Source organism: Bacillus sp. G402 (assembly GCF_051172515.1).
In the GTDB taxonomy this organism is placed as follows: Bacteria; Bacillota; Bacilli; order Bacillales; family Bacillaceae; genus Bacillus; species Bacillus altitudinis.
The window spans coordinates 1-230,686 of sequence record NZ_JBPIZC010000003.1; the positions used below are offsets into that span (position 1 = coordinate 1).

The 230,686-nt window shown below is 42.2% G+C and carries 190 protein-coding genes, 9 tRNA genes, 1 rRNA gene, 1 pseudogene and 3 riboswitches (1 of these 204 cut by a window edge); of the genes and pseudogenes, 59 read left to right on the top strand and 142 right to left on the bottom strand.

The window, feature by feature from the left end; translation table 11 throughout:
* From ACSBQP_RS13730 to ACSBQP_RS13740, 3 genes are all read right to left on the bottom strand, one after another.
* Positions 1 to 216: ribosomal RNA gene (locus ACSBQP_RS13730) — 16S ribosomal RNA — on the bottom strand; the annotation flags it as partial.
* A gap of 132 nt (positions 217 to 348) precedes the next feature.
* A tRNA-Gly gene (locus tag ACSBQP_RS13735) sits at positions 349 to 422 on the bottom strand.
* 15 nt (positions 423 to 437) lie between these two features.
* Positions 438 to 514: transfer RNA gene (locus ACSBQP_RS13740), tRNA-Arg, on the bottom strand.
* Positions 515 to 883: 369 nt separating this feature from the next.
* Between ACSBQP_RS13740 and gltP the strand changes: the two genes are divergently transcribed.
* A complete protein-coding gene (gene gltP, locus ACSBQP_RS13745; RefSeq protein ID WP_024719154.1) occupies positions 884 to 2,134 on the top strand; it encodes a glutamate-aspartate/proton symporter GltP in 1,251 nt (416 codons plus the stop codon).
* Positions 2,135 to 2,172: 38 nt separating this feature from the next.
* Here the strand turns inward: gltP and ACSBQP_RS13750 are convergent, their stop codons facing one another.
* Positions 2,173 to 3,192, bottom strand: coding sequence for a S66 family peptidase (locus tag ACSBQP_RS13750; RefSeq protein ID WP_125590250.1), 1,020 nt, complete (start codon positions 3,190 to 3,192; stop codon positions 2,173 to 2,175).
* Between the two features lie 79 nt (positions 3,193 to 3,271).
* On the bottom strand, positions 3,272 to 4,147 hold the full coding sequence (locus tag ACSBQP_RS13755; protein WP_435028503.1) for a DMT family transporter: 876 nt from the start codon (positions 4,145 to 4,147) through the stop codon (positions 3,272 to 3,274).
* A gap of 296 nt (positions 4,148 to 4,443) precedes the next feature.
* Between ACSBQP_RS13755 and ACSBQP_RS13760 the strand changes: the two genes are divergently transcribed.
* Together ACSBQP_RS13760 and ACSBQP_RS13765 are read left to right on the top strand one after the other, a co-directional pair.
* Positions 4,444 to 5,169 carry an AzlC family ABC transporter permease gene (locus ACSBQP_RS13760; RefSeq protein WP_007496390.1) on the top strand — a complete coding sequence of 242 codons (726 nt, stop codon included), beginning with the start codon at positions 4,444 to 4,446 and terminating at the stop codon, positions 5,167 to 5,169.
* A complete protein-coding gene (locus tag ACSBQP_RS13765) occupies positions 5,166 to 5,486 on the top strand; it encodes an AzlD domain-containing protein (RefSeq protein ID WP_008346681.1) in 321 nt (106 codons plus the stop codon). The genes ACSBQP_RS13760 and ACSBQP_RS13765 overlap by 4 nt, the downstream gene beginning before the upstream one ends.
* A 35-nt stretch (positions 5,487 to 5,521) precedes the next feature.
* Here the strand turns inward: ACSBQP_RS13765 and ACSBQP_RS13770 are convergent, their stop codons facing one another.
* On the bottom strand, positions 5,522 to 6,184 hold the full coding sequence (locus tag ACSBQP_RS13770; protein WP_098680561.1) for an O-methyltransferase: 663 nt from the start codon (positions 6,182 to 6,184) through the stop codon (positions 5,522 to 5,524).
* A gap of 149 nt (positions 6,185 to 6,333) precedes the next feature.
* Positions 6,334 to 6,519 (bottom strand): CsbD family protein, encoded by a 186-nt coding sequence (locus ACSBQP_RS13775; protein ID WP_041092893.1) that lies wholly within the window; start codon positions 6,517 to 6,519, stop codon positions 6,334 to 6,336.
* Between the two features lie 127 nt (positions 6,520 to 6,646).
* On the opposite strand from ACSBQP_RS13775, the gene ACSBQP_RS13780 reads away from it, so the two are divergent.
* A complete protein-coding gene (locus tag ACSBQP_RS13780; RefSeq protein ID WP_008346688.1) occupies positions 6,647 to 7,198 on the top strand; it encodes a GNAT family N-acetyltransferase in 552 nt (183 codons plus the stop codon).
* Positions 7,199 to 7,202: 4 nt separating this feature from the next.
* On the opposite strand, the gene ACSBQP_RS13785 is transcribed toward ACSBQP_RS13780, so the two are convergent.
* On the bottom strand, positions 7,203 to 7,790 hold the full coding sequence (locus ACSBQP_RS13785) for a LysE family transporter (protein WP_007496397.1): 588 nt from the start codon (positions 7,788 to 7,790) through the stop codon (positions 7,203 to 7,205).
* A 113-nt stretch (positions 7,791 to 7,903) separates the two neighbouring features.
* Between ACSBQP_RS13785 and ACSBQP_RS13790 the strand changes: the two genes are divergently transcribed.
* Positions 7,904 to 8,458, top strand: a complete 555-nt coding sequence (locus ACSBQP_RS13790; RefSeq protein WP_025206820.1) for a helix-turn-helix domain-containing protein — start codon at positions 7,904 to 7,906, stop codon at positions 8,456 to 8,458.
* 43 nt (positions 8,459 to 8,501) lie between these two features.
* On the opposite strand, the gene ACSBQP_RS13795 is transcribed toward ACSBQP_RS13790, so the two are convergent.
* The 6 genes from ACSBQP_RS13795 to ACSBQP_RS13820 all read right to left on the bottom strand — a co-directional run bounded on the left by ACSBQP_RS13795 (position 8,502) and on the right by ACSBQP_RS13820 (position 12,574).
* A complete protein-coding gene (locus ACSBQP_RS13795) occupies positions 8,502 to 8,795 on the bottom strand; it encodes a hypothetical protein (protein WP_008346693.1) in 294 nt (97 codons plus the stop codon).
* A gap of 350 nt (positions 8,796 to 9,145) precedes the next feature.
* A complete protein-coding gene (locus ACSBQP_RS13800) occupies positions 9,146 to 10,198 on the bottom strand; it encodes an LLM class flavin-dependent oxidoreductase (RefSeq protein ID WP_024719164.1) in 1,053 nt (350 codons plus the stop codon).
* 17 nt (positions 10,199 to 10,215) lie between these two features.
* On the bottom strand, positions 10,216 to 10,839 hold the full coding sequence (locus ACSBQP_RS13805; protein WP_039170198.1) for a nitroreductase family protein: 624 nt from the start codon (positions 10,837 to 10,839) through the stop codon (positions 10,216 to 10,218).
* The gene (locus tag ACSBQP_RS13810; RefSeq protein ID WP_007496406.1) at positions 10,823 to 11,296 is read right to left on the bottom strand and encodes a MarR family winged helix-turn-helix transcriptional regulator; all 474 of its coding nucleotides are present in this window, start codon (positions 11,294 to 11,296) and stop codon (positions 10,823 to 10,825) included. The genes ACSBQP_RS13805 and ACSBQP_RS13810 overlap by 17 nt, the downstream gene beginning before the upstream one ends.
* 108 nt (positions 11,297 to 11,404) lie before the next feature.
* A complete protein-coding gene (locus ACSBQP_RS13815; protein ID WP_051404170.1) occupies positions 11,405 to 11,908 on the bottom strand; it encodes a dihydrofolate reductase family protein in 504 nt (167 codons plus the stop codon).
* A gap of 114 nt (positions 11,909 to 12,022) precedes the next feature.
* Positions 12,023 to 12,574, bottom strand: coding sequence for a TetR/AcrR family transcriptional regulator (locus tag ACSBQP_RS13820; protein ID WP_065459925.1), 552 nt, complete (start codon positions 12,572 to 12,574; stop codon positions 12,023 to 12,025).
* Positions 12,575 to 12,723: 149 nt separating this feature from the next.
* Here ACSBQP_RS13820 and ACSBQP_RS13825 point away from each other — a divergent pair, with 149 nt between their 5' ends.
* From ACSBQP_RS13825 to ACSBQP_RS13835, 3 genes are all read left to right on the top strand, one after another.
* The gene (locus tag ACSBQP_RS13825; RefSeq protein ID WP_060832111.1) at positions 12,724 to 13,347 is read left to right on the top strand and encodes a GNAT family N-acetyltransferase; all 624 of its coding nucleotides are present in this window, start codon (positions 12,724 to 12,726) and stop codon (positions 13,345 to 13,347) included.
* A 68-nt stretch (positions 13,348 to 13,415) separates the two neighbouring features.
* A complete protein-coding gene (locus tag ACSBQP_RS13830; protein WP_008346708.1) occupies positions 13,416 to 13,811 on the top strand; it encodes a VOC family protein in 396 nt (131 codons plus the stop codon).
* On the top strand, positions 13,808 to 14,332 hold the full coding sequence (locus tag ACSBQP_RS13835; protein ID WP_335357853.1) for a GNAT family N-acetyltransferase: 525 nt from the start codon (positions 13,808 to 13,810) through the stop codon (positions 14,330 to 14,332). The genes ACSBQP_RS13830 and ACSBQP_RS13835 overlap by 4 nt, the downstream gene beginning before the upstream one ends.
* Here the strand turns inward: ACSBQP_RS13835 and ACSBQP_RS13840 are convergent.
* Entirely contained in the window at positions 14,272 to 14,613 is a 342-nt protein-coding gene (locus ACSBQP_RS13840) for a YesK-like family protein (protein ID WP_254506016.1), read from the bottom strand. The genes ACSBQP_RS13835 and ACSBQP_RS13840 overlap by 61 nt on opposite strands.
* Positions 14,614 to 14,664: 51 nt before the next feature.
* Here ACSBQP_RS13840 and ACSBQP_RS13845 point away from each other — a divergent pair, with 51 nt between their 5' ends.
* On the top strand, positions 14,665 to 15,138 hold the full coding sequence (locus tag ACSBQP_RS13845; protein ID WP_008346715.1) for a GNAT family N-acetyltransferase: 474 nt from the start codon (positions 14,665 to 14,667) through the stop codon (positions 15,136 to 15,138).
* Here ACSBQP_RS13845 and ACSBQP_RS13850 read toward each other — a convergent pair.
* Positions 15,130 to 15,918, bottom strand: coding sequence for a GNAT family N-acetyltransferase (locus tag ACSBQP_RS13850; protein WP_435028594.1), 789 nt, complete (start codon positions 15,916 to 15,918; stop codon positions 15,130 to 15,132). The genes ACSBQP_RS13845 and ACSBQP_RS13850 overlap by 9 nt on opposite strands.
* A gap of 161 nt (positions 15,919 to 16,079) precedes the next feature.
* On the opposite strand from ACSBQP_RS13850, the gene ACSBQP_RS13855 reads away from it, so the two are divergent.
* On the top strand, positions 16,080 to 16,520 hold the full coding sequence (locus tag ACSBQP_RS13855; protein WP_024719172.1) for a LytTR family DNA-binding domain-containing protein: 441 nt from the start codon (positions 16,080 to 16,082) through the stop codon (positions 16,518 to 16,520).
* Positions 16,517 to 16,933 carry a hypothetical protein gene (locus tag ACSBQP_RS13860; protein WP_212339537.1) on the top strand — a complete coding sequence of 139 codons (417 nt, stop codon included), beginning with the start codon at positions 16,517 to 16,519 and terminating at the stop codon, positions 16,931 to 16,933. The genes ACSBQP_RS13855 and ACSBQP_RS13860 overlap by 4 nt, the downstream gene beginning before the upstream one ends.
* A gap of 260 nt (positions 16,934 to 17,193) precedes the next feature.
* On the opposite strand, the gene ACSBQP_RS13865 is transcribed toward ACSBQP_RS13860, so the two are convergent.
* The 6 genes from ACSBQP_RS13865 to ACSBQP_RS13890 form a co-directional block, all read right to left on the bottom strand.
* Positions 17,194 to 17,844: a response regulator gene (locus ACSBQP_RS13865; RefSeq protein ID WP_435028504.1), complete on the bottom strand. Its 651-nt coding sequence runs from the start codon at positions 17,842 to 17,844 to the stop codon at positions 17,194 to 17,196.
* A gap of 5 nt (positions 17,845 to 17,849) precedes the next feature.
* Complete coding sequence (locus ACSBQP_RS13870; RefSeq protein ID WP_435028505.1) at positions 17,850 to 19,034, bottom strand: sensor histidine kinase; 1,185 nt, start codon at positions 19,032 to 19,034, stop codon at positions 17,850 to 17,852.
* 102 nt (positions 19,035 to 19,136) lie between these two features.
* The gene (locus tag ACSBQP_RS13875) at positions 19,137 to 21,314 is read right to left on the bottom strand and encodes an MMPL family transporter (RefSeq protein WP_435028506.1); all 2,178 of its coding nucleotides are present in this window, start codon (positions 21,312 to 21,314) and stop codon (positions 19,137 to 19,139) included.
* 149 nt (positions 21,315 to 21,463) lie between these two features.
* Complete coding sequence (locus ACSBQP_RS13880; protein WP_017358444.1) at positions 21,464 to 22,495, bottom strand: acyltransferase family protein; 1,032 nt, start codon at positions 22,493 to 22,495, stop codon at positions 21,464 to 21,466.
* 140 nt (positions 22,496 to 22,635) lie between these two features.
* Positions 22,636 to 23,832, bottom strand: coding sequence for an MFS transporter (locus ACSBQP_RS13885; protein ID WP_017358445.1), 1,197 nt, complete (start codon positions 23,830 to 23,832; stop codon positions 22,636 to 22,638).
* A gap of 31 nt (positions 23,833 to 23,863) precedes the next feature.
* Positions 23,864 to 24,469: a TetR/AcrR family transcriptional regulator gene (locus ACSBQP_RS13890; RefSeq protein ID WP_017358446.1), complete on the bottom strand. Its 606-nt coding sequence runs from the start codon at positions 24,467 to 24,469 to the stop codon at positions 23,864 to 23,866.
* Positions 24,470 to 24,790: 321 nt separating this feature from the next.
* Here ACSBQP_RS13890 and ACSBQP_RS13895 point away from each other — a divergent pair, with 321 nt between their 5' ends.
* On the top strand, positions 24,791 to 25,243 hold the full coding sequence (locus ACSBQP_RS13895) for a MarR family winged helix-turn-helix transcriptional regulator (RefSeq protein ID WP_007496431.1): 453 nt from the start codon (positions 24,791 to 24,793) through the stop codon (positions 25,241 to 25,243).
* 56 nt (positions 25,244 to 25,299) lie between these two features.
* Complete coding sequence (locus tag ACSBQP_RS13900) at positions 25,300 to 26,193, top strand: alpha/beta fold hydrolase (RefSeq protein WP_035390346.1); 894 nt, start codon at positions 25,300 to 25,302, stop codon at positions 26,191 to 26,193.
* Positions 26,194 to 26,227: 34 nt separating this feature from the next.
* Here the strand turns inward: ACSBQP_RS13900 and ACSBQP_RS13905 are convergent, their stop codons facing one another.
* From ACSBQP_RS13905 to ACSBQP_RS13930, 6 genes are all read right to left on the bottom strand, one after another.
* The gene (locus ACSBQP_RS13905) at positions 26,228 to 27,376 is read right to left on the bottom strand and encodes a type II asparaginase (RefSeq protein ID WP_007496435.1); all 1,149 of its coding nucleotides are present in this window, start codon (positions 27,374 to 27,376) and stop codon (positions 26,228 to 26,230) included.
* 718 nt (positions 27,377 to 28,094) lie between these two features.
* Complete coding sequence (locus ACSBQP_RS13910) at positions 28,095 to 28,856, bottom strand: SDR family NAD(P)-dependent oxidoreductase (RefSeq protein WP_041507603.1); 762 nt, start codon at positions 28,854 to 28,856, stop codon at positions 28,095 to 28,097.
* A gap of 111 nt (positions 28,857 to 28,967) precedes the next feature.
* Positions 28,968 to 29,345, bottom strand: a complete 378-nt coding sequence (locus ACSBQP_RS13915; protein WP_048001239.1) for an MmcQ/YjbR family DNA-binding protein — start codon at positions 29,343 to 29,345, stop codon at positions 28,968 to 28,970.
* Between the two features lie 149 nt (positions 29,346 to 29,494).
* Complete coding sequence (locus ACSBQP_RS13920) at positions 29,495 to 30,388, bottom strand: alpha/beta hydrolase (protein WP_048002352.1); 894 nt, start codon at positions 30,386 to 30,388, stop codon at positions 29,495 to 29,497.
* Between the two features lie 190 nt (positions 30,389 to 30,578).
* On the bottom strand, positions 30,579 to 32,018 hold the full coding sequence (locus tag ACSBQP_RS13925) for a DHA2 family efflux MFS transporter permease subunit (RefSeq protein ID WP_008346741.1): 1,440 nt from the start codon (positions 32,016 to 32,018) through the stop codon (positions 30,579 to 30,581).
* A 79-nt stretch (positions 32,019 to 32,097) separates the two neighbouring features.
* A complete protein-coding gene (locus ACSBQP_RS13930) occupies positions 32,098 to 32,670 on the bottom strand; it encodes a TetR/AcrR family transcriptional regulator (RefSeq protein ID WP_435028507.1) in 573 nt (190 codons plus the stop codon).
* Positions 32,671 to 32,928: 258 nt separating this feature from the next.
* Here ACSBQP_RS13930 and bglS point away from each other — a divergent pair, with 258 nt between their 5' ends.
* Entirely contained in the window at positions 32,929 to 33,660 is a 732-nt protein-coding gene (bglS, locus tag ACSBQP_RS13935; RefSeq protein WP_039169887.1) for a beta-glucanase, read from the top strand.
* A 42-nt stretch (positions 33,661 to 33,702) separates the two neighbouring features.
* Here bglS and ACSBQP_RS13940 read toward each other — a convergent pair whose 3' ends face one another.
* Positions 33,703 to 34,104, bottom strand: a complete 402-nt coding sequence (locus tag ACSBQP_RS13940; protein WP_046342750.1) for a MerR family transcriptional regulator — start codon at positions 34,102 to 34,104, stop codon at positions 33,703 to 33,705.
* 223 nt (positions 34,105 to 34,327) lie between these two features.
* Here ACSBQP_RS13940 and ACSBQP_RS13945 point away from each other — a divergent pair, with 223 nt between their 5' ends.
* Both ACSBQP_RS13945 and ACSBQP_RS13950 read left to right on the top strand, forming a co-directional pair.
* Positions 34,328 to 35,377 (top strand): NAD(P)-dependent alcohol dehydrogenase, encoded by a 1,050-nt coding sequence (locus ACSBQP_RS13945; protein ID WP_148780851.1) that lies wholly within the window; start codon positions 34,328 to 34,330, stop codon positions 35,375 to 35,377.
* Between the two features lie 247 nt (positions 35,378 to 35,624).
* Positions 35,625 to 36,086: a CarD family transcriptional regulator gene (locus tag ACSBQP_RS13950; RefSeq protein ID WP_435028508.1), complete on the top strand. Its 462-nt coding sequence runs from the start codon at positions 35,625 to 35,627 to the stop codon at positions 36,084 to 36,086.
* Positions 36,087 to 36,365: 279 nt separating this feature from the next.
* Here the strand turns inward: ACSBQP_RS13950 and cspC are convergent, their stop codons facing one another.
* Positions 36,366 to 36,569 carry a cold shock protein CspC gene (gene cspC, locus ACSBQP_RS13955; protein ID WP_008346765.1) on the bottom strand — a complete coding sequence of 68 codons (204 nt, stop codon included), beginning with the start codon at positions 36,567 to 36,569 and terminating at the stop codon, positions 36,366 to 36,368.
* A 302-nt stretch (positions 36,570 to 36,871) separates the two neighbouring features.
* Between cspC and ACSBQP_RS13960 the strand changes: the two genes are divergently transcribed.
* Positions 36,872 to 37,549 (top strand): hypothetical protein, encoded by a 678-nt coding sequence (locus ACSBQP_RS13960; RefSeq protein WP_217816142.1) that lies wholly within the window; start codon positions 36,872 to 36,874, stop codon positions 37,547 to 37,549.
* 578 nt (positions 37,550 to 38,127) lie between these two features.
* Here the strand turns inward: ACSBQP_RS13960 and ACSBQP_RS13965 are convergent.
* From ACSBQP_RS13965 to ACSBQP_RS14030, 14 genes and pseudogenes are all read right to left on the bottom strand, one after another.
* On the bottom strand, positions 38,128 to 38,919 hold the full coding sequence (locus ACSBQP_RS13965; protein ID WP_435028509.1) for an alpha/beta fold hydrolase: 792 nt from the start codon (positions 38,917 to 38,919) through the stop codon (positions 38,128 to 38,130).
* Between the two features lie 469 nt (positions 38,920 to 39,388).
* Positions 39,389 to 40,246 (bottom strand): hypothetical protein, encoded by an 858-nt coding sequence (locus tag ACSBQP_RS13970; RefSeq protein WP_217816144.1) that lies wholly within the window; start codon positions 40,244 to 40,246, stop codon positions 39,389 to 39,391.
* 920 nt (positions 40,247 to 41,166) lie between these two features.
* The gene (locus ACSBQP_RS13975) at positions 41,167 to 42,627 is read right to left on the bottom strand and encodes a hypothetical protein (protein WP_217816145.1); all 1,461 of its coding nucleotides are present in this window, start codon (positions 42,625 to 42,627) and stop codon (positions 41,167 to 41,169) included.
* 16 nt (positions 42,628 to 42,643) lie between these two features.
* A complete protein-coding gene (locus ACSBQP_RS13980; RefSeq protein ID WP_217816146.1) occupies positions 42,644 to 43,705 on the bottom strand; it encodes a nucleoid-associated protein in 1,062 nt (353 codons plus the stop codon).
* A 371-nt stretch (positions 43,706 to 44,076) separates the two neighbouring features.
* On the bottom strand, positions 44,077 to 44,274 hold the full coding sequence (locus ACSBQP_RS13985) for a hypothetical protein (protein WP_217816147.1): 198 nt from the start codon (positions 44,272 to 44,274) through the stop codon (positions 44,077 to 44,079).
* Between the two features lie 823 nt (positions 44,275 to 45,097).
* Positions 45,098 to 45,418: pseudogene (locus ACSBQP_RS13990) on the bottom strand (ATP-binding protein); the annotation flags it as partial.
* 123 nt (positions 45,419 to 45,541) lie between these two features.
* Positions 45,542 to 45,625 (bottom strand) — tRNA-Leu (locus tag ACSBQP_RS13995).
* 47 nt (positions 45,626 to 45,672) lie between these two features.
* A tRNA-Leu gene (locus ACSBQP_RS14000) sits at positions 45,673 to 45,755 on the bottom strand.
* 7 nt (positions 45,756 to 45,762) lie between these two features.
* A tRNA-Lys gene (locus ACSBQP_RS14005) sits at positions 45,763 to 45,838 on the bottom strand.
* 32 nt (positions 45,839 to 45,870) lie between these two features.
* Positions 45,871 to 45,945 (bottom strand) — tRNA-Gln (locus tag ACSBQP_RS14010).
* Positions 45,946 to 45,966: 21 nt separating this feature from the next.
* Positions 45,967 to 46,038 (bottom strand) — tRNA-Glu (locus tag ACSBQP_RS14015).
* A gap of 9 nt (positions 46,039 to 46,047) precedes the next feature.
* Positions 46,048 to 46,138: transfer RNA gene (locus ACSBQP_RS14020), tRNA-Ser, on the bottom strand.
* A 4-nt stretch (positions 46,139 to 46,142) separates the two neighbouring features.
* Positions 46,143 to 46,217, bottom strand: a tRNA-Asn gene (locus ACSBQP_RS14025).
* Between the two features lie 117 nt (positions 46,218 to 46,334).
* On the bottom strand, positions 46,335 to 46,802 hold the full coding sequence (locus ACSBQP_RS14030; protein ID WP_007496463.1) for a SprT family protein: 468 nt from the start codon (positions 46,800 to 46,802) through the stop codon (positions 46,335 to 46,337).
* Positions 46,803 to 46,901: 99 nt separating this feature from the next.
* On the opposite strand from ACSBQP_RS14030, the gene cmpA reads away from it, so the two are divergent.
* On the top strand, positions 46,902 to 47,036 hold the full coding sequence (cmpA, locus tag ACSBQP_RS14035; protein WP_008346893.1) for a cortex morphogenetic protein CmpA: 135 nt from the start codon (positions 46,902 to 46,904) through the stop codon (positions 47,034 to 47,036).
* A gap of 19 nt (positions 47,037 to 47,055) precedes the next feature.
* On the opposite strand, the gene ACSBQP_RS14040 is transcribed toward cmpA, so the two are convergent.
* The 14 genes from ACSBQP_RS14040 to acpS form a co-directional block, all read right to left on the bottom strand.
* Positions 47,056 to 49,215, bottom strand: coding sequence for a Tex family protein (locus ACSBQP_RS14040; RefSeq protein WP_366206204.1), 2,160 nt, complete (start codon positions 49,213 to 49,215; stop codon positions 47,056 to 47,058).
* A gap of 76 nt (positions 49,216 to 49,291) precedes the next feature.
* A complete protein-coding gene (locus ACSBQP_RS14045; protein ID WP_008346897.1) occupies positions 49,292 to 49,891 on the bottom strand; it encodes a PP2C family serine/threonine-protein phosphatase in 600 nt (199 codons plus the stop codon).
* A complete protein-coding gene (sigB, locus tag ACSBQP_RS14050) occupies positions 49,891 to 50,679 on the bottom strand; it encodes an RNA polymerase sigma factor SigB (protein ID WP_012009000.1) in 789 nt (262 codons plus the stop codon). Before sigB ends, ACSBQP_RS14045 begins: the two co-directional genes overlap by 1 nt.
* A complete protein-coding gene (gene rsbW / locus ACSBQP_RS14055; RefSeq protein WP_048001251.1) occupies positions 50,645 to 51,133 on the bottom strand; it encodes an anti-sigma B factor RsbW in 489 nt (162 codons plus the stop codon). Before rsbW ends, sigB begins: the two co-directional genes overlap by 35 nt.
* A complete protein-coding gene (locus ACSBQP_RS14060; RefSeq protein WP_017358393.1) occupies positions 51,130 to 51,459 on the bottom strand; it encodes an anti-sigma factor antagonist in 330 nt (109 codons plus the stop codon). The genes rsbW and ACSBQP_RS14060 overlap by 4 nt, the downstream gene beginning before the upstream one ends.
* Positions 51,460 to 51,518: 59 nt before the next feature.
* A complete protein-coding gene (locus tag ACSBQP_RS14065; RefSeq protein ID WP_017358394.1) occupies positions 51,519 to 52,526 on the bottom strand; it encodes a PP2C family protein-serine/threonine phosphatase in 1,008 nt (335 codons plus the stop codon).
* A gap of 10 nt (positions 52,527 to 52,536) precedes the next feature.
* Positions 52,537 to 52,938, bottom strand: coding sequence for an anti-sigma regulatory factor (locus tag ACSBQP_RS14070; protein ID WP_003214085.1), 402 nt, complete (start codon positions 52,936 to 52,938; stop codon positions 52,537 to 52,539).
* Positions 52,939 to 52,940: 2 nt separating this feature from the next.
* Positions 52,941 to 53,309, bottom strand: a complete 369-nt coding sequence (gene rsbS / locus ACSBQP_RS14075) for an RsbT antagonist protein RsbS (protein WP_003214235.1) — start codon at positions 53,307 to 53,309, stop codon at positions 52,941 to 52,943.
* A gap of 4 nt (positions 53,310 to 53,313) precedes the next feature.
* Positions 53,314 to 54,144 (bottom strand): RsbT co-antagonist protein RsbRA, encoded by an 831-nt coding sequence (locus tag ACSBQP_RS14080; protein ID WP_058336383.1) that lies wholly within the window; start codon positions 54,142 to 54,144, stop codon positions 53,314 to 53,316.
* A gap of 114 nt (positions 54,145 to 54,258) precedes the next feature.
* Positions 54,259 to 54,609 carry a type II toxin-antitoxin system endoribonuclease NdoA gene (gene ndoA, locus ACSBQP_RS14085; protein WP_003214169.1) on the bottom strand — a complete coding sequence of 117 codons (351 nt, stop codon included), beginning with the start codon at positions 54,607 to 54,609 and terminating at the stop codon, positions 54,259 to 54,261.
* A 4-nt stretch (positions 54,610 to 54,613) separates the two neighbouring features.
* Positions 54,614 to 54,895, bottom strand: a complete 282-nt coding sequence (locus ACSBQP_RS14090; RefSeq protein WP_003214273.1) for a hypothetical protein — start codon at positions 54,893 to 54,895, stop codon at positions 54,614 to 54,616.
* 293 nt (positions 54,896 to 55,188) lie between these two features.
* Positions 55,189 to 56,370: an alanine racemase gene (gene alr, locus ACSBQP_RS14095; protein ID WP_435028511.1), complete on the bottom strand. Its 1,182-nt coding sequence runs from the start codon at positions 56,368 to 56,370 to the stop codon at positions 55,189 to 55,191.
* A 128-nt stretch (positions 56,371 to 56,498) separates the two neighbouring features.
* A complete protein-coding gene (locus ACSBQP_RS14100; protein WP_007496489.1) occupies positions 56,499 to 57,515 on the bottom strand; it encodes an outer membrane lipoprotein-sorting protein in 1,017 nt (338 codons plus the stop codon).
* Between the two features lie 160 nt (positions 57,516 to 57,675).
* The gene (gene acpS / locus ACSBQP_RS14105; protein WP_019744212.1) at positions 57,676 to 58,041 is read right to left on the bottom strand and encodes a holo-ACP synthase; all 366 of its coding nucleotides are present in this window, start codon (positions 58,039 to 58,041) and stop codon (positions 57,676 to 57,678) included.
* A gap of 94 nt (positions 58,042 to 58,135) precedes the next feature.
* On the opposite strand from acpS, the gene ACSBQP_RS14110 reads away from it, so the two are divergent.
* A complete protein-coding gene (locus ACSBQP_RS14110) occupies positions 58,136 to 58,741 on the top strand; it encodes a rhomboid family intramembrane serine protease (protein WP_060832102.1) in 606 nt (201 codons plus the stop codon).
* A gap of 56 nt (positions 58,742 to 58,797) precedes the next feature.
* On the opposite strand, the gene ACSBQP_RS14115 is transcribed toward ACSBQP_RS14110, so the two are convergent.
* From ACSBQP_RS14115 to ACSBQP_RS14145, 7 genes are all read right to left on the bottom strand, one after another.
* On the bottom strand, positions 58,798 to 60,294 hold the full coding sequence (locus tag ACSBQP_RS14115; protein ID WP_435028512.1) for a PH domain-containing protein: 1,497 nt from the start codon (positions 60,292 to 60,294) through the stop codon (positions 58,798 to 58,800).
* On the bottom strand, positions 60,284 to 60,763 hold the full coding sequence (locus tag ACSBQP_RS14120) for a PH domain-containing protein (RefSeq protein ID WP_008346922.1): 480 nt from the start codon (positions 60,761 to 60,763) through the stop codon (positions 60,284 to 60,286). The genes ACSBQP_RS14115 and ACSBQP_RS14120 overlap by 11 nt, the downstream gene beginning before the upstream one ends.
* 110 nt (positions 60,764 to 60,873) lie before the next feature.
* Positions 60,874 to 62,364: a degradosome RNA helicase CshA gene (gene cshA / locus ACSBQP_RS14125; RefSeq protein WP_052320367.1), complete on the bottom strand. Its 1,491-nt coding sequence runs from the start codon at positions 62,362 to 62,364 to the stop codon at positions 60,874 to 60,876.
* Positions 62,365 to 62,530: 166 nt separating this feature from the next.
* Positions 62,531 to 62,869, bottom strand: a complete 339-nt coding sequence (locus tag ACSBQP_RS14130; RefSeq protein ID WP_008346926.1) for a hypothetical protein — start codon at positions 62,867 to 62,869, stop codon at positions 62,531 to 62,533.
* A 127-nt stretch (positions 62,870 to 62,996) separates the two neighbouring features.
* Positions 62,997 to 63,689: an alpha/beta hydrolase gene (locus tag ACSBQP_RS14135; RefSeq protein WP_366966930.1), complete on the bottom strand. Its 693-nt coding sequence runs from the start codon at positions 63,687 to 63,689 to the stop codon at positions 62,997 to 62,999.
* A 26-nt stretch (positions 63,690 to 63,715) separates the two neighbouring features.
* Entirely contained in the window at positions 63,716 to 65,080 is a 1,365-nt protein-coding gene (locus ACSBQP_RS14140; protein WP_144626440.1) for a UDP-N-acetylmuramoyl-tripeptide--D-alanyl-D-alanine ligase, read from the bottom strand.
* Between the two features lie 81 nt (positions 65,081 to 65,161).
* Positions 65,162 to 66,244 carry a D-alanine--D-alanine ligase gene (locus ACSBQP_RS14145; protein WP_142154081.1) on the bottom strand — a complete coding sequence of 361 codons (1,083 nt, stop codon included), beginning with the start codon at positions 66,242 to 66,244 and terminating at the stop codon, positions 65,162 to 65,164.
* Positions 66,245 to 66,428: 184 nt separating this feature from the next.
* Between ACSBQP_RS14145 and ACSBQP_RS14150 the strand changes: the two genes are divergently transcribed.
* Both ACSBQP_RS14150 and fbpB read left to right on the top strand, forming a co-directional pair.
* Positions 66,429 to 66,749: a thioredoxin family protein gene (locus ACSBQP_RS14150; protein WP_008346934.1), complete on the top strand. Its 321-nt coding sequence runs from the start codon at positions 66,429 to 66,431 to the stop codon at positions 66,747 to 66,749.
* Positions 66,750 to 67,088: 339 nt separating this feature from the next.
* Complete coding sequence (gene fbpB, locus ACSBQP_RS14155; protein WP_065461547.1) at positions 67,089 to 67,238, top strand: Fur-regulated basic protein FbpB; 150 nt, start codon at positions 67,089 to 67,091, stop codon at positions 67,236 to 67,238.
* A gap of 98 nt (positions 67,239 to 67,336) precedes the next feature.
* On the opposite strand, the gene ACSBQP_RS14160 is transcribed toward fbpB, so the two are convergent.
* From ACSBQP_RS14160 to ACSBQP_RS14195, 8 genes are all read right to left on the bottom strand, one after another.
* A complete protein-coding gene (locus ACSBQP_RS14160; protein WP_017366657.1) occupies positions 67,337 to 67,672 on the bottom strand; it encodes a hypothetical protein in 336 nt (111 codons plus the stop codon).
* A 117-nt stretch (positions 67,673 to 67,789) separates the two neighbouring features.
* Positions 67,790 to 68,557 carry an ABC transporter permease gene (locus ACSBQP_RS14165; protein WP_024720482.1) on the bottom strand — a complete coding sequence of 256 codons (768 nt, stop codon included), beginning with the start codon at positions 68,555 to 68,557 and terminating at the stop codon, positions 67,790 to 67,792.
* Positions 68,535 to 69,461 (bottom strand): ABC transporter ATP-binding protein, encoded by a 927-nt coding sequence (locus tag ACSBQP_RS14170; RefSeq protein WP_435028514.1) that lies wholly within the window; start codon positions 69,459 to 69,461, stop codon positions 68,535 to 68,537. Before ACSBQP_RS14170 ends, ACSBQP_RS14165 begins: the two co-directional genes overlap by 23 nt.
* A gap of 324 nt (positions 69,462 to 69,785) precedes the next feature.
* Positions 69,786 to 71,027, bottom strand: a complete 1,242-nt coding sequence (locus ACSBQP_RS14175) for a dicarboxylate/amino acid:cation symporter (protein WP_058214413.1) — start codon at positions 71,025 to 71,027, stop codon at positions 69,786 to 69,788.
* Between the two features lie 77 nt (positions 71,028 to 71,104).
* A riboswitch (cyclic di-AMP (ydaO/yuaA leader) is annotated at positions 71,105 to 71,239 on the bottom strand.
* 63 nt (positions 71,240 to 71,302) lie between these two features.
* A complete protein-coding gene (locus tag ACSBQP_RS14180; protein ID WP_007496515.1) occupies positions 71,303 to 72,325 on the bottom strand; it encodes an AI-2E family transporter in 1,023 nt (340 codons plus the stop codon).
* Between the two features lie 209 nt (positions 72,326 to 72,534).
* Positions 72,535 to 73,803: a C4-dicarboxylate transporter DctP gene (dctP, locus tag ACSBQP_RS14185; RefSeq protein WP_007496516.1), complete on the bottom strand. Its 1,269-nt coding sequence runs from the start codon at positions 73,801 to 73,803 to the stop codon at positions 72,535 to 72,537.
* Positions 73,804 to 73,927: 124 nt separating this feature from the next.
* Positions 73,928 to 74,611 carry a response regulator gene (locus tag ACSBQP_RS14190; protein WP_008346951.1) on the bottom strand — a complete coding sequence of 228 codons (684 nt, stop codon included), beginning with the start codon at positions 74,609 to 74,611 and terminating at the stop codon, positions 73,928 to 73,930.
* Positions 74,608 to 76,227 (bottom strand): ATP-binding protein, encoded by a 1,620-nt coding sequence (locus tag ACSBQP_RS14195; protein WP_026050048.1) that lies wholly within the window; start codon positions 76,225 to 76,227, stop codon positions 74,608 to 74,610. Before ACSBQP_RS14195 ends, ACSBQP_RS14190 begins: the two co-directional genes overlap by 4 nt.
* 67 nt (positions 76,228 to 76,294) lie before the next feature.
* On the opposite strand from ACSBQP_RS14195, the gene ACSBQP_RS14200 reads away from it, so the two are divergent.
* Entirely contained in the window at positions 76,295 to 77,392 is a 1,098-nt protein-coding gene (locus tag ACSBQP_RS14200) for a TRAP transporter substrate-binding protein (protein WP_368774891.1), read from the top strand.
* Positions 77,393 to 77,417: 25 nt separating this feature from the next.
* Here ACSBQP_RS14200 and ACSBQP_RS14205 read toward each other — a convergent pair whose 3' ends face one another.
* The gene (locus ACSBQP_RS14205; RefSeq protein WP_144668462.1) at positions 77,418 to 78,248 is read right to left on the bottom strand and encodes an EcsC family protein; all 831 of its coding nucleotides are present in this window, start codon (positions 78,246 to 78,248) and stop codon (positions 77,418 to 77,420) included.
* A gap of 156 nt (positions 78,249 to 78,404) precedes the next feature.
* Between ACSBQP_RS14205 and ACSBQP_RS14210 the strand changes: the two genes are divergently transcribed.
* The 4 genes from ACSBQP_RS14210 (at position 78,405) to ACSBQP_RS14225 (ending at position 81,172) form a co-directional block, all read left to right on the top strand.
* The gene (locus ACSBQP_RS14210) at positions 78,405 to 78,665 is read left to right on the top strand and encodes a GlsB/YeaQ/YmgE family stress response membrane protein (protein WP_003214275.1); all 261 of its coding nucleotides are present in this window, start codon (positions 78,405 to 78,407) and stop codon (positions 78,663 to 78,665) included.
* Positions 78,666 to 78,894: 229 nt separating this feature from the next.
* Positions 78,895 to 80,172 (top strand): Nramp family divalent metal transporter, encoded by a 1,278-nt coding sequence (locus ACSBQP_RS14215; protein WP_008346963.1) that lies wholly within the window; start codon positions 78,895 to 78,897, stop codon positions 80,170 to 80,172.
* A gap of 67 nt (positions 80,173 to 80,239) precedes the next feature.
* Entirely contained in the window at positions 80,240 to 80,809 is a 570-nt protein-coding gene (locus ACSBQP_RS14220; RefSeq protein WP_008346964.1) for a GNAT family N-acetyltransferase, read from the top strand.
* A gap of 99 nt (positions 80,810 to 80,908) precedes the next feature.
* A complete protein-coding gene (locus tag ACSBQP_RS14225) occupies positions 80,909 to 81,172 on the top strand; it encodes a hypothetical protein (RefSeq protein WP_008346966.1) in 264 nt (87 codons plus the stop codon).
* A gap of 39 nt (positions 81,173 to 81,211) precedes the next feature.
* On the opposite strand, the gene ACSBQP_RS14230 is transcribed toward ACSBQP_RS14225, so the two are convergent.
* The 11 genes from ACSBQP_RS14230 to topB form a co-directional block, all read right to left on the bottom strand.
* A complete protein-coding gene (locus ACSBQP_RS14230) occupies positions 81,212 to 81,433 on the bottom strand; it encodes a hypothetical protein (protein WP_072368455.1) in 222 nt (73 codons plus the stop codon).
* A gap of 71 nt (positions 81,434 to 81,504) precedes the next feature.
* Positions 81,505 to 81,816, bottom strand: coding sequence for a hypothetical protein (locus ACSBQP_RS14235; RefSeq protein ID WP_072368456.1), 312 nt, complete (start codon positions 81,814 to 81,816; stop codon positions 81,505 to 81,507).
* A 14-nt stretch (positions 81,817 to 81,830) separates the two neighbouring features.
* Complete coding sequence (locus ACSBQP_RS14240; protein WP_435028515.1) at positions 81,831 to 83,462, bottom strand: T7SS effector LXG polymorphic toxin; 1,632 nt, start codon at positions 83,460 to 83,462, stop codon at positions 81,831 to 81,833.
* 232 nt (positions 83,463 to 83,694) lie between these two features.
* Positions 83,695 to 85,416 carry a pyruvate oxidase gene (locus tag ACSBQP_RS14245; protein ID WP_224559245.1) on the bottom strand — a complete coding sequence of 574 codons (1,722 nt, stop codon included), beginning with the start codon at positions 85,414 to 85,416 and terminating at the stop codon, positions 83,695 to 83,697.
* A 70-nt stretch (positions 85,417 to 85,486) separates the two neighbouring features.
* Positions 85,487 to 87,313, bottom strand: a complete 1,827-nt coding sequence (locus ACSBQP_RS14250) for an APC family permease (RefSeq protein WP_008347135.1) — start codon at positions 87,311 to 87,313, stop codon at positions 85,487 to 85,489.
* Positions 87,314 to 87,426: 113 nt separating this feature from the next.
* Positions 87,427 to 87,574: riboswitch (cyclic di-AMP (ydaO/yuaA leader) on the bottom strand.
* A 66-nt stretch (positions 87,575 to 87,640) separates the two neighbouring features.
* Positions 87,641 to 89,722: a cellulose biosynthesis cyclic di-GMP-binding regulatory protein BcsB gene (locus ACSBQP_RS14255; RefSeq protein ID WP_191219169.1), complete on the bottom strand. Its 2,082-nt coding sequence runs from the start codon at positions 89,720 to 89,722 to the stop codon at positions 87,641 to 87,643.
* A 4-nt stretch (positions 89,723 to 89,726) separates the two neighbouring features.
* Complete coding sequence (locus ACSBQP_RS14260; protein ID WP_435028595.1) at positions 89,727 to 90,950, bottom strand: glycosyltransferase family 2 protein; 1,224 nt, start codon at positions 90,948 to 90,950, stop codon at positions 89,727 to 89,729.
* 37 nt (positions 90,951 to 90,987) lie between these two features.
* Complete coding sequence (locus ACSBQP_RS14265) at positions 90,988 to 92,703, bottom strand: DUF2334 domain-containing protein (protein WP_435028516.1); 1,716 nt, start codon at positions 92,701 to 92,703, stop codon at positions 90,988 to 90,990.
* Positions 92,693 to 93,544, bottom strand: coding sequence for a GGDEF domain-containing protein (locus ACSBQP_RS14270; RefSeq protein WP_046527399.1), 852 nt, complete (start codon positions 93,542 to 93,544; stop codon positions 92,693 to 92,695). Before ACSBQP_RS14270 ends, ACSBQP_RS14265 begins: the two co-directional genes overlap by 11 nt.
* Positions 93,525 to 94,607, bottom strand: coding sequence for a glycosyl hydrolase family 8 (locus ACSBQP_RS14275; RefSeq protein ID WP_435028517.1), 1,083 nt, complete (start codon positions 94,605 to 94,607; stop codon positions 93,525 to 93,527). The genes ACSBQP_RS14270 and ACSBQP_RS14275 overlap by 20 nt, the downstream gene beginning before the upstream one ends.
* A gap of 197 nt (positions 94,608 to 94,804) precedes the next feature.
* Positions 94,805 to 96,991, bottom strand: a complete 2,187-nt coding sequence (gene topB, locus ACSBQP_RS14280) for a DNA topoisomerase III (protein ID WP_035390408.1) — start codon at positions 96,989 to 96,991, stop codon at positions 94,805 to 94,807.
* 183 nt (positions 96,992 to 97,174) lie between these two features.
* On the opposite strand from topB, the gene ACSBQP_RS14285 reads away from it, so the two are divergent.
* Positions 97,175 to 98,311, top strand: a complete 1,137-nt coding sequence (locus ACSBQP_RS14285) for a hypothetical protein (protein WP_035390410.1) — start codon at positions 97,175 to 97,177, stop codon at positions 98,309 to 98,311.
* Positions 98,312 to 98,362: 51 nt separating this feature from the next.
* On the opposite strand, the gene ACSBQP_RS14290 is transcribed toward ACSBQP_RS14285, so the two are convergent.
* The 3 genes from ACSBQP_RS14290 to ACSBQP_RS14300 all read right to left on the bottom strand — a co-directional run bounded on the left by ACSBQP_RS14290 (position 98,363) and on the right by ACSBQP_RS14300 (position 101,267).
* On the bottom strand, positions 98,363 to 99,418 hold the full coding sequence (locus ACSBQP_RS14290; RefSeq protein WP_435028518.1) for a tartrate dehydrogenase: 1,056 nt from the start codon (positions 99,416 to 99,418) through the stop codon (positions 98,363 to 98,365).
* A 99-nt stretch (positions 99,419 to 99,517) separates the two neighbouring features.
* Positions 99,518 to 100,450, bottom strand: coding sequence for a DMT family transporter (locus tag ACSBQP_RS14295; protein WP_098680871.1), 933 nt, complete (start codon positions 100,448 to 100,450; stop codon positions 99,518 to 99,520).
* Positions 100,440 to 101,267: an AraC family ligand binding domain-containing protein gene (locus tag ACSBQP_RS14300; RefSeq protein WP_435028519.1), complete on the bottom strand. Its 828-nt coding sequence runs from the start codon at positions 101,265 to 101,267 to the stop codon at positions 100,440 to 100,442. The genes ACSBQP_RS14295 and ACSBQP_RS14300 overlap by 11 nt, the downstream gene beginning before the upstream one ends.
* 153 nt (positions 101,268 to 101,420) lie before the next feature.
* On the opposite strand from ACSBQP_RS14300, the gene ACSBQP_RS14305 reads away from it, so the two are divergent.
* Together ACSBQP_RS14305 and ACSBQP_RS14310 are read left to right on the top strand one after the other, a co-directional pair.
* Positions 101,421 to 102,095, top strand: coding sequence for a GntR family transcriptional regulator (locus ACSBQP_RS14305; protein ID WP_050827671.1), 675 nt, complete (start codon positions 101,421 to 101,423; stop codon positions 102,093 to 102,095).
* 132 nt (positions 102,096 to 102,227) lie between these two features.
* Positions 102,228 to 102,524: a DUF3817 domain-containing protein gene (locus ACSBQP_RS14310; protein ID WP_008347156.1), complete on the top strand. Its 297-nt coding sequence runs from the start codon at positions 102,228 to 102,230 to the stop codon at positions 102,522 to 102,524.
* A 74-nt stretch (positions 102,525 to 102,598) separates the two neighbouring features.
* Here the strand turns inward: ACSBQP_RS14310 and ACSBQP_RS14315 are convergent, their stop codons facing one another.
* Positions 102,599 to 104,848, bottom strand: a complete 2,250-nt coding sequence (locus tag ACSBQP_RS14315; protein ID WP_435028520.1) for a hypothetical protein — start codon at positions 104,846 to 104,848, stop codon at positions 102,599 to 102,601.
* A gap of 160 nt (positions 104,849 to 105,008) precedes the next feature.
* Between ACSBQP_RS14315 and ACSBQP_RS14320 the strand changes: the two genes are divergently transcribed.
* Both ACSBQP_RS14320 and ACSBQP_RS14325 read left to right on the top strand, forming a co-directional pair.
* Positions 105,009 to 105,227, top strand: a complete 219-nt coding sequence (locus ACSBQP_RS14320) for a hypothetical protein (protein ID WP_048002380.1) — start codon at positions 105,009 to 105,011, stop codon at positions 105,225 to 105,227.
* Between the two features lie 13 nt (positions 105,228 to 105,240).
* A complete protein-coding gene (locus ACSBQP_RS14325; protein ID WP_008347162.1) occupies positions 105,241 to 105,423 on the top strand; it encodes a hypothetical protein in 183 nt (60 codons plus the stop codon).
* Positions 105,424 to 105,987: 564 nt separating this feature from the next.
* Here the strand turns inward: ACSBQP_RS14325 and ACSBQP_RS14330 are convergent.
* Together ACSBQP_RS14330 and ACSBQP_RS14335 are read right to left on the bottom strand one after the other, a co-directional pair.
* Positions 105,988 to 106,410: a pyridoxamine 5'-phosphate oxidase family protein gene (locus ACSBQP_RS14330; protein WP_008347166.1), complete on the bottom strand. Its 423-nt coding sequence runs from the start codon at positions 106,408 to 106,410 to the stop codon at positions 105,988 to 105,990.
* Positions 106,411 to 106,703: 293 nt separating this feature from the next.
* The gene (locus tag ACSBQP_RS14335; RefSeq protein ID WP_435028521.1) at positions 106,704 to 107,573 is read right to left on the bottom strand and encodes an SDR family oxidoreductase; all 870 of its coding nucleotides are present in this window, start codon (positions 107,571 to 107,573) and stop codon (positions 106,704 to 106,706) included.
* A gap of 155 nt (positions 107,574 to 107,728) precedes the next feature.
* Between ACSBQP_RS14335 and ACSBQP_RS14340 the strand changes: the two genes are divergently transcribed.
* Positions 107,729 to 108,340 (top strand): class I SAM-dependent methyltransferase, encoded by a 612-nt coding sequence (locus ACSBQP_RS14340; protein WP_435028523.1) that lies wholly within the window; start codon positions 107,729 to 107,731, stop codon positions 108,338 to 108,340.
* 16 nt (positions 108,341 to 108,356) lie between these two features.
* On the opposite strand, the gene ACSBQP_RS14345 is transcribed toward ACSBQP_RS14340, so the two are convergent.
* The 3 genes from ACSBQP_RS14345 to ACSBQP_RS14355 all read right to left on the bottom strand — a co-directional run bounded on the left by ACSBQP_RS14345 (position 108,357) and on the right by ACSBQP_RS14355 (position 112,366).
* On the bottom strand, positions 108,357 to 110,444 hold the full coding sequence (locus tag ACSBQP_RS14345; protein WP_041091154.1) for a BglG family transcription antiterminator: 2,088 nt from the start codon (positions 110,442 to 110,444) through the stop codon (positions 108,357 to 108,359).
* Positions 110,445 to 110,565: 121 nt separating this feature from the next.
* Positions 110,566 to 111,648 (bottom strand): C45 family autoproteolytic acyltransferase/hydolase, encoded by a 1,083-nt coding sequence (locus tag ACSBQP_RS14350; RefSeq protein WP_435028524.1) that lies wholly within the window; start codon positions 111,646 to 111,648, stop codon positions 110,566 to 110,568.
* Positions 111,649 to 111,733: 85 nt separating this feature from the next.
* Positions 111,734 to 112,366 carry a GDSL-type esterase/lipase family protein gene (locus ACSBQP_RS14355; protein ID WP_017358492.1) on the bottom strand — a complete coding sequence of 211 codons (633 nt, stop codon included), beginning with the start codon at positions 112,364 to 112,366 and terminating at the stop codon, positions 111,734 to 111,736.
* A 414-nt stretch (positions 112,367 to 112,780) separates the two neighbouring features.
* On the opposite strand from ACSBQP_RS14355, the gene ACSBQP_RS14360 reads away from it, so the two are divergent.
* Positions 112,781 to 113,416: an FMN-dependent NADH-azoreductase gene (locus ACSBQP_RS14360; protein WP_024720223.1), complete on the top strand. Its 636-nt coding sequence runs from the start codon at positions 112,781 to 112,783 to the stop codon at positions 113,414 to 113,416.
* Positions 113,417 to 113,450: 34 nt separating this feature from the next.
* On the opposite strand, the gene ACSBQP_RS14365 is transcribed toward ACSBQP_RS14360, so the two are convergent.
* From ACSBQP_RS14365 to ACSBQP_RS14400, 8 genes are all read right to left on the bottom strand, one after another.
* Positions 113,451 to 114,224: an IclR family transcriptional regulator gene (locus tag ACSBQP_RS14365; protein WP_035703820.1), complete on the bottom strand. Its 774-nt coding sequence runs from the start codon at positions 114,222 to 114,224 to the stop codon at positions 113,451 to 113,453.
* A gap of 14 nt (positions 114,225 to 114,238) precedes the next feature.
* Positions 114,239 to 115,243 (bottom strand): biotin-dependent carboxyltransferase family protein, encoded by a 1,005-nt coding sequence (locus ACSBQP_RS14370; RefSeq protein WP_435028525.1) that lies wholly within the window; start codon positions 115,241 to 115,243, stop codon positions 114,239 to 114,241.
* Positions 115,240 to 115,986: a 5-oxoprolinase subunit PxpB gene (pxpB, locus tag ACSBQP_RS14375; RefSeq protein ID WP_435028526.1), complete on the bottom strand. Its 747-nt coding sequence runs from the start codon at positions 115,984 to 115,986 to the stop codon at positions 115,240 to 115,242. Before pxpB ends, ACSBQP_RS14370 begins: the two co-directional genes overlap by 4 nt.
* A 19-nt stretch (positions 115,987 to 116,005) precedes the next feature.
* On the bottom strand, positions 116,006 to 116,797 hold the full coding sequence (locus ACSBQP_RS14380; RefSeq protein ID WP_435028527.1) for a putative hydro-lyase: 792 nt from the start codon (positions 116,795 to 116,797) through the stop codon (positions 116,006 to 116,008).
* 4 nt (positions 116,798 to 116,801) lie between these two features.
* Positions 116,802 to 118,019, bottom strand: a complete 1,218-nt coding sequence (locus ACSBQP_RS14385) for an NRAMP family divalent metal transporter (RefSeq protein ID WP_007498097.1) — start codon at positions 118,017 to 118,019, stop codon at positions 116,802 to 116,804.
* Positions 118,020 to 118,043: 24 nt separating this feature from the next.
* The gene (locus ACSBQP_RS14390; protein ID WP_008347192.1) at positions 118,044 to 118,802 is read right to left on the bottom strand and encodes a LamB/YcsF family protein; all 759 of its coding nucleotides are present in this window, start codon (positions 118,800 to 118,802) and stop codon (positions 118,044 to 118,046) included.
* Between the two features lie 173 nt (positions 118,803 to 118,975).
* A complete protein-coding gene (locus ACSBQP_RS14395; protein ID WP_375831194.1) occupies positions 118,976 to 119,755 on the bottom strand; it encodes a Cof-type HAD-IIB family hydrolase in 780 nt (259 codons plus the stop codon).
* Positions 119,756 to 119,858: 103 nt separating this feature from the next.
* A complete protein-coding gene (locus tag ACSBQP_RS14400; RefSeq protein ID WP_017366629.1) occupies positions 119,859 to 120,125 on the bottom strand; it encodes an excalibur calcium-binding domain-containing protein in 267 nt (88 codons plus the stop codon).
* A gap of 184 nt (positions 120,126 to 120,309) precedes the next feature.
* Here ACSBQP_RS14400 and ACSBQP_RS14405 point away from each other — a divergent pair, with 184 nt between their 5' ends.
* From ACSBQP_RS14405 to ACSBQP_RS14415, 3 genes are read left to right on the top strand one after another with little or no spacing between them, the layout of a single operon-like run.
* The gene (locus tag ACSBQP_RS14405; RefSeq protein ID WP_025206763.1) at positions 120,310 to 120,687 is read left to right on the top strand and encodes a VOC family protein; all 378 of its coding nucleotides are present in this window, start codon (positions 120,310 to 120,312) and stop codon (positions 120,685 to 120,687) included.
* A gap of 25 nt (positions 120,688 to 120,712) precedes the next feature.
* On the top strand, positions 120,713 to 121,006 hold the full coding sequence (locus ACSBQP_RS14410) for a DUF5316 family protein (RefSeq protein ID WP_017366628.1): 294 nt from the start codon (positions 120,713 to 120,715) through the stop codon (positions 121,004 to 121,006).
* Positions 121,007 to 121,037: 31 nt separating this feature from the next.
* Complete coding sequence (locus ACSBQP_RS14415) at positions 121,038 to 121,280, top strand: DUF2651 family protein (RefSeq protein WP_417901102.1); 243 nt, start codon at positions 121,038 to 121,040, stop codon at positions 121,278 to 121,280.
* A 244-nt stretch (positions 121,281 to 121,524) separates the two neighbouring features.
* Here the strand turns inward: ACSBQP_RS14415 and ACSBQP_RS14420 are convergent, their stop codons facing one another.
* On the bottom strand, positions 121,525 to 121,917 hold the full coding sequence (locus tag ACSBQP_RS14420; protein ID WP_007498112.1) for a RidA family protein: 393 nt from the start codon (positions 121,915 to 121,917) through the stop codon (positions 121,525 to 121,527).
* A gap of 350 nt (positions 121,918 to 122,267) precedes the next feature.
* Between ACSBQP_RS14420 and ACSBQP_RS14425 the strand changes: the two genes are divergently transcribed.
* The 3 genes from ACSBQP_RS14425 to ACSBQP_RS14435 are packed head-to-tail and all read left to right on the top strand — an operon-like array spanning position 122,268 to position 124,546.
* On the top strand, positions 122,268 to 122,729 hold the full coding sequence (locus ACSBQP_RS14425) for an FMN-binding protein (protein WP_052320634.1): 462 nt from the start codon (positions 122,268 to 122,270) through the stop codon (positions 122,727 to 122,729).
* A gap of 15 nt (positions 122,730 to 122,744) precedes the next feature.
* Positions 122,745 to 123,722, top strand: coding sequence for an FAD:protein FMN transferase (locus ACSBQP_RS14430; protein ID WP_326110612.1), 978 nt, complete (start codon positions 122,745 to 122,747; stop codon positions 123,720 to 123,722).
* Complete coding sequence (locus ACSBQP_RS14435) at positions 123,680 to 124,546, top strand: RnfABCDGE type electron transport complex subunit D (RefSeq protein ID WP_435028528.1); 867 nt, start codon at positions 123,680 to 123,682, stop codon at positions 124,544 to 124,546. Before ACSBQP_RS14430 ends, ACSBQP_RS14435 begins: the two co-directional genes overlap by 43 nt.
* A gap of 45 nt (positions 124,547 to 124,591) precedes the next feature.
* Here ACSBQP_RS14435 and ACSBQP_RS14440 read toward each other — a convergent pair whose 3' ends face one another.
* From ACSBQP_RS14440 to ACSBQP_RS14455, 4 genes are all read right to left on the bottom strand, one after another.
* On the bottom strand, positions 124,592 to 126,340 hold the full coding sequence (locus tag ACSBQP_RS14440; protein ID WP_065459853.1) for a methyl-accepting chemotaxis protein: 1,749 nt from the start codon (positions 126,338 to 126,340) through the stop codon (positions 124,592 to 124,594).
* Between the two features lie 297 nt (positions 126,341 to 126,637).
* On the bottom strand, positions 126,638 to 127,759 hold the full coding sequence (locus ACSBQP_RS14445) for a mannitol-1-phosphate 5-dehydrogenase (RefSeq protein ID WP_435028530.1): 1,122 nt from the start codon (positions 127,757 to 127,759) through the stop codon (positions 126,638 to 126,640).
* 1 nt (position 127,760) lies between these two features.
* The gene (locus ACSBQP_RS14450; protein ID WP_019743148.1) at positions 127,761 to 128,195 is read right to left on the bottom strand and encodes a PTS sugar transporter subunit IIA; all 435 of its coding nucleotides are present in this window, start codon (positions 128,193 to 128,195) and stop codon (positions 127,761 to 127,763) included.
* A 95-nt stretch (positions 128,196 to 128,290) separates the two neighbouring features.
* Complete coding sequence (locus ACSBQP_RS14455; protein WP_025206755.1) at positions 128,291 to 129,733, bottom strand: PTS mannitol transporter subunit IICB; 1,443 nt, start codon at positions 129,731 to 129,733, stop codon at positions 128,291 to 128,293.
* A gap of 505 nt (positions 129,734 to 130,238) precedes the next feature.
* On the opposite strand from ACSBQP_RS14455, the gene ACSBQP_RS14460 reads away from it, so the two are divergent.
* From ACSBQP_RS14460 to ACSBQP_RS14470, 3 genes are all read left to right on the top strand, one after another.
* Positions 130,239 to 131,873 carry a copper resistance CopC/CopD family protein gene (locus ACSBQP_RS14460; RefSeq protein ID WP_241511736.1) on the top strand — a complete coding sequence of 545 codons (1,635 nt, stop codon included), beginning with the start codon at positions 130,239 to 130,241 and terminating at the stop codon, positions 131,871 to 131,873.
* Between the two features lie 16 nt (positions 131,874 to 131,889).
* Positions 131,890 to 132,504: a YcnI family copper-binding membrane protein gene (locus tag ACSBQP_RS14465; protein ID WP_017358509.1), complete on the top strand. Its 615-nt coding sequence runs from the start codon at positions 131,890 to 131,892 to the stop codon at positions 132,502 to 132,504.
* A gap of 130 nt (positions 132,505 to 132,634) precedes the next feature.
* The gene (locus ACSBQP_RS14470; RefSeq protein ID WP_007498130.1) at positions 132,635 to 133,231 is read left to right on the top strand and encodes an NAD(P)H-dependent oxidoreductase; all 597 of its coding nucleotides are present in this window, start codon (positions 132,635 to 132,637) and stop codon (positions 133,229 to 133,231) included.
* 248 nt (positions 133,232 to 133,479) lie between these two features.
* Here ACSBQP_RS14470 and ACSBQP_RS14475 read toward each other — a convergent pair whose 3' ends face one another.
* From ACSBQP_RS14475 to gabT, 3 genes are read right to left on the bottom strand one after another with little or no spacing between them, the layout of a single operon-like run.
* Positions 133,480 to 134,874, bottom strand: coding sequence for an NAD-dependent succinate-semialdehyde dehydrogenase (locus ACSBQP_RS14475; RefSeq protein WP_007498133.1), 1,395 nt, complete (start codon positions 134,872 to 134,874; stop codon positions 133,480 to 133,482).
* Positions 134,849 to 136,237, bottom strand: a complete 1,389-nt coding sequence (locus tag ACSBQP_RS14480; protein WP_017358512.1) for an APC family permease — start codon at positions 136,235 to 136,237, stop codon at positions 134,849 to 134,851. The genes ACSBQP_RS14475 and ACSBQP_RS14480 overlap by 26 nt, the downstream gene beginning before the upstream one ends.
* A gap of 21 nt (positions 136,238 to 136,258) precedes the next feature.
* Positions 136,259 to 137,575: a 4-aminobutyrate--2-oxoglutarate transaminase gene (gabT, locus tag ACSBQP_RS14485; RefSeq protein ID WP_076822676.1), complete on the bottom strand. Its 1,317-nt coding sequence runs from the start codon at positions 137,573 to 137,575 to the stop codon at positions 136,259 to 136,261.
* 108 nt (positions 137,576 to 137,683) lie between these two features.
* Here gabT and ACSBQP_RS14490 point away from each other — a divergent pair, with 108 nt between their 5' ends.
* Complete coding sequence (locus ACSBQP_RS14490; protein ID WP_435028531.1) at positions 137,684 to 139,108, top strand: PLP-dependent aminotransferase family protein; 1,425 nt, start codon at positions 137,684 to 137,686, stop codon at positions 139,106 to 139,108.
* Positions 139,109 to 139,174: 66 nt separating this feature from the next.
* Here ACSBQP_RS14490 and ACSBQP_RS14495 read toward each other — a convergent pair whose 3' ends face one another.
* On the bottom strand, positions 139,175 to 139,906 hold the full coding sequence (locus ACSBQP_RS14495) for a LysR family transcriptional regulator (RefSeq protein ID WP_060780766.1): 732 nt from the start codon (positions 139,904 to 139,906) through the stop codon (positions 139,175 to 139,177).
* Positions 139,907 to 140,005: 99 nt separating this feature from the next.
* On the opposite strand from ACSBQP_RS14495, the gene ACSBQP_RS14500 reads away from it, so the two are divergent.
* A complete protein-coding gene (locus tag ACSBQP_RS14500) occupies positions 140,006 to 140,557 on the top strand; it encodes a DUF4865 family protein (protein WP_060780765.1) in 552 nt (183 codons plus the stop codon).
* An 81-nt stretch (positions 140,558 to 140,638) separates the two neighbouring features.
* On the opposite strand, the gene ACSBQP_RS14505 is transcribed toward ACSBQP_RS14500, so the two are convergent.
* Positions 140,639 to 140,950 (bottom strand): ArsR/SmtB family transcription factor, encoded by a 312-nt coding sequence (locus ACSBQP_RS14505; RefSeq protein ID WP_074041691.1) that lies wholly within the window; start codon positions 140,948 to 140,950, stop codon positions 140,639 to 140,641.
* 247 nt (positions 140,951 to 141,197) lie between these two features.
* Between ACSBQP_RS14505 and ACSBQP_RS14510 the strand changes: the two genes are divergently transcribed.
* The 4 genes from ACSBQP_RS14510 (at position 141,198) to ACSBQP_RS14525 (ending at position 146,063) form a co-directional block, all read left to right on the top strand.
* A complete protein-coding gene (locus ACSBQP_RS14510; protein ID WP_435028532.1) occupies positions 141,198 to 142,064 on the top strand; it encodes a TetR/AcrR family transcriptional regulator in 867 nt (288 codons plus the stop codon).
* 16 nt (positions 142,065 to 142,080) lie between these two features.
* Positions 142,081 to 143,514, top strand: a complete 1,434-nt coding sequence (locus ACSBQP_RS14515; RefSeq protein WP_047946163.1) for an MDR family MFS transporter — start codon at positions 142,081 to 142,083, stop codon at positions 143,512 to 143,514.
* Positions 143,515 to 143,688: 174 nt separating this feature from the next.
* Positions 143,689 to 145,065 (top strand): aspartate kinase, encoded by a 1,377-nt coding sequence (locus tag ACSBQP_RS14520; RefSeq protein ID WP_008347247.1) that lies wholly within the window; start codon positions 143,689 to 143,691, stop codon positions 145,063 to 145,065.
* A 152-nt stretch (positions 145,066 to 145,217) separates the two neighbouring features.
* Complete coding sequence (locus tag ACSBQP_RS14525; RefSeq protein WP_024720194.1) at positions 145,218 to 146,063, top strand: GAF domain-containing protein; 846 nt, start codon at positions 145,218 to 145,220, stop codon at positions 146,061 to 146,063.
* Positions 146,064 to 146,250: 187 nt separating this feature from the next.
* Here ACSBQP_RS14525 and ACSBQP_RS14530 read toward each other — a convergent pair whose 3' ends face one another.
* Both ACSBQP_RS14530 and ACSBQP_RS14535 read right to left on the bottom strand, forming a co-directional pair.
* On the bottom strand, positions 146,251 to 147,678 hold the full coding sequence (locus tag ACSBQP_RS14530) for a sensor histidine kinase (protein WP_007498154.1): 1,428 nt from the start codon (positions 147,676 to 147,678) through the stop codon (positions 146,251 to 146,253).
* A complete protein-coding gene (locus ACSBQP_RS14535; RefSeq protein ID WP_217816174.1) occupies positions 147,668 to 148,363 on the bottom strand; it encodes a response regulator transcription factor in 696 nt (231 codons plus the stop codon). The genes ACSBQP_RS14530 and ACSBQP_RS14535 overlap by 11 nt, the downstream gene beginning before the upstream one ends.
* A gap of 146 nt (positions 148,364 to 148,509) precedes the next feature.
* Here ACSBQP_RS14535 and ACSBQP_RS14540 point away from each other — a divergent pair, with 146 nt between their 5' ends.
* Positions 148,510 to 148,641 carry a hypothetical protein gene (locus ACSBQP_RS14540; RefSeq protein WP_255201828.1) on the top strand — a complete coding sequence of 44 codons (132 nt, stop codon included), beginning with the start codon at positions 148,510 to 148,512 and terminating at the stop codon, positions 148,639 to 148,641.
* A gap of 89 nt (positions 148,642 to 148,730) precedes the next feature.
* Here ACSBQP_RS14540 and ACSBQP_RS14545 read toward each other — a convergent pair whose 3' ends face one another.
* From ACSBQP_RS14545 to ACSBQP_RS14585, 9 genes are all read right to left on the bottom strand, one after another.
* Positions 148,731 to 149,279, bottom strand: coding sequence for a GNAT family N-acetyltransferase (locus ACSBQP_RS14545; RefSeq protein ID WP_017358525.1), 549 nt, complete (start codon positions 149,277 to 149,279; stop codon positions 148,731 to 148,733).
* Between the two features lie 272 nt (positions 149,280 to 149,551).
* A complete protein-coding gene (locus ACSBQP_RS14550) occupies positions 149,552 to 150,886 on the bottom strand; it encodes an MmgE/PrpD family protein (protein WP_148780817.1) in 1,335 nt (444 codons plus the stop codon).
* Positions 150,877 to 152,034, bottom strand: coding sequence for an amidohydrolase (locus ACSBQP_RS14555; RefSeq protein WP_241511732.1), 1,158 nt, complete (start codon positions 152,032 to 152,034; stop codon positions 150,877 to 150,879). The genes ACSBQP_RS14550 and ACSBQP_RS14555 overlap by 10 nt, the downstream gene beginning before the upstream one ends.
* Positions 152,035 to 152,067: 33 nt before the next feature.
* Positions 152,068 to 152,814, bottom strand: coding sequence for an amino acid ABC transporter ATP-binding protein (locus ACSBQP_RS14560; RefSeq protein WP_007498162.1), 747 nt, complete (start codon positions 152,812 to 152,814; stop codon positions 152,068 to 152,070).
* A 12-nt stretch (positions 152,815 to 152,826) separates the two neighbouring features.
* A complete protein-coding gene (locus tag ACSBQP_RS14565) occupies positions 152,827 to 153,501 on the bottom strand; it encodes an amino acid ABC transporter permease (protein WP_435028533.1) in 675 nt (224 codons plus the stop codon).
* Between the two features lie 24 nt (positions 153,502 to 153,525).
* The gene (locus ACSBQP_RS14570) at positions 153,526 to 154,320 is read right to left on the bottom strand and encodes an amino acid ABC transporter substrate-binding protein (RefSeq protein ID WP_008347268.1); all 795 of its coding nucleotides are present in this window, start codon (positions 154,318 to 154,320) and stop codon (positions 153,526 to 153,528) included.
* A gap of 22 nt (positions 154,321 to 154,342) precedes the next feature.
* Positions 154,343 to 154,846: a GNAT family N-acetyltransferase gene (locus ACSBQP_RS14575; RefSeq protein ID WP_024720188.1), complete on the bottom strand. Its 504-nt coding sequence runs from the start codon at positions 154,844 to 154,846 to the stop codon at positions 154,343 to 154,345.
* Positions 154,847 to 154,863: 17 nt separating this feature from the next.
* On the bottom strand, positions 154,864 to 156,189 hold the full coding sequence (locus tag ACSBQP_RS14580; protein ID WP_335350121.1) for an LLM class flavin-dependent oxidoreductase: 1,326 nt from the start codon (positions 156,187 to 156,189) through the stop codon (positions 154,864 to 154,866).
* A gap of 199 nt (positions 156,190 to 156,388) precedes the next feature.
* Complete coding sequence (locus tag ACSBQP_RS14585; protein WP_435028534.1) at positions 156,389 to 158,173, bottom strand: right-handed parallel beta-helix repeat-containing protein; 1,785 nt, start codon at positions 158,171 to 158,173, stop codon at positions 156,389 to 156,391.
* Between the two features lie 263 nt (positions 158,174 to 158,436).
* Between ACSBQP_RS14585 and ACSBQP_RS14590 the strand changes: the two genes are divergently transcribed.
* A complete protein-coding gene (locus tag ACSBQP_RS14590) occupies positions 158,437 to 159,930 on the top strand; it encodes a peptide MFS transporter (RefSeq protein ID WP_435028535.1) in 1,494 nt (497 codons plus the stop codon).
* Positions 159,931 to 159,974: 44 nt separating this feature from the next.
* Here ACSBQP_RS14590 and ACSBQP_RS14595 read toward each other — a convergent pair whose 3' ends face one another.
* Together ACSBQP_RS14595 and ACSBQP_RS14600 are read right to left on the bottom strand one after the other, a co-directional pair.
* Complete coding sequence (locus ACSBQP_RS14595) at positions 159,975 to 161,408, bottom strand: amino acid permease (protein WP_008347282.1); 1,434 nt, start codon at positions 161,406 to 161,408, stop codon at positions 159,975 to 159,977.
* A gap of 288 nt (positions 161,409 to 161,696) precedes the next feature.
* On the bottom strand, positions 161,697 to 162,317 hold the full coding sequence (locus ACSBQP_RS14600) for a dienelactone hydrolase family protein (RefSeq protein ID WP_283933310.1): 621 nt from the start codon (positions 162,315 to 162,317) through the stop codon (positions 161,697 to 161,699).
* A 360-nt stretch (positions 162,318 to 162,677) separates the two neighbouring features.
* Between ACSBQP_RS14600 and tcyA the strand changes: the two genes are divergently transcribed.
* From tcyA to ACSBQP_RS14615, 3 genes are read left to right on the top strand one after another with little or no spacing between them, the layout of a single operon-like run.
* A complete protein-coding gene (gene tcyA / locus ACSBQP_RS14605) occupies positions 162,678 to 163,493 on the top strand; it encodes a cystine ABC transporter substrate-binding lipoprotein TcyA (RefSeq protein WP_007498178.1) in 816 nt (271 codons plus the stop codon).
* Positions 163,480 to 164,172 (top strand): amino acid ABC transporter permease, encoded by a 693-nt coding sequence (locus ACSBQP_RS14610; RefSeq protein WP_035390475.1) that lies wholly within the window; start codon positions 163,480 to 163,482, stop codon positions 164,170 to 164,172. Before tcyA ends, ACSBQP_RS14610 begins: the two co-directional genes overlap by 14 nt.
* A 12-nt stretch (positions 164,173 to 164,184) precedes the next feature.
* Positions 164,185 to 164,928: an amino acid ABC transporter ATP-binding protein gene (locus ACSBQP_RS14615; RefSeq protein WP_007498183.1), complete on the top strand. Its 744-nt coding sequence runs from the start codon at positions 164,185 to 164,187 to the stop codon at positions 164,926 to 164,928.
* A gap of 39 nt (positions 164,929 to 164,967) precedes the next feature.
* Here ACSBQP_RS14615 and ACSBQP_RS14620 read toward each other — a convergent pair whose 3' ends face one another.
* The 3 genes from ACSBQP_RS14620 to ACSBQP_RS14630 all read right to left on the bottom strand — a co-directional run bounded on the left by ACSBQP_RS14620 (position 164,968) and on the right by ACSBQP_RS14630 (position 169,543).
* Positions 164,968 to 165,252: an AbrB/MazE/SpoVT family DNA-binding domain-containing protein gene (locus ACSBQP_RS14620; protein WP_041508244.1), complete on the bottom strand. Its 285-nt coding sequence runs from the start codon at positions 165,250 to 165,252 to the stop codon at positions 164,968 to 164,970.
* A gap of 109 nt (positions 165,253 to 165,361) precedes the next feature.
* Positions 165,362 to 165,922, bottom strand: a complete 561-nt coding sequence (locus ACSBQP_RS14625; RefSeq protein ID WP_058214305.1) for a class D sortase — start codon at positions 165,920 to 165,922, stop codon at positions 165,362 to 165,364.
* A 6-nt stretch (positions 165,923 to 165,928) separates the two neighbouring features.
* Complete coding sequence (locus ACSBQP_RS14630; RefSeq protein WP_435028536.1) at positions 165,929 to 169,543, bottom strand: isopeptide-forming domain-containing fimbrial protein; 3,615 nt, start codon at positions 169,541 to 169,543, stop codon at positions 165,929 to 165,931.
* Positions 169,544 to 170,089: 546 nt separating this feature from the next.
* On the opposite strand from ACSBQP_RS14630, the gene ACSBQP_RS14635 reads away from it, so the two are divergent.
* A complete protein-coding gene (locus ACSBQP_RS14635; RefSeq protein ID WP_007498187.1) occupies positions 170,090 to 170,734 on the top strand; it encodes a YczE/YyaS/YitT family protein in 645 nt (214 codons plus the stop codon).
* Positions 170,735 to 170,819: 85 nt separating this feature from the next.
* On the top strand, positions 170,820 to 171,410 hold the full coding sequence (locus ACSBQP_RS14640; protein WP_435028537.1) for a hypothetical protein: 591 nt from the start codon (positions 170,820 to 170,822) through the stop codon (positions 171,408 to 171,410).
* A gap of 25 nt (positions 171,411 to 171,435) precedes the next feature.
* Here ACSBQP_RS14640 and ACSBQP_RS14645 read toward each other — a convergent pair whose 3' ends face one another.
* Positions 171,436 to 172,296 carry an effector binding domain-containing protein gene (locus tag ACSBQP_RS14645; protein ID WP_025206735.1) on the bottom strand — a complete coding sequence of 287 codons (861 nt, stop codon included), beginning with the start codon at positions 172,294 to 172,296 and terminating at the stop codon, positions 171,436 to 171,438.
* 143 nt (positions 172,297 to 172,439) lie between these two features.
* On the opposite strand from ACSBQP_RS14645, the gene ACSBQP_RS14650 reads away from it, so the two are divergent.
* On the top strand, positions 172,440 to 173,141 hold the full coding sequence (locus ACSBQP_RS14650) for a 4'-phosphopantetheinyl transferase family protein (protein WP_136944918.1): 702 nt from the start codon (positions 172,440 to 172,442) through the stop codon (positions 173,139 to 173,141).
* Here ACSBQP_RS14650 and ACSBQP_RS14655 read toward each other — a convergent pair.
* The gene (locus tag ACSBQP_RS14655) at positions 173,128 to 174,465 is read right to left on the bottom strand and encodes a PLP-dependent aminotransferase family protein (protein WP_136944917.1); all 1,338 of its coding nucleotides are present in this window, start codon (positions 174,463 to 174,465) and stop codon (positions 173,128 to 173,130) included. The two genes, ACSBQP_RS14650 and ACSBQP_RS14655, sit on opposite strands and share 14 nt — an antisense overlap.
* A gap of 131 nt (positions 174,466 to 174,596) precedes the next feature.
* On the opposite strand from ACSBQP_RS14655, the gene ACSBQP_RS14660 reads away from it, so the two are divergent.
* On the top strand, positions 174,597 to 175,511 hold the full coding sequence (locus ACSBQP_RS14660; RefSeq protein ID WP_346395164.1) for a DMT family transporter: 915 nt from the start codon (positions 174,597 to 174,599) through the stop codon (positions 175,509 to 175,511).
* A 38-nt stretch (positions 175,512 to 175,549) separates the two neighbouring features.
* On the opposite strand, the gene ACSBQP_RS14665 is transcribed toward ACSBQP_RS14660, so the two are convergent.
* The 12 genes from ACSBQP_RS14665 to ACSBQP_RS14720 all read right to left on the bottom strand — a co-directional run bounded on the left by ACSBQP_RS14665 (position 175,550) and on the right by ACSBQP_RS14720 (position 228,524).
* Entirely contained in the window at positions 175,550 to 176,290 is a 741-nt protein-coding gene (locus ACSBQP_RS14665) for a thioesterase II family protein (RefSeq protein WP_100325552.1), read from the bottom strand.
* A gap of 6 nt (positions 176,291 to 176,296) precedes the next feature.
* Positions 176,297 to 184,495 (bottom strand): amino acid adenylation domain-containing protein, encoded by an 8,199-nt coding sequence (locus ACSBQP_RS14670; protein WP_435028539.1) that lies wholly within the window; start codon positions 184,493 to 184,495, stop codon positions 176,297 to 176,299.
* 13 nt (positions 184,496 to 184,508) lie between these two features.
* Positions 184,509 to 194,651, bottom strand: a complete 10,143-nt coding sequence (locus ACSBQP_RS14675; RefSeq protein WP_435028540.1) for an amino acid adenylation domain-containing protein — start codon at positions 194,649 to 194,651, stop codon at positions 184,509 to 184,511.
* Between the two features lie 62 nt (positions 194,652 to 194,713).
* Positions 194,714 to 198,547 carry a non-ribosomal peptide synthetase gene (locus ACSBQP_RS14680; RefSeq protein ID WP_435028541.1) on the bottom strand — a complete coding sequence of 1,278 codons (3,834 nt, stop codon included), beginning with the start codon at positions 198,545 to 198,547 and terminating at the stop codon, positions 194,714 to 194,716.
* A 45-nt stretch (positions 198,548 to 198,592) separates the two neighbouring features.
* Positions 198,593 to 209,287 carry an amino acid adenylation domain-containing protein gene (locus ACSBQP_RS14685; RefSeq protein ID WP_435028542.1) on the bottom strand — a complete coding sequence of 3,565 codons (10,695 nt, stop codon included), beginning with the start codon at positions 209,285 to 209,287 and terminating at the stop codon, positions 198,593 to 198,595.
* A 19-nt stretch (positions 209,288 to 209,306) separates the two neighbouring features.
* Positions 209,307 to 220,022: an amino acid adenylation domain-containing protein gene (locus ACSBQP_RS14690; protein WP_435028544.1), complete on the bottom strand. Its 10,716-nt coding sequence runs from the start codon at positions 220,020 to 220,022 to the stop codon at positions 209,307 to 209,309.
* A gap of 147 nt (positions 220,023 to 220,169) precedes the next feature.
* Positions 220,170 to 220,264: riboswitch (cyclic di-GMP riboswitch) on the bottom strand.
* Between the two features lie 368 nt (positions 220,265 to 220,632).
* Entirely contained in the window at positions 220,633 to 221,436 is an 804-nt protein-coding gene (locus tag ACSBQP_RS14695; protein ID WP_008347828.1) for an ABC transporter permease, read from the bottom strand.
* The gene (locus ACSBQP_RS14700; protein WP_008347830.1) at positions 221,429 to 222,298 is read right to left on the bottom strand and encodes an ABC transporter permease; all 870 of its coding nucleotides are present in this window, start codon (positions 222,296 to 222,298) and stop codon (positions 221,429 to 221,431) included. Before ACSBQP_RS14700 ends, ACSBQP_RS14695 begins: the two co-directional genes overlap by 8 nt.
* Positions 222,298 to 223,389 (bottom strand): ABC transporter ATP-binding protein, encoded by a 1,092-nt coding sequence (locus ACSBQP_RS14705; protein ID WP_217816188.1) that lies wholly within the window; start codon positions 223,387 to 223,389, stop codon positions 222,298 to 222,300. The genes ACSBQP_RS14700 and ACSBQP_RS14705 overlap by 1 nt, the downstream gene beginning before the upstream one ends.
* Positions 223,390 to 223,397: 8 nt before the next feature.
* Positions 223,398 to 224,483, bottom strand: a complete 1,086-nt coding sequence (locus ACSBQP_RS14710) for an ABC transporter substrate-binding protein (RefSeq protein ID WP_017358546.1) — start codon at positions 224,481 to 224,483, stop codon at positions 223,398 to 223,400.
* Positions 224,480 to 226,465 (bottom strand): hydantoinase B/oxoprolinase family protein, encoded by a 1,986-nt coding sequence (locus ACSBQP_RS14715; protein WP_193804049.1) that lies wholly within the window; start codon positions 226,463 to 226,465, stop codon positions 224,480 to 224,482. The genes ACSBQP_RS14710 and ACSBQP_RS14715 overlap by 4 nt, the downstream gene beginning before the upstream one ends.
* A complete protein-coding gene (locus tag ACSBQP_RS14720; RefSeq protein ID WP_217816189.1) occupies positions 226,455 to 228,524 on the bottom strand; it encodes a hydantoinase/oxoprolinase family protein in 2,070 nt (689 codons plus the stop codon). Before ACSBQP_RS14720 ends, ACSBQP_RS14715 begins: the two co-directional genes overlap by 11 nt.
* 366 nt (positions 228,525 to 228,890) lie before the next feature.
* On the opposite strand from ACSBQP_RS14720, the gene ACSBQP_RS14725 reads away from it, so the two are divergent.
* A complete protein-coding gene (locus ACSBQP_RS14725; protein ID WP_435028546.1) occupies positions 228,891 to 229,319 on the top strand; it encodes a NucA/NucB deoxyribonuclease domain-containing protein in 429 nt (142 codons plus the stop codon).
* A gap of 126 nt (positions 229,320 to 229,445) precedes the next feature.
* Positions 229,446 to 230,686 carry the 5' portion of a methyl-accepting chemotaxis protein gene (locus ACSBQP_RS14730; RefSeq protein ID WP_217816190.1) on the top strand. Its footprint extends 457 nt past the window's final position, so the window shows 1,241 of its 1,698 coding nt (coding positions 1–1,241); the start codon lies at positions 229,446 to 229,448; its stop codon lies off the right edge, out of view.

Sequence of the window (230,686 nt, forward strand, 5' to 3'; positions counted from 1 at the left end):
AACCGTCTTTCATCCTTGAACCATGCGGTTCAAGGAACTATCCGGTATTAGCTCCGGTTTCCCGGAGTTATCCCAGTCTTACAGGCAGGTTACCCACGTGTTACTCACCCGTCCGCCGCTAACATCCGGGAGCAAGCTCCCTTCTGTCCGCTCGACTTGCATGTATTAGGCACGCCGCCAGCGTTCGTCCTGAGCCAGGATCAAACTCTCCGAAAAAGTACAAAACCGAAGTTTTGCTTTTCGCCAGTTTGACTGACTACCTATGATGTATCATAGGATTTTTTTATAAAAACTCGAATTAACAGGTACGTTTTGTCTTGTTTAGTTTTCAAAGATCATCTTTTAAAATGGAGCGGGTGATGAGAATCGAACTCACGACATCAGCTTGGAAGGCTGAGGTTTTACCACTAAACTACACCCGCGTGGTTAAACGTTATTGGCGCGCCCGAGAGGAGTCGAACCCCTAACCTTTTGATCCGTAGTCAAACGCTCTATCCAATTGAGCTACGGGCGCTTAATCAGGCGACTTAATTATCTTAACATATCGTTTTTATTAAGTCAACATCTTTTTGAAGTTTGTTTATCGTATCTGTCTGAGCATCAGTGTTTCAGATGCGTCATCAGCGACGAATAAAAATATACCATGGATCATACAAAAGGGTCAATACATTTTTCTAAAAAAGTTTAATGTTTTTTAAGAAGTGCTCTTTTGTTAGATAAATAGAGTTTCAATCGTCCTATTTTCATTTCTTTCTTCATAATTCTAATGATTCTTAAATAAAATCTTTCTAAATCCAAAGGAGGACAAAACATGGTCACCTAGAATTTTTATTTATTGGAAAATTCTTAATATTTTCCATGCATTTAAAGGAGGTAGGAGATGATGAAAAAGTTTGTCGCTTTTCAAATCATGATCGCTTTGGTGATAGGAGCTCTTATCGGCCACTTCTTCCCTGATTTCGGAATGGCACTGCGGCCCATTGGGGATGGCTTTATCCGATTGATTAAAATGATTGTAGTCCCTATTGTTTTCTCTACGATTGTCATCGGCGCAGCTGGCAGCGGTGGAATGAAGAAAATGGGCAGTCTCGGATTAAAGACAATCATTTGGTTTGAAGTCATTACGACCATCGTTCTTGGAATCGGGCTTTTATTGGCCAACGTGTTAAAGCCAGGCGTTGGACTCGATTTCTCTCAATTAGCTAAGAAAGATATTGGGGAACTTGATGGTTATACTCAAAAGGTCGTCGATTTTAAACAGATGGTTTTAGACATCATTCCAACCAATATCATCGATGTCATGGCTCAGAATGATTTACTAGCAGTGATTTTCTTCGCTATTTTATTCGGTGTAGCCGCAAGCGGCATTGGGAAAGCTTCCGCTCCTGTCCTTACCTTCTTTGAATCAGTAGCACAAATTATGTTTAAGCTCACACAAATGGTCATGGTGACAGCTCCTATTGGAGTTTTAGCATTAATGGCAGCTTCTGTCGGACAATACGGCATTGTTTTACTCATTCCTATGATGAAACTTGTTGGCACTGTCTTCTTAGGATTGTTTATTATTCTATTTGTTTTGTTCCCTCTTGTCGCACTGATCTTCCGTTTTAACTACTTCGAAGTGTTGAAAATGATTTGGGATTTGTTTTTAGTGGCCTTTTCTACTACAAGTACAGAAACTGTTCTTCCACAGCTCATGTCACGGATGGAGAAATACGGCTGTCCGAAAAGAATTGTTTCCTTCGTCATCCCGTCAGGTCTTTCTCTTAATTGTGATGGTTCAAGTTTATATTTATCGGTTTCCTGTGTGTTTCTTGCACAAGCGTTTGGCGTCGATATGAGTTTATCACAGCAGCTCCTCATGATGCTTGTCCTTGTTTTAACAAGTAAAGGCATTGCAGCTGTCCCGTCTGGCTCACTTGTCGTTCTTTTGGCAACAGCTCATGCAGTAGGTCTGCCAGCAGAAGGTGTCGCTATTATCGCCGGGGTTGACCGGATTATGGATATGGCTCGAACAGGCGTGAATGTTCCTGGACATGCGGTTGCCTGTATTGTTGTTTCTAAATGGGAAAAAGTATTCCGAGAGTCTGCATGGGAAGTTCCAAAAGCAGGTGAAGAAACAAAAGGAATGTAATGTTTTTTATGAAGGAAAGGGGTCGCCCTTTCCTTTTTTTATGGCAAAAATGTCTGCTTCAGCACGGCTTTACCTTCTTGCTGCAACTGCACCTCCGCATATGCTCCGTTAATGAGGGTCATTTGAGGCGGTACGTGTCCACAATCAATATCGTAAACAATTGGTATTTGTAATTCCTTATGCAATTCTTCATATAGATCCGTATATTCATATCCTTCCACAGGAGTGTCCACTGCACTCCTGCCAAACATGATGCCAGAGCAATGATCAAACCAGCCTGCTAGTTTTAATTGGACAAGAGACCTCTTCATACTCGCAGCATTTAATTCACAGTTTTCAAAATACCATAGAATGGGTTCACCTTTCAGGTATGTTTCTTGAAAAGCTTTGACATCTCCAAAAGGCGTGCCAGCTAAGTGCCGAATCACATCAATACAGCCACCCATCAGTCTTCCCTTCATCGTCGTCTCTAAGTGATCAACAGTACGCCATGCGGTTGGTTCGGTTAAATGAAAGACATGAATGCTTGGATGGTCATACTGCCATTCCTTTTGATACATATCAGAAGAAAATTGAGTAACGTCCTTTTTCTCTGGAGTGGAAAGTATTTGTTCCCACATAGAAGTCACCTGATCAAGCTCTTCCCCCTGAAGATCCACAAGGTTCGGTCCATGCGCTGTCGCAATGCCTGTGTTTAATGTCAAAGCTAATAGAAGGAGACTTGTATCTGAGTAACCAAGAATCCACTTTTTTTGCATCACTGAGAAATCAAGATGCTCTAACACTTCAATAAGCAGCTGTCCGCCCCATGGCGGGATGATGTGGTCAATCTCATGACAAGTCATCATCCACTGTAACTCATTTGCTCGCTTGATTGCAGGGGCTGATTTCGCTTTTTCCTGCTGCCATACTGTCTCTCCACATATGACTTCATAGCCTCTTTTTTTCATCCGATCGCAAGACAGTTGAAACATCTCATGCAAAGAGGGTTGTACACCTGAGGACGGTGCTGTCACCCCAATCGTTTGTCCTTTTTGCAAAAATGGATACTGGATCATCCTGCTCACCTCCACCTTCTATGAATCTCTCATCGATTCATTGTAAAGAAAATTCCCCTTCTTCAAGGGGAATCTCGTCTTACTCTCTCTGACGCAGGACAGTATATACACCTGCGAAAATACACAAAATCCCAACAAACGAACGTAAGCCCATCTCTTCACCTAGAAGCAGCCATCCAAGGACCGTACCAACGATTGGTTGAAAGAAGAAAAACAGACCACCGCTTGAAGCGTCCATCAGTTGAAGCCCTCTATTCCACAAAAAGAAAGCAAGGGCCGTTGAGATGATACCTAGATACAGAATGCCGCCCCATATTTCCGGTCTTGCCATTTGATGCACATCCAGATGAGGCAAACGAAACAAGACAGGTGGTGTTAATACGATAAAGGCCACAATGATCGCATATGTTGTCGTCACTACTTGAGGATACTTTCCTGGAACTCGTTTCAAAAGAACAGACATGAGTGCCCATGTTAATGCAGCAATAACCAGTGAAAGACCACCAACAAACTCATCCGTTTGAACAGCGACAGGCCCAATCATCGTCAGCACACCTACTGTAGCAAGCAGAATGGAGACACACTTTCTCATTGTGAAAGATTCTTTTAATAGAAAGAAAGCGAAAAGCACCATAAAAGCAGGTGTGGCCGATGTGATGACGGCACCCATTTGTGCAGACGTATACATTGTGCCAATTTCTTGGGTCACGATCGAAAGAAAGTTGCCAATCAATCCAATCGCCACAATCAGCGGGATATCCTTTTTGTCTAACCGAAAAGAGTAGCCCAAACGCCAAATCGTGAACACAAGAACGACTCCAGCTATTGCATATCTCATCCAGACGAGCTCAAGTGGCGGGACCACCGCAACTGTTACTTTGACCACTACATACATACCGCCCCAAATACTAGCAGCTAACGTTAAGTAAAGGGCTCCTATATATTTTTCATTCATTTTTTCCCCTCCGTTACTGGATATATTCACTGCGATATCCACAAACGGAGATCACTCTCCGTTATGGACGGAGGTGATTTGGTACATCATGTTCAAATAAAGGCTTCCATTGCATATCAGTCACCCCAATTGTGTTTATTTTCTGATTACTTTATAACAAAATCTGGTTCACTTCAATCCTTTTTTATCGCCACGTTTCTTCATATAATAGAAGTTCAATAGGATTGACATGATGTATTCGTTTTCTTATAGTAAGTAAAACAATTGATGTTTACACAGAAAAGGAGTAGAGGTATTTGGATGTTGAAGCTAGGAAACACATTCCCACTGCTGGAAACGAACCGTTTCTTGAGGGAATAAAAGATTGTGTGCCAACCTTGCTTGGTTATATGAGCATTGGGTTTGCCTTTGGAATTGTTGGCATTAGTTCGCAGTTAAGTATATGGGAAATCGCGCTGTTATCTATCTTTATATATGCTGGCGCTTCACAGTTTATCATCTGTGCATTACTTGTGACAGGAAGCCCCCTTTCCGCTATTATTTTCACCACGTTCATTGTCAATTTACGGCATTTGTTACTCAGTCTTACGCTTGCCCCTCATTTTACACGCTACTCTGTAAAGCAGAACATCGGATTTGGTCTTCTGCTTACTGATGAATCCTTTGGCGTAGCGATGAATAAATTAGCACAGCAAGGAAAATTGAATAACAGATGGATGCATGGACTGAACATTACAGCTTATTTATGCTGGATTGCTGCGTGTACACTTGGCGGAATATTCGGACACTGGATTTCAAATCCAGAGGCGCTTGGTCTTGATTTTGCCCTATCCGCGATGTTTGCTGCGCTGCTCATTCTTTCTTTACAGACGGTGCCAAAAAATAAGCTCACCCATCGCTTATCACTTGTTTTATATATGTTTGTTGCGATGTTTGTGCTGCTTCATTTTGTTCCTTCACACGTGGCTGTTTTGTTGGCAACTGTGCTTGTTGCCACTATTGGGGTGGTGACAGATAAATGATTAGCAGTTTTATGTTATGGCTCATTCTTGGCTGTATGATTGTGACCATCATCCCAAGAGTCGTTCCATTTTTATTTGTAAGGAGTATACAGATGCCAGAAGTGGTGCTCAAATGGTTATCATTTATCCCCATTTGTATATTTACCGCTTTGATTGCAGAGCATCTATTCATACATACTACAGCAGGCGTCACCATTCACTGGATGTACCTTGCTGTCTTGGTTCCAACTGTGTTAATCGCTGTTTGGACAAAAAGCTTGTCCCTCACCGTTCTAGTAGGCGTCATGCTGATGGGCACAGCTAGATGGTTTTTCTAATAGAAAAAGCTTAACCGGATGCGGTTAAGCTTTTTTCATTTTACGATACCGTATACAAAGCCGTCATAGCCTTTTTCGCCAACAGTTTGAATAGCGGTTGCCTCAATTCTCGACTCTTGTTTGAGTAAATCGAAAAATTCACGCGTTCCCTTCACTCGCTCATCTTGATCAGAGGCATGAAGAACTGCTCCATTTCTGACTACATTGTCTGCAATAATGACTGTTCCCTTTTTTGAGAAGTGTAACGCCCACTTCAGATATTGCGGGTTGTTTGGTTTGTCTGCATCAATGAAAATCAAATCGAACGGGAGCGTATCCTGCTCTTTTAACTGAGATAAAGTATCTAACGCTTTTCCTTGTAAAATGGTGACACGTTCTGCTAGGCCTGCTCTGTCTATGTTTTGCTGTGCTGTTTCTGCATGATGACTGACAGCCTCTAATGTCATGAGTTCTCCACCCGATTCAAGTGCACGGGCAAGCCAAATGGTACTATAACCGCCAAGTGTACCGATTTCTAAAATGCGCTTTGCACCCTTGGTTTTTGCTAACAAATAAAGCAGTTTTCCTTGGGCCGGCGACACATCTATTTCTGGTAACCCGGCTTGCTTATTCTTGATAAGAGTTTGCTCCAATACGTCATCTTTAGCCATCAATTTGTCTTTGATATACTCGTCAACTTTCCCCCATACTTGCTCCAAGTCATCCATCTCCCTTGTTCATGTCTTCTATTTAAAGTCTACATGACGGAAGCGAGAATTTATAATCAATTCTTTTCACACACCTATTGATTTTATTGATGAAAGGAATGTGATGATGGATACATGGGGCGAGTGTAAGTATACGCAAACTACTGATTCAGCTTATTTTTCACCTCACCTTTTTTATCTTGAAGCTTTCCTTTTACTTGATCTTTCTTTCCTTCTGCTTTCAGGTTTTCATGATCTGTCGCTTCGCCAAGTTTTTCTTTCACTTGACCTTTGACTTGATTTGTTTTTCCTTTCGCTTTATCCATATGTCCATTTTGTTCACTCATTTTGTTCCACCTCCACGTTTGATACTGTTTATTTAGCCTTTTTGCACATGACAAAACATCTGAGTGTGCTGTGTGCGCGTTTCAGGTATGATAGACATAATGGAATGAAAGGTTGGTGGTCTGTTCAATGATCATTTCTGAAAGTATGTTCACTGTACGTGGTGTGACCTATCGTATTCGCTCTGCTGCATTAGCAGATGCCAAACAGTTATCAGCTCTCAGACTGAAAATCGATGGCGAAACCGAATATTTAGATCGTGAACCGGGTGAAGCTTTTATTGATGAGAAAGGGTTCGAGGCGTTGATTCAAGAGGATTCCAAGGAATGCCGTCATCTCTTTTTAGTTGCAGATATTGAAGGAGACATTGTCGGTTTTTCAAGATGCGAAGGGCATTCTCTTAAGCGCTCTGCTCACAAAGTAATGTTTGGCGTCGCCGTACAGAAGGCCGCTTGGGGCTATCACATCGGGAAAGAACTTTTAGCTGCATCGATCGACTGGGCAGATCAGCAAGGCATTCAAAAGATGTCACTTCAAGTAATGGAAACCAATCAAAAAGCCATTCGTTTATATGAACACTATGGCTTCGAGATTGAAGGTTTGTTAAAAAAAGATAAACGGCTGGCGGACGGCATGTATTATGATACGGTTGTGATGGGCAGGCAGCGGCCAGTCTCCTGACCGCTTACATGACATAACTCCAGATCATCGAAATCGCACTATACATAAGCAGCAGCCCCATGACGAACTGGAACGGCCGCTGATAAAGAGTCAAAAAACGCTTGAATACAGAGCCAAATAAACTCCAGCTAAATGTGCCTAAAAAACCAATGATGGCGAGAATCAACGTCAACAACATGTATTGCATATTGGACTGTCCATACGGCAGAACAAAAGTGGAAATGACGGTTAACCCATACAAGATGGCTTTCGGATTAATAAATTGCAGCAGCATCCCCGGAATAAAATGATTATAGCGGTCTAGTGTTTCGTCATCTCCGCCTTTACTTCTCATGATTTTGACAGCCAAATAGATCATGTAACCGGCTCCGATGAAGGCCATGACCCAACCGATTTTCGGCATGACTTGATAAAGAATCATATTGAAGAAACCGCTCAAACATAAAATGACCAAAAATCCGATCCCAACCCCTAAACAAAATCGAAATGTTTGCTTGACCCCATATTTATTCGTAAAGACCATCGCCATGATATTATTCGGCCCAGGGGTGAAGCTGGTAACAAAAGCATAAATCAACATGGAAACAATCAAATCGTTCCCTCCTTTTCATACGTTATTTAGACCCAAAAGTCTTTATTGCGTATATTACGTTTCATTGTACTATTCGGTCGTTATAAAGTAAATAAAAGAAAGGAGTTTTTTTGATGGAGGATGTACAATCAATTATTGCTAGAAATGTCAAACTGCTAAGAGAGCAAAAGAAATTAAGCCTAGAAAAGATGGCTGAGGTAACAAGTGTGAGTAAAACGATGATTGGGCAAATCGAAAGAGGAGAATCCACACCGACCATCACCACTCTGTGGAAAATTGCCAATGGGTTGAAGGTGTCTTTTAGTGAACTCATATACGCACCGCAGCCTGAGATTAAGTTTGTGCGAAAAGAAGAAGGACAAGTTTTAACAGAGGACGAGGGAAGGTATCGGGTATATACGACGTTCCCATTTGATGACCTGAGAAAATTTGAAGTCTATCAGGTAGAAATTGATCCTCATGGGTCGTTAAGCGCGGAAGAACATATCGGCGGTACAGAGGAATTGATTACCGTATTTGAGGGAGCACTTGATTTATCGATCGGTGATGAGCAATACACATTACAAGCTGGCGACTCGATTCGGTTTAAAGCTGACCGTGCCCATGAGTATAAACAATCAGGAGAACAGATGGTACGGATGCAAATGATTCTTTATTATCCCCATTAAAAAAAGCTGACAGGCTTGTCCACCTGTCAGCTTTACATTTTATTTAATTAAATCCTGGATCACGTACAACCGTTCCAGTAAAGGTAACTCTATATTTTCCTAAACCTAACTCTTCAATTGACGATTGATAGAGAATACCGACCCACCCATCCTTTGCATATGTAATACTTGATGGGATGTTTGACGTCGTATATGTTCTCGTTTCCGAGACGGTTCGACTTGCTTGTACCGTTACTTCACTGTTTACTTTCCCCTTCGCTTCTACCGGGACAGCGGTGACACCCGCACCCGTTAAAACAATTGCTCCAACCAAAACAGAAGTTATGACCTTTTTCATACAAAAATCCCTCCCTTTTTTTGTTGAACATATTAACCATACCATAATTTAGAACTTTCGTAAGTTATTTTTTCATTTTTTTGAAAATTATGATATGATTGTCTTATGCTGGATAGAGGGTGTTACATACTTCTATGCTTTTGTCCTCATCTCGTTTCTAGTGAAACAATTGATAACGGAGGTGATTTCATGAAAAAATGGCTTATCTGTTTTCAACTTGTTTTCCTCTTCACCTTGACGGCCACACCATTTGCTTCTGCTGCTTCATGCCCTACAGTGAAACCATGTGTTATTGATCCTTAAGCATAAGAAAAAGTCGATCAAGCCTATTCACTTGATCGACTTTTTTGTTATGCTTGTTCGGCTTCCCAGCGGGCAACCTCTTCTCTTACTTTAGGAGCCACTTCTTTTCCAAATAACTCAATAGCTTTCAGCACTTGATCATGCGGCATCGAACCGACCGGTACGTGCAGCATGAAGCGCGTAATGCCTACATTTTTTCGCAGATGAATCACTTTCTCTGCTACGGCATCTGGATCTCCTACATACAATGCACCTTCTAATGTTCTTGCTGCATCGAATGTAGAACGGGTATAAGGTCCCCAGCCTCGTTCTCTTGCTAATGTATTCATGACATGCTGTGTAGAAGGGAAGAATTGATCTGCTGCCAATTCTGTTTCCTCCGCAACAAATCCATGTGAATGGGATGCCACCGTTAATTTCTCTGGATCATGCCCAGCGTGAATCGCAGCTTGCTTGTAGAGCTGCACGAGCGGTGCGAACTGTCTAGGGCTGCCGCCAATAATGGCAAGGACAAGTGGTAATCCTAATAATCCAGCACGTACGACAGATTCTCTGTTTCCTCCACTGCCAATCCAGATGGGAAGCGGATCTTGAACAGGTCTTGGGTATACGCCGACATCCTGAATGGAAGGACGGTGCTTACCGCTCCATGTCACACGCTCTGACTGCTGTAATTTCAACAATAAATCTAGTTTTTCTTCAAATAATTCTTCATAATCATCTAAGTCATAGCCAAAAAGCGGGAACGATTCAATAAATGATCCACGGCCAGCCATGATCTCTGCACGCCCGTTAGAAAGGCCATCTAATGTCGCAAAATCTTGAAACACACGAACAGGATCTGCCGATGAAAGAACAGTTACGGCACTTGTCAGACGAATATTCTTTGTTTGCGTTGCCGCAGCTGCTAATACGACTGCTGGATTTGATGCGGCAAAATCTTCACGATGATGCTCTCCTACACCAAAAACGTCCAGACCCACTTGATCTGCTAAAATAATTTCTTCTACTACTTCACGAATGCGCTGTGCGTGGCTGACTGTTTTTCCTGTTTGAAAATCAGGTGTTGTTTCTACAAATGTACTAATTCCTAGTTCCATGAATGGAACCCCCTATCTTATAAATATGTCACAAATTCAGAGACCGGCTTGCGGTAGCCTCTCGCTTGTCTGCTTTCTACTTTTTCTTTTCCGAGCGTGATCATTAATACAGGAACCAAATCTGATTCGATATTTAACACCTTTTTCATTGCTTCGGGGTCAAAGCCAATCATCGGACAAGTATCCCATCCCTTGTTTTTGGCGGCAAGCATAAATAGCATGGCAGATAATGAAGCATTGCGAATCGCCTCTTCTTTCTGAAAGTCTGATCCTCTCTGCACATAAAAACTCATCGTCTCTCTGACCATTTCCTCATATTGTTGCGCATTTAAGATGCCGAGCATTTTTAGGCCTTCATAAATGTTTCCTGCTTGCTCATAAGCTTTCGGATCGCCGAGTACAATGATCGCTGCTGAAGCGGAATGCACCTTATATTGTCCAAATGCAGCATCTCTTACTTGCTCTTTAAGCGCTTCTGATTGGACGACGACATATTGCGTATGCTGTAAATTAAAGGCTGAAGGTGCCAGCTTCACTTCTTCAAAGATACTATTAAGCTCTTCTCTCGAAATCGAGATATTTGGCAAAAAATTTGATGCTGATCGTCTTTCACGTACCAATGTATCAAAGCTGTGTGTCATCTTGTTTCCCCTTTTCGTGAAGTTGTTTTGCACCTAAACCGATTTTTTTCAACCATTCAATGAGCTGCTCTTTTTCCTCCGTTTCGATAAAGGACAGATTTTGTGATATGACATCTGTGTGTTTTGGAAAAATATCGTCAAATAACTGCTTCCCTTTATCTGTCAGTAATACATGGAATACACGTTTATCAGAAGGTGCACATTGTCTTTTGACTAATTCTTGTTTTTCTAATTTGTTGACCACATAGGTGATGCTCCCACTTGGAATGGATAAAATCTCACTAATTTTTTGAACGGGATGTGGTCCCTTACTATACAGTAATTCAAGAATTTGAAAGTTTTCAAATCCGATATCATAACGTTCAATGTCTTTTTGGATATTTGCAAAAAGGGCATGGTAGGCTTTCATCCACACTCGGAAAAGCCTTAAGTCTAATTCCTGATCTTGCTGCACCATGGCAACTACTCCTTTTTCAATAAATCCTAAAACTAGGATAAATTTATCCTAACACTAGGATATTTTCTTGTCAACGTGTTTGTTTGATTAAAAAAAGACCCCTTTGGTTTAGTGGTCTTCTTTTAACACAAAATGCATTTCAGCAATTTGTTTGTATTGATTCACTTGTTGTAATGAAAATCTAGATTCCTGTTCAGTTGGAGGAAAAAGAGGGATTCCTTTTCCAATCATGACAGGTGCGATTTGGAGATACAGCTCATCGACTAATTTTTCTTTTAATAATGCTTGAAGCAGTTCCCCGCCTCCTACTATCCAGATATGCTGCCCTTTTTCATTTTTTAAGTTGTGGATAAATGAGAGAACATCTTCACGAATGATACGGGTTCCTGTATGACTGTCTTGTAAAGTGCGAGAAACGATATAACATGTCTTGTCTTCATAAGGAAACCCATCAGGTGAGAGCTTTAGAACCTGTTCGTATGTGTTCCGTCCCATGATCAGCGTATCGACTGAAGCATAAAATTCCTCATATCTCGTATCCTCTTCGCCCTCTGTTCCTATGAGCCAATCTAAACGGTGATCATCCCTTGCTAAATATCCATCAATGCTCATTGCCCCATAAAATAGTAATTTCCTTTTCAATCTCACCACTCCCCGCCTGAAATAAGAACGTATATTCCCATTTTAACAGAAAGAATAGAAAAATGATATATGATCCATTCGTTTCTACGATTCCTGTTCTACCTTCATAAGAAGCTTGTACAAGACGTGTGCAAGCTGCCCTGCTTCGACTGTCATCCCTTCATGAATCCATTCCTCCAGTACACCAACAACACCAGACACAACAAATGAAGCCTCAATCTGTTCACGTTCCGTAATCTGACGCTGATCAAGTTGCCACTCTTTCATGATTTTTTCTTTAAAAAACGCTTTAAATTGATTCGTCGTTGGGCTATTCGGTTTGACAAATAACGTCATCATGAATTGTTTTTCTTTTAAATACTCAGTTGTTTTGTTTAAAAAGGACAGCATATCAAGCGGGTCCTGGCTTGGAAACGATTCATCGTACAGTCCGCCAAGCTGATGAAATAGTTCCTTCTCAAGCTGTTCATGCAAATCAAATACATCTTGGTAGTGCAAATAAAAGGTCCCTCTACCTAAATCCGCTCTTCTAGATAGCTCTGATACTGTAATTTGCTGAACATCTTTTTCCTTTAAAAGCTCAAGAAAGCTTTCCCGTATCGCCTTTTTGGTTTTGATTGTTCGTCTGTCCTTCATCAAACACCCTCCATTTTTGAACAATCTGGCTATACCTGTCTATTTATGAACAATAGATCATTCATTGCCGATGTTCGGTTTATTTTCCTCTTATTATAATGGACACATGTTCAATAATCTATATCTGTTCAAAAAAGGAGGACCATCATATGTTTCAATTCAGACTTGCTAGAGAGGATGAACTGCCTCAAGTGGCAGCGTTGTTAGATGATTCATTTCAGAACTATTCATTTTTTGATTTATTATGCGAAAAGGTGACCAAGCGTTCTGCTTTCGCCCGTCAGTTGCATTTGATCAATACAAAGGTATATTTTCAGCATCAAATCTGTTTGGTCGGGGTTGAGAACGAGAAAATTGTGTCTGCCGCCCTGTTAAAACATCCCCGTCTTCCTGAACCAGGACTCATGGATTATGTGTTATCTGGTGGGTTAAAGCTACTCTTTACTGGTGGCATATCGGCGATTCAGCATGTGTTCCGTATGTTAAAGGAGGCAAAAAAAGCGTGTTCTTCCTTAAAGAAACCTTACTGGTATTTAGAAGCTCTTGTCGTTGCAAAAGACCAACAAGGAAAAAAACTTGGAAGCCGTATGCTAAAGCAATGTCTTTTCCCCTTTATCGCCCGGCAAGGCGGCGGACTGTTCACACTGATTACACACAACGAGGCCAATCGTCATTTCTATCGAAAAAATGGGTGGACGGAGTTTGATGAGAGAGTACTGCACGGAGAAAACATGTCCCTAGAAAGCTGGAGTTATAAAACCGTGATCAAATAAGGTATCTTCTTCAAGGGATGATATAATAGAAGCAGTTCAAACAATGATCATACTTGGAGGAGAGACTGATGATACGACGACTTGATCATATCGTGTTGACTGTACAACATATGGAGGAAACCATTCGCTTTTATACAAACGTATTAGGAATGAAGGAAGAAACTTTTGGAGAAGGCCGTAAAGCCCTTCGTTTTGGCTTACAAAAGATCAACCTTCATGAAGCGGGTCATGAATTTGAACCAAAAGCTGCTCATCCCCAGCCTGGATCTGCTGACTTGTGTTTTATCACCGATTTAGATATAGACAGTTTATTGCTTCATCTTCGAAAGCAGGTTGTTCCAATTGAAGAAGGTCCGGTCAGACGTTCTGGTGCATTAGGTCCGATTGAATCCATTTATATCCGTGATCCTGATATGAACTTAATTGAAATCTCCCGATATATAGAGGAGGCTGATCCATCATGACTCGATTATTCTTGAGACCGATTGAAGAAAAAGATTATCCTGGTATTCATAGAGGATGCCAGCATGCAGAAACACTTTATATGACTGGCACACGCAAAACGTTCACACTAGAAGAAATTCGTTCAGCCTATACCCGTTTTCTGCAGGATGACAGTAGACGAGACTTTGCTATTTGTCTGCTAGACACGAAAGAAATGATCGGGGATGCGGCGATTGTGGATATTGATCCGATAAACCATACGGCAAGTTTCCGCATTGCGCTACATGGTCCAGAGCATTTTCACAAAGGGTATGGCACTGAGGCTGTTCGGATGGTTCAAACATTTGCCTTTGAGACGTTAGAACTCAATCGGCTTGAGCTTGAAGTTTTTTCCCATAACCCACGAGCCTTTCGTAGCTATGAGAAAGCCGGATTTCAATATGAAGGAAAAAGACGTCAAGCGCTCTATTTCAAGGGTGCTTATTCGGATGTCATCATGATGGGCATCCTTCGTGAGGAATACGATAGAATCAAATCATAAAGATGTCCCAGCCTACGAAGGGTCATCTTTTTTAACAAATGAAGCCCTGTAACGATGATCAAACAAATGATAGAAGAGAGAACGATAGAGACGCTTGATATGCTGAGCGCCATCCCTTCCCATCTGCCAATGAAGAAACTGCCGATCAATAAGAGCAATCCAAACATAGTGATACATATCGGGACAATCAGCCTGGCATGGCGATGCCTACGTCTTTTTCCTGCCCACCACGAGAGACAGAGCACAATGACAGTAAAAATAGCGGTTTGTAGCCAGAACATATCGCATCCACTCCTTTTCTTTTTTATCCTATGACAACGGAGGTTTTTACAATGAATATTAGACCGATTCAAAAGCAGGACAATCCTTTTATCGCGGCCATTATCCGCCAGTCATTAGAATCAGCGAATCTTGCGATTGAAGGTACAGCCTACACAGACCCACACCTTGATCAGCTTTTCGAATACTATCAATCATTGACTCATGCAGCCTATTGGATTGCCGAAGAACATGGTGAAATTGTTGGTGGCGTTGGCATTGCCCCTTTCACAGATGGCATTTGTGAGCTGCAAAAGCTTTATTTAAGCCCAAAAGCACAAGGCAAAGGTGCGGGCAAGAAACTGATGGATACGGCCCTCCAATATGCTGCTACATACTACGATGCTTGTTATTTAGAAACCCGCAGTGAATTAACAGCTGCTACTGGCCTTTATCAACGGTATGACTTTTCTCTTCTTCCTGCACCGATTGAAGGCTCAGAGCATTCTGCCATGGATGCTTGGTATCTCAAAACCTTTTCAGCGTGAGGCATAAAATAAGCGATACGTCTTTGTCCACTGAAAACCTAGCTTCTCTGCCAATTTGGCCGAGGTTGCATGAGGGACATCGCAATCCCAATGCGGTGTCTTCCCTTTTTCAACACAGATGCTGATCATTTGCTGAGCTGCTAACAAAGCCAACCCTTTTCCACGGCAGGCTTCATCTGTCCAAATATCGATCTCCACACGTTTTTCACTTGAAAAAATAGAGATACATTCACTGACCACGTCTTCACCGTTTAAGATGGCAACTCCGACGCCATTAGATAAAAAGTGATCTACTCCTCCCCAATATGCTTCATAATAGCTGGATGGGAATACTTTGCTTGCGGCAATGACTTGTTCATTCGTGCGTTTAATCATTTCGTCTTGATCAGGCACAATCAGATCAGGAGAGGTCAAATCATAAGAATACGCATGTCTTTGCATTTCATTCAGTTTTGAACCGAAGCATTTTTTCATCATCTCATCTGATGCAGGATTTGCTGAAAACAAAGTGAACCGTCTGTTCTCTCTTTTCTGCTTTTTATAAACATCCACAATGAACGTTGAACATAATGAGAGTGCTGCTTCTGTCTTGCCTGCGACATAATAAATGCCGGTTGTTGTCCCTGCAAAATAGACACACGGGTGATCTCGGTGATCCACATATAAATCTCCTTGTATCACCCCATCGAGTATCGCATCTACGAACACTGGATAGGCAGGATCAATCCGCCGAATTTCCTCTTTTACCGCTCCTGTCCTTTGTTGATCTACAAGATACAACATCATTCCTCCATTCACGAACGAGTATCTTTTCATTATAAAGGAAAGCCGTAGACTCGCAGTGAATCTTTGCAACAAAAAGAATTCTTCTGCATCAAAGCAACATTCCATCGCATTCGCTTTCATCTATTGCTATGCTCATTGTGAGAGGAGGTTTATGGATGAAATTTCGTTTGATCTGGAATCAAGAAAAGGATGTGACGGAAGTAGACGTCATCAGCCATCCACATAATCAAGAACGTTTACAAAAGATGGCATCAATGCTGGAGACTAGTACATCTCTAACGGTCAAAGATCCAAAAAATGATCGGCAGTCTCTTTTACCATTAGAACAAATTGAAGCGATCTCTGCGCTTGGACATCTGTCAAAGGTGATCACGACTCAAGGTACGACGTATTTTCTCAGTAAACGGCTGAAGGATCTGAAGTCGTTAGAGCGTGAACATTTCTATCGTATCAACAATGCAGTCATTCTCAATTTAGCGCAAGTCGACAGCTTTGTCGCTGGTACGTACGCTCGCTTAGAGGTCGAAACCATCTCGAAAAACAGCTACACCGTCAGTCGTCATTACGCCAAATATATAAAGGAGCGATTCAAATGATCAAGGAACTAAAACATCAATTTATGCAAACAGCTTTTGTCTCTATCGTATGGCTGACACTCATCCTGTCCATCACTCAATGGTCATCCTCTGTCCCTTTTCATTACGTGTGGCACATCATTGCCATCGGTACTTTGGCAGGCATCGTCTTTGGGGTCATGTATCCTTTACTATGGAACTACTTTACCTTTCCAGCACCCATCAACATTCTCATCTCCACTGTCGTCAATTTAGGGTTTCAAGTAGGAGCCGTCGCTTTATATTCGACTACACTGCTCGAATGGATCATGCCTTATTTTATCGGTATAGCCTTTCTCACATTAGTAGGCCATATCATCGCCTTTCTGTTTTACAAAAAGCAACAAAATCAAAAACTGGCGCAGGCACTGAATCACCTGAAGCCGCAGCCTTAAAAAAAGAGACCTTATTTGAAAGGTCTCTTCAGATTGTTGACAAAGGGCTAAAATGAACTTGATTTTAGCCCTTTGTCTTCTTTTCAGCGTGATAGAAAACCTTTGCAGTCTAGGAAGGACGAGCATCGGCGCGGAGCGAATTTGACATTCGTGAGCACCGAAGCGCAGGACTGACAACGAATGCGAGGGTTTGTCTACACGCTGAAGAGACCTTATTTGAAAGGTCTCTTTTCTATTATTCTGCTACTAACTCATTCTCTCTAAAAATGAATCACCCCTAATTCCACTGCTACTTTAATTGCTTCCGCTCTTGAAGTGACCTCCAGCTTTTGATAAATATTTGTTAAATGAGCTTTGACAGTTCTCTCGGAAATCCCCATATCAAATGCAATTTCCTTACTTCGATATCCTCTAGCCACTGCTTGTAAGACAAGCATCTCTTTTTCAGTCAGCATGTTTATTTCTTTTTTCAAATGGGTCGGAGTCACTTGGTGCTCTGTTGATTCAAATACTTTAGCAGCGACGTTTGCTTGAAGAAGAATATCCCCTCTGATAGCTGCTTCAATTGTATAAAATAAATTTTCTCTGCTGGCATCCTTTAAAAGATAGCCCTTTGCTCCAAGTTGCAGCCCTTCAATCATTAATTTCTCTTCGTTATAGGTAGTGAGAATCAGGACCGGTACTTTTAATTGAAGAGACTGCATCTCTTTTAACATCTCAAGCCCACTCATGTTAGGCATGTTGAGGTCAAGTAGTACAAGGTCTGGAGTCTTCTCTTTCAAGATATCTAAACCCTTTGCTCCATCTTCTGCTTCACCAACAACATCAAATCGTTGATCTGTCTCAAGAATTAATTTTAATCCTTCTCTAACAACAAAATGATCATCGACAATCACAATTTGATAAGACATTGTTTTTACTCCTTTTTCAAAGGTATGGTTACCGTCACTTGTGTACCTTCATTTTTTTCACTTTTCAAGTGTAGCTGTGCATCAAGCAGTCGGGCACGTTCTGACATACCAATTAGACCGTAATGCCCGGAAGTGGATTCTTGTTTTTTCTCATCAAAACCCACTCCATTGTCTGTGATTTGCAAGGAGATGTGATCATCTTGTTGCTTCATCATCAATTCGACCTTACTTGCTTTGGCATGCTTGGCAATATTCGTCAAACATTCACTGACAATGTATACAGTATGTTCGATGAGGAAAGGGGACACTTGATAAGAGACATCCACTTTTGTATGAACTGGAATATTCGTCGCCGTCATAAACCGATTCACTTCATCTTTCACAGAATCAGCTAAGTCATATTGATCCTGGCTGTATGTTCGAAGGTCGTCAATGACCAATCTCGCCTCACCTAACGTCGTCCGCGCATGGCTCATTGAACCTTTAATAATGCTTTGAGCACGCTCAACATTCTCATTCTCTAAATGGGCATGGACCGCTTCTAATTGCATAATAATACCTGCCAGCCCTTGTGCAAGGGTATCATGTAAATCTCTCGCCATTCTTTGACGCTCATTTGCAAGTGTCAGCTCTTCCACTTGTTGATGTGCCAATTCAAGTTCCTTTAAAAATGTTTGTGTACGAATTCTAGCTTTGACTTGTCTAAAAAATAAAATGGAGTATGCGATGACTACAATCAGAATCAAAAACAAAATAGGAATGTATACGGTCAAATCATCTGTATCATTGACCAAAATAAGGGCAAGAAAAAAAAGAACATAAAAACTAAGACCTGTCAAAATCACCTTCAATGTATGATAATATACCCCAATACTTTGCGCTATTAGTACCGGTAACAGACCAATTAAGATCACAGGGGAAGCCGCCTGCATGACTGAAACACAAAGTAGAATCACTATTCCTTGAATCAGAAAATATACCCATGGATTCTGCTGAAACCAGTAAAATGACCACCAATGCAGAATCAGATGTATGGCAATAAGTGCAGAAAAAAACAGGCCAGAAAGTGCTAATGGGGTGGTTATAAACTGAAATATCATTGCTGCAATATAAACAAGAATGACCCATAATAAGGTTGGAATTCGCGAATAGATCATTTCATTAAAAGGGTCTACCCGTCGTTTCGCCATAAATATCACCATCCGAGCCTCATATTCATTCAAAAAATACCGCCCACCCTTTATCGAGGTAATGGCGGTATCATCAATCATACCATGTAAGACTATCAGTGACTAAATCACCTTCTCTTCTTTCTCATCCTTCTGAGAAATAGACTCACCTTCAATGTCTATACGTGGAAGCCAGCTTTCAAACCATTTGGGTAAGTACCAAGCAGCTCGTCCGATCAGCATCATACACGCTGGGATAAAAGTCATTCTTATGACAAATGCATCAAACAGAACACCGAATGCCAACGTTAACCCCATTGTTTTGATAATCAAGTCATCTGCAAAGATAAAACTAGCAAAGACGAAGATCATGATTAAGCCTGCGGCAGTCACTACTCTTCCACTGTGCTTCAAACCTGATACAACGGACTTTTTCGCATCACCTGATAGAAGGAAATCTTCTCTCATTCGACTGACTAAAAAGACCTCATAATCCATTGCAAGACCAAATAATATTCCTGTTACTAGTACAGGCATAAAGTTTAACAATGGGCCATTTGCTGGTATTCCAAACAATGGCGCAAGGTGTCCATCCTGTAAAACAAAGACAGAAAAACCTAGTGTAGCGGTCAATGTCATAAGGAATCCTAAAACCGCTTTTAATGGAACAAGGAAGGATCTAAACACAAGAATCATCAAAATCAAAGCAAATCCAATAATGACTCCTGCAAATTTCGGTAACGCTTCACTGAGTCTATCTGAAATATCTATATTAACTGCCGTAGACCCAGTAACAAGTAATTTCGTATCATACTTTGCAGCAGTCTGACTAGATTCATTTCGTATATCTTTGACTAATTGCTTTGTCGCCTTATCTTCTGGACCACTTTTCGGTAAAATGGTCAGCATGGCGTACTTACCCGATGGATTAGGAACAGGCGGTGCCATTTGTTTGATGCCATCCATCTTCTCTAATACTGTTGTTGTTTTCTCAATAGATTTCATTGCGTTATTTGCATGGGAGGCATCAATGATAACAACCAGTGGCCCATTAAACCCTTTACCAAACCCTTCTGCTAACAGGTCATAGCCCTTACGTTCAGTTGTTTCCTTCCCCTTCATGCCGTTATCAGGAAGACCCAACTCCATATGAAGTGCTGGCCAACTGAGTAGACCAGTCAATACAATGACACCTAGGATGATCTTACCTGGATACTTCTTGATAAACCTTCCCCAAGCTGTGGCTTCTTCTTTTTGTTGAGATTGTAATTTAGAGAACCATTTATTCTTTCTTGAAGGGCTGACTTTATCACCAAGAATCCCTAGTATGGCAGGAACAATTGTGAGAGACACAAGCATAACTGATAGTACCATGAATGCAGCTACAAGACCCATAACGCCTAAAAATGGTATACCGACTAAAACAAGTCCGCATAGTGCAATTACGACGGTAACACCTGCAAACAATACAGCGCTGCCTGCTGTAGCAACAGCTCTAGCAGCTGCTTCTTTCAATTCGTAACCCTCTGCTAATAACTGTCGATAACGAGAAATAATAAATAATGCATAATCAATTCCTACTGCAAGTCCAATCATCACAGCTAATGTAAGACTAAATGCAGACATCTCAACAAAATTTGAGGTAATTAATATGACCATCACGCCGATTATTAACCCAATGACAGCCGTCAAGATCGGTAGTCCTGCAATCAATAGTGAAGCGAAGGTAAAAGCTAAAATAAAGAAGGCCATGACAATACCTATGACTTCCGAAATCCCGCCTACCTCAATTTCTGAGAATGTGACGGAGCCGCCTAATTCTGTTTGGATGCCAGCTTTTCTTGAAATCTTAATACTATCTAATACTTTCTCTTTTGAGGATGTTTTTACCTCATCCGCCTTTACCCGGTATGTAATATCCGCATACCCTATTTTCTTATCCTTACTAATAGCAAATGTCTGATATAAATCCGTCACTTGCTTGACTGCTTTATCCTTTTTGACTTCTTTGATCGTTTCGTTCAATTTGTTTCTTACTTTTTTTGTTTCTAATGTTTCACCCTTAGGTGCTTTAAAGATCAGACGAATCGTCCCGCCATCATCACCTGCTGGGAACTTTTTCTCCAAGAGATCCATTGCCTTTTCTGACTTTGTTCCCGGAATCGACATATCGCCATTAAATGAAATACCTGTCCCTATTGTTGCCGCCACAACAGCTACTAAAACAAGTAACCAACCGATAATCATCCGTTTCGGCTTAGAAAATGCACTTTTTCCTAAATGATATAAAAATTTTGCCATTCACTTACTCCTTTTTCTTCAACTTCGTGAACTTGATCTCTTTATTCTAAGCAATGAGATGGTCGATTGAAATTGTACTTTCGGGCAAGAAGCATTGTACTTTTAGGCAACAAAAAAAGGGCATCTTCTTAAGATCCCCTTTAAAACGTTTATGAAGCGACTGTTTTTCGCCTCGTTCTGTTGATTTTACCGACAAACATATAGCCATATCTATAATGATTTGCTATCCGTGACAATAGGATAGGTCCTGCAATTGCAAGTGCTGATATGATGATTGTCCCTACAAAGAATGGATAATCTTTTAATTGTCCCCATAGTAACACAGAGATACCTAGAAAATACCCGTGAAGCAAATAGATGGTGAATGAATATTGACTAATGACAGCTACGAAAGGTGGAACGCTTTTCACTTTAGAAAACAAGAGAAAACATAAGAAGACAATACTGACTGTATAAAGAACAACGTCTGGTCTCTTAGAAGAAGACTCGAAAAAACCTACATATGAATTACTTAGAAGGGTCGCTGCTGAAATCAAAACAAGTCCATACACGGCATACTTAAAACGATGAAGTCTTGTGATAAACTGCTGATAATTCGCTCCACAATAATAGGCTAAACAAAAATAGAACAACCACCCTGGAAATGGAATCCATTCTAAGCCGAACATTGGATTAGGTAATTGAGGTTGTGGGATTTTGACGAGGTTCATGACACTTAAATAACCAACTGTGATGATAAAGGAGATCGGCAATACCCATTTGGCTGAGGTACGCTTAGCCATTTTGTGGAAAAACATGTGCAAAAAGTAAAATTGAAAAATAATCAGAACAAAATAACCAATATAATTCCCTAATAAGACATTTGCTGAAGCTCTTTTAAAAAAGTCAACTGCCCCTCCATTTAACGATGCCGAATGCAAGAAACCATCGACAATCCCAATAAAAGCAAATGGGAAAAAGATGGCTTTCACCCTCTTCCACATAAATCCTTTAGGGGTACCATTCGGATAAGCATGAGCCAATAAAAACTCAGAAATGAAAATAAAACTCGGGGTACTGAACATGAGTAGTGCTACAAGAATAGATGATGAATGGGGGCTAGATAAAATGGCTATTGCATGAATGAACACAACACTCAAACACGAGATACACCGAATATAAAAAATCTCTTTAATTTGCATTGAACATCCTCCTCCTGCATTTTGGTAAAACATGTATTAGATTAACATGTATAACACCTTATCAACAGGGACCTTGTGATTATTTTTCAATCATCTATCCAAAAGGAACAAAAAAAAGAGCCCTAGTTAGAGCCCCTCATCTAATCAGATTCAACCGTCGCCTTCCCCTTCCAAATAAGGGTTAAGCCCAATCCAAGAAATAAGACAACACCTGCAAACAGGAATGGGAAATGAATATTTTGATCGAATAAAATGCCGCCAAGTGCCGGGCCAAAAATCGTACCAAGGCTTGTGTAGGTAGAGTTCATCCCTGCGACAAATCCTTGCTGATTGCCAGCGATTTTTGATAAGAAGGTCGTGAGGGCAGGGCGCAATAAATCGAACGCAAGGAAAATCACACACGTCACGATCAGCACAACCATAAAGCCTGACACGACTGTGGAAACAAAAGCGAGAACTGCTCCAACAATCAAGCATAGTTGAATAACTCGTTTCTCCCCAAGCGCATTCACCATTTTACCAAACACGAGGACTTGGATGATGACGGCTACAATTGAACTGACGGTAATGATAATCGCAATATCCTTCGGACCAAATCCAAACTTGTGATTTGTAAACAAGCTAAAGACCGTTTCATATGCAGATAGTCCAAACGCCAGCACAAAGACAATGATGAAGGCGATGAGATAGCTTGGATGAATCGATTTTTTCAAGTCTTTAAAGAAGGTCGATTCCTTCACTTGATCCATTTGTTTCTCTCTCTCTTCTTTTGTTAATGGTTCCTTCAGCATAAACATAGACGAAATCACAGCAATAAATGCAATCCCTGCTGCAAAGAAAAACGGCAGGCGAACGCCATATTCTGCAATAAATCCGCCAATTCCCGGGCCGATGATAAATCCGGTACTAATAGCAGCGGATACATACCCCATTGCCTTTGATCTTTCTTGAACAGTCGTGATATCGGCGACATAAGCGGTGACAGCCGGCATGATAAATGCTGCACTAATACCGCCAAGAACCCTTGCAAAATACAGAACATATACGTGTGTTCCTAAGCCAAAAACGAGTTCTGATAACGCAAATAGAAAAAGGCCTGACACAATCATGATCTTTCTTCCGTATCGGTCTACCCATCTTCCCGCAATAGGTGATGCGATAAGCTGTGCAACAGCAAACGCCGCCACAAGATATCCCATCGTACTGCCCGTTAAATGCATGACATTCATAAAGAGCGGCATGACAGGTATAATCAGACCGATACCTAAAAACGCAATAAATATATTACTTAATAAAATAACAAGTACGGCTTTTTGCTCACGAATCGGTTTTTGCATGATGTTTGTTTCCCCTTTACTGACTCACTTGTTACTCATGATGGTTGATTCCGTGAATAAACAATGAGATCGCCTCTTTTTGTAATTCCTTTTTCTGCTGCATCGTGTCATTTTTATATAACACGTCTAATCCATAGAATACAGAAAGTAATATTTTCACTTTTGATTCAACATGCTGAATCGACCAGCTGCCATCTTCGTTTCCTTCAAGCAGGATGTCTCTCATCACATCATCAAAGTCTACATCAATCTTGTTCAGCCGCTCCATGACTTCATCTGATGTAAATGCACTGGCACAGAATTCTTCACTTGCTCTCATTAAAGGATAGTTAATCCCCATTTGACTAAGTAGCTCTGCAAACCCTGCGAGCTTATCAATGGCCCGGTGCAGCGTTTGTTTCTCTTCATGCCACGTCTCCATCATGAATCGATGATCCTCTTCCATAATATGAAGGAACAAAAACTCTTTTCCTTTAAAATGATGATAGAGGTTGCCTTTACTAATCTCAGCCGCCTCTAGAATATCTCGCACTGATGTTTCCGAATATCCTTTTTTCGCAAATAAATCACGTGAAGCGGTGACAATTTTCTGCTTCGTCTTTTCACTTTTTCCAGCCCCGCTCTGTGCACTTGTCATCTATGAACAATCCCTTCTACCTTGCTTTTCTTCACACGGACAAATAAAACCGACCAGTTGGTTTATTTTTTTATTATAAATGGAGATCGCCCATAATTCAATGAAAAAGTCCCGACTTCCAAAGGAGTGAATCTAAGTGAAAACAAACAAAACGATCATTTATGCCATCACCAAACAGGAAGTATTCTTTGTCCATTGTTGATGAAAAGTGGAGATAGAGGTCATTTTCTCATCAAGTCTATTCTCTTTTTATTTAATTTTCCTTAACATTTAACTTCACTTAAATATTAAGATCGCATATAATATAGGAGAAAAGAGGTGATGTCATTGGATGAGGATATCATTCATTACAGCAAAAAAATCATTGAGTACTCAAACGCACTAGGTTCTATCTATGTAGAAGAGTATCAACGATTCTTAAAAAATGAGTATGCAGATTTAACAAGCAAACAAGAACTGACCCTTGAATTGCTGCGGTCGAAGACGAGAACAATCAATGAACTGGCTGATTATTTCTCCATTTCATCTAGTGCCGCTAGCCAGCTCATATCAAAGCTTGAACAGCTTGGATATGTGAAAAGAGAGATTAATCCACATAACCGTAGAGAAATCATTGTTGATTTTGCTCAAAAGGGCCATGACTATCATAAAGATATTGAAAAAATTCAGCTGCATCTTATTCAAAAATACTATGCCCAGCTTTCAAAAGAAGATCTAAAAACATTATTATCGCTTTACGAAAAAATCTATCAAATTGCGAAAGAAACGCCTTAACCCGGCGTTTCATGCATGAATATGTAAGTTAGATAAACGATGAAAGGGATGATCAAATGGACAGGATTCATTTGCAAGATGGACGTCATATTGGTTTGTCTCAATACGGTGATCTTGAAGGATTCCCAGTATTCTTTTTTCATGGGACACCTGGATCGAGAGTGATGTTTTTAGATGATGATCCAATCTCAAAAGAGCTTGGCATTCGTCTTATTTCTTTAGACAGACCTGGTTTTGGTTTATCTGATCCGCAACCTGACCGCACCATTTTAGACTGGGCAAAAGACGTACAGGAAGTGGCCGATCATCTTGATATCTCCCATTTTTCAGTGATTGGTGTCTCTGGAGGCGGGGCATTCGCTGCTGGTTGTGCCTATCAATTGCCAGACCGCATTCTTTCAGCTGCTCTCGTCTCAAGTACCACCCCATTTCAGGATGGTAAACCGCCTAAAAGTATGCTAAAGGAGAACAAGATTGCCTTTTTCCTCAGTAAAAGAATGCCTTGGCTCTTAAAGGCAAGCTATCGCGCTCAGAAAAAACTCATTGAAAAGAAACCAGAGAAATTCAAGAAACTAACGAAAAAAGGGAACAAACATTTACATCCTTCGGATCGGCAATTTCTTCAAACCGATGAGCAACTGGAGCTGATGATGCGGCATTTATACGAAGCTACTCGTCAATCGGTTGATGAATGTATTCATGAACCAGATTTACTCTCACGGTCATGGGCATTCGATATGAAAGATATACAAATCCCTGTGGATGTCTGGCATGGAAAAGAGGATCAGATGGCCCCTTTTGCAGAGATAGAAAGCATTGCTCCCAACATTCCAAACGCCAAAACGCACTATATCGAGCAAGCAGGACATTTTCTGACTGATATAGATGATGTTTGGAGAGACATTTTACTCTCTTTAAAAAAACGGGCTGAACATCAGGTACACATATAAAAAAGACCCAATGATTCGTCGGGTCTTCTTCTTTTTAATACTGCTCGTAATAGGATTGAATTTTATCTGGATCTTTTGTTTTCGTCAGAGCCAGCATGAGTAAAATGCGTGCTTTTTGTGGATTTAATGAATCCGATGAGACAAAATGATGTTCATCATCCATTTTTTCATGTGTGACAATGCCATTTCCTGCACGGCTTGACCTCACGATCACCACGTCTTTCTTCACTGCATCTGTTGCCCCGTTGATCGCTTCTGTTGACATCGTTCCATTTCCTGCGGCGGCAACGACAATGCCTTTCGCTCCTGCTTTAACCGCAGCATCATACACATACTTTTGATCATTTTGATAGCCGTATAAGATATCCACTTGCGGCAGCTCTTTTAGCTTTGAAATATCGAATTCACTGTCAGCTGTATGTTTTCTTGTCGGTTCGTTATAAAAAGAGACAACTTCACCCGCCACTTCTCCAATGTACCCTTGCTCAAGAGATTTGAACGAATCGGTTGTGGTGGTATTTGTCTTCGTAATAAAACGAGCAGAGGCAATTCGGTCATTTAATGTCACCATTACACCTTTGCCTTTGGCTTCTTTTGTCGAAGCAATTTTCACTGCATGATACAAGTTAAGCGGGCCATCCGCACTAATGGCAGATGCTGGCCTCATGGAACCCACGACCACCACTGGCTTATCACTTTTTACAACCAAATGTAAAAAATAGGCCGTTTCTTCTAAAGTATCTGTACCATGTGTCACCACAATGCCATCCACTTGATCATCATTTAAAAGCTGATTGACTCGTTTCGCTAATTTTAAAAGAAGAGCGTTATCCACATTTTCACTGCCGACGTTCGCTACTTGCTCACCCGTGACATTTGCAATATCCTTCAGCTGTGGTACGGAAGCAATGACTTTATCGATTCCAAGTGCACCAGATTTATAGCCAGTCGTATCTGTATTACTATCTGAACTACCGGCAATCGTTCCGCCTGTTGCCAACACCTTAATATTGGATAAAGATTTGTTCCCTGTCTCAACAGCCGTGTTTTTTTCTTTTGTTTCACTAGTAGTGCTTTCTTGATTACTTTGATTATTCTCTTGAGTGCTATCGTTCGCACAAGCTGCGGTCACCAATAGTGAAACAGAAAGAAGGGCAGCACCAAACCATTTTGTTACGTTCATAAGATCATCTCTTTTCTTAAATGTGATGAATAATTATCTGTCTATAGGGTTTACTTTATACCATTCCTTCATTCATCAGCATGAGGTGAAAGTCACAGAACCAAATAAAGGAAAAAGGGCACTATTATCAAAATTTATTTATACCATAATACCTAAATTGACTTCAGAAATTGTTCTCAACCCATTTATGATAAAATATAGGAAATATTACAAAAAAAAGGAGTACATACAGTGCGTTCCGTTCAACCATTTTACAAAATCCTACTCACACTATTCTTCAGTTCCATTTTACTCAGCTTGTTCGTATGTTTGTATCCACCGATTCAGGGCGAGCCTGCGTTTATGATGTTTTACACTCCCATCTTTTTTGTTTATTATTTCATCTTTGCGGTACCTTTACAGTTGTTGTTTTCTTTACAGCCCAAGGCTTTTGATCCTCTTTATTTAGCGGCTTACTTACTGATAGCAATGATTGTCATGCTTTTTGTTATGGATGGAATTGAGAGCTCCACATCCCTTCCGATCATGATTGTCAGCAGTCTCATCTACTGGACCTGCGATTCTTTCATTCATCAAAGAAGTATAAAAAAAACACCTAATGTATAGGTGTTTTTATCTATTCTAGTATGTGTTGACAGTGCTCCACATTATCCAAGACATCTTTCGGCTCGGTATCCTGCTGATCGCTAAGAGAATCTATCTCAGTGATTGGAACTTTTTATTTCATGCTTGTGCCAGCGTGTGAAAAAATGGGGTCCTTCAATTCAAAATCAAATGTCTTCCCATCAACGATACCAACTGTTTTTGAACTGTCGTAAAGCTCAAGCAAGCACGCTGCCATTTCTTTTGATGTGTGATATTTCTTGATAGTGCCTTCATATTCGAATTGATCGACATCTAATGAACGCTTTGCAAATTCCGATTCTGTCGCAGCAGGCGCTAATACTTTTGCCTGTAATTTGGCTCCTTTTTCTTTCAATTCTAGGGCCAGCCCTTCAGTAAAGGCGCTCACATAAAATTTCGTGGCTGAATAAGTGACAGCATTTCCGACGACGGTATAACCCGCTCTTGAAGAGATATTGATTAGCTGCGTCCCCTCTTTTTGCTCATAATCACGGACAAACAGAGTGGATAAAATTGTTAACGCTTCAATATTGAGATGAAGCATGTCCCCAATTTTTTTCACATCCTGCTCTCCTATTGAACCAAAATGGCCAAACCCAGCATTATTAATGAACGTATCCAGCTCATCACCAGCTAATGACTCATAGAAAGAATACACTTGCTCTCTGTCTGTTAAATCAACAGACTGGACTTTCACTTGAATATCGGGATATGTTTCTAGAATCTTTTCTTTCAGTTCTTGGAGTTTATCAAGCCGGCGTGCAGCTAAGATCAGATTTTTTCCTCTTGCTGCAAAGGCCAAAGCCGTTTCATATCCAATACCTGAACTTGCCCCTGTAATGACTGTATAGCCCATTGTATATCCCCCTATTCGTATCTTCTAGCTGTTTAAAGTATAGCGAGAGCATGTGACTCTAGTCAATTTTGAAGAGATTCAAAGAGACATGAACAACTGAACGTTCAGCATTTAATCGGTTTCTTTTGAATTATGTTGGAGGATAGCCTGCTGAGCTTTTTTTGTTAATTTGTGAAAAACCAGTTGATAGGAATGTTCAATTAGCTCTTCGACAAATGAAGATGGAATATCTGCATCAAGATAAATAGAATTCCAATGCGTCTTATTCATGTAATAGCCGGGAATAATTCCTTCATGCATTTCTCTTAATTCTTCAGCACGTTGCGGATCACATTTTAAAGTGATAACTGGCTTGCGATCGACGTCTCCCCCCATCATGGCGAACATCTTTCCACCTATATGATAACGATCTGCCTGCCACTCAGGTTGATAGTCGTGGGTTGCTCCTTGTAAAGAAAGACAAAATGCCTGTAGTGTCTCTTTTTTCATTCTATTAGCTCCTTTTTAGATGTCTTCTATCTTACTATTATATCGACTGCTGCGATTGTTGTATCTACACTTCTTTTCAAGACGTCAGCAAGAACACAAAAAAAGCACAGAAAAAAAGTCTGTGCTTTTTACTGATATCCGAATATTTCTTATTCAAACGCCTTCTTAAGCTGATCGCTCATCAGATGCCAAGCCTCTTCAGCTATCTTTAAATCTCCGGCATGAGTGAACGCATGAGGGACTCCTTTAAATTGTTTGTATGTGACATCTACCCCTGCTTCTTTTAACTTGTCCGCATAATGCTCAGCTTCTTCAGCTAGTGAATCCTTCTCAGCTGTGATAACAAGAGCTGGAGGCATTTGTGCTAACACTTCTCTCTCTGCAAAGACCGGAGAAACGAGCGGATTGTGCGGATCTTGACCTTGCAGGTAGAAGGCATTAAACAGTCTCGCCATTTCAACTGGAATTGCTTCTTCAAACGCTGGCTTTTGTGCTGGATCAGTAGCTAAATCAAGCGGCGGATAGTCAAGCACTTGATAGACAATCGGAAGTTTGTTCCCTTTTTGGATATCAAGCAAACAAACCGCTGTTGCCAAATTCCCACCTGCACTATGTCCACCAATGGCTAATCGATTTGGGTCTATTTGTAGTTCATCAGGATGTTCATATAACCATTTCATCACATCGTAGCATTCATGAAGAGCGGCCGGAAAAGGGTGTTCCGGTGCCAGCTGATATTCCACATTGACAACGATACACTCCGCACGATCTGCTATGACCGGACACCAATGATTATCCATTTCAGCACTTCCAAGGATAAAACCGCCCCCATGCAAATTCACAAAAACAGGTAGGGGTTGTTTCAATGTTTTCACAGGTTTAAATACCCACACCTTTGTTTCACCAGCACCTGTTGGGATATCATATTCCATTTTGTTCACTTCAGGAGGGTGGACTGGCTTTAGTTCTGATTGACCAGCTAATGAATCTTCAGCTGGTTGACGTAATGACTCAGCCATTTTGATTTGTTCGTCTAAGTTCATGATCTCAGCTCCTATCTTATTCTTTTATCTCTATCCATTCGTTACGAATTTCGCCTTTTCCTTCAATGTCGTCAGAGAGTCGTTGCTTTTTATCTATCTCCCCATTTTCAGCTCCTTTGAAACAAACATTCACCCCTATGAGTAAATAAAAAAAGCACTGCGGCGCTAAGTCCTCAGTGCTTTTCATATATTATGATACTTGTTGTTCTACTTTCACTCGTTTAATAAAGAAAGCAATCACCAAGCCAATCACTGTCATAATGACAGCAAAGATAAAGGCATGCTGGACGCCATTTGTAAAGGCGAGCAGCTGATTGACTGGATTTGCGGGATCAGCCACATTTTCCATAAAGCTGCGAGCTCCTGATGAAAGGATCGAGATACCAACTGCAGTCCCAATCGCTCCTGATACTTGCTGCAATGTATTCATAATCGCTGTTCCGTGCGGATATAGCTCTGGCGGCAGCTGATTCAATCCATTTGTTTGGGCAGGCATCATGATCATCGCAATTCCTATCATTAACGTAATATGAAGCGTCACGATATAACCGATGGACGTATTCACACTTAAGTTCGTGAAGCCAAACATGGTCGCTGCAACGATGACAAGGCCTGGGATGACAAGCCACTTCGGCCCAAATTTATCAAAAAGCCCACCCATGATTGGCGATAGCAGTCCATTGATAATTCCACCTGGTAATAGCATTAAACCTGCTGTAAATGTAGAAAGTGCCAAGGACGTTTGCAGATATAATGGCAAAATCATCATAGCAGACAGCATCACCATCATACACACTAAGATCAGAAGTAACCCGATCACAAACATTGGATATTTAAATGGGCTTAAATTCAACATCGGTTCTTTCATGTTTAACTGTCTTAGGGAGAACACAAGAATGCCAATGACACCTACAACAATCGCCACAATCACATGCATACTGCTCCAGCCGCCGCCTTCACCAGCACTGCTAAAGCCATACACAATTCCACCGAAACCGATGGTTGATAGCACAATCGATAAAATGTCGATTTTCGGTCTTGTGGGTTCCGTAATATTTTGCATAAAAATATACCCAAATACGAGTGCAGCAACCAATAACGGAAGCGAAATCCAAAAAATCCAATGCCATGTTAACGATTTAAGAATAAGACCAGAGACCGTTGGACCAACTGCTGGGGCAAACATAATGACAAGACCGATAATCCCCATTGATCTACCTCTTTTATGAGGCGGAATGATGACCAAAATCGTATTAAACATCAATGGAAGGAGCAAGGCTGTTCCTACTGCCTGCACCACACGTGCCACCATTAAAATACTGAAGACTGGTGCAACGGCCGCAATAAATGTACCGATGATCGAAAAGACCAGTGAGGTGATGAAAAGCTGTCTTGTTGTAAACCATTGAAGAATGAGGCCAGAAATCGGAACGAGAATCCCCAGTGTTAATAAATAGCCGGTGGTCAGCCACTGAGCAGTCGTTGCTTCAATACCAAAGTCTAATGTTAAACTTCTCAGCGCCATGTTTAATGCCGTTTCACTGAACAGTCCAATAAATCCAGCTGTGATAAATGAAATAATAATGGGCAGCGTTCGAATGTCGGAAGCTGCTGTTTGCTGTTTGTTCATATTAAGTTGGCTCCTTTTCTTTTTCAATTTTGATGAACCATAAGTAGTTAGGCAGGACAGAAATGAGCCACTTCAATGTCTAGGAAAAGACAGACAAAACCTGTCTTTCTGCAGCGAATTGTGCAATTTTTTCGATTGAGTAGCCGGATTCATGAATATAAAACATGAGTTCAGGCGTCATTGGAGAGGACATACATAATGTCGTCAACTCAATGTCTTGTATGTTCGCTTCTCCTTTTTCTTTTGCTTCCTCGAGCAAATTACGAATGATTTGTTTGAGTGATTGACTGTAATGAGAATCATACACCTTACTTGTCTGCTCTAAATTCCCAGAAATCGTCAGCATCCGAATCCAGTCTAAGTGATGACCAACGATGAGATGGATCTCCTCGAGAACATATTGCAAACGATCTTGAACCGGCTGATCACTTATTTTATTTAAGTAAAGATGCAAAGCAGGGATCAGCTGTTCAAATCTCTCACCAAGAATAGAGAGACACAAATCACTTTTATTTGCATAGCGGCGGTAAAGGGTCCCTTGACCAACACCAGCTGTTTTTGCGATTTTATGCATACTGACATTCTCTACACCAAACTCTTGAAACAAAGAGAAAGCGACCTCTTCAATTTCCTTTCCAATATCCTTTTCCATGATGCTTCACCTTCATCCACCTTGCATATATCTCTATGTGTAAATCAAATTTCTTTCATTTTCATTAGGACAATTGTACCGGTATTATCTTACGGACAACTGTCCGCTTTGTCAATCATTATTTTTTACCTATCAATTTTCTTTTCATTCTATTAAAAAAACACACTGTTTATCATTATTTAGACCGATTTTCCATTTTGAGAGAATCATGTATGATCAAAAAGAAAACGCTTTCAAAAAAGAGAGGGGAATGCCTACATGTCTTACCGTGTAAAACGAATGTTGATGCTGCTTGTCACTGGATTATTCTTAAGTTTGTCCACATTTGCTGCAAGTGCCTCGGCACAAACGGGCGGGTCGTTTTATGAACCGTTCAACAACTATAATACGGGGTTATGGCAAAAAGCCGATGGGTACTCGAACGGAAATATGTTTAACTGTACGTGGCGCGCAAACAATGTCTCCATGACGTCGTTAGGGGAAATGCGATTATCGCTCACTAGTCCTTCGTATAATAAGTTTGACTGTGGAGAAAACCGCTCCGTTCAAACATATGGCTATGGACTTTATGAAGTCAGCATGAAACCAGCCAAAAATGTTGGGATCGTGTCTTCGTTCTTTACTTATACGGGACCGACTGATGGTACGCCTTGGGATGAAATTGACATCGAATTTCTAGGAAAAGATACGACAAAGGTTCAGTTTAACTATTATACCAATGGTGTCGGAAATCATGAAAAAATCGTCAACCTTGGTTTTGATGCAGCAAACTCTTATCACACATATGCGTTCGACTGGCAGCCTAACTCGATTAAATGGTATGTGGACGGTCAATTAAAACATACGGCTACTACTCAAATCCCTCAAACACCTGGAAAGATTATGATGAACTTATGGAATGGTGCAGGTGTCGATGAATGGCTCGGCTCCTACAACGGTGTTACTCCACTTTACGCTCATTACAATTGGGTGCGTTACACAAAAAGATAACCACATCACAAAACCTGTGACAAGTCACAGGTTTTTCTTCATTTAAATAGAGTTCGTTTTTAATTGATGAACTAGTTTTTGTTCATAACTGTGGATAATATCTTCATAACTTTCAATCTTGTAATCTAACCGTTTAATCGTTTCTTCGATTTCCTTTTGTTTGTCTACAAGTCTTTCTCTCTCATTGACCAAAATACGCTTCCTTGAGGACAATGTACGATCCTCTCCCTCGATAAATAAAGCCGTATATTCTCTAAGAGCATCAATTGACAGACCCGCATTTCTCATACATTTAATAAATTCTATCCACTGAATATCTTCTTCTGTATAATCACGAACACCATTTTCATCACGCCTGATCGGTCTAATTAAACCTATATTCTCATAATACCTGAGCGTAGCAGTAGATAAATCGAGCTGCTTGGCGGCTTGTGCTATTTTCATTGTTTTCACCCTTCTCTTCTTTCTCTTACTTGACGATCTCCCTTTTCCCATCATCTCCATTTTTATCGAGAAGACAAGATACTTTTGGCTCAAATCTTGATTCAAGGTTGATGCTAAAGCCTGAATTGAGGCGATCACAGAGTTCTATGTTGACTTAAAGTTCACTTTAAGACGTACAGTATAGAGGAAGGACCGAATCTTACTTTTGAAAGGATGATCCAGAATGTGTCAGACGCACCAATCAAATGTTTTAAGTGTTTCCCATGCAAAAGCAAACTTTGAACGGACAACCATTGAACGAAGAGCACTTCGTCCACATGATATTTTAATTGATATTCAGTTTAGCGGGATCTGTCATTCAGATATCCACAGTGCCTTTGATGAATGGGGCGGCGGTATTTTCCCAATGGTTCCGGGTCATGAGATTACTGGAGTTGTTTCAGCTGTTGGGGATGCTGTCACGAAATTCAACATTGGTGATCGTGTAGGCGTCGGTTGTTTTGTCGATTCTTGCGGTACATGTGAATATTGCCAAAATGGAGATGAACAATATTGCAAGAAAGGAGTCGTTCAAACTTATAATAACCTGGATTATGATGGAGAACCAACTTACGGCGGCTACAGTCAGAAAATTGTTGTGACAGAACGATTTGTTGTCAATATTCCTGACCAGCTCTCCCTCGATGTCGCCAGCCCTCTTCTCTGTGCCGGCATCACAACGTATTCTCCGTTAAAACACTGGAAGGCTGGACCTGGCAAAAAAGTGGCGATCGTCGGAATGGGCGGTCTAGGTCATGTCGCCATTCAATTTGCACGCGCACTTGGCGCAGAAGTGACTGTATTAAGCCGCTCTATGAATAAAAAAGAAGAGGCGCTGTCATTTGGTGCAAAAGACTATTTTGCTACAAGTGACCCTGATACGTTTAAGACACTAGCCGGTCAATATGATCTCATTCTCAATACCGTCTCTGCCAATATCAACGTGGATGCCTATTTGTCCTTACTTCGTGTTGATGGAACATTAGTAAACGTCGGTGCACCACCAAAGCCAGACAACTTCCATGTGTTTTCATTAATTACGGGACGTCGCAGCATCGCCGGCTCACTCGTTGGCGGCATCCAAGAAACACAAGAAATGCTCGATTTCGCAGCTGCCCACAAGATCGCACCACAAATTGAAGTGATCAACGCAAATCAAGTCGATGAAGCATATGAACGTGTGCTCAAAAGTGATGTGCGTTATCGGTTTGTGATTGATATTTCGACATTATGATCGAATTCTATTTGGAAAGACCAGCTCAATGGCTGGTCTTTTTTAATGGTCGATATCCTGTTTTTCTTGTAGCGAGGATCCTTGAGGATATACTCAAAAATCATCCGAAATTTCCAAAAAAATCTCTCTTTTTTAGAACAAAATTTATTGACAAAAAATAAATAAACATGTTATTATTAAAAATTTGATTATTTTACCTCTAAGTGTGGTACCCTTAAAGTAGATACATGATATGGAGGCGGATGATATGTTTCAAATTGGTGATAACATTGTTTATCCAATGCACGGAGCAGGTATAATTGAAGCCATAGAAGAAAAAGAATTCTCTGATGAAAAACAACAGTATTATGTGATTAAGATGGCCGTTAGCCATATGAAAGTGATGATTCCTACAAGGAAGATATCAAGGTCAAGAATAAGACCAGTTACAGATATACTTGCCTTAAAGAACATCATACACACTTTCCAAAATGGAACATCAGATAAGTTATTGCCATGGAAAGAGAGATATAAAATCAACACAGACAAAATAAAAACGGGCCACATACTAGAAGGCGCTGAGGTGGTACGTGATCTCATGCGAATGAAGAAAGAAAAAAAACTGAATGCAAGCGAAAAGAAAATGCTTGACGATGCTCATGGTTATTTGCTTAGTGAGCTAGAAGTCATCAAAGGAATCACTGAAAAACAAATCAAGAGTTTCTGCTAATATTGTCTACCTGCTTCCCCATTTTTTGAATACATTTTCTCTACGAACAAATCCCTCTATCTTCGACCAGTAAAGAAAAAAGAATTTATTTAGGCAAATTCCGCATATTGTAAATCCAATATGCTATACTGTTGATAAACCTTTGAAGCATGAATTTTTTTACGATTACCTTGTAACATCTCCCTACTTGTACGTTGAGTAGGGTTTTTTATTGCAGAAATAAATGAAAGCACAAAAAAACAGGCTCTCTACAGAGAACCCGTTTTGATAGAATGAAGATTAAGCAATTTTTTGAACGTTAGCAGCTTGAGCTCCACGAGAACCTTGCTCTACGTCAAATGATACTTTTTGACCTTCGTCTAAAGATTTGAATCCGTCACCTTGGATAGCTGAGAAATGTACGAATACATCGTCGCCTTCTTCACGTTCGATAAATCCAAAACCTTTTTCTGCGTTAAACCATTTTACTGTACCTTGTTCCATGTTTGTTGCCTCCTCGTGCGTTTACCACACAATGTATTATACTATCCTTGCCCAAAGTATCCTCAAGACGAAAAGTCTTTCTTCATGCTATCCTTTACGCCGAACAAAAATAATTATTCTTATTGTAACATGAAGCGGAAATTATTGCAATTTCATCTTATAGATGAATTCTAAAATTTTTACTTCAAAGAATAAATTCAACTACAATCTCACTAGGACTCATATAGAACTAATGACTCAATACTCATATTCAAATTTATGATTTAATTGGAAAGTAATGATAATTCAAAGGAGATATAAAAATGAAAAGGTTTATTCTATTCACCCTTATTTTATCACTAATAATTTCTATTACTCCTAATTCGGTAGCTAGCGCTACGAATTATAATTATGCTCCAAAGGAGAAAAAAGAAGTTAATACTAGGGTAGATACCAATTCAAATAATAAAATTTTTGATGCTGAAGATGTGATGGCTTTAGAAAAATATATCAAAGTATTCAATGGGAAATTTTCCTTTAACAAAGAAGAAGCTTATTCTGATGGAGTTGACTTAACTCTGATTGAAGGCCAAATAACATTTTTAAATCAACTAAACTCAGAAATAGAGGCAGGTATATTAAAAGTTGAAGATGATTTGAGTATCATTCGTTTAAAGGATAAAGAACAAGTGTCACCTGATATGCAGACACTTGCTTGTAAAGGAAAAACAACTAAATCTAAAGATTATTGGTGGGGCTTTACACAGAAGTTGAATAGCTGTGATACGAATAAATTCGCAGCTGATTTGGGTAGTGCGGGTACTATTGCTGGTGGTGGCGCACTCCTTCTTACATGGTTTGGTTTTTGGCCAGCCTTACCTGCAGGTTTAGGTAGCGCTTATTTTCATTTAATGGGCTCTCGCGCTAGTGCTAACAATAACGGAAAAGGAATAAATATGAAAATATGGTGGACTTTAGCTTATAAATTTTCACCACAGTAATTTTAACTATACAATTGGAGTGATATTATGTGGAAAAATATAACTACATTTTCATTTCCCCTAGTTGTTCTCATTATTTTAGGAGTTACTTTTTTTCGAACTTATAAAGATAAAAGACCCGCAAACAAATTAAAGTTTATAAAACAAATATCTATTACTCTCGTTTGCACCTATGTATTAATAGTCGTCTTCACTTATTTAATAACCCACAACTATGGATAATGATTAATTATGTAACTCGTCCCTCTCAAAAAAAAGTCCACTTACTTAAAAGGTGAGTGGATTTTTTAGAAACTATAAAAAATAAAAATACCAAAGGTCTATAAAGATTAATTTCATGGATACAGGCAAGACAACTTGAATCTCCACAGGTTATTCACTTACTAGGATCTCAACATAGTGAATTAATATCATTAGTTATGAATTCTTCTTTTCTTTACTATCATGCTTCATAATTACTGTTACAGGACTCCCACTTGCTCAAATTTGCACAGCATCTTATCTGTTTTCCAATAGTACACATCTCTAATTCAGCGGAAATCACAAAAATCGCAACAGTTAACCCTATTTATAAACAGTTATACCACCGACTCAAGTCTATTTAACCAGTTATGGACTAATGAATGAAACACATCGGGTTGTTCAATCTGCAGGTTATGACCAGCCATATCAAGCACTGCAAAAGTGGCCCTTGGATAGTCTTCGATCAGCCGCCACGCATCGTGATATCCGACGACATGGTCTTGATGTCCTGTGATAATGAGCGTAGGATACTGAAATTCAGAAGAAATATCGAAGGTAAAGCCATATCCATTTTGAAGAATGTTATTGATGAATTCATGATTTGTTTGTTTAGAAGGAAGGTAAATTTCATCGCGGAATCTTTCCCATTCCATCTTTCCTTGCACAACGGCCATGGAGCAAAATTCATCCGCCTCTTCTGAAGACAGTTGTGAAATTAAGTGACTGTCACTTTTTAGAACGGTCTTCTCTGGCACGACTCTTTTATCGAATACAGGTATAGTCATTGGGGCCACAAGCAGTAATCCACGAACGGTTTCCCGGCGTGAATGAACAATACCTCTAGCTATGTACCCTCCATACGAATAACCACAAACAATAAACTGTTCATCAGGGATCAGCTCATCCAAAAGACGCAATACCGCTTCTAACATATCATCAGAGTTCTGAATAGATGGATGCGCCTCGGAACGTCCCATCCCCGGTAAGTCTATGTATATTCTCTTCCAACCGCTTTGTTTTTCAAATACCGGTTCCAATGCATGGAACATCACTTGATGGTCAAGTGTCCAACCATGCAATATTACGATCGGAAATCCTTCTCCAATGACTTTATGGTAAATTGACATGTGTTTGCATCCCCTTTTCTAGCGCTTCCCTAGTAATCTCAAGATTTTTTGTTGTTTTGCTTCAACATAGGTTAAAGTGAATAAAGTCTTTGTTAGGAAACCATGTTAGGATCCCTCAAAAACGTTCTAACAAGATAAAATAATATGAATAATTTTATATTCTTTCAATTCATTATAACAAATACCAATGTTCATTCGAGACATAACAATTAAGTAAACCGTCCTAATTGATTCGGTTATACACAATGTGTCTCTAATTGCTCTTTCATAAATAGAATGAGTGATTTTTTCATAATTCGGCTCATTTTCATCCCCCACAAGGAACTTTACAGGCTTATTCATTAATACTTTTCAAAACTTCCCTCACCTCAAAATCTCGCTTTCTATTTGCCTTTTCTTTTCAAGGAAAATAAAAAAGAGTGCTACATCTGTAACATCCTTTTTATGTGCAAATAATATAGAGAATAACTTATGGAGTAAGAACATACGTTATTAAATCGTAAGGGTTATATTTATTATGTTTAGTGAAAAGTCTAATATTTAAAGTCTCCTGATCAACTTCTACAGTAACTGATGTATACCTTAACTTAAAAGATTCATTATAACTTGTGTGAGTTTTGTCTGGAAAGTTATTCTTTAATATATTATTATATTTAGGTTTAAAAAAATTTATCAAGGCAGCTTCAGTAATATTAATCACTTGATTCATAGCTATCGGATTCTTTAATAAGAGTACAGATTCTAAGTTAAAGCTATCTTCCGAAGGATTTGCCATATCTATGAATTCACCAATCAACTTTGCATTGATTTCAAATAAAGCTATAGCAATATCCCCAATAACTTCTTCATAAGTATGATCTGCAAGAATTCTTTGAAGAGATTCATGTGATTTTAATCTATCAAACGCTGTTCTATTTCCATTTTTCCCATAAGCTCTTCCGATATAAAGCACTTCAGCGGGAATAGCTTTTGAAAATTTCCCTTGTAGAAATAATGCCCTAAAAGTAACTTCATCTGTACCATCTTTGATTTTTAAAGTCTTCCCTAATTTATCAATCTCATAATTGAACATAGTATGATCACGATCACAAGAAAATTGACATTTTATCGTTTCATTAAAGGTACCAAAATCTGTTTTAAATTTCAAAACTAATTCTATATGACTTCTAAATACTTTTAAGGAGTTTGAATCTATTGTTATCTTAGGTATACGGATGATCATATATATTTGAAACTTGGCAGCATTTAAGCCAGCAGCCTTTTTCAGATCTTTTGGATAACAAATAAAACTAAAGGAAGTGAAAGTATTTAAAACAAGATTTGACATTGCAACCTCCAACTAAAAAAGGAATTTAAAGTTATTTTAACATATATATTTCTCCTTTTTTAGATAAAAAGTAAAAAGAATGCTACAAGATGTAACACCCTTTTTTGCGGCGTTTCTCCGTATACACTTGTTCTTGGTGTCATTCGGCAGTGCCTCGTTTTATAAAAGGTATATCTGTACTCAGAAAAAACCCTGACCCTTTCACCTTCCACAACAATAGTTTAATGTAGGCATTCCAGCACTGTTTTTGTATGAAATCTAAGCAGTTCAAAGAATTTATTAGTCCCATCAGAAGAGAGTTATATGTTTCAATTCAAAGATAGATCCCCCACCAAAGATATTTTCAACAGAAAAATAAAACAGATGTTTCGATGAAGACATGTGGAGCTAGCCGTTTCCATGACTTGAGGAATTCACATGTAGCTTTGCTTATCCATCAAGGGGAAGATTATTTAATAATAAAAGAACGATCAGGACATTGTTCCGTGTCTTCACAATAAGTTCTTACGGACACCTTTTTCCTAAGAAACTGCCGACCGGTTGAATGAATTACTTTAATTAACTGGTGGTTTTTGGTAATAAAGTCTTCTCGCATAGCTGTATTTACGCATAAAAATAATACCAAAGGTGATTAAACCCTTGGGATTATTTTTTATGCGGCCGAGAGAACTTTAACCTCCACGGGTTATTCAACGCTAGGCCCTCAACCTATAAAGTTTATGTTATCACTTACGAAAAGCTGATTTCATTACACTCTTTTTCTCTATGTTATCTATTATATAGGGAATTGCGTTTTTCAAGAACATTTAGGTTATATCTCTATATTAAAATATTAATATATTTTTCTAGATTATGCTTCGGCGGTCTTAAGAAAACACAAAAAATCTGTTACAATCCCATATCACTGATCTCTGAGATTATTAACAGATTGTTAAATACAATATCGTCCCCAAAATTATTAATATTTCCAAAAGCCAAGTTATAGTAAATAACCAAATTTTCTTTTTTAAGAATAAGAGGTCCTCATTATAAGCACTATCAGAGTCGAAAATCTCATTAATTTCTGTATCACTTAGAATATCACTATACATCTTTTTAAGACGGTTATATTGCACTTTATATCTACTACGTTCCATCCATGCATACCACTTTGAAGATAATAAAAAGAAAAAAGATATAATTAAAATTGCATATGAAACCACAGTGATATCTTTAGTAAAAATCTCTTCAATTTTATTTTCTGAAATTGCATTGAGTATAACTATAGAAGTGAAAAAAGTAACGATTAAAAGTTGGTTACTTTTTAAAGACGAAGCTAGCCCACTTACTATTTGACTAGTTTGTTGTGTTAAAGAAATAAGCATATCAGATAGAGTGTCTTTAACTCTTATATATTCTTCTATATTTTCTTTTTGAAATAGCTGGTAACTTGATTTTAATGAATTAAAACAATCTTTACGAAGAATAATTCTCCCGTCACCTTTTATAATACATTCTTTTGTTATTGTATTTCTAGCTAATCCTAACTTATCATATGGATGTAAACCTTCATAAACCCATTGATATATTGAGGTTATAACATCATTATCGAAATTCAAATTCTTATAATCTACAGTGAAATTTAAATCTCTATGTCCTAAAAATTCAAAGTCAACAATATTATTATCATCACTGAACATAACAACTTTATTAGAAAGAAAAGCAAATGAGAATATGTTATTCAAGTTATTAAAAATTTTTTCTAAGCTTCCTAAACTGTTAGCATCTATCAATTTAAAATCTTGAGGTATTAGATCTAATGCGAAATTTTCAACAAAGTTACTAACTCTATTTCTTATTGAAATAACTCTTTGTCTTTCAAATGGCGGTTCGTTTGGAAAATTTTTGGTTGACGAGAAATAAAAACTTCTAGTTCCACCTTCAATCCCTTCATGTTGAACTTCAAATTTTAGTCTGTTTTCTCTTTTGATTAAATTATTGAACTTAACCAATATTGTTTTTAAACTCATATTCATGAAATAGTCTTGAAAAGAAGAGAAATCATAAAGAGTTAATGAATTATCAATACACCCTTTCATGATATTTACAATCAAAAACAAGTCTGATTCATTATTCAGTTCGATTGCAACATCAATCTCTTCAATAAAAACATTTACATCCTCCGCAGTTCTCACAGTGGTCTCTAAGATATCATCTATTTTAAAATCAATATTCACCCTATCTCTTTTATGTATCCAAGAAAAAACCTCAATTAAAAATTCAAAGTCTTCTGCTGTTGAACCTTTATTAATTTGCATAAAAATTTCACATCTATCTAAATCTTCAATGATTTTAATAATTTTAAGATTTAAATGCTCTTTCAGGAACCTTATCACATCCAAGATTTCACCTTCTTAATCAATTAAATTTTAAAAGTCTAAATGTCTCGTTATATTTCTCTTCGTCATCAACTTTAACGATAATAACTCTATTTTGTGCTTCATCTTTTTTAGCATATATTTTATCTCGAAGATCTTCAATATGCCCATTAATTCTAATTTCAACTTTTTCACTGACTTTGTATGTCGTTCTCATTCTTTTCTTAATTGCAGTTTTCTCTATTGTGAACTTAGTATCAAATTTTCCTTTTTTCATTTCATTTTGAAATTTTTCAATTAGTTTATCGGTCTTAATTTTTGCTGGATTTTCAGGAATATATTCTTCTAAAACTTCCTTTACAACCCCTGTAACAGCAAAATTTTGATGATTTCTAAAATAACCAAGAAGACTATTATATAACTGAGTATAGTCAGCCTCCGATTGTTTTAATACATCTTTCTTAAGAATTTTATCAAATGCCATAAACGCCTTTAAAGTATTCTTTCCATCTGTATTCAATTCTTTTAATTCAAGAAATTCTCTGTACCAATAAGCTGCGATTGTTGTATTTGTATCAGTTACTATAATATCTGTTATTCCATCGTCAAATTTAATTAAACAAGATTTTAAACTCCTTGTCTTCTTATTATAAGGAACACCAACAATTTCTCTGAAATTATCTGAATCCAAAAAGTTTTCATGCTCTACTTTTGTAATCAGAAAATACAACTCTGATTCATACTCAATTAGTGATTGAATCAAACTTCCCTCTTGTATGTTTATCATACTATGCTTCTCCTGAGCATTGATATGTTTTTCAAGAGCTCTATTAGCAATAGTATTACAAACATCTTTGAGAAAATCAGTATCTAACGAACCTTGGGTTATATCTTGTTCAAACACTCCAGATATTAGTGTGTTTATTTCGACTGTTTCAGAATTAAAAATATAATAACGCTTATCTTCTTTTGATAAAATATCATACATAAGATCTTGTAAAAATCTATCTAATGATGGATGATTATTGGCCTTTCCAGTGATTTTTTTCAGCTTAATATCCATGTGGTGAATACTATCAAAGATTCTTCTTACATTCGTCATTTATTTATTTCCTCCCAAAAAATATTTGGAAAGAGAAATTAAAACACATGATGACTTAGCATATTCTTAAAAGCTCTAAATAATTTCTCTCTCTATAAAAGTTGATTACCATTTGTTGTGAAGCAATTAAAAACTTCCATAGAAATATTATCGGTTATTTAGATTGGGCTTTTAAGTTTAGGAAAAATAAAATGCACTTTATTACAAAGTAAGGTGCATTCAATATTTAGTGGCAAAAGTAAGACAATTCAAGTGTGTATTAAAGATATCTAAATTCTCGAAATTTATTTTAAATTCCTACTCTTTCAGCTAATATTTTAAAATTCTCCTTTAACGGCTTCTCAAAATAAGCATTTTCACTTTTTGTTAATTCACCCGAGATAGCTATGCTCCCGACTATCATCAAAACCAAGATAATCACTTTTATTTTCATATATGATTTCTCCTTTATTAATTTCTGTTCTAGCTAGATTGACAATATGATAATAGTCACTAGCCATTTCAAATCTTCCAGCTCTTCTAAAGTATTCAGCTGCTTCTAACGCAAAGTCTTCAATATCACCATACATTTGCCTACTTTTAAAGAATACAAAACTTGGATTGTAACTTTACTCCACATTTCAGAATCGGTCCCTACTAAACCAATGTGATCAAATATTGAGTAATAGCCTGTGACAACAAAGTTATAGAAGAAACCAACATCATTAGAGCTAGGAAAGTAATTATAAAGTTTCTCTTCTTCATTTCAACCTCCTAATTTCCTAATAAAAAAAGCCGCTCATTTATGAACGACTACATTTTTAAAGCTTTTCTTTTATACAATCAAATTCATTTTTTGTGGCTATTAATTTCCCTTTCCCTTTAATCATTGCATTTTGTTAAACAAAATTGTAGTGATAAAAAGAAAAACATGGTTGCTAATCTAGCAGTCACGTTTTTTGGGTTTCAACTAAAGTCAAAAAGATGTACAATAAAAAAGAATACACGCTATCGCAAGTAGCATGTATTCCCAATAGTCCCTCGAAAGCGAGGTGAACTTAATGCTTGCTATTGAGCTGATTTCCAATTGTTTTAGTATAGCCGCATCGTCTATGACGATTTGTTTATTACTAAAACAGAAGCAAGCGTGACAGATGGACCCGATTTTCGGGTCTTTCTTTATTTCCTCCGTCTACTCAAAGCAGACATCATCAGAAAGTAAGAGTTTTTTAATTATTTGTTGCGCTTAAGTTTTAAAAAAAGAGTCACTCATTAGCTACACTTCAATTGCAATTCTTTTGTTTAATGACAAGTTCATTATAGCATCAATAAAATACAAATAACATATATTCGCATAAATAAAACAACAAATTACATATAAAACAGTGTAATCATTTATAACCCTCATGGTATTTATAAATACATCTTTTCAGCATATACCACTTCACTTTTATTGAGGGTCTCGAAAGCACCCATCCACTCTTCAAACAAGCATTCAATTGAGATTTTAGAGGTACGCCCATAAATATCTTTAAACAAGTATTGGCCTTGAAACATTGATCCAAGCATCTTTTGATTTTCTTCACTTAGTTCAAGATTCACCCATTTCAAGACATCTTCCCTTTCACCCGGTTCGTCAAATGTAAAAACGACACCAAAGTTTCCTTTCTCATCATCATGTAAAGCATCCATTATTGATTGTGAGATGGAGAACTTAGCATTAATGTAAAAACGCACCTAATACGCCCTCATTCATTTGATACTCTATTTTTTGCTTTTGGTGAAGCTTGAACTATCCTGCCAGCTACATTTAGATAATACAAAAAACCAAAGGTTGTAGACCTTTGGTTTCTTAGATGCGGCCGAGAGGACTTGAACCTCCACGGGTTATTCACCCACTAGGCCCTCAACCTAGCGCGTCTGCCATTCCGCCACGACCGCGTGTATGATGTGCTCATATATTCATAAGTGCACTGTTTAAAAAACAATGCGGGTGAAGGGACTTGAACCCCCACGTCATAAAGACACTAGATCCTAAGTCTAGCGCGTCTGCCAATTCCGCCACACCCGCGTGACAATGGTGAGCCATGAAGGACTCGAACCTTCGACCCTCTGATTAAAAGTCAGATGCTCTACCAACTGAGCTAATGGCTCATCTGCTATGCAGAAAAACATATATAAAAAAATGGCTGGGCTAGCTGGATTCGAACCAACGCATGACGGAGTCAAAGTCCGTTGCCTTACCGCTTGGCTATAGCCCAACGAATCAAAATAACAAAACATGACCCGTACGGGATTCGAACCCGTGTTACCGCCGTGAAAGGGCGGTGTCTTAACCGCTTGACCAACGGGCCATATCATAATGGCGGAGAAGGAGGGATTTGAACCCTCGCGCCGCTCGCGCGACCTACACCCTTAGCAGGGGCGCCTCTTCAGCCACTTGAGTACTTCTCCATTATGGCTCCGCAGGTAGGACTCGAACCTACGACCGATCGGTTAACAGCCGATAGCTCTACCACTGAGCTACTGCGGAATAATAAGACATGTTTCATTATATCTATGCCAGAAAAATGTGTCAAGAATTTTTAAACGTTTCATTCCTGCTCCATTTGCGACGGCTTTTATAATTTAACATATACTAATATAACAGTCAAGCCTTTTCCCCTTCCTTTTTTAACTTACCATGACAAATCCCGCAGACATATCGCGTTGTGTCAAATCGGCGCTTCCTCGTATAATGTCTTCCACAACCTGTGCACACATAGTAATGAAGCGTCACCGCTCTTTTTTTCTTTTGAACGGTCTTCAGCGGGGTACAAAAGCGCGGGGCTCCTACTTGCTGCAAGAGTTCACGAAAATCCCTGTCCCGATGCTGATAGCCCTTCCCTTCAAGGTGCAGGTGATAATGACATAGTTCATGCTTAATGATACCGATCAATTCGTCTCTGCCATGCTCCTCAAGATATCGGCGATTTAGCTCAATATGGTGTGTTCCAAGTAAATATCGCCCGCCTGTCGTTTTAAGACGGTCATTAAAAACAGCCTGATGGCGAAACGCCTTACCAAAGAACTGCTCTGAAATGTCTTCTGTTAACTGCTGTAACTCTCTTTCGTTCAATCAAGATCGTTCCTTTCTATAAAAACCTCGAACAGGACAATTTCCTCTTTGCATACATTGAAGGTACACCCACTGTTTTGATCAAAGGAGGAATGGGCGATGCCCAACTGGCTGAAAAATCAGATGCAGAAAGCATTTTATGAGAAAAATCATTATCAAATCAAATTGCTCAATCAATGCTGGTACTTCTATAGAAAAAAACATTCAGTCACATCAAGGCACACCCCATCCTAAGGTGCGCCTCGTTTTTTGTTTACTCTGGTTTTAGCATCGATAGAGCTACCCGGCCTTTTGCCTGGTCAACGGAGTCTACCCAAACAGTCACAATATCACCGACTGACACGACGTCAAGCGGATGCTTCACAAAGCGGTTGCTCAGCTTCGAAATGTGGACAAGTCCATCCTGCTTGACGCCAATATCAACGAATGCGCCGAAGTCTACGACGTTTCTCACCGTTCCTTGTAGCTCCATCCCTTGCTTCAAGTCTTCTAATTTCAATACATCTGTTTTTAAAAGCGGCTTTGGTACTTCATCGCGCGGATCACGCTCAGGTCTTGTGAGCTGATCAATGATATCTTGAAGGGTGATTGAACCAATTTCAAGCTGTTCTGCTGCTTCGTCTAGCTTCACCCCTGCAATTTTCTCTTTTAACTGTTCTGTTCCAAGATCGTCTGGCGTCATGTTGATCATGCGTAAAAACTGTTTTGTTTCTTTATAGCTTTCAGGGTGAATACCTGTGCGGTCAAGTGGATCTTGTCCATCTGTGATGCGCAGGAAGCCGATACACTGCTCATAAGTCTTTGCACCAAGCCTCGGGATATCCTTCAGCTCTTTTCTGCTTGTGAATCTCCCAATCTCTTCACGGCGCTTGACGATGTTTCCTGCGACGGCTTTTGAAAGACCTGACACATATTGCAGCAGCGCCTGTGAGGCTGTATTAACGTTCACACCGACTTGGTTAACAACCGTTTCTACCACAAAGGTTAACGAGCTGTTTAATTGCTTTTGACTCACATCGTGCTGGTATTGTCCTACACCGACAGATTTTGGATCTATTTTTACGAGCTCTGCTAATGGATCTTGTAATCTTCGAGCAATGGATATAGCGCTTCGTTCTTCCACTTGCAAGTCTGGAAACTCTTCTCTTGCCAGCGCAGATGCAGAGTATACACTTGCCCCTGCTTCATTCACGATCAAATATGAAACTGGCTGGTCCAGCTCTTGGATCAAGTCTGCGATGAATTGTTCGGTCTCTCTTGAGGCTGTTCCGTTTCCGATCGCAATGACTTCAATGTTGGATGATTGAATGATTTCTTTCACTTTTTGTTTGGCTTCCGCTTTTTTCTGCACAGGCGGGTGCGGATAAATGACGCCAATATGATGGACTTTTCCTGTATCATCCACGACGGCTAATTTACAGCCTGTACGAAATGCAGGGTCCACCCCAAGTACACGTTTCCCTTTCATCGGCGGTTGAAGCAGGAGCTTTCTTAAGTTTTCAGCGAAAATATGAATGGCTTGTTCCTCTGCTTTTTCTGTCAGCTCTTTTCGTATTTCCCGTTCAATTGAAGGCTGAATCAAGCGCTTGTATGCATCATCAATGGCCGCTTCAATGTAAGGCCTCGCCGTCGTTTGCTTGCCTTTTAAGACTTGTTTATCGAGGTAGAAACGAATATTTTCAGCAGGTGGTTCGATGGCTGCTTTCAAAATCCCTTCTTTCTCACCTCGGTTGACCGCGAGTACACGATGAGGCACAATTTTTTTAATCGGCTCTTGATAGTCGTAATACATTTCATAGACGTTTTTCTCGTCGTTTTCAACGTCTTTTCCTGATGTGACAAGACTTCCCTTTTGGTACGTCTCACTGCGAATCCATTTCCGCATATCAGGATCATCCGCAAGCTGTTCAGCAATGATGTGCTGGGCGCCCTCTAGTGCTTCTTCTGCGGTTGTGACTTCTTTTTCTTCATTAATAAAAGCCGATGCTTTCTTTTTGATCTCATCGTTTGGCAGCTGCAGTAAATACTCCGCCAGCGGCTCAAGTCCTTTTGCTTTGGCTACATTTGCCTTCGTTTTTCGTTTTTGTTTAAATGGACGGTATAAATCTTCGACCTCTTGCAGCTTATGCGCCTGTTCGATCTTCTGTTTTAATTCATCTGTTAATTTGTCTTGTTCAGCGATTAAGCGAATCACTTCTTCTTTTCGATTCGTCACATTTTGGATATATGTATAGCGTTCAGAAATGGTTTGAATTTGCACCTCGTCTAGTGAGCCTGTCTGCTCTTTCCGGTAACGTGCAATAAACGGGACGGTGTTGCCATCCTCTAATAGCTGGATCACACTTCCAATTTGTTTTGTTGAAAGCTTTAATTCTGTCGCAATTTGTTTCAATAAAAAGTCAGATGTCTTCATACTTTGCATCCTCTCACTGTGTCTTCTCTTTTAGTGTATCAAAAAAACCGGCAAAACAGAAAAAAGGTCAGCTATTTCATGTAAGCTGACCAAGTACATAGGTGAGATCGTCTTTCTTGTCTTGTGTGTATGTTTCAAGTTGTTTGGCGATGTCTGCAACTGAATGGCTATGCTTTAAACACATTCGCATGTTTGGCACATTCAGTCCGTCTGAATACATAATGAATGTCGATCCTTTTTCGTAGGAATAGGTGTATGTTTTGTATTTTCTAGGTTTACCTGATAGATATCCTGATGTCGGAAGTGGATAAATATAGTCGCCAGAAGGTGCATTCAAGATAAAACGAATGTTACCAACCGAACAATAGGTAAACTGCTGCTGGGAAAAATTCACCTTTAATATGGCCACAGTGGCCCCGCGTTTATTTTTCATGGCCTGATTGCATCTATCAATGAGGGTTGTTACATCCTCATGTCCATATTCTTCGACAATTTCGCTGACTAAAGAAGATGATTCATTGGCGAACTGGCCGCTGCCTAATCCGTCTGCGACAGCACAAATTAGTTCTTCATCATCTGCTTTAATAAAAAAACTGTCCCCGCAGCATGATTTTCCTTCTTTGTTCGATTGATAGATAATGGCGTTTACATGCTCATGCTGTTCGATCTGCTTCATTACCCTAGCTCCATAGACGCATCTTCTGACAATGCATCTCGTAGCTTTTTAACTGCCTTCCGCTGCAGCCTTGATACATGCATTTGAGATATGCCGAGTAAATCGCCTGTTTCTTTCTGGCTTTTATTTTGCAAATACGTGAGATTGATAATTTCTTTTTCTCTATCTGTCAGAACGTGAAGCACACTTTCAAGCATCATTTTTTGGTTTACACGTTCGTACCCTTCTTCTTGTGAGCCGACGACGTCTAAAATCGTCACAGTGCTTCCTTCAGAATCTGCCTCTACGCCTTGGTCAACAGACAGCGCTTGATAGCTTTTGCCCATCTCCATTGTTTCAAGAACTTCTTCTTCTGTTACATCTAGATATTCTGCAATTTCTTGTACTTTAGGTGATTTTTGCGTTTCCGTTGTCAGGTGATCAACTGCCATCTTGATTCTTGGTCCAAGCTCTTTAATTCGTCTTGGTACATGGACACTCCATGTTTTATCACGTAAAAAGCGTTTGATTTCCCCGATAATGGTTGGAATGGCAAATGCCTCAAATGACTTACCGACAAGTGGATCATAACGCTTAATTGCGCCGAGTAGACCAATCATTCCAACTTGTCTTAAATCCTCATGAAAGCTTTTTCCTTTGGAGTATTTCTTCGCGAGCATATCCACAAGGTTTGTATAACACTCAACTAGTGTCAGCTGCGCCTGCTCGTCTTGGTTGGATTGATAGCTTTGAATGAGGCGATCCACTTCATCTTTAGTTAGTTTCATAGTTTTGGATGGTTGTGTCATGGTCAACTCGCTCCCTGTTTAAAAACTTTGTCATCGCCACGGTAACTCCGGAGTTTGCTTGCACCTCGACTTCATCCATCAATGTTTGCATTAAGTATAAACCAAGACCTCCTTCTGCCAATTGATCCACCGTATGAGCAGATGTGTACGGCCCTAGGTCTTCCTGCTTTTGCTTAAAGTCAAAGCTACCGCCTTTATCAGCGACAATGATTTCTAGACGATCTTCATAGACAAGAAAGCGAACCGCTACCTCTCCATCTTCGCCATCTGCGCCTTTATAGGCATGCTGAACTGCATTTGTACAAGCCTCACTGACGGCAATTTTTAAGTCTTCAATCTCTTCGTAGACATAGCCCATTCGGCTCGCTACGCCTGAAAGAGTCAGACGAATGATGCCTACATATTCTGGTTTTGCCGGTATTTTCATCTCGATTAGATCTACTGTTTCGTTCATTGTACCCCACCCTCTGACTTTGCAGAAATGTCAATGATGTCCTTTAGTCCAGTGATTTCAAACAACCTTACAAGCCGCTCTGATAAGTTCTCAAGCTTTAGTGTTCCACCTGCTTTTTGAGCTGCTTTAAACAACCCAACAAATACACCTAATCCTGTACTATCCATATACGTAACATCCTTCAAACAGATCTCTAGATGCTCTCCCGCCTCGGCTTTAGGCATGAGTGTTTCTCTTAGCTGAGGAGCAGAGTACACATCGATTTCTCCACTAACACTAATTTTTGTTTTTTGATCTATTTGATGCTCTTTTACAGACATATTCATTATGCATTCACCTCGAAATTCTTGTTTCCTTGAATTTTATATACCCGTCTATGCACTTTCTAAACCTTCCTTTTGAGGACAAGTAACGTAAAATCATCATGCAGCTGAAATTCTTGCAGCTTGAGTAAGCTGTCATAGATGGAATCCACCATTTCCTGAGCTGAATAGGATAGGTTCTCAGATATCAGGGCTTTGATATCCTCACGCTCTAGGAAGCCATCCTCCGATTTGGATTCTGTGACACCATCAGAGAATAAGATCACCATATCCCCTACGTCCAAATGCTTCTCATACTGCTTATAATCAAAATCTGGTGCAATTCCAAGGACCAGACCTTTTGCATCTAAATCGTAAAATTGATTCTCTTTTTTGCAATAGAAAAAGCCCGGCTCATGTCCAGCCGATGCGTACTTAAATTCATGTGTTTCTTTATTATAGCTGCCATAAAACATGGTGATAAACATGCTTGGGTCTACGTTTTGCTCGACCACACGATTAAGGGTTTTGAGCACTTTCGTTGGGCCGCTGCCTGACTCTGGCAAGGAATCCATCGCATACTTAATCATCGACATACAGAGCGCAGCTGGAATGCCTTTCCCAATGACGTCTGCAATCGCGATATTGATTGTATCGTGATCTGTTACGAAATGGTAATAATCCCCACTCATCTGTTTTGCCGGCACACTGATGGCTCCGATATCAAATGTGTCTCCTTCTGGAATTTTCGTTTCCAGAAGGGTTTGCTGAACATTTGCAGCAATTTCAATTTCCGACTTAATTTCTTGCTGGATGCCTCTTAGTGTTAAATGCTCCTGGTAGGCAAGTCCGTATCCAATCATGACTTCAATTAAGAAGTCTAGTGAATGAAAGACATCTTCCGGCAAATCAGGGTAAAGCTCCTGAATCACTTTTCGGTGAACACTCACTATTTCTTCAGGAGGTATTTGATGCTCAATAGTTTTACGGCTAAATTTTTGAGCTTGATAAAGCGATGTTTCAGTTAAATCACTGATATAACGACTGAGCAGCTGATGGTACCGCTGCTCCATTACCTCCTTAAAATCCATGGTTTCCCTCCTAGCGAAGCCACTTGACAGCTTGTATCTCAGTTCCTTGTTCTGGTGCGGAATCTAATTTAAATTCATCCATCAGTCTTCTGACGCCCGGCAAGCCTGCTCCGAGTCCGCCTGATGTAGAAAATCCGTCTTCCATTACTTTACGTATATCCATGATGCCAGGCCCCTCATCGGCTGCGATGACTTTGAGTCCACGCTTTCCGCGCTCCATCACTTCTTCTATACAAATCTGACCTTTACCAGCGTATAAATAGATGTTACGAGCTAATTCTGAAATGGCCGTCGTAATTCTTGCTTGGTCAACTGTTCCAAAACCAAGTTCTTTTGCAACATTCCGCCCCAATTGTCTTGCTGCGACTATGTCCCATTCCGTCAATATTTTTACACAGGATTGGTCTTTCATATCTATTCCCCCAATTCCCGCTTCAGTGTCTCAAGCCCTTGTTCAAGATCTAGTGCTGTCTGAATTTCTTCCAGTGAAATGCCAAGTTCAATAAGCGTCACAGCGACTGCCGGCTGTATTCCTGTTAATACAACTTTTGCCCCCATGAGCTTGGACATGGTGATCACATCGCCTAATACCTTTGCGATAAATGAATCAATCATATCGACGGATGTTAAGTCAATGACCACACCGTTTGCTCCTGTTTCATGAATTTTATTCAGTAAGTCTTCTTGAAAGTGAAGAGCTGTTTGATCATCAAGCTCCCACTGTATTGAAATCAGAAGACAATTATATAATTTTAAGATTGGAATCTTCGGGTGATTTCTCAATTGGTTATCCCTCCAATGAAACAATTTTTCGATTTGTCATTTCCAAAGCAGTTTGAATTCCTTTTTGAAGGGTATTCTTTGTTGTAACCTGAGATAAATCAATTCCAAGGTTAACGATCGTTTGGGCTATTTCTGGGCGAATACCGACAAGTAAACACTTCGCTCCTACTAATCTCACAGCCTCTGACGCTTGAATAATATGGTGTGCCACCATTGTGTCTACGACAGGTACACCCGTGATATCAATCAGGACGACCTGTGAGCGATGTTTGACGACACCATTAAGCAGGTTCTCCATAATTTTTTTCGCACGATCTGTATCAATTGTGCCAACAAGTGGCATGACGGTGATGTGCTCAAACACAGGGATTAGCGGGGCAGAAAGTTCCTGCAGCGCAATTTTTTGAAGGCTGACGGTTTTTTCCCATGAGATGGAATACTGGTTTAAGATCTCATTATGGATGGGTGTGATGAATCGATCGATTTGCCAGATGAGGTCATGACTTTCTTGTGTTGTATCTTTGTCATCGTTCATTTTTTCATATAAATGTGTACGGATTTCCGTTAGACCGTTTGCCAGTAACTTAAGTGATATACCCATTTGAACGATTTTCAAAGCAAAATTTTGCACTTTTTCTTCAAAATCTTCATTATCCCCCTCTGAAAGAGATGTAATGATGAGTTGAACATATTCCGAACAGATGGTTTCATACATTTTGTCGTTCAGCATCATGTCCGTTTCTTTTTCTCCGAGTCGTTTTAAAATGTCCGTCCACTCTGTTTCTAATTCCTTTTGGTGCTTTCTTGCAAAAGCTAACACGATATGATTCGACATGTTTTACCCCCTACTTACATTTAAAGCTCTTCTTTAGTCTTTCTTCATTATAACGTTAAAAAAAATTGAACACAAAAAAAGTTGCTCCCAATAGAGCAACCAAGTATCACCATATTAAAAATCAATAAGAGCCAAACTAACTTGTAAGGCTTCATCAACCTTCTCCATCATCTCATCATCAAGATGTGTGATTTTATCTGTCAATCTTTGTTTATCGATCGTACGAATCTGTTCCAAAAGAATGACAGAATCTCGTTCAAAGCCGTAGCGCTTTGCATTAATTTCGACGTGAGTCGGTAATTTCGCTTTTTGTATTTGGGCTGTTATGGCTGCAACGATAGCAGTCGGGCTGAAGCGATTTCCAATGTCATTTTGAATCACCAATACCGGGCGAACCCCGCCCTGCTCGGAGCCAACAACAGGAGATAAATCAGCAAAGTAAACATCACCGCGTTTAACAATCAAATGTTTAACCCCCGCTGACTAATCGCTCAACTGTATTCTCAGCCTCAAATTCTGCGTATTGTGCCTCTGAAGAGATATTCAGATTAATTTTCGCCATCTCCATGTAGCCGCGTCTCATCGATTCACGATTTTGTCGAATATTACGTTCACGAATATACGTTTTTGTCGCTCGGTAGATCAATTCATTTCTTGTTACCTTATCCTGCTCTGCTACTCGTTCGATCTCAGACATTAAAGCCTCCGGCAGTCGAATCTTCATTTCATTTGTTGCGCTGGATTCAGACAAAAAACATACACCTCCACAAAACTTACGGATACCGTTTCGATCCATTCCAAGACTAATCATACCATTATTCAATGCACAAGCAAAGCTGTTTTTTCATGATTTCTTATTAGAACATGAAGCGGCTCGCCACCCGTAAATCAAGATGATAATGGAGTTCCTCTTTCCCATTATACGCTTTTTTCCGAAAATCATACGGTATTTCCAAAATCTCTAAAAAAGGGAGAATGTTTATGATGCCTTTGTAGAATAAAAGAGAACGATGTCAGTTTGAACATCGTTCCCGTGGATGCTGTTTATAAAAAGCTTGGCCCGCCTTGAAGCAGCGGATTTCGTACATGAACCCTTTCGCCGTCCTCTATATAGACTCTTGGGACGCGGTAACCAACAGAACATGTGACTTCGTAGTTAATGGTTTCAAGCCGTTTGGCTATTTCATCGACAGATATCCTGTCTTCGCCTTGTGTGCCGATGAGCACGACTGGCTCCCCTGCCGGAATATCCTTTTTCAAATCAACCATGAATTGATCCATACACACCCGTCCAGCAATTTTTCGGCGTTTTCCGCCAACGAGCACTTCTGTTCCGGCAAGCTTCCTGATCCAGCCGTCTGCATACCCGATTGGAATCGTACCAATCCATGTATCTTGATTCGCTGTATAAGTTGCACCATAGCTCACGCTCTCACCCTTTTGAATGGGCTTTACATGTGCAAGTTTTGTATGAAGAGATAATGCTTCTTCCAGTTGAAACGGCAATTCATCTTTGATTTCTTCCGACGGCGACAGCCCGTACATACTGATGCCAAAACGAACCATATTAAATAAAGTGTCTTTAAACCTTAGACCTGCTGCACTGTTGGCGCAATGAATGAGCAGTTTGTCCGTATGAAGCGGTTGAAGCAATGCTTTAAACGTATCAACCTGCATACCGAAGTAGTTTTCATCTTTTTCATCCGCTGTGGCAAAGTGAGTAAATACTCCTTCCAGCTGTAAAAAAGAATGAGCGTGGACAAGCTCTTTTACTTCGCTCACCTGCTCGATTGTTTTCACACCTAACCGATTCATGCCGCTGTCGATTTTCAAGTGGAAACGAATGGGTTGTCCCATCTGCCCTTTCATCACTTTGACGACTTCTCTCAGCCACTGGATAGAGTAAGCAGTCATGATAACGTTGTATCTAACGGCGACTTTGACATACTCTGACGGTACTGCGCCGAGCACAAGAATAGGTGCTTTTACACCTTTATTTCTTAAAGAAATGGCTTCATCTAAAAAAGCGACGGCTAATAGGTCTGCTCCTGCTTCGAGGGCAGCTTTTGCCACTTCTATATCTCCATGTCCATATGCATTGGCTTTCACAACAGCCATTAGTTGGACGCTTTGACCAATATGGTCTTTCATATGTGAAACATTATGCTTGATTGCTGTTAAATCAATTTCTGCCCATGTGTCTCTATAAAAGGCATTTGTGTCCATTCATCACACTTCCCTATTGAATGATTCAATACTTCATTATGATACTAAAAATCCAGAATAATGTGAAACAACTCAAAGAAAATCAGCCCCTGTACAGGGCTGATTTGTTGTTATGTTAAGCATCTCGCCTATTTCGCTGACTGTCCTTCTACACTTTTGGCGACCATTAAGAGTTCTTCTTTCGATAAATCACTTGAAGAAATTAAGTAGTCAACTCCATCAGATGTCCAAGAAAGAGATTTGTCTGTCAGAACACCCACTGTCATGCCAAGATCGACTGGCTCGCCGTTCATCGTCACAGGCGTAGACGCTTCTGCTACCCGTGCTTTTTCCTGAATGAGCGTGAAGGATTTCTTTCCGCCATACGTCATCACATACCGCTTTCCAGCATCTGTTGTCATTTCTTTCTCTTCCATTTTCTTCACGCCCTCTGGCATATCCACAGGCGTTTTCACAGCAAAGCTGTCAGATGGATCTGCACTTGTGGCAACATCCATTTGAGAAAGTGTCATATTTTTCTTCTCATCAAAGGCGTCTTTGTCAAAGGATTTGTTGAATTCAAAGTGAGAGAATTCTACTTTCACCATTGGCTTTTTATCGCTATCCAGTACTTTCACACTAGCAGGCGCCATTGTTTTTTTATGAAAGGTAATCTCTTGGGTCGGCAGCATTTGGTTGTGCTGATAGTTGGTTTTTGTTTCAAAAACGTACTTCGACTCTTTTGCTTTGAACTGAGCTGCACTGTCATTTTTAATGTCTTTCACAAGTGATTCAAATAAATACACCTGACTGCTGTTGTTCGGCCAATCACTATGGAAGCGGAAGCTTTTGTTTAATGAAGGTGTCAGCACAAATACACCATTGCCATTTCTTAAAATGACTTGACTCTGATCCTTCTTCGGATTTTCTAAGTAGACACGGTAAAGCTCCGGCTTCTTGTACCAAATTTCCACATGGTATTCCTGCGGATCATTTCCTGTCTCAATGGTCATTTTTGCTTTGGCTTTGTATGATGTCATTTCCTCTGCCTTTTTGTTTAAATCTCCAACGATATCCTGTTGAGATTTTTGACCGCATGCGGAGAGAATCAGTACAAAAAGGATCCCCGTTACAAGCAAAACAAAGCTTTTTCTCACCCTTTTCAACCCCTTCGTTAATTGTGTTAAAAGGAAGAAACCGCTTGTTTGACTTTAACAGTACGCCTCAAGAGTTAACTGCGTACCGCGAACCATCAAAGCCTGTTAGCAACTCGCCCTTCCTTATCGCACTACCCAATATATGAAGGGGGGACAAACAATATGCAGACTAGCTTGACAACCTTTCAATTAAAACTTGTGCTGCAGCATATTCCTTTGTATGGGTAATGGACACATGAACGTAGTCTTCTTTTGTTTTCTCACTTTTGATGAGAGGTTTTCCGTTTGCATCTTTTTGTATCTCGATGTCGTGAAAGCTTACATACTGACCAATTCCCGTACCGTATGCTTTTGCGAATGCTTCTTTCGCCGCAAAACGCCCTGCCAGAAACTCCAGCTGTCTCTTTTCACTTAGTGTGTAAAAGACTTCCTGTTCACGTAAAGTCAAAATTCGTTCTGGTAAACGGGGCTGCCTGCTAAGAACTCGTGACAGCCGGCCGATCTCTACAATATCCATACCGATTCCTTTAATCATGAGGTACCTCCTATGATACTCGTACTAATTTGGATGTTCGCTTCATAAACGTGTTACTATAAACTTACCATTATCTAGTCAAAAGGGGTTTGTTATGTTTATTCGAACGGAGAGCTTTCAACAATTTATTAGATCGTATCCAATCGTAACAGCGATCCTTGCTTTGCAAATCGGCCTATGGCTTTTATTTGCGATCCCTATTCCAATGATCCAGCTTGGGCAGGACCATCTCGTTGGTTTTAATTATGGTGTTGCAGCAGGAGAATGGTGGCGGCTTTTAACGCCTATTTTTCTTCACGGAAGTCTGACACATATTCTGTTCAATTCCATGTCGCTCTTCCTATTCGCTCCAGCGCTTGAATATTTGCTTGGGAAGATTCGATTTCTTGTGATTTATCTGGGTGCTGGATTCATTGGCAATCTCGGAACCTATTGGGTGGAGCCTTTAGAGTACGTACATGTCGGGGCTTCTGGTGCGATATTTGGTTTATTTGGCGTCTATCTTTATCTTGTCCTATTTAAACCGCATATGATGGACCGTGGTAATTCTCAGGTGATCTTAACGATTCTCGGCGTCTCTGTTATTATGACGTTCGTCAACTCGAACATCAACATCATGGCCCACTTATTTGGATTGATAGGCGGCATGATCCTAGCACCGATCACCCTATTCTTCCATTCAAAAAAACGACGCTATTAAGCTCATAAAAAATGTCGATCACTCCGTTTAACGGGAGCTGATCGACATTTTTTGGTTTAAGATGATTGATTCGTTTCATAGGAATACCAATCGCATACACGTGCAGCATCTTCCTCTTCAAGGTGATGCACACCAAAAGAATCAAGCAAGGCAGAGGACTTCACAAAGGTGTGAATACTTGCCACCCGCCCTTTCTTTTGAAAATAGGATTGGGTCATCGTATAGTTTTGCATTCGTTTTCTTAAAACAATTCCGGTGGTCTTGCCGATACCTCTTGTCGTTAATTGAATCAGTTGATCTTTGATCACATATCCTGATTGTTTATAGGCTAAATACCCAAAGAACAAGGCAAGTGGTAATGGAATCAGCGCCAAATATCCCCATGGTGGAAAACGTACAGAAAGGATTATACCTACAAGTAATGGAACAAATCCGTAAGATATCAGATAACGTTTCAGTGAACGCTTCGGCACTTTTTTCAATTCACTTTCTGGTGCCAGCTGATATTGATCTGTAAATTGAGTTAACAATTCATTGATTTTTTTCTTCCGTATGAGTGGAAATAAGACAGAAGAGGTCTCTTTTTCTGTAATTGAACCTCCTGCGCTGACAAGCATGACCGTCGCAAAACCAAATGGTTCACGCAGAATATTTTCTTTGATTTTCACTGCTTGAATTCTCGCAAGCGGAATGGTCATTTGATGCCTTTCGATGAGGCCTCTTGTGATGATGATGTCTTTCCCTTTTCGTTTTGCGGTAAAATTCGCATATTGAAGGGCTGTTACCCCAACACTAAGAATCCACGCAATCAATACGGCAATAAATATGAGAATCGCATAAATCTCAACACTCGCATGACTTAAAAAAGAGAATTGCTTGACGAAGCCGTCCAAAGGCAGAATTTCATCTATTTGTGTGTAGATGGCGAGACACCCAGAAATAATGACGCCGATTCCGCTTGAAGTGGTCGCAGCCAAAAGTAACTCAGGTATACCCATTCGGTAGGAAACACTGATTTCTTTTTCTACTGGCTGTTGCGCTGTCAGAGGATCAGGGAGATCTAAATTTTCGTCATTCATTTCTTCTTGTTGCAAGCTTTTCTTCCGGTTGAAAATCGATTGCTTTAATTGTTCAGCTTCTGCTTTTGTAATGGCCGTCAGGCTCACTTCAGGTCCATCCGTCCCGCCTGCCGTTTCGATTTGCACCCGAACCAAACCAAAGATCCGCTGGAAGATACCTTCACTTGTATTCACCGTTTGAATTCTTTCTAACGAGATATACTTTTTCTTTTTGGTGATGACACCTGATTCTACTCGAAATTCATCGTCTTCCATTCGGTAGGTGAATCGTCTCCATGCTAAAACGGTTGAAACAGCTTTCCATAAAAGAAGCACACCAAGAATGATGAACGCATAAAAACGAATACTTGAATTCGAGTTCACAAAAATAAGCACGAAAAAAGGGATAATGAAGTTTTTGATCATGGATACGGCATCTGATATAAAATCAATGAACATCGAAATTGGATGTACACGTTTTGGTTCAGACATCATCTTCCGTCACCCTTGCTAATCGAGATATGTAATCGCGAAGCTCATCTGCCTCTTCTAATTCCAGTGCCGGAATATCATGCACTGTCGCAGCCGTAGAAATTTGAACAGATGCCAACCGGTAGCGCCTTAAAAGCGGCCCTTGAGATGTATCCACATGCTGAACACGTACCATTGGCACAATGACACGTGTGACACGAATCAATCCGTGCTGTATTTCAATTTCGTTCTCAAATACTTCATAGCGCCAGATGTGATGACGGATTTTCGGTATGAGCCAGATTCCGAAGATGACCTGTAAAATCCACAAACCGATGAGGATGGCTCCAATCCAATATGGCCATTGAAAATAATAACTAGCTACAAATACCCCAATGATGATGAATAAGAAAATCAATGAGATAATTCCATTTTGAAGACGCCATACTTTTAATCCATTTAAGCTGATTTGACGTTGCGGCTGTTTTCTCACATTCTTCCCCCATTCTCTTACTTTTCTATCAATATATTACGAAAGAAAGCCTAAAAAGTTTCATTAGGCCTGTTAAAAAAAGCGAACCCTGCAAAGGATTCGCTTTTGAATTAGTTGTTATAAGATTTCTTTTGACGACGATCGTTAGAAGAACGATTGCGGTCATTTGAAGAACGCTTTTTATCACCGTAAGATGAACGGCTTTTTCCGCGATAGCCGCCACCACCGCCGCCGTCTCTGCGTTTAGAAGAGCTGCGGTTGTTACGATTGCGTTTTGAAATCATTGGTGCTTCATCTGTCAAACGAACAGGCGTTGCATCCGGCTCTTTTGTCATCATTTTGATGGCAGCCGCAACCACTGTAACAGAATCATGATCTTCTAACAATTCAGCAGCTGCTGTCATGTAGAAGTTCAAGTTGTTTTCACTAATGATTGTGCGTAGACGGTCAACTGTGACTTGTTGTTGTCCTTCAATTGCCTCGTCTAGAGTTGGTTCTTTCATACGATCCATTTTACGCTTAGTCGTTTGCTCAATCGCACGAAGCATATCTTTTTCACGTGGTGTGATGAATGTCATCGCCATACCTGTACGTCCAGCACGGCCTGTACGTCCAATACGGTGTACATAGCTTTCTGGATCTTGTGGTACGTCGAAGTTATACACATGTGTAACACCTGAGATATCAAGTCCACGTGCTGCAACGTCTGTTGCGACAAGCACATCGATTGAACCTTCTTTAAATTTACGAAGCGCAACCATACGTTTCGCCTGAGTCAAGTCACCATGAATTCCTTCAGCTGTATAACCTCTAAGGTTTAATGCTTCAGTCAATTCGTCAACGCGGCGCTTTGTACGGCCGAAAACAATTGAAAGCTCTGGTGATTGAATGTCAAGAAGACGAGTCAATGTATCAAACTTCTTACGCTCGTGAATATCCAAGTAGAACTGCTGGATGTTAGATACAGTCATTTCTTTCGCTTTTACTTTTACATGTTCTGGGTTTGTCATGAAACGCTCTGCAATGCGCTTAATTGGTGCAGGCATTGTCGCAGAGAATAAAAGTGTTTGGTGTTCACTTGGTACATTTGAAAGGATCGATTCAATGTCTTCGATGAAGCCCATGTTAAGCATTTCGTCTGCTTCATCAAGCACGACTGTTTCAACATTTTGAAGACGCATTGTGCGACGATTAATGTGATCGAGTAAACGTCCTGGAGTCCCTACGATGATATGAGGATTTTTCTTGAGCGAACGGATTTGGCGACCGATATCTTGTCCACCGTAAATCGGAAGTACACGCGCACGCTTGTCTTGGCCAATTTTGTATAGCTCTTCAGATACTTGAATCGCTAATTCTCTTGTTGGCGCAATGATAATCGCTTGGATATTTGGAGACGCTGGGTCGATTTTTTCTACAAGAGGAATACCAAACGCTGCAGTTTTTCCTGTTCCTGTTTGTGCTTGTCCAATGACATCTTTATTCTGAAGACCGAGAGGAATTGTTTCCGCTTGAATCGGTGTTGCTTCTTCAAATCCCATGCGGTTAATAGCTTTCATGAGACTTTCGCTTAATTGAAAATCTTGAAACGTTATAGTCAAATTATTCAAACTCCTTCTAATTGCTGTTTCAGTAATCTCGTGAATGATCATTAAAAACTGCCCTTTGTATGAAAGGACAGGTCCATTATATACAAAGCCCGAATTACCCTACCTTATATCTTACCATTACACTATTTGTTTTTCAACAAGACAGAAATGGATATATCTACTGCTCGACAATGACAGATTCACCTTCACTTTGATCTCCGTCCATCCATTTCCACTTTTCAAACAGTTGAATTTTTCCGTTATCCAGCTGCTTAGGAGTGGAATGACATGAACCGCTTCTCATGCTGCCATCCTTGCTTACATGGTGATATCTAAAATGAAGTGCTCCGTCTTTATACACAGTTCCTACAAGTACGCCAGATTGAATACTGCCGCCTTGATATGTGCCCGTTAAAATATTCCCGTCCTGACGATATTGAAAAATGGTTCCTTCCGATACTTCCCCATTGCTCGAATTAGACTGCGGGACAAAGGTTTTTCCGTCATATTGAAACAACCGAATCGACCACCTTTTCTTACCTATTGTAACATAGGCCTGTCACTCATTCGACAAAAATGATGCAAATTTTAACAAGTGGGATTCAATTTATATTAGTTTAGCCACATTTTAGCTTTTCTATAGATTAAATTGTTTTTTTTAGAAATTGTTCGACTTTCTCAAACAATTTCTGTGCACAAGGCTCATGACAAACGTGATGTTTACAATCAGGTAAATAGAACATTTCTTTCTGACGGGAAGGGATTTTATGATAAATGAATTCTGCACTAGAAGCGGGGACGATCCCATCACTTTCACCTTGAACGATTAACACAGGTAGATGGAGCTTTTCAAGAGAGCCCTTTGTTTGCTTCACCAATTTCATAAATTCTACAGCAGCTGATAACGGTGTACTCGTCAGCTTATGACGATATCGATCATACAATGGGTTCGTATCAATCAAACCAGACAAGGATTCCTTCACCATCTGCCTTGTGTCTTGAATCATTTGTTTTGGGTTAACATATTTAGCAGCAGCACTTAACAGAACAAGACGGGACACTGGATACTTCGCTGCTAAATATGAGGCAATCATCCCGCCCATAGAAAAGCCGACCAAATAAATGGTGTCACATGTTCGGTAAAGGGATAAGAGTTCTAGTTCAGCGGTGGCAATCCACTCCTGATAGAGAATGCCTTTGAGCTGAAGTTCCTCCCCATGCCCCGGAAGCGTGACAGATTGTACCGTCCAATCTGTCGTCTGCTTTAAATATTCTGCAAGTGGCTCTACTTCATACGGGGCACCAGTAAAACCGTGTATACATAGACAGCCAATCACCCTGTCACCTTCTTTGCCGATCTGATTTATAGTGCAGTAATCACGTCTTCCAATCTCATGCCACGGGAAGCTTTGACCAGAACGACATCGTCAGGTCCTGCCACATCCGCTAGTTTTTTCTTCAGTTCTTCTTTGTCCATATAAGAAGACACGCGGTCGTCTCCAAATGCTTTCTTCGCTCCTTCAGCAATGAATGCGCCAAGACGGCCAAACGTTAAAACATGATCAATAAACTCAGGCTTAATGTATTCCCCTACTTCAAAATGATAGGTCTCTTCTTCACTGCCCATCTCCAGCATATCTCCGAGAACGAGTATGCGGTTAGCAAAGCCATCCATATCTCCTACAAGATCAATCGCTGCTTTCATCGACGTAGGACTCGCATTATACGCATCGTTGATAACCGTGATGCCCTTATCTGTTTTAAACAGTTCTAAACGCATGCCTGTCAATTTCGTTTGCATCAGCCCTTGGGCAATTTGTCTTTCATTCAGACCGAAATGCTGGCCGATTGCAATAGCTGCAAGAGCATTCTTTACATTATGTTTCCCTAATACAGGAATGAGAAACCCTTGAGCGTATCCCTCCACTTGAAATTCAGTGCCTTCAGCGAGTTGGTGGATGTGAATCACCTTGATATCACAGTCCTCTGATTCCCCAAATGTTTTTACGCTACGTGCCAGGGCATTTGCTCTTTGGCGGAGTAAAGGCTCGTCTCCTAAATAATAAAAAGTCCCATGCTCTTTTAACCCTTTTGTGATCTCACATTTTGCATCTGCAATGGCTTCTCTTGATCCTAGATCCTGCATATGAGATTCTCCAATATTGGTGATGACAGCTGCATCAGGTTCAGCGAGATTAGATAAAAATTCGATTTCTCCTTTTGCACTCATGCCCATCTCTAATACAGCAATCTCTGTTTTTTCTGGCATTGCAAGGATGGTCAGTGGAAGTCCAATATGATTATTAAAGTTGCCATCTGTTTTATGGACTCTGTATGTCGTTTGTAGGACAGAATGGATCATGTCTTTCGTCGTTGTTTTGCCATTACTTCCAGTAATACCGACAACTTGAGGGTTTTCCTCTTTTAAGTATGATTTCGCAAGCTGTTGGAGTGCTGTCAAAGTATCCTCTACAAGAATGACAGGTACACCGGATGGTGGGTTCGCTTCTGTTTCATTCCAAAGAACCGCTGCCGCTCCAAGCTCCACTGCTTTTGAAGCAAAAGTGTGACCGTTAAAATGTTCCCCGATAAGCGGGATAAATAGTGCGCCTTTTGATACTTTTCGTGTATCTGTTGTCACTCCGTGTATCTGTTCTTCGCCAAAAGCTTCATTCGATAATGTGCCACCAGCCATTTGGGCGACTTGTTTCACTGTACGTTTGATCATGTTTTTTCGCCTCTCTTTCTCATTTCACGTTTGAAGGAAAAGAGACACTACCTGTAGGATAGTGTCTGCTTGCTTCTTACATTAAAAAGTGGTTTTAATGGTTTGTTTTTCTTGATGGCGTTCAATTGCAAGTGACACCAGCTTCTCAATCAGCTCAGGATACTCTACACCAGTATGTTTCCAAAGAAGCGGGAACATACTAAAAGGTGTGAATCCTGGCATAGTATTCACTTCATTGATCAGCACTTCGCCTTCTTCTGTTAGGAAGAAATCTGCACGTACGAGGCCAGATCCATCAATGGCTTTAAATGCCTTGATCGCCATATCGTGAATCGTCTTGTACTCTTCCTCTGACACACTCGCAGGAATGATCAAATCTGTATCGCCATCTTCATATTTTGCTTTATAGTCATAAAAATCTGTTTTAGGTGCAATCTCACCAACGACTGAGCATTTCGGCTCGTCATTTCCTAATACACCAATTTCGATTTCTCGTCCTACAACGCCTTCTTCCACAACAACACGACGATCATATTGGAAAGCCAATTCAAATGCTGTTTGAAGCTCTTCTTTGCTGCGGCATTTACTAATTCCGACACTTGATCCCATGTTGGCAGGTTTCACAAAACAAGGATACCCGAGTACTGCTTCTACCTGTTCTAGGCTGTCTGATATGGCTTTCTCATAATCCTTTTTATTGAAGGAAAGATGCTTTGCCTGCGCAAGCCCAGCTTGAGCAAACACATCTTTCATCATGACTTTATCCATACCCGCAGCAGACGCAAGAACGCCGTTACCGACATACGGGATGTTCAATAGTTCAAGTAACCCTTGCATGGTCCCATCTTCACCATTTGGCCCATGCAGCAATGGAAAGACAACATCAATCTTTTCATCAGCTGATGCAGGCTGTGGAAACATGCTTTCATTTAAAGAAGTTGGTAAAAACGTCTTTGCATTTTGTTCAAATTGAAGCATTTTGACGTTTGATACTGGTTCAGTGAGTTTTTCTCCTCTTAGCCATTCGCCCTCTTCTGTAATATAAATTGGATGTATATCGAACTTCTCAGTGTTAAGTGCTTTTGTAACTGCAAGGGCTGTTTGCAGTGATACATTATGTTCGGCTGACTTTCCGCCGTAAACCAATCCTAAACTTATTTTCAATGGATACTCCCCCCACTAAAATTCATCTTTACTATCTTATCACTTTCAAGCAAAAATGCTCTAATTAATTTTTGTTGTTACGGAATTGAAATGATTTGTAAAGGTTGTAAGCGCCCCCCGAGCATTTGTATGTCATTCGCCTTTATTTTATATTAAAATGACATTGAAAAGGAGTTGTGACAAATTGAAAAAAATTACAAGCACTGAACAATTCAACGAAATCATTCAATCAGACAAAGAGGTCATCGTTAAATTCTTTGCGACATGGTGCCCTGATTGCACTAGAATGGACATGTTCATTCCAGACATTTTAGAGGCTTATGCTCAGAATGAATGGTTTGAAATAAACAAAGACGACTTTCCTGAGTTAGCGGAAACGTATCAGGTCATGGGAATTCCTAGCCTGTTAATTTTCAAAAATGGCGAAAAAACAGGTCATTTACACAGTGCCAACGCTAAATCACCTGAAGAAGTAACGGAGTTTCTTCAAGAACACGTTTCATAACTCATTTGAATGGAGACATCAGCCAACTCATGCTGGTGTCTTTTTTTATATCCTTTTAAATCAAATCTCTTCATAAGACGAGATGTGCGGCTAAAATGTTTCAACATCGGCAGGAATGTTTGATCTGATTTCATGACAAGGTTTGACAGCGGATTATTTCCTGGGAAAGAATTCATCGTCGATATGGATGGGAATATGTCGGTTACGTGAATTTTCTGAATTGAATCTTTACTTATGACATTCTGCTTTGTATAATGGAGTTGCTAATTGAAAATGATTATCAATTTCATCTGTGTGAAATCTTATAGAGTCCATTCTACCAAAGGAGCGTTGAGTTACATGTCTAAGAAGAAAATCAAAACGTATCAGCAATTGATTGAAGAAAACAAGGAAGCGATCATGCAAGACCCTAAAATGATGGAAAGTATATACGAAACCATCGATAAAAAGCACCAAAAGCAGCTTGCCGCTGCTGGACGTGAATCATAAACACAAGAAGAGCAGTCAAATAGATGGCTGCTTTTTTATTTGCCTGAAGAAAAGAAAAAGCCGATAAAATCTATTCTTCGATTTTATCGGCTTTTGTTTTAATGTGATTTCGCTACACGGTCTTGTTTCATTCCTAAATAGATGAGCATATATGTTAGATAACCCATTGTCATCGTTAAACCACCGAAGAAGAATTGTGAAAACACGGGTTCTTCAAATGTCGTAACGGCAGCAAGAACGATCCAGCTCGCATATAAATAGACCATGAACCATTTCATGTTTCTTTTAAGTGTATACAGAAAGAAAAGACCCGCTAATGAAAAGATCCCTAGCGCTAGTCTGAAATAAACAAGATGATCAAACTGGAAGGCAAAAGACACAAACGAAAACGACAACAGCAACAAAATAGGTAAAGCCGTAATAAAATTTTTCACGATAGTGCCACCTCCATGACTCTGTCTTATTATAAGACAAAATCAGCCGGTTATCGTGAAATACAGACTCGTTTTCACAAAGATGTCACGAATTTTTCTTGTTATTTGACACAATTTTTACACATTTACATCACGCTTCCAAAAAAGGAGCCAAGCAGCACCAACAAAGAAAACGAAATGCGCCCCTACAATGAATAGCGAAAACAGAGGGCTCATGCCCTGAAAGAGCGGCGGACCTTGAAAACTGTATTGTGTGAAGTCCGTATTAGCGAAAAGTAGAATCTTCCCCCACTGATTTTCTAACAGAGACATGATCGACACTAATGATTTCGCCGCGTATAAGACGAAAAATGAAGTCACAAGTGCAATCAGACTGTTTCTAAACAAACTTGAGCACAGAAAAGCAAAGCTTGCCATCATGACTACTTCCACCCACTGTGATCCAATCACAGCAAATGTGTGCAGAAATAATCGCCCAGTGCTTTCATCAAAATCAGTACCAAAGAAAATAAGGCCAAAAAGAAAAGCGAACACATAATAAAAAACAAACAGGTAAAGGACCATCAGCACAAGAGTGATGTATTTTGACAAGAAAATATGAAGCCTTGTCTTTGGCCGAATCAACAAGAACTTGATGGTTCTTTTTTGAAACTCTGTTGAGATCAATGTGGCGCCAATCACGACAGCGAACACTTGTAAAATAAACACAACATTCGTGGAATAAGCAAAATAGTTCGCGACTGTATCTTGCCCGCCAAGCCCGGAAATGACTCGTTTCAATGCTAGCGCCATCGTCAATTGAAAGACAACAATCAGTCCAAGTGCAATGAATGTGATCTTTTGTCTCGTGATTTTTTTATGTTCATTCTTGATGAGTTGAAGCATCTGCCGTCCCGCCTTCCGTCCATTTCATAAAGGCCTCTTCAATTGATTGTTTTTGAGGCGTCATTTCAAGTACATCAAATTCTGCTAAGACAAGCTGTTTATTCAGCTCTGGCACACGGTCTTTATTCAGTTGAACCAGCACATGCTGATCCCTTTGTTCATATGTATATCCTTGCGTATCTAGCCATGAAACTGCCTTTTCTACTGGCTGAATATTCATCAGTACCTGCTCTTTCCCTTCCATGTCGCGAAGGTTTGTATTGGCTTTGATCTCTCCTTTTTGGATGATGATCATGCGGTCACAAAGCTCTTCTACTTCATGCAAAAGATGTGTAGCAAATAACACAGAGACACCTTCTTCTTGTACAAGCAGTTGCAAGTGCTCTCGAAACTCCTTCATTCCTGCGGGATCAAGCCCATTTGTTGGTTCATCTAAAATGAGCAGATTGGGCTTATGCAAAATGGCTTGTGCAATCCCGAGCCTTTGTTTCATCCCTAGTGAATACGTTTTGACCTTCTGATGAATGGCGTGCTCCAGACGAACTCTTTTTACCACTTCAAGAATGCGCTCTTCTGAAACTCCATCATGCATAGATGCATACAACTCAAGGTTTTCAAAACCTGTTAAATATGAATAAAATTCCGGATTTTCTATGATCGCTCCAACAGATGACATCGCCTTTAGATGATCATCATCTTGAGAATATCCATTTATGATGATCCGGCCGTTGTTTTTTTTCATCAAGCCAACGATCAATCGAATCAAGGTCGTTTTTCCAGACCCATTTGGTCCAAGTAAACCGACAATTTCCCCTTGCCTAATGTCTATCGAAATATGTTGCAAAATTTGATGCCGACCAATTTGTTTATCGACGTTCTCTATGTGTAAAACAGCAGACTGCAAAGTGGTTCCTCCTTCTAATGTAAAACCTATGGCGGCAGTTACGGCTGCTCATCCTGTAAAAAGTATATCACGCTAGACAAGCCGTTCCACGAAAAAAAGGGCTGATCCAGTCAGCCCTTTCAGATTGTTGACAAAGGGCTAAAATGAACTTTATTTTAGCCCTTTGTCTTCTATTCAGCGTGATAGAAAGCCCTTGAAGTCTAGGAAGGACGAGCACTGGCACGGAGCGAATTTGACATTCGTGAGTACCAGCGCGCAGGACTGACAAAGAATGCGAGGGTTTGTCTACACGCTGAGGGCTGATCCAGTCAGCCCTTTTAAACATTACATTGATACATGAGGTGATGATGCATCTTTCTCATGTTTTTTCTCAGTTTCTGCGACAATCACTGCACACGCTGCGTCACCTGTAATATTGACAACCGTTCTTGCCATGTCTAATAAACGGTCTATCCCAAGGATCAGCGCAATGCCTTCAACAGGAAGACCGACAGAATTCAGTACCATGGCTAGCATAATTAAGCCAACTCCCGGTACGCCAGCAGTCCCGATACTGGCTAATACAGCGGTTAATACAACGGTGAGCATTTGCATGAGCGTTAGCTCCACACCAAACACTTGTGCAATAAAAATAGTTGCAACCCCTTGCATAATCGCTGTCCCATCCATATTGATCGTCGCGCCTAACGGCTGCACGAAACTAGAGATCGGCTCAGGTACTTTCAATTTCTTTTGAGCGGTTTCCATTGATACGGGAAGAACAGCATTACTGCTTGATGTACTAAATGCCACGACCATTGCAGGTGAAAAGTCTTTAAAGAATGTAAAAGGATTCCGTTTTGCAAATATCGCCAATGTGGAACCATAGGTGAGAAAGAAATGAACAAGCAGCGCTACTAGAACGACTGTAAAGTACAGCCCCATGGCTTTAATGGCAGCAAGACCTTGGCTTCCAATAGCCGTCACAATTAAGCCAAATGTTCCGTATGGAGCAAATTTCATGACCACGCCCACAAGGTACATCATGAGTTCATTGCCTTGTTCTAATATTTTGAGTAATCCTTCTGTTTTTTTACCTAGCACTGCAATTCCTAGTCCTAAGAAAACACAGAATACAATGATTTGTAGCATATTGCCTTCGACTAAAGATTGAACTGGATTTGATGGAATGATGTTTAATAATGTTTCAGCTGTAGATGGCGCTTCTTGAGGTTTGTATTCTGCCCCTTTTGTATCGAATGAACCAAAAGAACCTGGTTTAATCAATAAGGCTAAAGCCATTGCAATGATAATAGCGAATGTTGTTGTCAGTAGAAAATAAGAGATGCTTTTTGCGCCGATTCTGCCAAGTTTTTTCGGATCGCCAAGGCCTGCTACACCAAGTGTGATCGAAAAGAAGACAATCGGCACAACTAACATTTTAATCAGGTTTAAGAAGATTTGACCTAGAGGTGTAAATAGATAAGGGTCTAACACTTTGAATACATTTGGAGCAAAAATGTTGAGTAGTAGTCCTGTGATTGCACCTACAATTAAAGCAATAATAATTTTCGTCGCAAGCTTCAATAAAATCTCCCCTTCCTCGTCAAAAAGGCCCACGAGAGAGTCTTCTCGTGGGCCTGCGTGTCCATACGTGTACCACTGTCTACTCTCTTCACGCTGATGAGGTTAGCTGACGGGTTAGGACGAAGAGATGTCCTTTTTTCTTAAAATAAGAAAAATTCACCCCAAAAACTTGGGTCCCCCATTCCTTTAGAAGGATTAAGCGTGTGGTAATATGATATTTTCATACTATTTATACCTTATTTTTAGAAAATTGTAAACAGGTTCATATGAACTTTTTAATTACTTTCTTCCTTATTCGTGACCTCCAAGATATCTAAGATAAACACAAAGATTGGGATGCCGATAATCAGTCCCCAAATGCCAATATAGTGTTCAGAGAAGATCAGGACAATAAACGTGAAGAAAATAGGGAGCTCTGTTTTAGCTGACATGAGCTTCGGATTTAAGAAGTAGGCTTCAATGGCATGGATGATCACGATCACCAGCACAATATATAGGACGTACATTCCGCCTCCAAGTGTATACGCAATGATGCTGAGTGGAACGAGGGAGATGACCACACCCGCTACCGGAATTAAACCTAACAAGAAGACCATGACCGCTAATCCAAATAATTGCGGGAAGCCCATAATGCCAAGCGCAATTGTCGTTAAGACACAGTTAACTGTTGCAATGATGAACTGTGCTTCAAGTACCTTACCAAATGTTCTGGAAAACTTACGTCCAAAGAAGGCAATTTCATGATAGAACACGGAGATTTTACTCGTTTTGAACTTATTCATGAATTGAATGAGGCGTTCCTTTTCGAACAGGAAGAACATGCTTAATATTAAGGACATAATGACCTGGATACTGAACGTGCTGAAATCTGTTAAGTATGTATAGAGGAAATTAAACCCTTTCTCGAAGAAAGAAGATATTTTGAAATCTCCGAACACATTGGTGACGACGTCAAAGAAGGGTAAATCTTGTGGATGATCTGCAATCTTTTTCCCTAAATGAAATAACTGTTCCACCTGTTTCGCAATGATGGGCACAAACACAAAGCCGCCAAACGTCAATCCACCAGCTAGAAGGATGTACAAAATGGTGATGACTGATTTCTGTCCTATTTTCAGGAAGCGATTTAAAAAGCCTCTTATGACCTCTTCTAACCGGTTCATTAAAAAGGTGAAAATGAAGGTCAGGAGAATTAAATTCATCATTCCTCTTAATAGATATAATGCTGTGGCTAATACTACAAATACTGAAAACCTCTTGACACCAGGTTTTTCGAACAATTTAAAAAATGCCGCCATACGTTACACACCTGCCAGGACTAAAGTCTATTTTTCGTTGGATCTCCTATTCATTATATCGGATCTTTCTGTAAATTATATAACAAAAGGTCAATGAGGTCTTACGATTCGTCCTAAATTAATCAAGCTTTTATGTTTTTTCTTTTTTTACACAAGAAAAAACCGAACCCCATGTAGACATAAGGTTTCGGTTTTTGGTTGTTTTTATACTAAACAGCCTGCTTGATATTTCGCATTTCCTGTAGCGCTGTTTTACTCTTCGCTTCGTCAAATTCCCCTTCACTTTTCGCTACAACAATTGTAGCAATTCCATTTCCAATCAGGTTCGTAATCGCTCTTCCTTCACTCATGAAACGGTCTACCCCTAATAGCAGTGCAAGACCTTCTAGCGGGATAACCTGAAGTGCAGCAAGTGTAGAAGCTAGCACGATAAATCCGCTTCCTGTGACTCCAGCTGCTCCTTTTGATGTGAGCATCAGAACAAGGATAATCGTGATTTGCTGTCCGATGGATAGGTCCACCCCAAACACTTGCGCTAAGAAGACCACGGCCATGGACAAGTAGATTGAAGTACCATCTAAGTTAAAGGAATAGCCTGTCGGAATGACAAGTCCAACAACCGACTTAGAGCACCCGTAGCGTTCCATTTTATCCATCATTCTTGGCAAGACAGATTCTGAAGAACTTGTGCCAAGAACAATTAAAATTTCATCTTTGATAAAACGGAGATAACCGAACAGGCTGAAGCCATACATTTTACAAATGATGTTCAGCACGACGAAAATAAACAAGAACATCGTCATATAAACGGAAAGCATCAGACTAGCTAGTGGTTTAATTGAAGCTAAACCGAAGTGTCCGATTGTATAAGCCATTGCTCCAAATGCCCCTAATGGCGCGGCACGCATGATGTAACCAATGATTTTAAAGAAGACAAGCGACAGCTTATCAAGCCATTCGATGATGCCTTTCCCCTTCTCGCCAAGTGCAGCGAGCGCAACACCGAATAAAATAGAGAAGAATAAGACCTGTAAAATATCTCCCTTTGCAAAGGCATCTACCATGTTAGATGGCACAATGTGTGTGACAAACTCCATCCAGTCGATACCCTGTCCCCCATTTTGGGTATATTGCGAGACATCCCCTTTTTCAAGCTTACTATAGTCAAGACCCGCTCCCGGCTTCATGATATTGACCACAAACAGTCCGATGACAAGCGCAAGCGTCGTCACAACTTCAAAATAGATAAAAGCTTTTCCCCCAACTTTTCCAACCTTTTTCATATCCCCCATCTTGGCAATTCCAAGAACAATGGTTAAGAAAATAATGGGTGCAATGACCATTTTCACTGCATTAATAAATGTGTCACCAAGCGGCTTCATTTCTTTCCCGACGTTTGGCCAAACCATCCCAACAATAATCCCGATAATGACAGCTGCAATGACCTGAAATGTCAGGTTCTTCAATAGCCTCTTCATAAAAAATCAACTCCCTCACCCTTTGATGTAAACGCTTAACTGTTATCTGTAGATAAATGATAGCGATTTCATCAAAGGCTGTGAAGCTTATGGACATATCGTACATTTTGGTCTTTTTGGTCTCTTAGTCAGAATGTACGATATATTTGTTCACAGGGCGTCCGACCCCGCCATATTGCATATCTAATTTCAGCTCGCCTTCTTTCACCAGGAAGTCTAAATAACGGCGTGCCGTGACACGTGCAATCCCAAGTGCATTGGCAACTTCCTCTGCAGACTGCGCTCCTTCTTGCAGACGCATATAGGCTTTAATTTCATTCATCGTATGCACATTCAGTCCCTTAGGAAGCCACGTCTCTTCAAGCTTAACAGCAGGCTTTCGTATGATATCATCGAGCATCTCTTGAGAAAATTCTGCTGCGGTACGAATTTTTGATTTGAACGCTTTATAGCTTTCAAGAGATTCTTTCATCCGTTCAAACTTAAATGGCTTAATGATATAATCTCGGGCACCATTTTGAAGCATGGTGCCGATCGTCTCTTTGTCCTTTGCTGCCGAAATCACAATCACATCCACCTGCATCTTTTGCTTTCTGATGTCTTGCAGTGTTTTGACGCCATCTTTTTTAGGCATATACACATCGAGCACCACAAGATCTGGGCGAATGTCTTTGATCAGCTGGATGCCCTGCTCGCCATTTCCTGCTACAGCCGCAACTTGAAAGCCAGGGACACTCTTAATGAACTCTTTATTGACTTCTTGCACCATCGGGTCATCTTCAATTAATAGCACCTTAATCTGAGTCATCTGTCTCTCTCCTCTATTGTCATTGGGAATTCGATTGAGAAGGTGGTACCAATGCCGATGCTTGATGTGACTTCTACATTTCCCATTCCTTTGTCGATAATCGTTTTTACAATATACAGCCCGTAGCCTGTTCCGCCTTCTTTACCGTGAGTAAAGCCTTTGTCGAAAATATGAGGAATCATGTCCTCTTCTATTCCAGATCCATAATCTTCAATTAAGATCGCGAGGACATCCTCTGTTTGATCAATACTAATGGAAATAAGTTTTGTGTCTCTTTCTACAGTATCATACGCGGCAAAGGCGTTCTCGATCAGGTTGCCAAGCAGCTTCGTCATATCATGCTGATCCAGCCGCTCTGGGAAATCGCGCAGACTGCTATTTTCATCTACTTCAACCTTTATGCCTAACTCCTTGCCCCTTCTTATCTTGCTCATCAACAAACCTGCAACTGCATCATGCTGTATCACACGGTGGAGAAAGTCCGTGACATGCTCCTGTTCTTCGGTCGTTTGGAACGCTAAATCGAGTGCTTGATCGGCTTTCCCCAGCTGAATTAATCCCGCAATTGTATGAAGCTTATTCATATGTTCATGATTTTGCACCCGCAGGCCATCAACGAAGTTCTTCACCCCGGTTAATTCCTCCGCCAATTTGGCCGCCTCTGTCCGGTCCTGAAAAATCGCAACCGCTCCGATGATTTTCTTTTTCATCACAATTGGAATTCGGCTGCTCATGATCCGCTTTCCGCTCATATGAATTTCTTCATTGTAGACGGGTTCTGCGCGGTCAATGATTTCTGGAAGCCTTGTATCTGACAGCACATCCCAAATATTTCGACCCACTACATCACCTGTCACGCTGAAAATTTGCTTTGCTTTTTCATTAAAAATGGTGATCATGTGCTGGTTATCAATGGCAATGACCCCTTCATTAATGGAATGAAAGGTAGCTGTGCGTTCCTCTAGCATTCTGACAATCTCATGCGGCTCCAGCTTAAACATTTGCTGTTTAATATGACGGGCGAGCAAAAATGAACCGACAAGCCCGAAGCTGAGTGTGAGCAGAAGGATCATGAGGATATCCTGCTTCATTTCTCCTAATATATCTGCCATACTCGGCAATGTTCTTCCGACTAGTACAACCCCTGTTTGGTTAAATTTTTCATCCTTTACTGGATAAAAAGCTCTAATGGCTGTGCCAAGCTCTCCCTGTGCTTCTGAGAAATAGATATGCTCTGCAAAGGCAGGTTCTTCATCTGTCCCCTCAGAGCGCTGGCCAATCCTCGTTTTTACTGGATGTGTCAATCGCACGTGATCCATATCCATGACAACAATGTAGTCAGCATCTTGGATAATCCGAATCTCTTCAATGGCATGCTGTAACCGCGCACGCTCCTTTGTCTGATCATCCAATGCCTGCTTTACCTCATTCATCTCAGCTACTGTTCTTGCCGTGTTCATGAGCCTTTTTCGAAGTTCTCGTTCCTCTGTTTGCTGAATTCCCCCGACCAGAACAATTCCTCCGATTAAAAGGGCAAAAATGACAACGAAATATGTGAGGATGGTGAGCTTCCACCTAATAGATAATTGTTGTAATTTCAGTCGATTTCTCATCATTTTTTCACCTGTATCTTTACGAATTCTTCCTCTGTCAAGTATCCTTGACATAAGGGGGATCTGACGCATGAAGAATTTACTCGCCTATACGCTATTGCTCATCATCGGTTTTGTAACCGCTTTATACTTTGGTTTTTATCATATGATGCCTAAATCAGCGACGACCTTCGACGATGAACAGACTGGGCTGAAGGATCAGCTTGTGTTCAAATTCAGCCATGTTGTCGCAGATAATACCCCAAAAGGGCTGGCTGCAAAGAAATTTGCTGAGCTTGTTCATGAAAAATCCGACGGCAGGATCAGCATTCAAATCTTTTCAAACGGGAGTCTTTATTCTGATATCGAAGAAATTAATGCACTAAAAGAGAATCAAGTTCAATTTATTGCTCCGTCTACGTCAAAGCTCGGCATGCTGTCCCCTGAATGGCTGGCACTTGATCTGCCCTTTGCCTTTTCTAACTACGATGCTGTCCAAGAAGGGTTACATGGTGCGATTGGACAGAGACTGTTCGGCACACTGCAAAAAGACGGACTAAAGGGAATGGCCTACTGGACAAATGGCTTTAAGCAAATCACTTCGAATAAAGGCCCTATCAAGCAGCCAGGCGATTTAAAAAACCAATCTCTCCGTATTATGCAAAGTGACATGATTGAAAAACAATTCAAGCTTCTTGGCGCAAAACCCTATCAGGAATCGTTTAATTCAACATTTCAGCTGCTAGAAACAAAAAAAGTAGACGGTGAAGAAAATACAATTTCAAATATTTATTCAAAAAAATTCTATCATATACAAGACTATATGACGATCAGTAATCACGGGTATTTAGGGTATGTCGTCTTAACAGATCAATCCTTTTTTGATCGTCAAACACCTGAGACGAAACGAATTTTACTCGAAGCGATGGAAGAAACAACCGCATGGAATGAAAAACATGCCGAACAGATGAACAAGGATCAGCTGGAGGATATTAAACGCGAATCTCCAATTGCGATACACGAATTAACACCAGCAGAGCGGCAAAAATGGATGAAGGCGCTCGATCCTTTGTATGATGAAGCAGAAAGGATCATCGGTTCCACCTTGATCAAACAAATCCGCGAGCTCCGGGCACGCTATGAATATTCTCCGATTCAAGCGTTTGATGAAGATGCTGAGACCAAATAAAAAATCCCTTTGAGAAAGGGATTTTTTATGCGCCGGAGTCACGCTGTTCTTGCTGAGCGATCTCCTCTAATCTTGATAATATTCTGCGCTTTCGATATTGCATGATGCCTGTTTCAGCTATTCCTTTTAACTGTGAGCGGTTGGACGCTGCACCAAACAAAATCCCCGCAATTGGAACAAGTTGAAACAGCTTCTTCCAACCAAACGAATCACGGTAGTTATATACGACCTCACGCCATCCTTGAATTTGAGAGATCATGTTTTCATGCTTCCCTTCTGATGCATGATAGCTCTTCAGCTCTTTTAATATTGATTTTTTCCCAACAACGTCAGCAGAATTCAGCTGTAAACATTTAATGATAAAGACTCGTTCTTCTTTATTTTTCGGATCATAGCCATAGGTGACGGCGATATCCTGTAATGTTTTTAAAGAGAGACCGAGGACAGCCGGAATATCTGCCGCTAATGTAAACATACCTCCGACACCTGTTGTCGCACCTTGCACAGTGGCGAGGTTAGTTCGGTTTTTCCCCATCTGATCACTAATGGCATCCATGACCTCGATCGGAGCCGCCTCAATATCTTCAATACGCTGAATCGATTCATCGGCACATTTCTTTTGAAATTGATGAATAATGCCTTTCTCTGACGTCAAATAGACACCGCCTGATTGAATGTAGTGCCCCATCTCATCTAATAACACACCGATTTTCTTTTGAATAAAGGCAGGGGTCAGCTTGTCCAGCATTTGAAATGGAAGCCGGCTGAGTTTCTCCCAAAACCATACCTTTTGCTGGTCTTTCTCCCACTTTTCAATCTCTTTTAATTGTGCTTTTAGCCACTCTCTTTCCTCCATGCCATTTGCCTCCTTAGATGCCGTTCAAGTATATGTCTGTTATTATACACAATCCTTGTCCATCATACGTATCGAACATTGAAGCGGTTCCGAAAGGTTTTAATCTCTTTTAAAACGGTTATTGCTTAGTAAACAAACAAAAGAGGAGTGATCAACATGTTAGGATTTCTGATTTCATTAGTTGTGGCGATTGTCATTGGTCTCATTGGGAGTGCACTCGCTGGAGGCAGTGTACCAGGAGGCTGGATCGGTTCAATGATTGCCGGGCTTGCAGGTGCTTGGATTGGTCATGGATTACTTGGAACGTGGGGTCCTAGTCTGGCAGGATTTGCGATCATTCCAGCGATCTTAGGAGCAGCCATTTTTGTCATTATTTTAAGCCTGATCTTCCGCAGCGTTGGATCAAGGGTTTCTTAAAAAACGATAGAAAAGAAGAGGAAGCAGAGGATGCACCGCCTAAGATCAGAGGCGGTGTTTTTTATGTTTTGATTGACAAGGTATCTATTTTTTTCACTTACATATGATAAACAAACCTATTAGTTCAGATAGTTGACTTTTCATGAAGATGGGCATATGATGATTAAAAATTGCATCGAGGAAACTTTTTGTGCCAAAGCAAAACTTTGTAGAATCTAGGTGATGACATATGACAAACAAATACATCGAGGCACAAGCCCACATGTCAGTGGCAGCGGAGCGTGCACTTGAAGGAAAGGTGAAGGGTTTTAGAAGGCTCCTTCCTTTTCTCGGGCCTGCTTTTATCGCAGCCATTGCCTATATTGATCCAGGAAACTTTGCGACCAACATTGCGGCTGGCTCGAAATATGGCTATCTTCTGTTATGGGTCATTCTCATATCCAATCTCATGGCCTTACTCATCCAGTCTTTGTCTGCAAAGCTTGGAATCGCAACAGGGAAAAATTTACCTGAAATTGCGCGAGAAGAGTTTCCAAAACCAGTCTCGATTGGTTTATGGATTCAGGGCGAGCTCGTCATTATCGCCACAGATTTAGCCGAATTTATCGGGGCTGCCCTTGGTTTATACTTACTCTTTCGTATCCCGCTGCTTGAAGCATCGATTATTGCAGCGATCGGTTCTTTTGCCATTTTAGAGCTCCAAAGGCGAGGTTATCGAGCGTTAGAAGCAGGAATTACCGGCATGCTGTTTGTTGTCGTGATTGCTTTCGCTGTACAAACCTTTGTCGCCAAACCTGATCTTGCAAGTGTCGCCGGTGGACTGTTCATTCCAAGGTTTGAAGGGACAGACAGCGTACTGCTTGCCGCTGGTATTTTAGGCGCTACGGTGATGCCGCATGCGATCTATCTCCATTCAGCCTTAACGCAAAGAAGAGTCGTCGGCAGAACGGAAAAAGAGAAAAAGCTGATTTTTCGTTTTGAGTTTTTAGACATCCTCATTGCGATGGTAGTTGCTGGCGCCATCAATGCCAGCATGTTGATTGTAGCAGCTGCTTTATTTTTTAAAAATGGTCTTTTTGTTGAGGATTTAGATGTAGCATTTCAGCATTTTGGAACTCTCGCAGGTCCTGTATCAGCGATCTTATTTGGTGTAGGTCTGCTTGTAGCCGGACTTTCCAGTTCTTCTGTCGGTACACTGTCAGGCGATATTATCATGCAAGGTTTTATTCAGTACCGCATTCCGCTGTATGTCCGCCGGCTGATTACCATCATTCCCCCTATTGCGATCATTGCATCTGGGGTCAATCCGACATCTGCGCTTGTGATGAGTCAAGTGGTCTTATCCTTTGGAATTGCGTTTGCTTTAATTCCGCTCATTTTGTTTACAAGTAAAAAACGAATTATGGGCGATTTGACGAATGCTCGCTGGGTGACCGGAATATCTTGGGTGATAGCAGCTCTTGTTGTCGCACTTAATCTGTTTTTAATTGTGGATACGTTTATGTAAAAGACAGTGATCAGGCTGTCTTTTATATCGGGTTGTGGTAGAATTTCCCTTGAGAGGATGTGATCACATGTTTTTTTATCAGGATCAAGATCTATCCATGCGGCTGCTTGAACCAAGAGACGCGAGAAGTCTGTATCTGCTCATCCAACGCTCAAGAGAGCACTTACGTGAATGGATGCTATGGGTCGATTCGACGCAGACAGAAGAAGATAGCATGGCGTTTATTCAAGGTGCCATGCAGCAAGCTTTGCAAAACAATGGTTTTCAGGCTGGAATCTGGTCACATGGAGAACTCGTTGGTATCATTGGCACCCACCAAATTCATTGGATTAATCGGACGGTTTCCATTGGCTATTGGCTCGGGGAAGGCTATCAAGGAAAAGGCATCATGACAAAAGCATGCAAAGCGGTCATTCACTATTTATTTGAAGAGTGCGGTCTGCATCGCATTGAAATAAGAGCCGCTGTTGATAATCAAAAAAGCAGACGCATCGCAGAGCGTTTATCTTTTTCACTTGAAGGCATATTAAGACAATGTGAATGGCTGGGCGACCACTTTGCCGATCACTGTGTGTACGCACTTTTACAGCCTGAATATATGAAACAAAAAACGAATTCAATCAATCAGCCCACTTAATTGTGTCGATTGCATGAACTATTTTACAAAGTGAAGCTTTGTAGTATCCGTTGTGATTGGCATCTGATAAAATAGAAGGAAAAAATCGAGGTATGATGTATGTCTCTTATTATTTTATTTTACTTATGGATTGTCCCTTTATTATTTGGCATTTTCTTCTCATTCCTAACAAAGAAAGCCACATACAAACGCCGCTTTGTCCCATCATATAGCATGGCAGGACTCAGCATCGTATTTCTTATTCTGGCACTCGTCTTTTCAGCCAGTCATTTCCTATTCATTTGCGGTATGTTCCTATTCGCCACTACACTTGTCGGCACAGGCATCCCGTTATTTTTAGCCTTTACCAAAACACCCTCATAAACAAAACCACCTTTTCGCTATGGAAAGGTGGTTTCTTTTTTACTGCTGAGGCATTCGGTATGTAATAGATGCACCTTGATTTTCTTCAACCGTCTTCACAATGTCTTGCAGAATCTCTGCTGCTCGATCGCTTGAGTCATACTTGCCGAGAGTTTTTGTCCAAGAATCATTTCCCATGATCCCTTCAATTTTTTTACCCTGTACTGTGACTTCATTGACGTGGACCAGACTTTGCTGGTTTTGTGTGAAAATCCATAACATGGCTGATTCTCCTTTTATGTGGTGATTGGATTAGATTAACATATTATTATTAGTTAAATAGATCATAAAATTTAATCTTCAATATAGCTTTCTGCTAGATCAATATCTTGTTTCATCTCTAATTCAGGATATTTTTTATCCAACCTACGCAAACATTTAATTAATTCCTTACTTTGTAAAACTTCTGATATGTCTTCAAACACTTCACTTATCCAATATAAATCTTCTTTACTGCAACGTTCTAAATATTCCAACGTTCTCTCTTCGTTTTCTCCGAGAATTTCTATTATTTCATCCCAACTCTTCTGTATACCGTAATCATCATTTAAATCTAATTTTTTTCTTTTATCTAATACTCTATTTAATGTATTTTCAATGTCCATGTTGATCCTCCACATTAAGGTTGTTTTGTAGCATCCGGAAAAATAGTTCCTACTTCTCCATTGGTTTTAATAACTCCAACTCTTACTCCTTTATATTCACCAAAGATAGCCACTCCATTTTCCACTTTAGAAAAATCAGGTGACTCAACAATTTTGGCACCCGCTGCCGCAATATCAGATTCTGTCCAGTTTTCTGGGAACCAAGATTGGTTAGAACCTGTTCGTTTTGCTTTCACCTTATGACCAGGCACATTCCCTATCCTAACACCGTTCTCATATACTTTATTTATATTATATTCTATATTATTTTCTTGTAAGAATTTTATATTGTGTTGTCCGTGTCCTCCACCCTTCATTTTTGAAATATCCCCTGTTTTAGGGTTTGTTGTGAAATCTCCTTTATTAGAATGTTTAATGCTATTTTCAGGTATTTTACTTAAACCACTTGTTTTTTTAATCCCCATCTTCCCATGAAACCCTTTCGCCCCAAACGGCAAAAGCATCCCCAGAGCCGCATTCATACTCGCTTCCTGCTGTTCTTTCGAGACTTTATTTCCAAACATGTCACGACCCGTAATCGCTTCGCTGAAGCCGTTGGTCGCAGTAAGACCGTATAAGCCTTTTTGCGATGTTTTTAAAGCATCAAAGGACTTTTGTGACGTCTTATAGATGTCGACTGCTCTGACTGCGGCTGACGTGGCTTGAGTCGTTTTACAAACGGCTTTACCGCCTTTGAAAATGCGTCCTGCCCAGCCGACAATCGGGATGTAGCCTGCTGCTGCCATGCCGCCTGCGGCGACTCGTTGGCCTGCGGTGAGTTCTTCTCCTGTGATCGGATCGACACCTGTTGCGGCACGTTTTGCATCGTTCACGCCTGTCAGCTCATTAACGATATTCCCACCGTAATTAAGAGCTTTTTCATACCAAGGACGGTTGGCTAGTGCTTCTTGTTCCTTTGCGATCTCGCGGGCTTCTTCTTGATCTTTTTTGATTTTTAGATATTCAGAAGTTTGCTTCTCAATATCGCTTTTTGCCTTGTAGATTTCGCTATTTTGATACGCTTTCTTGTCAAAATTCATAGGCGAAATGGATTTTCCGTCATTTGTCGCATTCATCATTTCTGCGTACAATGCCATTGTAGCCTGCTCCTCAGTCTCTGACAAAGCATATTCATCTTTTAGATTTTGATCAAGTTCTATTAAATCTTTAACCGTTTTCTTGCGTTCATCTTCCGCATCTGCAATCTTTTCGTCAAAGGTTTTACTATCAAATACCTCCAGAGAAATGAGGTCATCAATATCTTGAAAAATCGTTTTGAATGCTTTTTTTTGATCCTTTACAATGCTTTTGGCGTTTTTGATGCCCATATGTACAGCGTTATCTAAAAAGTGTTCTTCTACAAAGGTATCGCCGCCAAAGTTTGTATCATCAAGCGTTCCAGAAACACCTTCATGAAAGGCTTTTTGCTTATCAATAAAGCTGATGAACATGTCCACATTTCCGGCGAGTTCTTTATAGAAGCTTTTAATGTTATCGGCACCTTTTCCAGTAAAGTCGTCACCGAGATTGGCAACACCTTGTAATGCCTTTTTTAAATCTATCATTTGTTCGCGGAGTTCCTGATAGTGTTTTGCCCTTGTATCCATGGCACTGGTTAGTGCTTTTGCATCAAGTATCTTGCCCAGAAGAAGCCACTCCCTCCATTATTGATCATAAAGTCTATTTTACCTTTCTCATCGAATTGGAAAAATAGGCTTTAAGTTACAAAAATCCAGTCTGGATATTTTTATACAAAAGAAAACAAGTGACAATTGAAATGTTTTTCCTTGTTCAACAAAAAAGTCAGTCCCCTTAATTGGAGGACCGACTACCTGCTGTTTAGAAAAAGCGTTTGAGGCTTTTCTTGAGTGGAGGGATATCCAGCTCACCTTTTTCAAAGAATTTTTTCAATAAATATTTACTAAAGCCTGCTGCTTGTGTGTATGTGATTTTACCAGGTAACGGTGGTTCATTGGTCACCGCAACATCAATGATCACAGGTTTATCAGCTTGAAGTGCTTGATCAAAGGCTGGTGCTAGTTCTTCATGTGATGACACCGAGATTCCTTTACCGCCGCATGCCTCTGCAAATTTTGCAAAATCAATATCTTCCAGCTCTATACCATAGTTGATGTTGCCTTTTACCTGTTGTTCATATTCAATCATACCAAGGTTGTTGTTGTTTAAGATCACAACGACAATTGGCAGTTTATATTTTACCGCCGTCACAAAATCTTGCATCACCATTGTGAAGCCTCCATCACCACAGACAGCAATGGCTTGGCGGTTTGGTTCGTTTAATTTAGCTGATATTGCGCCAGGTAAACCACAGCCCATTGTGGCAAGCCAGCTGGAAATAATGAAATCCTGCTGTTTCATTTCGAAATGACGTGCCATCCATACCGTCACATTACCGACATCAACTGAAAGAATGGCATCATCATCTACCGCTTCTTCTAATCTAGCGATGACTTGCTGCGGTTTAAGCGGTGATGTGGCAATAGATTTTTCCTTATCCATTTCTTCTCGCCACTTCATCATATGCTCTGTACAAGCTTCAAGGAAACCGCGCTGCTCTTTATATTCAATATAAGAGGTTAGTTCATGAAGACCATTTTTACTGTCACTTACAATCCCCACTTCTACTGGATATCTTTTACCGATCTGATCCGGTTTGATATCCAATTGAATGGCAGGTGTGTCTTCCGGTAAGTAATCCCTATATGGGAAGGAGGTTCCAAGCATGATTAATAAATCGCACTCTTCCATCGCTTCATATGCAGGCTTCGTCCCGATCTGACCTAGGTTCCCTAAAAAGTATGGATGCCTGTCTGGAACAACACCTTTTGCAGGAAGTGTAATGACGATCGGTGCAGCTGCCTTTTCTGCAAACGAAAGAAGCTCTTCTTTTGCATTTCTTAATCCTTTTCCTGCTAAGATGACTGGCTTCTTCGCATTGTTAATGAGTTGAGCAGCCTTTAGCAGTTGATCTTTCTTGGGCCGCACGTCTCCCTCTACGTAAAGAGGAGATGTATAAACGGGACTCCGCTTAATTTTCTGAGAAAATAAATCATCTGAGACAGTGAGAACCGCCACCCCTTTATGGGTATAAGCAGCTTTGATGGCTTGATTCAATAAGTCAGGCAGAGCTTCTGCTGTTTGTACTTGCTGATTAAAGACAGCAACATCGTCAAACATCCGCTCTAATTTGATTTCTTGAAATGCATCTCTGCCTACTTCAGTTGAGGCAACCTGCCCTGCAATCGCTAATACAGGTGCACCATCCGCTTTTGCATCGTATAGTCCATTTAATAAGTGGACAGCACCTGGCCCAGCAATTGATAAACAAACACCAAGTTTGCCTGTTAGTTTCGCATCAGCTGCTGCTGAAAGTGCTGCCACTTCTTCATGTCTTGTTTGTATAAATTGAATTTTGCTTGATTCATGCCTTAGTTCTTCGATTAATTCGTTAATACTGTCGCCGGGCATTCCATAAATATGTTTCACGCCCCACTCTTCCAGTAGCGCTGTTACTTCTTTTCCTGCGGTTCTTTGCGGCATGTGAGAAAACTCCTTTTTTCTTACTCCATACCACCGCACCCTTTTGATCAAACGTTTCAACTTGCTCTTGCTACTTTTTAAAGTGATATGGAAGAGTGGCGACAACAATATCCCGTTTCCATAATAAACGGAATCTTAATAAGAAAGCAGATTGATTATGCAAAATGGTGTGCCATCTTTTTTTCGGAATAAATTGAGGGACGAGCACCATCACTCTATATTGATGTGCATTTGCTTTCGCTTCAATCGTTTCAAGAAATTTATCAAGCGGGTGAATGAGACTTCGATAAGACGAATGTAAAATCACAAGACGCACATCACTATTCAGCTTTTCCCAATCAGCTTCAATTTTCTTGTCTTTCTCTTTATCAAACGATACATGAACCGCTATGACCTGGTCTGATAAGGATTTTGCATATTGCACAGATTGTTCGACGACACGTGTGACACCTGCTATTGGGACGATGACCACATTTCCTTTGATTTCGACAGGCTCGGTTTCATTCAATAAACGCAATTGTTCTCCAACAGACAGATAATGTTTCTTAATAGAATGAAAAATAAATAGAACAATTGGCATGAAAACAAATACTGGCCATACAAGGTGAAACTTGGTCAAAATGAGAATCATGAAAACCGTAAATGAAATAAGTGCTCCCACGATATTGATAGGCATTTTCACTTTCCATCCCTGTGGTTTTTCACGAATCCACTTTACACACATACCTGTCTGAGACAAGGTAAATGGAATAAACACACCGACAGCATAAAGTGGAATGAGGTGTTCCGTTTTCCCATCAAATAGCCAAATGAGCAGCATAGAAGCTACACCTAAAAAGATAATACCATTGGAATAACCAAGCCGATCTCCTCTCACTGTAAACATGCGCGGCATATATTTATCTTTTGCTAAGTTGACAGCCAATAATGGAAAAGCTGAAAAGCCTGTGTTTGCCGCTAATATTAAAATTAAAGCTGTGACAGCCTGAATGACATAGTAGAAAAATGTCCGTCCAAATGTGTCTGATGCAATTTGTGACACAACCGTTTCTTCTGGCTTTGGCGAGATGCCAAAACCAAACGCAAGCAATGTCACTCCTACAAATAGAACGGCCAGTAATCCCCCCATCATCAATAAAGTTCTCGCTGCATTTTGTGCAGCTGGTTTTTTAAAGGATGGAATTGTATTAGAAATCGCTTCAACACCAGTTAAAGCAGAACAGCCAGACGAAAATGCCTTTAATAAAAGAAATAACGTGATGCCTGATACATGTGTGCCAAATGCTGTATGTTCAGGTGCTGGCGGCACTTGCCCAGTTAATAGTTTAAATCCGCCCACCCCAATTAAAATGAGCAATGAAAAGACAAATAGGTACACAGGATAAGCCAAAATAGATGCCGACTCTGTCAGTCCACGAAGGTTTAACACCATAATCAATAGGACTAATACGATTGAGATCATGACATGATATGGATATAGAGCTGGAAAAGCCGATGTGATCGCATCGGTCCCAGCAGAAATGCTCACTGCTACGGTTAAAATGTAATCGACGAGTAATGATCCACCAGCAACCAGCCCTGGTTTTTCACCTAAGTTTCTGCTGGAGACGACATACGCCCCGCCGCCTTCTGGATAAGCATAAATAATCTGGCGGTAAGATAGAATTAACGCCATTAAAAGAATTAATACACAACCTGCAATCGGGAGTGAGTACCAAAACGCTGCCGCACTGACAACTGATAGAACAATCAAAATTTGTTCTGTACCGTATGCGACTGACGACAATGCGTCTGATGACAATAATGCCAAAGCTTTGATTTTTGATAGTTTTTGTTCTCCTGCTGCCTGTGATTTTAATGGTTTACCAATTAAAATACGCTTCATCAAACTGTACATGTGTTGCCCGCTCCTTTAGTGTCAAACGATTTGAGTTACAAAATTTTGGATCGCCAAAAAGACACAGAGGCAATAGAATGCCCCTGTGCCTATTGTTTAGATCACAGGTTGGTCTTTGCTCTCTTTAACGCTTACGAGGTTAGCTGACGGATTCGGGCGCATGAGATTTTGCCCTACCTTAAAAGGATTCACCCCACGTGGTGTTTTATACCACCACAATTGGTTCCCCCGCTCATCGAAATGATTCAGCGATTGGTCTTTTATAAAAGAGATCATACTCCCGTTTGACACCAAAGTAAAGAGATTTTTTCAAGGTCTTTTGATCGTTTAGAACTCAGTCTTTTTACGGTTTTTTCGTACGAAATAGACAATCATCACAAGCACAAAAAGGATGAGTGCAGCGATACACGCAAAGTAAATCCAAGACTCGCTGCTGCTTTGTTTTTCACTTGTTTTCAGACTGCTCGATGTGCTGCTGACGGATTGATGATTAGAAAACACGCCTTTGTTTTTACTCTCTATTGCAACTGTTGCTTTTTCTGTATTTGTTTGAAGAAATTGCATCACTTCATTTGACACGTTAGCTTCAGCTGCAGTCATTCCTGAAAAGACTGTCATTGTCTGTTCTTTATTCCAAACAGATGGCTGCGTCCATACAATTCGGGCCGTTGTTTCGTTGATCATTCCGAAAGAAGATACATCATACTGATCCTTTTTCACCGGAACAACGAGATCGGCTGCATTTTCTTTCAGAAGAGAGAATGTTTGAATGCCTCCGATGAAAATGAGAGGGTGATTTTTCAATTGTTCATTTGTCACTTGAGATGCTTTCATTAAATGATATTGAGCTACTTCTGGCTGACTAAAAGATTCCGTCAACATGGTCATTTGATTGATTGTTTCACGTTTGATTTGATCTGGTATGATGATCAATGTATTTTTCGAACTGAACGGGAGCGGCCATGCGGCTAAATCTGGCTTTTCACTCATTGTTCCTTCTGGTATTTGAAGAGAACTATTTTTGTCAATGAATATCCAGCCTTCTTCATCCGTATGTCTGCAGGATTCCATGTTTTTAAAACCACTTGTGACAAATTGCAAATCAATATATTCATTTTTTTGAAGTATCTTTGAATCTACTGGAATCGAGACATGATAGAATCCATTCGTATCTTTGTTGCCTAGTTTTGTTAAGGGTACGTCGTGCGGTTCGTCATTGATCATAACAGTTAACCGTTCTGTTTTGCTTGCTGCTGTATCAGATTTTTTGAATGAAAGATTGAGCTTTGCACCAGATTTTTGGTTAGCCAGTAGCGCTTTCGGATAATAGTAGTGGTCGGATGCCGTCTTGTTGGTCCCAACCGTGACATCATCTCCGCCAAAATCTTTCAAACGAATCTTGTGAGATGGTTTAGACGTTTGGGCTGCAGTCTTTTGAATCAGTAAGTCCGTTCCAGTCAGTTGACCCGTTAATTCTGACTGAGTCAGAACATTGATTTTTTCAGCAATTGTCACAGGTTTTTCCGCTGTCACAAATAAAATGGGCTGTTCTGTTTTCTTTGCTGTCAAAGTTCTCATCGCTAACGTAAGATGACTGCTTTTTGTTTTAATTCCTGCAGCTTGTTCAATCGTTTTCAATCGTCCATCCCAGCTTCCTTTAGCTCCCACAGCAATCGTTGGGTGCGTCACTTGCTTGATGTCTTTTTCTTGGATAAGTTTGATCTCTTTTTGGCGATCTTTGTTTTTCAACGTACGGTATACTTTGATGGCTGCTTCTAATTCAGCTGCATCCGGTGAATTAGGAATGACAATGTCTGTCTGTTCTTTCTGATCACCCGTTTGAATAAAAGGTGATGGAAAGTTGTCTAATGCGAGGTCTTTCTTTTGAATTCCTTTGAATACAAGTTCACTTTCAGGATACACTTTTAGCCAATTAGCAGGTGTCTCTTGGTTGATACACACGCCTTCTTTTAAGACACCATAAAATGTGACCTGAATGCGGTGAGTACCTTTTTTCAATTGTGATTTGTTCAACTTGATTTGAATCGACTTCTTCTGGTTTTTCCCTGATACAGGGATGGTCTTTTCGATCTCTCCGTCAATCATAACAGTGAATGAAGAAGGTGAAATCAATAATGGTGAAGCCTCTATATTTAACGTCAATGTGCTTGACTCTGTTTTTTCCTGATCCACTTGATAGGTAAATTCAGTGCGGTCTTCTTGTCCATATAAGGTCACTACGTCTTCTGATAGATGCTGCGTTTTTGTTTTGCTTTCTTTTGAAGGTTGAACCCAATCATCTTGGACTTGAACTCGGTTGGATTGCGCCATTGCTTGACCTGCCATGAAAAAAGGCTGGATCGCTAAGGATAATCCTAATATATAAATCAACCATTTTAACGATTTCAATATGTCACCCGCTTTTCTTTTGTTGTTGATTGTAACGCTCGGTTTTGTACCATTTCACTTCTTGTTTCAATAATCGGCTTTTCGCCTCTACACATAAGGAGTACACAACAAGCGCAATCCATACTTGGGAATAGGTAAAGTACATGAGAGTCACAATGAGAATGTTTTGTTTGGTCAGCTCTGTTTTCTCTATGCTTAACGTAATCATCACTTCTGTTAAAAAGAGGAAGAAGGCTAAACCCCATAGAATGAGTGCCACAGCTCCCACAGATAAGTGAAGATCAACGAATAAGTTTACGATAAAAATGCCATTGGAGAGCAGTACACCAAAGAAAAATAAGAAATACGTAAAGAAAAAATAAAATAAATCGAAAATCATTCGTTTTCGTTTTAATTTCATAAACTGTCTTAAAAATTTGAGCACAACATATTGGTTGCCTCTAGCCCAGCGTGTTCTCTGCCGCCACCAGACTTTCCATGTTTCAGGCTCTTGTTCCCATGTAATCGCAGCAGGAAAGAACCGAATCACATAGCCCAGATTATACACACGAATCGTTAATTCAGTGTCTTCAGCTAGTGCATGGACATCCCAGCCGCCAAGCTCTTCTAAAATGTGCCGGCGGATCGCAAAGTTGGTGCCTGGTATCGTCGCAATGCCAAACCATTTCCATCTCCCGCCTTGCGCCATCCACTGGAAGCAGATCGTTTCTATGTTAATGAATTTTGTCAGGAGGTTTTTGGCTGCATTGATGACCCTGAATTTCCCGACAACAGCACCTGCTTTAGGATCATTCAATAATCCAAGAACCAAATGGTAGACGGCTTTCTTTTCAGGCATATTATCTGCATCGTATACACAAATAACGTCTCCTGTCGAAGCCTTCAAGCCTTCATTCAGTGCAGTAGATTTCCCCTTCCCTGCAAATGGCGGTTTTGTTTCAATCATATGAACATGATCGTATTGCTCACTAAATGATTGCACAATCTCCCCTGTACAATCAGAGGAATTGTCATTAATCACAATGATTTCAAGAAGGTGTTTGGGATAGGATAACTGGACCATGGCTTTTAGCGTCTGCCGAATGACCACTTCTTCATTATGTGCTGGAATGAGAATGCTGACGGTCGGCAGATCTTTCCCTTGTTTCGTCCATTTAGGCAGCACTTTTTCGTAAGTTAAATAGTGCTGAAAGCCTCCCTGCATCAGAAACATATGATATAGGAGCATGATCCAAATCAGTATTAATGATAGGTAAAATAAGATATCAGCCACCTGATTTTCTCTCCTTAAAGATCCGTTTTTTCATGGTCAGCCTTAAATACAATGTGTAAAAAGCAAATGCCACAATAAAGAGCAGCACCACCATTGTGAGTATTCGAAGCATATTTTCCATCCCGCTTCGTTTGTGTGTTTTTGGTTCAGCTATATTGGATTGCTCTATTTGAATATGACCATTTCCTGCTGTTTTGATCTGGACATTCTGAGTTTGAACAGTCTGTTTTGTTTTCTTTAAATCTAGCCATTCACTAGAAGGGATCGCATCCATTTGTGTGATTACATCTTGCAGCCCATCTATCCCCGCTTCCACATCATAGGACAGCCCAATGGCGGCGGATTGGATATGTTGCATGGATTGAATTGTCTGCTCAGTCAGTATGTTTGCACCTTCTTGGTCAGACGCTGTATCTATAGACTGTTCAGGATATAAAGTCATGCCATGAAGCATGGCGGGTGTCGTCAAAAACGGTGATGCACTTCTTGTTTTCCATGTACGGTCTGAGAGCTGCACCTGTCCAAATAGACTGGACACATGGCGGGAAATCACTTCATAGCCTTGCAGGGAAATGGCGTCATTTGGCACTTCAAATGCAATCGGATATAATCCCTGCTGCGCGAGCAGTTCAATGCCTTTTGTCAGCTTTTCTTCTGTATAGATGGCTTCTTGATATTGATTGGATGTGATATACGCATTAAAATCTTTTTCATTTGGAAAAAAGCTTTTGTTCAGCTGCTGATCAGCTTTCTCTGGTTCATTTGACGTAACGGGCTGATTGTACTTTACATCCCAGAATTCAAAACCTTTACCCGACTCCTCCGTTCGATACGTACGGCTAAACCCATGAAGAACGACACTAGCTCCATTGCTTTGCAATTGTGTTAACACGTGGACAAGTTTAGGCCGGTCACTCAGCGTCACTTCATCCCCTGTTGCTGGATCAATCCATATAGGGGTCACCGCCAGCAGAAAAGGGATATGGCGAGCTGTTACGTATCGTCCAAGTTCAAGTAACTTCTTCTCATCCGTGACGGGGTTAATCTTCCCAATCTGTAAGTACTTTGTCGTCGTTTGATTAGAAGCCGGCAGGAGACTTTCCAGCACCTCTGCAAGCAGCTTGTCGTGCTGAAGGATATTTAGCATTCCGACATATGCCGCACCTTCTTTTGTTTGAATCACAAATGGCTGTTCAGCTTGATTTTTCTTCAATAAGAATTTACGTTGCAGATCTGTCCCTTGAACCGCCTGAGCTGTGATTCCTCTCTCTAGCTGACGGTATTCTTGATCATCAGTATCTTTGATTTGACTGATGTGATCTTGTTTGTGAAAAGTAAGCTTGGAGAATGGGCGAAGCTGTTCCGCATTGTATCCTATTGCAATTAAGCGTTTTGATTCGTTTATGTGACGAATGGTTTGTGCTTTCAACGTTCTCTTTTCTTCACCTATATAGATAACTAGCTGAGAGTCATTGAGGTTCTTTTCAGTGATTTGTTCATCAGATAAAATGGTCGTTCGTGTGGAAAAATGCCCCACAAGTACATCAAGCATATGAACAGTTGGCGTTGTCTCACCTGATTGTGTGGAATAGATAATAAGGGTACTTGGCTCTTTCTCAAGTGCACCGGCTGATGTACTATCTTTGATCGAAAGCATAGAAAAAAGAACGATTAACAAACAACATTTCGTCAAAACATTAAAGTTCATTCATCATCATCTCGTTTTCTAGTTCTTCTAAAAATTGCTCTGGTGTCCGATAGTCCGAGCTGCTTGTTAAATGACAGACATGAAAAGTTAAGGTCACTTCACGACCATTTAGCAGGACATGCGTTTGCAGTTTATCCTTTAGCTTTTCAAGAACGATCGAGACGTTTTCTGCAGGTGTGTGAGTGAGCAGCAGCCCGATTCGTTCTTCGGATAATCGAAATTTCTTATCGGTTTCTCTCACACTTTCGCGAATCTTCATACTGAGTTGCTGGAAAAGATGCTGCATTTCTTTTTCTCCATATAATGTTTTGAATTCCGCTGAGTAGTGCATATGAAGAAGGATAAAGACGAATGGCTGTTTGTATCGTTCTGCTCGTTTCATTTCCTCAGATAACTCGAGCCTCATCCGCTCTGCATTGTCAAAGCCTGTGGTTGAGTCAATCGCTACAAATTGTTTGATGGCCCTCTTTTGTTGGTCAATGGTGTGACGCATCGTTTTTATTCGCTCATGCACGTTTCCAGCAGAAATAGCAAAAAAGAGAAGCGCCACGCCCCATATCACGACATCTTGCAACGTTTGATGAGAAAAGAGTGAATTTGTGTGACCGAGCTCTGTAAAGAACATCCCGCTTCCTATAAAGAACAAAATCAACAAAGTAAAAACCAATGCTGGCAAAATACCAAATAAAATACCGCATCCTATCACGACAAATGTGAGTGTGATGATCATGACACTCTCCGCATCACGTCCATTCAAGTAGCCCATAAATAAAATGAGTCCCGCAAACGTGAGGAGCAGCGTATAATACGTGCGATAGGTGTTACTGAATAACCTTTTCATTTAGAAGCTCCCTTTCTGCAATTAGAGGCAATAAATTATCAAATGAGTGTGTATCTTTTTCGTTCATATAGCCTCCGTAATAAGGCTTGAGAGGATCTTGGATTTGCAGCTCTTTCATTCGGTGATAGACGTCTTTTGCAAAATCATCTTCTCCTTGTTTGAGTGCATATAAGATCACCAATGCATAGACTGAAGGCGATTCATACGTCACTGCTGGCTGTAATGTGCTCAGTTTATATCGTCCATACAGTTTTCCTTCCTTTTGGAAGTTGGTTTTCAGCCATTTCATGATGACTGATGTATCAACCTGTGCACGTTCGGCATGAAGAGCCGTATAAAGCTGATCGATCAAGTTGATTTCCTGATCAAATGAGTAGACTTTCTTCGCTATGTCATAGGATTTTGGAAAAAAACCTTTTTGTCTCGGTGCATTTTGTAGAATGGCCAATTGGTTGTTCATCATTTGTTCTGTGAATAGGTGGAGGGATACTAGTTCTTTGATTGCTTTTGGGTCAAGATATGAAAGTGTGATTGTATGTGAAGTTTGCTTTGTCGATGCATCATAATAGTCGGTCAACATACCCTTGAACATGTTTTTGTCTTTTAACGCTTTTGCGATTTTTTTGGCTGTGGTTTGATACACTGACTTCTGCCACAATTGATCTGCTTTTTGAAGCGCTGTTACTACACGTAAGTCATCAACTAAAGCATTGACTTTGCTTTTTTGATGAGATTCGATTTGCCAGCTAAGAAGATCATGTTCCAGTAAGAATTGAGTGCGCAGGACGTCTACTTGTTGATCAAAAGATGTTTGATCTTTTTTTCTAACAAGATAATCCATCCAAAGTCCGAGCGATTCTGATAAGTAAGTAGGCTGTTCCGCAAGCGAGGTTCGAATCATACCTTGGTCTGTCATTAAGTGGTGAGTCATAAAGTACTCTCCTGACAATACTGGCTTTGCAGGTTCTGGTTGAGTTGAATGTTGCTGCTGTTTCCAGGTACATCCGCCTAGTAGAATGACAATGAGTATAGCGATAGCTGTACGATATATGGGTGTATCCATTCGTGTCCCCTTTCAATCCTTGTTCTCTCTAAGCATCTAACGATTTATTATAGAGCGTTTCTGTTTAAATGAAAATAAATATTTTATGCCAAATTACGAGTCTTTTCGCTTACATATTCCCATTTACAGAAAAACAACATGTCAAAATACTCTAAAAAACAAAAAACCCATGCGAATTCACATGGGTTTTTACACAACTATTGATCTAATTTTAGTTTCTTCAATTGTTCTGCAAGTGCGTTATTGATTGGTTCTTCCACTTTCTTTTGTTTCTTCATATATTTGGACACATCGTGCTTACTGGCTCGTTTTTGATTGGATTGTGATTTGCGTTTTTCGAAAACAGACAGTTTCTCTCTATGACCACAAACACAGGCAAATATTTTACCATCGCCTTCTCCGCGCAGCTCAAGCTTTTTATGACAGTTCGGGCAGCGTGCATTTGTTTTCTTTGCCACATTTTTTCGATGTCCGCATTCTCTATCCTGACAAACAAGCATGGTGCCGTTTTTCCCGTTCACTTTTAACATGAGTTTTCCACAGTCAGGACAATGTGTGCCTGTCATGTTGTCATGCTTAAAGGTTTGGTTCGTTTGTTTGATTTCAGATACGGCTTGTTTTGCATATGACTTCATTTCACTCATGAATTGAGAAGCTTTCAATTGGCCTTTCGCAATTTTAGAAAGCTTTTGTTCCCATTCCGCTGTTAACGCAGGTGACTTTAAATCTTCAGGTACTAAAGAAAGAAGCTGCTTCCCTTTCGATGTGATGAAGATGTCTTTGCCTTTTTTCTCAATTAAGAAGCTGTTAAACAGTTTCTCAATGATATCAGCTCTTGTGGCCACTGTCCCCAATCCACCCGTTTCGCCAAGGGTTTTCACTAAGTCTTTTTCCTTGTTCTCCATAAATGCAGACGGGTTCTCCATGGCAGATAAAAGGGTCGCTTCGTTAAAACGAGCAGGAGGTTTCGTTTCGCCTTTTGTCTCTTTTAATTGGCGTACGTCAAGTGACTGCCCCTCTGTTAATGCCGGCAAGTGCTGATCTGCTTCGGCTGATTCCTCGTCTTCATAGGAATCATCGTACACGGCTTTCCAACCGGCTGATTGCACAATTTTCCCTTTCGCTGTGAATGTCTCACTGCCGATCTTGGCGATCACTGTTGTTTCCTCATATTCAAAGGGGGTCATCAGTACAGCGAGGAATCGCTTGGCAATCAGGTCATATAATTTACGCTCTTTATCGCTTAATGCACCTGGATACAGCTCTTCCTCGGTTGGAATGATCGCATGGTGATCTGACACTTTGGCGTCGTTGACAAAACCTTTATGCGCTTTAATGCCTGATTGTAAAATGCGATTCACATGCTGCGCGTAAGGTCTAACGTTCATTCCTTTGAGTCGATCTTTTAATGTAGGCACGATATCTGCCGAAATGAAACGTGAATCCGTACGCGGGTATGTGACGAGCTTATGCTGCTCATACAGACGCTGAAGTGTAGACAGTGTTTCTTTTGCTGAAAAACCGTAGCGTTTATGGGCATCACGCTGCAGCTCTGTCAAGTCATACAATCCTGGAGCAAAGGCTTTTTTCGCTGTTTTTTTCAGTGCATCAATTACTGCAGGTTTTCCTTTACAGGCTGCCAAGCGCTCCTTCACTACATCCTCTTGGAATGTACGGTTTTGTTTTGTCTTTGCATCCTGCCAAGTCAGCGTCAGTCCGTCTACTTGTGCAGTCAGACCAAAGAACGGCTTCGGCTGGAATTGCTGAATGTCTTCTTCTCGTTTGGCGATCATGGCGACCGTTGGTGTTTGCACCCGTCCGCAGGAAAGCTGTGCATTGAACTTCGTTGTCAGCGCTCTTGTTGCGTTGATGCCGACAATCCAGTCTGCCTCTGCACGCGCAACCGCCGAGCGATACAAGTTATCATACTCTCTGCCGTCTTTTAATCGTTTGAACCCTTCTTGAATAGCTTTGTCTGTAACAGACGAAATCCATAAACGTTTTAGAGGCTTTTTCACATGCGCTTTTTCAAGAATCCACCTTGCCACAAGCTCCCCTTCACGTCCAGCATCTGTTGCGATGACAATGTCTTTTACATCTTTTCTCGCCAGCTGCGCTTTGACCGCTTGGAACTGCTTCCCTGTCTTTTTCATCACGACAAGCTTGAGTGGTTCTGGAATAATGGGTAAATCCTCTAGGCGCCAGGATTGAAATTCTTTCCCGTAGCCTTCTGGATCAGCCAGTGTCACCAAATGGCCAAGCGCCCACGTGACAATGTATTGATCTCCTTCTAAAAAACCATTTCCTTTTTTATGACACTTCAGCACACGCGCTAAGTCACGTCCTACTGAAGGTTTCTCTGCTAATACAACTGTTTTTGACACGAAATTTCACATCTCTTTCTTCTATCCATCCTTTTATTATAGCAGACGTGGAGATGCGGTTCTAATGACGGATTATTTCTTCAATCGTTTGATGATTTCGTTTTAGATTGTCCTATATAGTTATTGGTACACACCTTCACAAATGTTATTATTAGTATAAAAAGAAAAAATTAAGGAGAACGAATGCAAACTGTTTGGACCTATATCACTAAAGTTAGTATAAAACAAGGTTTGAATTTATCTTTAGTCTATTATATTTTGATAAGTTTACTTAGTTCCATACATATTATGATATTTAAACTATCATTTTTTCTCATCCCATTATTTTGGATTTTAAAAACCATATCTCTCTATATATCAACAGTTAAACTTAAGCACCTAGATATTACTGATGAGAACTTTAAAGTAGACCGTCAAATCCGAGGTCAAATTATAATGTTAATATCTATAATTTTTATTTTAGTAGAAATAACCATTGGTTTGAATTTCAATATATTCTATCATTTTTGGAATAGTATCCATGGAATTTCTTTGCTTTCTTTTAGTTTTTGCTTAATTCTAATCGGTTTATCAATATATCACAATAATTTTTATATTAGATTTTTAGGGATTATTAGCACTACATTTTTCGGATTTTTCGGTTTGATTTTTTTAATCCTTTCAGTTTTAACGTTTGTTATAACTCTTTTTTCATTTTCCACAAACAATAATGCATATAATCACCTTATGAAATTCATATCAACTTTCAAAAATGAAAACCTTATTATTGTTTCTTATATTCTTAATGAGAAATATATTTTTGTTTTTATTATAATAACTATATATTCTGTAATATTTCTTTTAATAATTATTATATTTCACCCACCATATCAACTGGATCAATTAAGCAATGTACTTAAATTAAGTAATATTGTCATTTCATTAGTAACTATATCTATTTTTTTCCATGTGAGTATTAGTTTCTCTGGGCCTTCATTATTAGAACAAAAACAAGTTGCATTGAAATTAGTAGAAAAAGAAAAAATATACTTCGATGAGATAAATATATATATAAAGAATTTTTCAAAAGCTAATCTTATTAATCTCGCTACAATTTTATTTACACCTTACATCGTTTCACTTTTAGTTACAAATTTCTTTTTGGATTTGAAGAAAAATCTAGCTAAGAAAAAATCCTCGAAAATTTTAAGTGAATGTATTCACTTAGGTATTTGTTATAAAAATGAAGATATACAAAGCAAAAAATATTTTTTCTATGCAGGAGATAAAAACGCTTGGTTACTATATAACACTCTATATAACACACTTTCAAAAAAATAAAATCAAAAGGCGAATTATAGATACTACTTGCCTATATTTATAATTAATACGTTATTTCTTCAATCGTTTGATGATTTCATTCGTGACTTCTTGCGTTTGATAGGCGCCGCCGATGTCTGCTGTTAAAAAGCCATCTGCTGTGACTAATTCGATGGTTTCGAGCAGATGGGTGCCCAGTTCTTCCTCTCCGAAATGATCCAGCATCAATTTAGCGGTCCAGATTTGACCGATCGGATTGGCAATTCCTTTTCCAGCAATGTCTGGAGCTGAGCCGTGTACTGGTTCAAACATGGATGGGTATTTGCCATTTACATTGATGTTGGCGGCAGGCGCTACGCCAATACTTCCCATAATGGCTGCCCCAAGGTCTGTCAAAATATCACCAAACAAGTTACTGGCAACAACTACATCAAATTTCTCAGGTCTAGTTACAAAGAAGGCTGAGAGTGCATCAATGTGCTGTGAGTCTGCTGTCACCTCTGGATAATCCTTTGCTACGTCTTGAAACACTTCATCCCAAAAAGGCATGGTATGAACGATCCCATTCGATTTCGTTGCACTCGTCACATGCTTTCGCCTTTTTTCTGCTAATTGAAAGGCAAAACGCATCGCACGCTCTGTCCCTTTTCTTGAGAACACTGCATTTTGAACAGCAAGCTGATCTTCTCCTTGATAAATACGGCCTCCAATTTCACTATATTCACCTTCACCGTTTTCTCTGACAACTAGAAGGTCGAAATCCTTTGGCTGAGCAAGCGGTGAGCGAATGCCGCTCAGCTGTTTTGCAGGTCTGACGTTTATCACTTGCTCAAATTCACGTCTAATTTTAATGAGCAATCCCCAAAGTGATACATGATCCGGCACTAAATTGGCATCTCCGACTGCTCCTAAGAAAATGCTGTCAAAGGCTTTTAGTTGTTCCAATCCATCCTTTGGCATCATTTCGCCATGCTCTAAATAATACTCACAGCTCCACGGAAAGTCCTGAAAGGTGAAAGACAGACCGCCATGCACATCTGATACCGCTTTCAAAACTCGAATAGCTTCAGGCACAACTTCCTTTCCAACCCCGTCACCTGGTATCGCTGCAATTGAAACATGCTTCATTGATTTTTCCCCCTTTGTTATCGGTCGACCGTCGACCGTTTCATTTGAGTTTACTAAATAGTGCGTGTTCTTACAATGGACAAAAGACGCTTTTTTTGATCAAAGCGCCTTTTTATCCTGCATCAGCACATGGGGCTTCTGTTTCTTTCTTCCCGCACTTTTTTTATCTGAAAGCAGCAAACCTCCTAAGGTCAGTGCTGTTCCAAGCCCAGACATGAAGGTCAAGCTCTCGTGAAGAACGATCATTGAAATGATCATCGTGATAATAGGCACTCCATAAATATACACACTTGATTTCACCACTCCGATCGTCTTCACGGAAAAGCTCCATGTCAGAAAACAAATAGCAGATGCAAAGACGCCTAAAAACAGCAAGTGGAAGGCAAACGATGGATTGGTCAACCGCTCCCAGTCTAAACGAACCTTAAAATGCCAGATCAGTGGAATCATCCATAGCAGTCCGTAAAAGAAGACACGCCTTGTTACCTGAATGATATGGTAGCCATATTGGTTGATCATCTTCGATAAAATGGAATAGAATGCCCAGACGATGGTTGCTGTTAATGCTAAGGCATCACCGAGTGGATTCAATTGAAACGTCGTCATTCCATTCATGCTAATCAGCACGATTCCCGTCATCGCGATGAAAAAGCCTATGAAAAACCGGCTGTGCAGCGGCTCATCTTTTAATAAAAAATAAGCCAATAAAAAAGAGAAGCATGGGACAACGGAGCTGATGACACCTGCATTCGAAGCGAACGTATAAGTAAGTGCGACATTTTCTAAAAAGTAATATAAGACCACACCGCATAAACCTGCCAGCGCAAACATCCCTTCATGCTTTTTGCTTTGCACCTTCATCGTAAACGGATAGATGATCATCAGAGCCAAGTACCCTATAAAAAAACGGAAAAATAAAATCTCTGTTGGAGAAAAAGCCGTTAATAATATTTTGGTAGAGATAAAGGTAGATCCCCATAAAAAAATGGTGAACATGGCCGCTAAATGACCGAGCAGCTGTTTATTTATCATCAGCTGTTACCTGCTTTACAAAAATTTGCTGATACTGCCCTGGCGTGAGCCCAATAAATTCTGAAAAGAAATGACTCAAATGACTTTGATCAGAAAATCCAGCGGAGGCAGCCGCATCTACAGGCTTCACTCCTTGGGCGAGAAGTTCCTTCGCATAGTTCACCCTGATTGTCTGTAAATAACGATACGGCGTAATTCCTCTGAACTTTGTAAAAGCACGCAGCAATGAATATTTGTTCATGGACACAAGCTCACCTAAGTCATCTAACGATATATTTTCCGTGAGATGTGTTTCAATATATTGCTGTACGTCTCGGACTTTTTGTTCGTTGGCACGTGTGGCTGATGCTTTTTCCTCTGAGGTATCAGCATAGGCTTCAATCAATTGTTTCATAAAGAAATAGAAGGTTTCCTGTTTATTCAAAGCAGGAGCTTCTTCTGTGATCATTTGATGTAGATCATATAATGGCTTTGTTAGTTCACTTTGTGAAAACACAGGGGTTTTAAAATGCGGTTTGTGCTGAAAGACCTTCTCTAGCACACCTGCTTCAATATTTAAGCAACGATAATCAAGTGTCCTGTGATCAATTTGTTCACATGCGTGATTATCATACGGATTAAAAAGAAGGATATCACCTTTTTCAATGATGTATTCTTGATTTTGGCAGACCAAACGTCTTTGACCGTCTTCAATAAACCCAATCACATAATATGTATGAAAATGATTCGGGAACTTTTGCATGATGCCATGAAAGCGATATGCCTCTATTTGTAAGTCTTGATCAAAATGTACAGTTCGTTCCTCTTGTGTGTTCATGTCGATCCCTCTTTTCGCTGAACTGATCATAAGTGTAGCACACCCCTTTTCTCTTGGATTGTACGATATTGACTTTTCGATGCAGGCTTGCCTAGAGGGAAGAACTTGGATAACATGAGACAAAAGATGATGTACAAAAGAGGGAATGATGGGATGAATTCATTCGAGATGGAAAGACCAGCACCGTATCACATGCAATTTTATGAACAGCTGAAGCAAATGATTTTTGATGGCCAGTTTCAGCCAGGAGAGCGCATCAATGAAACGCAGCTTGCCAAACAATTTGGCGTAAGCCGCTCACCAGTGAGAGAAGCCATGCGGCTTTTAGAAAAGGACGAACTTTTAATCGCTGATCCTAAATCAGGCTATTCTGTCTATACGTTAACAGAGCGGGATGTCGAGGAACTCTATCAAGTCCGAATGGCTTTAGAAACGCTTGCCGTTAAGCTTGCCTGCAAAGAAGCCACAGATAGAGAGATAGATGACATTGAACAGGTGCTCACGAAGGCAGACGAAGCAATCAAACAGCAGCTGCCATCTCAGGATATCGTTCAGTTAAACGAAGCGTTTCATCAAACAATCATACAAGCCAGTCACAATCACCGTTTATCTAAACAATTAAATCACGTGAATGCGCTCATTCATTATTGCCGCATCTTTCATTTTAGCGGCGGGCCTCGGGCTGAGACGATTCAAAAAGAGCATACGGCCATTTTCACTCAAATAAAAGAACGCCGGGCTGCGGCAGCCGTTCAGGCGATGACAGACCACCTAATACATGATGTGGCGCATTTAAAGCAAGTACTCTATGAAACAACCGAAAAGTAACGCGTGTCATTTCCCATTTTTTAAGCATTCGTTGAACATATTTTGAATTTTTCGTAGATTATCGCATGTTCAGGCGATCTTTCGTTTATATTAGAAGATGAGAAACTAGCTTTTATACAGGAGGATTTGTATATGCATACAAGTATCAGCCGTCTGAGACAGGCGGGTTTTATTGAGGGTATGTCTCTTTTAACCCTTCTTTTAATTGCCATGCCTCTAAAATATTTTGCGGATATTCCGATGGCGGTCACCATTGTGGGCTCTCTTCATGGCGCATTGTTTGTGATCTATATGCTCATTTTGGCATATGTGACATTTAAAGTTCGCTGGCATTTGAAATGGTCCATCGCCGGATTCTTTGCGGCATTCATTCCTTTCGGCAACTTCGCCTACGATAAGGTGCTCCGTCAGTATGATACAAAAGCTTAATCAAAAGGGCTAAAACGAATGTCGTATTAGCCCTTTGTCTTTATGTTGAAGCGTTCTGATAATGGAACGCTTTTTTATATCGATGCATATTTCACAATGGCTGCTTGACGTGTCATGTCGTTAAACGCTATCCATAATTCATCATCAGGCAATACGCTAGTAATTGGATCAATTGGCTGCTTGATCTCATACTGCACACCATTTCTTTCGACTTGAATGATCGCTAACGGAAGATTGCCGATGACCCCGACAAACGACACTTCGGTCACTTTTGCACTTCCTTGTTTCTCTTGCATGAGTCCCATTTCTCTATTCAACTCTTCTTTTTTTGTCTGCATCGTGATTTGTGTCCCTGGCGCGACCTCCATATGGTCAGGTATGAATTGACTGACCGTTTTTGTGATGGATTGATCTCCGCTAGAAACCGTCACATCCAGCATAATAGGCTTCTGATCATGAATTGTGACTGGATATTGCTTCACCCGTTGGATCGTTCCTGTTAACGTCACATCTTTCCCCGATCGATTCCGCACTTCATGCCCATAGGCTGCCATTTTGAGCTGGCCGTTGATGTCAACGAGATCGGCTTTTTCTCCTGTTCTAAACTCAAAACCAGCGGCTTGAATCATCGGAATGGTATACCTTTTCTGATCTGCTTCAAATGTAAGTGATAAGACGGTGCCTCGTCCTACGGTTCCATATGATTCTATGTTTCTTAAAATAGCGCCTTTGATGAATTTTGGCTCGCTTGGCTGCGAGAAGTCACCTTCTTTTAAGAGCATCGCTTTTTTCTTTTTCGGATTGTAGAGAATGGCGATACGCTGACCCGGTTGCGGTATCTGAGTATAGGATACAACCGTTTTAACCGCCTTTTCGATATTTTTCCCATCATATTGAAATTGAAGCTGCATGTTGACCAGCGGCTGTTCGTTGATGTAGGTACCCGTTTCTTTGACTGATACAATATTGGCTTCTAATGTGACACTGTCTTTTATCTTGTTCTTTCTCACAAGCCTCAAAATCGGTGGCAGGAAGATCGCTAGCACAAATAACAACAGTGGGATAAAGAGCCATATCGCCCAGTTGAGAATAAGTGGTCCGCCCTTCATGACATATTGCATAAAGGTGTCAACAGACGTTTGGTGGGCTGGACTGGCATTTTCGATTGAGATGACCTTTTGCAAAGGGAATTCCTTTAGCTGTTTGCTTTTCGTCTCAAAGGCCCCCGTTAATTGGTTGCCAAGTGAATAATAGAGCCAATCGCTCTTCACATTTTTATGAAAAGAGAGATCTTCTTTTTGTAAAGATTCATATGACAACGACTGAAAAAGCTTGCTGGCAGACGTCGCCTTATTCGTGCGATGATTATAAATATAACCAGTCAGCTTGCCTTGTGCTTCGTCCTTTGCTGTAGAGCCTAAAAGAAGAACTTCTTCTTCATTCAGCTGGTAGATAAAGGTTTGGTACATCGGTTTTGGTGTTGGGACGACTTCCCCAAGCCTTCCCTCTGCATCCACTTTCCTTGGTCTTTTTGGATAGTTGGATTCGACAGCGACAGCAACGTTTTGTGATGATCCGATCGTTTTTTTCAGTTGCTGCACGACTTTTTCTTCAATGAGGCTAAACGGTTCAGCACTTTTGGAGACATAGACCCCAAGCTGATGCTTCTCGTTTGAGATTCCGCTGACATACGCCTTCTGGTCATTTTTCAAAGTCAATTCAAACATAGGGAATGGGGTCTGCCCTCTAAAAGAATTCATGACGACATCGATGGAAACAGGTCTTGCTGGTAGCTTCAGCTCGCTGAGATTGTGGACATGAAACTGACCATTCTTTAGCTCACCGAGGACCGCAGCAGCGCCTTCCATTTCTCCTGTAAACACGAGACGTCCATTCCATTGATATGTATTCGTTTTTAAAAATGAGGGAATCTGTAAGTTTTGCTTGACGAGTTCTTTCTTTGCTCCGCTTGGAGACAGTTTTTCGATCAACAGCTGATCGTCTTTATTTTTTAAAGCAACTAAGAGATGGTTCCCTTGAATGGATGGCAGCATTTCATTAAACGTATCGCTTTCCGTGGTCCATTCACTGATTCTTTTTCCTGATTGAGGATCATACATTGCAAAATGGAGCTGCTGGTTTTTTGATACAGCACTCACCACTCGTTTTCCTTCATCGAATGTAAATATTTGTTTGACGTCATATTGCGTCGCTTTCCCTGCTGACAAATCATCTTGGTAATGGTTCCACACCAAGACACTAAGAATGATTGCTGGAATAAAGAAGACAATATACCTGAGGAAAATCACTGGTATTCTTTTCACTTGATCGCTTCCTTTCATGGAGTTCCTTTTTCTTATACGTCAGTGCAGCGAGAATGTTTCATGCTAGAAGAATACCATTCCAACTTTCTAAATCCATATTTTACATATTTGATTGTTTACGATAAAATCCAATCAGATTCAAAAAAAGGATGTTATCTCAATGGATAAGCTATCATCGATCATTCTAGCGGCTTGGCTGCGTGTTCCCCGTTGGTTCAAGCAAGGGGTGCTCGTATCTATTACCATTTTCTTTTTTTATATGTGCTTTGTAAAGGGGCTGACTGGCTGGTACACCTTGCCGCCTGTCACTTTGCTCGCATGCGCCATTTGTTCCTTTTTCATCTGGATGGTGTGGCTAAACAGTCAAAAAAACAAGTAAAAAGGAGAATTTCATGAAAGAATCCATCTTTTATTTTGCTATCTCTTTTGTTCTTCAATGGGTTTGGTTTGGGGTTGTGCATCCAGATAGAGGCGTGACACTGCTGGACATGTTGATCTTCTCTATTTTGTTTACGGTGATGTTCTTTTTTATTGGCCGGATTTGGAGGTATCAGAAGAAAGGGCGAAGTGAGTGATGATGAAGCATTTCCTCTTTCTGTCGATGAGTGTTCGTTGTTCTATTGTTGACGGCGAATCTTTTTGAAGGGGATGTCATGCGGATGGTGTCCGCTTTTAACCTAAAAAGGCTGCCAAATAGATGGCAGCCCGTTTCTTACTCTTTTCATGCAAATAAATAATCAATGTTTAATCTCCGTCACGGAGTGTATGAATTAAGATTCAATCATATCAGTGTGTCATATGTGTTCCGAGTGAACCTACGTTTGAAAGTAAACGCCATGGAAGTTCTGGATAACAAGACAACGAAAGCCCTACCTCTCATTCGTCCTTACGGCTCCGAAGCCGTGCCAGTGTGAATTGTAAATCAAAACGTCTTTTTTCCATTCTTCCGCTTTTATAGGGGGCGGTTGCAGAAGGAAAAGAATAAGTTTGTTCGCTTTGACAGCGTCTCGTTCTTATCAAGTAGAAGCTCTATTGCTTCTCATTATGTCATAGAAAAAAGAAAGTTTACTTTCTTTATTTATTTGCTATTTCAACACTTAATATAAAACTATAACACGTTCCCCCAACTTACGCAAGTGTTAAAGTGATAATTCTGCTGGTGTCCGGTTTCCTTCGTTCATATAACGAATGGAGGTTGGGTCAATCTTAAGGATCACTAGGTTTGGATCATCTTTTCCTTTAAACCATTTCTCCATCTCATCAGACCAAAGGCGGTCGATCAGTTCTGGATCATCAGTTAATGTGGCTTTACCTGCAATTTCTGCATATGTGTCCCCAAATCCTTCACCTGAATAACCAATGAGAATATGAACATTCGGATTTTTTTCAATCTCATCCGCTTTATGTGTTTCTTTGCTTGTTGGTGTATATAATGTCAGCCCTTCATGAAAAAAAGTCATATAGCGGGTATGCGGCTTATCTTGTTCAACAGTCGCCAATGTTCCAACTTTTTGTTCGTCTAATAAGTTCATTACCTTTTGCTTTAACTCTTCTTGTGACATGTATCTTCACTCCTTCAAAATGTCATCCGTACTCTTAGGTTTCCACGACAATCCATTCATTAAACAAAGAAATGTGTTTTTCATAAAAAGACATCTTCTAGCTGATGCTATAAAAAACGGACACATTGAAAGGGGAAGTTGAACATGCATCATGAAACGATGTTCCATTTGAGTTCACTTGTTATTGCAGCGGTTGTTGTGGGCATTATCATATGGTCTGTCTCATCTGTACAGAAGAATCGGAAGAAATACTAAATACACCGCCCAATCAAAGCTGGGCGGCGTGCTATTGATCATGTATTCATAAAGGAACCACCGTTGACGTGAAGTGTCTGTCCCGTCATATAAGACGATTCGTCCGAAGCAAGCAGTACATAGCAGCCTACATGCTCCACAGGCTGTCCTGGTCTTCCCATTGGGGTCTCGGCCCCGAAGTTTTCGACACTGTCTTCATCAAATGTAGATGGAATGAGCGGCGTCCAAATTGGACCGGGTGCTACACCGTTGACCCGAATTCCATCTTTCACAAGCGACTGTGCCATAGAACGAGTAAAGCCGTTGATGGCCCCTTTTGTCGCCGTATAATCAATGAGCACTTTGTTGCCTCGATACGGGTTAATAGATGTTGTATTAATAATGGAACTTCCCGGTTTTAAGTAATCGAGTGCCTTCTTCGTAAAATAAAAATAAGAATAGAAATTGGTTCTAAAGGTTTGGTGAAGCTGTTCACTAGAAATATCTTGAATACGTTCTTTCGGATGCTGTTCGGCCGCATTATTGACTAATACGTCCAGCTTCCCAAAGGCTTCAACTGTCTTTTCTACCGCTTTCTCGCAAAAGGCTTTGTCCCCGACATCCCCTGCAATCGTTAAACATTTAACGCCTTCTTGTTCTACACGTTTTTGCGTATCTTCTGCATCCTCATGTTCATTTAAGTATACGATCGCGACATGAGCTCCTTCTTTGGCATACGCGACAGAAACGGCACGTCCAATTCCGCTGTCTCCACCTGTAATCAGCGCTACTTTTCCTTTTAGCTTACCAGACCCTTTATACGATTCATCCTCATAGATCGGCGCAGGATTCATTTCTCTTTCACTGCCCGGCTGCTGATCCTGCGTTTGGCGCGGAATGCCATTTGTTAAGTATTCACGTAAATCCATGTGTAAGCTCCTCCTTGATTTGTTGATGTATCCTTTCATTACCACTTCATTTTTTTACTCAAACATCCCTATGAGTCATCAATGCGTTTTGAAAATTGACAGGTTTCAGGATGGGAAAAATCGGTTACATAAACATAAAAAAGGAGCGTTCTCACATGCTGTCAACCATTTCTAAAACCTTTAGCAGACCAAAAGGCTGGCTAGGAAGCATCGCAGGTTTTATTATGGCAAATGAAAATAAGGCACTGAATCAATGGGCGATCCAGCATTTAGATTTATCAGATGGTGAAAACATATTGGAAATAGGCTATGGCCCCGGCTATAGCATCAAACATATGCTCAAGCATTATGACGATCTTCACATTGATGGACTAGATGCTTCTTCAACTATGAAGGAACAGGCGCATTCGCGTATAAAGAAACGATCCAAAGAGAAGCAGGTCCGGCTGTATGTTGGTAAAATTGAAAAAACGCGCCTGCCGGCAGATCAGTATGACAAAGTACTTTCTGTTAACAATTATACGATTTGGGATGACCCAAAGTCTGGCGCACTCAACCTTTATCACACCTTGAAACCGGGCGGAACACTCGTCATTGTGATGCAACCAAGAGAAAAAGGAGCAGACGCCAATCGGACAAAAGAAATGAGCGAAAGCATCCTCAATGATTTAGAATTTGCTGGATTTGATCAGTTTTCTGTTGAATATGAAGAGATTCGTCCCACCCTCGCTGTCTGTGTCACAGCAAAAAAGCCGAGAAGCGAATAAGCTCTCGGCTTTTTTCTTACCATTTTGCCTCTTTGACAAATTGATAAAAAAGTTGATGTAATTTCTGTTCAATCTCTTCCTTTGTTCCTTGTCCATAAAGTGCCATGCTTTCTTCGCTTTCAATGATGGATGAACTGATTAGGCTAAACATTTCAGACCCTTCTTTGCCAAGCTCTAGCGGCGCCAGCATGAGGAGCATTCTGGACATGAGCTGCTGCCCGCCATCCATGCTTTTGATCTCGTATGCCTCATCAAGATCATAGATATGAAAGACCGGTTTCTTAATGAGATCATGCTTTAAGTGAAAAAGAGCAAACTCGGTTCCTGGAATGCCTAAACCACCTTGCTGCTCACGCTCAAGCAAACCGGCTGTCACTTCGTCTGCACGTTCTAAATAGCCTTGACTTTCAACCTGACGCATCAGCGCTCTCATTGTTGACTCATGCTGCTCTGTCGTCTTCTTTTTTTCGATTGTAAAATGGGACAAGATGCTGCGAATCACTGACATATAATTCGTGATTTGCTCTGCCATTCCTATCATATCAACCGTTTCCTCCACCGATTCTTTTGCAGATTCCTGCGCTCTTTTTTTCTCAATCAGATAAGGAATTTTTCGTTTAATATGAGACTTGACCCGCACCGCGTCATCCTCGTTTAAGAGCGGGCTGACCATAATGTAATCAATATGCTCGTAGGGGATCGGCACGGTTGATACGATCATGTCATAGCTCGCAGCGTCGATTTCCTTTAACTCCATTAAGGAAGATAGATCGAATTTGGCGATCTCAGGCAATTCTTTTTTCAATCGTGATGCGAGCATTTTGGACGAACCAATACCGCTTGAGCAAACGACCAATGCATGAATCTTGGTTTCTTCTTTTTTAATTTCAAGCACCGAACCAAAATGAAGCACGATAAAGGCAATTTCATCCTCTGGAAATTCGATCTCAGGAAAGAAACGCTCCACACCTTCTTCAATCGCCATGAACAGCAAGAAGTAGTCTTTTTTTATTTGTTGTGTGAGCGGATTATAAATCCGCATCTTTTCTTTTAATCGGTTCATAGCTGGTTCAAGATGAGACACGAGTCCCTCATACAATGAATCGTTTTCATTTAAATGGTAACCTGTTTTATGAGAAATAAAGTCAATGAGTTTCTTCGTTCTCAGCGCAATATCTAACTCAATCTCATCAATGCGGTATTCTGCCGTAAAGCTTCGATTTGCACTGCGCAAATGGATGGTCATGTATCCAACCTCAGCTTCAGGAATCTCTACATTAAACATGCGTTCTAATGCTCGTGCGATTCTGAGTGAAGATTCAAATTCCTTCGTCCGCTTTAATTCAAGCAATTCTTCCTCTTCCATCCGAATGGTTTCACCGATTTGAATGCGTTCAATGGCATAGGTTAAGTGAACGACAAGTGCAATATAGGCACTATCTGACAACGAGAGAGAGAGTCTGCTTTTCAAATGAAAGAGCAGCCTTTCTACCTTGAGCAGCTGTCCTCGACTGACTACCCCAAATACCTTTTCAGTCGCTTTCGTTCGATGTTTAATATTCATCTCAATCGTTTCGAGAAATAATTGAATGTCGAGACGGTCAACGATCAGGTTCCCGACAATTTTTCGTTTGGCTTCCTCCGGTCCTTTTAATTCAATACCGTACCCACGCTTGCGGATAAGCAGTAAACCGTAAGGAGCGATCCAGTCCGTCAGTTCATCTAAGTCGTAACTGATGGTCGCATTTGTGACCTGCAAGTCGGCTGCAAGTGTATATAATTTCACCGGTTCTTTTGCTTCAAGTAGGGCACACAGGATTAAGAGCTTCCGTTCATCAGAACTATATTCAATTTGGTCTTCATTTGAAATATGAGACAGAAGCCGCTGTTTGTCTTCCTGTTCACCGACCGCCTTCAAGCCCTTCCCCGGCTGTTTATCAAGTGATAGGTTGTAATTCTTTAAAATAGGTTTAATGGATTTAAGTTCTCTATGAATGGTTCTTGTACTTACTTGAACAGAATCGGCGATCTCACGAATGGTGACATAACGATTTTGCTGAATCATATATTTAATCACTTTCTGTTCTCGTGCCGTTATGTACATGAAATGCCTCCTTCTGCTTAAATAGGTCTATTGTCACGCTTTAATATAAAACGCTTTCACTGATCGATGCAACCTGAAGTTGATCTAAATTTGGCACACTGGCTGTGACAAAATGAAAGACTCAAACGTTTCTCCAAAATGAAGGTCCATAATCCTTTTGATGAAATTGAATCGTTTGTTCATGAAATGGCAGTGTGCCCCCGACCTTTAATGAATAGGTAGGGTTATAGACGGGAGAGCCAAAGCAATACTCCATCGTCCCTTCCTCCGGCCGAAACATGACGGTTCGCATCGTCCCAAACAGCTCTTCATAATTGTGCACAGTCAGACCAGCAGGGTATTCTGCCTGAAATAGTTCCGTAAGAGACTCGCTTGACGGCTGTTCTTCTAAAACTTGAATTAACATGTCGTACCTGACAACAGAATGATGTTTCGTCAACCCTTTTGCCGTGTGATCAGCAAGCGGATGGTTCGTAGCCGCAATAAATCCACGCTCCGGCCTTCTCACCTTTTTTTGCCCATCAATCATTTCAATCACAGCCGCCTCTCCCTTCCGGTCAGCAAGCATTAGATGAACATTAGACGCGACGGGCATTTCCTGTACCAAACGGACGGCATCCTCCACCGTTTTACAGGACTCTAGCACAGCACGAATAACATGATATACTTGCAAGCCAGCAACAGCCGGCGGCTTTAAGCCTGGTTCGTTGCCAATAGGCGGACCGCATGCAGAAAATGTCACCGATAGACCATGTTCATTCATCCCATCCGATCGACCAAATAAGATTAATGATGAGCCTGTATGGACTGCTGTGCCCTTCACATGTGTAGATACAAGACGCATATCATCAAACAGCGGAGAAAAATCATAGTTGCGCAGCATCACCGTCTGTTGATTGGCAGCCTCATTCCCCTGCATCACACAATGGGAACAGCCTGGCTGAAGATGCGAAGAATAGAAAAAGGTCAAATCGCTTTCATCTATTTGCATTTCATCACAAAATCCCGAGAGCTCTTCTTCTAACTGAGGAAGAAACGGTCGAATTAGCTGCTTTGTTTCCTTCACAGCCTCTTTTGATAACGGTTCTGATTGAATGTATTGTTTCTTAAGCAAAGGGCGCTCCTTCAGCCAAATAGCCTGCTGCTTTCCTACCTCATAAGCTGTTCCTTTCAATTCATGAAAATACGCACTCATCTCCTGCATGCATCCACCTCTATTGTCTTGTTTCTTTTATCATATCGAAACAGCCCTTCATTTAAAAGAATGAAAAAACTGCAATCCCGAGGGATCACAGTTGCTTAGCGGATTGTTGAAACAGCGCTTCTGCCATTGCTTCATATCCTTTGTGGTTTGGATGAAATTGATCAATCGATAAGTATGCGCTTTGATGTCCTTCAAATACACCGTAAATATCCACCACTTCTACATGTGGATTCGCAGCAAGCTGGCGAAGGTGATGGTTGTATTGCTTCAGCCATCTCTCGGCGATCGGAATCTCAGGAAAAGGATTATATAAATTCAATAAATATACGCAGTATGGATGATGCTGCCCTCTTTTTATCAGAGCGATTTCTTGAACCATTTTGCTAAAATTCGCCTGACAATGCATAGACGCTTGCAGCAGTGTCTTTTCATCTTCCCCTTTTTCATACTGCAGAACAGCTTGAACAAGATCATTCCCGCAGCCTGTGATGGTGATGATGTCAGCATGAGCAATCGCCCGTCTTACATCAGACCGCTGAAAAAGCTGCAAGATCTCTTCCGTTGTTAACCCTGATTTCGCAAATACGGACAGTTTCACCGGTATATGCAGCTTCTTTTCAAGCTTCGCCGCATATCGCTCCGTAAAACCGCCGCCAAATAAACGTGCCCCCACCCCAACCGTTAAGGAATCTCCAATCGCAACATAGGATCGTCCCACTCTTATCCCTCACTCTCTCCTGCCTTCTCTTATATATACGAAAAAGAAGAACAAATGCTTGTAGCAGATGGCTTAAAGGCATCCACCTTTTTTTCAAAAACGCAGGATGGGCGCATTTACAAACACTTTACTTGCGATATCGATCCATTTTTTGTTCAATGGGAGTAGGGTTTTTTTGCTTAAATCGCAGCTTTGAAGCGTTTCAGAAAAATTTACAAACTTTTTATCTTGATTTCAAGACTTTATACCTTGACTTCAAACTATATAGTGATTACAATGAAAATATCAGTTTTTATGTAACTGTGCTTGTTACATCTTTTTCATAGCATTCCAATATGATTAAAGATGCCACATATTCAGTGTATCTTTGGGGTACGCTAAAAAAATCATTGAAACAGGAAGGATTGAATAAACATGGCAAAAGTTTTATACATCACTGCACATCCGCATGATGAAACAGTTTCTTACAGTATGGCTACTGCTAAAGCATTTATCGAATCTTATAAGGAAGCAAATCCAAGTGACGAGGTTGTACATATCGATTTGTACAAAGAAAACATTCCTCACATTGATGCAGATGTATTCGCTGGATGGGGCAAGCTTCAATCTGGTGCTGGCTTCGATACACTTTCAGCTGAAGAGCAAGCGAAAGTTGCTCGCCTAAACGAATTAAGCGATCAATTCGTTTCTGCTGACAAATACGTATTTGTTTCACCACTTTGGAACTTCTCATTCCCACCAGTTCTTAAAGCATACATCGACTCTGTTGCTGTAGCTGGTAAAACATTCAAATACACTGAGCAAGGTCCTGTTGGATTACTAACAGACAAAAAAGCGCTACACATCCAAGCACGTGGCGGATACTACACTGAAGGTCCTGCTGCTGAACTAGAAGCAGGTCACCGTTACCTTGGAACAATTGCAAACTTCTTCGGTATTCCTTCTTTCGAAGGTCTTATTGTTGAAGGTCACAATGCTGAGCCTGCAAAAGCAGAACAAATTAAAGCAGATGCGATCGAACGTGCAAAAGCTTTAGGTAAAACTTTCTAATCATGAACACGCAAAAAGCCAATGATCTTAACGGTCATTGGCTTTTTATTTGTTCAGATGCAAAACCTAATTCTTTTGAAATGCCGCTGGCCGCTTTTTTGACCTGCTCAATTAAATAAGGAAGCCGTTCCTTTTGATAGCCGGCCTCAAACCCTGCAATACTAATGCCTGCTGCCACTTCTCCGTGATGATTGAAAATGGGCGCTCCAATAGCCGCAGTATAGTTTTCAAGCTCTGAATAGCTTAACGTATATCCGCGTCTGTTTGATTCTTCAATCATGTTTCGCAGGACATCTTTATCGGTAATGGTTCCGATCCCGATTTTCCCGAGCGCTACCGAATCAATATAGGCAAGTCTCTCTTCCTCTGGCAAAAAGGAAAGAATACTTCTCGCACAAGCTCCCGCATATAATGGGGATCTTCTTCCGACAGCGGTATAGAGCCGGACAGGCTGCGTTCCTTCCATTTTCTCCACATAAATCGCTTCATCTCCTTCACGAATAATGAGCTGAACAGCCTCACCTACCTCATCACGCAAGTTTTCCATAAAGGGCCTTGCAATTCTACGGATATCGAGGCGGTCGGCGACAAGCTGACCATATTCAAGGAACATCAAGCCTAATCGGTAAACACCTGAAGGATGCTTTTCTAATAACCCCATATCGGCTAACGAGTTGGCCATTCGGTGTACAGATGTTTTGGGCATGCTCGAGAGCTCAATCATGTCATTTAACGTTAATTGTTCGTGTGTGATAAAAAGCCGTAATATCTCCATTGATTTCACAACGGTTTTATTTGTGTTCTGCATGTTTCTCACCTTTTCTAAAACGAAAATGCTTCGAGTTTTAATCTTGCCGTCAGGTCCTTCATCTCTGCTTCTTGTGTGAATAAGGCTTGCTCTGCTTCTTGGCGGCCAATTTGTTGAAACGTGAGATTCGCTCCAGGCATCGCCTGCGCAATGAGCGGCAAATCGACTGTTGCCACCTCACCAATTCGGGGATATCCACCTGTCGTCTGGCGATCAGCGAGCAAAATAATCGGCTGGCCGTCAGGAGGAATTTGAATAGAGCCAAAAGCAACCGCTTCTGAAATCAATTCAAGTTTTTGCTTTAAACGTATCGGTTCCCCTTTCAATCTGCATCCCATACGATCAGATTGGGGAGTGACCTGATAAGACCGTTCGAAAAAAGCTTGCTGCGATTCTTCCTGAAAATGAGATAGATGTCTGCCTGCCAGCACCCGAATGACTGGTGATTTCCCGAGAGGCAAAAAATGAGCATGATTGACTGTCCATTCTGGCGCACGTTCCCCTTTGCTTTTTAACATGTGAACGAGGCTCTTCGCCAATGATGACGGTTCTCCAATCGGCAGGACGTCTCCTTTTTCTAGCGGACGCCCTTCAACCCCGCCTATCTTCGCTCTGACGTACGTACTTTTACTTTTCATCACCGGCTCAACATCAAATCCACCGGCTACAGCGAGGTAGGAGCGGCATCCCCTCTTACAAGGGCCAAAGGTGATCGTGCTTCCTGCTCGAATGAAGAGCGGTTTCCATAGAGGCACTTGTTCCCCGTCAATCTCAACCTCCACATCAGCACCGGTCACGGCGATCAGCTGATCCTTCTGACATGTCAACACTGGACCGGGCCCCATTAATGTGATTTCCAGCACCGCTTCGTTTTCTTGATTCCCGGTGAGGATGTTGGCGATTCGGAGCGAGAGCGGGTCCATGCCGCCGCTCGTTAACACACCGTACTTCTGATAGCCTATTCTCCCTTTATCTTGAATGGTGGTGAACATTCCTGGCTTGATGACATGCATACTCAACGATCTTCCTCCTTCATGCTGAAAAATTCCTTTTCAGACAGTTGAACAAATCGAACCTCGTCCCCTGCCTTTAGTAGACTAGGTCTCTCAGCATTCGGCCGAAATAAGGACAAAGGGGTTTGTCCAATGAGCTGCCAGCCTCCGGGTGTAGATATCGGATAAACCCCTGTCTGCTTCCCCGCAATACCCACAGATCCTTTTGGAATCGACATTCTTGGTGTTTCTCTACGCGGAGCTGCAATTTTTTCAGAAAGTCCGCCTAAAAACGGGAACCCAGGAGCAAACCCAATCATATAGACAAGATACGTCCCAGATGTGTGAATGCGTACAACTTCTTCAGGCGTCAAATCATTGATACGGGCGACTTCTTCTAAGTCAGGACCGAGCTCTCCTCCATAACATACAGGAATGTCGACGATCCGGCGCTTTGCCTGATTCCCCTCCTGCCAGTTGTCTTCAAGGAGGTTTTCAATATAGTCTTTGACCCATTCATACGGAGAGATTGCACGTTGCTTAAGCTGAGCAGATTGATAGACCGTATAGGGCTCATAAAAGACGGTCACGTTTGTAAAAGCTTGAACAGCTTCCACATATCCTTCAAATGGATGCTGTTCAACACATGAAAACAGTTGCTTCACACGCTCATGAATGTCTTCACTTATGTCAGTCCCGGCTTGGATGACAATGGCTGCGTCTCCTAGCGGGTGGAACGTGATCGTATCTTTTATCGTTGAAAATGCCACTTTTATGACACCTCTCTTTCTACAGGACACCGAGCTTTTGATCTCTTACATCTGTGATAAACATATGACCGGGTGCATGGGTGATCGCAATGTCTGGCTTAGTGTGCATGACGATGGCTTGCGGCGTCACACCACATGCCCAAAACACCGGAACTTCCCCTTCTTTGAACACAGATGGTTCTCCAAAGTCTGGTTGATCTACATGTTCAATGCCAATCACAGCTGGATCACCTATATGGATAGGACCGCCATGTACCGATGGGAATCTAGATGTCACCTGAACACTTCTTATGACTTGATGCGCTGGGATCGGCCTCATACTGACAACCATCGGACCATGGAATACACCTGCCCTTTCACATGGAATGTTCGTTTGATACATTGGGACATTATGACCGTCTTCAATATGGCGGACAGGAATGTCATTCAGCATCAGTGCATGCTCAAACGTAAAGCTGCATCCGATGAGAAAGCCCACCATATCATCCTCCCAATAGGAAGAAATATCTGTTACCTCTTCTTGAAGAACCCCTTTTTTGTAAACACGATATTTAGGGAAATCCGTTCGAATATCCGCATCAGGTGCTGAACGCCTTGGCACTGGATCACCTGGGTCGAGCACATCAAGCAAAGGGCACGAAGCCGGATTCCGCTGACAAAATAAAAGAAAATCGAAGGCCAGCTCTTTTTTGACGATCATTAAGTTGGCTTGCGCAAATCCCTCAGCAAAGCCAGCCGTTGGTCCTGTGATCTTCTGCTTACGAATCAATTCCCTTATTTGTGACGGCTTATAGGTTTGATATGCTTTCATATGATCAGCTCCATAGTTTTGGAATTTCATTCATGATGGTATATCCGCCCATGATTGCCATGATGACAACAACAAACGCACCTGTTGCTGTCAAAAAGAATGGATGGCGATAATCACCGACAATTTCTTTTTTATAGGCAGCAATCAGCAATGTTCCGAGTGCAAGCGGCAAGATCAATGCATTGATGGCCCCAACCAAAATCAATATGTTCACAGGTCTTCCAATCGTGATAAAACAAATGGTCGAGAGCGCAATGAATCCAACAATAATGCCTCGTTGATTTTTCTCGATTTTTGGTGAGAAGGTTTTAAAGAAGGAAACGGAGGTGTATGCTGCTCCAATGACTGAGGTAATGGCGGCAGCCCACATAATAATCCCGAACATTTTATATCCAACATTTCCAGATGCTAATTGAAAAACAGACGCAGGCGGGTTCGACGGATCAATCTGTAATCCTTTTGAGACAACTCCTAGAACGGCTAAAAATAAAGCCACACGCATTACGGATGTGATCAAAATACCGAAAATGGAACTTTTCGTCACTTGGGGCAATGCTTCCTTCCCCTTAATGCCAGCATCCAGCAGACGATGACCACCAGCAAAAACGATATAGCCACCAACTGTCCCGCCGACAAGTGTCACAATCGATAACATGTCAATTTTCTCTGGCACGAAAGTTCTCATGACAGCTTCTCCAACTGGCGGTGCTGTGGAAATAGCCACATACAGCATCAGACCAATCATGACAAAACCAGCGATTTGTGTGAATCGGTCCATCGCTTTTCCTGCCTCTTTGATGACAAAAATGAGAATGGCAATGACTGCACTGACCCCAGCCCCTATGCGGGGATCGACGCCGAATATGACCTGAAAACCGAGACCCGCACCGGCGATATTTCCAATATTAAAGGCAAGACCCCCAATGACAATCAAACAGGCTAACACATATCCAAGACCCGGCAGAACCATATTGGCAATGTCCTGTCCTCTTTTTTCCGAGACGGCAATGATACGCCATACATTTGTTTGCGCAAAAATGTCTAGCAAAATGGAAATCAAAATGACAAACCCAAAGCTAGCTGCGAGCTGCTGTGTGAACACCGTTGTTTGTGTTAAAAATCCCGGTCCAATGGCGGACGTTGCCATTAAAAAGGCTGCGCCCATCAGCATAGAACGGTTCCCTTTTGGAGCTTTCATCTGTTTGGCTTTCTCTCTTTTCATGCTGTTTCCCCCTTTGATGACGATTTATCGAAAGGCCTTGAGTTGAATAGTGGCTTCTTTTAGCTTCGCTGTAATGGTTTTTGCAAATTGAAGCGCGTGACTGCCATCCCCGTGGATGCACACCGTATCTGCTTTGAGCTGAACATCTTCCCCTTGCACTGTCCGCACTTTCCCCTCTCTTACCATACGGATGACCTGCTGAACTGCCCTTTCATCCTCTTCAATAAGTGCATGAGGTTCACGGCGGGATGTCAGTGTCCCGTCTGGTTGATACGTCCGATCAGAAAAAACTTCATGTGCCACTTGAAGACCGATTCTTTCCCCTGCTGACGCAAGTTCACTGCCTGACAGCGCAAATAACACAAGGTTAGGATCAATATCATACACAGCCTTCGCAATTGATTCAGATAATTCAGTATTTTTAGCCGCCATGTTGTAAAGGGCGCCGTGTGGTTTGACGTGCTGCATCGTACCGCCTTCTGCTTTCAGAAAGGCTGATAGTGCACCAATTTGATAGATCACAAGATCATAGGCTTCCTCTGCTGAGATCGCGATTGGACGTCTGCCAAAACCGACTAAATCTTGCAGACCTGGATGTGCACCAATTTGGACCCCTTTATCCAGTGCCATTTTAACCGTCTTTCTCATCACAGTTGGATCTCCCGCATGAAAACCGCATGCAATATTGGCTGAGGTAACATATTCAAGAATTTGTTCATCTGAACCGATGGTGTATTGACCAAAACTTTCTCCCAAATCACAGTTAATATCCACTTGATACATAGAACTCCTCCTTGTCGTTCCGAATTGCGGAATATAAAGTCCGAATATTCGAATTTATATTGATTATACCAACTTTGGATAGACTGCACATGAAATTGTCAGAAAATATAACAATAGAACTAGTAGAAAACAAAAAAAGTGAGAGGTCATATCCTCTCACTTTTTCTACTCATTTATTTAGACAGCACCCAATGCTGGATGGCTTTTGCTACCCCGTGCTCTGTATTAGGAGCCGTAATCCAATCAGCGGCTTCTTTCACAACTTCTTGTGCATTGCCCATTGCAATGCCTAATCCGGCTTCTTGAATCATCGCCATATCATTCAGACTGTCGCCAAGTGACATGACGTTGTCCATTGTGCAGCCAATGCGTTCTGCTACTTTTGCAAGAGCTGCCGCTTTGTTAATGCCTGCTGCATTGACTTCAATATTGGTTGGACTGGAATTCGTGATTTCTAGCTGTCCATTTGTTTTCAATGTATGGAGGACTTCCTCACGAACAGCATCGTCATGAATATCAAAACCAAATTTCAACCATTCGTGGTCATGAATGCGTTCTGGGAATTCTCCCCTCCACACCTTATCCACAGTAGATGCCCAGTAATCGGTTTCGTATCTGTTTTTTAGATCCCACATCATCTGAACGTGATCGGGATGCAGCAGTTCCCGTTCGATCAACTGGAAGTTTGAATCCCAAATTTCACTTCCGTTCGCTGTGACAAGATAAGAAGAGAGTTTCAGCGGCTCGACCAGCTCTTTGCATGTCATCAGCGTACGTCCTGTGCTAATCACCACATGGACCCCTTTGGCTTCTGCTTCTTTAATGGCTTGTTTATTTTCCTCAGGAATGACGTGCTCACTGTTTAACAGCGTGCCATCCATATCAATGGCAATCAATCGGATGTCTTTCTTATCAGCTTGTGTTGACAAATTGAGTACCCCACTTTGTATCATTTTTTGAATCTATCTTTATTTTAATATAAAGATGAAGATGGCACAAAGGGACGAGTTTGATCCCATAGAAAAAAGACCTTGTGACAGGTCTTTTTACTTCTTCTTAACGTTCACATGCGATGCCGTCTTTATCACGGTCAAGGTGTTTATTTTTTAAGTAAAGTGCTTTTGATACATAAGGCTTGTACTTCGTTTTTCCACCTTTGTTTTTCGTATTTTTGCTTTTTGCTACGCCGCCTTTATACACTTTGTTGAGTGCTTTGCAGTTTTTGTACTTGACTGTTTTTGCATCCGCTGTGTGAGTGTCAACTTGTGTAAAGCTAAGTAAAAGACCGAAAGACAAGACAGCGACCATGATTTTTTTTAACATGTAAGTCCCCCCTATTATTTCTCATTTTACATTTTTATCATATGTCACCACATTTTGTTTTTCAAGACGACTGAGGTGAAAATATTGGTTTTTTTGGAATTTAATAATTCTTATGACCTATATGTTAAAATGAGTGGGAAACCTTTCCGGTTTTGACACGTATATGAAGAGAGGAGCTTTCCATATGAAAATGAAATATACCATTCTATATGTAAACGATGTTGAAGCAAGTATTCAGTTCTACCATCATATCCTCGGTTTCCCGATTAAATTGAGAGTTGAATCCTATGTTGAGTTTGATACAGGAGAAGTGACCTTATCGATTAATTCACGCCAAGATGTGAAAGAGGCACTTGGTCTGCCTGTTCCAGAGGCAGTTAGCTCGTCACAAACGTTTGAGATTGGCTTTGTTGTGGATGATGTGAATGAAACCATTGCGGCCTTGAAGGAAAAAGGAGTACCTGTCATCAAGGAACCTGCCAAGAAGCCGTGGGGACAAACGGTTAGTTACGTGTCTGATCCTGATGGACATTTCATTGAAATATGTGATGCGGTCTCCTAATAGCTGTCCGAAGGAGTGAAGCGTAATGAGAAAGAAACATGCTTTTTTTGTTGGTGTTTGCTCCATGCTGGTGATTTGCAGTGCGGCGCTCATATTACAGCACCATGAATGGATTGGATTCGTCAGTGGTGGAATCTCTATTATTGCGTTCGTTGCATCTGGATTTCTTATGGGTGCATGGACCAACGGGGAAGAGGCACGAGCGGCCTATCACTCTGAAACAAAAGAACACCGGATGTTTCGTCTTGATACGGCTTTTCTTTTCATCATCTTTGCTCTTCCGCATATGGGTGCAGCACTGTTATATGTTTTTATGTAAATAGTTGATTTGGTTCAAAGGAGTAATTAACATGGCTGTTTTTGTCTTATTCGTTGTATTTGGTTTACCCATGATCTCTGTGCTGATTGGTATTTTCGGTACATTGTTTTTAAAGAACATTTGGTTTCCCACCTTGATTGTGCTGGTAGCGAGTGTGATTCTGATGTTCACCTTTATTGGTGGAAATGAATCTTTTCTCATTTGGGTCATCGTCTACACAGTCTGTGCATTTCTCGGTGCATTCATTACAAAGCGATTCAAAGCTGTTTCATAAATACTCATCAAAAAAAGAACAGTTTGCACTGTTCTTACAGATTGTTGACAAAGGGCTAAAATGATTCTTTATTTTAGCCCTTTGTCTTCTTTTCAGCGTGACAGAAAACCTTTGCAGCCCTAGGAAGGACGAGTACTGGCGCGGAGCGAATTTGACATTCGTGAGCACCAGCACGCAGGACTGACAAAGAATGCGAGGGTTTGGCTACACGCTGAAAGAACAGTTTGCACTGTTCTTTTTTTGATTAAATATCGGCACACCATAGCTCTATTTCGATTTTCAGCTCTGGCCACCCTAATGCAGTCACATAGGCAACGGTCATTGATGGATATGCCGTTTTGAAGATTGCATCCCACTGTGGATATAGATGATCCCAATCAATTTCTTCTGTTGCCCAAATATTGACTTTGATGACGTGTTCTTCATTCAATCCTTCTGATGCAAGGATTCTCTTTATATTTTCAAACGTATTGGTGACTTGGTCGTTTAAGCTTGATGGGATCTGTCCATCCGCTCCTGTCCCTACTTGACCTGATGTCACAAATAACCCCGCACCCTTTGGCACCCTTGTGATATGACTGTAGTTGCCAACGGGTTTCGGCATACTTTCTGGGTTTTTTCTCGTGATTTTTTCCATGTACATCCCTCACTCACTATGATTTTTCTGCGTATTTTTCCTCCTGTAGACAGACTTCACCAATTTTTGTCTATCCTAAAAGAAAACAGCAGTGGAGTATCCGTAGCCACAAGGTAAGAACATCAATATTTTCTTTTTCATGGCCGAAACACCCCTTTTTGATTGCGTGAGCAAGGTTTAGATTTATTTCATCCTACCTGATAAATGAACCACAGTCAAAAATAAATGATAAATGATAACGTGCAATATTTTGATTCTTCATACCCATTATCTAAAATCGTTCTTTTCTTGTTCATGGTTTGTTCAAATTTCTTCTATATAGTAGATCGTAATAGGAGGTAGGATACATCATGGCAAAAATAAATAAGAAAATGATTAGTCTTTGCACCGCAGCCATTAGCAGCTTATACATCACTGGTTATGCAACTACCCATCACGCTCAAGCCGTTCAAACAGCACAATCAAATACACAAGCAGACGCTTCTAATAATACATCTCTCACATCAGATACTACCGCCACTCAAACAGAAGATACCACTTCAGAAACTGAACTCAAGGATGGTACTTTCTCTGGTACTGGATCAAATGAGATTGGCTCTATCAGTGTATCTGTTACCATCAAACAAGGAAATATCACTTCTGTCGAGATTACGAGTGATAACACTAGATACGGGCAAAGCTCCATTTCATCATTACCTAATGAAGTGGTTATCAGACAAAGTGCTGATGTAGATACGGTGAGCGGTGCAACATTAAGTACTCAGGATTTTGAAACAGCCGTTGCTCAGGCTTTAGAGCAGGCAAAGGCATAGAGAGGAGACACTATGATGAAATGGTTAGGACAACAAAAACTGATGACTTATCAAAAATCCATGCTGGCTATGGGAACTGTTATCAATATTCAAGTGGTTGCCTATGAAGAAGATCGACGAGCTGTTTTAGAAGACATCAATCGCGCTTTTTCCATTTTTTACGATATCGAACATCGGTTTAGCCGTTTTCGTTCTGATTCGGAAGTCATGAAGTTAGCCAATCGCTCAAATCAAGAGGTATTAGTCAGTGAAATGCTTTTCGATTTAACAGCCTATGCGTTAGAGTTAGCTGAATTAACAAATGGAAAGTATGATCCAACCATCGGGAAAGTCATGGAACAAAAAGGATTCAATCGGTTATACACGACAGGACAGACTTTTTCATCAGATGACGTTCCACACACAGCCGTTCATTACCGTGACGTCCAGTTAAACGAGACGAATCGGACGATTTATTTGAACAAACCGCTTATTTTGGATTTCGGTTCTATTGCAAAGGGATTTGCGTGCGATCTTGCCGCAAAAGAGCTTGAAGCATGGGAAGGCTTTATGATGAATGCTGGTGGGGATGTGTTGGTATCTGGATTTAACGAACAACAAGAAGAGTGGACAATTGGGATTCGGCATCCCATTCACAAACAGACCAACATCTCGGTCATTCAAACGACTAATTGTGCGATTTGTACATCTGGAAGCTATGAACGGATCAGCCGTAATGATCCTCATACGCACCATTTGATTCTCCCTCAAACGAAACAGTCTGAACAAAGTTTGTTAAGCTGTACCGTCATTGCACCACTCGGTATGCTCGCCGATAGTCTCTCTACAGCTGCTTTTTTATTAGGTAGAGAAGGAGGTTATTCTTTTTTAGCCGAACATGAAATACCTGCCGTGATGGTGGATCAAGATGCTGATATGACCCTAACACCGGAGATGAAGGAGGTTCCATCATGGAATTACAGCCAGCACCAACCACAGACCAAACATTTTTGAAATCATCGCCTTCACTAAAAACCTACATTCGGACGCCGAAACGGTATGTCATTGCCATTCTTTTGGTTCTTCTAGCCGCCGGCAGTCTGCACACTGGATTTCTTAGTGGTCTCACTACAGTTGCCACCAGCATCGGGACAGCACTAATTCTTGACACTTTTATTACAAGAGTGATTCGGAAACGTCATAAACACACATTCCCTGATGGAGCTCTGCTCACAGGGCTGATTATTGGCATTGTTCTCAGTCCAGCCACTTCTTTTGCTGTTTCTGTTTTCACAGCCGCAGCAGCCATTTTATCTAAGCATGTCATCACTTATCAAAAGAAACCGATTTTGAATCCAGCTGCGTTTGGTTTATGGCTCTCAGTCATTTTATTTTCTTCCAATCAAAGCTGGTGGGGCGGTATGTCTCTTCTACCTTGGTGGACCCTATTCCTAGTGGTGGTCGGCGGTTATTTGGTGACAAGCCGCGTACAAAAGTTCCCGCAAGTTTTCGCCTTTCTAGCCGCATACGGCCTGATCCACCTCATATTGGGATTCATCGGCCTAACGGATGCTTCATCTGCTTTTATGACGCCCTACTTAAATGCCGTCTTGTTCCTTGCATTCTTTATGTTGACTGATCCACCTACTTCACCAGCAAAGAATCGTGATCAAATCATCTTTGGTATCCTCTGTGCTGTCGTTTCGTGTGTGGACTTCTATTTATTTAATAGCTTATCTTACTTACTCACAGGGCTTTTATGTGCCAATGCTTGGAAAGCCTATCGAACGTACCAAACAAATCAAAAGCGACGGGCAAAAAGGACGAAAGTCGTCTAAATAAAAAAACGGACATCGACTTTTCGACGTCCGTTTGGCCATACCTTATAAACGATAACGTGCAATATCTTGATTTAATCGCATGCTTAGCTCATTGAGCCTTTCTGCTGCCTTCGCCACATTGGAGATGGCGGTGACTTGTTCGTCAGTAGATGCAGTGATTTCTTCAATCGCAGCGGCATTTTCTTGAGAAATATGCGCTGCACCATGCATCGCTTTTGTGATGAGGTCGTTTTGTTCCAGTAATGTGTTCAGCTCTTTTGCCATCGCATTCGTTTCAACGATGGTTTGTGAAATCGATGTAGAGATGGAATTGAATTCTTGTTCTGTTGCATGAACCGCTTCATCAAGCTCGGCAAAACGATCCATTGTTTTGGACATCATGCCAGCTGTAGCCGTCGTTTCTTCTTTAATGCCTTGAATCATCTGCTGTATTTGAACAGCTGATTGCTTTGTCTGTTCAGCTAAATTCCGCACTTCACTCGCCACAACCGAGAATCCTTTGCCATGCTCTCCTGCACGAGCTGCTTCAATGCTCGCATTCAGGGCCAGTAAGTTCGTTTCATTTGAAATGCTTTCAATGGTATCTGTGATTTGAGAAATATCTTGTACTTTTGTACTTAACTGCTCAATCCCTGATCGAATGCCCTGAGATGCCTGAATAGATTGCTCATTTGATTGTTTTAATTGCTGGACAATTTGCTGACCCTGCTGGGAAGATTGGTTCGACTGGTCTGAAATTCGTTTGATCTGGTCGCTTTGTTCTTTGACGTTTTCAATGGATTGATTGAACTGAGTCATTTGTTGATTGGCTACCTCAAGGTCTGATGCCTGATGAAGAGTCCCAGTTGAGATATCTCCAATCGCTCGGCCAATTTCTTCACTGCTGGCGGATGTTTCTTCAGAGATGGCGGATAGATCTGTCGCAGATTCGACGAGCTGGCTGCTCGTTTCCTGCAAACCGCTCACAAGTGCTCTAAGCTCTCCTGACATATGATTAAAGCCTTTTGCCAACTGCCCAATTTCATCCGAGGTTTCTTTTAAGCTGGTGCGTTCAAGATTGCCCGCCGCAATTTCTTTTGAAGCAGCCGTGACTTGCTTAAGCAATCTCACTTTTCCTCGGGCTGCCAAATAAAAGACACCCATACTTAAAAGAGCGACACCTGCTGTAATGAGAATAATATAGAGCTTCATCTGCTCTAGTTCTTTATAAAATTCATCCTGAAATACGGCGATTCCTATACTCCAATTCCACGGTGTAAACTGGTTCATATAAGCGAGTTTTTGCTTTTCTTCCCCTGTGGCATCGTCTTTATCCATATAGGTGATATAGTGTGCATCCTCGCCTTTTGCTGTGGCGCCAGCGACCATTTTTTGACGATTTGTCGTGTTATCTGGGATGACGCCGATGTCGTTAACCGGATGAACCTGTGATGAATAATCGGCTCCATATGCGACAAGGTAGCCTTTATTTTTATAGATGAAATCTGATTTTTGAAATTGATACCCTTTGCCGTTGTCATTCTTCGGCCCGCTCAAGTATATACGTGCTTGTTCCTGCGCCTGTTCAAGCGTCAGTTCTTTTTTCTCCACACGGTCGTTCAATTGTTCAAGAGTGGCCATCGCTCCATTTACGATGTGTTTTAAATCTGCTTTCCCTGCATCAATTAAGACATTTTTCGCTAAAAAATACCCCGTTGTTCCTACAAGTCCGCCTGTTAAAATTGTAATAACGATAATGGCTGACATCAATTGAAAAAAGACACTCCTTGAAGCAAACGCTTTCTTTTTCATGTTCTAATTCCCCCTTACTACATATATCGTCATGCAGGGGAAAGTATTAAAAAAGTCATAGAAAAATCCCTTTCACGTTAGAGAAAGGGATCTCAGATTGTTGACAAAGGGCTAAAATTGATTTTAGCCCTTTGTCTTCATTTCAGTGTGATAGAAAACCTTTGCAGTCTAGGAAGGACGAGTATCGGAGCGGAGCGAATGAGAGATTCGTGAGCACCGACACACAGGACTGACACCGAATGCGGGGGTTTGTCTATACGCTGAAAATCCCTTTCACGTTAGAAAGGGATTTTTTGATTAAAGCTCGATTTCTTTGAGGATGTCTTGATAGAGATCGTCTTCAGGTTTGAGTCCACATACCTCTTGAAGCACACCTTCAATGCCTTTTTCTTTCCTTAATGCCTGCAAGCGGACCGCTTCTTCGTCTTCTGCAAAGTCGTAAGCCAAGGCAGCAGCGATCCCTTTGATTAAGTACACTGGCTGCTTGATCTTTTTCGCTGGACCGATTAAACGGTCATCTGCTCCCAGCTTTCTAAGAGGAGAGCGTGCGACACGAGTCACTTCATCGGAGATAAAAGCATTCTCAAATCGCTTGATAATTTTTTGAATGTACGCATCATGTTCTTCTTTTCGGAAGCCATATGCGTCAATTAAATAACTGCCCGTTTCATGAAGGGCACCTTCGACAACTTGACGAATGTCTGGTGTATCAACAGCTTCTTTAATGGTTTTTACGCCTTGCTGATACCCGACATAAGCCGCTAGTGCATGTCCTGTATTGACGGTGAAAAGCTTCCGTTCAATATACGGCGTCAAATCTCGGACAAAGGTCGCTCCGTCAATTTGCGGAACATCTCCAATAAAGCCCGTCTCATCAATGACCCACTCGAAAAATGGTTCAACCGACACTTTGAGAATGTCCTCATGGTGCTGAATCGGAACAATGCGGTCAACCGCAGCGTTTGGAAAGCCAACGGTTTGTGATATCACTGCTTGCTCATCTGCTGTTAAATGAGAGAACACCGCTTCTTTTAAATGAGCACTTCCCCCAATCATATTTTCACATGCCACGATGTTGATGATATGGTCTGGCTTTTTTCGTTTTAATCCTTCAGCAATCGATGAGGCAATGATCTTCAATACGGCTGGTCCAACAGCTGTTGTAATCAAATTGGCTGTGGCAATCGCCTCTGTTAATGCTGCTGGATTTTGTGAAGAATTGATCGCTGATACGGGCCCGACGATTTCTTGCTTCTGCCCTGGTGCTGCGAGTTCAACCGTGTATTCTCCTCTTTCATTCAGCTCATTGATGACCGCTTCATTCACATCGGTAAAGACAAGCTCAAAGCCCGATGTCTTTAACAAAGATCCGATAAACCCTCTGCCGATATTCCCTGCTCCAAAATGAAGTGCCTTCATGTTAGTTCACCTCGTTAAAGATGGCGATCAGTTCATCCTGATCCTTTGCATGAATGATCCGTTCTACATTTTCTTCTTCTGAACAGACAATCGCAATTTGAGACAGAATATCAAGATGCTCGTTGTTTTTCCCAGCGATCCCAAAGACGACTTTCGCCACATTTCCTTCACCATATTCAACACCATCTGGAATTTGGATAATCGAAATCCCTGAATGAAGGACAGCCGCTTTCGCATCCTCTGTTCCATGAGGGATTGCAATGCCGTTCCCCATAAATGTAGAAGAAATCTCTTCTCTTTCAAACATTTTGTCGACATAATCACTTGTGACGTAGCCGTTTGCTACGAGGACTTCGCCTGCTTTTTTGATGGCTTCTTCTTTAGAACCTGCCTGTTCGTTTAGAAAAATATTGTCTTTAGAAAGTACTTGTTTCATACATGATCACACACCTTTTTTAGAATAAAAATCAGGAAAACAACCAAAACGGGGAGTTCAATTAGGAAAAATTGGACTCAACCCGTTTCGTCATGTTATTTTTTCAATTTCTCAATCAGCTCATCATATTTCGGGCTGTTTAAGAAATTATCCACTGAGATATGCACAGCGCCTGGCAGCTTTGCCTTTGCTCTGTCTGTTAAATCTTTATGAGTAAAGACCACATCCGCATCGTCTGGGATGTTGCTGATCGATGTGTTTGTCACATCGATATCAAGCTCTGCCTTTTTCACTTTGTTTTTCAGAATGGACGCACCCATTGCACTTGAACCCATCCCTGCATCGCAGGCAAAGATGATTTTGTTCACGTCATCTGGATTGACGTCACTTGGAGATGCTGCTTGCTCATTAGCTTCAGCATTTTCATTTTGTGCTGTAAGAGCAGCGGCTGCTGCACTTTTCTTGCCTTTCATGTCCTGCATCTTTTCTGTTGCTGCTGTTAAATCTTCGTCAACTTCTTTAGATGCTTTCAAAATGACCGATGCGACAAGGAACGATACGATAGCTGCTACGACAACACCTGCTAAAACGGCAAGGTGACCGCCTTTTGGAGACATCAGCATAAGCGCAATAATACTTCCTGGTGACGGCACAGCTTTTAATCCTGCATTTAATAATGTGAACGTCAGGACACCACTTGCTCCCCCTGCAATGACAGCCAAAATAAGTTTTGGTTTCATTAAGATGTACGGGAAGTAAATTTCATGGATTCCTCCTAAGAACTGAATGACAATGGCACCTGGTGCAGACTGTTTCGCATTTCCTCTTCCAAAGAACATATACGCAAGAAGAACACCTAAGCCTGGCCCTGGGTTTGTTTCAAGCAAGAACAGAACAGACTGCCCTGTCTTCGCTGCTTGCTCGACCCCTAACGGCCCTAAAATACCTTGGTTAATCGCGTTGTTTAAGAATAATACTTTTGCAGGTTCAATGAAGATACTTGCCAGCGGTAGTAAATGAGCATTGACAATGATATCTACACCTGCCGCAAGGGCTTTATTCAGACCTAGTACCACTGGGCCGATAGCATAGAATGCAATGGCAACAAGAATGGCACCGAGGATACCTGCCGTAAAGTTATTCACAAGCATTTCAAAGCCAGATTTGATTCGGTCTTTGAACAGCTGGTCGATTTTCTTAATAAGATAACCGCCCAGCGGCCCCATGATCATGGCACCTAAAAACATTGGAATGTCTGAGCCAACAATGACCCCAATCGTAGCCGTAGCACCGAGCACTCCGCCTCGATGGTCATAGACGAGTTTACCGCCTGTGTAACCAATTAAGAGCGGCAGTAAGTAGTTAATCATCGGTCCAACGAGTGTAGCTAATTGCTCATTCGGAAGATAACCACTTGGAATGAACAAAGCTGTAATGAGTCCCCATGCAATAAATGCACCAATATTCGGCATAATCATACCGCTTAAATAGCTTCCAAAGCGCTGTACTTTCACGCGGAATCCGCTTTTTTCCTGCATCTGTGAAAACCCCTTTCTTCTCTCCCTTTATTTCGGGCTTTATAGGTCAAAAGATATAAGAACAAGAGTCAGTGAAGCCCTTATACCTATCGTAAAACGCTTTCACTTTCCCTTCAATTGAAACTAAATGTCACTTTGTCACTTAGTGTGTGACAAAATTGAAAAATGATGTGACACTTCTCGGCATACCATAGATGATAGCGGGGTAAAAGTTGAATCTACTGTTGTTTTGGCGCAAAATTCATTGGAATTTCACAACTTTCAAATGGTCACTTCTTGTTTCCTCTACTTAAATCGAATAGGCTTATATTGATCAAACATTCAAGAAACGTCTGCGCAGACAAGACATGACACAGAAAAAGTGAACCATCTTGCTATTTGTTTCGTTTACCTTTTAGAGTGGGCGGTACAATAGAAAGAGCGGTTTTTCTGTGACTCACAGTTTACTGCCGCTTTCTTTCTGATACATGAGACATTTTCATAGGTAGAAAGGCGGTTATTCACATTGTTGAAATATCGGAAGTGGCTTCTGCTGCTCATCTTCATGTTCTCATTTTTCATGCCAAAAGAAGCATTTGCTCATGCATATGTGGTGAGCTCAAATCCAGTAGCAAATGAAGAGCTGGATCAGCAGCCTCCTGCAGTCTCGATCACCTTTAGTGAAGGGATCGAAAGTGGATTTCATGCCATTAAGGTGTTCAATGCAAAAGGGGATCGTGTGGATCAAGGAGATACGGTCATCAAAGAGCAAAAGATCATGGAAGCAGCTTTAAAAAAGAATTTACCAAAAGGCATTTACACCATTCAGTGGAATGCGGTATCAGCCGATGGGCACTCTGTGTCTGGCATGATTCCGTTTAGTATCGGAAAAGCGGATGGAGGATTTGATCAATTAGATCAAGGACAATCAAGTGAATCCATCGATATGGCTTCAACCATTGACAAAGCCTTTCTGTATACGTCATTTAGCTTATTTCTTGGAACCATTTTATTTGGGCTTCTATGGTTTAAAGCGGCCATAACCGACGTTTTAGCCCGGCGAATGAAGCGACTCTTAACTGTTTCACTGATCATGATGGGCGGAGCACTCTTGTTCCAGCTGCCGATTCAAACTAAATCAGCGGCAGACGTGTCCTTTTTAGGGGCATTTCAACCATCGCTTTTACAAGAAACCATTGCGTCGACTTCGGGCGGGAGTCTGTGGATGATGCTAATGGCGTCATTTGTTCTACTGACGATCTGGACGATTGTGGCGATGAAAAAAGGAAACTTCACTTCCTTCCGGGTATGGCTGTTTCCACTGCTCATTTTCATCGTGCTCCTTTGGCTGAAAGCACAAATCGGTCATCCAGCCGCTACAGATAATAAAATACTGACAACGTCACTTGACTTCATTCATCTCGTTTCTGCATCCATTTGGGTCGGCGGCTTAACAGCCATTGTCCTTCTTTTGATGAAGAAACTGCCGAATGAAGATCAGCCGCTCATACGCAGCACCCTGACAGCTTTTCATCCGTGGGCACTGCTCTCAGTTGGACTGATTGTGTTTTCTGGGTTTGTGAATGCGATTTTTATTCTGCAATCATTTGATGCCCTTTTCCAATCAGCTTATGGACGCACCTTCTTAATCAAACTTGGTTTATTTATCATCATGGGTCTTCTTGGGCTCGTCCATTATTTGATGCTGAGATGGGAAAAGAAGCAGAAACGAAACGTATCTTTACGAGCAGAGTGGATCATTGGAATCGCTATTTTACTATTAACAGCCGTATTCACCAATATCCCAAGTCCTCCGCCGCCTGCACCAGAGCCATTCTTTGGAGCCAATCAGGTGGAGCATCGTGACCTTGTGTCTTTGAGCATTACCCCGAATGCTCCTGGTAAAAACACGTTCGAGGTGGCATTTACGAAGAAGGATGGACAAACGATCACAGACATTCAATCAGTGACAGCTAAAATCCACAAAGTCTCCTTGTTCGGTGATGAAACGCCAAACGAGTTTCAGCTGAAGCGATTAAAGAATGGACATTTCTCGGCTGAAAACCTCTTACTAAATGAAAAAGGCACTTGGAAAATTGAGATTCATGCATTAACTGGTTCTTTTGACAACATCGATACGACATTCATTAGAAGAAACTAAAAGGAGTTCATATCATATGAAAAAATACGTTAAAGCTTTATTACCAATGCTTCTCGCTTCATTTTTACTGGCGATTCCTGTGAGTGCACACGTGACAGTCAAACCCGATACATCTGCGACAAATGCTTGGGAAACCTATACGTTAAAAGTACCTTCTGAAAGCGACAGTCCGACAACAAAGGTTGTCATCACGATGCCTAAAGGCGTAGAATTCCAGCAATACGAGCCAGTGCCTGGCTGGAAAACAACAACTGAAGAGAAAAACGGAAAAGTCACAAGAGTCACTTGGGAAGCAACTGGCGATGGTGTCCTTGCTGGCCAGTTCCAGCAATTCGTGTTTGTCGCAAAAAACCCTGAAAAAGCCGGCGAAGCGGCATGGGATGCCTATCAATATTACAAGGATGGAACAGTAGTTGAATGGACTGGCGACAAGGACGCTGATAAGCCTCATTCGATCACAAACATTGTTGCGTCTAATACCGTAACGGATTCACATGGTCAAGAAAAACCAAAAGAAGAAAAGGCATCTGAAACAGCCTCTTCTTCTTCTTCACCACTTGTTCTTGGTCTGTCCATTGCAGCCTTAGTTGTGGCATTAATTGCACTTGGACTTGCTTTTAGAAAGAAATAAGCCTTACATGAGCGATCGTTTTTTCAAGCGGTCGCTTTTTATTTTCCCAACCTATCATTTCCAATATAGGATTGAATAGGATACTCGTGCATGCCATAATGAGACACATGACCACCTAGGAGGCTATGAGATGAACCATCTAATCATATTTGCTCATCCCCAGCAAAGCTTAAATCAAACCCTATTAGATCTTGTTGTAAGCACTCTTTTGAACAATGGTCATGATGTGACGGTTCGTGATGTGTATAGCATTGGCTTTCCGCCAGAGCTGACAACAGCAGAAAAGGTTGCCATGAGAAACGGACATGTGCCGGTACCGGTTCAAAGAGAGCAGAAGCTGATTCAACAAGCTGATGTCCTCACGTTTATCTTTCCAATATGGTGGACAGGCTTGCCGGCGATGCTAAAGGGTTATGTGGAGCGCGTTTTTTCAGAGGGGTTTGCGTATGAGATCAATGAAAACGGAGTGGTGAAAAATCTGCTTCGAGACAAAAAAGGGGTCATTATTAATACGCATGATGCACCGAGGACCTTTCTTGATTCAAATATGATCATCACCCCCAGCCATCACATGACGACAGATACAGCCGCCTTCGATCTGATCGGCGTTCAGCCAGTCGAACGGCTCTTATTCAGCAGCATGGAACAAGCATCTGCAGACGACATCCACGAGATTCTCAAAGAAACAAAAGAAACGGTGGATCAACTTTTCCCACCGGCTGTTTAACATAAAAAAACTGCCGAGGCTTCTCGGACAGTCACAGATTGTTGACAAAGGGCTAAAATGAACTTGATTTTAGCCCTTTGTCTTCCTTTTCAGCGTGATAGAAAACCTTTGCAGCCCTAGGAAGGACGAGTACTGGTGCGAAGCGAATTTCACATTCGTGAGCACCAGCACGCAGGACTGACAAAGAATGCGAGGGTTTGCCTACACGCTGAGACTGCCGAGACTTCTCGGACAGTCTTTTTCACATGTTATTCGTCTAAACCAATTGACACATACTTCGTTTCTAAATAAGGCTCGATGCCTTCGATGCCGCCTTCACGACCAATACCGCTCTCTTTCATACCGCCGAAAGGTGCCTGCACAGCGGATGGTCCCCCGTCATTCCAGCCAATAATCCCGTAATCTAGATTCTCAGATATATAGAGACCATTGCGGTAATTCTCTGTAAAGAAATAAGCCGCAAGTCCAAAAGGTGTATCATTTGCTAATTCAATGGCTTCATCTAATGTGCTAAATGTCGTAATGGGTGCAACTGGACCAAACGTCTCTTCATGCATAATGTTCATTGAAGGGTCGACATGAGTTAGCACCGTCGGCTGAACAAAATAATACGACTTCTCATCGTCAAAATGTGTATCGCCGCCGACAAGAACTTTCGCCCCTTTATCCACGGCATCTTGAATTTGGTCGACAATTTTATCGAAGCCTCGCTTATTGATAATCGGTCCGATGGACGTGCCTTCCTCAAACCCATTTCCTACTTTCAGCTTTTCCACTTCTTTGCTGAAGCTTTGCGCAAATGCTTCATGAATTTCTTCATGGACGATTAAGCGATTGGCACAAACACACGTCTGGCCTGCATTACGGAATTTAGATGCCACTGCTTGTTTCACAGCCAATTCAAGGTTGGCGTCCTTATCTACGATCAGCGGGGCATGACCGCCAAGTTCCATAGAAACGTGTTTCACTGTGCTCGCACTGTTTTTGATGAGATGTTTTCCAACTGGTGTAGAGCCAGTAAATGTGATCTTGCGGATCAATGGACTATCTGTGAAGATTTCCCCCACTTCTTTTCCATCTCCAATCACCCATTGCAAGGCATCCTCTGGAATTCCGGCTTCATGGCCTAATTTGACAAGCTCAATGGCCGTAAGCGGCGTGTCTTCAGCGGGTTTCACGATAAACGTACAGCCCGCCGCAAGCGCTGGTGCAGCCTTCCTTGTAATCATCGCCGCAGGGAAATTCCATGGTGTAATCGCCGCAACAGGACCGACTGGCTGTTTTGTGACAAATAGGCGTTTGTTTGTCGTATGAGACGGGATCGTTCTGCCGTAAATCCGCTTTGCTTCCTCTGCGTACCATTCAATATATCCAGCGGCATAGACGATTTCCCCTAATGCTTCTTGATACGGCTTCCCGTTTTCTTCTGTGATGATTTTTGCAAGTCTTTCTTTATGCTCGATCATGAGATCAAACCATTTGCGAATGATATTTGCACGTTCATGGGCTGACGTTTTTGCCCATGTTTTGAATGCTTTGTGTGAGCGAGTGATCGCATCTTCAATCTGTTCTTTTGTATGCTGAGCAACTGAGGCAATTTCTTCTCCGGTTGCAGGATTATACACTTTGAGTTCGTTTGTCATGCTCTACCTTCTCCTTCGTTCTTGGATTCATTACATATAGTATATACCCAATGAGTGCCCAACCTAAAAGCAAAATCCATTCAGCTGGCCATGATAAGGAGGCCGGCATCCCTGGAAAATAAAATGAAAGAAAAAGGAAACTAAGTCCAATGGCTAAAACGCCGGTCGTCCGCCAATATTTAATGCGGTATGGTCGCTCAAGCTCAGGTTCTGTCTTGCGAAGTCTCATAAAGGCAATGGACACAATCAAATACCCAACGATGATGCCCACACCGCCTGCATTAACAATCCACACGAGGGCAGGTCGGCCTAGTAATGGTGCAAAAAATGCAAGTGCACCTAAGAACAAAATGGCATTTGTCGGTGTTTTATACTTCGGATGAATATACGCAAACCATTTGGAAATCATGCCTCTTTCCGCCATTGCATAGAGGATACGGCTTGCACCAATGATAAATGCATTCCAGCTCGTCACAATGCCTGCTACACCACCAATGACAAGCACAGTCCCAAACGCCTGATGACCAAGAAGCTGTACCATGGCATCTGCTGTTGCCAGTGATGAAGCCTCAAGCTGACCTTTTGACAATCCTGCCGCTACTCCAAAGACAATGAGCAGATAAAATACAACCGCACTCACAATGGAGATAATCAAAATTCTCCCGATGATCTTCTTAGGTGCGTTAATCTCCGCCGCTACCTGCGGGATGACATCAAACCCAACGAATAAAAAGGGAATCATCACTAACACAGCCATCAGACCGCCAACCCCGCCCTGAAACATCGGCTCAAGGTTTGCAAAATCTCCATTAAATGTAGCTCCACCTAATAGAAGAAAACCTGTCAGAATAATGGCCACTGTGAACACCGATTGAAAAATGGCAGCAGGCTTTGCGCCAATGTAGTTCAGAGCTGTTAAAAACAGTGCACCGCCAGATCCAATCAATACCCATGTAAAGTAAACATCCCATCCTCCTATATTCCATAGGAAACCAACATGCTGTGTTGGAATGACATAGTCAATGACTGTCGGAAGTGCGACAGCTTCAAACGTAATCACGGACACATAACCGAACAATACGCCCCATGCGGAGACAAACGCTGATTTGATCCCAAATGCCCGCTGGACAAAGACGAGTCCTCCGCCTGTTTCTGGAATCGCAGAGGAAAGCTCTGCATACGTTAGTCCAATAAAGATGACGAGAATGCCCCCTATGACAAAGGCAATCACACTTCCTAAAAATCCAGCTGTTAAAATCCAATCTCCCGAAAGTACAACCCAGCCCCAGCCAAGCATTGCACCAATGGATAAAAACAGTACGTCTGACTGCGACATGGTTTTAGCCATTTGTTGTTTTTGCATACAACCATCCCCCTTTGTTGTTTAGCGTGCTGTGAAGGCGTCTTCGATAATCCCTAGTCCTTCTTGCAGCAGCTCATCTGTGATGACAAGTGGTGTTAAAAAGCGAATAATATTCCCATTGATCCCTGCCGTTAATAAGAGTAGTCCGTGCTTGTTTGCATAGGCTGCAATCGCTGCGGCTGTCTTCTTATCTGGTGTACGCGTTGTTTGATCTTCCACAATTTCAATGGCCGCCATTGCCCCTAATCGCCGGACTTCCCCGATGAATGAGTACTTACTTCTCCACTCATTCGCTTTGTCCTCAATGACTTGTCCAATGTGTTCAGATCGTTCATTCAGTTGTTCTGTTTCAATAATATCAAGTACAGCCAAAGCTGCCACACAGCCTAATGGACTGCCAGCATACGTTCCTCCTAGCTCCCCTGGGTCCGCTGCATCAAGTAATTCTTTTCTGCCAACAACACCGCTCAGCGGCAGGCCAGCTGCAAGTGATTTTGACACAGTGATTAAGTCTGGCACCACATCGTAGTGTTCAATCGCAAAGTATTTCCCTGTTCTTGCGAATCCTGTTTGGATCTCATCTGCCACGAATACGATTCCATGTTGCTGACAGAATGAAGCGACATGCTGGACAAAACGCTTCGATGGTACAATGAATCCGCCCTCCCCTTGGACTGGCTCCATCACCACACAAGCGACTGTTTCTGGTGCAACGGTTGCGACAAAGAATTGATTGAACTGATCGATGATGTATTCGTCGTAGGCAGCATCGCTTAATCCTTCAGGTTTTTGATAGTAATAAGGATACGGCGCTTGATAAACCTCTGACGCAAATGGTCCGAATCCAAATTTATAAGGCTTGACCTTGCTTGTCATGCTCATCGTCATATTCGTTCTTCCGTGGAAGCCTCTTGTAAATGAGACAACCGCTTGTCTTTTCGTATATTTACGGGCAATTTTCACTGCGTTTTCAACCGCTTCGGCACCTGAATTTAAGAAAATGGCTTTTTTGTCGTGGTCGCCTGGTGTGAGGTGGCATAGCTTTTCTGCCAATTCGATATAGGATTCGTACATCATGACATTAAATCCTGGGTGAATCAGGCTGTCTGCCTGCGCTTTGACTGCTTCCACAACCTTTGGATGGGAGTGTCCTACATTTAATGTACCGATGGCGCCTGCAAAATCGATAAAACGATTGCCATCAATATCGAAAAGCTCGGCTCCCTTCCCTTTCGCTGCAAGATGACGGTTGCCATTACTTACGCCTCTTGCGACGTATTGATCTCTTTTCCCCTGCCATTCCTCTGTTGAAAAACGGTTTGTTGTCGTTTGACTCATTGTCATCCATCCCCTTTATGTCTTTTTTATTATTCTGAATATTTTTTGGTATGATAGAAAGTACCAATATCATTTTTTTCATGGTACCAGAGAGGATGGAATGACGAGATGCTGACAATTCAACTAGATCAAACAAGGGAAAACGGATTTATTTATCATCAAATTTATACAAAAATTAAAGAGGAAATTTTAAACCGTAACCTGCAACCACACGATCAATTACCATCTAAACGAGAGTTAGCAGATACTTTAAACGTCAGCGTCAATTCAGTGAATGGCGCCTATCAGCAGCTGCTTGCCGAGGGATATTTATATTCAGTTGAACGGAAAGGCTTTTTTGTGGAATCACTGGAAACATTTCATGAATCAGGTCAACTGAAACCCTCTTCCCTTCCAGCAGATTTAAAGGAAAATCCGATTGAGCGAGATGACTGGTATTCCTTTTCACATATTTCTGTTGATACAGCCAATTTTCCTTTTAAAAGTTGGCTGAAAAGTGAGCAAAAAGCGATTCATCTCCACCAAGAAGCCTTTGGTGAGCTGCCGCACCCACAAGGCGTCTATGAGCTGCGGGAAACAATTGCCCGGCTGATTGGACTTGCACGAGGGGTCAAATGCTACCCTGAACAGCTCATTTTAAGTGCAGGTACACAGTCGCTCATTCATTCGTTATCTAGCATCCTTCCAGCTGATCAAATATATGGATTAGAAAACCCCGGCTACCGCAGACTGTATCAAATGCTGAAAAACAATCATCACCGGATTGAAACGATTGGCATTGATCAAAAAGGGGTGCGGATGAGCGATATTCAGAAGAAAGAGCCAAATGTCTTGATCATTACGCCTTCTCATCAGTTCCCAACAGGGGTGATCATGCCGATTTCTAGGCGGATACAGCTATTAAACTGGGCAGCTGATCAGCCAGATCGCTATATCATTGAGGACGATTATGACAGTGAATTTAAGTACGGCACAGACAGCATACCGGCGCTGCAGAGCCTTGACCGCTATGACAAAGTCATTTATATGGGGACCTTTTCGAAATCATTGCTGCCCGGCTTGAGGATCAGCTACATGGTGCTACCGCAACATTTATTAAGACGCTATAAGGAAGAACAGCACTTTTTCATCCAAACAGCCAATCTTTTTACACAATACACCCTTCTTTATTTTATAAAAGATGGCGCCTATCAGCGGCATATTAAAAGAATGAATGGGCTATATGAGGAAAAACGAAAACAGCTCATTGGAGAACTCGACACTGTCTTTCGTGACAATGTACGGATTATCGGGGAAAATGCAGGGCTGCATTTTATCGCAGAATTCCGCTCAGATCGGACGCAGCATGAGATTTTACAACGCGCCAAAGACCGAAAGCTGAAAATGTACGGGATGGACCGTTTTACCCTTGATGAGCATGTGCCTGGTCACAAAGAAGGCTTTGTCCCGCTCGTCCTCGGCTTTTCGCACATGCGGCCAGAGGATATTAAGCCAGCGGTGAAACGCCTGTATGACTCGATTTATGGGAAATGAAACAGCTCATGTAGATGAATCGTGGCGCTCCTTTGACGGGACTAAACCGACAGAGGAGTGTTACGATCACATTCTTTCATAAACGTAATAGTTGATGTGAATATTTTTTTCTAGCAATTTCACGAGTGTTTGAAGGCTTTTTAAGTTGGTTGGCAGTAACGCAATACCATCTCCCTGTTCAACGATTTTGATCATTCCTTCAAACGAATCTAACTCAAATAGGGTTCGATCACCCAGCATACGTCTGGCCTCATGTCTTAATGGGCAAAGCTGATCACGATTCACGACCAATGAGATATCATCATCGTATATTTCTTTAGATTTTCCATATACGTTCAATGCCAAGCTCTTTACCTCTTTTAATTGATATTCCGGTTTTTCCATTTGATTAAAAGAAATAATTTGATCATACACATCCTCTGTTAACTTTTTGTTGATCGTACTTGATGAAGCAATGATAAAATCAGTGGCTTGAATATCCTCTAAAACTCGTTGCTCGTATAAAACGTTAAATAGAAGTTCAGAGCATAAAACGGTCTTTTTCTGTGAAGTCAATTTTTGTTGAATGTCCTTCGTTTCTTTTACGATTTTTTGAGCGTATTGATAAAATAAATCCCCCTGTCCTGTTGAACTGATTCCATGATGATGCCGGATAAAAAATGTTGCATCATATAAAGTTTCAAGCGCTTTGATTCTTTGAGAAATATTGGATTGCGCATACCCTAAAGCTTTAGCCGCTTGATTAATCGATTCTTTTTGATACACCTCTATAAAAATAATCAAATCATTTATATTCATCATGATCACCTATCACTTTTTGTGATAACAATAACACAAATATGTATTATTCAACTGGTTTGAAGTCGATTATGATGGCTATTGAAAGGGAGTGTTTCTATGCATGCCATGCAATATCATGTGGATCTGCCTGCGGATTATGATATGAATATCATTAGAAAAAGAGTACGAAACAATGGATGGAAAACAGATGGATATCAGGATTTATTATTTAAAGCTTATTTGATCACTGAAAAAGACAAACATAGGAGTTTACACAACAGCTATTGCCCATTGTATATTTGGAAACAATCTGAGGGCATGACGAATTTTGTGTTTAAGGGGTCATTTGATCATATTTTACGTTCTTTTGGCTGGAAACAAATCAATATTGGCATCACGTATTCCGTTCATTTAACAGATGATTTTCATCGTAGCACATTCGTTCTTGAAGAGTATGTGACGATTCATCCTACTGATTGCCTGGAAAATCTAGATATCGCCCATCTCTTTTCCCATTTTAACGACAATAAGGGTGAAGTCATCGTATATAACCCCGATAAATGGAAATGCGTCAAATATTCTTTTCTGGACTCATTACCAGAGAATATAGAGCAGCAGATTCACATTTATGACATTGTCCATCTGTCTATGGATCATTCAATGGCCTAATTCCGTTTTACACGAGACGCATCACAAATCCCCAAGGTCACAATGCCTTGGGGATTTGTCATTTGTTGATGTAAGATTCTCTTACCACCGCTCCTTGTCTACAGCTAATACGGATGACAAGAGGCCTGGAAAAGCGGTATCAATGTCACCCTTTCTGAGAGAGTAGTAACGGTGCTTCCCGTCAATTCTCACTTTCACGATGCCTGCTTCTCTTAGTACTTTAAAGTGATGCGACAGCGTGGACTTGGCAATGTTCATATGATACGTACCGCATGTTCTCTCACCCGCTTCTGCTAAGCAGCGGACAATCTCCAGCCGAACAGGGTCAGCCAATGCTTGCAGCACAGAAATGAGTCTCATGTTTTCTTGGGTTGGATGATTTGGATTATTCATACGATAAATGTATCGTATTTTGTTCTAACATACAATCTCGTTACTCGCCTATGACAAAAAAGACAAAGGGCTAAAATCAAGTTCATTTTAGCCCTTTGTCAACAAACAGATACATGTCATTGAGACATGTATTTTTTTAAGTTCATTTTCTTGTCATGTGTCATTGGTTTTGTTATCATAGCAAAAGTGACCACTCGGTTTCCATTGTGACCATATGGTTTTGCCGATTCGGAAAGGACTTATGAAGATGAACGAAAAGCAAGAAGAGATTTTGCGGGTATCGAAGAAATTATTTTCTCAAAAAGGCTATATGAGTGTCTCCATGCAGTCAATTGCTGATGCCTGTAAAATATCAAAAGCGTCAATTTATAAACTGTTTGATTCAAAGGAAGCTCTTCTATTGGAACTGATTAAATACAATCAGCGCAAAATGAGAGAGATTTCTCAGATCATTCATTCCGAAACGACGCTGTCCAAAAAGGAAAAATTCACAAAAAAGATTAAGCTTGAGCTTGAAGAGTTTAAAGAGAATCATAAATTTTTGAATATGCTGTCCTTTGAAGCTTTTTCACAGCATTCGCCCATCGTCATTAAGCATTTACGTGAGACACGCTCCATTATCATGCAGCGGCACAGAGACATGATTTTAAGCACATATGGTGAAACTGTTGCGCCTTATGTGTGGGATCTTGTGATTGTCCTCAACGGATTAATGAGAGAATTCATCTTGATGTTGGCGATTGAGCACAAGAACATCCAATTAGAAAATGCCGCCGAAATGATCATCGGTGTGATGGACCGTGTATCAATAAAGCCTTGCTCCATTGAGCCTGTGCTAACAGATCAGCTGATGGACTCTTATTTGCTTTCCACACAGGAAGAATATGATGAAGAAAAGCTTGTCATCTCGTACTTAACAAAGATGAAACAAGAGCTTCACACACTAGCAAACGGAGAAGAAAAGGACGATCTCCTCTCTGCGTTTGAGCTGCTGAGTCAAGAACTGTCAAAGGACCAACCGAGAACCTTTTTAATCAGCTCATTGCTTGATTATTTAGGCAAACACAGCGTTTTATCACAAAACGTGTCACAGCTGAAAAGCATTATTTTATAGATAAAGAAGGGATAATATGAACCAATCAACAACATCGTATAACCGGTCTGTGATTGTTGGGATTTTCCTCGTTGGGGCGTTCGTTGCAATCTTAAACCAAACGCTTCTCATTCCAGCGATCCCACATATCATGGAAGAGTTCAATATTGATGTCAGTAAAGGTCAATGGCTGACCACAGCCTTTATGCTGACAAACGGGATTCTCATCCCAATTACGGCCTTTTTAATTGAGAAATTTTCAAGCCGTTCCTTAGTCTTAACGGCTCTTAGCATTTTTACAGCAGGTACCATTCTTGCTTCGTTCGCCACGAATTTCCCAGTGTTACTTGCAGCACGTATCGTGCAGGCAGCTGGCGCAGGGATTTTGATGCCGCTCATGCAAACGATCTTCTTAACCATTTTCCCAAAAGAAAAACGCGGGCAAGCCATGGGTATGGTCGGACTAGTGATTTCATTCGCACCGGCGCTTGGACCAACACTTGGCGGCTGGATTGTCGATTCCTTTAGCTGGAAGTTCTTATTCTATATTGTTCTTCCAATCGGTATTATTGATCTCATTCTTGCTTTCTTCTTAATGAAAAATGTCACACAGCAAAGAGACACTCGTATCGATGTCTTATCGGTGATCCTGTCTTCCTTCGGATTTGGCGGACTGCTGTACGGATTTTCAAGTGTCGGAACGTATGGTTGGACGAGTGCGACCGTTCTGATTTCACTCATTGTCGGCGCTGTGAGCTTGTTCTTCTTTATCCTGCGTCAGTCGAATTTGAAAAGACCGATGCTTGAGTTTGGCGTCTTTAAGTTTGCGATCTTTAGCTTAACGACCTTCCTCGGTATGCTCGTCTTTGCCTTACTGATTGGAACAGAGACGATTCTGCCGCTCTATACGCAGAATGTCAGAGGGTTATCAGCCCTTGATACAGGGCTGATCTTATTGCCAGGGGCTCTCTTTATGGGATTCCTATCGCCGATTATCGGACGAATTTTTGACAAAGTAGGCGGTAAAGGGCTGGCTCTAGGCGGATTTACGATATTAGCTGTCACTTCCCTGCCATTTATGATGCTCAGCCTTGATTCATCGATTACCCTCATTACAGTGGCCTACACACTTCGCTTAATCGGGGTTGGAATGATCATGATGCCGCTGACAACAGCCGGTATTAACTCGTTACCACCGCATTTGATTCCGCACGGGACAGCAATGAATAATACGATGAGACAAATGGGCGGCTCTATCGGGACGGCTGTGCTTGTCTCCATTATGAGCAGCTCTGCTGCCAATGCAGCATTATCCGATCCAATGAAGTCAGCCGTTCATGGCATGAATACGTCATTTATCGTGTCTGGTGCTATTGCGGTGATTGGACTTGTCCTCTCATTCTTCTTAAAAGAAAAACGTGAAAACAAAGTGATGAAGCAGGAGTTATCTTCTTCGTCCTCTTCTTCATAAAGACAAAGAGCTCGGCATATCGCCGGCTCTTTTTTCATCTATGCACACATAACGTCTTCCCCAAAAATACATTTGTTCATTCAGAGAAGAAAAACCTTGATAATTTGAAGAAAAGAGTTGATAATAGAAACTATTCAATTTGTGAGAAAATTTTTACTATAGGAGATGTATGCATTGAAGGTCGTTAAATTTGGTGGCAGTTCTCTTGCTTCTGGCAAGCAACTGCAAAAGGTATTTGACATTGTCACAGCAGATCCAGCTCGAAAAGCAGTCGTTGTTTCCGCACCAGGAAAACGGCATTCAACGGATACGAAGGTCACCGATCTATTAATTAGCTGCGGTGAACAATATTTACGTTTAGGTGAAGCACACGATTTACAAGAAGCTGTCATCGAGCGATATGCCTCGATTGCGGATGAGCTGGGGTTAGGTCATGACATTATTGACACCATCCGGCAAGATGTAAACACGTTATTACAGGCTGATTCTTCTCATCCTGAGCGTTATCTTGATGCGATTAAAGCAAGCGGTGAAGATAATAACGCAAAGCTGATTGCAGCCTACTTTCAGCATCAAGGCGTCGAAGCGCACTATGTGAATCCAAAAGAAGCCGGTCTATTTGTCAGCGACGAGCCTGGTCAAGCGCAAGTCCTTCCAGAATCGTATGATCATTTGTACAAATTAAGAGAACGCTCTGGCATCATTGTGTTCCCTGGCTTTTTCGGTTTTAGTCTAGCGGGTGATATCGTCACTTTTTCCCGCAGTGGATCAGACATTACCGGTTCCATTTTGGCAAATGGACTGAAGGCAGATGTGTATGAAAACTTTACGGATGTGGATGCAGTCTACGCCGTCAATCCAACGATCGTTCATGAACCAAAGGAAATCACAGAGCTGACATATCGTGAAATGCGTGAATTGTCCTATGCGGGTTTTTCTGTATTTCATGATGAGGCACTTATTCCAGCCTTTCGGGCAGGCATTCCTGTTCAGATTAAGAACACCAATAATCCAACGGCCAAAGGTACGAAAATTGTAAATCAACGGGATCATACGAATGGCCCTGTGGTGGGAATCGCATCAGACAATGGATTTTGCAGTATTTATATCTCCAAGTATTTGATGAACCGAGAAGTGGGCTTTGGACGTAAAGTGTTGCAAACGTTAGAGGAATATGGACTTACGTATGAACACGTGCCTTCTGGCATTGATGATATGACCATTATTTTAAGACAGGATCAGCTGGAGGAGCAGCAGATTGAACAAGAGCTTTTAGACCGATTAAAGCTTGTGCTTGATGCAGATGAAGTGGTTCTAGAACGGAACCTCTCGCTTATTATGGTCGTAGGAGAAGCGATGCGTCATAATGTTGGTACAACAGCAAGAGCGGCAAAAGCGCTGTCAAAAGCCAAAGTGAATATTGAAATGATCAACCAAGGCTCTTCAGAGGTGAGCATGATGTTTGGCGTCAAAGCGGCTCAAGAAAAAGAAGCCGTTCAAGCCTTATATGAGGAATTTTTCTCTATGTCCACGGTGCCTGTCTCCATTTAATCAGCAGACTGTCAGATCTCCGGATCGGCAGTCTTTTTGATCTCGCACGATTTGCGCATTAAAGTATATCTATTTCTCGTTTGATTTTGTATGATAGAGACAAATCAACTATTGTTCCGGCCATTGATCGGAGCTACAAGGAGTCCTAATCCATGCCTCGTCAACAACTATTAAAACAGTTTCGCAATTTTCATGATGCTTCTACAAGTATTTTAAACATGATGAGTCAATTCATTCATATGAATACACTGTTTATTGCTAAAAATGATCAAAACACCAATCAGATTGTGAAGGTGCTAAATCATGACGAGCAGCTTCTTGAAGAAGGGGAAGAAAATCCTTACGAGAAGACATTTTGCAAGCTGGCGGTCGATCATCGCGATACGCTGTTGATCCCTGATATCCGCTTGGACGAGCGTTCAAAAAACTTAGACGTCACGAAACAGCTGCAAGGCGGCTCATTTATTGGGGTTCCCATCGATTTTACTGATGGTACGAACTATGGAACCATTTGTGGACTTGATCTAAGGCCGCAGCAATTTACAGAAGAGCATGTTCATATGTTTGAAACGATGGCATCTTTATTGAGTTACGTCTTAGAACTCGACCAGGCCAATCGGCAGATTCAGCAATTATCTGTACCGATCGTACCTGTTGTTGACGGTGTCGCCGTGCTCCCTCTTCTTGGTGATATCGAAGAGACACGTGCGCAGCATATTTTAGAAACCATTTTACAGGAAAGCTACAGGCTGTCGCTCTCTCATTTGGTCATTGATGTTTCAGGGACAAAACGACTCAATGAACAAAGCATTCAATACTTGGTCAGCTATGCGCAAACGTTAAGACTTTTAGGCATTTCAGCTGTTTTAACAGGAATAAAGCAAGACCTTGCGCTGAGTGCGATTCAATCGAATATTTCATTTAAAGACATCACCATTCGTAAGGATTTACCGCAGGCACTTGCTCATATCGGCTTAACGTTCTCCAAAACAGAATAAGTGATGATACACCAAAAAGGGCTAAACCGAGTTTAGCCCTTTTTCTTCTTTTCAGCGTGATAGAAAACCTTTGCAGCCCTAGGAAAGACGAGTACCGGCGCGGAGCGAATTTCACATTCGTGAGCACCGGCACGCAGGACTGACACCGAATGCGAGGGTTTTTCTACACGCTGAGGCTAAACGGAGTTTAGCCCTTTTCTTGTGGTAGCGGTAAACGAATGATAAATGTTGTTCCTTTATGTTTTTCGCTTTTTAAATCAATCTGTCCGTCATGCAAGTCCACAAGCTGTTTGACAATTGACAGGCCAAGTCCGTATTCTCCGTATGGTGTATTCGTTCTCGAAATATCCGCTTTATAAAAACGTTCCCAAATGTGTTTGACTTCTTCAGGTGCGATGCCGATTCCCGTGTCTTCTACTTCAATGATCGTTTCCCCATTCTCTTCTTTCCCTCTCAAAGAAATACGGCCGCCTTCTGTAAATTGAATGGCGTTCTTTGTGATGTTGACGAGAATTTGAATGAGCCGGTCATAATCTGCGTATACCTTTTGTTCAGGGTGAACCTCTACCATGAGCTGATTGTTTTTCTCTTCAGCCATTCGGCTCAGCTGCTCCTTAATCACTTCAAACGTATCAATGAGTGGATAGTGAAATTTTTGAAGAGTGATTTGATTCGACCTGATTTTCTCATAATCCATATTTTCATTGACGAGACGCAACATTCGTTTTGTTTCATCAGTGATGAGCGCATAGCATTTCTCTTTCTCTTCTGCCGGCACATCCGCAGTATTCAGCCATTCGACCAATCCTCGAATGGTCGTCAGCGGTGTTTTCAATTCGTGAGACACATCCGCAATGAATTGTCGCCTACGCTTTTCGAGCCGGTCAATTTCCTCTCTTGACCGTTGAAGACGATTCGCCATCATATTAAAATCCTCACCTAGTGTGCCAATTTCATCAAGGTGTTTGTTTTCAAGATGAATGTTGTAGTCACCATGCGCAATTTTCTCAGTTGCCTCTCTCAGTTTTTTGATACGATTCACATGGAACTTCGACAGAAACAGACTGAGAATAAAGGTAATCGTCAATGCCACAAACACGATGATATATAAATACCGATTCATTTGAGCAATCAGCTCTTCTGCTCCTTGAATAGGAGCTATGAGCACCACCCCGCCCTTCAGCTTTCCGTCTTCCATGACAGGAAGTGCCACAAGTGATGCTTCTTGATCAAGCCGGCGTGAATCACTTCGCTTGACAATAATTTCTTCTCCTTTTGCGAGCTTGGCCCACAAATCTTTTGTGAGTAACGCTTCATGCGGCGGCATCTCTTGCTGCTGAGATAGCACAGTCCCTTTTTCATCAAAGACGAAAAAACGGATTTGTCTCGTCGAAAGAATGTCTTCAAATGGACGCAAACGGAAGTTCATCTCGGCTTTCGACAATTGTTTAAAATTCTCCAAAATTTCATTCCCATACGAACTCATTTCGTCTACCCTATTTTGATAAGCAATATCTTTCACAAAATGAGACATCAAGGTGCTGATAATAATGATGGCAATGAGCAATAACCCAAGGTGACTAATCAGCAACTGGTAAAAATATTTAATCTTCATCGAACTTATACCCTACGCCCCATACCGTATACAGAAAGGGCTTAGACCCGTCTCCGATTTTTTGGCGCAATCGTTTAATATGAACATCAACCGTTCGTTCATCACCATAAAATTGGTATCCCCAAATTTGCTCAAGCAATTGTTCTCGTGAAAATACTTGCCGAGGATGCTGTATAAAAAAGCACAGCAAATCGTATTCCTTTGGTGTTAAATTTTCGATCCGTTTCCCCTCTAGAAACACTTCTCTCGTTTTTTTATCTAACTGAAAATGTTCGGTCTCTAGCCGTTCACCCTCTTTCGCTCCTTCTTGAGTAGATGTTGTTTGAGCAAAACGTCGTTTCACTGCTTTGATTCTTGCCATTAAGGTGAGCGGACTAAAGGGTTTTGTCACATAATCATCAGCCCCAAGATCGAAGCCCAGCACCTGATCAGATTCCGTTTCCTTTGCTGTCAGCATAATAATCGGAACATCACTAATCTGGCGTACTTTTTGACAAATGGTCAGTCCATCCATTGAAGGAAGCATGACATCTAAGATGAGCAGATCCCAATCCTCCTCTTGCTTAAATCGATTCAATCCTTCTAATCCATCATGGACGAATTCCGCTTGAAATCCTTCTCGTTGAAAAAACATATCCGTCATTGTACAAACACTCTGGTTATCTTCAATCATTAATATTTTCATCATCAGCCTCCGCTGTTGCCTTTGTTTTTCTTTATGTAGCTTTATTTTACATGTTCCTTCTCAAATCTCAATTGGATTGATACGATTTCATGAACTTATCATGCTTTGGTCATCTTTTATTCATACTTTTTGATGGAGCTGAAATTTTGGAGAATCACATTGTTCTTTTTAATATAGTAGAATGGAAAAATGAAGGGATTGCAGAGGATAGTCTAGATGAGGACAGTGTCATTTACACTCTTTCAGATGAAGAAGTCTCCCCTGTAGTAAAAGAATGAAATGACACGCTTCCTGATCGTTATAAATGGTCTATATAAAACAGTTTGGAACTGGACATGCATATCGAGGGCGGTGTGCCCTAACGAAGTTAATTGTGATTTTCTATAAGGCACCCCATTTCGATGCGAATTTCCTTTTTCTTTATATCTTCATTTGAATAAGAGTTGACATTTAATCCAATCAGTTGAAAGCCATTTTTCAAATAAAACTGGATAGCTGGAAAATTGGATGATTGGGTTTCTAATACAATCATTCTAACTCCCAATTCACGAGCTCGTTTTTGTGCCATTTTAATGAAAGTGCTGCCAATACCTTTTCTTTTAAATTGTTTATCCACATATAAATCATGAATGAGTAATGTATTATTCCATTTCATGTGTTGAATGACTATAATTCCAGTTTCTTCACAATTCATCTCTGACACGTAAACCTCTGAACCCTCTTTATATGGATCGAAAATCTCCTCTTTTAGATTTTTTTTAACTGGCGCTTCAAATACTTCTTCTGTAAGGGAGATGTTCCAACCATTGTGACTGGTTTCCATATGAATTTCATAGTATTTTTCAGATGTATATTGATAATATACTTGTTTTCCTTTAGGATAATTTTTTTGATAGATACGACGAATAGTTAACATTTCATACTCCCTTCATTTCAATGATTTAAATCTTTGAACGTACTACTAAATTCGTCGATTTGCGATTTGATACCTTTAAAAATAAACCTAAAAGATAAAACTCGTTTTGCCTCTGTCATAGAATAGGGTCGTTTTTAAATGTGATTGTTGTAGATCAAGATCAATTGTTCACCTGACGAAGGAATATCTTCTTTGACGTCATAGAGTATATTCACTCTTATAAAAATAAGGACATTTAAAAAGCTCATCTCCAAAGATGAGCTTTTTTCATATCACACGAGCAACTTCAGATAAGCAGCGTCATTCCCCTCTTCAACCGCCTGTAAAAGCTGCTTTGCCTGTGATGTGCTGGTGACGCTGCTTAACTTTTGTATGATGTCTTCTGTCGATAATGCACAGCCTGGTGCTCCCCGGGGGATATCGACTCGTTTGCTGATGGTGGACCCGTCAGATAAGGTGAGCTTTACAATCGTAAATCGCCCTTTTGGTACTGCGTCTGGATGGGGTTTTATCGTTTGATCATATACTCTATTTACCCGCTTCATCCATGTACGCAGCTCCGGTGAAATGGCTTTTTTCGTAAAAGCATCCAGTGATAAAGGTTGTCCAAACACCGCTAGTGCGATGACATACTCGACACTAAATCGTCCCTCTTCTCCTGTCAAAGGTGCCCGCTCCGTTAGTGCGGCATCTCCGCCAGGCGGAAACATGACGTCGACCTGTTCGATCTTCCCCTGTAAGGAAGAGTGTTCTTGTACTAATGACTCAATCGCATCGGCTGCATGATGCGCCGCTGAACAGAACGGATACACTTTAAACCATAGACCTGGCGACACGATACGCCATGCAGTGCCATAGTCCTCTAGCAGACGTCTTTCCGCCAGTTTCTGATCCCCATAGAGAGAAAAGAAGCCCAGCTCCCCATCTAGAAGCGATTCACTCCCGCCAAAACCTGAGCAAGCTAAATCCATGGACCATACGGCGGTTTGAGCGGCGAGGCCAGCTTGTAATGGTTTCATATCAGCCCCAAACTGCTTTCGCATTCCAGCTGATTGCGCACCTGCAAAGCCGATCGCTTTCGCCAGCTCTTTCTGTGAAACTTGTTTCAAATAACCAATCGCACAGACCGCTGCAATGGCTCCGAGAGTTCCGGTATTATGCCAGCCCCTCTCATAATGCGACTTGCCGATGGATTCACCTAGCCTTGCCATCACTTCGACGCCAGTAATGTAGGCTGCTAGAAATCGATCACCGTACGCCTCCCCGTTGGTCAGCTGGGAAAGCAAGGCCGGAATGATCACCGCACTTGGGTGTCCTCTCACATCAGAATGCACATCATCATAATCAAGGGCGTGAATCAGGTAGCCATTTAGCATGGCTGCGGATTGACGGCTGACCTTCTTCCCTTGTCCAATGACGGGAATTTGAGCCGCGCCGCCTTCTTGTTCCACGAGCGTCATGAGCTTCTGAATCCCTTCATCCTCTTTTGCAGCAAGCGCTGCTGCCGCAGCGTCTAACAGACCATTTCGAGCCATTTGAACGGCCTGTTGATCTTGCAGCGGATCAGCAGATAGCACTGCCTCTGCGAGCTGTTTCGTTAGTTCCATGTTCTTGACTCCAACGCCCGAACCGCAAGCTCGGAGAAGAAAGCAGCGGCAACAGGAAGTGCCTCTTCATTTAACGTAAAGGCAGGGTGATGCCATTCCTCGGTACCGCTTGTCCCCATCCAGACGAAAAAGCCTGGAATGCGTTCTTGGTAAAGGGCAAAGTCTTCTCCGCCTGGTGACTGCTCTGCCTCTACTACTGCGAGATCAAGCGCTCCTGCCGTTTCTTCCACAACCTTTGTCAAACGCTCGTCATTCATCACAGAAGGCAAATACGGATGCCATTTCACATCTGCCTTTGCGCCAAACCCTTCTGCGATACCGCTCACGATTTGTTTCATGAGATCTGGAATCATCGCTCTCACTTCAGGTTCAAACGTCCGAACGGTCCCTTCCATCTCGACGCGATCAGGTATCACATTCCATGATGTGCCGCCTTGAATACGTGTGATGCTGACAACCGCATGATGCAAAGAACTAATGCGACGGCTGACAATTTGCTGTAGGGCGCTTGTGATCTGACCGCTGATGGCAATCGGATCAATTGTGTGATTTGGAATTCCAGCATGACCACCCGTTCCTTGAATGTCAATTTCAAAGCGATCGACGCTCGCCATTAATGCTTTTTCTCTTATCCCGATGGTGCCAACTGGCAGGTTAGGTTTATTGTGCATACCAAATATCGCATCCACTCCATTTAAGACGCCTGCCTCTATGACGTGTTTCGCTCCTTGCGCCACTTCCTCAGCCGGCTGGAACAAAATGCGCACTGTTCCCTTGAGCCCATGTTTCCGTTCGTTTAATAGGACGGCCGCACCAAAAATCGAAGCGGTATGGAAATCATGGCCGCATGCGTGCATTTTCCCTTGTATCTTTGAAGAAAATGGTTCGCCAGATGCTTCTTCAATTGGAAGTGCGTCAATATCGGCTCTCAGAGCAATCGTTGGTCCCTCTTGTTCTCCTTTGATTTCACAAACGACCCCTGTTTGAAGATCTGGGAAATCGAGCACTGTGATGCCTTCCTCTTCTAACCAGCCTCGTAGTTTTTTTGTCGTTTCATACTCTTCAAATGCCAGCTCTGGATGCTCATGAAGCGCTCGGCGTATGTTAATTAAACGTTTGTTTAAAGCTTCATTTCCTAATGATTTCACTGATACTCACCCCTCTAAAGAGTAAAAAGCAGCTTATGCTTCTTCAGCCGCTGCTTCTTTTTGGATAAATCGTTTTGTTCGTTCATTCTTCGTTTCGTCAAATAGTTCGGTTGGCGTTCCCTGCTCAATGATATGACCATCTGCCATAAAAATCACATGATCTGCTACTTCTCTTGCAAACGCCATTTCATGTGTCACGATGATCATCGTCGTTTCTTGAATGGCAATGGATTTAATCACTTGAAGCACACCTGAAACAAGCTCTGGATCTAGTGCTGACGTTGGTTCATCCAGCAGAATCGCATGTGGATCAACCGCTAAGGCTCGGGCAATCCCGATTCGCTGCTGCTGACCGCCGGATAGTGTGACCGGGTAGCTGTCAGCTTTTTGTTCTAGCCCTACTTGTTTCAATAGCTTCATACCGATCTCATTTGCCTGCTGTTTTGTCATTTTTTTCGTCACAAGCAGTGACTCTGTAATGTTTTGCAAGGCTGTTTTGTTTTTGAATAAATTATAGTTTTGAAACACCATGGCCGTTTGCTGACGCAGGTGATGGGCTTCTTTACGTGTATATTTAGACGCATTCAGCTTCGCATCGCCAATTTCAATCGTACCTTCATCTGGCGTTTCTAATAGATTTAGACAGCGCAGCAATGTTGATTTACCGGAGCCAGAAGGTCCGATAATGGCCACAACCTGCCCTTTTTGCACGTCAAGATTAATTCCGTCTAAGACGACAAGGTCGCCGAATGATTTTTTCAAATTGGTGAGCTTGATCATGTCCACACCTCCTTAATTCCGGTAAGGTTTGCTGATTTTTCGTTCAAATAGGTCTTGCAGGAAACTATAAATGATGGTGAGCACCCAATACACAATGCCAACCGCTAAATACGTTTCAAAGTACTTATAGTTGGCCGATGCAATCATTTTCCCTTGCGCAAACATTTCTGCCACCCCAATGGTAAAGGCAAGCGATGTTTCTTTTAAAAGTCCAATAAAGGTATTCCCCGTCGCTGGAATGGCATTTCTGACGGCCTGCGGGAAAATAATTCTGACGTAAGACTGCCATCTTGTCATGCCGACAGATAAGCAGGCCTCAAGCTGCCCTTCATCCACTGAATTAAGAGCCGCTCTAAAAATTTCTGCTAAGTACGCTGAGTTTTTAATACTTAAACCGATAATGACCGCTGTTAAGGCATCCATTGAGGTCATCGCAGGGAATAGCTGCGGAAGACCAAAATAAATGAGAAAGAGCTGAACCAAAGTTGGAACCGCTCTGAAAAAAGAAGTATACAGCTTGGCAAATTGGTATAAGACAGGTATCCGGTTTTTCGTTATAAGCGCGAATACCACACCAATGATAATGGCAAATACCATGGAGACAATCGCCATGAAGATCGTTATCGGCAAGTATTGAATCAAGGTTGGAAAAACCGTCACCATATACTGCCAATCAATGTGATTCATGTCTGCTTTTCACCGCCGCTGTTGTTATTTTTTAATTGGAACTGTGACATCATCTTTGAAATATTTCTCAGACAATTTCTTCAGTGTTCCGTCTTCTCTTAATTCTTTGATCGCTTTATTGAATTCTTCTCTTAGCTTGTCGTGCTTTTCATCTTTGGCAAATGGGTAGCCGACTTCTTCATATACGATTGGGTTGCCGACGATTTTGAGTGGAAGTCCTGTTTTTTCAATTTGAGCTAACAAGACACTGCGTCCGTTGACGTAAGCATCTACACGGCCATTTGCCACTTCATTTAAGACACCGTCTTGTGTTTCATATGTTTTGATGTTGATTTTCTTGTCTGGGTCTTTGCTCTCTAGGTTTTTGGCATGGTTTGAGCCAAGAACAGCCGCCACCGTTTTTCCTTTTAAGTCGTCAAGTCCTTTAATGTCCTTGTTGTCCTTCTTGACAATGATTTGTGTTCCTGCGTATGCATACGTATCTGTAAAGTTGAACGTTTGTTTACGCTCATCTGTAATCGCAACTTGGTTTGATACGGTATCCAGCTTACCAGATGTCAGCTGGCCCATCAGTCCGCTGAATTCACTCAGCTGCCAGTCTAGTTTGTAGCCTAGCTTTTTCGCAATGGCTTCTGTGACCTCGACATCAAATCCTACTAGTTTGCCGTTTTCTTTATAAGCAAATGGATAGCTTTGGCCTGTAGCGCCCACTTTAAGCACTTTCTCGTCTTTGCCTTCACTCTGATTACCCCCGCCGCATGCTGCTAACACCGCAAGCATTGCCGCAAATAAAACAACTAGCCACTTTTTGTTTTTCATGTTCGTACACCCTTCTTTCCTCTTATGGTTGTGTAATATCTGATCGTAATTGTTTTTTAAAATAAATGGTGATATGGCCTTTGCCTAGATCCTTTTCACCTGCTCTGACATAGCCTTTACGCTCATACATGTCCATGAGCCACGGATGCTTATCAGCTGTCCCAAGAGAGACAAACGGTACCTTTAGTGTGTCCCTTAACACTTCAGTTTCAACCCACTCAAGCAAGGCTGAGCCTGTGCCTTTTTTTGCCGCTGGTTCTGAAGCAAACCACCAAATATGCGGAACGCCGAATGGTCCTGGCTGTTCTCCCCAAGGCATACGGAGTGATAAGGTGGAGAGAAGCTCTCCGTTTTCTTCCATTACATAGCAAAGGTTCTTTTGTACATTTTTCTGAACGAGGGCGACATCTGCATGTGCTGCTTGGAACTGGATGCCGAGCTCACGAATCGGTTCATAGGCTCTTGTTGTCAGTTCAAGCAGCGCTTCTATATCATCCTCAGTTGCCAGACGAAACGTATATCCCAACGTTAGTCACCTCACCTTTATGTCGTGTAGCGATTTTTTGGCTGTTTTAAGCCGAGATTTTCTCGTAAAGTTTTTCCTGTGTATTCTGTTTTGAACAGGCCTCTTTCCTGAAGGATCGGAACGACGCGGTCTACGAAGGCATCAAGTCCTTCTGGCAATAATGGCGGCATCACGTTAAAACCGTCGGCTGCTTCCTCAACGAGCCATGTCTCCATCACATCTGCTAGCTGCTCTGGTGTTCCAATGAAGATATGGTGCCCACGGGACCCTGCAACAGATTGGTAGAGCTGGCGAATGGTCAGGTTGTCCTTTCTCGCCATATTCATCACAAGGTCAAAGCGGCTTTTCACGGCATTTGACGCGCTTGGATCAATCTCTGGAAGTGGTCCGTCTAGTGGATACTGCGAAAGATCAATACCCCCTAAGTAGTTTTGTAAAATGCTAAGGCCGATCTCTGGAACAATCAGCTCTTGTAATTCTTCATACTTCGCTTTTGCCTCTTCTACTGTATCGGCAATGATTGGGAAGATGCCCGGCATGATGCTGACATCCTCTCTAGCTCGTCCAGCAGCCTCTACTTTTCCCTTCAAACTTTGGTAAAATTCCTTCGCTTTGTCGAGATCGTTTTGCGCCGTAAAAATAAGCTCAGCCGTTTTAGCCGCAAGCTTTTGACCATCTTCAGAAGACCCTGCTTGAATGATCACTGGCTGTCCTTGAGGGGTGCGTGATACGTTAAGCGGTCCCCGTACGGAGAAGAATTCACCTTTGTGCTGCAGCTCATGAAGCTTACTAGACTCAAAGAATTCTCCTGTTTCTTGGTTTCTTACAAGTGCGTCCTCTTCCCAAGAATCCCACAGACCTTTGACGACATCGACGAATTCTTCAGCTCGTTCGTATCGTTTGTGGTGCGCTAAATGCTCTTCTCCGCTAAAATTTTTCGCTGTTTCTTCAATAGAAGATGTGACCACATTCCATGCTGCTCGTCCGCCTGATAAATGATCGAGTGAGGCAAACTGTCTCGCAATATGGAATGGCTCACTATATGTAGTTGATGCTGTTGCTGCTAAACCAATTGTTGAGGTAGACTCTGCAATCGAAGAAAGCAGGGTGAGCGGTTCAAATCTCGTTAATACATTTGGATGAGATGTATGATTAATTGATAAGCTATCGGCTAAAAAGAGCAAATCCAGCTTCCCTTCCTCGGCCTTTTTCGCTAATTGTTTAAAGTAATCAAGATTCATGGCTGCGTCTGGTACTGCTTTCGGATGTCTCCAAGAGGCGACATGATGTCCAGTTCCCGCGATGAACACGCCTAGCTTGAGCTTCCGTTTCGGCTGTGACACTTGTTCTTCATCCTTTCTATATCTTCCTTGTATCAAGTGATTATTTTACAAGATACATTTTTCTGATTGAATTAATCGGTTTTATCCATAAAAAAAAGGGCAAATGTTGCGAAAAATGAAAAATAATTATTACTATATGCCCTTTTTACATGATTGTCAACCGCCTTCTGAACCTCCAAAAAAAGGGATTTACAGGCGTTTACGGTAGATCAATTTCAATATTTCCGATGAGCCGGTCCGTGGAGTGTGTCATCAATTGACTGCGCTCTAGTACGTTATGGGCAATCACCGAATGAGTGGAGGATATGGTGCGGACGGCAATCGCTTTTTGAGGAGAGAGATTAATGATGTTATTCCGCAGCACACGTGCTGAGACAACCTCATCAAGAAAAACGGCTGTCGGCTGTCCGATTGAACGATTTAAATAAAAGCGGTTATCACCAATTTGGGGTGAGCCATTTTTAATATACATCACCACATATAAGGACGTTTCTTCAAAGGAATTGTCTTTAATCTCTAAAGGAGCGGTCGTATTGCTATAGACGGCATAGTTTTGATAGTGCTTAAAACGATTCTGCCATATGAAAGCCTTTGCATTTCCTGTCACGCTGATCGTATACGAAGATGCGAGCTGTGAATGTCCTTCTTGAATAAAGTGATTGCCGTTGATCCCCGCTTCTCCCTCCTGCACCCATATCCCTCGGCTGAATTCCTTGAATTGATTATGCTGAATGAGAATATTCGTTCCTCTGACCATCGCCGCATCGATGACAGAGTAGACGGTATTGTTTGAAAAGACAATGCTGTCTGATTGATAAATACGCAGCGATGTACTTCTAAGCCGTGTGTTTGTCCCTGACTCAATATGATTTCCTTCTATTAAAATACGATTGGCCATATAGACAGACACAGCCGCATCTTCAAAAAGACTGATTTTATTACCTGTGATGTGCACGCTGTCTCCCCTCACATCAATCCCCTTTTCAAATCCTTCAATCATATTGCCAATAATGATCACATTGTTTTCCGATTGATCAAGCGGCACGCCTAAGCTCGTAATCCCTGCTTTTGTCACGCCCCCACCCACTGCACGAATCAAATTATTCGCAATGATCATTTCAGTGGCGAAGCCATAGGAGATACTGCTGTCCGTTTGATTACCTTCAATGATCACACCATAGCCATTGAAATTATAGATAGAGCTGGCTGCGCCGCCTCTGACTATGTTGTTTCGAATTTGAATATTCAGCGGTTCCTCCAAGTTGACCGCATTTTCTCCGTATCCTTCAATATCAATGCCCATTTTTGGCTCGACCCCATTTACCCCTGCCCTTTCAAGCAAACAGTCTTCCACAATGACACCATCGCAGCCTGTAATAGACATATTGTTTCGCCTTGAGTCAGTGATGGTGCAGCCAGAAATATGAATAGACGAAGCAGGCGAGTACGATTCGATATGGGTCAATAAACCGTGCGGACTGACAATGATGCCGTCTCCCGTACAATTGTTGATTTGAACACGATCGATATTCACATGGGAAGCACCTTCAATACACACCCCGAAGCCCCATTCATGTGTTTTTCTTTCTGGCGGGAGTGCCTTGTACACATGCTCATCACGGTCGCCTTCAATCCGCCCGCCCCGAATGGTCACATGCTCTACCTCTCCTATATAAAAGGCTGCATATCCCCACGAATCATTTGGTTTCACTTTGATAACGGCATCTGATGCCATCTCAATACAAATATGACTTGGCACTCGTATGCCGGCATTACGAAAAGGAAAAAATTGATCCCCCCTGTACACCGCATCTATTAGATACGTTCCACTCGGCAGCCAGACGTGGGAGTAGCCCTGTGCTTTTGTCCATTCCAGGCATTCGTTCAGTTTCGCTGTACAGTCCGTTTTCCCGTCAGCAATCACGCCAAAGTCTAATACATTGACAATGGGTTTCTTCAGATCAGATTCATTTACATCCCCCAATGAAAACCCCTCCTTTTTACACATGTCCTCTTGTCATCCTATGCATGTGGAAAAGGTTTGCTTGTACGATATTTCAAATTTTATATAAATTCTTCTGGAATAACTTTCCGATGATTTTCACTTGAGCGAATTTTTCATTTTTTTGAGTCTTTACGCCTATTGAACTAACATTTTCCTGTTTTAGAATAGTTTTATATTGACACAAGAACTATACAAGAATATCATTTTTCTCATATCTCTTTTTTTAAGAAAGGATCTATGCCATGTCTACAATTGACCACGATAAAATTGTTAAAAGTGTTCCTCAAAAAGGGTTTTTTGGACATCCTAAAGGACTTTACACACTGTTTTTCACTGAATTTTGGGAGCGTTTTTCTTATTATGGCATGCGTGCACTGCTTATTTATTATATGTACACAGAGGTGACAAAAGGCGGTCTTGGCTTCGACCAGACAACCGCTAATTCGATCATGTCTGTCTATGGTGCGCTTGTCTATATGTCAGGCATTATTGGCGGATGGCTTGCCGACCGAGTATTTGGTTCGTCCAGTACGGTCTTTTATGGCGGGGTATTCATTATGCTTGGTCATGTCATTTTGGCACTACCTAGCGGTGCAACAGCGCTCTTTATTAGTATGGGGCTGATTATTATTGGGACAGGTCTCCTAAAGCCGAACGTATCAAACATAGTCGGCGACCTGTATACAAAAACAGACCCTCGCAGGGATTCGGGATTCAGTATTTTCTATATGGGGATCAACATGGGTGGTTTTATCGCCCCATTAATTGTCGGAACACTCGGTCAAAAAGTGAATTTCCACCTTGGTTTCTCACTCGCTGCCGTTGGTATGCTTGTTGGACTGATTACGTTTGTCATCACGAAAAAGCCGAATCTTGGACTTGCCGGCACTTATGTCACAAATCCACTATCAGCTACTGAACGCAAGAACTTCAAAATTTTCGGTACATTGATCGTGATTGTACTTGCTGTTTTTGCTGTCATCGGCATTCAAACAGGAGCGCTCACGATTAATCTATTCACTTGGTTTGTCAGTGTCCTTGGTGTGCTGATTCCAATTGTTTATTTTATTGTGATGTATTTTAGTCAAAAAACGAGTGCAGTGGAGCAGTCGAGGGTACTCGCTTATATTCCATTGTTCCTAGCTGCGGTGATGTTCTGGGCCATTCAAGAACAAGGCTCAAATATTTTAGCCACATATGCAGATCAGCGAACAAACTTGAATTTCCTTGGCATGACATTAGCCTCTTCTTGGTTCCAATCATTGAACCCGATCTTTATTGTGCTCCTGTCACCAGTATTTGCTTGGTTATGGGTCAGACTCGGTAAGAAACAGCCGTCTACCCCGATTAAATTCTCACTTGGCCTTCTGTTCGCAGGATTATCCTTTATCATCATGATCATTCCTGCCTACATGTCTGGTCCGAATACACTTGTTAGTCCATTATGGCTCGTTCTCAGCTTCTTCCTTGTCGTCATCGGAGAACTTTGCTTATCACCAGTTGGGCTGTCAGCGACAACAAAACTGGCACCTGCTGCCTTCTCAGCGCAAACGATGAGCCTTTGGTTCCTTTCAAATGCAATGGCACAAGCCATTAATGCACAAGTGGTCAAGCTATTTGATAAAGTGCCAGAAACCGTCTATTTCGGGATCATCGGCATTCTCGCTATCGTTTTATGTGTTATCATGCTTCTGCTTACACCGGTGATTAAGAAAGCGATGAAAGGCGTGCATTAAATTGAAAAAGAAGCCTCCCAAATGGGAAGGCTTCTTTTTTTGAATTAAAACCGAATCTCATCATCTCCGTGGATTTGCAACTGGAGCGGTTCACTTTTCACCTGATGTTTTTTCACATAGCGGTGATAGACAACATATCCAATGATCATGAGCGGTACGCCGACATACAGCCCAATCCGCTGCTCGGCATCAAAGGCAAGACTGATTAGCACAATCGAGTTCAGCGTGATCGCAATGATCGGCAGTACCGGATAAAGAGGGGTTTTAAATTTTAGGTTTTCCAGCTTTCCGCCTGCTTTCAAATATCTTCTGCGAAAAAGCAGCTGTGATAATGTAATCGTAATCCAGCCGGTTTGGGCACTCATGCCCGCAATAGACACGATCCAAGCAAAAACGGTTTTCTCTGCAAAGAATCCTGATAATAACGAAATACCTGTAAACAGGAAAGTGAGCAGTAAGGCATTCATCGGGATGCCCCGCTGATTGACTCGTCTAAACGCTTTCCCTGCCATTCCTTCCTTCGACAAAGAGTACAGCATTCTCGTAGAGGCATATAGGCCAGAGTTCGCCACAGATAATAAAGCAATGATAATGACAAAGTTCATGATATCTGCCGCATAAGGAATGCCCGTTCTCTCAAACACAGTGACAAATGGGCTTTGCAGCACACTCGCTTCTTTCCAAGGCACCATACCCGCTAAGACAAAAATAGATAAGACGAAAAAGACAAGGGTACGCCATACGGTCTGATGGATCGAACGGGGAACGGTTTTCTCTGGATTTTCACTTTCTCCTGCCGCAATCCCGATCAGCTCCGTCCCTTGAAACGAAAAATTCACCGTGATCATCGTGACGACAACGGCGAGTAAGCCATTCGGAAACAGACCGTCACTCACAAAATGACTAAAGTAAGGAGCCGGTTCCCCGCTCGTCGTTTGAATAAAACCAAACATCGCCGCTCCGCCTACGCCAATAAATAGTAAGATAGCAACAATCTTAATGGTTGAAAAGAAAAACTCCGACTCCCCGAACGCTTTCGCTGACCTGGCATTTAATAAGAACAAACATAGTCCAAATATGAGACACCAAATCCACACATCCACTTGTGGAAGCCAGCGTCTCATCAGCTGCCCTGCTGATAAAAATTCCAGCGCCACAGTGGCTGCCCAGCCAAGCCAATAAATCCAGCCAACAGCAAATCCTGCTGCAGGACTCACAAATTTCGTCGCATACGTATGAAACGACCCCGACACAGGAAGCGCAACTGAGAGCTCTCCAAGACACAGCATGGTTAAATACATAATCAATCCGCCCACAATATAGGAAAGAACAGCTCCAACTGGCCCTGCTTGTCCAATCGTATAGCCTGTTCCAAGGAAAAAGCCTGTCCCAATGACACCGCCAAGAGAAATCATAAATAAATGGCGGGAGGTCATCGCCCTTTTCAATTGTTCGGGCTGATTTTGTCCAACATCCACAATGATGCCCTCCTTCTTCTAAGATGTTCTGTTATCAAAACATGTCTCCATGTGATTATTCCATTTTCAAAACAACCTACTAATTATACATCTTTTATAATAAATATGCTTCCTTCTATCGTCACTGTTACAAAGTCTTTATTTTAGTAATGTTCGCACAACTATACGGTGAATCTGATCATATGATAGGATGCCTTATATCCAACAGAATTGCACGAAAAAACCAGCATGCAACTTTACATGACACACTGGTTTCATTTCCCTCTATTCGAGTCTCATTTCAAACAGTCATGAGTCATTTTTCTTTTGTAGACACTCTTTGATAAAACCATCTATTTCTTGAAAGCAGCGATTTTTAGATTCAGCGTGAAAAGTCGCAGAATCTGGATTGGCGAACCCATGCTGCCCCTTTACTATTTTCACGCAAAGCTTTTCCTTTTTCTCCAAAACATTCGCAACCTCCCGAGGGTTAAAAGATGCTTCAACTTCCGGGAAAAATAACAGCGTATTGCAGGCAGGCGTCATATCAAGAAAATCCCTTATCCTTGAACCATAAAATCCAATGACTCCGGTAAACAACTGATCATATTGGCTGCATTGCCAAGCAATTGTTGCCCCCACACTAAAACCTATCAGACATATGTCTCTCTCTGCATTTTTCGTTTTTAACTCTTTTGCCACATTCAATACGATCTTTACCGATTCATCAAAACCAACTTTATTCATAAAGTAGTCATATGCCTCATTCTCACTGGCATAAGGGAAGTGTTTAGCCTGTCCTAATAAATGAGGACAATAAACCTCAAAACCAGCTTTGTCAAAATGATCGATCATACTCTTCATATGATCATTTATTCCGTATATTTCGTGTACTAAAATCATGACAGGTTTTTGTTTCGATGTATGCAAATGATCCCACTTCCCTTTTATTCCGTTTGTTCACTGGAGGATCGTGTACTTTAAAAAGTCATTTAAGTCGACTGATCAACACCCACTAAACTTCTTTTGATATGAAAATCATAGCATATTTTACCATTAAGTAGTCTATCTTACATTCTCATCAATCGAACTCTCTTCATCATCGTTTGAGAATGCGTTTGGTTTTATCCACCTTTTGTTTTGGGTATAGTTCTATCGTTTATCCGTTCAACCAGTTCAAGGCATAAAGTTGGTGAGATTCGCTCAAGCTAGTTTCAAATGCTTTACTTTTAGGTTGCTTCTCTGTAAGATCATATGTTGTAAATACCAACAAGAAAAGTGGGGAATAAAATGAAAAAAATGTTCTTTGCCATTATTTTAGGCGCTTGTGTTGCATTGATCACAGCATGTGGATCAGCTGCAAACGACAGCGCAAATAAACAATCTGGGTCTAAGGAATCAGGTGACCTTTGGAAATCCATTCAGGATAAAGGCGTATTAACCATCGGTACAGAAGGTACATATGCTCCTTTCACCTTCCATGACAAAAAAACAGATAAATTAACTGGCTATGATGTCGAGGTCATCACAGAAGTCGCAAAACGTCTTGACTTAAAACCAGAATTCAAAGAAACACAATGGGATAGCATGTTTGCTGGTCTGAATTCTAAACGTTTTGATGTGGTAGCGAACCAAGTTGGTAAAACTGGACGTGAAAATCAATATGATTTCTCTGACAAATACACAACATCTCAAGCCATTGTTGTGACAAAATCAGATAACAATGACATCAAGAAACTTTCTGATGTGAAAGGCAAAAAAGCAGCACAATCATTAACAAGTAACTACAACAAATTAGCTACAGATGCTGGCGCTAAAATTGAAGGGGTTGAAGGTCTTGCACAATCCATTCAATTGATTCAGCAAGGGCGTGCTGATTTGACGTTCAATGATAAATTAGCTGTCTTGAATTACTTGAAAACAAGCGGTAACAAAAACCTAAAAGTTGCATTTGAAACAGGAGATCCACAAGAAACGTATTTTGCCTTCAGAAAAGGCAGCGGCGAAGTCGTTGACAAAGTGAATGGCGCATTAAAAGAAATGAAAAAAGACGGTACACTTGCTAAGATTTCTAAGAAATGGTTTGGTGAAGATGTTACAAAGTAATACCCTAGGAGTCGTCATTCCTTGGGATCTTCTTCAGCAATCTTTTTGGCCAATGGTGATGCAGGGGATTTATTATACAATCCCCCTTGCCATCATTGCCTTCATTATTGGTCTTTTTATCGCGCTTGTGACAGCTCTTGCTAGAATGTCTAAAATCAAAGCCCTCAGATGGATTTTCTCCATCTATGTGTCGGCCGTTCGCGGAACGCCGCTTTTTGTGCAATTGTTTATTATTTTCTATTTCTTTCCGACATTTAATATCACACTTGATCCATATCCAAGTGCTATCATCGCTTTTTCTTTAAACGTAGGTGCGTATGCTTCGGAAATTATCCGTGCATCCGTCCTATCTGTTCCTAAAGGACAATGGGAAGCTGGTTATTCAATTGGGATGACCCATCGCAAAACGCTCATCCGCGTGATTTTACCGCAGGCAGTGCGTGTATCGATTCCGCCGCTGTCTAATTCATTCATTAGTTTGGTGAAAGATACATCGCTTGCCTCCCAAATCCTTGTGGCAGAGATGTTCCGTAAATCACAGGAAATTGCTGCGGCGAACTTGGATCAAATTTTATTTATTTATATGGAAGCAGCCCTAATCTATTGGGTATTCTGCTTCATTCTATCGCTCGTTCAACACCAAATTGAAAAACGACTTGATCGATATGTCGCAAGGTAAGGAGGGAACGACATGCTAACAGTCAAAGGCTTAAACAAATCCTTTGGTGAAAATGAGATTTTAAAGTCGATTGATTTTACGATCAACAAAGGGCAGGTTGTGGCGATTCTTGGTCCATCAGGTTCAGGAAAAACAACGATGCTTCGCTGTTTAAATGCACTTGAAATTCCAAATGCAGGCTCCTTTACCTTCGATGATTTCTCGATTGATTTTTCTAAAAAAAATAAACAAGCTGATTTGCTCAAACTTCGCCGGAAGTCAGGCATGGTGTTTCAAGATTATCATCTGTTCCCACATCGCACTGTTCTTGAGAATGTGATGGAAGGTCCAGTCCAAGTCCAGCGCCGTCCGAAAGAAGCGGTGCGAAAAGAAGCGATTCAGCTCCTGCAAAAGGTAGGACTTGAGGATAAAAAAGATTTGTATCCCTTCCAGCTGTCAGGCGGTCAAAAGCAGCGTGTCGGCATTGCCCGTGCACTTGCCATTCAGCCAGAGCTTATGCTTTTTGATGAACCAACCTCTGCGCTAGATCCTGAGCTTGTCGGAGAAGTCTTAAAGGTCATGAAGGATTTAGCGAAAGAAGGCTGGACGATGGCGGTTGTTACACATGAAATCAAGTTTGCCCAAGAAGTAGCAGACGAAGTGATTTTTATTGATGGCGGCGTCATCGTCGAACAAGGTCCTCCTGAAGAAATCTTCAAACGACCAAAGGAAGAACGAACAAAACAATTCTTAAATCGGATTTTGAATCCAGTATGATCAAAAAGGCTGTTCTCATCATGTGAGAACAGCCTTTTTTTATATCTCTTTTTGCAGCCGCAGCGCTAGTAAATCTTGCAGGAGCAATCTCGCTCCCTCTGGGCTGACAACTACACCGCCTGACAGCGCCTTATTGGAACAGGTGACTTGCCCTGTAACGATACAAGGTTTATCCTGCCAATAAGGCTTTATCACAATGTGACTTTCTTCTTGATAGATTTCAATAAAATCTTGTGGGTGAATTTTCAACCGTTTTCTTATATCTGTCGGCAGGACAATTCTTCCAACGTTATCTATATACTTTACATCTTCTTTATTTAACAAATTGACCCCCCCTGCATCTCTAGATATGATATAGAAGATTCCCTGTTTATCAAGGGATTAAGCGCTCTAATCGGTTAATGAAAGAATGAGCTGCAGGCTGATCCAGTGGCTAAATACGCTTCCCATATATAATATATCTGTTTGGCGCAGGACCAATGAAAGAAAAAGGATAACATGTGGTGAGGATAAGTTCTTCCTTTTCCTGTTGTAGTGTAATAATACTTTGATCATCTTTTTTCACAATCTTTGTTTTCTCAATTTCATAGGTAAACCGACCGTATGAAAGCTCTATGACAAGTTGATCCCCTTTCACAAGTTCTCCTGTTCGTCTAAACACAGTATCACGATGCCCAGATAAAACGATTTGTCCCTGTTCGTTAGGAAAATAGCTCTCGTGATAATGACCAACTCCCTTTGCCAAATCCTCCGCCGCTGTTCCTTCTACAATTGGTAACTCAGCGTTTAACTTTGGAATGTGCAAGAGCCCAATGGTTTCACCAGCCTCCGGCACAAAAGAGGAATCCATTTTCCCCTTTTGCTGGATGGCTGCTTGCGCAGACTGGAATGATTGATCTACTTGTCTTTGTCCATCAACGATTTTCATATATCCTACAATCACAAGACAAATACCTGCTGTAATCAATAGAGCTGAGATGATTTTTTGAAACATGGACGATTATCCGTTTCTTTTTCTTCTTTTCCATACAATAAGGGATGCACCTATTAGTACAAGTGCAAATCCTGCTAGTAAAAGGTTGTACATCTCTGTTGCAGTGTTCGGAAGATGATGACCAGGTGTATCCGGTTCTGAATGAGAAGGCTGCTCTGGATTTGCTGGCACCTCTGGCACATGCGGCGGTACTACCGTTGTTGAGTTTTCAGGTTTGTCTGGTTCGTCAACATTATCACCCTTCACAACTGCGATATTTTGAATGGTTTTACCTTCAGATCCTTTCGCGACCTTCGCTTCAAACGTCACCGTATGCCAGTCCGTGTCTTTGATATCACCAAATTGTCCGGTGACTGTGCCTTTTGTGTAGTCTCCGTTGTCGTCATCTTTTGCATCTGTGACGGCTTGGTCATCTACTTTTAATGACCCTTCGACATATTCAAGACCTTTTGGTAGTTGATCTGCGATGACTAGATCTTTGATGACACTGTCTTCTACACTATTTTTTGTTTTGATCGTGTAAAGGAGAGTGTCGCCTACCTGAACTTGTTTTTCATTTGTATTGTCTTCTGCTTTTTGAGAGATCTCAGATGTTTTTTCTGATTCAAGCTTTGGATCTCTTGGATCAATGTTTGTTTCCGTTGTCGGCTCATCTGGTGGCGTGTTTTCGCCTGTTACTTTCGCTGTGTTTTGAATGCTTTTACCTGATTGGCCTTTAGCGACTTTCGCTTCAAACGTCACGGTATGCCAGTCTGTATCTTTGATATCACCAAATTCTCCGGTCACTGTGCCTTTAGTGTAATCTCCGTTGTCGTCATCTTTTGCATCTGTGACGGCTTGGTCATCTACTTTTAATGATCCTTCGACATATTCAAGACCTTCTGGCAGTTGATCTGAAATCACGAGATTTTCGACGATGCTGTCCTCTTCAAGATTCTTTGTTTTGATCGTATAAAGAAGGGTATCGCCTACCTGTGGTGTGTTTTCATCTGTGTTCCCTTCTGCTTTTTTCTGAATGCTCGCTGTCTTTTCTGATGCTAGTTTTGGTTCACGAGGATAAATTTCTGTATTCGTTGTTGGATCATCTGGTGGTGTGTTTTCACCTGTTACTTCGGCAGTGTTTTGAATATCTTGACCAGCCTGTCCCTTTTCAACTGTCACTTCAAACGTCACGGTATGCCAGTCTGTGTCCTTCACATCACCAAAATAACCTGTGACCTTTCCATCTGTGTAGTCTCCGCTATCGTCGTCTTTCACATCTGTGACAGATTCTCCATCAATTTCAAGAGACCCAGCGACATACGTCAGCCCTTTTGGTAATTGATCTGAGATCACTAGATTTTCCACAAGGCTGTCTTCTATCGTGTTCTTTGTTTTAATTGTATAAAGCAGGGTATCTCCCACTTCTGGATGCTTCTCATCTTTGTTACCTTCAGCTTTTTTCTGCAAGACCGCTGATTTTTCTGATTCCAGCTTTGGATCACGAGGGTAGATTTCTGTTTTTGTTGTCGGATCGTCTGGTGGTGTGTTTTCACCTGTGACACTCGCTGTATTTTGAATGTCTTTGCCAGATTGACCTTTTTCAACCGTCACTTCAAATGTCACGGTATGCCAATCTGTATCTTGAACGTCACCAAATTGTCCTGAAATGGTACCATCTGTGAAGTCTCCGTTATCGTCATCCTTTGCGTCAGTGACTGCCTCTCCATCCACTTGAAGTGAATCCGGCACATACGCTAATCCTTCCGGCAGTTCGTCTGAGATCACTAAATTTTCAACGAGACTATCTTCTATCGTATTCTTTGTTTTAATCGTATAAAGAAGTGTATCACCGACCTCTGGATGCTTCTCATCTGTATTGCCATCTGCTTTTTTCTGCAAGACGGCTGATTTTTCAGAAGTCAGCTTCGGGTCACGAGGATAGATTTCTATATTCGTTGTCGGCTTGTCTGGCGGTGTGTTGCCGGTTGTGACACTCGCTGTATTTTGAATATCTTTGCCTGCCTGACCTTTTTCAACTGTGACTTCAAACGTCACGGTATGCCATTTCGTATCTTTCACTTCACCGAGCGTTCCAGTGACAGTTCCATCTGTCATATCACCGTTGTCGCCATCTTTTGCATCTGTGACTGGATTCCCATCTACCTGTAGAGAATTTGGTACATAAGATAATCCTTGAGGTAACTTGTCAGAAATCACAAGGTCTTCTATTACACTATCTTCAACAGCGTTACGGGCTTGAATGGTATACAGCAATGTGTCCCCTACTTCTGGGTGCTTCTCATCTGTATTCCCATCTGCTTTTTTCTGTAAGACCGCTGATTTTTCTGATTCAAGCTTCGGATCACGAGGATAAATTTCTATGTTTGTTGTTGGATTGTCTGGCGGTGTGTTTTCCCCTTTGACAGTCGCTGTATTTTGAATATCTTTACCCGCTTGCCCTTTTGCTACTTTCGCTTCAAATGTCACGGTGTGCCAATCGGTGTCTTTCACATCACCTATTTGACCTGTCACAGTACCGTTTGTAAAATCACCTTTGTCTTGATCCTTTGCATCTGTTACGCTTGTGCCATCTACCATAAGAGATCCAGAAACATAGGTTAAGCTGCTCGGAAGGTTATCTGATATGATCAGATTTTTAAGAATGCCGAATTGCACAGTATTTTTTGCTCTAATTGTATAAAGCAAAGTGTCGCCTACTTCTGGATGCTTTTCATCTGTGTTGCCTTCTGCTTTTTTCTGTAAAGCAACCGATTTTTCTGATTCAAGGTTAGGTGGATATGGATCGAATTCAGGCTTCACCCTTGAAGCTAAGTCGTAAGATAATGAATCACCTGCAGTGCCCATATATGTTGTACTTAATGTTTTCGCATCAAGTGTAAAAAGAGTGGAATGACCAATGGATTCATTTAATCCTGACTGTAATAGCATCTGCCCATTTGGCAAGAAGCTAATTCCCCGCACGCCTCCGTCAATCGTTTTACCATCCGCATTTGTAATCGGAATGACACGAATGACTTCAGCTGTTTCAGGATTCATTTGCGCAACGGCTCCACTGTTATTAGATGCAAACCAAAGATAGCCATCCTTATCGACTACAAGATCTCCGCCAATGTCACCACCAATGCCAGAGCCAGCGTCATAACCGACGATTTTTTTGGACGTTTTTTGACCCGTAACTAAATCGTACGTTCCAAGGAAAGAATCACCATTAGAAAAATAAGAATAAATATATTTATCTTGATGCACAACGGCATTAGTAGCGCCTTCAGGTAGTTTCGTTACGACTTGTGCTTGCCCTGATGTCGCATTTATTTTATATAGAGTAAGGCTAGTGCCATTTGCAGTTGCATACACTACATTTTCTCGATCGCTAACAGCAACACCATTCACTGCGCCTATATCGATTCCTTTCACCTCTACACTAGCTTTAACATTTGTTGGATCATTTCCATCGAGTTGCTGAAGAACTAGTGGCCTAGTCCCAATCATATAGGAATCCGTATTGTTCACGACCACTGTTCCAGCAGCTTTTGTAACAGGTGGTGAGACCGTTAATAAATTTCCAGCGATCAGCACCAATATAAGAAATAATTGACTCGTTCTTTTTAATATGTTCATTTTTTGACATCCCCTTTTCCCTGCTCTAAATCATAATGGTATGTACCAGTTCACCTCCCACACTTTGGTAAAGAATATCAGTAACATTTCAGAACCCTCAACATGACTAAAAGACTATTTTCGACAAAAATAGCCCTTTTGTCATATACAGCTTTCGACATCTGATCCATCTTTGTTTTTTCCAATAAAACAAGTTTTTTTATCGTGTATCAAATATTTTATCTATCAATAAAAACAGGCCTAACGACGCAATTTACATACAATCTATTCTATTTTATCTTTAATATTCTTTAATTGGATAAAGGTTGTTTTTTTGTCATTTTATATTGAATTTTTTTCTTATTTTCATAAAAATTGTTAATTATTGGTTCGCTTTGTTAAAAAAAACAATTCAAAAGTCTTGCTCCAAAATTTGATGTTTTCTGCTCTTTTTATGGAAAAAATTCTTTTTATCGAGTAAGCGATTACAATTGAGCAAAGCCATTTAAAGGGGCGTGCGAGTATGTTACGATTGAAATCGAGTGTTTAAGAAAGAAGGGAAAGCTTTTGAAGCGGGAACATCTTTTACGTTGGTTTTTTTATTTTGTTGGATTAATTGTACTTGCTTTTGGACTATCGCTGACAGTGAAGGGAAAGATCCTTGGCATTGGGCCGTGGGACGCTTTTCATTATGGACTGTTTCAGCATTTTGGTTTAACCATTGGACAATGGTCGATCATTATTGGTGCACTCATTGTGACACTGACATCTGTTTTCACGAAATCTTTTCCAAAGATCGGCGCCCTTCTCAATATGGTGCTGATTGGCGTGTTTATTGATTTCTTTAATGCAGTATTACCTGCACCACATGGGTATTTACCTGCTTTATATGTATTTATTACGGGCGTGATTGTGTCTGGGTATGGCGTTGGCATTTATGTCTCAGCCAATCTTGGCGCTGGGCCAAGGGATTCATTAATGTTGCTCATCTCAGCAAAAACGGGGCTGAACGTACAGTGGGTTCGAAATGGTATTGAGTTAACCGTGCTCCTATTTGCATGGATGCTCGGCGGCCCGATTGGCATTGGAACGATTCTGACGGCCATCTTTACCGGACTCGTCCTTCGCTTTTCATTGCCACAATCGACACGGCTCTTGCAACTGCTCATTACAAAAACAGCGGAGAAACCTGTTCAAACCCTTACCCGATAAGAACAAGCCATTCTACTAAATGAATGGCTTGTTTTGTGCTAAACTAAATAGACGCAATATTCTTAAAACAGGAGATGATCCTCTGATGCAGCTTTTCCATTATCATTACTGGACACCATTTGTTGAGGAGACAGAGAAGGCGTACACCTCATTAGGCTTTGAAGTAAAGGGGCGTTTCGCAAAGGAAGGTTCCTTTCCCCCTCCGCTTACATGGGATGATTTTAGAGAGAAGAAGCCCTCTTTCCGAATCATTGAGATGAGAAAGGGACAGATCAATATCACATTTGGTTATAGTAAAAAAGTCCTTTTTGATCACATCGGCTTTCTAGTGACTGATGATGAATATGATCAGCTGCTGGTACAAGCGCAAAAGAGAAACTGGGCAATCCAGACCGGGGAGCGAAGAACGTTTCTTTCTACACCGATGCGCTTAAGGCTTGAATTGCAGCGGCGGACAGATGTGATTGAAACTGGTGAAGAAGCAATTGCCGAGATGACGATCGCAGTACCTGATTTGACTCATACACCTACGGTCGATCAGTTGCTGGACGGTTTGACACAACCTATTCATTGGAAAAAGGGAGAACGTCTCTCTTTACTTGAAGTGAAGATGATAGATTCTCATGGGATGAATACGACCGATCCAAACGGTGTTCACGTCCTCACACAAGGATAAAAAGCAGCGAGATACGCTGCCTTTTTTATGATTGTTTACGGATTGGAATCCAAATCAATGTCACATGATCTGGAGAATTTATCTCTCCATCTAAAGGGTACGTTTCCATCTCCATTCCCCCAGCATGCTCATATCCTGAGGCAGGAAACCATTCTGTGAAAATACGTGTCCATGTTGAATGCACAGCGATTTCGACAGGCCCCTTTGCCTGAAATACAGCCCACGTACTGGCCGGAATCTGCTCGACTGTCATGGTCGAATCTGGTTCTTCCTCACCTTGCTCAATCCCAATGATATAGTCAAATGTTTCAAGCGTTTCATCAAAATGTGCACATACACCGATATATCCGAGTTCTCCAGCTACATGAGCCAGTGAATCCGTCCATCCTTCTTGATTGACACGCTTCCAAAAGGCGGGAATATCCTGTTTGTTTTGGCTATTCTTTGTTGTTGTCTTTAGTCTTCTGCCCATGATTGAAAATGAATCCTTTTCCACAATTCGATAATGCATCGGTTCGACTCCTTTTATTTGAAGTTCGAAGGAGAGACGGGGGTATGCTTTCACTGTATACTCGCCTGTTTTCACTGCTGCCGGTGTATATCCATGATGCCGCTTGAAGGCTTTCGCAAACGACTCTGGGGTTTCATAGCCATACTTCACCGCCGCATCAATGACTTTCACTTGCTTGGTCATGAATTCTTCTGCCGCAAGGGTTAATCGTCTTTTGCGAATATATTCTGCTACTGCAATTCCCGTCAGCATATGGAATAGCCGCTGATAATGAAATTTAGACATACAGGCGGCCTCTGCCACTTCTTCGATCTGCAAAGGCTGATCCAGCCTCTCTTCCATATAATTGATACTATCCATGATCAAGTGAATCATTTTTCCCTCTCCTTCCTTTTCCACTATATCGAGAACCGCCCGCACCTTCCTGTCATTTTGTGCTTTCATTGAACAGGATGTCTGTTTCTCTTTTGCATGTGTTCATCCAATGGTACAATAAATGTAAAAAATCGAGGTCCGTTATGAAGATTTTCGCTATTCAATTACAACCTTTAGATGATAAAAATGCACGAAAACAAATAGAACAGCTGAAGCCTTTTGTGTCACTTGAAAAACGCGCCGCCGCTGAGCGCTTTCGTTTTTTGATCGATGCAAGAAGAACGCTTTTAGGTGAGGTACTGATTCGTCACATCATTCATGAGATGTACGCACTGCCTATGGAACAGATCATTTTTGAAACAGAAGGGAAGGGAAAGCCTGTTGTCCGGCAAATTCCTTCTTTTCATTTTAATCTTTCTCACTCTGGTGATTGGGTCGTGGGCGCAGTAGATGATGCGCCTGTTGGCATTGATATTGAAGAGATTAAACCGATTGATTTAGCCATTGCCAAACGATTTTTTTCAGCTGACGAATATCAAGATTTACTCTCACAACCGGCAGAACAGCAGGAAGCCTATTTCTTTCATTTATGGTCCATGAAGGAGGCTTTTATTAAGCTGACAGGGAAGGGAATATCCTATGGTCTTTCATCCTTTACCGCTCGCTTGTCAGAGGATGGACAGGCTACTTTGAGATTACCTGATCACGAAGCCCCTTGCGTTGTCCAAACATATTCGCTTGATCCTGCCTACCAAATGGCGGTTTGTACAAGAAAACCCGCTGCGGCTGAGCATGTCGAGATACTCACTTGTGAGAACATGCTGTCTCGCCTTAATAACGTGTGATTTGTTGAAGTGATGACTTGAGCAAATCGATGCCTCGTGCGATTTCCTCTTCTTTTACATGCCAAATGTTCAGTTGAAGTATAGGCTCCTTTTGATAAGTAGAAATGAAATGGCGGTCGATCGGCTGAACCATCACAGAAGCCTTTTTTAGCTGCTGAATGAGCTGATTCATCGGAATGGACCGGTCGACACGAACGTGGGTATGGGTAGCTGGCTCCTCTTCTCCCAGCTCATAAGCGCCTTGATCATTTTTCAAACAGGCCACAAGTTGTTTGGATCGAGCTCTATAGGTCGCCTGCATCCTTTCTCTATGACGCTCAAACATCCCGCTTTTCAAATAAATTTCTAAAGCAGCTTGCGAGAGCATCGAGCTGTCGATATCAATCAGCCGTTTATGTTCACTAAAGGGGCCAATCAGCTCGTTTGGTAAGACGACAGCACCTGTTCTAAGCCCCGGAAAAATGATTTTTGAGAAGCTTTTTAAATAAATGACCTTCCCCGCCCGATCATATGAATAGATCGGGTCTCTTTTTGTATCGAATTCTAAATCAGCCAAATAATCGTCTTCAACGATGTAGACATCATATGCTTCGGCAAGGGCTGCAATCGCTATTTTTTCTTGTTTCGACAGACTCGTTCCAAGCGGGTTTTGAAATCTTGGCATCGTATAGAAAAAGCGAATATCCTCCTCCCGGAAGATACGCTCCAATTCCTGAAGATCGAGTCCTTTTTTCGTCCGCTGAATCCCCCGGACAGGCAGCTGGTTTTTCTCTAAGTATTGGAGGAATAGGTGATAGCCTGGCTGTTCGACCAATATGGTCTGTTTTCCATTTGGAAACGGGATGGTGCTTAAAATCGATAAAGCCAGCTGAATACCAGAAGTCATGACGATCTGTTCTGGAGAGGCAAACACTTGATAATCCGTTAAACGCTTTGAAATGATTGGCAGTAAAGATGGTAATCCATTGGTGGTGCCATAGATAAATAAATCATTTTGATACAGATCAATCGCTTGATTGATGCAGTGCTGAAAATCGACATACGGAAACACAATGGGATCAGGCGCAGAGGAAGCAAAATCAATCCATGTGCTGCCCTTCTTAACAGCTGACTGATTGGTTTTTACGACAAAATAGCCACTTCTTTCTACAGAGTACAGCAAGTGTTCACGCTCTAATGTATCTAGTGCTTTTATGACAGTGCTTTTGCTCACAGCATATTGAGCCGCTAAGTGACGAATGGATGGGATTTTCATTCCAGCATTGTATTCGCCGCTCTCGATTTTGTTTTTTATATTCAACACAAGGTGATCATATTTCCTCACAGTACTACCCTCCTTGTACCGGTACAGATATCAATAACTCTTATTGTACACTTTACTTGATCCGTTTACGATAAAAAGACAGAACCGGTCAATTCAACTGAAGCATGCATGCTCGTGTAAGGAGAATTCTGATGGATATGTCAAAACAAAAAGCGTATGCTGCTTCGATCGCATACGCCTGTATAATTGGTTTTTCATTCTTGTTTGTCAAAGTGGCTTTAGCATCAGCGAATCCAATTGATGTATTGGCACACCGATTTACTGTTTCTTTTGCAGCGGCTCTTTTGTTATTTCCATTTTTACGAAAAAAGTACCGTTTTTCCATTCAATGGCGTGATCTCATTTACATTGTGCCATTTTCCTTGCTTTATCCTGTGTTGTTTTTTGCATTTCAAGTGTGGGGGCTGATGTTTACCTCTTCATCAGAGGCCGGCATTATTCAGGCGACCATCCCTATTTTGACAATGGTGCTTGCAGCATGGTGTTTAAAGGAACGTCCTACCTCGATTCAGGTGCTGTTTACCATTCTTTCTGTGTCCGGGGTGATGCTCCTCTTTGTGGTGAAGGGAATTGATGTGAAACATTCTCATCTCATTGGTTATGTGCTGATCTTACTTTCAGCCTTATCATCCAGTGCCTATAGCGTATTTGCCAGGGTGATGACACGGCGATTCCATGTCATTGAACTGACTTTCGTGATGACATTCTTTGGATTTGTCTTCTTTAATGCTGCTGCTCTCATTCGGCACTCGGTACATGCTACACTACCGCAGTTTTTCAGTCCGTTTACGCAGCCATCCTTTGTATGGTCTATGCTCTTTTTAGGCATTCTCTCATCACTGCTCACAGCGTATTTATCAAACTATGCTCTTTCCCACCTTGAAGCAGCAAAGGTGAGTATTTTTAACAATCTTTCTGCTTTCATTACCATTGCCGCTGGCGTCCTTATTTTACATGAAACGATTGATATGGTTCACATCATCGGGGCTGTGCTCGTCATTGGCGGAGTGATTGGCGGGAATGTGGTGAGGAAGGGGAATTCATAAAGAAAACGGCCCTCGTTTGACGGGGCCGTTGTTTTCTTTTATTGGCTGATGAATTGCCTTTTTGTTGTCTGCTCAATGACATGCCTCATATGTTCTGCGAACTGCTCGAGGTGTGTGTTGATATACATGTGGCCTCCTTCGAAATCAGTACGTTCGATGGCGTTTGCCCATGTTAGCCAGCCGTCTGCGTCTTCCATGCATTTTTTATCTTGCTTTCCGTTCAATAAATAAACGGGTGATTCAATGATTGTTTTGTCTGTATGCTGGAAGGATTCTAATGCTTGATAGTCGGCACGTAAGGATGGTGTAAAGTAATCCATCATTGGCTTGTTCTCTAACAATTCTTTTGGAATCCCGCCCATTTCAGCGATATGCTGAACAAATGCTTCATTCGATAAATGGGTCAATATTTGTCTTTTTGTTTGCGGCGGCTGAATGGCAGAAATGACAACCGCTGCCGGATCGATGCCTTCCCTTTCTAGCAGCTGAGTGAGCCTGTACACCACAAGCCCGCCCATGGAATGTCCGAACAAAATAAATGGACGGTTTAATTTGCCTGTCAGCCCTTCTTTATACAATTCAGCCAGCCGGTCAATGCTTGTTTCAAGCGGCATGAGGTTCGTTCCATGACCCGGAGGCTCTGCTGCTGTCACTTCGGCCGTGTCCTTCAGCTGTTCAAAGAGCGGACGGTAAGAGGCGGAATATCCGCCTGCAAAAGGAAAACAAATAAGCTGAATGAGATCTGATTTTTTTTCAAAGGTTTTAAATAATTGGTTCATACGTCCTTACCCCTTTACGATCGTTTCAAGAATCTGCGCAAGTTGATCTGCCTGCGGTCTTTTCATCATGGTCACATGGTCGCCTTTTATTTGATAATACGAGCACGTTTCTCTCGTGTAAGCTTCCCAATCGGCAAATTTCTTCTGGAAATCTGTGGCGTGATCGCTGCTTTGTATAATATAAAACGGCACAGAGAATGGGTCTTTTTCTAATTCAATGGCTTGTGACATGATGGTATTATGAGTCTGCATTTGCAAGTATTTATCTAAATAGTGATCATTCATAAATTGATGAACGACTTCATCCTTTTCTGCTTCTTTGAGGATTTTCTGCTTCACTTCTTGGAAGCTGAGCCCTTGTAATGCTTCTGGTTTGATGCCGACGAGGTTCCCCATACCTAGGACGAGGGCGAGCATTTTCACTTCTTCTTCGTTCATATCGGCATGAAGCGCTTGATCTGCCTCATCTCTTAATACCGGAACCGTATCTAAAATGATCAATCCTTTTGGCGCTTTTCCTGCATGACAGAGTCTCTGATTCATTCCGTAAGCAAGATGTCCGCCCATGGAATGCCCTGCCAAATAATCAATGCCTGGTCGATAGAATGTTTCAATGGCTTCAATAAAAATGGTGACAAGCTCTGTATAATGAAGGAATTGTGGTTCTTCATCCTCATACAAGCCCGGAGACTGCAAGGCGTAAACAGCTCCTTCATGTGTCATGAGCTTGGCCACATCGATATACCCCATCACCGTTCCACCAGCAGGCGGTGCAAAGAAAATTCTCGGTTCAGCCGGATCCCCTTTTTTCAACTCGATCACATAGTCTTTCGGCGCTCTTTCGACAGGCTCGCCTGTTTCTGGCACTGTGTCCAAATATGCCGCTAACTGTGCTGGCGCTGGGTGCATGAAAATCCATTTCGGATCAACACGGACACCTTTTTCTTTTAATTTGGCAACGGCTTGAATACTCATAATCGAATCTCCGCCTAAATCAAAGAATGAATCATGAATTCCTACTCGTTTGACACCAAGCACTTCACTGAAAGCTGTCACAATCAGCTGCTGTGTTTCTGTTACCGGTTGATCGTCTTCATGTGAGGAAGAGACTGCGTCTGTCGGCTCCGGCAAAGCTTTTTGATCGACCTTCCCATTCGTTGTGACGGGAATTGCGTCAAGTACGATAAAGTAACTTGGAATCATATAGCCTGGCAGGCTTTCCTGTAAAAATGCTTTCCATCCGGGAACAGGCTCTCCCCCATCTGTGACAAGGTAGGCTGCCAGCCGTTTTGAGCTGCCGTACGTTTTAGCAATGACGGTACATTCTTTTACTTGTGGGTGTTTGAGCAGGGCTGTCTCAATTTCTCCACATTCAATTCGGTAGCCTCTAATTTTGACCAAGTTGTCTTTTCGGCCAAGGTATTCAATACTGCCATCAGACCGCCATTTCCCTAGGTCACCGGAACGATACAGTTTGTCCCCTTTTAATGCCGGGAATGGATTGTCAATAAACCGCTCCTCCGTGCGCTCTGGGTCATGCAAATATCCTTTTGCCAGCCCTGTTCCGCCGATATAGATTTCTCCTTTGACGCCTGTTGGTACTGGATTGAGATGATCATCTAGTATGACAACCGTTGAGTTGGCGACTGGCACACCGATTGGCACTGATCTTGCATCCTCCGGTACGTGTGTGACTTGATAAGTGGTCGCTAATGTTGTGTTTTCTGTTGGACCGTAAGCATTGATCAGCACACCCTTCATATGTGGCAATGCCTTTCGTGCATGCTCACTAGACATGGCTTCTCCGCCAACGAGTAATGTACGGTATCCAGCCACACTTTTTGGATCGTGCTCAATCAGCCGGTTGAATAATGCAGTTGGCAAACAGTTGGCTGTGACTTGATGCGTTTTGATTAACCGAGTTAATTCGTCCATATTCAGAGCAGCATATTTCGGGATCAGAACCAGCTGACCGCCATTGAGCAGCATTCCCCATAATTCAAAGGTAAAGGCATCAAATGCATAGTTAGACAGCTGAAGCATTTTATCTTCTGAACCAAGCTCAATATAGTTTGTTTCTTTCACTAAGCGGACCACTCCTGCATGAGGAAGCATCACGCCTTTTGGTGTGCCTGTTGAACCTGAAGTGTAGTTCACATAGGCAAGCTGGTCTTCTCCTACAATCGATTTTTCCCTTTGATACACTGCGCCTGTTTCTGGTAACGGCTTGTCCATTTCAATCTTTGTGCCGCTCAGATCGTCTAAACGATTGATCAGATGCGACTGGGTTAAAATGATATCGCTTTGTGTATCGCGAACGATCAGACCGATGCGGGCATCTGGATACTCAGGTGACATCGGTACATAAGCAGCACCCGACTTGACGATCCCTAGAACTGAGACCATCATGTCAAACGAACGATCAAACAGCATCGGGACAAGTGAACCGGGTCCAACGCCCTTTGACTGTAAATAGGCAGCCAGATTTGTCGCCTTCTCGTCTAAATCTTGATACGTCATATGCTCTTCCATATAAGATACAGCAATCCGGTACGGATCACGCTGCACTTGTTCTTCAAATAATTCTTGCAGCGTACGCTTTGGATAAGGCGTGTCAGTTTGATTTTTCCCTATGATCATGGCATTCTGTTCTGTTTTGTCCATGACGCAAAAGTCAGCGAATGTCCGTTCAGGCTGAGCCGTCATGCCATCTAACAGATTGAGATAATAATTCATCATACGGTGGATCGTTTCTTGCTCAAATAAATCCGTATTATATTCCACATGGATAGACAGCTTGTCCTCCTGCTTAAATACATGCAAGGTGAGATCAAATTTAGAGACGGTATGATGGACCATCACTTGTTCCGATGTCAGTCCTTTTAGGTTGATATCCAGCGAATCAGTGACATACCCCATGGCGACTTGGAAGATCGGTGAACGACTTAGGTCTCTATCCATTGAAAGGTCATCCACAAGCTTGTCGAATGGATAATGCTGATGCTCAAAAGCTTTTAACGTCATTTCTTTCACCTTTGCCAATAAATCGGCAAAGGTATCGGCTTTTGAGACGTCCTGTCTCAGCGCCAATGTATTGACAAACATCCCGACAAGCTTCTCTGATTGTTCGACATCACGACCAGCGATCGGCGATCCAACAATGACATCTGTTTGTCCAGACAACTTGTGAAGCAGGACATAATAGGCTGACAACATCGTCATAAATAGTGTTGTCCCCTGCTGCCTCGACAAGGCATGTAAACGACGAACAAGCGGTTCATCTATCACGATTTTCTCTGTAGCCCCATTAAATGTTTGAACCGGCGGACGAGGACGGTCAAACGGGAGCTCTAATACCGGCAACTCTCCTTGTAACGTTTCAAGCCAATAGCTCTGAGCCTCATGATGGTTCTTTAATTGCTCATTCTCCCAATGAACATAATCGGTCCATTCAATCTCAAGTGCAGGTAGCTCAGGCGTTTTCTCTGATAATAGCGCACCATACACGACTTCTAATTCTTGAATAAGCAGGCTGAGCGACCATGCATCGGAAATGATATGATGCTGCGCACAAAGCAAGTAATATTCCTCTTTCCCCATATCAACAATTGTCCATTGTGCAAGCGGTCCCCGTTCTAAGTCATAGATGCGGTTCGCCTCTTGCTGAATCAGCTGTTCCAATCTTCTCGCTCTTGTTTTTTCATTAAATAATGAGAAATTCGCAACGGTTACTGATGGCGGAAGATCTTCACGGATGACTTGAACCGGCTTGCCGCCAATGGTTTGAAATGTTGCGCGAAGTGCTTCATGACGTTTTGTTAAGAGACCGATCGCCTTTGTTAACGTTTGGATGTGTAATTGACCCATCAGCTTCCAAGCACCTAATATATTGTAATGATGGCTCTTTTCTAATGTAGATAAGAACCAAATTCGCTTTTGAGCATGTGACAGCTCATAGCTTGTTCGTTTTTCCAGCTTTGGAATGCTGGCTTCCTGAATGGCTGGTGCTCCATTGATGTCATCGACCATTTGTGCCAAGTGTGCCAGATTCTTGCTTTCAAACAATATTTTTAGCGGCGCCTTTAGTGAAAACTCATGATTAATACGTGAAATCGTTTGAGTGGCCTTTAATGAATGTCCACCAAGGTCAAAGAATTGATCCTCTTTGTACACACGATCGACTTCTAAAATATCCTCCCATATGGCCGCAAGCACCTGCTCTGTCTTCGTTTCTGGCAATTGCTTTTCAAACGGCTGTGCGTGTTTGTGATGGAACTGTTTGAGGGCTTCGTGATCAATAGAGCCATCTTGTTTTTTCGGTATATCTTCCACTTGCCTGATGTCCCATTTCCCCTCTATGATGTCTGTGATCTTGTCAGCATCCACTTCTTTGCCTGATTGCACCGTATAGTACAGTTTCTTTTCAAAAAGCGGGATTGGTGCTGGTTGAAGATGTTCAGCGATTTCTTGATTCGCCCCATCTAGGCCGATAAATAGATGCGCTTCATTCAGCCGAACACCTAGACATAATGAATGGAGCCCTTGTTTTTTTCCAATCAATTGAAAGCCCTTGCGAACGGTTAGCGCAGCCCCAGTATGTCCCTTAGACAAACCAAGATTATCCCACATACTGAAATTCAACGAAATCGCTCTTCTTCCCTCATGATAGGTAAGGTCATGTGCGAGTCCATCTAAAAAGCTGTTCGCCGCAGAATATGCACCAAATGTGGTGCCGCCAAAAAAGCCATTTACTGATCCAAAAAAGACGAGTGGCACTGACGGATCATGCTTGAAGGCTTCTTGCAGCACCCAAGCACCATCTGCCTTCCCTGAAAGTTCTTTGACGAAATCTTCTTCTGTTGTATGAGCCAGTGTGTACGTATCCACATGCTGAAAGTGCTCAGATACATTGCCAGCACCGGCTAAATGAAGCGCTCCTCGGATCGACTGTCCGAAATGCTTTTCTGCTTCATAAATCGCCTGCTCGACGTCACATAAATTCGTCACATCGGCTTGTACATAAAGGAGGTCTCCCAGATCTTTAAGTTGTGAGAATGACGCCTCTTTTTCTCTGTCTTCTTCAAGGGATGTCCGTCCAATTAACACGAGCTTCAAGCCAAATTGGAGCATTTGCTTAGCCAGTTCAAATCCAATACCGCCAAGCCCGCCAGTCAGCAAGTACAAGCCTTCATATTCTAAAAACCCTTCTGTCTGAGGTGCCGTCATCATATTCACTTTTTCCAGCTTTGGTACGAGACGCTGGCCATGCCGGTAAGACACTTCTGCTTTCAAATGAATCGCACCTAGTTCGTCCGCAATATGCTTGGCATCCTGTTCCACATTCTCCGCTTCAATATCAAGGTGAGACACTTCTGCCCCTTCCCATTCTTGCGGGATGGTTTTTAATAATCCGGCAAGAGACGTTTTCTCCACATGAAGCTCATCTTGCGGTTTGACCAATTGACCACCTTTTGTGACAACAACGAGACGCATCGGCTCTTTATTTTCTTGTCTCAATGCTTGATACAAATATAAAATGGATTGGCTGGTGCTTGCATTCAGTTCTTTGAACTGCGCAGGGCTCGCAATCATCTCCTTATCTGACACATTCCACAAGTGGAGCATACGGTCAATTTTTAATTCATCGGCTTCAAGCGCCGCCACAAGCCTGACGTAATCCCCTTTGATACGAGGGTTCATCTGATACATCCCTTTTGACAGGCGTAAAAATTCATGACCCTTTTTCACAGAAACAAAAGACAGGTTCATTTGTTCAAATTGTGTATAAAGCGATGGATAAAGCCCTTTTTCATCCTCAAATACGAGTACATGATCAGTGGATACCGGCTGAGATGGACCGATATTCTCTTTTACCCAAATACGTTTAAAGAACCAATCTGGGAGGGTTTGTTCATTTTCCGAAGCAAGATCAAGTGCACGTTCAATGTCATGAAACACCCCATCTTTCAGTGCCGCACCTAGTTGGGCACGTTGGATTTTTCCGCTTTCTGTTTTCGGAAATTGGTCTTTTTTCACCGGAATGATATGGTCAGGTTCGATTCCCATTTTGCGAATGATGCTCTCTCTAATCTGCTGAATCATTGTGATTTGATCCTCTATCGAATCCTTCTGCGTGACAAAAAAGACGGCGAGTGTGTCATTACTTGATTCGGGATTGTAAATGCCGTACGCAGCGGCAAAGGTGACTTCAACCCCCTCAACCTCTTCCACAACGGCTTCAATTTCGTAATTCAAATAGTTCGCTCCATTGATGACGATGATATCCTTTTCCCGCCCTGTGAGGACTAGGCGCCCTTCATGAATAAATCCTAAATCTCCTGTATGAAACCAGCCGTTTTCCGCAAATACTTCTTCATTGGCTTCCTCATTTTGATAGTAGCCCATCATAATCGTTGGACTCTTCACCTGCAAGCGGCCGACTTGATCTTCTGGCAGCACATGGTGATGCTCATCTACAATCCGAATCCATACAGAAGGGATGGGTGCACCAACTTCTGTAAAGGTCATCTTGTGCGGATGATCGTGCGTCACATATTGAATCTCACTTGTTAATGAGGTCTGATCAATGGTCAGTTGTCCACCCTGATCATCATGACGCATGAATTCTTTTGACTGGACAATGGCTGATGATGTTTCTGACATGCCATAAGCCGGCACCATCGCATGGCGGCTTAATCCGTGCTCACCCATGATGTGCATGAAACGCTGCGTCACTTTAGGAACAACTGCTTCGGCGGCGTTCATGATATAGGTCAAGGTGGAGAGATCCCAGCTCCCTTTGCGAATGTCGTCTTCACATTCATTCATCATCGCAAAGGCAAAGTTTGGCGCCCACGTCCTTGTGACACCGTATCTTTCTACCCAATCCAGCCACACCATCGGCCGTTCGATAAATTGATCAATGGATGGACTAATTTGCTGGCAGCCGAGGTACACATCATGTACATGAAACATGACAATGCCCCCTACATGATCAAGCGGCATCCAGTTCATGGATACATCTTCATGCGTGAAACCATTTGCCTGCTCAAAGGAAATGATTCTAGATAAAATGCTTTGATGGTTGTGCCGGATACACTTTGGCACACCCGTACTTCCTGAGGACAGCAGCTGAAGCACAGGCTCATCCGGCTCTGGCTCATAATGCTGTTCATCTGGATCACAGGCAAGTAATGTTTCGATTGTTAAAATCGGAATCGCTTTTGATTCAAATGTTTTACGCAGTCCTGCAATGTCCTCAGCACTCGCTTCGTTTGTAATAATGAATGGCTCATTTTGCAGCTGAAACACGCCCTTGAGCTTGTTCACGCCTTGATTCATTTCATCATACACAGGCGGTACAGAGACTGGGGTTGGAATGATTCCACCGAGAATACAGCCCCAGAATACCGTGATAAAATCTTGATGATCTTTCAATTGAAGCAGCACTTGATCGCCGTTTGAAAGTCCGGCTGCCCTTAATCCAGATAGGACACGTTCCGCTCCTGTGAGCAATTCCGGGTAAGTCTGGATCACCTCATGTCCGCCTTCTTTGAGATACGTGACTCCGCGATTTGGTGACATAAAGGCGGCTCGGATCAGTACCTCTGTCAATGTGACTGGTGTACCTGGTTTTCTAATCACATCACCGCCATAAACAAGGGCTGGTGGTTTTTCTTGTACGGAGGATTGTATGGTTTGACTGACTTCATCTTTTGAAAACGATTCGTTTCCATTTGTACGCTGTCTATCTGGGAAGAGGTCATCTAAATGATAGGGTGTTTGTTTTTCTGTCTGACTCTCTATCAAAACAGCTGCTTCCTCTACTCCATCTATGGCTTTCGTGCGCTCTTCTATCTTTCTTCGTTCCTCTTCATCTAGTACATCAATGGCAAGCAGCGCCTCGGTATCGACCGCTCCACTTTCTTTTCGCGGCAAGGAAGGGACGAGGACGAGTGCGGCTGGCACTTCATCAGGATGAAGCGGGCCTTTCATCAAATCCTCTCTTGTCAGCGAAGGGTCCTTCGCCTGTGCAAACAGCACAAGCGATAGGCCTCCTTCTTGATTTTTCTTCGGGATGAGCGCACATTCCTTTAGTGGAAAGTGAAGCATGAAGACTTTCTCTAATGCTTTGAGATCGATTCGTTTTCCATTGATCCTGACAATATGATTTGCTGCATTTCCTTTTCGTCTACTAACTAGCATTCTTCTTCTCCTCCTACATCCAATCCAAAATCTGAATCTTGCTTTCTTCCGTCCAAACGCCGACATCCCCTGTCGGATAAAGGTATTCGCCTGTTTGATGTTTGAATGGATGCGGAATTTTATGCGCCTCCATCCAATCGGCTAGCTCTCCAAAAAGTGCTTTGATCTCTTTGGCGCCGATAAAAATATCTCCAGGAAATCCAATCGGCATGAGCTGATGTTCTTCATTCAGGACATATATTTCCGTTTCATAGGCAGGATCATGTACGCCTGCATAAACTTCTTCTTGGTCTGGGTATAGCACGCTGACATGTGCGTTTTTCGCCCAATTACTGATCATCCGCTCTTTTTCCTCACTTGTCACAATGGTGAAGGAAGATAGCGGCGTATCCACTTGTTCTGTCATGGCTTCAAGTGTGTGAATCAGCTGCTGCATCAGCGTTTGTATTTGCTTTTCTGTATATTGATGTAAGTTGTATGTGATCCGGAGCTCCAGCGTATCTCCCGGCACTGCGACAAGGGTTAAGTCATAATTTGTTTCTTCATGACTGGCAATGTCTAAAATGCGTACGCCATACGGCTCAATGGACTCAATCGGATAGTTTTCAAACACGACAATGCTGTGAAACAATGCCTCTCCATTTTGAATTTCCGTCATCTGCTGAATATCTGGCAATACGGTATACTCGTATTCTCTCATCTGAAAAACGGTTTCCTGTGTATAAGCCAGCAATCGCGCAATCGTCCAGTCCGAATGGATCGAAAGACGAAGCGGCAATGTGTTAATAAAGAGCCCTGTCATGCTTTCCACTTCTGGTAAGTCGGCTGGCCGGCCAGATACGGTCACCCCAAATATGACATCCTCTGCGCCTGAATGAAGGTGCAAAAGCAGTCCCCACGCTGATTGAATCAGTGTGCTCAACGTGACCTTCTGCTTGCCTGTCATCTTCTCCAGCTTCTGCTGCATCTCTGGCGTCAGTTTGACGCTGGACTGCATCATGCTTACTTCTTGGTCTAAAGCATGTTCTTCGCCGTCTCCTGGAAGCGGTGTCGCTTCCTCTACGCCTGACATATAACGCTGCCAGAATTCTTGCGCCTTCTCTTGATCCTGCTTTTGCAGCCATTCGATAAAATCTTTATATGGACGGACTGTAGAAAGACTGATCTCTCGGTCGTCCACAAGAGAGCGATACAGCGCAAAGGATTCCTGAATAAAACTGAACAAACTCCAGCCATCGATTAAAATGTGATGAAAACTAAAGACAAACGTGCATCTTTCCTCATCACAACGGAATAAAGCAATCCGAATTAGCGGTTCATCTATATGGTCTAAATGGAAATCCTTTGAACGATCAGATATTAAAAAGTGTTCGATTGTCTCTTCTTGCTTCGCATCACTCAGGTGGCGCACATCGTGCTGAGTGAGATGGATGCTTCCTTCTGATTGAATGAACTGAACAGGCTCCTTCAGCCCTTCCCAAGCGAATTTTGTTCTCAAAATCGAATGACGTTCTACAAGAAGATTCCAAGCTTGTTCATAGGCATCGCCGTTTGTTAAGCCTTGGAGCGTCATATGCACCTGACCAAAATAAGCTTGTGAGTCTTGATCTAGCAGTGCATGAAACAGCATTCCTTGCTGCATTGGAGACAGCGGATACACATCGACTACATTGTCTGGAAGTTCATCTATTTGCTTTTGCGTGAGCTGAACCATCGGAAAATCAGATGGTGTAAAGCCGCCGCTCGTTTCAACACAATGCGTCAAGATGATCTCCATTTTTTCTTTAAAACGTTCAGGTAACAACCGCACCTCTTGATCTTGTAGCAGTTCACGATTGATCATAAAGTTCATCTGCAACTGACCATCTGTCACATATCCATACACATCGATCAAATGCTGTCTTTCTGCTTTCGGATCGTGAACATGTCCATTTCGCTCGTCTGCTATATACAGCTTGGCTTCGCCATCTGCCTGATCTAACTGACCGAGGTAATTAAAGCTCATCTGCGGCGTTACCGTTTTGAGTAAACGAGATTCTGTCATGTATTGAAGCAAACCGTAGCCGATTCCCTTTTGCGGCACAGCTCGTAAGGTTTCTTTGACGTCTTTGATTTGTCTTGCAACATCGGTTTGTATAAAAGGAATAAAAATAGGATAAGAGCTTGTAAACCAGCCGACTGTCCGTGACAAATCCATCTGTTCAAATAAATCCTCGCGTCCATGCCCTTCTAACGTGATGAGCATTGGCTTTCCAATGGCTTGCGTGAGTCCTGCTAACAGTAAATCGTTAATCTCTGTTCGGTATGCTTGTGAGGCCTGTCTAAGTAACCTATCTGTTTGTTCCTTTGTGAGCTGAACCGACAGGATCTCTGCATGTTCTTCTATATTAGAAAGCGCAGGCAGTTGGAAAGGAGAACCTTCTTCCTCTTGATCCTTGATTTTTTGCCAAAAAGAGGCCTGCGCTTGTAATTGATCGGTTTGTGCATATTCATATAAGGCATCTGCCCACTGCTTATAGGAGGCGGTTTTTTTCGCAAATAGGATGTCCTGCCCCGTAGCAAGCTGTTTCAATCCATTTAGTACATCTTCTTGTATCATGCGCCATGATATGCCATCCATGACGAGATGGTGTGCAGCAATAAAGAGCTCAGACGTGTCTTTACCTGTATGGAAAAGAATCGCTTTGATCACTTCTCCTCGCTCTAATGACAATGTTCCTTGACAGGCACTTGTCTCCAAGCGGATTTGTTCCCGTGCTTCCTCCTGAGATACATCCGTCACATCAAAGAATGTGACACAAGGTGTGATGCCAGGCTCACGAATGGTTTGAATCCATGTGCCATCTGCCTCTTTTGTATATATAGCTCTCAGCATATCGTGATGATCGACCAGTTTTGAAAGAACCTGTGTTAACTGTTCATGTGGAACAGATCGCTTCATTTCAATATGCGCCGAGAGATTCCAATAATCTTGATTGGTCATCGATTGCTCAAAGAACCAAGATTGAATCGGGAGAAGACGAACCTCTCCTGTCACAGGTGATTGATCATAGACCGTAGAGACCTCTGACTTTCTCATCGCTTGTGCGAGTTGTGAGATGGTCTGTTTTTCAAATACATCTCTCGGCTGGATGACGTAGCCTTCCTGTGCTAAGCGTGCCACCATTTGTATGACAATAATGGAATCTCCGCCAAGCTCAAAGTAGTTATCATGGACGCCAATAGAAGGAACGCCTAGCAGCTGAGACCACACTTTTTCTAACACACGTTCTTCCTCAGTAGCTGCTTTGTCAATGGCTGTTTCTACTTCTTCTTGTCTCCACTCTGGCGGTGGAAGACGCTTTTGGTCTACCTTGCCATTTGGCGTGAGCGGTAATTCATCCAGCTCTATTAATAGGCTTGGCACCATATAATCTGGCAGAATGTCTTTTAAGTTATGGCGAATGTCTTGCGTGGTCATGCCGCCTTTTTGGACAAAATAACCGATCAATCGCTTATGACCACTCTCGTGCTGATGCGGGATAACGGCACATTCTGTGATGTCATCAAATGTCAGCATAGCGGCTTCAATTTCTCCGCATTCCACGCGGTGTCCACGAATTTTCACTTGATGATCGATTCTTCCAAGACAGTCAATGATGCCATTTGACAGCCAGCGGCCCATATCGCCTGTTTTATATAAACGCGCTCCTTCTTGGAAAGGATGCGGGATAAATGATGATGCTGTTTTTTCTTCATCTCCAAGGTAACCAAGTGCTAGCCCTGTGCCGCCAACATAAATTTCGCCGATGACGCCTTGCGGAACTGGCTGCATTTGGTCATCTAATACATAAGCTTGTGAATAAGCAATAGGCTGTCCAATCGGGACCGTCGCCTGATCTTCTTCTAGTGCTCGAATGTGATGCACACAGGAGAACGTCGTATTCTCTGTTGGTCCATATCCATTTAAAAGCCCTTCAGGCAAATATGGTAGTGCTTTTCGGATATGAGCGGCTGATAAGGCATCTCCGCCGACCAATAATGCATGAAGTCCAGATAAAGCTTCTGGATGCTCTTCTGTTAAACGGTTGAACAGCGGCACAGTCAAGAACCCTGTTGTAATCTGATGAGTTTTTAGTGCTTCCGCTAATGTATCCATTGATAAAATGGTATTTCGATCCGTCAGTATGAGCCTTCCCCCGTTTAAAAGGGCTCCCCATATTTCATACGTAAATGCGTCAAAAGAGAAGCTAGCGATTTGTAAAATGCGCGTTTGTTCATCAAGGGTGACATAGTCTGTTTCACACACAAGCCGGACGACCGCTTGATGCGGGATCAGTACTCCTTTTGGCTGTCCAGTTGACCCCGATGTGTAATTGATATAAGCAAGTCCATCAGGTCTTAGTGCAGCGGGCATGACCTCTGCTTCTGGTAAAAATTCTTCATACCCTTGATCAAGACAAATGAGTTCCGTTTGATGGATGGATACTTTTTTCAGCCATTCATTTTTTGTCAGTAAAAGCTGAATCCCTGTATCTCTCAGCATATAGTCAATGCGGGCATCTGGATATTCAGGATCAATTGGCACATAAGCCCCGCCTGCTTTCACAATGGCCAGCACCCCAAGAATCATTTCAGGCGATCTGTCGATGAGCAGTCCAACTGGTTCATGCGGCGTCACGCCTCGCTGCTGTAAATAGGCTGCAAGACGATCGACTTTCTCGTGTAACTCCTGGTACGTCCACTCATCTCCCTGGAACTCGAGCGCCACTGCATGAGGTGTCTTTTTCACTTGCGCTTCAAATCGTTCCGTCATGAGTAGCGGACCTTTTGGTTGATCAGTCTTTCCGCTCCATTCATAGAGCAATTGATGCTTTTCTTTCTCTGGCAGGAAATTCACTTGTCTGATCGGCTGCGCTGGATTTTCACAAATTCCTTCAAGCAGGTGCTCGTAGTATGCAAGGAATCGCTCCATCGTGTCATCAGAAAATAAATCCGCATGATACTCAAGCTTTAACTGAAGCCCTTCAGCTCCTTCAAACACAAACAGAGAGAGATCAAATTTCGCTGTATCATTATCTTCAATGGCTAAAACCGACGTCGCCTCTCCCATTGGAGAAGCTTCAAGCGGTAGGTTTTGCAGAACAAACATGACCTGAAACAGCGGCTGCTTACTGGCATCACGCACAATATTCAATTCATCAACCACCATCTCAAACGGCACATCCTGATGTGCATAAGCACCGACGGTTGTCTCCTTCACTCGCTCTAATAATTCCGTAAAGGCTGGATTCCCGCTATGGTCGATCTGAAGCGCCAATGTATTCACGAAAAATCCGATTAAATGCTCCATTTCCGTTCGATTTCTCCCAGCAATGACCGAGCCAATGACAAACTCGTCCTGTGAAGACAATCGATGTAATAGCGTAGAGAAAGCCGACAGCAAGGTCATATACAGTGTGCTGTCTGTTTTCTTAGATAGCTCATCAATCTTTTCAGACAGTGACTTCGACAGCTGATATGTTTTCGTCTTCCCTTTGTAGGATTGAACGGCCGGCCGCGGATGATCATACGGCAATACCAAATCTTCAACAGGTGCCGCAAATTGCTCCTTCCAATAGGCAAGCTGCTTATCTAGTGGCTCTCCTGTCAAATACTCCTTCTGCCACAGTGCGTAATCCGCATATTGAATAGGCAATGCCGGCAAGTGAGGCTCCCGCCCTTCGATCGCCGCTGTATACCACTCGGATAATTCTCTTGCAACAATGCCGATCGACCAGCCATCTGACACGATGTGGTGAATGGACATCAGCAAGATATGCTCTGCGGATGAAAGTCGAATCAGCTTCACTCGAAAGAGCGCTTCGTGTTCTAATTGAAAAGGTGTGGATGCCTCTTCTTTCGCCCATTCAGCCGCTTTTTGTTCTTTCTCTTCCTGTGACGCTATGCCTGAAAGGTCCATCACCTCAAGCTCTGGAAGGGCCATCTGTTCATGAATGACCTGTACCGGTTCATCCCCGCTCATCGTAAAGGACGTTCTGAGCGATTCATGTCTTTCCACCATATGATGCAGACTTTCCTGAAGCACCTTGATATCTAAAGGCCCATTCATCCGAAACGAAATCGTATTATTGTATAATGGCAAATCCGGCTCTAATTGATAGAGGAACCACTGTCTTTGCTGGGCATAAGACATCGGAATTTCCTGACCCTTTTCCATTTTTCTCATCGGAATCACTTCATCTGCTTTGGCATTTGAATCGATCCAATCCGCTAATTCTCCGAGTCTCGTATGTTCAAACAACACAGCAAGCGGCACGTCAAACCCTGTTTTTTGTCTAACCGCAGACAGCATTTGCGTCGCTTTCAGCGAATGGCCTCCTAGTAAAAAGAAATGATCGCCGCAGTTGACATCTGAGACACCAAGCAGCTCTGACCAAATGTGTGCGAGCAGTTTCTCCGTTTCTGTGTGAGGTGCTCTGTTGTCTGCATCCATTCCGCTTTCCTCTATTAATTCATGAAAATATGCCTCGTCTGGCGATCCATCTTCTGTTTCTTTCCAATATTCCTCAGGAAACAAATGCACGGCATATTCACCAGATAGACGGGACTGTAAACACGTATGAATCGATTGATAAAGCCGCTCTTCCACCGCCTTTGTTTGATCAGTTTTGAAAAAGACGTAAAAGGTCTGCTCTGTTTGCATCTCCGCATCCGCATGGACCATCTCGTGAATCTCTTTCTTCGATCGATCCAATCCCGTATAAATGAGCGGAGCATCTGTCATCAGACATGCGAGCATCGTTTGGAAGCCTGCCTGCTTTGAAATTGGGAGATAACCTCTTTCTTTTAACATGCCTTTTATCATGGAGCCTTCACTCATGCCAATCTCGTCCCACATGCTGAAACTAAAGCAATATGGCTTCACTGTAGATGTCAGCTTCTGATAATGAGCAAACTGTTCCACGAACTCATTGGCTGCGCAATAGGCGCCGACAGTCATACCGCCCTTTAGCGTTCGGGCTGATGAGCTGGAAAGAAATAAAACATTCCTGCGTTTGGAGGCAGCTTCATGGAGCGCAATCGTTCCATATACCTTCGCTTCGTACATGTCATTCAGAGACACAGATGTCATATCAGCAAGCAGTTCTTCTTGAATAATACCTGCGAAATGAATGATGCCATCCAGCCTTCGATTTCCAGCGACCTCATGTCTAGAGATGATCGCTTCCACCTCTTTTTCAGCCGTGATGTCTGCTTTCTCATACAGAACCTTGCCGCCATGCACTTTTGCCTGCTTTTCTAGCAAAGACAATGTCTCTTGCTGGTCACTAGAAAGTGCCTCTCTCTCTTTCCTTCCAAGCAACACGAGATGTGCTTGATAAGATGTCAGCAGGTGTTCACTAACTAAACGGCCAATTCCGCCTAGCCCGCCTGTTATGACATAAAGACCAGATGATTCAAATGGCGGCTCTTTCCTTTTCTGTTCCTTTTCCAAATGAAGAGGTGCTAAAAAGGGAATATAACGAACACCTTGACGATAAGCAACAACATGACAGTCTTGGTCATGTGTGAGTTCTGCCATAATCGCCATTGCATGGGAATGACTAGATACCGATTCTGCTAGAGAAAAATCAAGACATTGCACCTTGATAAACGGCCATTCATGCTGAATTGCTGTCATCAGTCCGGCTGTCGTTGCTTTTTCTACATCGTGAATGTGATCCTCCGGTACATTCATCGCATGGGCTGAGACAAAAGTGATGGCCACCTGCTCCTCATAGACGGAAATGGCTTTTGTTAAAAATAATGCACTCATGCTGCCCGTTTTCTGCGCTTGTTTCGCCTTGTCCACATAAAGCTTGTCTTCTTGGTTTGTATAGTTCCAAAGGTGAATGATGTGTTTCACCGAAACGCCATACGAACGGAGCGTCTCAAAGAGTTGTTCGTAGTCAGACGGCCGATTCGGGTGGATGATGAAGTGAGTGTGTGTGAGTTGTTTGAACGCTTGACCCGGTTCAACCGTAATGTATGTTTGTTCACTGTTGGCAAAAGATTTCAATTGATCTGCCAGTCCTAATGGATCTGCAAAGATCACAACGTCCCCTATGATCTGCTTGTCAGCTGCATCAAGTGGAGCAGGTATCCACTTCTTTTGATAACTCCAATCAGGCAAGGTATGTTCATTTTCAAGTCTCATGTCCATTTCCATGATCATTTCATCAAATTCGCCTTCTTGCCATCTCGTCTTGAGCTGTGCCCTTTCTATTTTTCCAGAGCTTGTTTTGGGAAATGCATGCTTCTGGACAGGAATGATGCGAGATGCAGACAAGCCCATTTTTGTTGCAATATGGGATTTAATGTGCTGACTTGCCCTCATAATATAAGCCGGCTCATACAGCTTCGGTGTAAAAAAGAGAATCAGTTCATCGGATGCAGAAGCCTCCATTCGGACAGAACAAGCAGCCACAAAGCTCGTTTCTACTCCCGGTACTTCCTCTGCTATGGCTTCAATTTCATAGTTGTGATAGTTTTTCCCGTTGATGATAATCATGTCTTTTTCTCTACCGGTTAGTGTCAGCCTTCCTTCGTGCAGGAAACCTAAATCACCCGTGTGAAACCAGCCATCCGCTTGAAATACTTCTTGATTCGCTTCGTCATTCCGGTAATAGCCCTTCATGGTGGTTGGACCTTTTATTTGCACACGGCCAATATGATCTTCTGGAAGAAGCTCATGCTGATGATTGACGATGCGTATCGTGATACCTGGAATCGGTTTGCCCAACTCTGTAAAGCTGACGGTTCCTGTCTCACGTGCTTCTGCTGGTCTTAGCTGCTCTGTCAGCGACGTTTCCTCAAAAGTCAGAACCCCGCTGTTTTCATCTCCACGCTCAATCGCAAAGGAAAACACAACCGCTGATGAGATTTCAGACATGCCGAAAGCCGGTCTGATCACATCTCCCTTTAAGCCGTGCGGAGCAAGCAGGTGTAGAAATCGGTGGATGGTTTTTGGAACGACCGCCTCTGCCCCATTGATCATGCAGGTCATCGCCGACAGATCCCAAGACCCTGATGAAATCTCTTTCTCATAATCATTGATCATCGCAAATGCAAAGTTAGGTGCCCACGTCTTCGTTGCACGGTAGCGGTCCATCCAGTCAAGCCACCGCAACGGCTGAGCGATAAAGTCATCCGTTCTTGCCCGAATCTGCTCGCAGCCTGTGTACACATTGACAAGGTGGAACATCACGATGCCGCCAATATGATCTAAAGGCATCCAGTCTAACGAGACATCCTCTTGTGTAAATTGATTTGCTGCCACTGTTCCTTTGACGTTCGCCAGCACACTTCTATGGGAATGCTCTACACACTTTGGCATCCCTGTACTTCCAGACGTTAAGATAAAGAAGACGGAATCATCCGGCGCGGCAGGGTGAGTGGCTGTATCTCTTTCTAATGTCAGCATCGGCTCAACTGCTGCGACACGTAATTGGTCTGTATGCCACAGTAAGGCTAACCCTTGCACCTCCTCGATCAGTGAGTCATCTGTTAGGATGAGCGGATGCTCGAGTAGCTTCCAAGCATGATGAAGCTTCTTCACTGCAGCATTCATCTCCCGATAGGTTGGGGCAGCCGACACAAGCGTTGGAACAAATCCGCCTAATACACATGCCCAAAAGGCAGTGACCATGGCATGATTCGATGAGAATTGAAAGAAAACAGGATCTCCTGCCTTAAGCCCCAGTGCCCTCAACCCAGTCAGAACCCTCTCGGCGTCTCCTTGTAACTGCGCATAAGATTGTGTGAGTTCGTTCTTGCTATTCACGATATACGTAAGCCCATTTGTCGTTTTTGCAGCCTCTGTTAAGACTTCCTGTAAGGTCTGTGCGCCTTCTGTGACGTCGAGATCCCCTCCATAGGAAAGAGCGGGCGGCATATCGGCCAAAGCAGGTACAGCCGTTTGCGTCTGTATCGCTTCCGCTGCGGCCTCCTGCTCAATGTGCTTGTCGAGAAATAAATGAGAGAGGTGATACGGCCGCGGTCGAATGGTTTTTTCACGTGAAAAAACAGCGAAGCGTTCGATTTCGTTGGTTTGTAAAATGGTTGTCTTTACATCTTGTAAAATCGCATCCATTGATTCATGTCTACTCGTTTGGTTAATGGTTGATGGTTTCATATGAGTTCCTTTCCTTTTTTGTTAGGCAGGACTGCAAGGCTGCATCCTGCCTAATCTAAAGTTTACAAGACTCGTTCTCTATTTGTTTGATTGACAATATGTTTGATCAGCTTTGCATTTTGAGCTGCACATTCTTTCTGTTTGAACATATCAGCATGCCGGCCATAGCCTTGGTATTGGGTAAAAGATCCGGCCGTTGCCTGTGCCCACTCTTCCATCCAGTCCGGGATCGCTATTTGTTCTTCAGATTGGATGAACGTAATATCTGCCTGTATTTTGCCTTGATTCACCCCCTTAACAAACGTTTCATAGTAGGCGCGCGTCTTTTGGGCAAGCGCTTCTTGAACGATCTCCCCTTGAGCAAGTTCGCTTTGTTTCGTTTGATGAACAATCGCTTCAATATCATCATCAATGGATCGTCCTTCTAAATCACTTTCTCCAATTTTCTTATAGGAATCGATCATGATGACCTTCTCGACTGTCCGTCCTCCTTGTTCAAGCGCTTGAACAAGCTCAAAGGCGAGGTAACATCCGCCTGAGTACCCCATCAACGTCAGCGGCCCTTTTGGCTGAAGGTGCTGAATATGCTGAACGTACTGCGCCATTCGGTTATTCGTTTCAATAAAATCAAAGGCGACTAGCCGAACATCATCAAGCGTTTTTGCTGCTTCCTGATAGATAAAGCCGTAGCCTGGTAATGGCGGAAGAGCAAAGACTGTTGATGTTTGAGATTCATTGAATACAAGATAGCCAGCGGTTTCCCCGTCCTGATGCTGAATATAATGACTAAGTGCTTCAATCGTCGGGGTCTCAAACAACAAATGGATCGGCACCTGAACCTCAAACTCTTTTGATACTTTGGACAAAAGAGACATCGCTTTTAAAGAATGTCCGCCAAGCTCAAAGAAATGGTCATCTGTGCTAATATCCTCTCGTTCAAGTACTTCCCGCCACATTACCAGCAGCTTTTGTTCCACTTCATTTGCGGGCAGTTTCACACGGCGGTTTCCTTGCGGTGCCTCTGGTTTTGGTAGCTGGCGTTTATCAACCTTCCCGTTTGGCGTAAGTGGGAGGTTCTCCAGTTCAATCAGCTCATGAGGCAGCATATAAGCTGGAAGACGCTCTTTCAGCCTTGATTTGATGTCATCGAGTTTCCCTTTCCATGCATCATCACACGTGATATAGGCAAGCAGCCTTGTATGATTGGTTTCATCATGATCCGCTAGGAGTACAGCTTGTTTTACACCTGGGTGCATGAGAAGGTTGGCTTCAATTTCTGTCAGTTCAATTCGGTGTCCTCGAATTTTCACCTGATCATCAACTCTGCCTGCATACTCAATCAGACCGTCTTCTCGAAAGTAAGCTAAATCCCCCGTGCGATACAGGCGCTCACCCGCAGCGAATGGATGGGCGATAAAGACTTGTTTTGTCAGATCAGGACGATTCAAATACCCTTTTGCCAGTCCTTTGCCGCTCAGACAAAGCTCTCCAACCATTCCAATCGGCTGAAGCTGCCTGTGCTCACTCAATATATAAGCGCCCGTCTGGTTGAGCGGCTTCCCAATTGGAATAGAACGTGCCTCTAAAGGGATCGCTTCATCTATCGGATAATATGTGGCAAAAACCGTTGATTCGGTTGGTCCGTATACATTCAACAATCTGCCTTTTCCCATCACATCAAAGGCTTTTCTCACATGCTGAACTGATGCCCTCTCTCCCCCAAACAGCACCTTACGCACACCGCGCATCCAGTCTGTTCCTTCATCAACGAGAAGATGGAATAAAGCCGTTGGAACAAACATGACAGAAATATGCTCTCCTTTTATCAGCTCAGTGAGCTTCCCCATATCTAAAATGGTTTCTTTTTGCGGCAGGACAAGCTTTGCTCCGTTTAAAAGCGCACCATATACATCAAATGTAAAGCCATCAAATACGCTATTTGATAACGACAACAATGTATCTGTTTCTAAAATGGTTAAATAATTCGTATTTTTGACCACCCGGGCAATATTGGAATGGGTCGTCATGATGCCTTTTGGCTGTCCGGTTGTTCCAGATGTATACATGATGTATGCCGTATCATCTAAACGAGCTTCGAGTGGCAGATTCTCTGAGCTCATCAGTAAAATTTCTTGATCATCTGCAAAAAGATACGTGCCATCAAATGCGAGTGACCTCGTCTGATTGATAAAGGATGAATGAGTCAGAAGATGCGTCGCTCCGCTGTCTTTCAGCATATATTGGATACGGCTTTCTGGATAATCTGGATCAATCGGCACATAGGTGGCACCTGCTTTTAAGACAGCGAGTAAGCTGACAATGAGTTCAGGTGTCCGCTCTGCTAAAATGGCGGTCACCGTTTGATGACCCACCCCATTTTTTTGCAAATGCCTTGCCAGTCGATTGGCTTGTTCGTTCAGCTCCGCATATGTCATCGTGTGATCACCTGCTGATAATGCCACTGCATTCGGCTGTTTTCGAACATTATGCTCAAACCACTTTGTCAAATAAAGCTGATCATGCTCCAGCTCAGGTGCATTCCATTCCTCTAACATTCGCTGTTTTTCCTGCTTTGTCACAAGTGTCAGTGTATGAACTGACTGATCTGGATGTTTGATGGCCCCTTTGATCAAAAGGGTCAGCTGATCCTTTAATTTACGGACAAATGCAGGGTCAAATGCACGCTGATTAAAGGCCAGCTTCAGCTGCAATTGTTCCCCGGGCGACGCCAGTAAATTGAGATCATAGTTCGATTTTTCATAGACATTCATGTCTTCTACTGTAAAGCCAAGCAGTGACTCCTGCTCGTCTTTCTTTGCAGCAGGGACATTCTCAAACACCACAATATGATCAATGAGCTGCTGCTGACCTGCCTTAGCCTGAATATCATAAATCGGGATATATTGGTGCGGTTCAGCCGCTAAAGACTGCTGCTGCGTCTCTGATAATAGAGAACGGAACGTCATTTGGTCTGTCAGCTGGATTCGTCTTGGAATGACATTGATGAACAACCCCACCATCCGGTCCACACCAGCCAAATCCGACGGACGTCCTGACACAACTGTTCCAAACAAAACATCATTTGACCGCTGATACCTGCTTAGTAAAATGGACCAAGCCGATTGAAGCGCACTGCTTAACGTGGCATTCTGCTGCAAGGCTAACTCTGATAAAGCAGCTGTTTCTTCTTTACTCATGGCCCATTCGATTTCGCCTAATTCATGCTCATTTGTTTGCTTTCGCTGTTCTTTAAAAGTCGACTGCCCCTCAAAACCAGCCAAAGATTGCGTCCAATATTCAAGTGAGGCTTGTTTATCTTGTTTTTCCAGCCATTGAATATATTCTTTATACGGCTTGACTGGCTCCAGCCTGTAAGGGATGTCATGCAAAAGTGCATGATAAATCGCAAACAATTCCTGCACAACTAGGCCAAAACACCAGCCATCTAGAAGGATATGGTGATAGCTCCATATCCAGCGATAGCTTGAAGGACCCGTTTGAAAAACAGAGGCCCGCATGAGCAGATCCTTCGAGAGATCAAATCCTCTCAGCTGATCCTTTTGTTTAAAACGATCAATACGTTCAAGCTGTTCACTTTCAGAAAGATCCTGTATGTCCACAACATCAAGCTGGAAAGGTCGATTCTTTAATACAACTTGGACAGGACGCTTCACTTTTTCGTGGAGGAACACGGTACGAAAAATATCGTACCGTTCCACAATGATATTCATGCTTTTCTCAAGCAAATCATGCCGAAGTGTGCCCTTCACGTTCATATCCATTTGTTCTACATAAAAGCCTTTTTCTTGATGATGGAGGGTATGAAACAGCATTCCTTCTTGCATCGGTGACAGATAGTACATATCTTGAACTTGATCCCTTTTAAATTGACTCATCTATTTCATTCCTCCTTTCCCTTTTTCATGACTGATCTAGTGGTGTTAGGTCAATTTCTCCTCGAGCATGTCAAAGATATCGTCCATTTCATCCATTTCAAGGTCTGCAGCCGAGAAGTCACTTGGCGTAAATTCTCGCTCTTGATGCGCTAAGCAATGGGTGATGATGGATCTGATTTTTTCCTTCAACAATGCGATGAACTGCTGTATCGTTTGTTCTTCATATTCACTTGCACAATATGAGCACGACAGAATGAATTGATTGTGCTGAACAAGACCGCTGAGGTTCAGCTTATAAACAGCTTCGGATTCAGGGCTTGCTTGACGGCCCATATCATAGGTTGAGGGCCCAAAGAGTTCTGTCGTCACTTCCTGATCAATCTGCCCAAGATAGTTCAAGCTGATTTCAGGCTGCACGTGTTTGACTGACGGTTCGGATGGTGTCATGTATCTTAAAATACCGTAACCAATCCCTTTATTCGGTACACGCCGCAGCATCTCTTTCGTTCCTTTGATAGCATCTGCAATGGTCTGATTCGGTTTCGCTTCAAGAACGACTGGATACATGCTCGTAAACCAGCCAACTGTGCGAGATATATCTAATCCTGATAAAATGTCCTCTCTTCCATGACCTTCAAGCTGTACATATACATGAGATTGACCTGTCCATTCCTGAACGGCCAGCCCGAGCGCACATAGAAGAATATCATTCATTTCTGTTGTGTAGGGAAGATGGATATTCGTTAACAGATGCTCGGTTTCTGCTTCTGTCAGCTGCATTTTGACCGCTTTCGTATCTGCGATTTTTCTTTCTTTTACTTCATGGTCAACAGGTAAAGTCGTAAACGGTCTATTTTCAATCGCTGCCCAATACTCCTTCTGGTTTTTTAGCAGCTGTGACTGCGCGTATCGTTCAACCGCTTCTGCCCATTCTTTGAAAGAGTGCGTTTTTGGCGGCAGAACCATTGCTTCTCCTTTTTCTGCCTGATGATAAAGAGACATAAAGTCTTCTAGTAAAATCCGGCAAGAAACGCCGTCAATCACAAGATGATGTGTGATGATGAGTAAGTGATCACCGTCTTCTGTATGGAAACAAATCACTTTCATCAATGGACCTTTTTCAAGATTCAGTTGACGCTGATACTCATTGGCGTATGTGGAAATCGCCTGTTTCACATCTTGCGCTTTTGAAACATCACAAGAAATAATTGAAAATGGTTCTGTCAGCTCCCGCTGATTGTATTGCAGAATGTCATCATGCTCCTGTCTGAACACCATGCGCAGTGCATCATGATGTGAGAGCAGTTTTTGCAGAACTTGTTCTGTGACAGCCAAGTCAAACCCTTTTGGTGCATGAAGCATCATTGAGAGATTCCAGTGGTGCTGGTGATCAAAGTTCCGTTCAAAGAACCAGCGCTGAATTGGTGTTAAAATGACCTCTCCTTCCACAGGTGATTGATCGGCTGTGAGAAGGTCCGCTTCTTCGATATATGGGCGAAGCTCCGCAATCGTTGGATATTGGAAAAGCAGCTTCATATCGAGCTTCCAGCCTTCTTGCGTGAGTCTGCTTGCCATCTGGATGCCTTTAATCGAATCTCCGCCAAGAAAGAAGAAATGGTCGTGAATACCAACTTGGCTGACGCCAAGCACATCTTCCCAAATGCCGCAAAGCAGTGCTTCCACTTCATCTCTTGGCGCTTCGTATACTGTTTGATTCGCTTCCACATCAGGTGCTGGCAGTGCTTTGAGATCCACTTTGCCATTTGCCGTCATCGGCAGTTGGTCTAGCTTGATGATCCATGATGGCACCATATATTCAGGCAAGGTGCGCTTTAAGCTTTCTTTCAAAGTGCCCGTTTCTTCATATGTGATGACGTAAGCGACAAGAGCGTCTTGATCACTTGCGTCTTTGACCGTTGTCACGACGGCTTCTTGGACTGAATCCAACGCAAGGAGCTGCGCTTCAATTTCTGATAGCTCAATCCGGAATCCGCGGATGTTCACTTGATGGTCTTTTCTACCGAGGTAGATCAGCTCGCCATCCTCTGTCCATTTCACCAAGTCACCTGTACGGTACATGCGCTCTCCTGGATAAAATGGATCTGGGACAAACCGTTTGTCCGTTTCCTCTGGTAGATTCCAGTAGCCTCTTGCCAGTCCTTTCCCCGCAATCACGAGCTCACCCGGTACGCCTTGCGGCGAGAGGTCATATAACGAACCCATAATGTAAAAACGAGTATTGGCAATCGCTGTTCCGATAGGAAGCGTGCCTTGATCTGGATCAATGATCCCGCTTGTCGCCACGACCGTATTTTCTGTTGGGCCGTAGTTATTGACGAGTTTGTATGGAACGGGCTTCACCTGTTTCAGCTTGTCCCCGCCTGTCAGTAAGTAACGGAGAGAATGATTGTCCATCGACATAAACTGCTCACATAGCTGTGTTGGCAGGAATGCAATGGTGATGCCTTCGTGATTAAAATACGAATTGAGCTTGATCATATCGAGGCGAATCGCTTCGTCGATGATATGGAGCTCTGCGCCGGCCATCCACGTCGGGAACATCTCCCAAATGGAGGCATCAAAGCCAAAGCCGGCATATTTGGCGGTTCGGTCTTGTTTCGTCACCTGGAAAGCATCATTGTGCCAGTAGGCGAGATTGACAAGGGACTGGTGCTCGACCATGACACCCTTCGGCTGTCCAGTCGTTCCAGATGTGTAAATCATATAGGCGAGATCCGTTGGTTTAACAGGAACCTGAATCTCGTGCGCTTCTCCTTCTACTGCCTCTTCTATGAAGAGGGTATGGCCTGTGAAAGAACGTGGTGCAGTGAGCCCTTTCTGAATCAGAAGGACCTCTGCCCCGCCATCTTCCAGCATATAGGCAATGCGCTGCGCTGGATAATCGGCATCAATTGGCACGAATGCCGCACCTGCCTTGAGCACACCGAGAACAGCGGCTGTCATCTCGAGCGATGGACGCGTGAGAATGCCGATGCGGTCTCCCGGTTTTGTGCCGCTGGAAATAAGTGTTGCGGCGACTGTATTCGCTCGGTTGTTCAGTTCTTCATACGTCCAGCTTGTTCCGCAGAAGGATGCGGCTTTTTGATCAGGTACTTCCTGTGACTTCGCCTCAATCAATGCATGAACCGTTTGATCTGTCGGAACATCTAGGATAGGTCCTGACCATTCATTAAGCAGATGTCGCTCTTCTTCTTTTGTTAAGATGGAGATGGTTGAGATCGGCTGATTCAATTTCGCGATCATTTCGTCTATGATTCGCTCAAAATATTGACTCCATCGCTGAATGGTACTCTTTTTAAATAGTGCCGCTGCATATTCAAAGCGCAAGCCCACTTGATCTTGTTCCTCAAAGATGCCGAGCGTTAAATCAAACTTTGCCTGAACGGCTTCTTGCTGTTTGTGTGAAAGCGTAAGTCCGTTCAAATTCGGTAACGTCAGATCACGGTCATCCGTTGTCATCATGACACTAAACAACGGGTTGCGGCTCGTGTCTTTCGGAAGGTCTAACTGCGCGACCAAATCCTCAAACGGGAATCCTTGATGTTCATAAGCTGATAGATTGTGATCTTTTATTTTTTCTAGCAGATGCTCTGCAGTTTCTTCTAACTGAACGTCATGTCGAAGGGCCAGTGTATTCACAAACATGCCCGGAATCCGTTCGATTGACGCATGTGTACGGCCAGCCGTTACAGCCCCTATGACGATGTCATGCTGCCCAGTCAATTTATGAAGGAGAATGGCAAAGGCCGTTTGCATCACCATGTTCAAACTCACATTTTTTTCAGCCATGAGCGCTTTGACATGCTGCGCCTTTTCAGCAGACAGGCATCTATCAACCCGGTCTCCTGCAAATGACTGCACGCTAGGCCGCGGGAAATCAAGCGGAAGTGCCAAGTCTTCTGGTGGCTGTGCATATTGCTCCAGCCAATACTGCCGCTGTTTTTCAAGTGCTACTTGCTGCTCTTCCTCTTGCTGCCATACCGCATAATCCTTGTAGTGCAACTGAACTGGCGGTAACGTCTTATGCTCATACAACTCCGCTAATTCTTGAATGAGCAGACTGCGTGTCACCCCGTCTGCGATGATATGGTGCATATCCATCATGAACACATATTTATCATCAGACAGCTTTGCCACTTTCGCCCTCATTAGAGGTGCTTGATGTAATGAGAATGGTGTCATGAAGTTGTCTACGACGGATTGTACCTGATCGCTTTCTACTTCAACCATCTGTAACGTAAACGGTACACGGCGATAGATTTTTTGGACGGGACTGCCATCAATTTCAACAAAGGCTGTCCGCAATGACTCATGTCTATCAATTAAAGCTTGAATCGCTCCTTCTAGCTGCTTCAGATCAAGGTTTCCTTCCATCATGAAAACGGCTGGCATATGGTAGGTGACGGATTCTGGATGCAGCTGCTGTAATACGTACATTCGCTTTTGTGCGGAAGAGACTGGATAGAAATCTTGCTTTTCCGCTGGCTGAATGGATGTGACGAGCGAAGCATCAGCTTCTTCCAAATAGGCAGCTATCGCCCGTATCGTTGGCTTTTCAAAAAGAACCTTGAGTGGAACATGCTGATTCAGTTTGGCTTGGATTTTCGAAATGAGCACCATGCCTTTCAGAGAATGCCCACCTAATTCAAAGAAATGGTCATCAATGCCGACTTTTTCAATCTCAAGAACATCTGACCAAATATCACAAAGCGTCTGCTCAAGCGCCGTTTCTGGTGCTGCGTGTGCCGTGCGGTTCATATGTGCCTCATGAGGAAGCGGCAGAGATTTCGCATCCACTTTTCCGTTTTGCGTCAGCGGCATATGATCCACTTTGACAAAATAAGTAGGAATCATGTAATCCGGCAGTGTCTCTGAAAGCTTTTCTCTAAATGTCAGCGTTCCAATGTGATCAGGTGCTGTATAATATAACGCCAGCTCCGGTAAACGAGATGTGTTGATCACTTTGACATACACTTTTTGAATGGTTGAAAGGGCACGTGCGGCATGCTCAATTTCTTGTTTCTCAATTCGATAACCGCGAATTTTCACTTGATCGTCTACTCTTCCAAGGAATTCAATCTCCCCATTTGCATGCTGTCTGACCAAATCTCCAGTCCGATACATCCGCTCTTGAGGGAAATAAGGATTTTCAAGAAAACGCTCTGCTGTTAATTCAGGCTGATTCAAATAACCTTTTGAAACACCATCACCTGAAATGTAGAGCTCACCCGGTGCGCCATAAGGGACAAGGCGCTGCTCGCGATTGCATACGAGCGCTCTTGTATGAGCAATAGGCTTTCCGATGATAGAACGCTCCTTTAAAGCATCCAGCTCATGCGGTGTCATTAGCTTGCTCACTGTACCAATCGTTGTTTCTGTCGGACCGTAATGGTTCATCACTGCCACGCATGGATGCTGCTTCATAAATGTTTCAACATCTTCAGAGACAATCGGTTCTCCTCCCAATACCACAAGCCGTAAAGCGTCAAATGTATATCCCTTTGAATCTGCCATCATATGAAATAAGGATGGTGTCATTTTGATATAAGTCAGCTCTTGTTCATCAATAAAACGCATGAGACGTACAGGGTCTGTATACACGTCTTCACGAGGAATATAGAGTGTCCCGCCTGCTCTTAGAACCGGGAAAATGCTTGTGTAACCAAGGTCGTATGCATAAGAAGACAGGAGTGCCGTTCGATCGCATTCTTGTAAAGTCACTTCATGTGTCAACCAATTGACGTAGTGTGATAGATTACGATGCGTGAGCTGTACACCCTTTGGCTTCCCTGTTGTTCCAGATGTGTAAATCACATAAGCCAGTTGATCAACCGATACGTCCGGCAGGTCTAGAGAATCGTTTCGTTGGACGGCTTTCTCCACATGTACGACCTGAATCGACTTGAGATGCTGATAGGAATCGCCAAGAGACTCATTTGCCACGATGACTTTTGCCCCTGAATCTTTTAATGTGTAACGAATACGTTCCGCAGGAAAAGCTGGATCAATTGGGACAAATGCACCGCCTGCTTTCATTACACCTAGCATAGAGACAATGACATAGACAGAGCGATCAAGAATAAGCGCGACTGTGCTTTCTTTCTCTACGCCTTGCATCTTCAGCTCACTACAAAGAGCATTGGACATGCGATCCAGTTCGCAGTAGGTGAGCTTCCTTTCACCATCCATCACCGCAATGGCATCAGGTGTTTCCATGGCTTGACGTGAAAATTGCACATGATACGGCTCATGTTGACCTGTTTGTTCTCCATCCCTTTTCTCCAGCCGCTCCATTTGCTCATGCTGATCCAAGAGATTGAACAAGCCAATTCGTTCATTCGGATGCTGGACCGCCTCACGAATAATCGCAAGCAGATGTGTTCCGAACCGGCGGATGGTTTCCTCTTTAAATAATGCCGTTGCATAGTCTAGGCTTAGTTTTATTTCTCCCTCACGTTCAAATGCTTCTAGAGACAGATCAAATTTGACTGATCGGTGCTGCATCGCATAAGGCGAAATGTTCAGATCGCCGAGCTTTAGTGCAGGAACATCCATGTTCTGCATATTAAACGAAACACTAAAGAGCGGGCTTCGGGTTGTATCACGATCAAGCGGCAGACGCGCGATTAACTCTTCGAGCGGATAGCTTTGATGTGCAAAAGCATCTACACTCGTTTCTTTTATTTCTTCAAGCAGCTGTAAAAATGACTTTGTTTGTTCCGGTTTCCCGCGCATCGCAATGGTATTGATGAACATCCCTGGCATGTCCTGAATATCTGGATGTGTTCGCCCCGCAACAGGAGATCCGACAATGATATCTTCCTGTCCGCTGTAGGATGCGAGCAGTACTTGAAATGCAGATAACAAGAACATGTACAGCGTCGTATCTGTTTTCTTGAGCAGCTCATGAATACGCTGAGTTGTCGCTTGATCACAGCCAAACATCACCCGTTCTCCAGAAAAATCACGTTCCACTGGACGCGGATAGTCTGTCGGCAAATCTAAAACCGGTACATCTCCATCGAATTGTTTCAGCCAATACGCTTCATGCACACGCTGTTTCTCTGTTTCTTCTTCACTTAACTGCCAGACAGCGTAATCTTTATAATGAATGTCTCTTTCTGCAAGTGCCTCTCCATCATAGGCTTTCGCCAAATCCTGAATGAACGTCTTCATGGAGCTGCCATCTGTAATCAGGTGATGTGCTTCCAGAACTAAAAGATGACGGTCGTCACTCACTTTGAGCAGCTGTGCCCGCAGGAGGGGAGCGGCTGTCAAATCAAACGGCGCCTGACGTTCAGCAAGAAATGCCTCGGCCTCTTCTTCCTTTACATCATGGACAGGGAGGTCAAATGCCGCTCTTTCATCTACCCTTTGGACGATGTTCTCGCCTTTCATATGAAAACTCGTTCTTAAGATTTCATGCGTTTGAATCAATTCATCAAATGCTGAGGTGAGCCGCTGATGATCGAGCGTACCTTCAAGCGTTAAGACGATCGGAATATGATAGTTCGTACTCTTAGGTTCAAGTGTTTGTAAAATGTATAAGCGCCGCTGAGCTGGTGACACTGGATAGTCCTCCGCCTTCGCTGCGGGTAAGATCGGATGTCCTTGTTCTTCTTGACCGTCCTGGTCAATGTATGACGCAAGCGATCGAACCGTTGGCTTTTCGAATATCACTTGAATCGGAACTTCCTTTTGGAACACTTCTTGGATTTTGGCTGACATCATCATTGCTTTGAGTGAATGTCCGCCAGTCATGAAGAAATGCTCATCTATTCCCACCGCTTTCCCAAGCAGTTCCTCCCAAATTTGAGCAAGCGCCTTTTCCGTCTCGGTTTCAGGTGGAATGATCCTGACTTCTTCACGATCAGCTTCGTCAGGCGTTGGTAAAGCTTTTCGATCAACCTTTCCGTTTGCGGTAAGCGGAAAAGCATCTAGCTTCATGACGTGATGAGGTACCATATATGCTGGCAGTGCTTGATTGAATAGAGCCCGCACCTCTTCTTCTCTGATCGTTCCCGTATAGTAAGCGGTCATTTCTTTTTCTTCTGAAGGAGACGCATGGATGAGCACAACCGCATCATCGATCCCCGTCTCTTGTTGAAGAATCGTTTCAATTTCACCGAGCTCAATACGGAAACCACGGATTTTCACTTGATCATCTGTCCGTCCGAGGAATTCGATTTGACCATTTGAACCGTACCTAGCCAAATCTCCTGTTCGATACAAACGCCCTTCTGCCTTGAAAGGATCAGCGATAAATACTTGCTCTGTTAATTCTGGACGATGGAGATATCCTCTTGAGACACCGTCACCGCCGACATACAGCTCTCCTGGCGCACCAATTGGCTGAAGTCTTTGATTGTCATCTAAAATGTAAGCGGACGAATGATTGATCGGCTGACCAATTGGAATCGTGCCCGCTTCATCCCCTCTCACTTCATAAATGGTCGAGATGGTGGTGTTTTCTGTTGGGCCATACGCATTCAGTAAAACAAGTGATGGATGGTTTTTCTTCACAAGCTCTGCACTTTTCACATTGATCACATCACCGCCTGTGATCAATTTGGACAATCCTTTAAACATATGCGGTCGCTGCTGAGCGAGTTGATTAAACAAACCTGTCGTTAAAAAGAGCGCCGAGATTTGATTCGTTTGGATAAAGCGTTCAAACCGGTTGATGTCCAATAACGTGTCACGGTCAACAGGATAAAGCGTTGCACCGTTCAGCAGTGTGGTGAAAATTTCAAAAGTAATGGCATCAAAGCTGACTGCTCCTGTATGTGCCATACGATCCGACTTGTTCAAGCCCAGTGTCTCCTGTGAACATGCCAATCTGACAATATGTTGATGCTCAATTTGAACACCTTTTGGCTGGCCGGTTGACCCCGACGTGTACATGATATATGCCAATTGCGAAGGAGAGGTCTCGACTTCGAATGGTCCGTTGGAATGATTCGATATGCCTGATACATGAACGGCTTGGATGCTTTCAGTAACTGGCGGCTGGCTGTCCGCATAGAGCAAAACGGATGCGCCGCTGTCTTCAAGCATAAAGCGGATTCTATCCTCTGGCTGGGCTGGATCAATTGGTACATAAGCAGCCCCTGCTTGAAGAACCGCTAAAATGGCGATCACTGCTTCAGCAGATCGATTCATATACACTGCGACGGCATCTTCTTGTTTCACTCCGCTATCAATCAAATATCCCGCAACACGATGGATTTCTTGGCCGAGCTCTTCATAGGTGAATGCCCGCTCTCCTTCGACTAACGCCAGCTGGTCTGGCTGCGTTTGAATGCGTTCTTTCAGAAGCTCAGGAATAGACAGATGCTTTGGATAATCTCGTTCTGTCTTGTTCCATGCTTCAATCTGCTGTTTTTCTTCTTCCGTGATACACGTCACGTCATGAAGGCGAACTTCCGGATTCTCGATGATCTGCTTCATGAGGTTGGTCAGGTGTTTCGATATTTTTTCAATGACCTCTTCTTCAAAAGCAACCGCATTGTATTTGATTTTCAATGTCCATGTTTCACCTGGATATACGAGGACATTTAGATCGAAATTCGTTTGTTCAAATCCGTCTTTTACATCAATGGAAAACCCTAGACGTTCCGACATGGTGTCACCAGATAGCTCTTGATCTAAAGGATAGTTCTCAAACCCGACCAAGTGATCGAAAAGTTGTCCTCCTGCAGCTGTCTGTTGCTGAATGTCATAAAGCGGCATAAAATCATAGTTTTCCGCTTCCAGCGCATGCTGCTGAACTTTTTGAAACAGCTGTTTGAAGGTGTCTTCCTGATTCATTTCTACCCTGACCGGTATTGTATTGATAAAAAGCCCTGCCATCTGTTCAATACCAGCCACACTTGGCGGCCTGCCAGACACGACTGTTCCGAAAGTGACATCATGTGCCGCATGGTAAGTGCCTAAAAGAACCGACCAAACAGCCTGGAATAGATTTGGTGCTGTCACTTGGCAATTTCTTGCGATCTCTTGAATGCTTCTGACCATTTCAGCATCCCATGTGAACGTCCATTCCTGATGGTCATATTGTCCGTTGGCTTCTTTTTGCTGCAAAAGCCCTTGATGCTGAACCGCACCGTCTAAGCGATCCTTCCAATAGCCTTCCGCTGCTTGTTGATTTTGCTTGCCAAGCCACTGAATATAATCTGCATAAGGTTTTCCTTGTGAGCGATCCGGCGTTTTGCCGTTCCGATAAGATTCGTAGTAATGAAACAATTTTTTCATCAAAACTCCCATGGACCAACCATCCATGATGATGTGATGGTTGCTCCAAATGAGATGCCAGTTTGTTTCATTCAGTTGAAAAACAGCGACCTTCAATAACACATCATTCGTTAAATGGAAGCCTTGCTTTCTCACTTGCTTTTTATATTGATCTAGTACCTTTTGCTGTTCCTGATGGTTCAGGTGAGATAGATTCTCTCTATACACATCTAGATTGCGCTCTGCCAGTACAACCTGACGAGGCTTCTGTAATTGCTGATAGACAAAGGCTGTACGGAGAATGTCATATGTGCCGATGAGCTCATTGAGACTTTTTTCAAAAAGATCGAGATCAAACTCCCCTCTTATTCCAAGCTCTAGCTGTGTGAAATAAGAGGACGAATTAGGGTCTAGCATGGCATGATATAACATGCCTTCTTGCATTGGTGTTAAAGGATATACCTTTTGAATCTTCTGTTTGCTCATAGTCCACCTCTTCGTTTGCTTAAAATATATCCATTAGCTTTTCAAGTTCATCCATGGTCAGGTCATCGTCTCCTACATCACTAGGCGTAATTTGCGCTTCATCTTGTGATACACAATGTGAGATGAGTGCCTTCACGTTCTTTTCTAAAAGGTCATTGAACTGCTCCATCGTTTGCTCTTCGAATTCAAGCTGGTGATATGAAATCGTCATATGGAACAAGCCCTGTTCTACGAAACCAACAATATCTAATGCATGAGGTTTCTCTGATTCTGGACTTAATGATTGACCTGCCTGCCAAGTGGATCGACTTAGTTCACCCCCGCCAATCTGTTCATCAAACTGACCAAGATAGTTAAAGCTGATATCTGGCGTGACATCAAATGCGATACCGTCCTTCATTTTGTCAGGCGTTAAGTATTTTAAAACGCCATAGCCGATTCCCTTGTTCGGAATGTGTCTGAGCTCTTCTTTCAAAAGCTTGATTTGATACGAAAGATCCTCCGCATGCGACAAATCAAGCAGCACAGGATACATGCTCGTAAACCAGCCGATGGTCCGCGACACATTGACCGCCGGAAGGATGTCTTCCCTTCCATGTCCTTCAAGGTGAATAAAGTGTCTGTCTTCTCCTGTCCACTCTTTCAGGGTCAATCCTAAAGCGGTTAGCAAAATGTCATTGATTTCCGTATGGTACGCCTCATGTACTTCTGTCAGTAGGCTGCGTGTTTCTTCCTCAGACAGCGTAAAGCGAATGGTTTTTGTATGCAGCATTCTTTGATCCTCTGTAACATGATCCTTTTGCAGAGGTGCAGTTAAATGCCCAAGTACCTTTTTCCAATAGTCCCTTTCTGCCAGCAACTCATCTGACACTGCATATTCCGTCAACTTCTGGGCATATGCTTGGAATGAATGTGTTTTTTCAGGAAGTGTCAGCTCTTCCCCACGCTTCGCCTGCTCATAAAGAGCCATGAAGTCTTCAAGGAAAATACGCCATGACACACCATCAATGACAAGGTGATGTACAACAAGCAATAAGTGATCTCCATGATCCGTACGGAAAATCGCAGGTTTGACTAATGGTCCCTCTGTTAAAGAAATACTCGCCTGCACTTCATTTGCCAGCTTTTCTACGTGCTCGATTTGCTGTGATCGTTCTCCTTGTACTTCTATCACGTCCACCGCTACATCGTTTTCGTCTACTCCACGATGACGCTGGATGATGCGTCCTTCTTCTATCGGATAAACCAATCGCAAAGCATCATGATGAGTCATCATCTGCTCGAGCACTTGCTTGACAAGCGCTTCATCCAAACCATTTGCCGCATGGAGCATAACGGACTGATTCCAATGATGCTGGCTGCTGAAGTTACGTTCAAAGAACCAGCGCTGGATCGGTGTTAAAATGGCCTCTCCTTCGACAGCTGACTGATCGGCTGTGAGAAGGTCCGCTTCTTCGATATATGGGCGAAGCTCCGCAATCGTTGGATATTGGAAAAGCAGCTTCATATCGAGCTTCCAGCCCTCTTGCGTAAGTCTGCTTGCCATTTGGATGCCTTTAATCGAATCTCCGCCAAGGAAGAAGAAGTGGTCGTGAATACCGACTTGGCTGATGCCAAGTACATCTTCCCAAATGCCGCAAAGCAGTGCTTCCACTTCATCTCTTGGCGCTTCGTATGCTGTTTGATTCGCTTCCATATCAGGTGCTGGCAGTGCTTTGAGATCCAATTTGCCATTTGCCGTCATCGGCAGCTGGTCTAGCTTGATGATCCATGATGGCACCATATAGTCAGGCAAGGTGCGCTTTAGGCTTTCTTTCAAAGTGGCCCCTTCTTCATCTGTGATGACATAAGCGACAAGAGCGTCTTGATCACTTGCGTCTTTGACCGTTGTCACGACGGCTTCTTTCACTTCATTTAGCGCAAGGAGCTGTGCTTCAATTTCTGACAGCTCAATACGGAATCCGCGGATACTCACTTGATGGTCTTTTCTGCCGAGGTAGATTAGCTCGCCATCCTCTGTCCATTTCACCAAGTCGCCTGTACGGTACATGCGCTCTCCACGATAAAACGGATCTGGGACAAACCGTTTGTCCGTTTCCTCTGGTAGATTCCAATAGCCTCTTGCCAGTCCTTTCCCCGCAATCACAAGTTCACCCGGTACGCCTTGCGGCGAGAGGTCATATAACGAACCCATAATGTAAAAACGAGTATTGGCAATCGCTGTTCCGATAGGAAGCGTGCCTTGATCTGGATCAATGATCCCGCTTGTCGCCACGACCGTATTTTCTGTTGGGCCGTAGTTATTGACGAGTTTGTATGGAACGGGCTTCACCTGTTTCAGCTTGTCCCCGCCTGTCAGTAAGTAACGGAGAGAATGATTGTCCATCGACATAAACTGCTCACATAGCTGTGTTGGCAGGAACGCAATGGTAATGCCTTCGTCATTGAAATACGTATTGAGCTTGATCATATCGAGGCGAATCGCTTCGTCGATGATATGGAGCTCTGCGCCGGCCATCCACGTAGGGAACATCTCCCAAATGGAGGCATCAAAGCCAAAGCCGGCATATTTGGCGGTTCGGTCTTGTTTCGTCACCTGGAAGGCATCATTGTGCCAGTAGGCCAGATTGACAAGGGACTGGTGCTCGATCATGACACCCTTCGGCTGTCCAGTCGTTCCAGATGTGTAAATCATATAAGCGAGATCCGTTGGTTTGATAGGAACCTGAATCTCGTGGGCTTCTCCTTCTACTGCCTCTTCTATGAAGAGGGTTTGACCTGTGAAAGAAGGTGGTGCAGTGAGCCCTTTCTGAATCAGAAGGACCTCTGCCCTGCCATCTTCCAGCATGTAGGCAATGCGCTGCGCTGGATAATCGGCATCAATCGGCACAAATGCCGCACCTGCCTTGAGAACCCCGAGAACAGCGGCTGTCATCTCGAGCGATGGACGCGTGAGAATGCCGATGCGGTCTCCCGGTTTTGTGCCGCTGGACATAAGTCTTGCGGCGACTGTATTCGCCCGGTTGTTCAGTTCTTCATACGTCCAGCTTGTGCCGCAGAAGGATGCGGCTTTATGATGAGGTACTTCTTGTGACTTCGCCTCAATCAATGCATGAACCGTTTGATCTGTCGGGACATTTAGGATAGGTCCTGACCATTCATCAAGCAGGTTTTGCTGCTGCGCTGGTGATAATAATTGCATCTGATCTAATAATTGATCTGGTGCTGACACCATTTGTTCGATCAAGTAAAGGAAATACTCCTTCCACTTCTCAATCGACGACCGTTCAAAGATAGAAGAATTAAAATCAAACACAAGCTCGATTTGATCGTCAGATTCGTTTCCAGTTAAGGTTAAGTCAAATTTCGCTATGTTCTCATTGAACGGCTGGGGAATGATATCAAGTCCATCCATCGACAGGTCACGAATATCTGCATTTTCCATCGAGAACACCACATCAAAGATTGGATGGCGGCTTGTGTCACGAACCGTTTGCACTTGGTCCACCAATTCTTCAAATGGGTAAAGTTGATGTTCATTTGCCGCTAACACAAGCTCATGAACTGTTGACGCAAATTGAGAAAATGTCTGATGTCCTTCTGGTTTTGTTCTGAGTGCCAGCGTATTCACAAACATGCCGATGACTGATTGAATATCAGGATGAGTTCTGCCCACCACTGGAGAACCGATCATGATGTCTTCTTGTCTCGAAAGCTTGCTTAAAAGCGTACTGTAGCAAGCAAGTAGCACTGTATACGTTGTACCGTTGAGTGATCTAACCAGCTCATCCAATTGCGCTTTAAGCGCACCGTCTATAGAGAATTCGACGCGGCCCCCTTCAAACGTCTGAACCTTTGGTCTCGGAAGATCCTCAGGCAGTGCCAAAACAGGCAGTTCTCCTTGTAATTGTTCCAACCAAAACGCCGCTTCAGCCTCTTTTTTCACAAGAGATTCTTCACTGTTTGACCAAACCGCATAGTCCTTATATTGAATAGGCAATTCATCAAGTTGGTCTCCTCGATACAAGATCGATAGCTCATCAATTAAAATACCGACAGACGCACCATCTGAAATGATGTGGTGCATATCAATCAACAAATAATGAACACTCTCCGATTCAGACACAAGTCCCACTCTAAGCAGCGGCGCTTTTTCTACATCAAATGGACGGATAAAATCATTCATTAATTGCTGAATGTCTCGGCCTTCCCCTTCGATGTTTTCAATGTTCACAGAAACATTCGTTTCAATTCGTTGAACAGGTTCACCCTGAACGAAGTCAAAGCTCGTACGGAATGCTTCATGACGATGAACAAGCTGGTCAATGGCTTTTTTAAATCGTTTTTCATCAAATACACCTTCAAGCTTTAAAGCAGCTGGCATATGATAGCTCTGCTCGGCATCTGTCATTTTTTGCAGAACAAACAATCTTTTCTGAGCAGATGTCACAGGATAAACAGCCGCTTCTTCCGCTTTTTCCACTCGTCTGATTTCAGTTCGATCTGTTTGATCCACCGCATGGGCAAACGCCTCTAAAGTGGGTGATTCAAATAATGTTTTCAACGTACATTCCACATGCATCTCTTCATAGAGCCTGTTCAACATTTTCATGCCGCGCAGTGAATGACCTCCGCATTCAAAGAAATGATCATGTCTGCCGATTTTCGGAACTTCAAGAACTTCCTGCCAAATATGTGCCAATATACGCTCTGTATCTGATTGAGGTGGGACGTATTCATTTGCCGCCTGCTCACTTACATCAGGTACCGGTAATGCCCGTCTGTCTACCTTGCCATTCCCCGTTAGTGGCAGCTCGTCTAATTGCATGAAGAAAGCTGGCATCATATAAACAGGGAGTTCTCGTCCTGCTTGCTCACGTAAATCCGACAGTGAAACAGCACCTTCTGCTGTGAAATATGCACACAATGTATCATTTGATATCGCAATGACAACAGCTTCCTTCACTTGCGGATGCTGCAATAGCTGGTGTTCAATTTCGCCAAGCTCGATACGCTGACCTCGAATCTTGACTTGATGATCTATTCGCCCAATGAATTCAATATCTCCATTTGACAGCCATCGTGCGAGATCGCCCGTTTTGTACATGACTTCACCAGGTCGGAAAGGATTTTCAACAAACTTTTCGCTCGTTAACTCTGGCTGGCGATAATACCCCTTGACCAGTCCGTCACCTGCGACACAAAGCTCTCCAGCTACTCCCGGCGGCTGCACATGTCCAAACTCATCGACAATATAAACAGCCGTTTGACTCACCGGCTTTCCGATCGGAATCGATAGTGCTTGTTCTTCAATGTGATTCACCGGATAATACGTTGTGAAAATCGTGCTTTCAGAAGGTCCATACATATGAATAAGTTTGTCTTCTCCAACCGTTTCAAGGGCTGCCACAACATGCGGCACAGAAGCACGTTCCCCGCCAAACAGCACTTTTCTGACGTTTTTCAGGCTGCCTTTTTTCATATCAATCAGTAAGTGAAATAGAGCGGTCGTGATCATTAAAATACTGACTTTTTCCTTCTCAATCGCGCCAGAAAGCTCATTCATATTTAAAATGTGATCCTTTGGCAAAACAATGAGTTTCGCTCCGTTCAATAAAGCGCCAAACACATCAAACATAAATGCATCAAATACATAGTTTGAAATGCTCATCACCGTGTCTTCATGATGAATGGTGAGATAATTCGACTGCTTCACTGTTCTCAAAATGTTCCGGTGCGTCACCATGTTCCCTTTAGGTTTGCCTGTCGTACCAGATGTATAGGTTAAATTCGCCAAGTCCAAAGGCGAAACACATACAACTGGATTGCTCTCTGACTGCTGATCAACGGCTCGATCTTCTGTTTCTATGATTTTCCCTTCAAACGCAGTAAGCACAGAGCGATGACGCAGCACCTGATGGGTCAGGACAAACTGTGCACCACTATCTGTCAAAAAGTGCTTGATGCGCTCATCAGGGAAGTCAGGATCGATTGGCACATAGACACCGCCAGCCTTTAGCACAGCTAAAACCGACAACACCATCTCATTGGAACGTTCAAAGAATAAAGCCGCTGTCATCCCATTTTCAAAACCATGTTCACGTAAATAATGAGCCAGCTGGTTCACTCTGCGATTCAGCTCTTGATAAGAAAGAACCTCATCTTTATATTGCAAAGCAGGCTGATGACCATGCTGCTGTACTTGCGATTCAAATTGCGTCACAATGGTTTCTTCCACAGGATATGGCGTAGGTAACGGGTTCCACATCTTCAATTGAGCCGCTGCTTCTTGTTCAGACAGTAAGCGGTATGATTGAATCGCTTGCTCCGGCATTTCGACCATCTGCTCCAGAAGATAAACATAATGCTTGAGCATCTGCTCGGCAGTACTTCGTTTAAATAACGCCGTACTGTAATCGAGAACAAAGGAAAGACCATGACTTGACTCCATCGCTTGAAGTGTGAGATCAAACTTTGCAATATGGAAATTGGTTTCCTCGACTTCGACTTTCATCTCTCCAATATGCTGGGCTGTTGAATGACCTGGCGTTAGAGTAAAGACCGTATCAAATAATGGATGGCGGCTAAAATCTCTTTGCACATTTAGCTTTTCAAGCAGCAGCTCGAATGGATATTGCTGATGCTCAAACGCCCTCATCGTCTTTTCCTTTACTTGCTCAATCAACTGCGTCATTGAACCGTTCGGATCTACCTCTGAACGTAAAGCAAGTGTTTGGACAAACATGCCGATCATGTCATTCAAATCTGCATGCACCCGGCCTGCTGTTGGCGTCCCCACTACAAACTCCTTTTGACCTGTGTATTTTGCAAGCAATGTATAGTAAGCAGAAAGCAACACGGTATACAGCGTCGTATGATGATTCGCTGCAAGCTCCTCCAAACGGCCTGTTAACGACTCATCGATGTTTCTGAGAACGCGGTCTCCAGTGAAAGACTGGACAGCCGGACGCTGATAATCAGTTAGCAGCTGCAAAGCAGGGATATCTCCTGAAAATTCTTTCAGCCAGAATGCTTCATCGATTTGACCGCCTTGCTCTGCCTGTTGTTCTTGCCAAACAGCATAATCTTGATATTGAAGCTTCAATGGCGCTTTCACTAATCCCTCATATGCGTCAGACAGCTCACGCAGCATCAAATCAATTGAAAGACCATCTGAAATCAGATGATGCATATCGAAATAGAGAAGATGCTCCTGGTCATGTAAAGACTGTAGCCCAACACGCAAAAGGGGAGCCTGCTCAAGATAAAAAGGTCGGACGAATTGACGCATGTTTTCTTCCATCGTACTGCCTGTCAGCTGTTCTATTTGAAATGGAACGGATGAAGCTACCCGCTGACGAGGGACTCCTTTGACTGTATGAAAAGAAGTGCGCAGCATATCATGACGTGCAATCAGTTTTTCAAAAGCTCCCTCCAACTTCTCTCGTTGCAGCGTTCCTCTTAATTTCACAACGGCAGGCATATGATAGGCGATGCTTTGCTCCAGCTGAGTCACCATATAAACACGCTGCTGCGCTGGTGACAGTGGATAATCGGCGGCAGTCGGTGCTTTCGGTATGACCACTTGTGAAGACTTTTCCGCTTGTTCAATATAAACAGCAAGTGCTGCAATCGTTTGCTGTTCAAATAAAACAGATAAAGGGACCTCCACTTGAAAAACCCGCTGAACGAGTGTAAGAACTTTCATCGCTTTGAGTGAATGCCCGCCTATGTCAAAGAATGAGTCGTACACACCTATGCTCTCTTGATGAAGAACGTCTTCCCACAAACGAACAAGCTTCGTTTCTACATCGTTTCTAGGCGCTACATAAACAGCACTGACAGCCTTGTCTCCTTTTAATGCAGCAAGCGCACGCCGGTCGACTTTCCCACTCACTGTCAGTGGAAATGCCTCAAGCTGCTTGAAATAAAGCGGCATCATATAAGCTGGCAGCTGATGTTTGATAGCGGCTTGCAGGGTGTCCACGGAAAGAAATTCTTGTCGTGCTTGATAGTAAGCACTTAAAGCCTTTCCACCGTCCGGTTCATCCACGACAAGGACGACAGCCTGATCGACTCCGTCTACCCGCTCCATGACCGCCTCAATTTCACCTGTTTCGATGCGGTAACCTCTTATTTTTACTTGGTCATCTATTCTTCCAAGATAATCAATTGTGCCATCTGGAAGCCATCTCACTACATCACCTGTGCGATACATCCGATCTTCAGGGAAAAATGGATCTGGTCTGAATGCCTTCTCCGTTAATTCAGGCTGATTCACATAGCCCCGTCCAACTCCTATTCCCGCAATGCATAGTTCTCCCACAGCTCCCTGCACCTGTAGTTGTTCATGTTCATTTAAAATATAAATCCGGTGATGGCCCAGTGGCTTTCCAATTGACACATAGCGCTGTTCTGGTGACTTCTGCAGCTCACTGAGATCTAGACGGTGAACCGCCGCATCCACACACGTTTCTGTCGGACCATACACATTCCACAAGGCAAAATCGGGCTGGCTGACACGTACAGCTTCAATCAGCGCCTGCGCTGCTTTCGCAGGGAGTGCTTCTCCCCCAATCAGCATGTGAGTCAGTGCAAGCCCATCCAAATCAGCTGCAAGTAAAAGCTGCACATGTGCTGGCGTTCCATCTGTTGCTTTGATTTGATGTTCATTGTAATAAGCCGCTAGCTGTACACCGTTTCGTGTCGTTTCTCTTGGCACAATATGAAGCGTATGTCCAAATAAAAGAGCAGCAAAGATTTGTTTAACAGATGCATCGAAATGGAATGGTGCAAGAAGCGCCACTTGAAGCTGATTTGCCCCCTCATACACTTCGTGATGCAGGGCATGAACCAAATGATGCAGCTGAAGATGCTCGATCATCACTCCCTTCGGCTTTCCAGTCGTACCCGATGTATAAATGAGATAAGCCAAATCCTGTGATGTCGTCTGCTCGATCAGCTCAGGCAGCGGACGATCTTCTAATTCCATATGCTGCTGGACAATCATTTTTTCCGCAATGGATGAATATCGCTGAACAAACGATTCTTCTGTTAAAACGATAGAAGCACCAGAATCTTCTACAATAAATTGAATGCGTTCCTCAGGTAATGCCGGATCGATCGGTACATATGCACCGCCAGCTTTTAATATCCCAAAAATGGCAGCCATCGCATCTGCCGTCCGTTCCATTAAAACGGCAACTGGTACATCACGCGAGACACCTTTCATCTGTAAAAATCGTGCCAGTTTGTCCGCTTTTTGATACAGCTCTCCATAAGTGAACGTTCCATTTTCCGCTACCACAGCTGCCCGTTCTGAATACGTTTTAGCTACCTCATCAAATAAGTGGTGAACTGGTTTCGCTCCTGGTAAATCAAATGCTTCTCCCTTAGATAATTGAAGCAGTTGCTTTTGTTCATCTGCTGGCAGTAAAGAGAGAGCCCCAATCAGCTGATCTGGCTGAGAGACCGCCGCCTCCAGCAAAATGATCAATCGATCAAACAGCTTACTCATATCGTCTTCACTAAATAGGTCTGTACGGTAATCCAAATCAATGGTCAATGTATCTGTATCCCAGCGGTCTTTCACATGAATCGATATATCATTCATTCCGCTTCCACTAAAAATCGGCTCCGTAATGAACGAAAGATTCTCTTTTTTCTGCCACTGCATGACCTGATACTCTAAAGAAATATCAAACAGGCGTCCTGTAAATCCATCTCTTTCCCTTAAATCATTCATGAGCACATTGTAAGGATATTTTTGATGACGCAAGATCTTCATCTGATCCGCCATGACTTGCTTCACGAAATCAAGAAATGTGAGGGATCCTTGCACAGATGCGCGCATCGGAATGGTCGACACAAACATCCCAATCATCTTTTTTTCCTTTGCATTTGTCCGATTGCCCATAAAAGTGCCAAGGACCACATCCTCCATGCCGCTAAATCGGTGCAAGTAAATATAGACAGCGGACATAAACATAGAAAGCATACTGACTTTCTCTTCTTCACAAAAAACTCGAAGCTTCTCCTTTAAAGCATCTGGAATATCCCCTGAAAATCTCTCCGCATGTAAGCTCATCTCGTAACCTTTATGCGGTGTTAAAGAAGCGAAATCTGGAATATTGGCAAATTGCTCGTTCCAAAAAGCTTGGTCTTTCTGAAAACGTTTAGAAGATTCATACGTTTGCTCACTCATGATGTGATCAACGAAGGAAATGTCTTCAATTGGAGAGATGTCTGTCCCCTGTAGCATGTCATGGTATAGATCAATGATTCGGTTTCCCATCAAGATAATTGAAATACCATCAGCCACAATATGATGCGCTTTACAGAACAGCCAGCACTCTTGATCACTGATTTGAAAGACCGTAAATTCAATTAAGGAACGATCAATCAGTTCCATCGGCTCACGAATCTCCTCGTTCGCCCACGCCCTGACTTCCTTTTCACTCCAGCCTTTCACCAAACGAATCGGCTGTTTTTCATATGGCTTGATATATTGAACGGGCTCCTCCTGCTCATGTTGATACACTAGCCTTAAACGAAGAGAATCAGTTTCACGAATGTACGCTTGAAGCACATCCACGATCAAAGAAGGATTTAGACCTGATACCGATCTTAACTTGGCAAACCCACCCAAATTAGAAATACTTGTGCCTGGATAAAATCTTTCCGTGTAGAATACTCGCTTTTGCGCATGTGTTAAGGGGTAATAAACTGTACTCATTCTCATCCTCCGCTCTTCTATGTTTTCTCCACCAACTGTGATACCCTGCACCCTCTATATCAAAAGAACCAAGTCTATTTCATTAAAATAGACGGAATAACAGAAAAGGAGCCCACCCCGAATAAAACGGAGGGACTCCCATTTTGATTCGGTAACCTGCCGACCATAGCAAAAAAAGGAAACTTTTACCTTAGGACATGGCTTTGCGTCTCTATGTTTCCATAGATTTGCCTTTTTCTTCTTTTCTTTTAGATATTTTCTATTTACGTCCACTTTATATGAAATTATTGTTTTTTTCACCGAAAAATGGGTGTAAAGATTCATGCGTTATGCCGAAGGGATCACATCATAATTTACGATATTTACCGAAAATAACTAATAATAGTTGCGTTCCACCGAAAATAAATGACCAATTACCGCAAAAATTTCATGTTTTTCCTTAAATTTTGCAAATATGACCGAAAATGTAGGAGAGAGGTCTCCTATCACGCCTCGCATTTTCTTAAACCTTAAGAACTACATTCCATAAAACTTTGAATATTTTTACCATAAAAAACAATACAAAAAGAGCTGTCATTTCAAATGACAGCTCCTTGTTTCTTCATTATATTTACATCACCTTAGACAGACCAATCGTTTTCTCAATAATGAGCAACGCAATGATAGAAATGATAATAAATATGACAGATATCGCATTGACACTCGGATCAAAAGTTTGCTCAATGTAATTAAACGTCCTCACGGGAATCGTAATGGTTTGAGGTGAAGAAACGAACAAACTAATCGAGATTTCACCAAATGATGTCACAGCAGAAAACACCCCACCTGCGATAATGCCAGGCTTGATCAAGGGCAGTGTCACACGAAAGAAAGTACGTATGGGCCCTGCACCAAGATTCATGGAAGCTAGCTCAAGACGTGGATCAAGATTTGAAACACTGACACCCACGGTTCGTACCACATAAGGAAAACCAATGATGACATGCCCAATGACTAATGCCCACAAAGACCCTGTAAAACCCATAGCCGTAAACAAATACAGCATCGCAATCCCTAATACCACCTGAGGAATCATAAGAGGTGACAAAATAAAGGCTTGAACAGCTTCCTTTCCCTTAAAGGAAAGCCTTGCTAAAGCATAAGAAGCCATCGTTCCTAAAAGAACAGTAAGCGGCGTCACAATCAATAACAGAATCACGCTGATACGCAAAGATTCCATCCATTCTGGATTCGACACGACCTCATGAAACCAGCGAACGGAAAACGAAGTCGGCGGGAATTCAGGAAAGGCATTCGGGCTAAAAGCAGAAAGAACAATGACAAGAACAGGTACGGTTAAAAAGAGATAAACGAGTGAGCCTGCGGTCCATATCAGAACCGAAAGCAAACGGTCACTTATTGATTTTTTACGCATGCATCCTCGCCTCCCAACGCTTCAATAGATAGCTTAATAGACTGACGACCGCTAGCACACAAATCAATAAAGTAAAGGACATCGCAGCGGCAAGAGGCAAATTATACACCTGCATGACCTGCTGATAAATGGACAGTGGCAAGAGCGGCTGCATCCGTCCGCCGACTAATAGAGGAGTAATATAACTTCCTGCTGCAAGTGAGAAGACAATAATTGCTCCGGTGATCATGCCTGGAATCGTAAGCGGCAAGGTCACATGAAAAAATGTCCGAATACGACCAGCACCAAGACTCATAGAAGCCGGTCTTAAGTGACGGTCCATATCAGTTAAGCTCGTTGCAATAGGCAGCACTGCAAAAGGCAGCATCACTTGAACATAAGCAATAATGACCGCATTCATATTCCACAGCATCGATAGCGGTTTCTCAATCAGATGTAAATCGATCAGCATGCCATTGATCAAGCCATTTTGCGAAAGAAGCACGATCCATGCAAATGTCCGAATGACGACACTCGTCAAAAGCGGCGATACAAGTAAGATATAGAAAAAAGCCCGCAACCTTGGGTGAGGTGCTTTCACTAGCACATAAGCTGCTGGATATGCCATCAATAAACAAATCACCGTTGTCTGTAAGGCCACCCACACAGTACTTCCAATTGCTTTCACATATGCATCTGTCGTAAAGACATGTAAATATTGAGACAAACTATAGGATTGTAACGTATTCATCATCGAATCCACATCACGAAAACTGAGGACAAACATCATCACAAGCGGAGCAAGAAGGAATACAACTAGAAACAAACAAGCTGGCAGCAGCATAAACCAATGAAAGCGCTGATTCTTTTTTTTGATTCTCATCACGCATGCACCTTCGAATCTAAAAACACAATATCTTCAGGCTGCCAATGAATATGCACAATTTCTCCAACTTGAGGCAGCTCGGGAAACGCTGCGTCTGATGCATGGACAATGATTTCACCTTGATTAAGCCCAACGACCAAACGTAAAGAGTGCCCAATATAACTGACATCTGCCAACACGCCTGTGACATGATTTGGCTGAACTTCCTCCCCGCCAGAAGACAACTTGATTCTCTCAGGACGCAGCATGAGTAAATGCTTCTCGCTCTTCTCTTTAAATGCGGTAGCTTTTAGCTGAACTTGCTTCCCGTTTGATTGAATGAAATGTGGAACAGTGTATGTGGAAGTAACTTCATCATACTCCGCTTCAAATAGATTGACCTGTCCGATAAATTCAGCAACAAAACGATTATTTGGCTGACGATATACTTCTAAAGGTGTCCCAATCTGCTGAATTTTCCCCTCACCTAATATCCCAATTCGGTCAGAAAGACTTAGGGCTTCCTCCTGATCATGCGTCACAAGAATAGTCGTAATTCCGACATTCCGTTGAATATTTCGCAGCTCCGTCTGCATATTTTTTCTTAGCTTTGCATCTAGGTTACTGAGTGGTTCATCCAGAAGGAGAACAGCCGGCTGGATAGCAAGTGCCCGTGCAATGGCGACCCGTTGCTGCTGACCTCCACTTAATTGGTGCGGCATACGTTTGGCAAATGACTCTAATTGAACAAGAGACAAGCTCTCCATCACCTTTTGCTTGATTTCCGCCTTCTTTTTCTTTTGAACCTTCAACCCATATGCAACATTATCAAATACGGTGAGATGTGGGAAAAGTGCATAGCTTTGAAAGACCATCCCCGTTTTCCTTTGATAAGGAGGTAAAGTCGTCACATCCTGATCACCAATATAGACGACTCCTTTTGTCGGTTCTAAAAAACCACCAATGATATTGAGTAAAGTTGATTTTCCGCAGCCACTAGGGCCAAGAAGGGAGAAAAACTCTCCCTCTTTTACCGTAAGACTGACATCATCAAGAGCAATCTGCTCGCCAAAATGCTGGCTGATATGTTCTAAATTGATTCCACTCATGCGATCACCTATTTTCCTCCGCCTAGTACTTCATTCCATCGATTTGTCCATTGACCGAGCTCTGAAGTCGCTGTTTCGTAATCTACCCAAGTCAGCTTGCTATAATAATTTTCGCCAACCTTCACTTTTCCCTTAATTTTGTCTCCGTATTTCACATCAGAATTCGACATGCCATAGTAAGATTTTTCTGAGAAGGCTTCTTGAGCTTCTTTCCCGCTAAGGTAGTTTAATAGCTTATAAGCCGCTTCCTCATGCTGACTTCCCTTTGTTAGCGCCCAGCTCGCAACTGCTGCCACAGCGCCTTCTTTCGGATATGAGAATCCAATATCCATCCCTTCTTCTTCAAGTGCAAATGCTCGGCCATCCCAATATGGAACTGCCGTCACGTCACCACGTTCTAACAGCGTTTGAATAGACCCTGGGTTATCAGGAAAAGCAGCTACACGCCCTTTTAATTGTGCGAGGCTTTTAAATGCTTTATCAATATCCTTAGGATTTGATTCTGTCCCTCCTTGAGCATGGACAAGTGCAGAGAAAAATTGTAAGCCTGCTGAATAAGTTGGGGAAGAAATCGCCACTTTCCCTTTCAGCTGATCGCTCCATAAATCTGTCCAGCTGTTTGGCTCCTGTTTGACAAGATCTTTTCTATAAGCAATTCCAAGCTGTCCCATACTAAAGCCTGCTGCATATTGTTTTCCATCAACAGTGAGTTTCTTTTGAACAGAACGATAAAGCTTTTTCACATTTGGTGCTTGATCTTCATCAATAGGCGCAAGAACGTTTGCCGCAATACCTCTTTGAATCGTATCAGGCTGTAAAATAAGCAAATCATACGGTGGATTTTTACCATTAGATGCTTTTAATTTTGTAAACCATTCAGAATCTGCCCCAGAGACCGTTTGTACTTTAATGCCTGTATCCTTTTCAAACTTTTCGAGGATTGGCTTAATATTCTTTTCCCAATCTCCTCCGTAGACACCAACGATCACAGTCTGCTGCTGTTTACTTTGGTCCTGCCCATTTCCACCGCATGCAGACAGCAGTAACATGACGGATAGGACACCTGCAAATATGGCGATTACTCTTCTTTTCATGATTCATTTCCCCCTTTTTGTTGATTCAACTGACGAAGTGCTTGAATAATATCCATCTTTGTTAACGGTTCCTGTCTATGACTAAAATGAGAATGAACCGCATGTTTATAGTGCGTACGCTCATTTGCTGGGTATGAACGAAGCTGCACAGCAAGCTCACTGCTGGCTTCGTCCGTCCACACTTTCTCATAAGCTGCTCTTTGCTCTCCAAAATCCCAAGCGACAGCATCAGCATCATTCATCTTTTCACGAAGCCTGCTCGTCTGTTCGTCATCAATTTTCCATTCATTATGGTCTCGATAGACTTTGACGCCATATTGCTGAAGTGCTCTTTCTTCACTTAATAGCCCTGCTTCCACTTCATGAAGAACTTTTTCTTTCGTTCTAGCAAATGGATTCCCCCATCCTCCTCCACTTGGTGAAATCAATTGAACAATATCGCCTTTTTCAAGACGCATAACATCAATTTTCGGCTGGTTTTGTGTCTCCCCATTTGGTTTGGTCAATTTCACCTCACCAATTGCTCCTGCTCGGCCACCCATTAACCCCCAAGGTTGAAACTTCATTCGTTCCATTCCTCGTGCCGTCACCATCGATTCTGGCTTGATCATTTCAAATTCCAAGCCAATCGCATGTCCCCCTCTATGTTCCCCTGCTCCACCTGTGTTCGGCAGCAGTTCATATCGGTGTACATGAATATCAATATGCTGTTCCAAGCTCTCAATGGGTGTATTTTTTAAAAAGCCTGACGAATGATCAATTCCATCGACTCCATCAGTCCCTTTTTGAGCACCGCCGCCTCCGCCTAACGGTTCGACCACAGACATTTTTCTGCCTCCTGTTTGATCATCAGGAACAGAGAGAACGACGATAGCGGATTGACCTGCACCTGCCGCCGGCACTGCTTCAGGCAACAGCTTACCAATAGCACCTAGCACGACATTATACAGTCTCATTGTAATGGAATGCCGAATACCGACAGAAGCCGGATATTCTGGATGGACAAGCGTTCCTTTAGGTGAAATCACGTCTATCGGATATGTAATCCCACCATTAATCGGAATAAAAGGATCTTTACTAATGATGTAATTAATCAATCCTTGATATAAGAAGGAGTGCTTTTGACCATTGGTGACAAGATTAAAAGCTGTCTTAACTTGCGGGTCACACTCAGAGAAGTCCAGTGTCAGCTGTTTCCCTTTGACCGTCAGCTTAATCTTTAATCGGATCGGCACGTCCGAAATCATATCATCATCCAAGTAATCAGCGAATTCACTCGTTCCATCAGGGATGGCTTCAATTACTTTTCCGGCGCGATCCTCTGCTTGCTTCAGTAGATCAATCATTCCTTGCTTCACTTCGTTTTTTCCAAATTTCTCGATCATTTCTTTTAGTCTGATTTCTGCTGTATTAACAGCGGCAATCATCGCATTAATATCGCCATCATTTAAATGACTCGCCCGGCTATTAGCTCTTAAAAAGGTACGAACAACCTGATTCTCTTTTCCACCTTCATAGATTTTCACTGGTGGAATTCTTAATCCTTCTTGATGAACATCTGTTGCAGTTGGAGAAATACTTGAAGGGACAAGACCGCCCACATCACTTACATGAACAAAAGACCAGGCATAGCTGACAATTTCATCTTCTATAAAAATGGGCTTGATGATATGAACATCTGGCAAATGAGTCGCTAAACCGTCTGTCGTATAAGGATCATTTGTGATGATAATGTCACCCGGCTGCATCGGTCCGCTTTCTTCAATCGCTTTTCTGAGACTCAGCCCTAAAAAGATCGTGACACCGACTGTTTTTGGGTAAACAAAGAAATCTCCAGAAGGCGTGGCTAATGCTGTGGCAAAATCCGCCGATTCTTTTACGAATGTTGTAAAGGATGTCCGCTCAATGACATGTCCCATGCCTGATGCAATCGCATTAAAATAACTCCTCATCATCTCAAGCTTTGCTGGATCAGTTCCCATGTAAAGCCGCCTCCCTTGAAATCACCAAGTTTCCTGAATGGTCTATGCTGCCTGCCCAGTTTGGCAAAATCAATGTTGTCGTATCATCTTGCTCAATGATGGCAGGTCCATTCACAACAGCACCTAATGACAAAGTACTCCGATTGTAAACAGATGCTTCGTACTCTTTTTCTTCTATAAAGATTCGTCTGTATGATTGTGGTATTAAAGGCTGTCCGCTGCTCTCATCAACAGGAGAGAAAGGCAGTGGAGGCGTTTCACCTATAACCCGAACTCGCAAATGAGTAAATTCAATGTTCGCCTGATCATCTCTATGGCCATATTGACGCTCATGCAGGCTGTGGAAAGCTTCAATCAGATGATAGACGTCTTGTTCCTGCTTTAGCCAATCCACCGATAATGGCAATTCAATCTCAAATGCCTGTCCTTGATAGCGGGCATCTGCTAATAACAAAATGGACGTTTGTTTGATATGTTGAATGTTTTGCTGGCTGAACCAATCCGTTGCTTTGCGAGAAAGCATTTCATAATCTTGTTTTAATTCGTCCATCGTATAGTCTTGTAAGCATATTTTCTTAGACAACACAGCATCATGGATAAAATCGGCTGTAAGTGCACCTAGCGCACATAATGTCCCTGGACTTGGAGGGACGACCACATTTTTCGCATGAATTTCTCTCGCAAGGAAATTCGCGACAACAGGCCCTGCCCCGCCAAATGCTAGCAAACTAAAATCTCTAGGATCAAACCCTTGCTGCTCCATGACATTGCTTAGTTCTGTGTACATATTGGCAACAGCCACTTGAATCAACTGGTCAGCCGCCTGTTCGACCGTTTTATGAAGCTGATCAGCAATTGGCTGAAAGGCTATTTCCGCTGCAGACCGCTGCAATTGTAAATGTCCTCCGGCAAACCGATCTTGATTGAGGTAACCGCATATGAGAAATGCATCGGTTAAAGCAGCCTTTTTTCCCTTTCCATACGAAGCAGGTCCAGGCTGCGAGCCAACTGATTCCGGTCCTGCTTTAAGAAGCCCGCCTTGATCAAGCCATGCGACAGAACCTCCGCCAGCCCCTATCGAATACATTGCAACAGATGGAAGAATGATCGGAAATCCTGAAAGCTGATTCGATTGAGCCATTGTAGGCTGCCCATTTTGAATGATTGAGATATCTGCACTTGTGCCACCAACATCAAACGTAATTAAATTGGGTTCATTTGCAGATGTTGCAATTCTTGCTGCACCAATTACACCAGCTGCCGGGCCAGAAAAAAGTGTTTTAACGGGTGAAGTGGCTGCGCTTTCTGCATCCATTAAACCACCATTTGATTGGGTAATGTATGGAGAAATTGGTACACCTTCTTCTTTCAAGCGGCTTTTCAATGTTTGTAAATATTGTTTTACCTTTGGTTGAATGTACAAATTGACAACAGACATCACTGTCCGCTCATATTCTCTCATTTGTGGCCATAATTCAGTAGACGTCAGGACTTCTAACTGTGGGTAATGATGATGAATATAGGCTTTTGCCTGTAATTCATGAACTGGATTTTGATAGCTATGTAAAAAAGAAATGACAATGCCTGCTAGTTTTTTAGAGATGACCTGCTGGACAGCATCATCTAATTGCTGCAGTTGGAGAGGTTTTTTGATCGAACCATCGTGTATGAGCCTTTCAGAGATTGGATATACATGTTTTCGTGGTATCAATGGTTCTGGCAATTGAGAATTGAAGTCATAAGGAATGGGTAGACGTAAACGCTGTAATGACAAAATGTCTTGAAAACCTTCCGTTACAAAAAGGGCTAAATCTGCTCCCTTTCTCTGCAATAATGTATTAAGACCGATTGTCATCCCGTGTACGAGATATTGTATTTTGGATAAATCGACACCTCTTTCTTTTAGAAGTTTCAGCCCATTGATAATTCCTTGAGCTGGGTCATCTGTCACTGTAGGTGTCTTGAGTTCAGTCAGCTCCCCTGTCGCTTCATTCATCAGCGATAAATCAGTAAATGTTCCACCTATGTCTATTCCGAGCCGATAAGAGACATCCGCCATTTGTACTTCCCTCCTGCAATGTAATTGGAATCATATTTTGATAAATTACGACATTTTTTGATATTTGACTCCATATTATTAAAGCATATCGGTCTAGTCAATTTTATTTTTTTGAAATTTCTGTGTGTTAAAATCTTGAAATTAGCCTAAAAACCAATCATAAAGCCATTTTGCATCAGCATATATGTTTTTTGAGCAGCAAAATTAAATTTTTATGAGTTTGTACAACGAGGAAAAGATCATAAACAGGTAAAAAACGTTTTTCGAACTTTAAAAGACGTTTTTTCAAAACGAGGAGAAATTGGTAAGTAATTCTGCTATACTTCTGTTTACAAAATACGCTAAAGAGAAAGAGAGCTAGCATCTATGAAACTTCTTAAAACCATTCTCTTGCTTTTATTGATTGTCATTGGTATAGCGACAGGCTATGTCCAACTAGGGCAACATAAACAAGAGACGACAAACTCTTCTTATGACAAAACCATTCACTTTCCATCAGATCGATATCCAGAAACCGCGAAGCACATAGAAGAAGCTATTGACGAAGGTCATTCTTCCATTTGCACCATTGATCGAAAAAATAGTGATGAGCAAAGAGACAAATCACTTCATGGCGTTCCAACAAAGCGTGGTTATGATCGTGATGAATGGCCAATGGCGATGTGTAAAGAAGGTGGAGCAGGGGCTTCTGTCAAATATGTACGTCCTTCGGATAATAGGGGGGCAGGCTCTTGGGTAAGTCATCAATTATCAGATGATCCTGATGGCACAAGAATCCAATTTATTATCGAGTAGCACTAACTTTCCTTTTTTCATAACAAAAATTTCTGTGTAAGTGCATTCACGTATATCAAACATTTTTTTCATGCCGATAATCTTTAAGGAGGGATACCCTACCTTATACCTAAAGGAGTAAAAAGCATGAAGAAAAAAGGAAAACTGAGGCTTGGCGCCAAAATAATGCTGATCTTTTTAAGTGTCCTCATCGTATTTTCAGCAGTGGTTGGTTATGTAGTGAACCGCGAAATGACAGAGAACATTAAGCAAATGGCCACCGAAAAAGCAAAAGGCGATCTAAAGCTAGGATACGCTTACCTAACTGAAAAGGTTGCTGGCTCGTGGCAGATAAAAGATGGCAAGCTTTACAAAGGAAATACTCAAATCAATAACCATGACACATTGGTTGATCAATTAGCCGAATATACTGGTGATACAATCACGATTTTCCAAGGAAATACCCGTGTTGCCACAAATGTCATGTTAAACGGGAAACGAGCTGTAGGAACCGAAGTCTCACCTGAAGTAAAGGCCGCCGTTTTGGATAAAGGCGAGAATTATTACGGAACAGCCAATGTTGCGGGGAAAGATTACCAAACGGCTTATATGCCCATCAAAAATGATACAGGGGAAACGATTGGTATTTTCTATACCGGTGCAAATCAAAGCATGATTTCACAAATGCTTCAGTCTTTCTTTATTCAATTTGTCACGGTTCTACTGTTAAGTTTAATTGTTTCTGTTATCATTATTTCTATTTTCACAAAGCGGATTCAGACACGTCTCAAACATATGGCATCTGCTATTAAGAGTGCAGGCGAAGGAAATTTAACCATCAACGTGACAGATCACACAGGCGATGAACTTTCTGAGCTGGCAGGTCACTTTAATAAGATGCGTGAGAAATTAAATCAAACCATTTTAAATGTGATCAAAACATCGGAATTAGTAGCCACTTCTTCTGAGGAGCTGTCAGCTAGCGCAGAAGAAACGAGTGCAGCATCAGAAAAAATTACCCATACCATTCAAGAAGTCGCTCAATCGTCTGAACAGCAATCAGCCCAAATGACAGCTAGTGAGCACACGATGAGACAAGTATCTAACGAGCTGGTAAACATCACTGAAAATGCGGGACAAATGGCAACAAGAAGCCAGTCCGCACAAGAAATGGCCCAAAAAGGTGTACAAAATATCGGTGAAGTCAATTCACAAATGACATCAATTGCAAAATCAATTGAAGAGAACGGTACAGCAATTCAAGCGCTAGAAACACGTTCAGCCGAGATCGATCAGATTTCCAAAGTGATTACAGATATCGCTAACCAAACAAATCTACTTGCTCTTAATGCGGCCATTGAGGCAGCACGCGCAGGTGAACATGGAAA

What these genes read in the sequence shown, in the direction of transcription:
- ACSBQP_RS14615 (WP_007498183.1), top strand. Translation starts at nt 164,185, where the DNA reads ATGCTAACAGTCAAAGGCTTAAACAAATCCTTTGGTGAAAATGAGATT.
- ACSBQP_RS13900 (WP_035390346.1), top strand. Translation starts at nt 25,300, where the DNA reads ATGGACAGGATTCATTTGCAAGATGGACGTCATATTGGTTTGTCTCAA.
- ACSBQP_RS13910 (WP_041507603.1), bottom strand. Translation starts at nt 28,856, where the DNA reads ATGGGCTATACAGTCATTACAGGGGCAAGTTCAGGTATTGGATATGAA.
- ACSBQP_RS13855 (WP_024719172.1), top strand. Translation starts at nt 16,080, where the DNA reads ATGAAATTTCGTTTGATCTGGAATCAAGAAAAGGATGTGACGGAAGTA.
- ACSBQP_RS14325 (WP_008347162.1), top strand. Translation starts at nt 105,241, where the DNA reads ATGAAAGAATCCATCTTTTATTTTGCTATCTCTTTTGTTCTTCAATGG.
- ACSBQP_RS14410 (WP_017366628.1), top strand. Translation starts at nt 120,713, where the DNA reads ATGAGAAAGAAACATGCTTTTTTTGTTGGTGTTTGCTCCATGCTGGTG.
- ACSBQP_RS14660 (WP_346395164.1), top strand. Translation starts at nt 174,597, where the DNA reads ATGGATATGTCAAAACAAAAAGCGTATGCTGCTTCGATCGCATACGCC.
- ACSBQP_RS14380 (WP_435028527.1), bottom strand. Translation starts at nt 116,797, where the DNA reads ATGAAAGCATATCAAACCTATAAGCCGTCACAAATAAGGGAATTGATT.
- ACSBQP_RS14345 (WP_041091154.1), bottom strand. Translation starts at nt 110,444, where the DNA reads ATGTACATAACGGCACGAGAACAGAAAGTGATTAAATATATGATTCAG.
- ACSBQP_RS14550 (WP_148780817.1), bottom strand. Translation starts at nt 150,886, where the DNA reads ATGGAACTAACGAAACAGCTCGCAGAGGCAGTGCTATCTGCTGATCCG.
- ACSBQP_RS13845 (WP_008346715.1), top strand. Translation starts at nt 14,665, where the DNA reads ATGAATATTAGACCGATTCAAAAGCAGGACAATCCTTTTATCGCGGCC.
- ACSBQP_RS13795 (WP_008346693.1), bottom strand. Translation starts at nt 8,795, where the DNA reads ATGAAAAAGGTCATAACTTCTGTTTTGGTTGGAGCAATTGTTTTAACG.
- ACSBQP_RS13860 (WP_212339537.1), top strand. Translation starts at nt 16,517, where the DNA reads ATGATCAAGGAACTAAAACATCAATTTATGCAAACAGCTTTTGTCTCT.
- ACSBQP_RS14445 (WP_435028530.1), bottom strand. Translation starts at nt 127,759, where the DNA reads ATGAAGGCACTTCATTTTGGAGCAGGGAATATCGGCAGAGGGTTTATC.
- ACSBQP_RS14720 (WP_217816189.1), bottom strand. Translation starts at nt 228,524, where the DNA reads ATGGCGGATGTCTCTTATCGGCTCGGAATAGACATAGGTGGAACATTT.
- ACSBQP_RS14625 (WP_058214305.1), bottom strand. Translation starts at nt 165,922, where the DNA reads ATGTTTCAAAAAATCATCTCAGCTCTATTGATTACAGCAGGTATTTGT.
- ACSBQP_RS14395 (WP_375831194.1), bottom strand. Translation starts at nt 119,755, where the DNA reads ATGATACAAAGTGGGGTACTCAATTTGTCAACACAAGCTGATAAGAAA.
- ACSBQP_RS13970 (WP_217816144.1), bottom strand. Translation starts at nt 40,246, where the DNA reads ATGTCAAATCTTGTTTTAAATACTTTCACTTCCTTTAGTTTTATTTGT.
- ACSBQP_RS14725 (WP_435028546.1), top strand. Translation starts at nt 228,891, where the DNA reads ATGAAACTTCTTAAAACCATTCTCTTGCTTTTATTGATTGTCATTGGT.
- ACSBQP_RS13925 (WP_008346741.1), bottom strand. Translation starts at nt 32,018, where the DNA reads ATGAACAAACAGCAAACAGCAGCTTCCGACATTCGAACGCTGCCCATT.
- ACSBQP_RS14430 (WP_326110612.1), top strand. Translation starts at nt 122,745, where the DNA reads ATGAAATGGTTAGGACAACAAAAACTGATGACTTATCAAAAATCCATG.
- ACSBQP_RS14290 (WP_435028518.1), bottom strand. Translation starts at nt 99,418, where the DNA reads ATGAAGCATGTTTCAATTGCAGCGATACCAGGTGACGGGGTTGGAAAG.
- ACSBQP_RS14415 (WP_417901102.1), top strand. Translation starts at nt 121,038, where the DNA reads ATGGCTGTTTTTGTCTTATTCGTTGTATTTGGTTTACCCATGATCTCT.
- ACSBQP_RS14200 (WP_368774891.1), top strand. Translation starts at nt 76,295, where the DNA reads ATGAAGAATTTACTCGCCTATACGCTATTGCTCATCATCGGTTTTGTA.
- gltP (WP_024719154.1), top strand. Translation starts at nt 884, where the DNA reads ATGAAAAAGTTTGTCGCTTTTCAAATCATGATCGCTTTGGTGATAGGA.
- ACSBQP_RS13755 (WP_435028503.1), bottom strand. Translation starts at nt 4,147, where the DNA reads ATGAATGAAAAATATATAGGAGCCCTTTACTTAACGTTAGCTGCTAGT.
- ACSBQP_RS14545 (WP_017358525.1), bottom strand. Translation starts at nt 149,279, where the DNA reads ATGTTAACTATTCGTCGTATCTATCAAAAAAATTATCCTAAAGGAAAA.
- ACSBQP_RS14260 (WP_435028595.1), bottom strand. Translation starts at nt 90,950, where the DNA reads ATGCTCCTATATCATATGTTTCTGATGCAGGGAGGCTTTCAGCACTAT.
- ACSBQP_RS13780 (WP_008346688.1), top strand. Translation starts at nt 6,647, where the DNA reads ATGATCATTTCTGAAAGTATGTTCACTGTACGTGGTGTGACCTATCGT.
- ACSBQP_RS14195 (WP_026050048.1), bottom strand. Translation starts at nt 76,227, where the DNA reads ATGATGAGAAATCGACTGAAATTACAACAATTATCTATTAGGTGGAAG.
- ACSBQP_RS14265 (WP_435028516.1), bottom strand. Translation starts at nt 92,703, where the DNA reads ATGAACTTTAATGTTTTGACGAAATGTTGTTTGTTAATCGTTCTTTTT.
- ACSBQP_RS14360 (WP_024720223.1), top strand. Translation starts at nt 112,781, where the DNA reads ATGGCAAAAGTTTTATACATCACTGCACATCCGCATGATGAAACAGTT.
- rsbW (WP_048001251.1), bottom strand. Translation starts at nt 51,133, where the DNA reads ATGAACGAAACAGTAGATCTAATCGAGATGAAAATACCGGCAAAACCA.
- ACSBQP_RS14385 (WP_007498097.1), bottom strand. Translation starts at nt 118,019, where the DNA reads ATGAAAAGAGAGAAAGCCAAACAGATGAAAGCTCCAAAAGGGAACCGT.
- ACSBQP_RS13800 (WP_024719164.1), bottom strand. Translation starts at nt 10,198, where the DNA reads ATGGAACTAGGAATTAGTACATTTGTAGAAACAACACCTGATTTTCAA.
- ACSBQP_RS14515 (WP_047946163.1), top strand. Translation starts at nt 142,081, where the DNA reads ATGAACCAATCAACAACATCGTATAACCGGTCTGTGATTGTTGGGATT.
- ACSBQP_RS14710 (WP_017358546.1), bottom strand. Translation starts at nt 224,483, where the DNA reads ATGAAAAGAAGAGTAATCGCCATATTTGCAGGTGTCCTATCCGTCATG.
- ACSBQP_RS13840 (WP_254506016.1), bottom strand. Translation starts at nt 14,613, where the DNA reads ATGTTCTGGCTACAAACCGCTATTTTTACTGTCATTGTGCTCTGTCTC.
- ACSBQP_RS13765 (WP_008346681.1), top strand. Translation starts at nt 5,166, where the DNA reads ATGATTAGCAGTTTTATGTTATGGCTCATTCTTGGCTGTATGATTGTG.
- ACSBQP_RS14705 (WP_217816188.1), bottom strand. Translation starts at nt 223,389, where the DNA reads ATGAGTGGAATCAATTTAGAACATATCAGCCAGCATTTTGGCGAGCAG.
- ACSBQP_RS14455 (WP_025206755.1), bottom strand. Translation starts at nt 129,733, where the DNA reads ATGCAGGAAAAAAGCGGATTCCGCGTGAAAGTACAGCGCTTTGGAAGC.
- ACSBQP_RS13835 (WP_335357853.1), top strand. Translation starts at nt 13,808, where the DNA reads ATGACTCGATTATTCTTGAGACCGATTGAAGAAAAAGATTATCCTGGT.
- ACSBQP_RS14420 (WP_007498112.1), bottom strand. Translation starts at nt 121,917, where the DNA reads ATGGAAAAAATCACGAGAAAAAACCCAGAAAGTATGCCGAAACCCGTT.
- gabT (WP_076822676.1), bottom strand. Translation starts at nt 137,575, where the DNA reads ATGAGTCAAACGACAACAAACCGTTTTTCAACAGAGGAATGGCAGGGG.
- ACSBQP_RS13980 (WP_217816146.1), bottom strand. Translation starts at nt 43,705, where the DNA reads ATGACGAATGTAAGAAGAATCTTTGATAGTATTCACCACATGGATATT.
- ACSBQP_RS14500 (WP_060780765.1), top strand. Translation starts at nt 140,006, where the DNA reads ATGCATGCCATGCAATATCATGTGGATCTGCCTGCGGATTATGATATG.
- ACSBQP_RS14480 (WP_017358512.1), bottom strand. Translation starts at nt 136,237, where the DNA reads ATGCAAAAACAACAAATGGCTAAAACCATGTCGCAGTCAGACGTACTG.
- ACSBQP_RS13920 (WP_048002352.1), bottom strand. Translation starts at nt 30,388, where the DNA reads ATGAACTTAGACGAACAAATCAAAATGGCTGAGTCATTACGTCAACCA.
- ACSBQP_RS14310 (WP_008347156.1), top strand. Translation starts at nt 102,228, where the DNA reads ATGCATACAAGTATCAGCCGTCTGAGACAGGCGGGTTTTATTGAGGGT.
- ACSBQP_RS14695 (WP_008347828.1), bottom strand. Translation starts at nt 221,436, where the DNA reads ATGCGTAAAAAATCAATAAGTGACCGTTTGCTTTCGGTTCTGATATGG.
- ACSBQP_RS14470 (WP_007498130.1), top strand. Translation starts at nt 132,635, where the DNA reads ATGAACCATCTAATCATATTTGCTCATCCCCAGCAAAGCTTAAATCAA.
- ACSBQP_RS13790 (WP_025206820.1), top strand. Translation starts at nt 7,904, where the DNA reads ATGGAGGATGTACAATCAATTATTGCTAGAAATGTCAAACTGCTAAGA.
- cmpA (WP_008346893.1), top strand. Translation starts at nt 46,902, where the DNA reads ATGCCCAACTGGCTGAAAAATCAGATGCAGAAAGCATTTTATGAGAAA.
- ACSBQP_RS14390 (WP_008347192.1), bottom strand. Translation starts at nt 118,802, where the DNA reads ATGTATCAAGTGGATATTAACTGTGATTTGGGAGAAAGTTTTGGTCAA.
- ACSBQP_RS14070 (WP_003214085.1), bottom strand. Translation starts at nt 52,938, where the DNA reads ATGAAAGACCAATCCTGTGTAAAAATATTGACGGAATGGGACATAGTC.
- ACSBQP_RS14140 (WP_144626440.1), bottom strand. Translation starts at nt 65,080, where the DNA reads ATGATCAAACGTACAGTGAAACAAGTCGCCCAAATGGCTGGTGGCACA.
- ACSBQP_RS14180 (WP_007496515.1), bottom strand. Translation starts at nt 72,325, where the DNA reads ATGGCGGCATTTTTTAAATTGTTCGAAAAACCTGGTGTCAAGAGGTTT.
- ACSBQP_RS14475 (WP_007498133.1), bottom strand. Translation starts at nt 134,874, where the DNA reads ATGACAAACGAACTCAAAGTGTATAATCCTGCAACCGGAGAAGAAATT.
- ACSBQP_RS13915 (WP_048001239.1), bottom strand. Translation starts at nt 29,345, where the DNA reads ATGAAAAAAGAGACACTACAGGCATTTTGTCTTTCTTTACAAGGAGCA.
- ACSBQP_RS13890 (WP_017358446.1), bottom strand. Translation starts at nt 24,469, where the DNA reads ATGACAAGTGCACAGAGCGGGGCTGGAAAAAGTGAAAAGACGAAGCAG.
- ACSBQP_RS14250 (WP_008347135.1), bottom strand. Translation starts at nt 87,313, where the DNA reads ATGTACAGTTTGATGAAGCGTATTTTAATTGGTAAACCATTAAAATCA.
- ACSBQP_RS14190 (WP_008346951.1), bottom strand. Translation starts at nt 74,611, where the DNA reads ATGACTCAGATTAAGGTGCTATTAATTGAAGATGACCCGATGGTGCAA.
- ACSBQP_RS14465 (WP_017358509.1), top strand. Translation starts at nt 131,890, where the DNA reads ATGAAAAAATACGTTAAAGCTTTATTACCAATGCTTCTCGCTTCATTT.
- ACSBQP_RS14275 (WP_435028517.1), bottom strand. Translation starts at nt 94,607, where the DNA reads ATGGATACACCCATATATCGTACAGCTATCGCTATACTCATTGTCATT.
- ACSBQP_RS14425 (WP_052320634.1), top strand. Translation starts at nt 122,268, where the DNA reads ATGGCAAAAATAAATAAGAAAATGATTAGTCTTTGCACCGCAGCCATT.
- ACSBQP_RS14525 (WP_024720194.1), top strand. Translation starts at nt 145,218, where the DNA reads ATGCCTCGTCAACAACTATTAAAACAGTTTCGCAATTTTCATGATGCT.
- ACSBQP_RS14440 (WP_065459853.1), bottom strand. Translation starts at nt 126,340, where the DNA reads ATGAAAAAGAAAGCGTTTGCTTCAAGGAGTGTCTTTTTTCAATTGATG.
- ACSBQP_RS14715 (WP_193804049.1), bottom strand. Translation starts at nt 226,465, where the DNA reads ATGGGAACTGATCCAGCAAAGCTTGAGATGATGAGGAGTTATTTTAAT.
- ACSBQP_RS14450 (WP_019743148.1), bottom strand. Translation starts at nt 128,195, where the DNA reads ATGAAACAAGTACTTTCTAAAGACAATATTTTTCTAAACGAACAGGCA.
- ACSBQP_RS14080 (WP_058336383.1), bottom strand. Translation starts at nt 54,144, where the DNA reads ATGTCGAATCATATCGTGTTAGCTTTTGCAAGAAAGCACCAAAAGGAA.
- tcyA (WP_007498178.1), top strand. Translation starts at nt 162,678, where the DNA reads ATGAAAAAAATGTTCTTTGCCATTATTTTAGGCGCTTGTGTTGCATTG.
- dctP (WP_007496516.1), bottom strand. Translation starts at nt 73,803, where the DNA reads ATGAAGAGGCTATTGAAGAACCTGACATTTCAGGTCATTGCAGCTGTC.
- ACSBQP_RS13905 (WP_007496435.1), bottom strand. Translation starts at nt 27,376, where the DNA reads ATGAACGTAACAAAATGGTTTGGTGCTGCCCTTCTTTCTGTTTCACTA.
- ACSBQP_RS13880 (WP_017358444.1), bottom strand. Translation starts at nt 22,495, where the DNA reads ATGCAAATTAAAGAGATTTTTTATATTCGGTGTATCTCGTGTTTGAGT.
- ACSBQP_RS14640 (WP_435028537.1), top strand. Translation starts at nt 170,820, where the DNA reads ATGCAGCTTTTCCATTATCATTACTGGACACCATTTGTTGAGGAGACA.
- ACSBQP_RS14220 (WP_008346964.1), top strand. Translation starts at nt 80,240, where the DNA reads ATGTTTTTTTATCAGGATCAAGATCTATCCATGCGGCTGCTTGAACCA.
- ACSBQP_RS13810 (WP_007496406.1), bottom strand. Translation starts at nt 11,296, where the DNA reads ATGGTGCAGCAAGATCAGGAATTAGACTTAAGGCTTTTCCGAGTGTGG.
- ACSBQP_RS14045 (WP_008346897.1), bottom strand. Translation starts at nt 49,891, where the DNA reads ATGAAGCAGATCGAACAGCATGAGCATGTAAACGCCATTATCTATCAA.
- ACSBQP_RS14295 (WP_098680871.1), bottom strand. Translation starts at nt 100,450, where the DNA reads ATGATAAATAAACAGCTGCTCGGTCATTTAGCGGCCATGTTCACCATT.
- ACSBQP_RS14245 (WP_224559245.1), bottom strand. Translation starts at nt 85,416, where the DNA reads ATGCCGCAAAGAACCGCAGGAAAAGAAGTAACAGCGCTACTGGAAGAG.
- ACSBQP_RS13940 (WP_046342750.1), bottom strand. Translation starts at nt 34,104, where the DNA reads ATGAAAATAGCACAAGCCGCCAAGCAGCTCGATTTATCTACTGCTACG.
- ACSBQP_RS13830 (WP_008346708.1), top strand. Translation starts at nt 13,416, where the DNA reads ATGATACGACGACTTGATCATATCGTGTTGACTGTACAACATATGGAG.
- ACSBQP_RS14535 (WP_217816174.1), bottom strand. Translation starts at nt 148,363, where the DNA reads ATGAAAATATTAATGATTGAAGATAACCAGAGTGTTTGTACAATGACG.
- ACSBQP_RS14330 (WP_008347166.1), bottom strand. Translation starts at nt 106,410, where the DNA reads ATGTCACAAGAAGAGTTAAAGCAAAAGGTAATGAACTTATTAGACGAA.
- ACSBQP_RS13985 (WP_217816147.1), bottom strand. Translation starts at nt 44,274, where the DNA reads ATGTATGGTGATATTGAAGACTTTGCGTTAGAAGCAGCTGAATACTTT.
- ACSBQP_RS14060 (WP_017358393.1), bottom strand. Translation starts at nt 51,459, where the DNA reads ATGAATATGTCTGTAAAAGAGCATCAAATAGATCAAAAAACAAAAATT.
- ACSBQP_RS14700 (WP_008347830.1), bottom strand. Translation starts at nt 222,298, where the DNA reads ATGAGAATCAAAAAAAAGAATCAGCGCTTTCATTGGTTTATGCTGCTG.
- ACSBQP_RS14680 (WP_435028541.1), bottom strand. Translation starts at nt 198,547, where the DNA reads ATGAGTCAATTTAAAAGGGATCAAGTTCAAGATATGTACTATCTGTCA.
- ACSBQP_RS14565 (WP_435028533.1), bottom strand. Translation starts at nt 153,501, where the DNA reads ATGAATCACATTGATTGGCAGTATATGGTGACGGTTTTTCCAACCTTG.
- ACSBQP_RS14630 (WP_435028536.1), bottom strand. Translation starts at nt 169,543, where the DNA reads ATGAACATATTAAAAAGAACGAGTCAATTATTTCTTATATTGGTGCTG.
- ACSBQP_RS14320 (WP_048002380.1), top strand. Translation starts at nt 105,009, where the DNA reads ATGGATAAGCTATCATCGATCATTCTAGCGGCTTGGCTGCGTGTTCCC.
- ACSBQP_RS14400 (WP_017366629.1), bottom strand. Translation starts at nt 120,125, where the DNA reads ATGTTAAAAAAAATCATGGTCGCTGTCTTGTCTTTCGGTCTTTTACTT.
- ACSBQP_RS13870 (WP_435028505.1), bottom strand. Translation starts at nt 19,034, where the DNA reads ATGGCGAAACGACGGGTAGACCCTTTTAATGAAATGATCTATTCGCGA.
- ACSBQP_RS14215 (WP_008346963.1), top strand. Translation starts at nt 78,895, where the DNA reads ATGACAAACAAATACATCGAGGCACAAGCCCACATGTCAGTGGCAGCG.
- ACSBQP_RS14685 (WP_435028542.1), bottom strand. Translation starts at nt 209,287, where the DNA reads ATGAGCAAACAGAAGATTCAAAAGGTATATCCTTTAACACCAATGCAA.
- ACSBQP_RS14205 (WP_144668462.1), bottom strand. Translation starts at nt 78,248, where the DNA reads ATGGAGGAAAGAGAGTGGCTAAAAGCACAATTAAAAGAGATTGAAAAG.
- ACSBQP_RS14350 (WP_435028524.1), bottom strand. Translation starts at nt 111,648, where the DNA reads ATGCAGGAGATGAGTGCGTATTTTCATGAATTGAAAGGAACAGCTTAT.
- ACSBQP_RS14675 (WP_435028540.1), bottom strand. Translation starts at nt 194,651, where the DNA reads ATGAAACCATCAACCATTAACCAAACGAGTAGACATGAATCAATGGAT.
- cspC (WP_008346765.1), bottom strand. Translation starts at nt 36,569, where the DNA reads ATGGAACAAGGTACAGTAAAATGGTTTAACGCAGAAAAAGGTTTTGGA.
- ACSBQP_RS13895 (WP_007496431.1), top strand. Translation starts at nt 24,791, where the DNA reads ATGTCATTGGATGAGGATATCATTCATTACAGCAAAAAAATCATTGAG.
- fbpB (WP_065461547.1), top strand. Translation starts at nt 67,089, where the DNA reads ATGTCTAAGAAGAAAATCAAAACGTATCAGCAATTGATTGAAGAAAAC.
- ACSBQP_RS13930 (WP_435028507.1), bottom strand. Translation starts at nt 32,670, where the DNA reads ATGGAAAAGGATATTGGAAAGGAAATTGAAGAGGTCGCTTTCTCTTTG.
- ACSBQP_RS14225 (WP_008346966.1), top strand. Translation starts at nt 80,909, where the DNA reads ATGTCTCTTATTATTTTATTTTACTTATGGATTGTCCCTTTATTATTT.
- ACSBQP_RS13885 (WP_017358445.1), bottom strand. Translation starts at nt 23,832, where the DNA reads ATGCAAAAACCGATTCGTGAGCAAAAAGCCGTACTTGTTATTTTATTA.
- ACSBQP_RS14405 (WP_025206763.1), top strand. Translation starts at nt 120,310, where the DNA reads ATGAAAATGAAATATACCATTCTATATGTAAACGATGTTGAAGCAAGT.
- ACSBQP_RS14300 (WP_435028519.1), bottom strand. Translation starts at nt 101,267, where the DNA reads ATGAACACACAAGAGGAACGAACTGTACATTTTGATCAAGACTTACAA.
- ACSBQP_RS14490 (WP_435028531.1), top strand. Translation starts at nt 137,684, where the DNA reads ATGCTGACAATTCAACTAGATCAAACAAGGGAAAACGGATTTATTTAT.
- ACSBQP_RS14435 (WP_435028528.1), top strand. Translation starts at nt 123,680, where the DNA reads ATGGAATTACAGCCAGCACCAACCACAGACCAAACATTTTTGAAATCA.
- ACSBQP_RS13805 (WP_039170198.1), bottom strand. Translation starts at nt 10,839, where the DNA reads ATGACACACAGCTTTGATACATTGGTACGTGAAAGACGATCAGCATCA.
- ACSBQP_RS14340 (WP_435028523.1), top strand. Translation starts at nt 107,729, where the DNA reads ATGCTGTCAACCATTTCTAAAACCTTTAGCAGACCAAAAGGCTGGCTA.
- ACSBQP_RS14240 (WP_435028515.1), bottom strand. Translation starts at nt 83,462, where the DNA reads ATGGATACAAGGGCAAAACACTATCAGGAACTCCGCGAACAAATGATA.
- ACSBQP_RS14210 (WP_003214275.1), top strand. Translation starts at nt 78,405, where the DNA reads ATGTTAGGATTTCTGATTTCATTAGTTGTGGCGATTGTCATTGGTCTC.
- ACSBQP_RS14645 (WP_025206735.1), bottom strand. Translation starts at nt 172,296, where the DNA reads ATGATTCACTTGATCATGGATAGTATCAATTATATGGAAGAGAGGCTG.
- ACSBQP_RS13820 (WP_065459925.1), bottom strand. Translation starts at nt 12,574, where the DNA reads ATGAAGGACAGACGAACAATCAAAACCAAAAAGGCGATACGGGAAAGC.
- ACSBQP_RS13960 (WP_217816142.1), top strand. Translation starts at nt 36,872, where the DNA reads ATGAAAAGGTTTATTCTATTCACCCTTATTTTATCACTAATAATTTCT.
- ACSBQP_RS13865 (WP_435028504.1), bottom strand. Translation starts at nt 17,844, where the DNA reads ATGTCTTATCAAATTGTGATTGTCGATGATCATTTTGTTGTTAGAGAA.
- ACSBQP_RS14235 (WP_072368456.1), bottom strand. Translation starts at nt 81,816, where the DNA reads ATGGACATTGAAAATACATTAAATAGAGTATTAGATAAAAGAAAAAAA.
- alr (WP_435028511.1), bottom strand. Translation starts at nt 56,370, where the DNA reads ATGGACACAAATGCCTTTTATAGAGACACATGGGCAGAAATTGATTTA.
- ACSBQP_RS13815 (WP_051404170.1), bottom strand. Translation starts at nt 11,908, where the DNA reads ATGAGCATTGATGGATATTTAGCAAGGGATGATCACCGTTTAGATTGG.
- ACSBQP_RS14570 (WP_008347268.1), bottom strand. Translation starts at nt 154,320, where the DNA reads ATGAAAAACAAAAAGTGGCTAGTTGTTTTATTTGCGGCAATGCTTGCG.
- ACSBQP_RS13825 (WP_060832111.1), top strand. Translation starts at nt 12,724, where the DNA reads ATGTTTCAATTCAGACTTGCTAGAGAGGATGAACTGCCTCAAGTGGCA.
- ACSBQP_RS14690 (WP_435028544.1), bottom strand. Translation starts at nt 220,022, where the DNA reads ATGAGTACAGTTTATTACCCCTTAACACATGCGCAAAAGCGAGTATTC.
- ACSBQP_RS14065 (WP_017358394.1), bottom strand. Translation starts at nt 52,526, where the DNA reads ATGGATTTTAAGGAGGTAATGGAGCAGCGGTACCATCAGCTGCTCAGT.
- bglS (WP_039169887.1), top strand. Translation starts at nt 32,929, where the DNA reads ATGTCTTACCGTGTAAAACGAATGTTGATGCTGCTTGTCACTGGATTA.
- ACSBQP_RS14510 (WP_435028532.1), top strand. Translation starts at nt 141,198, where the DNA reads ATGAACGAAAAGCAAGAAGAGATTTTGCGGGTATCGAAGAAATTATTT.
- ACSBQP_RS14365 (WP_035703820.1), bottom strand. Translation starts at nt 114,224, where the DNA reads ATGCAGAACACAAATAAAACCGTTGTGAAATCAATGGAGATATTACGG.
- ACSBQP_RS14665 (WP_100325552.1), bottom strand. Translation starts at nt 176,290, where the DNA reads ATGAACCAATTATTTAAAACCTTTGAAAAAAAATCAGATCTCATTCAG.
- ACSBQP_RS13945 (WP_148780851.1), top strand. Translation starts at nt 34,328, where the DNA reads ATGTGTCAGACGCACCAATCAAATGTTTTAAGTGTTTCCCATGCAAAA.
- ACSBQP_RS13775 (WP_041092893.1), bottom strand. Translation starts at nt 6,519, where the DNA reads ATGAGTGAACAAAATGGACATATGGATAAAGCGAAAGGAAAAACAAAT.
- ACSBQP_RS14110 (WP_060832102.1), top strand. Translation starts at nt 58,136, where the DNA reads ATGTTTATTCGAACGGAGAGCTTTCAACAATTTATTAGATCGTATCCA.
- ACSBQP_RS13750 (WP_125590250.1), bottom strand. Translation starts at nt 3,192, where the DNA reads ATGATCCAGTATCCATTTTTGCAAAAAGGACAAACGATTGGGGTGACA.
- ACSBQP_RS14590 (WP_435028535.1), top strand. Translation starts at nt 158,437, where the DNA reads ATGTCTACAATTGACCACGATAAAATTGTTAAAAGTGTTCCTCAAAAA.
- ACSBQP_RS13965 (WP_435028509.1), bottom strand. Translation starts at nt 38,919, where the DNA reads ATGTCAATTTACCATAAAGTCATTGGAGAAGGATTTCCGATCGTAATA.
- ACSBQP_RS14285 (WP_035390410.1), top strand. Translation starts at nt 97,175, where the DNA reads ATGCAAACTGTTTGGACCTATATCACTAAAGTTAGTATAAAACAAGGT.
- sigB (WP_012009000.1), bottom strand. Translation starts at nt 50,679, where the DNA reads ATGACACAACCATCCAAAACTATGAAACTAACTAAAGATGAAGTGGAT.
- ACSBQP_RS14505 (WP_074041691.1), bottom strand. Translation starts at nt 140,950, where the DNA reads ATGAATAATCCAAATCATCCAACCCAAGAAAACATGAGACTCATTTCT.
- ACSBQP_RS14650 (WP_136944918.1), top strand. Translation starts at nt 172,440, where the DNA reads ATGAAGATTTTCGCTATTCAATTACAACCTTTAGATGATAAAAATGCA.
- ACSBQP_RS13875 (WP_435028506.1), bottom strand. Translation starts at nt 21,314, where the DNA reads ATGGCAAAATTTTTATATCATTTAGGAAAAAGTGCATTTTCTAAGCCG.
- ACSBQP_RS14610 (WP_035390475.1), top strand. Translation starts at nt 163,480, where the DNA reads ATGTTACAAAGTAATACCCTAGGAGTCGTCATTCCTTGGGATCTTCTT.
- ACSBQP_RS14305 (WP_050827671.1), top strand. Translation starts at nt 101,421, where the DNA reads ATGAATTCATTCGAGATGGAAAGACCAGCACCGTATCACATGCAATTT.
- ACSBQP_RS14495 (WP_060780766.1), bottom strand. Translation starts at nt 139,906, where the DNA reads ATGAATATAAATGATTTGATTATTTTTATAGAGGTGTATCAAAAAGAA.
- ACSBQP_RS13950 (WP_435028508.1), top strand. Translation starts at nt 35,625, where the DNA reads ATGTTTCAAATTGGTGATAACATTGTTTATCCAATGCACGGAGCAGGT.
- ACSBQP_RS14670 (WP_435028539.1), bottom strand. Translation starts at nt 184,495, where the DNA reads ATGCTAGTTAGTAGACGAAAAGGAAATGCAGCAAATCATATTGTCAGG.
- ACSBQP_RS14530 (WP_007498154.1), bottom strand. Translation starts at nt 147,678, where the DNA reads ATGAAGATTAAATATTTTTACCAGTTGCTGATTAGTCACCTTGGGTTA.
- ACSBQP_RS14335 (WP_435028521.1), bottom strand. Translation starts at nt 107,573, where the DNA reads ATGGATTTACGTGAATACTTAACAAATGGCATTCCGCGCCAAACGCAG.
- ACSBQP_RS14560 (WP_007498162.1), bottom strand. Translation starts at nt 152,814, where the DNA reads ATGATCAAGCTCACCAATTTGAAAAAATCATTCGGCGACCTTGTCGTC.
- acpS (WP_019744212.1), bottom strand. Translation starts at nt 58,041, where the DNA reads ATGATTAAAGGAATCGGTATGGATATTGTAGAGATCGGCCGGCTGTCA.
- ACSBQP_RS14040 (WP_366206204.1), bottom strand. Translation starts at nt 49,215, where the DNA reads ATGAAGACATCTGACTTTTTATTGAAACAAATTGCGACAGAATTAAAG.
- ACSBQP_RS14165 (WP_024720482.1), bottom strand. Translation starts at nt 68,557, where the DNA reads ATGCTTCAACTCATCAAGAATGAACATAAAAAAATCACGAGACAAAAG.
- ACSBQP_RS14230 (WP_072368455.1), bottom strand. Translation starts at nt 81,433, where the DNA reads ATGTTATGGATTTTCACACAAAACCAGCAAAGTCTGGTCCACGTCAAT.
- ACSBQP_RS14115 (WP_435028512.1), bottom strand. Translation starts at nt 60,294, where the DNA reads ATGATGTCTGAACCAAAACGTGTACATCCAATTTCGATGTTCATTGAT.
- ACSBQP_RS14270 (WP_046527399.1), bottom strand. Translation starts at nt 93,544, where the DNA reads ATGAAAAGGTTATTCAGTAACACCTATCGCACGTATTATACGCTGCTC.